Below are 230,686 nucleotides of genomic sequence, written 5' to 3' on the forward strand. Positions count from 1 at the left end.
GCTAATTCATAAGCTTCCCTAAGAGTACTTACTTTAATTACATTGTTACCATAAAACGGTGCCTCTATGATAGCACGAGTTTGAGTAAACATCGGGTTATGAGCACCAATTTCTTCACGTTTAAAGTTTGCTTTCGTTGACATAATACATCCTCCTAAAATCAAAATTTGCTTCCATTATCTCATTTTAAAATATTAAAGTCAAGAAAATTCTGCAAGTTTTATGGCATTCCCTTTCATTTATAGAAAGTTTTTGTATTGCTGATAATTCTCTGTTGAATATTGTATCCAGTAAGAAATATTTATTTGATAGTTGATTTATTGATATTATTTTCAATAACATTAGACATTTAAAACAATTAACATTATATCAAAAAATGCAAGAGCAGATGTCTGCTCTTGCATTTTTGTTTTATTATTTTACAGTAATCGTTGATTTATAAGTCTTTTTAATGCCATTTTTTAATTGTACTGTTACATATATTATTGTTTTTCCTGATTTCTTTGCTGCCAATTTACCATTTGACGCCACTCCCACAATTGAAGAATTTCCTGATTTATATGTTATCTTACCCTCAATCGTAGCCAGTGAATTCTTCTTCGTAAATTTCTTTACACTTGTAATGGTTGCCGGAAGTGTGACTTTTATATGAGCAGACTTCTTAACTGACAATGTTTTTTTAACCGCTGACACCTTAACCTGTGCCAGTAATGTTGTAACAATGTTGCTATTAGCCTTCTTAGCTAAAATTACATATTTACCACCTTGAATGACCGGTAATTCTACCGTACCATCCTTTGCAATTTGAAGTATACCAGTAGGTAGTTCTTCCAGTTTCTTCGTTTTTTCATTATAACGATATAAGTAGACTTCCTTTTTCTGTTGTAGATCTAATTGCTTCATCACTGGAATTGTAATAGTTGAAGCCCATGGTAATGTACCATTATTCTTTACGTTTATTACGATACCTTCTGAAACATCCTTTTCTTTTGCAGAGTTTAGTAATTTCAGAACATCTTTATCCTCCGTCACTAACAAAGATTCTAATAATAAATTAATACTGCTGTTTTTATCTTTATGAATTATTTCAGGAGTAAAGTCCCAACTATATTGTACTTCTCCCTTTTCATTTTTAATGATAACAGAAATATCTTTACCCAATGTAGTCGCTTCTGTTAATAATCTTTTATCCAATGCTAAAACTGAAAGTATAAAATTCTTGTTCTGATAAATTTCGCCAGGTAATACTATCGAGATATTAATCTTTTTTACATCTTCTCTTCTAATCTCTGTTAGAATTAAGTCCGTATTCATAGATATATTAAGATTCATTGGATAATCTAATGTAAATCCATTCAGTAATTCATTCACTGGAATACTCGCGGTAATATCTAATAAATTATTTTCTGATATGGTTTTTAACCCTGTCAGTATATTTGCCTTTATTTCTCTCGCCTTATTATCTACCACAAAATCGACCTTTCCAGAGGATATTATCTTGATATTACCAGGTGGTGTGGAATTTCCTGAATTTGAAGGAGTTGTTGGGTCTGTTGGATCTGTTGAATTTTGTTCTATTAGTTTAATATTATCAAAATAGATAGAGTGACTCTCTGTATTACTACCTGGTGTGGTTAAATCACCATTTGTAACGTTTCCTAATAAGAAATTGATCTTAGCCATCATATCTGTATCTGGGGTGTAAGTCAGCTCATACTCTTCCATATTCGTTCCAAGGTTTACTTTTCCAAGAGGTACACCAACTCCAATCTCAATATCTATCGGTCTTTCTACCGTTGCTTTACTATCAAACGAAAGAATATATGTCTTTCCTCCCTCAAGAGCAATATTTTCCTGGTAAAATTGAAGATCCCAGTTTTGCCCCTCATTCCATTCATGGAATACTTTTGCCATATTATTTTCAACACTGACACTTCCTACATTCCTTCCGGCATCACCATTGTATTTGAACCAGCCTTGCCAAGGCTCTAATCCTTCTGAAAAATCACCATTGATCAGCAGATTCCCATCCATTGGTATTATTGTCTGAGCTATTCTATTAGTTTCTGCAAAGCCATCTGCTTTTACATATATCTCATATACAGCTGATTTAGTAAAAATAGATGAGTCTACTGTTAATTTACCATTTCCGATCTTAACGAATTCCGGTGAAACCTTATTTCCATCTACATAAATTTCTTTTTTACTGCTTTCCCACTCAGAGGTTCCATAGTAGTGAAGTACAACATCTTCTCCTACCTTTATATTTTTCGATAGACCTGCAATCATGGCTGGTTTCTTGAGTGGGGCATCTTTTACTTCCAGTACCACATCATCCAGATAGAAATCAAAAGCTCCTATTGCTCCTATCTGGAACTTCAGGGAATATTTTTTTGTTGCATTTACTTTAAATTCTTTTGAATATGTGATCCATTCATTATCTACTGAATAATCTGTTTCTTCAAGAATTGGTGCATAAGAGGCGTCTTCAATTGTGAATTTGATCTTTTTGCTCTCTGATGCTTTGGCTTTGAACGATAAAATATATGTCATTCCTCCAGACAATAGCATATTCTCAGCCATGACCATATTATCGTATACATTTACTCCCAAACCTCCAGGAGCTTTTAATATACCATTCTCCCCGCTAAGATTGGTTTGATGTCCACTCCATCCAATGGTTCCAACGGAAAAATCTCCATTCAGAATGGGATAGAGATTCACACTAGTATAATCCACATTTTGATTCGTCGTACGAATCAATTTCACATTATCAATAATCACATTTCTCTGATCCATGCCAAAACAGAAAACAATCTGGGCTTCCTCGTCAGTGATACCTTCCGGCATTGTAAAAATAAATGCTTCTTCCCCGGAAAAACTACGGTTATCTGTGCTCAATGAGTATTCTTTCTCACCATATATAGTTCCACCATCTTTACTTAACGCCTTCACTGTAATATTTCCCGTTCTGCCGGCACTTCCATCAAAAGATAATTGGTAGGTATCCTTTTGTAATAATTGGATTCCTTTTTGATATAGTTTCACTTCTTCAACCATTTCAGAAGCAGGAATGATCTCCATCTGACGGTTTGATGTGTTCGCTGCAGCCCCATCTACATGCCAGAACTTCATTCTCTTTGTACCCTGATCAAAAGTACCATTATATATGTGGTTACCATTCTCAAGGGGTGCTTTTTTAGCATCCTCATCCAGTACATCTGGTTCTGTCTGCTTTACAGTCACATTGCCAATTGTTACTCCATTTGTATCTATTCCCATATTCAACTCAAGTCTGGCTTTATCCTGAGAACTCTCTGACATTGTAAATTTATAAGAATAATGTTGTAATTCACTCGTTAATGGAACCTCAAAGGATGGGGAATAAGTAGGAAAACCTGCATCTGCATTTCCTGCTGCTTTCACGATTACTGTACGTGGAGAATCTGCTTTTGCATCAAATGTAATTTCATATGTATACCCTTTTGCCAGAGATACATATTGAATCAACTGGGTTGAATAGGTTTGATTTCCTCCGTTTGAAATAGCTACTTTAGCAAATGTATTCTCACCAATGACTTCTTTTGTAAGTGTTGCACTTGCTCCAAAATCACTTTGAGTTGCAAAGAACCATCTGCCAAGTGGAAATCTTGCCTCACCCGTTTGACCATTACTTGTATCTTCCAACTTACCATCTTTTATTGCCGTCATATTAACAGTATCAAAATTTCTATCTGTCACAAAACTTCCATCACTGTCTTTCATATAAGATTCAAATTTGGCAGTATCTTTCTCTGCTTCCGGTTCTGTTACATCTTCATTATAAGAATCTTTTTGATATACTCTTACATAATCAACTTCCATCTTTACCGGTGTTTTAAAATCTTCTGGAGTTGGTTCTAAATTACTTACATAATTTCCTCCTACCGCTAAATTAAATAGCAGATAAAAATCTACATCGTATGGAGCAGGATAGGTGTAATTCTCTGCTTCCCCTGCTCCCCTGCTGGACCAACGATTCTTTGTGGAATAGAGTTCTCCATCTACATACCAGCGAATTTCTCCTGGCTCCCATTCAATTGAATAAATATGAAAGTCACCAATATCAGTACCTTCATCAAAGATATATCTTCCACCAGAATATGTATTATTTGGCCATTGACTGCCGTAATGAATTGTTCCATCAACAGAACCCGGTTCATGACCTCTTGCTTCCATAATGTCAAGTTCCCCGGAAGCTGCCCATGTTCCATAAGTCTCATCTGCCGGAAGCATCCAGAACGCAGGCCAGAACCCCTGTCCCTTTGGAAGTTTCATTTTTGCTTCAACTTTACCGTATTTTGTTGTGAACAATTTGGTCTTATCATCTGTTACGGTACGAATTCTGCTCGAAGTATATGGCATTCCCTCACGACCATCATTTTTTGCTTCAATCACTAACTTACCATCTTGAACAGATAAATTTTCTTTTGTATAATACTGTTTTTCATTATTTCCCCAATAAATTGGGCCATCAGGATTTGCTTTCACTCCTAATTGGTAGGACCACTTTGTCTGATCCAGTGCAATTCCACTAAATTCATCATTCCACGTAAGGTTCCAGTCACTTTCCAATCTGGTAACTGTCTGTTTTGCTACTGCCTGTTTATAACCATTCGCTTCTACCCTAATTGTAAATATTTTCTCTGGCAGGTCACTATCATCCACAAACAGATTCTGAGCCAATATGATTTTACCAGGCAAAATAGTGACATTTTCTATGCCTGTAGAACCAATGGCAGAAACCCCATCTACGGTAATATTATTAATCTTGCTTCTCCAATCTTCATTATCTGTAAACGTTAATTCAATTGGGTTTCCAAACACATTATCAGAGATATCTTCTGATAATACAGGTGGCTGTAAGCTATCTTCCGTCGGAATTTCAACATCCTCTACTACTTCAGTGAGTCTGACATTATCAATCATAATATTAGATGCTGCGTCTGTATCTGCTATTTTCCCTAATAAGAAAACCAGTTTTCCAGTAGTGATAGTTTCTACTATTGGACTATCGGTAGTAAATTCTCCACTTACTTTTTTATTCCTTTCTAAGTCTATTCTTAATTGTCCAAGATTAGGTGCATATCCATCATTCACAAAATTCTGTAACTTGATATCGATGGTTCTTGCTTTATCGGATATAATATCAAAGGTAATTTTATAATTTTTCCCTTTTTCTAAGTGAATGCCTCCCTGATAAAGTTGAACATGCCAGTCAAGATATCCAATATTGCCTATATCTAATGATATGCCACTTGGGGATATTACAGTGGGTGTGACTGCTGCACCTGGTCCTCCTCCCCAGTTAGCTGCATACACATCCCAGCCATTATTGTCTGCTTTTTCAACAAGGCTGTCGCTCTCATCTTGAAAATCGGCATTTTTTAATAAATTTGTCCCATTCTCTGCTGCCAAAGCGTGAATTCTTAAATTATCTGGTAAAAGCATTGTAAAAACCAATGCAATCACTAAGATACCTGAAAGAATTCGTTTCCCATTTCTTTTTTTCATTTTAGCTACCTCCTAAATATTGTTTTCCCATCTTTTGTACATTACAATATTCACAAGTGTAACCACCTATCATTATCACTTCCCTTCCTTTTATTATAGAGAAGATAGAAAAGCGCAAACATATTCCAAATTTTGTAAAAGGTGTTGTTATTTTATTATTTTAAACTTAAATAGAGGGCAGACGAAATATAGACAGTGGCATGATCCTTTCTGTAATTAAAAAAAGCCATACACTATAATAGTGTACAGCTCTAAAATGTTTTTGATCATTCATCCCTATTCTAATTGTAAAATTCCATGGATTAAACAAATGCTCTCTCTAATGCAAGCAACGCCTGTTCTATGGTTTTTCTTGGAGCCGCTATATTAATCCTCTGGAAGAATTCTCCCTCTTCCCCAAACATAGTTCCTTTGTCTAACCATAATTTCGCTTCGTGTATCATTTTTTGGTTTATCTCTTCATCCGATAACCCATATCCAGAAAAGTCAAGCCAGATTACATAAGTTCCTTCTGGTTCAACAAGTTTGATCTTAGGAAGCTTTTCTTGCAAAAACTGTCTTACAAAGTTTAGATTATCCGTAAGATACTGTTTCAATTCCTCAAGCCATTCTTCTCCCCATGTATAAGCAGCCTGGCAAGCGACCATTCCAAGGGTACCCGGTTCATCATATCCAGTCTTCATGATCTCTTTTTTAATTGCCATTCTTATCTCTCTGCTCGGAACGATAAGATTGGAAATCTGAAGCCCCGCCAGATTGAATGTTTTACTTGGTGAGGTACACATAATAGTTATATCTTCATACTCCTGTTTAATCTTAATAAATGGGATATGTGTATGTCCCTCATATATAAAATCTTCATGGATCTCATCAGAAACAATCTTAACTCCATGTTTTAAACATATATCACCGACTCCCTCTAATTCTTCTCTTGTCCATACTCTTCCTACTGGATTATGTGGATTGCATAATATAAATAGTTTAACATTATTATTTATGATCTTCTCTTCAAAATCAATCAGATCCATTTCATAATTTAAAGTTTCTTTATGGTATACCAAAGGATTATTAATCAGGACTCGGTCATTATCTGTAATGATGTTGGAGAAAGGGTAATAAACAGGTCTTTGGATTAGAACTCCTTCTCCTTCCTTTGTTAATGCACGGATTGCCATACTCATTCCAAATACCACTCCTGGTGTATAAAAATACCACTCTGGTCTGGATTCAAGACCATGACGTTTCTTCATCCAGTTTACAATTGTATTATTAAAATCCGGTTTTGGTCTGGTGTAACCATAGATTCCATGGGATGCCCTTTTTAGTATTGCTTCCTTAATTTCTGGTGCAGTTTCAAAATCCATATCTGCTACCCATAATGGCAGAACATCGAGAGGCATCTTTCTTTCTGTATTAAAATCATATTTTATTGAATTTGTATTCTTACGTTCTACAATTGTATTAAAGTCATACTTATACATTATGTCCTCCCTTAAATCATGTGTTTTGTCTTCTGGTAACTTATTTTACCCCAGTAATATCTTTAATTACTTCCCCTGCTATAATTAACCCGGCAACAGAAGGAACGAATGCTGTACTGCCTGGGACCTGTCTTCTTACTGTACATTTACGCTCAGTTCCCGGAGGACATATACAATTCGTTCTGCAGCTGATTGACATATCTTCAATTGGTGTTCTTGCCGGCTCTTTAGAATAAACCACTTTAAGTTCTTTAATTCCTCTGGCTCTAAGCTCTTTTCGCATAACTTTTGCCAGGGGGCAGATTGATGTTTTATAAATATCCACAACTTCAAAACGAGTAGGATCTAATTTATTCCCTGCGCCCATACAACTGATGATTGGAACTCCTGCTGCCTTTGCTCTCATAATAAGTTCCAACTTAGCTGTTACAGTATCAATAGCATCTACAATATAAGTATATTCTGAAAAATCAAATTCATCTGCATTCTCTGGAGAATAGAAACACTGATGTACATTTACTATTGCCTTAGGATTGATTTCAAGAACTCTTTCTTTCATTATATCTACTTTATATTTACCTACTGTTTTCCTTGTAGCAATAAGCTGACGATTTATATTGGTAAGACATACTTTGTCATCATCAAAGATATCAATAATTCCTACTCCGCTTCTGGCTAATGCTTCTACTGTATAAGAGCCAACTCCACCTATTCCAAATACTGCAACTCTGGAGCCTTCCAGATGATCCATTGCTTCTTTTCCAAATAATAATTCTGTTCTCGAAAATTGATTTAACATTTTATTTCCTCTTTCTACTATAATCGCTCTTTCTATAATAATATATCAGACTAATGAAAGAACTGGTTGCTCATTTAAATGTTAAAAAAGACAGCCAAGAAGCTAAATCGGCTGTCTTCCTTAACTAATTAAATATAATAACCTATATTAATTCGTTTGGCAATAAAATGTTATTCTGTTTTGAAAAGTGCAGTTGAAAGATATCTTTCTCCTGTGTCAGGTAATAATACAACAATATTCTTATCTTTATTTTCAGGACGTTTTGCAAGAACAGTTGCTGCTTGAATTGCAGCACCTGATGAAATACCAACCAATAATCCTTCTGCCTTTGCCACCGCTTTTGAAGCTGCAAATGCATCTTCATTTTCAACTTGAATGATTTCATCTACTACATCTAAATTAATTACCTTTGGAATAAATCCTGCACCAATACCTTGTATCTTGTGAGGACCTGGTTTCCCGCCAGAAAGAACTGGAGAAGCAATTGGTTCAACGGCAACAATCTTAACATTAGGATTCTTTGCTTTTAAGACTTCACCAACACCAGTAATTGTTCCGCCTGTACCAACACCAGCAACAAAAATATCTACATTACCATCTGTATCACGCAGGATTTCTTCTGCTGTGGTTTTTCTATGAACTTCCGGGTTAGCAGCATTTTCAAATTGCTGTGGAATAAACGCATTTCCATATTCTTTTGCTAATTCTTCTGCTTTCGCTATAGCCCCTTTCATTCCTTCAGCACCAGGGGTCAATACAACTTCTGCTCCAAGAGCTGCTACAATTGCTCTTCTTTCAATACTCATAGTGTCAGGCATTGTAAGTATTAATCTAAGGCCTTTGGCTGCACTTACGAATGCAAGACCAATTCCTGTATTACCGCTTGTTGGTTCAATAATAACCGTGTCTTTATCCACTTTTCCATCTTTTATTGCCTGCTCAATCATTGCATTGGCAATTCTGTCTTTTACACTTCCAAGTGGATTAAAGTATTCTAATTTTGCAATTACTTTTCCCTCAAGATTATTAATTTCCCCATAATTGCTAAGTTCTAAGAGTGGTGTGTTACCGATTAAATCAGTTAATTTCTTTGCTATTTTTGCCATAAATACTACTTCCTTTCTTTTTTAACTTTTCATTTTAATGTTGCTTCATTCTATATTTCATTCACCTAATATATAAAATATTTTATATCTGTGAATAATTTTCATTTCTTTTGCAGAATATAATTTCTTAAATGAAATATCACTTATTTATTGTTTGGATATTTATACTATTTCATTCATTTGGAATATATTTATTTACCTTATTAGAATACTAGGAATTTACTTATAAACTATTATATTCCCATTTTATAAAAGTAACACCTTTAAATGAAATACATATAGGATTCTGTACCGTTTAACCTCCTGTGCTCGTTCGCAATATCTTCTAATGTTGTATTCTCTAAATAATAATTCACATTCTCATTAATCTTATCCCAAACAAGTGCTTTAACGGCAAGTTGTATGGAATCTAATTGCTTATCAGAATCACCTTCATCTACAATGCTAAACTCGCCTTCCAAAGTTGTTAAAATTGTTGAAATTTTTATATTCTCAGGACTATCCGCTAATACATAACCACCTTGAGCTCCTTTAATACTTTTTACAATCCCGGCTTTTCTTAGCGTTCCAAATACCTGCTCTAAATAATTCAAAGAGATATTCTGCCTATTAGCTATTTCTACAAGAGAGACGTGTTTATCTTTAGAATTTATAGTTAAATCGACAAGTGCTCTTAAACCATATCTGCCTTTTGTAGAGACTTTCATAATCTCCCTCCTTTATTCATAGTAAATTGATAAGTTTTATATACTTTATTTATACACCTTAATTAATCTATTGTCAACAATATTTTATAATTTTATGAAATTATTTATTTTTCTATTTCAATGGATGCCAGCTATAACAATCTCCCCTTTTAAAGGGGGAGATGACAGCCCTGCATCCCTGGATACACAGGAATAAAATTCAGTTGTGGTTCAAACCATGTCTGAATTAAGTTTCACTTGATAATTTAACTCTCATTATCGATTTTTATACATATCCTCGTAATATTTCTGATAATCACCACTGGTCAGTCGTTCCATCCAATCCAGATTATTTAAATACCACTGGATTGTTAATTTGATTCCATCTTTGAACATTGTCTCAGGATACCAGCCAATCTCTTCTTTTATCTTATCTGGAGCTATGGCATATCTTCTATCATGTCCTTTTCTATCTCCCACATAAGTAATTAATTTCTCATTAATATGAGCTTTTCTAAGATCAGAATCAGGCAATGCTTCACGAAGTGTATCAATAATAATTTCCACAATCTCTATATTCTTCTTTTCATTGTGGCCGCCCACATTATAAATCTGTCCAATCTTACCTTGTTCCATTACCATATCAATTGCTTTCGCATGATCCATTACATAAAGCCAGTCCCTAACATTTAATCCATCCCCATATACAGGTAAGCTCTTACCATTCAGTGCATTATGAATCATAAGAGGTATTAATTTTTCCGGAAATTGATATGGTCCATAATTGTTACTGCATCTGGTGATATTAGCGGGAAATTGGTAAGTATCAATATATGATTTCACTAACATATCTGCAGAAGCTTTACTTGCAGAGTAAGGGCTGTGTGGATCTATCGGTGTCGTTTCATAGAAATAACTTCCTTCTTCTTCCAAAGATCCATAAACTTCATCTGTTGATACCTGAAGATATTTTTTATCCTCTTTGTATCCACCATCCACTTCCCAGAACCTCTTAGTAATATCAAGCATATTAAGAGTTCCCAATATATTGGTGCTTGCAAACACTTCAGGATCCTTAATACTTCTGTCAACATGACTCTCTGCTGCAAAATGCACGACTCTGTCGATTTCATTTTCTTCGAATATCTTTATAATCGCTTCCTTATCTAAGATATCCCCTTTTATAAACTGATAATTAGGCAGATCTTCGACCTCTTTTAAATTCTCTAAGTTACCTGCGTATGTAAGCGCATCAACATTAATGATCTTGATCTCTTCCTTATATTTATCAAGCATATATTGAATGTAATTAGAACCGATAAAACCGGCTCCACCAGTGACCAGATAAGTCTTCATATTCTTCCTCCTAAATGACAATTATTCTTTATAAATCAAAAACTTCTTCCATATATTCTGTCAGGGCGTCCTTCCAATCTTTCATCGTAAAGCCACCTAATTCTTTCAACCTTTTATTTTCAAGCACAGAATAAGCCGGTCTCTTCGCCGGAGTAGGATATTCCTTGGTGGTAATAGGAATGACCCTCGTAGTTTTCTTTGCCTGTTCATATATTTCTTTTGCAAAATCAGCCCAGCTCGTACTTCCCTCACAGGTTCCATGATAAATACCATATGCATTGGTATTCATAAGATATATTATCATCTTTGATAATTCTTTTGCACTTGTTGGAGTTCCGAACTGGTCGGAAACTACACGAACTTCTTCCTGGGATTCAGAAAGTCTGAGCATTGTTTTCACAAAATTTTTACCCTCGCCGTAAAGCCATGCAGTTCGTATAATAAAATATTTTTCACAAATCTCTCCTACAAATTTTTCACCCTCCAGCTTTGTTTCTCCATATACACTTTGAGGATTTGTTCCAGATTCTTCTGTATAAGGTTTTGTACTATTGCCATCAAATACATAATCTGTAGAAACCTGTACTAATACCGCAGATATTTCTTTTGCTGCCAGGCTCAGATTCTTAGGGCCGACAGCATTGATCCTGTAGGCATTCTCTTTGTCACTTTCACATACATCGACGGCAGTATGCGCAGCGCAATTAATGATTATATCCGGCATAAAGTTTATAATCACATCTCTTGTCTGATGGAAATCTGTAATATCCATTGCAACAATATTCTTTTCTTCTATTGATACAACTTCTGTATTAAGAAGTTCTATATCTTGTTTATGATCTGCAAAAAGCCGGTTCAATTCTCTTCCTAATTGACCATTTGCACCAGTAATCAATATTTTTTTCATAGCAGCATCCTTTTTGTTTTATTTAAAATGATATATTAAAAATATATATGATCTTTATCAAAGAGAGGTAAATTTATATCTTTCTCTGAGATTGTTAAATCCACACCTTCAAAAGTAGGCCAGTCAATTTTTAAAGCAGGGTCATTCCATATAATTCCCCCTTCATCTTCAGGATGGTAAACATTCGTGCATTTATATACAAATTCTGCTTCTTTAGAAAGCACTAAAAATCCATGAGCGAACCCTTCCGGTATATAGAATTGATTTCTTTCTTCTCCAGATAATATCACTCCATGATGTTTTCCAAAGGTTTTTGAATCTGCTCTTAAATCCACAGCAACATCATAGACAACACCACTAAGGACACGAACCAATTTCCCTTGTGGGTATTTTTTCTGAAAATGAAGTCCTCTTAAAACTCCTTGCTTTGACATGGACTGATTATCCTGTACGAAAACCATATCAAGTCCGGCTTCTTTAAAAGTTTCATAATTATAAGTCTCCATAAAATATCCACGATTATCACCAAAAGTTAATGTTTCAATCACATAGAGTCCTTCAATATCACTACATTTATTAATAATAAAATTGCTCATTCTTATTCTCCTTACAAGCCATTGGCAACATCAATTAAATACTTGCCATAATCTGTTTTAGACATAGGTTCCGCCAATTTAAGCAATTGTTCTCTATCTATATATCCCATCTTATAAGCGATTTCTTCTAAGCAGGAAATATATAATCCTTGTCGTTTCTGAATAGAAGCCACATAATTGGAAGCGTCTAAAAGCGAATCATGATTGCCCGTATCAAGCCATGCCATACCACGTCCTAATTTCTCAACCTTTAGAACACCTCTTCTTAAGTATTCATTGTTTACACTGGTAATCTCTAACTCTCCTCTGGCAGATGGCCTTACATTCTTTGCAATTTCAACGACCTGATTATCATAAAAATACAAACCTGGAACAGCATAATTAGATTTTGGATTCTCCGGTTTTTCTTCTATAGAGATAGCCTGTCCTTCTTCATTAAATTCTACAACTCCATAAGCACTCGCTTCTCTTACGAAATAACCAAAGATCGTAGCTCCCTCTTTTTGATCTGCTACTCTTCGCAAAGTCTCCGAGAAGCTTCTTCCATAAAAGATATTGTCCCCAAGAATAAGCGCAACACTATCCTTGCCAATAAATTCTTCACCAATAATAAATGCTTCTGCAAGTCCTCTTGGTGCATCCTGAATGGCATAAGAGATATTAAGTCCTAAACTGCTTCCATCTTCAAACAGTTCCTCAAAATCTTTAATATCCCTGGGAGTTGATATGATCAAAACATCTTTTATCCCTGCTAACATAAGTACCGACATAGGATAATATATCATTGGTTTATCGTAGATTGGCAGTATCTGCTTTGAAATTGCTTTTGTGACCGGATATAATCTGGTACCTGATCCGCCAGCCAGTATAATTCCTTTCATGTGGTTCCTCCAATTAAAATTATTCTTTCATGTGTTCTTTTACACGTTCTTTCACCTGTTCTTTTTCCTGTTTTAATTCCAGCTGACGATCAATAAATTTTACAAAAAGGACTTTAATAAATGCACCAACCGGCACCGCAAGCAACATGCCGCTGAGCCCTCCTACGGCACTACCGAAAATTAATGAAATAATTACTAATAACGGGTGAACTTCAATACTTTTACTAAGTAATCTTGGCCCTATAATATTTCCATCGATCACCTGAATGATGAACAAAGCAATTAAAGCAATGATCAATTGCTTATACTGTCCATTTATCAGACCGATCAGGATTGTTCCTGCATATGCTATAAATGGTCCGCAATAAGGAATCAGGTTCCCAATTCCTGCAAGTACACCTATTAAAATTCCAAATTTAATACCGATAATGGATAATGCAAGACTGATCAATACCATCATAACGAAAGCATCCATTAACTGCCCTCTGATGTAGCCGGAGAACACTTTATCTGCATCAGATAAAAAATCATGGATTCTATCATTTAATTTATTGCTCAATAATGCCTTTCTCACTTTCTTTAAATAATTACCGATCATTTTTCCATCAATCAGGAAATAGATTGCAATAATAACTGCAAAAAAGAAAGTGGTTAAATATCCTGACATATTTGTTACAGACCTGATTGCTCCATCTGCCACACCCCGAAGGAAAGTCAATACATACTTTGTGGCATTTTGTATATATTCATTCAATTCAGTTGATTCTACATTAAGATCAGTTAACTTACTCTGTACCGTACTGGAAAAATCATTAAATGTTTTCATATATGCATTGCTCAATGTAATGATATCATCTAAATTCGCCAGCCTTAATTGATCTGTGACACTGTATACCAAGAGAGATATAATAGCCGCAACAAAAATAATAACGATCACGAATGTAATTAAAACTGCATATGTCCTGCAGGAAGACAGTTTTCTATTGAATATTTTTACTTTTCTTAAATTAATTTCAAAAAAGTTAACAATCGGTTCTACCAAATAAGCAAATATGAAACCTAATAGGACCGGTTTACATACATTAAATAACCAGGATAGACTAGCAAGTATGTTTTTCATGATATCAGGTGCATTTGTTGCAATTAATCCAAGGCAATATATGATAATTGCAGTTACAATAACATATCCTGCTATCACAGAATACTTGTTATTCATCTTTTCTTTCAGTTTCATCTAGCTTCTCCCTTTTCAACGAACAATTTGATACACTCTACCGCGTTATCAATTCCCAAGTAATTACTTTTTATGGACAGGTGGTAGTTTTCAACTTTACCCCATTTTTCATTGGCGTGGTAACTATAATAATTGGCACGTCTTTTATCCATTTTCACAATATTCTCTGCCGCTTTCACAGGTGACAGGCCGTAAACAGAAGTTGCTCTTTCAACCCGGTAATCCAGATCTGCCCAGATAAATAAATGGACACTGTTAGAAAAGTTTTTCAAAATATAATCAGCACATCTGCCTACAATAACACATGGTCCTTCCTCTGCTACTTTACGAATCACATCTGATTGAGCCAGATATATCCTATCATCTAAGGAAAGACTTGAAAAACCCAGTTCCTGATTGCCATATGCATTCATGCCCATAGCAATGGAATAGAGTAAGCTGTTTGTTGCCTTTTCTTCTGCTTTTTCAAAGGCTGCTTCCGCAAATCCACTTTCTTTCGCTGCACGTGTTATTAATTCCTTATCATAAAAAGGTATCCCTAATTTACCAGCAAGTTTCTTGCCAATTTCTCGTCCACCGCTGCCATACTGTCTGCTTATTGTTATCACTTTATTCATAATTGGCGTGCCCCTTTCTACATTAAAATAATACCTGTATGTTATCATTATACTTTTATACTAAAATATAACATTACTATATAGATAGTATAACACAAGATAGAGTTGTTTTAAAATATTGTTTTTACTTTTTATAATATTGTATTCTCATGAAAACAGGAGTTGACAACAAGGTCTTTCCAATGTATAATTTAACAAGTCTTCACATACGGGGTGTGGCTCAGCTTGGCTAGAGCGCTTGATTTGGGATCAAGAGGTCGCAGGTTCGAATCCTGTCACCCCGATTCTTATTTATATACTGCCAAAGTTTTAATTGTATAAGGATGCATATATATTTAGCCCCATGAACCAACCGGCTAAATATATATACATCCTTTTTTTAGTAAAACTCATATAGAACTTTTGACGATTAGTGTCTAAATCCCCGTCCAATAATTTCACTTGTATTGGATATCATAAGGAAGGCCTCCGGTTCTATCTGCCTAATGAACATTCTTAACTGCACTGCCTGGCTTCTTCTTAACACTGTCAGAATAATATATTTATCTTTATGGCTAAAAGCACCTTTGGCTTCTATTATGCTCGCACTTCGATGAAGTCTGTTCACTATAAAATCACATATTGGTTCCGGATTATCACAAACCACATTAAAATATTTACATAAATTGATACTTTCAATCACACCATCTATTACTAAAGTTTTAATCATAAGTCCAAGCAATGAGAACAGACCTGTCTTTGCTCCAAATATTGGCCAGGCTGCAACAGAAATGACCAGATCACTTAGAAAAAGAGCTCTTCCTATATCTATATTAGAATATTTCCTGAGTATCATGGCGACAATATCTGTTCCTCCACTGGAGGCCCCTATATTGAATAATATTGCTTGTCCAAAGGAAGGCAGCGCAACAGCAAAAGCCAGTTCCAACATAGGTTCATCCGTTAATGGTCCCTGCAATGGATAGATATATTCTAAAGCCCATAATGCTGCTGACATTAAAATGCTGACATATACTGTTTTTATTCCAAAACTCTTTCCCAGGAAACCAAATCCAAATACAAGTAAGATCATATTAATAGCAAAGGTAACTGCACCTGGAGTTAATGGCACCATCTTCCCTAATATGACTGCAATGCCTGTAACGCCTCCAAAGGAAAAATTATTGGGAAATTTAAAAATATATACACCAATAGCAATAATCAATGTGCTTATAGTCAACAGTATAAATTCTTTTCCTTTCTTCATATGTCCTCCTGGTTTATTTACTTATCGTTTGAATTTTTATGGCACCTATTATATTGGGCTGTTGCACTTATCCATAATGAACATGACATTATCCCATGCAAGCATGGTAAATATCATGTCCATTACGGACTAATCTGCTTATCGTGGATAGTATATCATAATTTAGGTATATGTTATAGTGTTTTAGAAAAACAATCCATTTTCATTCATGAAAGAAATTTATCCCTTACTATTAGTTTTAACCAGTTTTTTTACTCATATATTATAAATATCTAATATTAACTCGTCACATTTCGACATTATTTGCATATAATATAGTACGAAAGATAAAATATCCAATAATTTAAGAAATTTAAGAAGATACGCTGATATGAATTACAAATATCTTTATGGCTTCCCGTGCCCAAAACCATGTCCAATTAATGGTGGAATTTCTGCTCAAAATGTAAAAATTAGTTTCCTCCCTCCCTGTTTTTTGATCGAAATAACCATCGTGTTACAAAGAGCCAAGTCCTATAATTTAGGACTTGGCTTTCTTTGTTTCATATTTAATTATTTTTCCAGACCATAAGATGCTACCTTCCACTCACCATCTACTTTTTCCATGCTTAAGGATAAATAAGTATCCGAATCTTCTCCCTCTAAATGAAATTGGTAGGAAGCTCCTATTCTATCTTCCGCCAGGATATTGTCTAAACTCCATTTTAAGATAAGATATTCAATGTCAAGAAACACATCTTTCTCATATGGTTTTACCTCAACTCCATCTTTTAAATATTTCTTCATTTCATCTTTATCCGAGCAAAAGAAAGCTTTTGCAAATCGCCAGGTTGCGGCCTGGAATTTAACACCTTCTGTACTATTTAAAAAATCACTTGAATATGTATATATTTTCCCATTGTCTTTCGTATTTTCTTCTATTTCCTTTTTCCCTGTTTGTTCCTCAGCACTGATTTCTTTAATAGCCCCATTACTTATTAATTGTGACTTATGGGATTCTTTTGTACATGCCATAATTGTCACAATTATGATAAATAAGAGACTTCCCAAAATAGATACTCTAAGATTAGTGATACTATGATCCTGAATCATATTATTCCATCTTATTTTCATACTTTCGCCTCACTCTTCATCATATCTTATATTTTTCACAGCTTACTAGCCCGCACTATATTATATGATGGTTTGGGAAATATTTCAAATATTTTTTCATTATTTGTATTAATTTCTAATGGAGATGCATAAATATATTTATTTAATTATTTTAACAAATTTCTTCTTGCCTATTCTTAAGACATCCCCAAGATATAAAACTTGCCCTAAATCATCTGTTTTCTCATTGTTAATTGAGATTCCCCCCTGATTTAATAATCTTCTGAATTCGCTTCCTGAGCTGATATAATTCTCTTTTACTAACAAGGGAATAATATCCATCAAAAGATCCTCTTCCCATGATATCATAAGTTCCGGTATATTCTTAGGAATGGTTCCTTTGCTAAATGCATCATTATAATATTCTACAGCTTCCTTCAATTTTTCTTCTGAATGATACAATCCGGTTATGATCTTAGCTAATTCTATTTTAATATCCCTTGGATTTTTATCTGATAGAAGTTCTTCTTTTATACTGTCTATTTTATCTGGATGTTCATCGGTAGCTAGTTCAAAATATTTAACAATTAAATCATCCGGTACTTCCATGACCTTTTTGAACATAATATGAGCGTCCTCTTCAATACCTATATAATTTCCTAAACTTTTACTCATTTTCTCTACTCCATCCAACCCTTCTAATATTGGCATGAATATAGCAGCCTGCTCCATTAAACCAGCATTCTTTTGCAATGTTCTTCCCATTATAATGTTAAAAGTCTGGTCCGTTCCTCCTATTTCAATATCAGCTTTTAAATGAATGGAATCATATCCCTGCATTAAAGGATAGAAAAATTCATGAAGACCAATTGGTATATTACTGTTATAACGTTTTTTAAAATCTTCCCTTTCCAGCATTCTGGCAACTGTAGTCGTAGAAGCAAGTTTTATTATATCTTCAAAATTCAGTTTGCTGAGCCATTCGCTGTTAAAACAGACTTCTGTTTTATCTTTATCCACTATTTTAAATATTTGCTTCTGATATGTTCTTGCGTTCTCCATCACTTCCTCATTGCTTAACGCTTTTCTTGCCTTTGCTTTACCAGTAGGGTCACCGATTCTGCCGGTAAAATCACCAATGACAATCATTGCTTTATGTCCCAGATCCTGCATTTGTTTAATTTTACGCAATACAACTGCATGTCCTAAATGAATGTCCGGTGCACTTGGATCTAAGCCCAATTTAATAATAAGAGGAATATTGTCATGGATAGATTTTTCTATTTTTGACTGTAACTCCTCCATTCCAACAATATTACTTACACCTTTTGTAATTATTTTCAATTGTTCTTCTACTAAATCTTTCATATCCTTTTCTCCTTTCTTTTTATTTAATATGTATCATTTTTAGCAATGATTTTTGCAAACGACAATAAAAAAACTCCCGTCCTTTAAGCTAAAGGACGAGAGTGAGTTCCCGTGTTACCACCTTGATTCATAAGTAATTCACATTACTTATCTTTTCGAGTACTCCAATAAGGGTTATACTCTAGCACGATAACGTGTGCAGGAATCCGTCACAGCCTACTAAGAACCCTTTTCAGTGTGAAGCTCAAAGATGTATTCAAAATCAGTCTCCTTGTACCTCTCATCAACCGGTAACTTTCTGTAAGGTTATCTAATTTCTACTCTTTCTTTTCATTGCTTTTCAAATAAATATTAAATTAAGATTCATTTTAGTAAATGAATTCCGATTTGTCAATCACTTTTTAATCTTCTCTGATATCTAATTGATCCAATATATGATTATTTTTTAAATCATTTGCCATCCGTTTGGTAATAAATTTGAAAAGTTCTTTTTTCCCCACCCATTTATAATCATCATGTTCAAAGGATAATTGAATCTCTTTAGAATCAGTGAAACATAAATATATTATTATAACAACCTGTCTGTATTCATGAGTCTGAAAAGTTGTTGCAAATAATGATTTCTCTATTGTGACTTCTAATCCTGTCTCTTCTAATATTTCTCTCTTTAAGCCCTCTTCAAGATTTTCCCCAAACTCTAACTTGCCTCCTGCAAATTCCCAGATTCCCGGGATCATTGGATCTGTTTTAGAGCGCCTTATGATCAGTATCTCGTTATCATGTACTATAATAGCTTTTAAAGCTATCACAATAACATTCTCCATAGTAACCCTCTTTTCTAAAATGCTATAGCTGTAGTATATCTTATAATTTAAATTAGAGCAAATAAAACAAAAAATTAATATTTTTGCATACCATCCATCTTTTACTATTTTCATGTAAAGTATCGCCAGCATAGCTTTTTATTTTGGTGATATACTAATATTGATTAGGAAACAAACTAATCTGGATTCAACTGATATTCGTGGATGAACTTATAAGTTTTAAATTGATTGAAACAGAAAAGGAAGTGTCACTATGAGTAAACAGTCTAATCAACGATTTCGTAAAGAGATGGATAAAAAGTCTTACAAAGATGCAAATAACAAGACTGATAATTCCCATATTTTACACCAAAAACAATCTGACCATGGTAATTTCAATGCTTCAGTAGAAAAATCTAATAAGGCGAAATAAAAACCAGGGATATATCTTTTATTTTAAGAAGATATATCCCTACATCTTTGGCAAATTTCAATTCATAAGTTGTAAAACTTCATCAACAAGTTCTGGATCAAGAGCAGAGATTGGTTCATCAAAACCATAATTATACACCGCTAATAAAAAGTAGAATACTGTTTTTTTATTTAATTTCACTAAACTTCTTTCTACCTTTTCTACTGCATAAGAATAATAATTCTTATAAGCTAAGACTACTGGATTTTCGCGATTAGTATCTTTCTTACTCTCTGGAATATATAGGACAATTACTGTATTAAAATCATGTGGAATATCTTCTGAAGAGGATACAATATATACACCTGTATCTTGACAAAATCATATATTCAATATATAATATACAATATTGAGTATTGACGGAGGTGAGATTAAATTGACAAGGTTACTTGTACTTGGAATATTAGACGTTCAGCCAATGTCCGGCTACGATATTCAGCAGACTTTGCAAATGACGGACGCAGAACGTTGGGGCGGGGTATTGATTGGTTCCATTTATCATGCTCTAAAGAAAATGGAGCAGGAAGGTTACGTTGAGATTACCAGTATAGAACAGACGGGACACCGCCAAAAAGCGGTTTACGCGATTACGGAATCTGGGCGAAGTTATCTTCAAACACTTATTAAAGATTCTCTTAAAGTTTCTTCGGTACTTTATCCCTCAACGTTATATTCCGGCCTATCCTTTTATGAAAAACTATCTACTAATGAATGCCGCAAGGCACTTGAGGAACAACGCACTGCCTTAACAGCAGAATATGCTGCTGTGAAAAGTGGATTTGAAGCCAAAGACACGGCTATGCAACATAAAATCCCTCCAATGGTTTTACTTATCATGGATAATATGTTTTCAATTATAAAACAACAGCAGAATTTTGTTGATAAGGCTTTGGCACTTTTGGAAATGGAGCATTAAAAATTTCTCCCTCGTAACGGAGGGAGAAAAAATAACGCTAATACTCAACGTTGTATAAACAATATTAAATGAAAGATGGAGGTTTTAAGTATGATGCTAATGGAAGCCAAAGGCATACACAAACAGTTTCATAACCGCGAAGTGGTAAAAGGAATTGATGTAGAAGTTCAGCAAGGGGAAATTCTTGCTTTGATTGGAACAAATGGTGCAGGAAAATCAACCACTCTGGCAATGCTCTTAGGGATATTACCACCGGATACCGGAACAATTACGCGCTGGCGTGAAGATTACAAGGCCCATATAGGCGTTCAATTACAGTCCACGCCCTTTTTTGAAGGTTATACCGCCGAAGAAAATTTACGGCTTTTTGCCGCTCTTTATAACTTGAAAATGGATAAAGAACAGGTTCAAAAAAAAACTGGAGGAATGTAATTTACAAGAAGCAAGGAAAACACTTGCTTCACGCTTATCTGGAGGACAGCAAAAAAGGCTGGCGATTGCGGTTACTACTTTGCACAATCCAGATTTGATTGTACTTGATGAACCAGCGGCAGGGCTTGACCCCCGTGCCCGGAACGAGATAAGAGATATGATTAAAAAATTAGCAGAGACTGGTGTCACTGTACTTTTTTCATCTCATGACATGGAAGAAGTCTCTCGTATTGCTGACCGCATTATTTTAATGCACGAGGGAAAAATTGTCGCACAAGGTCAGCCGGGAAACCTTTTACAGCAATATCACGCAGAAAACCTTGAAAACTTATACCTTGAATTAACTGACAATGCACAAACTGGGAGGGAATGACATGAAAACAATATTCAGCCTTACATTTAAATCTGCAAGCCGAGACCCTTTTTTACTGCTGTGGTCACTTATTCTTCCAATCGGCGGAGCAATTGGATTAGGGATTTTTATAAAATCCCCGGATTATCCTGAACACATCTTAACAGGTATGATGGCGGTCAGCGTTTTGTTCTATGCACTAACAACTACATCTTTTACCATACTGACACAACGCCGGAGAGGTGTATATAACCTTCTACGGGTAACACCTATGCCGCTTTGGAGATATGTATGCAGTATATCAGGGGCATGGACTATCATTTCCTTTCTGTGTGCAGTTCTTGTCATGCTGTCTGGAATATTGGCACTTAAATTAAGTGTTTCGATTGCAACTATTCTCGCCTTACTTCCGACTCTAATGATTGCCGCACTTGGCTATGTCCTCCTTAGTTTTTTTATAGCAAGTCTAAGCCGGACAGAAAACAATGTAAGTATTCTAACAAATATTATTACTCTGCCGCTTATATTCAGCAGCAGTACCTTTTACTCTTTAGACAATGCTCCCGGCTTTATTCAAATTCTTAACAAATGCAACCCTTTTCAATGGTTTGTAAATGCTTTGCGCGGTGCATTTAACCTATCATGGAGCGATTATTTTATAAACACAGGACTTGTTTTATTAGTAGCAATTGTTGCTTTCTTACTGGCATTAAAAACATTCCGATATACGGATGTTTAAGAGCATACATGTACTGTTCTATGGTCTGCATTGAAAATAAAAAAATGCAATATAACTGTCATTCTGTAAAGCAATAACATCTTCTGGATAAACAGCCTTCCGATGGCAGTTCAATGCAATTGGAGGGCTGTTTATGTTTCTATATTAATTAATTTCTTCTACCATCACAACTTCGTCAATAGAACCAAGCATCGTGATTAATTTCTCATGAGTCATTTTTTCTTTCTGCTTAAATGTAATTAACAGACCCACTGTATCTTCCGGATTCCTTGTCTTTGAAATCTCCAAATTTGTAACTTCCATATTTCTCTTTCGAAGGAAAGCTAAGACAATCCCTATTCCCTTTACAGATTTAATTTCAATATACACTTCCACTAATTTGGTTCTTGACATTACATAATCATCAAAACGATGTAATAAGGTTACACTGCCTAAAATAAACAGGCAACCTAAAATTGCCCCTTCATAGAAACCAATACCAATAGCGAGACCCATACATGCAGATGCCCATAAACCTGCTGCCGTAGTAAGTCCCTTTACCTGCTGTTTACTTGTAATTAAGATTGTTCCTGCTCCCAGGAAACCGATACCACTAATTACCTGCGCTCCCAGTCTGGTAGGATCTCCCCCGTAACCCAGATCTTCGTAAATAAATTGATTTGTGATCATAACTAATGCAGATCCTATACAAACCAGAATATGTGTCCGAAATCCAGCCGGCCTTCTTTTTCTGCCACGGTCGTAACCAATTAAGCCACCGCAGATAATTGCCAGGATCAGACGAACTGTGATAGATAACCAATTTACTTCCTGTAAATATACCCCTATCATTTCTTTCATGATTCTTCCTCCTCCCATCTAAAGATATCATATGCCATCCATATTTATGGCTTACTATCATTTTATAATTATATCCTATTTTCTATTAATGATAAAATGAAATTTTTTATTTAAATATAACTAAAAGCGATGTGATACAAAATTCCTTTTGCAACATCGCTTTTATCAATATATGTTAAATTACAAATACCCTAAATTAAAAATCTACTTCTGTTCCATAATAAGTACATGTTAACAATCTTTCCATTTCAGCAGGTGTAATTGGTCTTGGATTGGAGCCGGTGCAAGCATCTCCAACTGCCAATTCTGCAATCTTTCCTACTTTTTCTTTAAATTCCTCCTCTAAAACACCAAATTCTTTAAGTGATTTAGGGATGTTTAGATTCACATTATAATCATCTATTTTTTTACATAAAGCTTTTACACATTCATCATTATTTCCTGTAAATCCAACATTTCTGGCAATATCTGCATAACGTTTTTTCTCATTCTTTCCATTGAATTTAATAACATAAGGTAAGTAAATTGCATTGGCACATCCATGAGGAATATGACCGGTTGAAAAAGCTGCACCTGTTTTATGAGCCATGGAATGAACAATTCCAAGAAGTGCATTGGAGAATGCCTGTCCTGCCAGACATTGTGCATAGTGCATTTGTTCTCTTGCTTCCATATTACCATTGTAAGAATCCGGAAGATACTCAAATACCATTTGAATTGCTTTTATTGCAAGAGGATCTGTAAAAGGGCTGTTCATAGTTGATACATATGCTTCAATTGCATGAGTCAATGCATCCATACCTGTATGGGCTGTTAATTTTGCCGGCATTGTTTCTGCTAGTTCAGGATCTACGATTGCAATATCAGGGGTAATGTTAAAATCGGCCAAAGGATATTTTACACCCTTTCCATAATCTGTAATAACCGAGAATGCCGTAACTTCCGTTGCCGTTCCTGATGTAGATGGAATCGCTATAAATTTCGCTTTTTGTCTTAAGGTTGGGAATGAGAATGGCTGAATAATCTCTTCAAAAGTAGTATCCGGATATTCATAAAATACCCACATGGCTTTCGCCGCATCTATTGGAGATCCTCCGCCCATAGAAATAATCCAGTCAGGTTCAAACTCTCTCATTACAGCTGCACCTTTCATAACTGTTTCAACAGATGGATCTGGCTCTACATTTTCAAATAATTTTGCTTCAATCCCTGCTTCTTTTAAATATCCAAGAACTTTATCTACAAACCCGAATTTCTTCATAGAACCACCGCCAAGAACGATGATAGCTTTCTTTCCCTTAATATTTTTTAACTGCTCAAGGGATCCTTTTCCATAGTACATATCTCTAGGTAGCGTAAATCTCATCATAAATATACCTCCATATAGTTTGTAATTAATCAAGTTAAATTCATTATAACATTGTTAATTTATTAACGCAATATATTTTGGTATTGTTTTTATTTTAGTGCATTTATATTGATTTAATTTAATTTATTTAGAAAAAGCATAAAAAACCAAACTAAAATCAATATTTATATGATAAATATTTAACACTTTAAATTTATAATGTGTACCTCAAATTATTTACATTAAAATTTTTCTAAAAAAGGACGTACGTCCTTTTTTATGATTTCAAAAAATATTATAATTAAGCTCAAATGTTAATTGGGTTAACTTTTTTATTCAACAAGGAGGAAGTATGAAAAATATTAATTTGTTTAAATTGTTAATGGCATTATTGGGGATATTCCTTATTGGGGCAGGTGTTGCTTTTAATGCAGCGACCCAGTTAGGTAATGACCCAATAGGTATCATATATGATGGTGTTCGTAATGCATTAGGACTTACACCTGGTCAATTGGGGCTTGTATCTAATTTTGTGAACTATGGACTAATTGCTCTCCTGTTTTTCGTTGGCAGAAAATATGTAAATATCGGAACTTTAATTTATATTTTACCATATGGTTTTTTTGTTAATGCAGGTAATAAACTATATGCGGCAGTCATTCAATCCAATGATTTTTCAAGTCGTATGGTTGCCGGTATCATAGGATGTTTATTCATATATACTGGTGTGGCGATCTATATCTCTATGGATATGGGATTGGACCCTTTTACAGGTATTGTAATGGTAATCAGAGATAAAATAAAATTAGATTTTAAAAAAACAAAAATCTGCTTTGATATTATTATGGTAATCTTCGGTGTGATCCTCGGCGGAAAATTGGGAATCATAACAGTATTTACTGCTCTTACTGCCGGTCCGTCCATTCAATTTATTTCTAATAAAATAACCGGATTGATGAAATTATATGAAAATAGGAAAATGTCACCTGGTAAATTATCCTGATATGGACAAATGCCTTTGTGTATTATATGATAGTAACAATGATACTATCAATATAAGAATACGAGGTATGAGCCATGGACAATATTGAAAATGATAATGTTTATAATTTCTTGAATGAACTGCATGGAACTGCAAAAGATTATCTTAATAAATACTTGTCCCAGGCTCCAGACTGGCTGCTGGATTCTATTCAGATCGTTAAGACTAAAAAGAATACCACTTTTATCCGTGAGAATGAAAAAGTCGATTTTGTATATATTCTTGCAGAGGGTATTGTAAAAGCGATTGACTATCGATTTTTAGGTAATTCCTATGATTATATGTGGTTTTACCCTGTGAAAACTTTTGGGGGAATGGAAATATTATTGGAATTAGATCATTTTCAAACAACTTTATCCACAATGACTTCATGTAAAATGCTTGTTATCCCCAAAAATATCTTTGAAAAATGGATGAAAAGTGATATCAATGCATTATCTATGGAAGTAAAAACGATGGGCTCTTTCCTTTTAGAAGAAGTCAAAAGAGAGAGAGTATTCCTATTCATTCAGGGTTCAGACAGAGTAATCTATATATTGACCCATCTCTATGAACAGACTGCTATTGACAATGTATGTATTATTAAAGTTACTCATCAGGATTTAGCAGATAGCACCGGTCTTTCTATTAAAACAATCAACCGTTCCTTAAAAAAATTAGAAGAAGAAGCTTATATCAGCCGATCAGGAAATAAAATTATTATCAAAGAAACTCAATATAAAAAAATGAAAGAAATCGTAGATCAAAATCATGGAAATTAAGGGAACTGTCCCATATCTTACAATAAATCAACAATGACTTTAATCAGTAAAATCCCCATTACAATGACTAACATCGGCCTTATTACTTTAGTCCCTCTTTTTAATGCAATTCCTGAACCAATCCAGTTCCCTAAAATCCCAAAGATTGCTCCCGGAATTCCAATCGTATATAGAATTTTCCCATGTACTGCAAAAGTAATCAATGCAGCTATATTAGAAGAAAAATTAACTATTTTTGCATTTCCGGAAGAAGTGATCAAATCAAATCCTATCAGAGCGCTGAAACAAAAGATCAGGAAAGTTCCTGTTCCCGGTCCAAAGAATCCATCATAGATACCTATCACAAATCCAGACATCATGGACAACAGGATAATCTTGCCCCCAGATAAGCCAAGGGCTTTATTCTCCCTGCCAAACTCTTTTTTTTGATATATTATGAATGCAGTAATGGGTAAAATGAAAATCAATATATATTTTAAATATTTTTCATCAAGGCTTAAATTCAAGGTAGCTCCAAGATATGAACCAAATAATGCCATAATAGCAGCAAAAACTGCACTTTGAATATGTACTTTTCCATTCTTTATATAGCGTACTGTTGCAAAGAAAGAACCAAAGGTCGAAGAACATTTATTAGTTCCCGTTGCCAGATGAGGTGGAATACCAATTGCAAAATAGGCGGGAAGGGATATCAAACCGCCTCCGCCTGCAATGGAATCAATAAATCCCGCTATAAATGTGATTGGACAGATTAGTAATAATTTTAGTAGTATATCTTCCATTCTTGTCTCCTTTAAAAATATAATGCTTCCTGATTATTAATTCATTAATCCGGCATTACTATATGATATATTAGTACAATGGTTTTTGTAAAGATTTATATGACTTATATTATATATTTTGACCCACCGTTCTCCCATCGAACTATTTAATTAAATTAACATATAATAGGAATAAAAATTACATGGTGGTATTAATGATTATTCATGTAGTGCAATCTGGAGAAACAATTTATTCCATAGCCGAAAATTATGATGTATCTGCAATAAGATTAATGCAGGAAAACGGTATTGATTCCCCTGATAATTTAGTTCCTGGCCAGACGATTGTAATTTTATATCCAGAACAGACATATATCGTAAAAGAGGGTGACACCTTGTTAGGAATTGCTGAAGCACATGGTGTTTCAGTAATTCAGTTATTAAGAAATAATCCCTATCTGTCTAATAGAGAATCTATTTATCCCGGAGAAACTATCGTTATAAACTATCAGGGTGAAAAAATCATGACAATTTCTATCAATGGTTATGCTTATCCTTTCATTAATAGATCAATATTAAAAGAAACGTTACCATATCTGACTTATTTAACGGTATTTAATTATAATATCACTCCTACAGGAGAACTAATTGACATTCCTGATGAAGAAATCATTCAAATAGCAAAGGATTTCGGTGTAGCTCCAATCATGTTAGTCACGACTTTAACAGAACAGGGAACCTTTAGCAGTGAGATTGCACGTAATATCCTTCAAAATGAAGATTTGCAGGATCATTTAATAGATAATATCCTCTCCGTATTAAAAGAAAAAGGATATTATGGAGTGAATCTTGATTTTCAACATATACTTCCGGAAGATCAACATCTCTTTGTGGATTTTATTACTAAGGCAGGTGCCCGATTACATGAGGAAGGTTTTCATCTGATCATCACACTGACTCCTGTGACACTGGAAACAGAAAATGGATTATTTTATACTGATTTCGACTATACCAGTATTGCCCAGGCTGCCGACCAGATTATGCTTCTATCTTATCAATGGGGCTACTTCTTTGGTCCTCCTGCCACTACTATAACACCCTTTAATACAGTAATATCAAATTTGGAGTATAGTATAACACTGATACCTCCTGATAAAACAAATATAGGAATACCAATCATTGCTTATGATTGGCAGCTTCCATATATGGAGAATATTTCAAGAGCCTATTCTCTTAGCTATTGTTCCGCTATTTCGTTAGCTGCTCAGACAGGATCCACTATTATGTATGATGAAACCTATCAGGCAGCTTATTTTAGCTATATTGAAGAGGGTCCCTCTGAAAAAACAGAGCATATCGTATGGTTTAAAGATGCAAGAAGTATTGATGTTTTACTTAGCCTTATCCCTCAATATGGTTTGAAGGGCATTGGAGTCTGGAATATTTTATGTGAATTTCCACAAATGTGGCTTGTGATCAATTCCCAATATGATATTGCACAAGTATTATGAAATTATTACTAACAAAAAAAAGAGAGTTTATTATATCACAAATAAATTCTCTGTTTTTTATGTACCTATTACATGTAAATTTTCTATCTTGTTTCTATATTCCCTTAATAATTCCACATCATAATATTTGTGGATAGTGTTTCTGAAGTTTTCTTATATCAAGTTCATATACGTTTATTTCATCTGTTTCATATGGCAAAATAGGATAGCTTTCTTTAATATCCTCTTCCATATCTTCTCCCCTTTGTCTATTATTCTTCTTATTGTCATTCTTCTTATTATCTTTTTTATTAGTAAAAAATAACTCTGATATGATTTTATCCTCATTATGATGAAAAAATCCTTCCATTCGAATAATATTCATTCTTACATAGCTCCCTTCAATACAGTATAACTTTGTTTTTCCACCTCTCTTATCTGTTTTCTATTCATTGCAAATTGAAATATGGATTCACTTGCATGAATAAAATCGTAGAAATTACAGTTGCCAGTTCTTTCTCCAATACCAAATAAGGTACAGTCTATATAGTCTGCACCTGCTTTGGCTCCTATAATTGAATTTGCAACTGCCATACCTAAATCATTATGTACATGCATTTCAATTTTTATATCTGTATGAGCTTTTATTGTTTCTACGATTTCTTTTGTTCTATTTGGTATTAGGATTCCCACTGTATCTGCCACACGAATTGTATTTACTCCAGCTTTTTTAAGCTCTTTTATCAGAGATAAAATAAATCCCAGATCCGCTCTTGATGCATCTTCTAAACCAACTGTCACATCAATATTATGGTTTTGAGCTAATTCAACACAGCATAAAATATTTTTTTGAACCCAGATTTTATTTTTCTTGAGTTTACTATAAATCTGAACATAGGATACAGGAACTCCGATATGGATAATATCAGGATTGCATTGAATAGATTGTTTCACATCATTTATATTCATGCGGCTCCATACAGAAATTTTTGCATTCTTTCTAGTTTCAATGATTCTACTAATTCCTTCTATTTCTTTATCACCCAGACATGGAATACCTGCTTCGATCTCATATATACCTATATTATCCAAAAGCTTTGCAATCTTTAATTTATCCTCTATTCCAAGTGCGATTCCAGGACTTTGCTCCCCATCCCTTAATGTTGTATCAATAATATGTTTGAATTCTTTCATTCCCAATCACCTTGATGACAATCCTTTCAAATTCTTGATCATTTAGACTTTTTCTATTTAATGTACAAGTTTCTTTAATCAAATATAATATCTCATTAAGATTACTGTCTATGGGAATCGGCATATTTAATTCTTCCAGCTTTAACTTAATTGCTTTCATACCCGAATGCTTTCCAATTACAAATTCTGTTTTTCCTCCAACCCACCCCGGCTGATAAGCCTCATATGTATCAGGATTCTTATGCAAACCATCTGCATGAATTCCAGCCTCAACCTGGAATATGTTTTTACCTAATATCGGCTTTTTATTTCCGATACAACTATTGGTAATCCTTTCATAAATTTGCTTCAATTGAGGTAATACAGTTAGATCCCGATTGGGCTTGTGTCTGATTGCTAAACGAAGGGCCATGATAACTTCCTCAGTAGCCCCATTATTCTTATGCCCTGCAAAGCTGGTGGTAATATCTGTCCCTGAGTTCAAGACCCATTGTAAGGCTAGAGCACTTGCACAACCGTAAGTATTTTCCGGGCAGAAATTGATTTTACTTTTGGATAATATTTTTTTTATTTCGTTCATTGTTCTATCATAGGATTCACAAATCAAATCATCAAGTCCAACAATACGTAATTCTCTGTATTCTGTAAGTGCCCTAAGCTTTACAATCTCTCTTGCATCATTCATTTGTACTTCATGAATAACTGTATCCTGATTTATTGTGCAATTAGTTACATATTTGTAGAAACCAGGATATTTATTTATCTCATCTGCATACTCAACATTAAGAATATATTTACCTTCTTTCGGAAGCAGTTCCATTCTCTCGTATGCAGCAATTGAGAACTCTACTACATCAACCCCTATTGTAAAAAGCAAATTACAAAAAGTATATAAATCCTCTTTTGATGGCAAGCAATCATCGAATGCAGTCAATGTATTATCAATAATCCGTATCACTTTACCAACTCCCTCAGAATAAACTATAATAATAATTCATTAACAACATTTCCTCCTTCAATATGCTGTTCTACTATCTTTTCAATATCATCTATACTAACATTGCCATACCATATACCTTCTGGATAAACAACTACAACAGGCCCTTTCTCACATATACCAAAACACCCTGTATTTGTTATCATTATTTCTCCTGATAAATCTCTGTCTTCTATCTCTTCCATAAATCTCTGAATGATACCCACTGATTCTTTTGAAAAGCAATAACCCTTTTGCTGTCCATTTATTCTACAACTAGTGCAGACAAAAATATGATGCTTTAGCTCTACCATGAATTTCCCTCCTTAAAATAGAATTAGCCGATCTTTTTATAATCTGAAAAATTAGATATCACCTTTTTCACAGAATCCTCTATTCTATCGTAGGTTGTAAAAACCTGAATACCCTTTTCTTTTAGTTTTCTCTTTGGTGCTTCTCCAATTCTCATAGTAATTACTGCCACGCAGTCTCCTATTGAATGAATTATCATAGCTATTTTATCCTCATGATCACCACATTCTTCATTACCAGTACAATATTTATCAATTTTTCTCTTCTCCAATAATACCGCATTTCCTTGGTAATATTCATATATATATAATTCTGTTACCTGACCAAAATGCTGATCCACATTAATCCCACTTTTCGTAGTTACCGCGACTCTAATCGAAGAATCATTTAAATTCTGTTTAGGTATATCTCTTACTTTCTCTGAATTATGGCATTTACTATATTCAATGGATATATCATTCCCTAATGTTCCGATTGCATCTGCACGACATTGTTTACAATGATACATCTGAGGCAGGATTTCTTCACATTGTTTACGCATTGCCATAATTTCTTTATTATTTACTAATGGGAGAGATTCAAATTCACTTCCCTGAACTGGAATCAACCGCATAATATTAGTAATTGTGGCACCAATTTTTTTCACTTTATTTACCACTTCCGGTATGTGATTGTCATTGATTCCTTTAATCATTACAATATTGACTTTGCATATGATTCCTTTTGAGGTAAGCATCTTAATACCAGAGAGCTGATTTGTCATAAGAATGGCCGCTGCTATTTCTCCGAAATAACGTACCCCCATATAGTCTACATATTTATATATTTTAGCTCCTAATTTAGGTTCCACCGCATTCATGGTCACAGTCACATGGGATACCCCTAATTCAATTAGTTCATTAGCATATTGTGGAAGCATTAATCCATTGGTAGATAAACAAAATGTGATATCTTTATCTTCATTACGTATGTATTCTAATGTCTTTTTTGTTTCTTCAAAATTAGCTAAGGCATCCCCTGGTCCAGCAATTCCTATTACAGACAGGTTAGGTACTCTCTCCTTCACTTCCAAATATTTTTCACAAGCTTCTTCTGGAGTTAGTATCTTTGTAGTAACTCCCGGTCTGCTTTCATTGGGACAATCATATTTTCTAACACAGTAGTTGCAGCTGATATTACATTTTGGTGCAATGGGAAGATGCATTCTGGCATAATTATGTGCACCACAATTGTAACAAGGATGGGTATCCGTCTTATCAGCAATCGTTTTATATTTGGGGGATATTTCCTTTTGTGAATTCATCTCCTGATTGATCTGATCCACTTCTTTCAGATTGATGATACTGCCCTTATAATACTTATGATATAATTCTTCTCGAAAACCAGCCTCTTTCTTTGCCAATATTGCATTAGATATTTCATCTAAAAAGATAAGAGCACCTTCGTATCCAATGGTACGTACTCTTTGGCCTCCAACACGATCGTGAATTGGAAAACTTCTTCGTACAAGGTCAATCTTTAATTTTTCTGCTATTCTTCTTCCATCAGAATTACCAATTAATATATTTACATTCAATTCCCTTGCCAGTTCTTCAATAGTCCCAAAGTCTACGTCATCTAAGATTTCATAGCGATCAATCAATTGATAATCTGCAATTTCTCCAATTTCTTTTTTTATCATTTCCTTAAGTTTCTCGCTTTTAGAACCAGTAGCAGCAATCAATGGCATAATACCGTTTTCCACACATAAACGTACTGTACTGTATACAAAATCTGGTTCCCCGTAAATGGCAGCTTTTGCCTCGCCATTATATTTATGAGAATCTACCATTGCATCCAGGAATCGCCCCCGTTCTTTTTGTATCTTCTCTAATGTTTCTTTCCCTGATATTTCTGATAATATTTCAAGTAAAATATCATTATCTCTTAAACTAACCGGAAGATTTAACTTCTTATAAGGAACCTGATATTGCTCATATAAATACTCTGCCACAGAAGGGTTTTCATTAGTGAAACTTGATAATTCAAGAGTGAATTTTGCTCCTGCCATCCTTTTAATATCTTTCATAGATGTTCCATATTCAGGAAGTTTCTGATAAATGTGACTATGAACTCCATCCAGATTTTCTGACAAATCGGGAAGTAATATGTAATCTATAGAAAAACTTTCTAACAATTCTTTTAAATACCTTGCATCTCCAGGAGAAAGGATACTGGTAATTATATTAACTTTATTATTCTTTCTTGTATCCATCTTAGTAGATTTTACAATTTCATATAAAGCTTTCATATACCCTTCAAATTGAGTCCCCTCATAACCGGCAGATAATACTGGAATAATTTTTATCTTCTGATATTCTGGATTGCAATAATAGAATTTATCAATCATTCGTACAATATCTTCTCCTATGGTTTCAGCAAGACAGGTTGTAATTACTCCGATGACTTCTGGTTCATACACTTGAATTAAATTTTTAAGACCCATAATAAGATTCTTTTCGCCTCCATATACTGTTCCTTCTTCTGTTAACGAGGAAGAAGCAATATCTACTGGCTCATTATAATGAGTAGCCATATGCCTTCTTATATAAGTACTACACCCTTGGGAGCCATGGAGAATAGATATACATTTTTGTATCCCATAAAAAGCAGTAACCGCTCCCATAGGCATACACATTTTACAAGGATTTACGTTTAAATTAACCAATGTTCCTCTCATACAACCTCCTTTCTGTAGACAATTACCGAATACACAATTCACTTAATGAATATATTTCCATACCGGACTGTTGACACTCCTATTTATTTCTTTCACAAAATTAATTACTCCATCAAAACCGCTCAGTGGATGCTTTCTTTCATGATTATGATCACAGAAAGCAACTCCAAGTTTATACGCTAATGGTCTTTCTTTTACTCCGCCTACTAAGATATCAGCTCTCTTTTCTTTTATATATTTCTCTAATTCGGCGGGATTGGCATCGTCAAGAATTACCGTATCTTTGTTAACTATACTTTCTATGATCTCATAATCCTCCTTTTTCCCTGTCTGAGTTCCAACAACTACAGTTTCCATTCCAAGAGTTTTAAACTGGCGAATTAATGAAATCGCTTTAAAGCCGCCACCCACGTAGATTGCTGCTTTTTTCCCTTTTAATTTTCCCTTGTAATGAGCTAGAAAAGGCTCTAGTTTCTTAGTCTCTTCTTTGGTAAATTGAAGTGCCCTCTCTTTTGCCGCCTCATCTTTCATGGTCTTGGCAATTCCTATAAGAGAATTGGTGGTATCTTCGATTCCAAAAAAACTTACTTTAATATAAGGAATTCCCATCTCTTCTTCCATTCTTTTCGCCAGATAAGTACTCGATCCTGCGCACTGGACAATATTTAGAGTTGCTGCTGGTGCTTCAATTAAATTGTTATAACTTGCATCTCCGGTAATAGTAGATATAACGGGTATTCCTATCTTATGAAGGTAATCTTTAATGATCCATATTTCACCTGCCAAGTTAAAATCACCCAATATATTAACTCCTTTTCTTTTGGCCGGTTTGTGAATTGCAATCAGCTCCATGATGGCATTACATGCCATCTTATAACCTACAGACTTATTACCGGCAAATCCAGGTGATTTCACTGGAATTACTCTGATTCCATACTTTAAGGACATTCTTTTACAGACAGCTTCCACATCATCTCCAATAACTCCCACAATGCAGGTAGCATATACAAAAATTAATTTTGGGTGAAACTTCTTTGCTATCTCTTCAATGGCAGCAATTAATTTCTGCTCTCCTCCAAAGATCACATCCCGTTCTCTTAAATCTGTGGAAAAACTGTTACGGTACAAATCATCCCCACTTGTGAGACTGCCTCTGATATCCCATGTATAACTGGCACAGCCTATGGGTCCATGGACTATATGGAACGCATCTGTAATAGGATTCAGTACTACTCTTGCACCACAGTATACACAGGCTCTCTGGCTTACAGCTCCTGATATACTGTCCATATCACATTTTATACCATTGCCAGTACATCCTTCCTGCTTATGTAAGATAAAATCTTTTCTTTCTTCTAAAACACTTGCGTTACCCATAGAATCCACTCCACTCTTTACATTATTAATTCAAAATCTTCTTCTGCACAATCTCTATCCTGCCTATCCATGAGAGCATTAACAATCAATTCCGCTAATCTCATCCCTCCTTTATATCCCACAATTGGCATATAAGAATGCACATAGCGGTCTACAATAGGAAAACCTGCTCTTACAAATGGGATATCTTCGGCTCTTGCAATATATTTACCATGAGTGCTCCCAATAAGTAAATCAACACTCTCTTCTTTTATCCATTGATGTAATTCATATAAATCTCCTGATGATTTTGCCCTACATCCTTCCATTCCAAATTTATGAAATAAACTTTCCGCCTCAGTTTCAAATCCATCTCCTGGAGTTCCTGTTACTAAATAAGAAGGAATCATTCCCATTTCTAATACAAATTCGCCAATTCCAAGGACCGTATCCGGATCCCCAAAAATAGCAACTTTCTTATTATAGGTATAAGGATGAATATCAATCAAAATATCAATCAATTGTCCACGCTCTTCTTCTAGCATATACGGCACTGCTTTTTTTGACAGTCCTTGTAAAGTCATAATATAATTATCCGTATTATTGATTCCGATAGGGAGGGATAATGTCTTATATGGCACATTACATTTCTTTTCCAAAGTCACAGCAGGTAATTCACTGGCTGCTTTCCCAAGGGCTAATATACTTTCTGAATCACCAAGTTCTATAATTTCTTCTACGGTGGTACCTCCTTTAGGAAACATTTCAAATTTACCTGTCATTGGACTATCCATAACACCACTTGTATCTGGAAGCATGGTATAAGAAATACCCATTTTATCAGCAATTTTCTTCATTTCCCTCATATCTCCCGGATTTACAAAGCCTGGTATAATTGTTACTTTCCCATTCTTTTTTTCTGAAGAAACAGAAAGATATTTTATAAATCCTGAAACCATATTACTAAAGCCTGTAATATGGGAGCCTTTATAGCTAGGAGTATTCGTATGAACCATATATTTCCCTTCTGGAAGTTCAATATCCTGTATTATTGCATTTAAGTCATCCCCAATGGTCTCTGACAAACAGGTCGTATGTACTGCGATAATCTTAGGATTATATATATCAAATATATTTTTTGCTGCTGTCTTTAAGTTACTGCCACCACCAAATACGGAAGATCCTTCTGTAAACGAACTAGAAGATGCCATTGCCGGATCTTTAAAATGTCTCGTTAAAAACATTCTGTGGAAAGCGCAGCAACCTTGTGAACCGTGACTATGAGGCATACATTCATGTACTCCAAGTGCCGCATACATAGCTCCAACAGGCTGACAGGTCTTTGCTGGATTCACTCTAAGCGCACTCCTGTCATATTTTTCTTTCTTTGTATAATTTAACATGCCTTTTCACCTCCTAAAGTTCCCTCTAAGACAGGTGCTAATTTCCAGGGTGCTTTTACATAACTCCATGCAGGAGTATAGATCCCCATCGTAACATCTCTTGCAAAGTTTACTGCTCCACGAAAACCTGCATACGGCCCGCTGTAATCATATGAATGTATCTGTCTTGATAAGATTCCAGCTTTCTGAGAAACAAATTTATCTTTGATTCCAGAAAAGAAAATATCTGGTTTTAAAACTCTGAGAAATTCTTCTGTTTCATAATGATTCAGGTCATCAATGATATATGTTCCATCTTGCATTTCTTTTACTAATCCCTCATAATAATCGAGAAATTTTTCTTCTTTTAATTTATTTACATCGTCTTCCGATAAATAAAGATGGTATTTATTTGTGTCTGGTTCTACTGTTAATGACTCAATATTCTTACTGTCTGCATCCACTTTAATGAATGGCAAAACTTCCCTGCCTTCATAATCATCCCTATGGGCAAATTCGTATCCAGCTAATATAGTCTGAATTCCCAAATCTTTTAGAAGAACCTGATAATGGTGTGATCTGGAGCCTCCGGCATAAAGAGCCGCCTTTTTCCCTTTTAATTTGCTCTTATAATATTCCATGTCATCCTGAATAAGGCTTAATTCATCTGCAATTACCTCTTCCGTTCTGGCTATCAGTTCTTTGTCATTAAAAAATTTTGCTATGTTTCTAAGAGATTTAATGGTTCCCTTTACACCTATAAAATTGACCTTTAACCATTGAACTCCATATTTCGCTTCAAGCATTTCTGCAATATAATTAATAGAACGATGACATTGTACTAAACTTAAATTTGCCTGATGGGCATTCTTTAAATCATCTATTTTACTGTCACCTGTAAAGGTAGATACTATTTCATAACCAATTCTTCTTAAAATTCGTTCTGTCTCCCAACCATCCCCTCCAATATTATACTCACCAAGAATATTTACAGAAAATTTATTTTTTATTTCCCTGTCACCTTCACCAATTACAAATCTCATTAATTGGTTATTTGCAATATGATGTCCAGCTGATTGACTTACTCCTTTATATCCCTCACAACTAAATGCAATACATTTAATACCAAACTCTCCTTCTGCCCATTTTGCAACAGCATGAATATCATCTCCGATTAATCCTACTGGACATGTAGAACAGATTAATATTGTGGAAGGATGGAATAAATCCATTGCTTCTTCAATAGCTTTCTTCAATTTCTTTTCACCACCGAATACAACATCAGATTCTTGCATATCTGTGGAAAAACAATATTCCAGATAATGATCTGCCCCTTCTTCTTTTTTCCCTTTATGCCGTCTGGTGCCCCATGCATAAAAGGAACATCCAATTGGACCATGCACAATCTGCAAAGCATCTTTAATCGGGCCAAGTACAACACCTTTACATCCTGCATAGCAACATCCACGATGGGTCATGATTCCTGGTATTGTACGAACATTAGCTGCAATCTGATTATTATTATCGTTATCATTTACGGTCACCATATGTTCTTTTCGATTTTTATATACTCTGGAGCTATACTGATCCAGTACTTTTTCCATTACACTCATAACAATCACCTCCCATATCTAATAAGCATCTTTACTATTATCTCCGCTTCTAACCTGATAATTTTCATATACTGGTAAAACAAATATCTTTCCATCCCCTGGATTTCCTGTGGAATTGGTATCCATAATCGTATCTATCGCTTTATAAACATCTTCATCTTCAATGATTAAAGTAAATGCTCTCTTAGGTATCAACCGATTCATCTCAGTAAGATATTCACCCACAGGAGATAAGGGGATTTCTCCAGATTCCACAAAAGAGGATAACATGGTCATATCAAGTAACTTTTTTCCTCTTCCTAAAACTTTTCTACAAGTAAATGCTGGAATTCCTGCTTCTAATAAAGCCTTTTTTGTCGCATTCACTTTATTCTGTCTGACAATTGCCATAACTTCTTTCATACTCATCCCTCCTAAAGACCTTTTTTCTTGGTGCTTATGGTATAGGCTTCTTCTACCGGACTTACAAAAATTCTACCATCACCAAAATTTCCACTTTCACCAGTTCTGGAATATTTTATTATAATCTTCACTACATCTTCTTTATCAGCATCTTCTATAACCATCAATAACATTTCTTTCGGAATCTCATCATAGAAAATTTCTCCAACCTTTACTCCTTTTTGTTTCCCACGTCCATATACATCCATTTTAGTTACTGCCGGAAACCCTGCGGATAATAATTCGGAAAGAACTATACCTACTTTTTCCGGTCTGATGATTGCTCTAATCAATAACATAAAACCACCTCCATATAATTTTTAAATATCCATTAATCCATGTTCCATAAGAATCTCTTCCAGTCTTTCTTGTTTCATTGGTTTCGGTATTACAAACATATCATTTCCATCAATTTTTTGTGCCAATGCCCTGTATTCATCTGCCTGAGCAGCATCCGGGTCAAAATTAATAACTGTCTTTTTATTAATTTCAGCTCTTTGAACCATGTTATCTCTCGGTACAAAATGGATCATCTGAGTGCCAAGTTCCTTTGCAAATGCTTCTACAAGCTCTGCTTCGCCATCCACTTTTCTTGAATTACATATAATGCCTCCAAGTCTGACACCACCAGAGGATGCGTATTTCTGAATCCCTTTGGAGATATTATTTGCCGCATATAATGCCATCATTTCACCTGATGCAACAATATATATCTCCTGTGCTTTACCTTCCCTGATTGGCATTGCAAAACCACCACAGACAACATCACCAAGTACATCATAAAATACATAATCCAGATCATCGGTATATGCTCCAAGCTGCTCTAACATATTAATAGATGTAATAATGCCACGTCCTGCACATCCAACACCTGGTTCCGGACCACCGGATTCCACACATTTGATACCTGCAAAACCCTCTTTCATAATAAAATCAAGATCAATATCTTCTCCCTCTTCCCGAAGAGTATCAAGTACTGTCTTTTGAGCTAATCCCCCAAGAATAAGCCTGGTTGAATCCGCCTTAGGATCGCATCCAACAATCATAATATTCTTACCCATCTCTCCTAATCCTGCTGTAAGATTTTGAGTTGTAGTGGATTTTCCTATTCCACCTTTTCCGTAAATAGCTACCTGTCTCATATAAATTCCTCCCTTTTCTGATTTTCACATTATCCACTTACTATAAAGTGAAAAGACGCCACTACTTATTCTTAATAAGTAACGACGTCTCTGTCTAATAGAGTGCTAGCAATTTCTATGGCTCAAATTCTATCATCATTGGATTTTTTATACAATACATCGAATTGTCAAATATTAAATAAAAACAATGTATTTTTTTGAACATTTTTTACTAATATCTTATTTTGCTTTCTTTTATCTGATATTGTGGCGTTTCTTTTAGAGTTGTCTGCTTTCCTTCCTTATTTTAGAAGAACTAATTTCTCACTGGGAAATGATATACGGTTTGGTGCCTTTTCTTTTAATATTTCTTTCCAATAACCTTTCGTTATCTTCCACCATATATTCTTTCCAAAACTGGATTCATCCCTATTATGTAATAGTACATTCCATTCAAATGGTGTTTCAGTGATTCCTACACAAGTTACCTGCATTGTATTCTCCATTACCAAAGGGTCTCCACATCTTATATCATGTGCTCTAATGCCCACATATGTAATATCCTCTGTAACTTTTTTCTTCGTCTTTAAAACAATATTCCAATTCAATGCAGCCACTTCAAAATCAGATATTTTATAAGCTTTTGATATATTCTTACAACCTGTTAACCTTGCCGTTGCAGCATTGATAGGATTATAAAAGATATCTTTCGTATTTCCCAACTCAATCATTTTTCCTTTCTCAATAATAGCCATGTTATTGCATAATTTATAAATCTCATCTCTACTATGGGAGACGATTAGTGTATCAACCTCATATTTTTTTAATACCTCCAGGAGTTCCTGCTGCAACTGCTCCTTTAGATAAGAATCCATAGCTGAAAATGGCTCATCTAATAAGAGAACCTCTGGTTCAAAAGCAAGAATCCTTGCTAATGCCACTCTTTGCTGCTGTCCTCCTGACAGACTATAAGGATATCTGTTTTCCAAACCATCCAGTTGAAATAAATTTATCATTTTTTCTACAATATGATGCTTATCTCTAGTCCTTTCAATTCCTATTTCAATATTCTTCGCCACTGTCATATTCGGAAAAAGGGCATAATTTTGAAACATATATCCTACTTTCCTTTTTTGAGGCCGAAGGTTAATTCTATTACTTGAATCAAAAAGTACTTTCTGGTTTAAAACGATTTTTCCTTCATCTGGTTTTTCAATTCCTGCAATGCATTTTAAAGTGAGACTTTTCCCACAGCCGGATGCTCCAAGGATTCCTAATCTTTGCCCCTTATTCTCCAAACTTACGTCAAGATCAAAACCTTTATATTTCTTTTTAATGTCAACATACAGACTCATTTCTATCCCTTCTTTATGTAGGATCTATTTTTATGGGTAACGAAATTCATAAGAATGATTGCCAAAAATGCGATTACAATAATAATTCCAACCCACATCGCAGCCACTTCCATATTATTTCCCTGCACAGCCATATAAATAGCTACTGGCATTGTTTGTGTTATCCCTGGAATATTCCCAGCTATCATTATGGTTGCGCCAAATTCCCCCAAAGCTCTGGCAAATGCTAAAATTCCACCAGATACAATTCCTGGTAAAGCTAATGGCATAACAATTTTACAGAATATCTTAAACTCTGAGATACCTAATGTCCTCCCTGCATAAATAAGATTTAAATCCACTTGTTCAAAAGCGCCTTTTGCAGAACGGTACATTAGTGGAAATGAGATTACTACTGCCGCAAGCACTGTTGCCTCCCATGTAAATACAATCTCTACTCCTATCTTTTCAAATACCTTTCCTATCATTCCGTTCTTTCCAAAGATAATAAGCAAAAGAAATCCAGCTACTGTTGGTGGAAGAACTAATGGGAGAGTAAATAATTCATCGAAAAACCACGATATTTTTTCATTCATATTCATAACTTTTCTTGCAGCAAAGATTCCTAATAAAAACGTTATTAAGGTTGAGAATATTGCTGTCTTCATAGAAATATATAAAGGTGAAAAATCCATATTTATACTTCCCTCCTAATCAAGCTCTATTCAATGGGGGTAAATCCATGTTTCTCAAATATTTCTCTGGCTTCCTTGGATTGAAGATATTCTAAAAATTGTTTGGCCGCCTTTTCTTCTTTTGTATTTTTTATTACAGCAGCGGGATATATGATTTTACTGTGGCTTCCTTCTGGTGCCTTTGCCACTATTTTTACATCATCATTTGACAATGCATCTGTTTCATATACCACACCTGCATCTGCATTTCCTGTACTTACCCATGTAAATACTTCTGCCACATCTTTACCATAGGTGGTTTTCTCCTTTACAGCATCTAATATATTTAAATATGTAAATATTTCCTTTGCATATTGGCCTGCAGGTACTGTATCCGGGTCCCCAAGTGCTATTTTAGATGCCTTTAAAATATCTTCAAAACCTGTTATTTCTAAATCACTGGATTTAGGCACGATCAATATTACTTTGTTTTCCAAAACATTGATTAGTGTATTATCAATAATTAGATTTTTATCTTTAAGCATATCCATTTGCTTTTGGGCTGCTGAGATAAACACATCAACAGGAGCTCCCTGCTCGATCTGTTGTTCTAAAGAGCCGGAACTTCCATAAGTAAAAGTCATATTAATTTGGGGATGGTTTTCATGATACTTAATTTGTATCTCATCCATGATTTTTTGAAGACTTACTGCTGCTGCAATAAGTATATCAGTATCTTCTTGATCGTCATTTAGACGTTCCCTCCTGCAACCTAATAAAATTATGGCAATTATCGATACTGTAACTATTAATTGCATTCTCTTTCTAATCATCTTAAATATCCTTCCACCAGTCCTGTTTTTGCCTTTTTACAAGCAAAAAGCGCCTTAGAATGTATATCTGAGACGCCTTTGTCAAGGACTATATTAATCATAATATTTATACAATTATAATAATTTTTATTGCTACTTGTTTATATTGCGTTTCATAATAACTTATACTATAATGCCATGTCAATATTATTTTATTTTTCATATTTTATATAATTATTTATAGTATTTAAATTTATAAAATGAAGATTACTTTGTGATTTTTTTTGCTTTTGAAATTTTTAACATCTTACCTTTTATTGTAGTCTCTTTCATGGTTTTTAATACGAGTTCTCCTTTTCCATTGAGTATCTCAACATAGGTCATAGTATCCATAATCGTAATAATACCAATATCCTCGGCTGTTACTCCCTCTATTTTAGCTATCGTTCCCACAAAATCTATTGCTCTAAGATTCTTTTTCTTACCGCCATTAAAATATAATTTCATAATTTTCTTATTCAATTGTTCGCTTTTTAGTTTTCGAATCGTTGGCAGTACCTTCATTTTCGCTTTAAAATCTGATTTTTTATCTAAGACTTCTTCTTCTAAAGGTATTGACATGACAGGAATATCAAATCCAATATATTCTTCAATATCATGAAGATACCTTTCTTCTTTTGTGGTAACAAAAGTGATCGCTCTTCCTTCCCTGCCGGCTCTCCCTGTCCTGCCAATGCGATGGACGTAATTTTCTTTCTCCATTGAAATTTCATAATTAATTACGAGAGAAATATTATCAATGTCAATTCCTCTGGCCGCTACATCAGTAGCAATAAGATAGCGAAATTCTCCTCTCTTAAAGGCCTTCATAATCTTAAGCCGATCCTTTTGTTCCATACCTCCATGAAGCTTATTGCAGCTATAACCAGCAGCTTTTAATTCATTGTATACATTATCTACCCGGTCTTTTGTATTGCAAAATATAATACAGCTATCCGGATTTTGAATTACTGTTATATCCGTCAGTAAAGAAAGCTTATTGACTTCACTCACTCTATATAAGGAATGTTCAATATTATCCGTAATAAGGTCCGTCCCGTTGATCTCTACATTAAGAGGTGTATTCATATAATACTGGGTTAACTTTTTAATTCTTTCTGGTAATGTAGCGGAAAAAATACATGTTACTCTCTCCTTGGGCAGATGTGAGATAATGGCTTCAACTTGTTCGATAAATCCCATATTAAGCATTTTATCCGCTTCATCAATCACAAGGAAATCAATTTTCTCTAAGGCAATAGATCCTCTCTCTATATGATCTATTACTCGTCCTGGGGTCCCGACTACTACATGAGTTTTTTGCTTAAGTTCTAATTTTTGTGCCGAAAAAGGTTGTCGGCCAAATATAGCTGCTGCTTTTATACGTTTATACCTTCCTATATTTATAAAATCCTCTTTTACCTGATACGCAAGTTCCCTTGTCGGTGTTAAAACTAATGCCTGGGGCTTATTTTCCTTCCAATCCACTAATTCACATATGGGTATGCCATAAGCTGCTGTTTTTCCGCTGCCTGTTTGTGATTTCACTACGAGATCTTTCTTTGCTAACATAAGTGGAATAACTTTATCTTGAACATTCGTGGGCTCTTTATATCCTAAATCATTTAATGCATTTGTAGTTTCTGTACTTAATAAATAATTAGTAAAACTAATTTTTGTCATATATTATCTATGTCCTCTCTTAGTATCCTATTGCTAAATTCCCAATTTATTTCTAAATCATATCTCATTTTACATAAACTTATATTATCATATAGTATCTTCTCCAATTATGCAAAGGTATATATTAATACTTTAAGTATATCCTTCCTTACCTTATATCTTTTGAACCATTCAATAACACTTATCATATAATAATAATAATATTAATATTAATAATAACATTGGGGATTTAAATGATTATACATGTGGTGCAATCAGGAGAAACACTCTACTCAATCTCTACATCTTATGGAATATCATCATCGCGATTAATTCAAGATAATGGATTAACCAGCCCCAATGAATTAGCAGTTGGGCAGACCATTGTAATCGTATATCCCAAAGAGATTTATACTGTTAGAGAAGGGGATACTCTGCAAAGTATAGCTTATGATCATAATATCACTTTGATGCAATTGCTAAGGAACAATCCTTATCTTATCAATAGAGAATTTATTTATACAGGAGAATCCCTGGTTATCAGCTATGAAGATGAAAAAATCAGGAATATCTCAACCAATGGATATACTTATCCTTTCATTAATAGAGATATTCTAAAAAAAACATTACCCTTTTTAACCTACATTACTATATTTAATTATCGGGTCACCGTTGAGGGAGAAATCATCGACATAGATGATATGGAAATTATTCAGCTGGCAAAAGAATATAAGGTAGCACCTTTAATGCTGATCACTGCATTGACTGAGGACGGAATTTTTAGCAGCGAAGTGACACATACCATACTTAATGACCAGGAATTACAGGATAAATTCATCGATAATATACTAACTATTTTGAAGGCAAAAGGTTATTATGGATTGAATATAGACTCTCAATATATACTCATTGAAGATAGACAACTATTTGTAGACTTTACCGAGAAAATAACAAATCGTTTAAATAATGAAGGATTTCAGGTGATTGTTACATTAACCCCCAAAACATTAGAGGATGGAACCATAACGATATATGAAAGTATTGATTATAAAGGACTGGGGCAGGCAGCGAATGGCTTACTGCTCATTTCATACGAATGGGGAAGCTCCTTTGGACCTCCTGCAGCCGTGACACCTATAAATGTGGTTCAGGTATTGCTGGACTTTGCAGTAACCCAGATACCTCCTGAAAAAATCACCTTGGGAATCCCAATTATCGGGTATGACTGGCAGCTTCCACATATTCAAGGTGTTTCCAGAGCATATTCTCTTAGCAGCACTGCTGCCATAGAATTAGCAGTTGCAGAGGGTGCAACAATCTTATATGATGAAACTGCCCAGGCCCCTTATTTTTACTATACAGAAACTAACAGAGGAGAACCTACTCAACATATTGTGTGGTTTAAAGATGCAAGAAGTATAAAAGCTTTAACTGATTTAGTCCCTATTTATGGCTTCCCAGGAATTGGAGTCTGGAATGTTATGACATTCTTTACACAAATGTGGTTCATAATCAATACCCAATATGAAATAGAAAAAATAGAAACATTATTATAAGATACCGGGATAAGATGTCACCCAAGAAAATTTTTCCTCCTTTGTGATATCTTATCCCCATTAAATTTCAAAATATTTCTTATACCATACAATATTCTCTTTACATTTTACTTTAATATCTGTATCATTCCATGTCCTCCATCTACGATTACCTTTTGTCCAGTTTTTAATACTGTTGTTGCATTCCCGCATCCTACTACTGCTGGTATCCCCAACTCTCTGGCAACAATAGCTGCATGAGATAATGGTGCTCCAATATCAGTAATAATAGCTGCTGCTTTAGGGAAGATAGGAGTCCATCCTATATTAGTAGTGGAGGCAACTAGTATTTCACCTGGCTGCAATAAATAGCCTTCTTCAGGGTTGGCCAGAATTCTTACAAATCCCTCAATTTTACCTGCTGCTCCAGCAAAACCATTCAGTATTTCCGCTTCTTTTATTATTGGAGCAAGAGGTGTGGCAGAATCATAATAATCTACTCGCTTATATGGTTCTTTTACCCACTTAAAAGGATCAATACGCCCTTTTATAACGGATGGAAGTGTCGGTAAAGCCTTATATTTTTCAAAATTCCTTTTTCTAGCACTAATGTATTCTAAAGCAGAATCCTCTCCTGCTAATAGATCCAGAACTTCATTAATATACAAGAAAAACACATCTTCTCCAATACCGGTTAACTCTCCTGCCTTAAGAGCAAACGTTCTGTTCACTCTAATTACTCTAGTCCACTCTGAGCGAACTGCTTCTCTTATATAACTACCTTCGGATGCTTCTGCTATCTGCTTTTTAATTCTTTTTGCTTTTTCAGGATAATATTCTTCTAATTTTTTCAATGTTATTTCATATTGATCTGCCTGCTTCTTTAAAAGGCTTTCTGCATCTATACCTGCCTTTATACTTTCTTTAATCTGCTTATCCAGCCACATCTTATTTTCTAAAGGGTCTGGTATAGATAACTCAAATTCGTGAGGGCCACGATGTCCATACTTTGCTAAATATTCTTCTTTGCTCATTTCACCTTTAATAATCCTGGATATTCCAATGACTGGTCCCAGACTTTCTAGATTTCCACTGCCTCTTAGATTGGATAGTAAAGTGTTTGCATCTTCTTTCCCTAAAAGTTTTGGCAGTTCCTCGTTCAGCTTAAATAAGCCCATCAATTTTTTACGGGGAGCATATCGACCCACCCACAATGCTTTACAATTGTACGGCCAAAGTTCCTTTTTCCATAAATTCAGTAATTCATCTTTTTCATTAACCTGCTCAATGGATTTTTTCATAGATTGGCACCATTTTGGTGTATCCTCAATATAACGAGGCATCATTTTATTGACCTCTTTTGACCATTTCATAGTATATTTCATTCTTGGTATCATTTTCTTTATTAATTCCAATCCTGAAAATGGATAAATCGGTATATCTATGCCTGTTGGCATCTCACCAAAGATATCATTCATTTTTTTAAGTGTTGATTTATAATCTATCCCAAAAGCAGGATACATTGATAATGCCATATTTACATTAGAATACATTCTTCCACTGATATTTCCTGAAAACAAATAATAATTAGGAATAATTAGCTGTTCCTCATCTAAAGCTCGTATCACGGACCAACTTAGGGGAGTAAAGACATCTGCCATGGCTTCACCTATATTGGTATTTATCCAAAGATAATCTCCATCCAGGGAATCATTCATCTCATAGGATTCTAAATTACCGGATTTTAGAGTAGTAATGGGCCTTGCCTGTAGAATATATAATTTCCCTTTTGCTACTGCCCATTCTATATCCTGCTGACACCCTAATTCTTTCACAAGTTTAGAAGAGTATTTATATAAATAGGAAGCATATTGTTTAAAATCTTTTGGTCCTTCATATTTCCCTTTTGGCCTATACAATTTGAAAGGATATGCATTTGCTTCCCCTGATACAAGCTGTTCTCCTAATCCATATACATAATTTCCCATCATATTTACATGACTGCCTGTAATTGGATCTGCAGTAAAAAGTACACCCGATATTTCTGCTGGAACCATTAACATTATAACTACAGCTATCTGATGTGATCCATCTATTCCCTGAACAGAACTATATGCTTTCACTCTCTCTGACTCTTTCGAATGAAACACACTATAGATTGCCTTTTTTATTTCTTCATCCGTACCAACATTAAGAACAGTTTCAAATTCTCCTGCAAAGGAGGCACTTGCTGAGTCTTCACTCAATGCAGAGGATCGGACAGCAAACAGGGAACCTGGATTTTTACTTCTAATATCCTTTAATAGAAATATGATTTCCTCCCATGCTTTATCATTTAATTTATCTTCATAAAAAGCAGACGGTAAAACTACAAAGCCATCAGGCACTGGATATCCATCCTGATACATCTTTGCAAGCATTCCTCCTTTCCCACCTGCCAATACTCTTTCATCCACTGTCAAACTTTTGAAACTTTTTACCATTGCTCTCATACTTAACATTCCTCCTAAATTATCACTTATAAAAACTCTCTCTAAACAATTCTATATAAGCATCTAATTCTGTCAGTAAATTATTATAGTTTAGTTCATTCAATGAAATCTTCTTTAATTTTTCCCTCTCTCTGGAAGAGACCCCTTCAAAAGTCCACATGATGGTATGAATCACTCTTTCTATATCAATACCCTCTTTAAATTTAGAAATATCTACATTATCTAATACTTTGTCATTGCCGATTGTGATATAATCGCTATTTCTAAGTTCCAAATCCTCTTTTATTTCATCAGAATTATCAAAATAGGCAGATTTAATAAAATTTAACATATCAGGATGTCTGTTTATTAAATTAAATTTGATTACAATTACTTGACGTAATCTTTTTAAGATATCCCTTTCATTTAAATTAATTTTTTCATAGAATTCATTCATTAAAATATCTAATGTATAATCATATAAGAATAAAAATAAATCTTTCTTACTTTTAAAATAATGAAATAGCATTCCCTTCCCAATATTGGCATCTTTTACAATCTCGTTCGTGGAAGCATTCTTATACCCTTTTTGATCAAACTCTTTCATCGCCGCATTCAATATTCTTTTTTGTTTATCTACATCTAAAGCATAGAACTTTTCAAACATTTCATTCCCTCCGTGAATAGAATTTTGTTATCGACCAATATGGTCTATGTGTCTATTATATCACCATCGACCAACCTGGTCTATATTTTTTTAATTTTTTTCTCTCTAAAAGAATGATTCTAATTCTTTATTAGTGAGGAATATAATATTTTACCAGCATTTTGAATTTTCTATTGCAATTATTTTAAAATAGTGTATAATGACAATAACAGTAATTATTACTATTTTACATTAAGAGGAGGTTAAAATTATGCCAGCATTTGGAAATCCATTTCAGGGTAATGTAGAAAGAAAGATGACAAAAGAAGAACTTATTCAAGCAATCCGACTAGACATAGCCGGAGAATTAGAAGCAATTTATCTCTATGATGCTCATGTTCAGGCTACAGATATAGAGATAGCAAAGAAGGTAATCGCTGATATACGAGATGAAGAAAAAGCTCATGTTGGAGAATTAATGACTCTATTGCGCATTCTTGATCCAAAAGAAGCAGAGTTATTTGTCTCCGGTGAAAATGAAGTAAAAGAAATGTTAGAGGATCTGGGCATTACAAGTCTACCTGGAGAAGAACCTAAAGCAAAAAATGAAACAGTTGGAAGTTTAATAAAAGAATAGTCCGTGAAAGGAGGTCATACAGATGAGTTATTTGTCAAGAGAAAGTTCTCCACTGGGAGAAGCATTATGGAATCAAATTGATGAAACTGTTATAAATACTGCCCGTAAAGCATTAGTGGGCAGACGATTTCTTAAAATATTCGGACCATTAGGTATAGGAACACAAAGTATTCATATTGATGATTATGAAAACCTGGATGAGAACTATGATAATGGTTTTATCACAACAAAAGGAAGAAAATATGTAGAAATTCCTACTATATATGATGACTTCACATTATTTTCAAAAGATTTAGAGAACTGTAAGCAATTTGGCTATCCCATTGACTTATCAAGAGCTGCTTATTCCGCAGAAGAGTGTTCAAGAAAAGAAGATCGTCTCATTTTCTTTGGCAATCAGTCATATGGTTATGAAGGTCTGTTAACAGCATCCGGTATTAATAAAATTGAAAGAAAAGACTGGGCTACTGGTGAAAATGCATTTTCTGATATCGTTTCAGCTTTAGAACTATTTACACAAAAAGGTATTTATGGCTCTTATGCACTCATAATGAGCCCTGATCTATATACCCAGTTGCAAAGAATCCAACAAGGAACAGGTCTATTAGAAATTGAACGTATTCGTAATCTCGTTGGAGGAAATTTGTATAACACTTCTGTTCTGGGCACCGGAAAAGCTGCACTTATTTGTCCTGAGCAAAGAAATATGGATCTTGTAATTGGTCAGGATTTAGCAACCGGATATTTAGAACAAAAAGATTTTAATCATAGTTTCCGGGTATTAGAAACCGTTTTACTTAGAATAAAACGTAAGCAAGCAATTACAGTATTTGAATAATACTGCCCAAGCAAAATACATAATTAAAGGAGAGAACTAATATGTCTAATGTGAAATTTTATCGCTGTGAGGTCTGTGGAAATATGGTCGCTATGGTAACAGAAGGCGGCGGAACTTTAACTTGTTGTAATCAGGAAATGACTTTATTAAAAGCCAATACAACTGATGGGGCATTGGAAAAACATGTTCCTGAGGTAGTAAAAGAAGATGGTAAAATTAAAGTGTCTGTTGGTGCAGTGATCCACCCATCATTGCCAGAACACTATATTGAATGGATTGCTTTAGTTACTGGGGATAAGATCCAATTAACTTATTTACAACCTGGTATGGCTCCAAAAGCAGAATTTTCAGAGGTAGAATCTGGAACGGTATATGAATATTGTAACTTGCATGGTTTATGGAAAACCGAATTCTAGCCTTACCTTCCCTTTATTTAAAAAGAGCGATTGCAAAAATGCAACCGCTCTTTTCTTTGCTGTAAAGCTATTTGTCTTTCGTTTGTTCTTGATTTTCTGGTTTAAAAGTATTTCTTCCAGGTCTGCCCATTCCCTGTTCACCATTACTGGTCACTATTTGGTCAAGTTTTATTTCTGCTGTTTGTTTTCCGGAAGTAAAAGTATAAGTTTTATCTTTCTTCAATTCCGGAGTACTGATTACGACAGACTGATACTTTTTCGATGGTTTAAAAGATACCACAACTTTATCATCTTCATCTTTTAGTATCACTTCGGTTTCTCCTTCACTTACCGTCGGCAAATTATATAATAGGGAATATTGACTGGAGGTATCCGAGAATCCCTGGGCCATTCCAATAGAGCCTGCTATCACTACTGTACCCCCTGTGATCTCTGCGGTTCCATTATAATCAAGCCCTCCATTTCCACTGTTTTCAGGACCACTTACAAATATATTTCCACCAGAAATATAAAGAGAGCCATTGGTGTCTATCCCATCTGCCGAAGCATCTATTACAATATTCCCTCCTGTAATTGAAATATAACAATTTTCATTTACTGCAAATTCACCACCTGCACCTCCAAAACCATTTGATCTTTCTCTCATTACATTTTCAGGAGGTTTTTCTGCCATATCTTCTCTCTCTCTATTAACCGGAATATCTGTCTTTCCATTATCATTCCCTGCGGCTGTGTCTTTACTGGCTGTATCATTGCTGTCTATAGCAGAATTCAATCCATCATCCTCTGCTGTAATATTTATATCACCATCTTCAATTAAGATAACCGTCCCTTCAATTCCTTCTCTGCTTCTGGTAACTGTAATCGAACCTCCGCAGATATAAACATAACCTTTCGTTTCATCATCACTGTTTTTCGACTGAATTCCATTTCCAGTTTCAGCACTTAACTGAAATGTACCATCTTTAATTTTCACACAATCTTTTCCATTCAATGTATCCTTTATTGCTGTAATGTTCAAATTACCATTGGTAATTATAAGATCATCTTTTGATACAATTCCATTCTTATAGTTACCCGTAATATTTAATGTACCTTCTCCATTAATGGTCAGATCAGCTTTACTAAAAATTACACCATCAACGTTATTCTCATCTCTCTGCACATATTCTGTTCCATCCGTTAAAGTATTCTTTGTTCCCTCCTTTAGAGTAATAAAGACTTTATCTGCATTTTTTATATAAATAGGTGCATGATCACTGCAATTGATCTGTGCATTATTAAGAACGATCTGTACTTTATCCGATTCTGACCCGTCCACTATGATCTGGCCATCGTTTAATGTACCTGATATTACATAAGTGCCTTCCTTACTAATCGTTAATATTCCATCTTTATATACTGCACCATTCCCGGACACCTCTCCATTGCTTCCATTCATTGTAATATGAGCTGCTGTACTATCTTCATACCCTACATCCAGATCATTGCCACTAAATTCTGTATCAACTTCTACCTTGGAAGTATTTATTATTGCAGATAAATCACTGCTCTCACTCTCTTTGACAGTTTCCGCCTGACTATTCTGATCAGAGCTGCATCCTGTAAATATAATGCTTGCGATTGCTATCATTGCTAAATAAGCTTTTAAACTCCTCTTCATTCTATACTCCTCTCTTAAAGTTCATCACTTCCATATGTAACTTTACCACAAATAATTTCCAGGTTACCATTTCGGCATCGTAATTCATCAATGAGGTTTTTTTCATTTTCTGATACTTTCATTCGAATACGATAATCTAATTTATAAAGACTTCCCATGTTGGCCGTTTTTACTCTGATCAAATCATGTTTCATTGTATATTCTTCAAACAAATCGTCAAAGATCCCTGTATAATCCAGACTCTCCGGAATCGTAATCTTTAACTCTTTCTCTTCAATTTTCCTTTTCCCGAACCCCATGACATGATACAGCAGACTCACAAGGCTCATAATTATGGTAAATAGTACTGCAACTGTTAAATATCCCATTCCAGTTGCAAGTCCTACTGCCATGGCCGAAAAAATGCTGCAAATTTCTTTGGCACTTCCTGGTATGGAACGAAAACGTACCAGACTAAATGCTCCCATGACAGCAACAGACGTTCCAAGATTACCATTTACTAACATGATCACTATTTGTACAATTGCAGGTAAGATGGCAACTGCCATTGTAAAACCTTTACTGCTATTATTAAGTAAACTGTGCATCCATCCAAGCACTGCCCCTAATGCCAGGGAACAGGCTAAACTTATTAAAAAAGTTGTAATAGAAAATGTATTTGTAACGATTGAATTAAGCATATTTAATAACTCCTTCTTCTCTTTCCTTTTGTTTTAATAATTCAACCTTTGTATAAGCTCTTCCATACTTCGAAAAGGATACTGGATAAATTTCCAATTCATCTAAAATATGTGATAACCACACAGGGAATGCTCCAGGAATTTTTATTTCCATCAGATGTTCATCTTCATTCAGGAGAGAATTTCCCCAGGAACCGTGCTCTAACCATAGATCCTCTTCTCTCCAAAGTATATTACTGTCAAAAGTAATACGGAGTTCCGGATTCTCTGCTCCATACAATGCAACACGGTCATAGGAGATATACATTGCAGGTCTTATTTCCTTATAGAATTTTAAAAACCAATTAAGTTCGTTGATTATTTGTGAATCATCATTCATATATTCCAAATAATATAAATATCGTTCCGCTTCACTAAGTTCCATCCCAACACGTCTTTTATATACAATTCCTTTGTATTTCTTTTTAAGTTCTACAAAAACTTTATCCTCTTCTTCTGGTATCCCATAACTTCTTAATCGTAATTTTTCTTTATACACTGGTTTTTCCAGGGAAGAACGTATTAACAAATGCTCTGGAGTGTCAAAATAAATATTACATATTTTTATTCTCCCATATTGATCCACATGGCATTTATCAATTAGCCTCTGGCGTAATATTTTATAGTTTTTCCCATTTAACAGATACTTTTTTTCATATCGCCTAAATGTTCCCTGTGGCTGTCCCATATTATTTCCTCCTGTTTTCATTATCTATTATCTTTATACCAATTGTACTGGTATTACTTAAAATGAACTTTAAAGAATACCTTAAATTAACTTTAATTTATAAGGAAGTTCAAAGAACTTTCCTGTAAATTAAAAAAGTTGTTGAAAAACAAAAGTTCCATTCTGTCTTTCAACAACAAATTATAAAATTTATAGGGCTTGCAATAAAAAAACTGATTTTAATTGGATAAGATCACTGTAAAGGAAATCGATTTTTCATCTGTGGATTTAACCGTAATTTTTCCATGATGAATTTTTACAATAGAATCTACAATGGATAGTCCAATCCCATACCCACCGGTTTCCCTGGACCTGGAGAAATCTGCTCTGTAAAAACGGTCAAATAATTTATTTAAGTTTTCTTTCTCTATTATTTCTGTAGTATTATAAACTTCCAATTGTATCCTCTTTTTACTTGATGTCAGGCTGATACGAATCGTTCCTTCTTCATCAGAATATTTCATTGCATTGTCTAAAAGGGTAGAAACAAGTTGGTGAATACTGCTCTCATCTCCATAGAAATCTATCCCCGGTTGAATATCCATAATATACTTTTTATTCTGTGTTTCTGCAATGGCTTCAAAAGAATCTGCTGCTTCTTGAACCATCTGGCTTAATTTAAAAGTTTTCATTTCCATATTAACATTTGCTTCATCCATTTTTGAAAGTATTAGCAGATTTTTAACCAGCTTATCCAGGCGATTGGTTTGATTCCTTATGCTGGTAATCCATTCGTTCTCACCACTTGTAAGTTCTAAAACATCTGTATTGGCAGAAATAATGGCAAGGGGTGTTTTGATTTCATGTCCTGCATCGGTAATGAACTGTTTCTGTTTTTCCATACTTTCGATTACCGGTTTAATCGCTTTTTTGGAAAATATATATACTAATATAAAAACAAGCAAATAATTAATTAATGCTACTATGACAGATGTGATTAAAAATAGCATGGCCGTCTGTATCTGATTCTTACAATTAACAAATATGATAATAGAACCATAGGATTGTTCCCCTACTGCATATTTATATATTCCTTTGTATCCCTTTTTCTTACCGCTCTCTATTACTTTATTCCCATACTCTTTTGCATCCTCTGAAGATACTGCTGCTATATGACTGGTATCAATCGTTCTGATTGTCCCATCTTCATTTACTTCAACCACAAAATATCTGGTTTCAAATGGTGTTTCTTCATCCATTTTAAATCCTGACCTTGGTTCCATCTGGGGAGGTTTTTTTCTTTCAAACTGGGGAAACCTGCCTTGATTTTCTATAAGAAGATCCATAGCCCCATTAATCTTTTTCTCCATCTGGTAAAGATTAATGGCATTGATAGATCCCAGAAGAATTGCGATTACTAACGCTAGTGAACCCATTGTGATCATTATGAATTTTCTTTGAAGCTTCTTTATCATTTGTCTTCCTCCAGAGTGTACCCAATTCCTCTTATTGCCTTAATTCTTACTTTGGCATCTAAAGATACCAGTCTTTTTCGAAGATAGGATATATATACCCATACCACATTAATCTCAGCTTCTGCGTCATATCCCCAGATTCTTTCCATAAACTGTTCTGTGGAAATCATCCTCTTAGGATTGCTCATTAACATTTCAAGCATCTGAAATTCTTTATTTCCTAATCTTATAGAGACAGTATCATTAGATAATTCATAAGTTTCCTTGTTCAGCTTGATATTACTTACGTTAAGCACATTAGGAGTATATTCTGATTTTCGCCTGGTCATAGCACGGATTCGTGCAAGTAATTCTCCCATGGCAAATGGTTTGCTTAAATAATCATCTGCTCCCATATCAAGTCCTGATATACGGTCTTCAATCTCAGATTTTGCAGTTAATAACAGGATAGGTGTATCCATTCCTTTTTCCCTTAAATATTTTAGGACTTCCAGACCATTCATTTTAGGCATCATAATGTCTAGAATGATCACATTGTAATTTCCCGACAATCCATAGTCCAGAGCCTCTGCTCCATCATATACTGCATCTATGGAATAATTATTATGTTTTAAAATAGCCACTAAGGCATTGGACAATTCCTTTTCGTCTTCTGCAAGTAAAATTCTCATTCATATCCACCAATCTCTTATCATTATATTTTGAACAAGTTCCTGATCTCATTGCCTTCATTATATCATAGGAACTTTAAATTAACTTTAAAAAAGGAAACACCCCTATTTATAAGCAATGGTAGAAAAATAAATCTTAACTTTATTATTCCATTTTGATTTCTTTATCATCTTCTTTTTTAAGCAGTTATAATAGAGGATCATAGACTCTATATCTTCCGGTTTTATTTCATTTTTAGAATAACGTATATTGTTATAGAGGGTAAATACCCTTTCTAAAGTAATTTCATCAAAGTCCGATCTATGATTGATACGTTTTCCATAATCATATAGAGTTTCCCCACTTATCAACTTATACCCATCCATTTTTAAGAATTTTAAGATATCTCCTAATAAATATTTTGCTTTTTCATTGGACGCAGCTTTTAAGAATCTGTTCTTTTTGCCATATTTTAATATAAATATATATATTAGGGGCAAACCTGCAAATCCACCTAAAATAATGACGCAAATATGAAACATATACCTGGTCTGCTGCATTTTTTCAAGATGAATTATTTTTTTATTTTCTTCTGCCTGCTCATTTAGTATACTTTCCCATTCATGAGGTGAAGAAGAATTAGATACCGTACTTACGGTTTTTCTATCTTCCCACATGTAAAATCGTTCATGATACCTTCCTGGAGTAGGTTCAAAGGGAACCCAGCCGAACCCTTCCATATAAGCCTCTGCCCAGGCGTGGGAAGCACTATTCTTCACCAGATAATTCTCACCATCATAGTCATCATAATTCACTACCAGTCCCTCTACATATCTTACAGGAATACCTACGCATCGGCCTAAAACAGCCATTGCTGTTGCAAAATAAGTACAATAGCCTTTCTTATTCTCAAATAAAAAAGATTCTATGGTGTCTTCAACCTTTTCAGGTTTTGGAGGCGATAATGTATAGGTATAGGCAGACAGGTAACGTTCAATAGCTTTTAATTTATCATAATCATTATTATGGCTTTTCGTAATTTCCTTTGCCAGATTCTTCACTCTGTCCGATACCACCGGTAATTTTGTAAATTCATTTTTTATTAATTTCGTATGCTCTCTCATTTTTTCTATAAAATTATCTTCCATAGGATAATTCTCAAGATAATGATTATAAAGTATTTCTTCCAGGTATGTTCTGAATTCATCATTGTTAAAAGATTGATTTACAGGCTGTTTTCCACTTCCATCCGTTCTACTTATCTTTCTAAGATAATTTTTGATAGTATCACTTTCATAGTTGATTTCATAATAGCTGATTTCATAAGCTGCACCTCTTTTCATCAACTTATCTCCATAAAGATTGGGACCGGTGCTATCGTATGAAATTGTATCTGATTCTAATTGGTATGTCTTTAATGGATAAAAAACAGATTTTGTTTTTATTTTGTGATATGTAATTTCTGCTCTGCAGTTTTTAAGTAGAATTTCCGATTCCTGGGGCCTTATATTGTATAAATAAAATCCATAAAGCATCTGATGAAAGTCAAACATCAAAATAATAGTGTTAGTTCCTAATTCCTTTATTAATCCTATAAGATGTTTTTTACTTTCCGATATATCCTCAATGATTAAGATTAATCCACATTCCGCTCCACATTTTATCAGCTCCGCCAGAGTCTTATAAAGATCCTCTGAAACATAATGAGTAATCACGATATGCTGGATATTAGTATTTACATCCCCACTTCCCCATTTTAAAATTTGATCTATACTCTTCATTCCACGAAATAAAACATTGACGCATCTTTGGTAAAATTCATCCAGATCAGATTGTCTGGAGATTGTAATCCTTTCCATCTCTTCCTGATGAAAAAATCCAGTAAAAGGTATCCTCTTTCCCCTGCAATAGTCAGCTAAAGCTAACGTGCTCTCTATAATCTTATCTTCTATGATTACCTTTGCTAACTCAGTTTCATTCTTTAAGGGTACTAAATCCATATATACATTAACTCCTCTGTTAGGAATACTAATATATTGCCGTACAAGCAATTCACCTTTTTTAGCACTTGCTTTCCAATGAATTATTTTTTTACTGTCTGAGCTTAAATATCTTCTCACCTCACAATCTGCCTCTTCCTCTTCTCCCTTCATTCCTCTCTTATTATATTTAGAATCTGCATTTAGAGATATTAATTGAGGATTCGTAAGAGATCCAATTCGAGGCAAAACAGATATCTTCATATTTGATTGAATTGGATAAGTAATGGAAAATAGATATAAAAAATCCGTGATTGTCACAGATCTGGCACCAACATAATACTCCCCTCTATACCTGCAGCAGATGGAAGTTTCCATAGTTTTCGACTCTCCTGGAAGCAGACTATATTGGTTATCTTCATCTATTCCAAGAATTCTGGACTTATCACGGTAGAAATTCACCTTAATGTTATGATATGGTAAAATATCTTCATTCGTTAATTTAAATATATATCTTGTCACCTCTCCTTTTATAACTGTTTTATTCTCAACTGCCTGATATATTTTAAATCGTAAATATACATAATAATTATATAACAAACAGATGACAGGAATGATCAGGGACATATAAAACAGCGCAAATGGGATATTCCCCCCATAAAAAGATGCGAAGACAGCGGTTGCCATAATTGATAATATTAATATGATTCGATTTTTGACCATATGTAACTCCTTATCAATATAAATCATTTATAGAATAGGTATCTTTATCTTTTCAATTATAGATTGTACAACGCTATGGGCTGTCTGTTTATTAAGTCTTGCCTCTGGTGACATAATCAATCGATGTGCAATCACCGAAATTACCATGTCCTTTATATCATCCGGGATCACATAATCTCTTCCCTTGATATAAGCATTGGCTTGTGCTGCTCTTGTAAGTGCAAGTGTAGCTCTTGGACTGGCTCCAAGAGTGATATTGCTGTTGTTCCTCGTTGCATCTGTAATTTCCACTATATAACCTAATAAATCCTGATGCACATCAATCTGAGCCACATCCTCCTGCATCTTAAGGATAGTACTCTCTTCTACTACTGGTTCAAGATTAGATGACTTCTTTTCTTGTAAAACCACAGTTTATAGTTTTGGCAATACCATTGGCAAGGGTTGTTTTCCCTACTCCGGGAACATCTTCCAACAGCAGGTGTCCCCCTGCCAAAAGTGTGATAATTGCCTTTTCAATTACAGGTCGTTTCCCGACAATAACTTTTTCAATGTTTCTGATCATATCGCTAATGATAGGTTGCTTATCCATGTTTTCCTCCCTGCATACCATATAATTTGTCCCCATTATATGTTTAATACCAAAATATGTCAACGGGATTTATTTCATACATACTTTACTTTCAGATATTTAATCAAAATAAAATATTTTTATTTTTTTGAAAAATTTAAGGCTGCTTATTTGTATTATTAGTGAAAGGAGTTGATAGGGATGCAATATTCATTTGGTACCGATGAATATATACATTATATATTAGATAATTATTCCACGATGCTTATTAAACTGGCATTTACCTATGTTAAAAATATCAGTGATGCAGAAGATATCGTACAGGATATATTTGTTAGTTTAATGAAGCGGGGTAAGGGGTTTGATAATGAGGAGCATGAGAGAGCATGGCTTATAAGGGTTACGATCAATAAATGTAAGAATCATTTAAAATCATCCTGGAATCGATTAAAAGTTCCATTGGAAGAAAATATAAGCTATCAGCAGGAAGAACAAAGCGAAGTTCTATCCGTTGTATTAGATTTGCCAGATAAATACCGTACTGTAATACATCTATATTATTACGAAAATTACTCGATCAATGAAATCGCAGAATTAATGACGAGAAGGCCAGCCACTATTGGAACCTGGCTGTCCAGAGGACGAAACCTGCTAAAATCAAAATTAGAAGGAGGATTTGAATATGAATAAGGAAAACTATAAAAAATCTCTGGATGAATTAGAAATCTCTCCAGATTTTAAAGAAAGGACTGCAAAGCTTATGAAAAATACATTGAATAGTAATCAAAAAAATAATAATCCTATAAATAAAAGATTGATTTTAACTTTTGCAAGTGCAGCAGTTATCATATCTGCCGGTGCATTTGCTTTAAATTATAACAATAACCTGTCATCCAACAATCAGGATAATCCTATTGTAATGACCGAATCTTCTACGAAAGGTATTACAATTCCCGTGACAGAAATACAGGCACAGGAAGATAGCAGCATAATGTCAAGCATGATGGGGCTATTTGTATATAAAGGAAGAATTTATATACAAAGTAATACTACCTTTGAATTAGATAAAAACTTTATGGTCAAGAAAGAAGATATGTTGAATTTACGTGGAGAATATATAGGAAAGACTACAGGAACCATTGATGAATGGAGTAAACAAGAGGATTATACGAAAGAATTTGCTTCCACTATTGGCGAAAGTGATATTTATACAGTAAAAGGATATGATAGTAAATACAGATTAATGGCCTATTCTGAATATGAAGGTGGTTTTAGCTGTGAAATTTATGACAGCTTTGGAGGTGAAGTTTTAAAAACAGGTGCGGATTATTTTGATAAGCTGAATCTCCAGGACAATATCACATCCTACCAATGGGAAAGTTACGATAGTTGGAATAATGGGAAGGGGGAACGTGCGGATGAGAGGATGAATGATTCCTTTGAACAATTTATTTCAGCACTTTATACCTCAGAACCTATAGGCAACAACATCGATCTATTTACAGAAAACACAGAGAATGACAGTCAGAAATTTGTATATGTTAAAACAAAAGATAATTTGATCACTACTCTTCGACTTTTTAAAGAAGGTTATGTTTATGCCCCAGAGGCAGGATTCTTTAAACTGGATCAGGATATGTTTAATATTTTCTGGGACACTATGCCCGTGGCCTCCGGTATAGATGTAGAAGCGCCAGTAGCGCCGGTGGAAACTCCGGCAGTATCAACATCTGCTGAAGTAACTATGGATAATGATTCTTATCCGGTAAGCACTCATTCCATTACATTAAACATTAAAAACACCGGTTCAGAAGAAATTGCTTACGGGGTAGACTATAGTATTGAAAAATCAGTTGGTGATGCCTGGGAAGTCGTTCCTGCCATGAAAAATCTTATGTTTATTGAGATTGCCCAGATCCTTAGCGGCAATTCTGAGCAAGATTTTGTGATTGATTTAAAACAGCTGACTCCCCGCTTAGATATTGGTCATTATCGTGTTGTTAAAAACATTGGAGGAGAAGAATTTATCGTTGAATTCAATTTAATTAAATAATACTTAAGTAATATTTAATCATGAAAGCCATGGGGTATGGCACTATTTTGTTCAGTGCCATACTCCATGGTTTTCATCTATTGATATTATTTAAAAGACCCCTTTTTCATTTCAAATCAGGTTGTTTTCTCTATTTTTATATTTACAATTGTATCTAAATATGTTATATTTTGGTTGTTGTGCATATAATACAAATAATAAGAGGAGAGGGGAAATATTTATAAATTTCCCGGTGTAAAAATGAAAAAAACACTAACTGCATTATTAATTATTGTTCTAGGTATCATGATGGCAGGTTGTTCCATAAAAGATAAACCTGTCAGTAATGAAAATGTTGAAGAAAAAGTAACGGAAACTGTTGAGGATACTACTCAGGATGAAACAGCTTCTAATGAAGAAGAGTCACCTTCAGAAAAAAGCACTTCTAATGGTAGCTTATCCGATGATTTATATAGTTTTCAGGTTGAATTAAATGGTCATATCTATCAATTCCCTATGAGCTATAGTGATCTGACCTCCAATGGCTGGAAATATGAAGGGGACACTTCTCTAAAATTAGAACCGGACCAATATACTACAGAGCAGTTTTCAAATGAGGATGGCTTAAAATTATATGTTGATATAGTTAATCTTGGTATAAACAGTGAATCCTTTGATAACTGCCAGATTGGCGGCTTTTCAATCGACAACTACGCAGTTGGAGATAAAGAAATATCACTTATTTTACCTGGTGGAATTCAATATGGAAAATCAACTATGGAGGATGTAATAAAGGCATATGGTGATCCATCAGATACATATGAAGGCTCTCTATATACATCATTAACTTATGAATATGCTTCCTATCAGGATATAGATTTAAATATTGATATAGAAACTAAAGTTATTAATTCAATAGATCTTAGGAATTTTGTATTAACAGAAGAAGCCGCAGGCCAGAATACTGAAGTAAGTTCAGAAGTTCCATCCGTGGTATCTGAATATAAAGCTCCTTCTTCACTTGGTAATGATTTAACAAGTTTCATCGTTGATTATGATGGCGCTCTTTATCAACTTCCTGCTCCGGTTTCAGAATTTGTGAAAAATGGCTGGAAAGTAAAACCAGAAGAATCTGACCCTGCAGTGAAGGCAAAAGATTCCGGCTGGATTACTTTAATGAAAAACAATCAATCATTACGTGTTATCGTAAGAAATTATGCCGAGGCTGCAACTACCATCGACAATTGCTTTGTAACCACTGTAAAAGGCGGCGATAACTCTACTGATATGCCGATTACGATTCAACATAAAATTACAAGAGGAATGTCAAAAAGTGATTTAGAAAAGGCTCTAAAAGGTACTAAATATGAAACAGATGATTCTTCTTCTTTTGAGTATTATACAATTGCAGGGAAAGAGAGCAGCCTCGACAAAGTAGAAATCATTGTTAACAAAGACACGAAGAAAATACAGTCTATTGAAGTAAGCAACAGCCCAAGACGATAGATATCATAAACAAGGCCTGGTATCACTACCAGGCTTTTTTTATTATTCACTTATCAGCTCATATGCTGATATTTTCCGAATGCGATAAGTGATAATCATAGAGGTAATATAGGATATGATTATAATTGTAATACCTAGTAGTACGATCCAAAGAGGTTTTATAATATAATTTGCTTTCATAATACCCATTGCTCTTTGTACTACCGACATAATCTTATTTGTTTGTGTAATACCAGCTATGCCGCCAATACCGACTCCTGCTATGATAGGTGGAAGAAATCCTATTGAAAGTTGATTCATAAGTTGGAATGTTGTAAAACCGATAGCTTTTTGGATTCCCAACTCACGTTTTCTACGTGTAACTGATGAATTGATCACAAAATACAATACAAGCATAACGATCGATATCGTCACAATTAATATTCCAATTCCGACTTTAGACACAATGGAAGTATATGCTCCCGTACCAAGTTCCATTGTTTTATCTATATTTACTACAGATAGAATAGAATCACTAGAAAGATTTTCAATCTCTGCAACAAACTGGGTGGTATTTGTTTTATCATTCAAATATATTTGAAGGCTTATTTGTTTGAAATCAGGATTGAGCCTTAGTATGCCTGTATATGTCATGGAAGCATTTACTCCACCCATATATGCACCCTGAGTCAATCCGGTAATAATAAATTCTCCACTACTATGCCCAATCTTTAAAGTTACACTTTCTCCAATCCCTTTATTAATTACATCTGCCAGATATCCTGCAATTGCTATTTCATTGCTATGGTGGGGATATCTACCCTCATAAATTGTATTCGTTATTTTTTCAGAATAATCTTCCATAATAAAGAACCTTACTTCAATATTATTCATTTTAACCATTGTTTCATCAATGAATTGAACTTTGTTAACATGATTCATATTTTTAATATCATGGATAAGTTTTGAATTATCCGTATCCGTTCTTAAAATAATCGAGGCATTAGAAAGCTCGATACCCGGTGTCTCAGCAAATGCCTTTATATCGATAGTGGTATTATAAAACATTATCACTGCAAATGTTCCTGCAAAAGTTACCCCAATAATTATAACCATTATCATTACGCTTTGCTTCATATTTTGGAACAATGACTTAAAAGCGAGAATAATTATTAAGCTGCCTTTTGAAGTATTAAGGGGCATATGATTTTTACGAAAACTATGAGTAATGATACCACCACGCAATGCCACAATTGGATGGAGTTTATTGATACGTCTTGCTGTAATAAAAGCAGTAAGAATCACAAAGATTAAAATAGTAATTAATGTAATACTACTGATTCTGCCATCAAAACCCTGTTCCCATTTCAGTCCGGATTGCTGTGCAAATACATCAGATAACATTGGTGTTGCAAGATATGATATAGATATTCCAATGATACTGCCTGCAAATGCTATAAGGACAAACTGCAGGACAATTGATAAAATAATCTGCCTGCTTGTATATCCCATAGCTTTTAGTGAACCAATTTTTGTCATATCATCTTCTATACTGTTGCCAATTCTAAATCTTACAACAATTAAACATACCAATACAATGATTGCTGCAAAGGCCACGATCATCATTGCTACCATGCTTGCCATCATTACCCGTGACAGCCTGACAATACTTAAATCAAAACTTAATAATGTATTCACTATATCTGATGAACTTGATAAAGTTTCTAAATTTGTCAGTTCTTTAATATGGCTTTCAATATCTTTATTAATTTCTTTCAGGTTGGCAAATATCACTGTTGCTTTATTTGTATCACCTAATTTACCAGAAATATTTTCATAAGTATCATGAGGTAAATAAACCCCCATCAGCCCCAGTTCAAAGGAACAAAAGTATATATCTTCTATGAATCCTTTAATGGTAAATGAAAACCTTTCATCCCCAAAAAGCACTTCAAATTTATCATTAAGCTGATATCCGCCATCTTCGTGAAAAATGGATGGCAAATAAATTGACATATCATCGGGCGCCAAATGTTCTCCTATATATTTCCATTTTGACATTTCCCGGGTTTTATCAGCATCATTAATAAGAAAAACGCTCTTACGTGTATCATCCCGATACTCTATGATTCCTTGCGCCCATAAAGACTCTTCTTTCTGCATTTCCAATGTATTGCTATTATTTGCAATAAACTCTTCTATTTCCATATTATAATAATTGCTAGGCATAACATAATATATACTGGAGGTATTTAGTTCTTCTATTGTCTTTTCAAAGAATCCTCCAAAGCTTATTAATACAAGCAGCCCAGCATTAAATAATAATCCTGCTATAAAGAACATAATAAGAAGTGAAACTGAATGTCCTTTTGATTTTCTAATATTGGCAAAAGCCAGCATAGATATTTTATTCACATTACCACCCCATTTCACTCAGGAATGCCTGCAGCTTATCATGTCTTTCCCTGTCTCCGCTTACATATTTCCCTAAGCTGCAGATCCCCTGAATCACTCCATCCCGCATATATAGAATACGATTACCTCTTCTCGCTGATTTTAAATCATGGGTAACCATAATGATATTTTGTCCTTTATTATTTATCCCGGTCAGAACATCAAGTGCTGCTTTTCCCGCTGCGGAGTTAAGAGCTCCTGTAGGCTCATCTGCAAAAACAACTTTAGGCTGATTGATCAGTGCCCTTACAATTGCAGCACGCTGGGCTTCTCCCCCAGATAATTGAGCAGGAAATTTACGCCACATATTTTCGTCCAGGCCAACTTGTATAAATAATTCTTTGGCTCTCTCTGTAAGTATTTTTCTATTTTTACTCATAAGCAAACCACTGGCAAGAATATTGTCAAGTATACTCATATTGTCTAATAGAAACATTTGCTGAAATATAAAACCACAGTTTAATCGGCGAAAAACCGCCAATTTATCATTGGAAAGGAGTTCTATATTTTTATCCAAAAACTGAATGGATCCAAGTGTTGGTTTATCCATCCCTGACAAAGCATAAAGAAGTGTAGATTTTCCTGCCCCAGAGGAACCCATTATTACGGTAAAATCCCCCTCATAGATCTCAATATCCAGATTTTTAAGCACATGTTGTTGTAATCCACCATTGGAAAAGGTTTTACAAAGCTTATTTGTTGATATTATTACATTACTCATCATCATTTCCCTTTCAAAAAAATAAGACTGTCTCTAAATTACAGTCTTATTATAATCCTTAAATCCTTAACAGGTCTTTAAACAATTCTTAACCAATCCTTAAATATTCTACGCTATAAGTAATTTGATCCTCACTATAAATCCATCATCCACATTTTCACATTCAATATCTCCTGACATTTGATTCATTAAATACTTAGAAATATATAATCCAAGACCAGTACCATTTTTACCTTCTGAGTTTTTAGCCCGATAGAATTTATTAAATATTAATGGTTTCTCATCTTCCAGAACTCCTGATCCAAAATCCTTGAAATCTATAAAAAGATAGTTTTCTTTGATATATGTGGATATGTCTATTGATGTACATGCATATTTATAAGAATTACTTATCACATTATCAATAACTTGTGCTAATCGCAATTCATCCAATAAAACTATGCATTCGGATATACTAAAACAGGTTACATGGTTGTTATAATCTGCATTTTTGATCAGATCGTATATCAGCCTGCTTGATTGCTCTGTAACACTAACTTTAAGTTCTTGTAATTCTTCTAATGTTGCATTAAACATATTTGTTATTAAGGTATTGATCTGCTCTGCCTTTGAGTTTATGACATCCAATTGCTTTTTCTCGTATGCATTCTTGGATTTTGCATGCATAACCTCAGCTACAGCCATAATGGAAGCTACTGGTGTTTTAATATCATGACTTAAAGATGCTACAAGTTCCTTTTTACTTTGATTGGCAATTCTTTCATTCTCTCTTGCTTTTTTAAGTTCTTCTCTCATTAAGTCAAAACTTTCCGTAAAGGCCCCAAACAGATTCCCCTTATCCATTTCTAATGGTATATCCAGATTCCCCTCTGCCACCTGGCGGGCAAAATTCGTCAATCTTCGAAATGGGAGAAATATTATTCTGTCAATATATAACGTGTACACGATACCTATCACCCCTACAGCAAGTATGAATATCTCAGTAAAAGCAAACAAATACATTCTATATTGATTCCATATATCATCTATATTATTATAAATTATTAGTTTACCTATTTCCTTATTATCAGACTTAATTTCAATAATTGTATCACGATTGCGAATAGCTGAATTAATATCAGTATTTAAATCACGTTTTGTTGATGCAACATAATTATTATCTGAATCCAGTACAACATACTCTAATTCATAGTTCAGACCAGGCAATTTATTATCCTTTACACTATTCCATTCTTCTGCCAGGGACTGAGCAATATCATTCACTGCAACTATATCTATTTCTGCTTTACTTCTATCTTGAAAAACGTAAAAAACCACACCGGACCCAACTAATAATATTATTATAATCCCTAAAATAACCTTTTTAATGTTCATATATTATCCCTCAAAACATTCTTTTACCTTTGCATCTAAAATTCAAATATATACCCCGTTCCCCAGACCGTTTTAATATAATGAGGTTCATTTGGATTTTTCTCAATCTTTTCACGTAATCTTCTAATATGTACATTTAATGTTCCATCACCAGTAATAGAATCGCCCCAGACTTTTTTAAATAATTCTTCTTTCGTGACCGTTCGATTTTGGTTTTGGGCCAAATAAGTCAATAACTTATATTCCATTGACTTTAATTTAATTTCTCTTTCATTGTAAAAAAGCTTTTCCTTATTCAGATCAATCGTATATTTATCGAAACTTATACTATTCTTGGTATTGCCACTATAATTGCTGCTATAACGTTTTAATACGGCATTCACTTTTGCAAGTAAAACGTTTAGTGAGTATGGTTTTTGGATATAGTCATCTCCCCCTATATTAAGGGCAAGTAATACATCATCATCACTGGTTCTCGCACTGATAAATAAAATCGGCTTATCTGTAGTATTTCTTAACTTCTTACAAATTTGAAACCCTGATGTCCGCCCTAAATTTATGTCTAATAAAATCAGGTTTGTATTATGATGGGATAAAAAATCAAAACATGATTTTTCATCTGCTGCCCAATAAGTTTTTACTCCAAACATATTAAAGTATTCGCAAGTGCTTTGGGACAGCGCTTCTTCATCATCCACGATCAAACAATCATAATCTGACATTATATCTTCCTCCATATTGACTGATGGTTTTGGTATATTTAATCTTGAAATTATTCTAACATAATTTGATTTTAATTCAAGTATTATGAAAATACCCATTTATGCCTCCAAAAATCGTTGCTATTCATGTGGTAAATATCCGTAATTTTATAAAAACAGTAATAGTTATCATTATTGTTATTGTTATTGAAGTCCTATTATAATGAGTATAAATAACAAACACGTGCGGGTTATAAAAAAATAAAAAGGCGGTATTTTATGAGACTAAAAATCAAAACTAAAATAATAATAATCTTTGCAATACTTATTTCTCTTCTATGTATCACAAGTATAATTGGGGTAACAGGTATGAATTCTATTAAAAACATGTACTCTGAAGTCATGAACAAGAATATTCCTGTTGAAACTTTAGTAAAAGAAGTACGTTCTCTCAATCTGGAGCAGGTTGCAGCTGTTCGTGGATATATCATATATAAAGACGAAACATATAGTACTTTATTTAATGATATCAATGGAAAAATTGATATTACTTTTACTGAAATAGAAAAAAGAATGGCCAGTAAAGAATCTCTCGACTATCTAAATAAGGTAAAAGAGGAGCATGAATCATATCAGAACGGATGTAATGAGATTTTCTCTCTTGTAAAACAAGACAAAATGGAAGAAGCAATTGCCCGTGGAGAAGAGATGAGGATACATGTTACAACCATAAAAGAAATTACAGATAATTGGAGCAAATGGGTTTCTGATCTTAATATTAATATTATACATAATGTGGATGATAGTATCAGAATGAAATTTATTTCTCTGTTTGCCATTGTTTTCATATCAATTTTAATTTCACTCATAGCAGGACTTTATATTATTAGAAATATTGCAAAGCCGATCATATCTTTAACCAAAGCTGCAGCTATTATTTCAGAAGGGGATCTGTCCAATGAAATTCCTAAGGCTAAGACTAAGGATGAAATTAGTGATTTAAGTGATTCCTTTGGTATAATGGCACAAAATTTGAGACAATTAATCATAAGTATCAATGATGTTTCTCAGGAACTGGTTGCCTCCAGTGAAGAGCTGTCTGCCTCCAGTGAAGAAGTAACCAAGGCATCTGAGCAAGTTGCAATTTCAATAAATGATCTTGCCAAAGGTGCTTCAGACCAATCAGTATCAACAGAAAAAAGTAATAGTAAAATCCTCCACATTATAAATGCTTTTTCTAAAATTGCCAATGATATGGTCACTTCTGATAAGTTAACAGAACAGGCAAGAGAGACGGTTAGGATCGGAGAAGAAGCCGTCAAATTTCAAGAAGAAAAGGTAAATGAAAATTTACATATATCACTGCAAGTCTCATCTTCTATTACTGAATTATCAAAACAGTCAAAAGAGATAGAACAGATATTAGATGTCATCCACGATATTGCAGAACAAACAAATCTGTTGGCATTGAATGCCGCAATTGAAGCTGCACGAGCAGGGGATGCAGGAAAAGGGTTCTCCGTAGTTGCGGAAGAGATTCGAAAACTGGCTGAACAGTCAAGGAACTCTGTACAACAAATCAGCTCCATCATTGATGAAGTACAAACAAGTGTAAATGAATCGGTAAATCATATTAGTAGTTCTGAGAAATCAGCGCTGGAACAGACAGATGCCTTGAAAGAAACGATCAAAGTATTCCATGATATCTCAACTACGGTAAATGATATTGCCCATAATATACGACAAGTATCCGATCAATCCAATGTTTTGAATAAAGATGCAATCCAGGCAGGAGATGCAATTGCAGAAATCGCCAGTATCTCACAGGAAATTGCTGCAAGTTCCGAGGAGCTGGCCTCTACATCAGAAGAGCAGGCTTCCACAAATGAACAGGTCGCAGCGTCTGCTGAGAACCTGACTAAATTAGCAGAACAGTTACAAAATAATATTATAAAATTCAAAATATAGATAAGCTGGATACTACATGCCGGTTACAGGAACTTTTATATGGGCATAGCCAATTAAGAGCATATTATTAGTAATGGGAGCATAATTCCAAAGAATTGTGCTCCGATATATAAAAGACCAGATAAATCTATTATTTATTACAGATTAACTTTTGGATTCCATATTCTCACTTAAATAATTATAAAGTTCGGGACTCAACCCATAATTTAATACAGAATCCCTTTCCTCCGAATGGTACTGATATACTGCATTTCTTATTTCATCATTTTGGCCTAATATTGTTGTATTAAACCTTTCCCAAAATTCAATACACTGTCTCATTTCTGTACTATCTGCCGGTTTCTTAGTCTTATAACAACGTTTTAATAATGCAATAAAAGAAAACCATTCCTCCTCCATTTGTTCCATTTCATCCTTAGGAATAGAGTCAAAACTCCCTCTCAATTCTTCTATTTGTTCTTTCGTTAAATATTTTTTTGAATTCATCTGCATCATCTGAATTACTTCAATAAATTTATCTACAGTAGAATTTTGTTCAACAATAAGTGTATTCTGTAATTCCAGCAATTGACCATGAAGTTTTTCCAATTCTCTTAACTTACTCTCTGTCTTTTGAATCTGCAATTTAACTAATGCTTTCGGAGAGGCATCTACAACAGATAAAATATCCAGAATTTCTTCCAGGGAAAATCCAAAATCTTTTAATGCAAGAATATGATAAAGCTTCTTTAAATCATTTTCTCCATATAAACGGTGACCACTTTCTGTCAGGTGACTTGGAATAAGCAGGCCAATCTGATGATAATGATGTAATGTTCTTATTGTTATTCCTGTTATTTTTGCCAGCTCTCCAACCTTCATAAGATATTTCAAGACCAATCAACCTCCCATAATTAATCCAGCTACTTCATTGTAAGGAAACGAATAGCTTTTGCCGCAGATTCCACAATTCATTTCCACCGTTTGCTTTTTAGATATGATATCTGATAATTCTTTTTCTCCAAGTGAATTTATCATACCATAGAACATTTCTCTGGAACAACCACAAAAAAGGCGTATCGGTTGGATTGCCATTATATCTGCAACTTTAAAGACCTTCGGGATTAACTGCTCTAAAGGAAGCTGTTCTATCATCATTTTATGTTCATCTATCCATCCTGTCCATTTTGTTAAGTGTTCCTCTGGGGCAAATGGCATAAGTTGTATTAAGAAGCCACGACTACGTACCACTTTTTGAGATTTATCACAATCATAATAGCACTGGAACGCTGTATATAATTGTTCACTTTTTCGAAAGTAATTTGAAAAATCCCCAGTAATATTCTGATATGGCATATCTACACACCCTGTATACATGGACCCTGTTTCACTGCCTTTTGTAATTCGAATATATCCTCTTCCACCGATTAACTCAGCGATTGTATCTGCCTTACTTTCTAGAAGCGCCTTACTGCAATATCCATTTACATTACCGGAAGAATCAACCTCACATCGAATTGACTCACTGGAATTGGAACAAACCATTTGTATACTTAATCTTTGGTTTCCTTCTAATAAACCGCAAAGCAAATTCGATATGGTAAATGTCTTAGCTAACGTTTCCTGACAGACCTTATTTATTTGTTGTTGTTCTATTAAATTGCTGACCAAAGAAGTATTATCTATCATAAATATACGGACCTGTTTATCTTTGGACAGCAAACGTATCATTTTTGTTTCCATAAAAATTCTCCTTCTGTATATTAATAATAATTAGTATACAACCTGACGTAACGTTAGGTTCAAGAAGAAATTTATCTTTATTACCACCAAATTTAGCATATCTTTAAAAATAAAAAGAATCAAACCCGAATGTCTGATTCTTTTAACTGTTTATAATTTTAATTTTATTACAACCTATTTTTTTGTCCTTTTTTTGATACCTGCCTCTATCCAATTAGGCGCGTAGGCAGAAGTACAACCTTTGGGCACTTTCAAATCCCGGTATACTCCCAAAGTTTCTCCAAGAGCAATACATTTCTTTGTAAAATCTGGATAGCATATTCCTATCTGGCACAGAGCATAATTCATTGCCCATTGCTTCCCTGGGGTAGCAGTTTGCAATTCATTTTTGATTGTCGTTAGAAGTTCCTCTAACTCTTCATTCGTCATTTTACCGTCAGATACTTTGTGAACAATGAGATTCCATCCTGCCCGGCCTAAATTATCCTCTCCCGAAGCTGTCCATTCTTCTGCAAGAAGATCTACAGATTTATGTTTAGAGACAACTTCACCTGCAAATTTGTCAATCATATCATTATAATTTATTTGTGAAGCCATATTCCGGATTTCATCCAGGGTCAGTTTATTTACATCAAATATCATACAGGCGATCCACTGCGCTTCTGTATTCCCACTATACCAAAGTTCTAACGCCAAATCGTGATTTGTCCCCAATTGTTTTACCAGTTTTCTTAACTCTCCCATTAAAACACCGTAAGTGTTTTCACTGGCACCATTCTTTATATACATCTGTTTACGTTTCTCATTACCTAAATCCTCAAGAATTGTGAAAACTTCTGCTTTTGTCACTTTTATCACCCTCCCAAACTATAACTTTCATCATGTCAGTAAATTATATTTCCATCTTACTTTGCTATATTAACATATAATTTAAAATCAGTGTTTCCATTTTAAACTTATTTTAATACCTTCCATAAAATTAATGTATTTATATCCCATCCTTGTTCTTTTTTCTTTTTGACTTATACATTTTCTGGTCTGAAAGACGTATAAGTTCCTCTGCTGTTCTTGGAATCTCCCTCATTGTCTCTATCCCGAAAGAAATAGAAAGATGGAAATTTTCCATTTATTCACCTCCCAATAGTATTAGTATTTCCCTTTTATTTGTAAAAATAAATATATACAGTCAAACAGAAGCGGTGTATGAACCTTCCCGCTTCTGTCCTGATATTATAAATTAATTCCGTTCCAACCCCATGTGGAAACTTCCTCATATTTCACATAAATGCAATCGCCCTGAATTCCCAGCTCCTCCTCTAATATTTCCATAATTGCCTGAGTAAGATTTTTATATGCATCTTGTGATGCCTTCCCGAATAATTTTACTTCTACAAAAGCAAGAGGTTTTGCATCGCTGCCTTTAAAATACATGGTACTATTATCATCAAATGAAATCATAAGCCAGCTTTCACTTTTACCCGGAATTAACTCAATGGCTTTTCCCAGCTTATTTTTTATGGATTCTCTTTTTTCTGCACTTATGGTAACGGTAGTTTTTGTACTGATATAAGGCATTCTGTTCTTTCCTTTCTCTATGATTTTTAATTTATACTCTAATATTATACCGATTTACCATTATATGCAAATTGTTTTTATTAAAATCCTGTATTCAGATAGAATGGATTATTGGGGAGATAAAGCAGTTGTTTCTTCACTAAATTTCCCCTTGTCTTTTAATACCACATCGAAAAATTTTAAAATCAGGCTGTTTTCCAATTTAATATTCTCTCTGGCATCAATTTCTGATTTCTGTCCATCCACTAAGCGGGTGAGAACCGGTGAGACCAAAGAAAGGTCCGTAAGTGCCAGGTGTTTCGTTCCTTTTAAATATACATCATAACTTTCCTTACATATTTGACCCGATATTTTATTTCCTGCATAGACCCCTGTATCTGTACCGTCATGAAGCTGTACCCATACCTGATCAGAATAAATATTTAAAATAGGGATATCATAGGGTTCTTTCTTTGGAATAAATTCTCCCTGATTATTGTCATATACGATCTCACTAAAATATGGACCATCAATATTAATGACAGCATCCACATCTTTACGTTCTCTTCCAATCTGTACACTTGCAGCGGCTCCCATGGAATGCCCAAACATTCCTATTTTCTCTGTATCTATCAACTCATACAGGGTTGGGTCCTCATCTGCTTTCTCTATCTCTTTCGTATATTGCAGAATAGTGTCTATAGTGAAATTAATATCCTCCGTTCGGATTTTCATCCACTTTTGTATTAGCTCAGCGTAGTAACTGTCTTCGCTAACATAAATAACTTCCTCCATGTATTTTTTATCCACTAGCACTACCTTTCCGTTTTGTGATTCCGTATAAAAAGAATGTCCCGGATGGTCAATGGCGCACACCACATATCCATGACTTGCCAGTTCTTCATAAGCAGACTGATTGCTGTTCTTAATTCCAAAAGCACCATGAGAAAATACAATAAGAGGATATTTTCCCTCAGTCTCTTTGGGATACCAGAATGCAACGTTTACCTGCCTGCTGCCATCATTATAATAGTCTGGTGTATTACTTGTAAATGTATATTCTGCAACAGCAATATTGTACTCTCCCGTTGGCTTGATTTCCTCATATTGAGGAAATAAAAATGCCGGAAAAAGCGCGGCAGTAAATAATAGAATCATTCCTGCTCCATTAAGAATGATCTTTCTTTTTCGGAATTGTTTTTGTTTCTTCTGTGAAAAATTCAAGATGTATATACTTCTCATAGCAAGTATCAGTAATAATACTCCCAACAAATACCAACGCATCCCCCATTCCAGGATCCCTGTCATACAAAGTATCACAAAAATCACAAACCCTGTTAGCCGGATATAGCATCGTTTCTTTCGGTGATGTAAAGCTGTACTAACACAATAAATTGTAAATGCCATTTCAAACGCCAGAATAATACCAAAAATAACACCTGTCATAACTTCCTTCCCTTTCTCTGCTCATCATTTGTTTTAAGGTAACATACTCCAAACAACAAGTAAATAGAGGTAAAACCATGTTGCAGCCACAGAAAGGTAAGAGGTATAAAAAAAGCAGTAAGTTGCAAACCTACTGCTAATTCTACATTCCATTATTTCATTTTCTCTGACTTTATATTCATTAACTGTTGATTGATGGCGCTGGCAGTTTTATGATCAATGAACCATATTATAAAACGTACCAGAATATATATACCCAGAATCTCCAATCCAAATATTACAGTCTGAACCATTCCCGACACCTGTCCCATAATATTTCCAAAGGTTAAAATTACAGTTTCTATGAGCATAAAATGAATGACCATGCGGATATATCTGCTTTTCATTGACAATTCTTTTTTGGAAACAAGCACAAGTGATGGCAAGTCTCCTGCAAGAGCAAATACTGCTGTTAGCATAATTTCCCTGAAAGTAAAGGCATGTTCCGGATTGAGCAGTGCCGTTCCTAAGATGATTACAGTAAAAATAATGAAGTAGTCCCGAATTATAAACTTAAATGACTCTCTTTTTTTCATTTTATCAGCCTCCCAATCCAAGTTTGCTTTTCAGCTGGGGTACATATTTTCTTGATACAATTACAATTTCCTGATTGTCTAGTACTACTTCAAATCTACCGCTAAAAGAAGGGTGGATTATTTTTATTTTTTCTATATTTAATATGGTAGATTTAGAGCAACGGAAAAACCGCCGGTTTTCACATAGCTGTTCCAGCTCATACAGTTTCTGCCTGGATTCATATATCTTATTTTCGCAATAGATAAAAACTTTATTATCAACTGCTTCAAAATAGTACACATCTTCAAATGACAGACAATGAATATCATTTCCGTCATAACCTATTAATCTGCTTCCTGATATTTTAAGGCTGTTAACATAAGTTAGAATCTCATCCGTCATTTCATGGCATCGGATAAGAATTTCTTCCTCTTGTTCCTTTTCAATGGTTTCGATGGTAATTTTCATTTTGCCACACCTTCTTCATTATACCTATTGCTCATATCTCAGTCTGCTAAAAGGGTATATTCTTTTTCTCATAATCTATCTATGCTATTGGGATTTTCAACAAAATTACAATAGTTTTCATAACTATATCCTTTGATGATAAATTTACATATTGATGTATATTAAGTATATTTTAGTTCTATTTAATATTCAATATTATTTCCATAATTTATCACCTTTTAATAGAAAAAGAAGTCTCCAAACCTATCTTTTCTTCCTTTAGTTTTATAGGCACATATCTTTGTAGCTGTTCATAGCCAAGACCTTTTTTTATTTCATCGTCATTATAGGTCATGTTCCCCATGATGTCACGTTCTCTATCGAGTATAAAATTAGTTCCCTCCAACCATTTCATAATTTTATTTTCAACCTTCATAAGGCTGTCATCATCACCGTCAATGCATACCGCGGAAGCGTACAAGCCTCCTTCAAACTCCATGACTTCATATGGAGCGGTATCAATTTCTTTGACACACTCATGTACACTATATAACCATCTGAATTTTCCGTCGTTTCTTCTGCACAAAAAATCAGAGCAATCAAAGATAACGCTTTTTTCCAAGTTTTTATGCCTCCCAATCCAAAACATTAAACAGTCTTCATTGAACAATTCACCAAAGTTTTGATACTGGGATGTCAGCGCTAAGAATTTCGGCATCCTCACAATCATTACATCCGGGATTTTCTTGTCAAGTTTTTCGGTTATTTCCAGCAAACGGTTCACATTCGCTGGGTTGCCGTTATAATCAACATTTACAAGCTGCCCTTCAATCTCTTGCGCTTTTTCGTAAAGCAGCTTCACATCTGCATCCTGTGCAAAATCAGCCTTTTTGATTTGCTCGATAAATTCCAAAACAATCGACTTCAACTCGTGCAGAAGTGATACCTCTTCGTCAATGCCGTTGACTTTCTTCCCCAGAACCTCCAGTACTACCTTAGAATCCGGTGCATCAAATATACGCTGGATATCTTTTATGCTTATGTTCAATTTACGCAAAATCAATATCTGCTCCAGCCTTTTTACGGCAGCCTCGTCATACATTCTGTAGGCGTAATCTTCACTTCGGGTGCTGGCTATCAGCCCCATATCTTCGTAATACTTTAATGCGCGTGCAGAAATATCATATTTTATTGACATTTCACGTATTTTTATAAGTTCACTCATATTTTACCTCCATAATGATTTTCTATAACCATTATAAAGTACGACGCAACGATCGAGTCAATAGAAAACTGCAAATTAAATAAATTTTCTAATAGCTACACATGATCCTGATCTGTTATTTCATGCTTTTTCTTTCATTGTTAACCTTCTAAAAAGGGTATCTTTTTGTCTGCCCGGAACTATCCTCCTTGCTATATTGAATTGGTTTACTTGTATTAATAATAGGTGTATAATAATGTCAAATAATAAAACACGAGGTAATTAATATGTCAAATTCTAGTAATAATAAATCCCAAAACGGTATAGCAATCGGGTTAAGCTTAGGCTTAATATTTGGTTTACTATTTGATAATCTAGCATTTGGTTTAGTATTTGGATTAGCATTTGGATTGATATTTGATAACAGAAAATTTTTTAAAAAGTAGGTATTACTTTTATTCCATTTGCATCAACCTTTCCACAAAGACATAGCTAAAAATCCTACTCGTAATCATCGCCACGAAATGCAACACAAAATAAAAAAGCCTTGAAATTTCAAGACTTTTTTTACTGCAGTCGACGGGACTTGAACCCGTACCCAGTTATCCCAGACTAGATCCTTAGTTATAAGCATCAATATTTACTAATACTATTTGATGCTATTTCGTGTTATTCTGTATTTTGACGATGTTATTTTGTCCATTATTTTATGATAATTCCATTGTGTGTTTTTGCCATTGATGTAGTGGTTGATGTACTTTATGTTTCATTAATACATCATAGCAGTAAAAAGGTTAAAAAAAAGTGGATATTACATCTAAATTATGTAACTAATGTCCATTCGAAATAAGAATGTGCAAAGATAGTTGAAATTAATACCTTACTATATGTATTGATTCGAGATAGAAATATTTAATGCCAAGAAAGATACTATCTAAAGTAAAATTTTATTAGTACGTCTCATGCATCTGATACAGATACAAAAATTGTATATTTTTTTATAGACGAACTTGACATATGGATAATTTTGGTATAATATATGAAAAATGTTTAAATTTGTAAAAATCACTTTACAAATACATTTTTAAAAAATAGAAAGGGGATTATAATTATGAAAAAAGCACTATCAGCAGTATTATTAGTAGTATTAATTTTATCAAGTTCTACGACAAGCATTGCAAATGCAAAAAGCTTAGAAAAAGAAGTAATACCTTCAAGTAAGGAGGAAAATATTGATGATAGCATCGATTCATTTACTTTTGATAAGCGATTTTTAAAAACTATTGTAAAAGATAAGATATCTTTTGCAAAACAGCATAACATACCTCTATCTGAAGATGGAAAACCAATTAAAAAGATAGAGATAGAATATGTTCCTGCTACAATTAATGAACCAGTTCAAAGTAATAATGCTAGTATTGAACCAATGGGAATCCTTTTTTATGTAGGCCAAGTTACAGATCATGGCTCAGGATGGTATAATTCAAGTGACGATTTATATGCTGATATAACAACATCTGGACCTGATACTTTAGTAATAAGCAAAACTGTAGGATTTGAAGCCAAACGGACAGGACATATAGGAGTAGGTGACTCTGAACTTTCAGGAGAAATTGGATTTGAAATAGGCAGATCTTATAGTGTTACTTTTTCGAGTACTACACCTGTAGCAAAGGGAGAACGTTTAAATGTAAAAGCCTATACAACATATTTAAAAAAGGAATGTTGGATTTATGAAAAAGTTGGATTACAGTATGTAGGAACAACTTGGACATATAAACCAAATGGCGCATATTTTGTGAAAACGTGGTATTAAAATGAATGATAGAAACAAATTATATTTAGTAATCATATTATGTGTTATAATAATTTCAATAAGCATTATTATATCATGTTCATTACATAGGTACGAATATATTCCAGAAATAGATTCTGTTTTTGATAAAATTTCTGGAAAAGTTTTAAGTAGATAAAAATTTTATGTTTTATGTAGTTGCATAAATAGACAATATTAGCCTATTTATGCAACTTTTTTAATATAGAGTCCTCCATCTGATTTTTAAATTTTTCTATATTCGAGACTTTAAAGAAATTGAATCATCGCGGAATAACCGTAGCCAATAGCCAGTCACTATAGTTTATCTTATCTTCTAAAAAACAATACTTTAATTATCGCAATGGGTATTAGCACAAAACCAAATAAAAACCCTGTGACAATCCTCTGTGTTAATAAATTGCTATAAGTACCAAATCGAATTTTATTTGCATAAATTGTTTGACCGACAGCCCAATATCCTAATATCATATAAATAATTATTAATACCATATTACTCCACCTTTCTCTTTTGAATCTTATCTCTCTCTTTAGTTTTATTACTCCTGAAAAATTAGTGTATCTACAACCTTATTATTCTGTGAAATTTTTTGTGTAGCATAAAAATGCCCTATTGGGAAGAAGCTTTCTCCCAATAGGATATTTGTTTAAATTTTCATAGCCACTAAAAAAAGATTGCCGCAAAAAGAAGAATTCCAACAATCAAACTTAATGCAAATGGCGCTATTGTGAGAGCTTTTAAAAGTTTTATTAGTACTGCCTTAAAGGGTACTTTTGTTCCAAGATCATTTAATAATTGACCTTTAGTATATATATTTTTTCTTAATAAGACCAAACCAATAATTCCTACCATAATAAATAAGATTCCCCATAGCATAATATCACCTCACGAATTTTATTCAGTATATTTTTCTATATAACTTCCAGCAACAACTGCTACTACAGTATTTCCGCCGTCTGTATTTTCGAAAGAACTTATACCCAAAGGTAGACCTTCAGTTAATATATAGTCACCCTCAAATACATCTTCTGCTGATCCAATATATAACACATAATACTGTTGTCCATTTTCATCCACAATATTAATTGTAGTAAATGTAATGGTATCAAGCATCTCCTCGTATATTTCAACTACTTGTGCCAGTGAGATTTCCATGAGTTTATCGCCGTACTTTTGTGGGCTTTTTGCTATATGTTTATATTCTAGTTCGTAATCTACATAATTTACAAGATCGGTAATATTTTTTGTTGGAAAATAATTGGGATGTTCTTTTAAAAATACTGTTGCTTTTTCATTCAGTGTATAAGGAACTACTTCATTTTCCTGAGTTACACTGTATATGTCATAAGGTGTTATTTCTCCACTTGATTCAGAATTTACCTCATTTGAGATACTGTTTGTTTTCCCATTATCTTCATTGCTGACTTCTGACTCTAAAATTGTATCATCTGCAGAACTTTCCACTGATTCTATCTCGCTATTTTTATCCTGATTCTCTGTCTGTACTGTGGAACTTTCAGAGAGCGGTTCCTTATTATCTGATGTGCACCCAGTTATTGTCACTAATATAATTACCACTATACAGGCTGCTATCAAGCTTTTTTGTTTTATTTTACTACCCTCAATAATATTTTTATTATTTTTTATCATATTGTACTCCAATCTGTGTTTACTCCAATATGTAATTGGATATCATCGCTATATTTTTTCTTGACTTTAACACATACTTCACAGTTTTACATCAATGACCATTGCTTTAAATTTACGCCCAGTGATTATACTTTTTTTCCTGTTTTGAAAATATTTACTTTCTTCTCTCCTCTCTCACTGAATTCTTTAATCATTTTTCTAAGATGTCTTTCCGTGTACTCATATTTTGTGGCTAACTGCTTCAAATTGGTGCCATTATATTCTTCTATCACCTGCCTTATAATACATTCTGTTGTATACAATTTTTTAGGAAAGGTTACTTGCTGACCTCTCAAATTTTTGTAAATTAAATATACAATATCTGGACCTGCAAATTCCGCTATGTCTCTATAAATTCCTGCGTAATCCTCTAATTTTTTTGATTGATCATCTTCCATTACAACCACCGCCTAATTTTGGTAACAACTGGCTTTATTTTAATACATTTATTTTGTCAATTCATTGGTTAATGCACTTGTCATTTTCCTTGTAAATAATCATTTAATACTCTAAGAATTGAAAAAGCAGGAACTGGAATGTATCCTGTTCTCTGCTTTCTATGTACCTTCGCGATCGGTTTTGGGTTCGACCCAAATATCATAATAATAATATATAACTATTTTTCTTCTATTTCTCCAACATCTGTACACTGTCCATCAATAATTTCCTCATTTTGAACCTCCGACATATCAATTGATATCTCTGCTTTTACTGTCTCATCAACAGATATTGCTCTTTGGAAATCAATCTTTAAGGGTGCATATTTCAAAACCTTTTTTATTACTGTTTTCTTTGCCATATCTTCATAGTTTGATTTCCATGGACTGTATTGGGATGAATAGCCCTTAGAATACTTCAGAGCATGTATATCAATATCCTCTTTGCTCATAACTTCAAAACCAAATCCCCCATTCTCCAATTTAAAAAAGGCATAGACTAAAATCATCTTGCCTCTGTTTGCCAATGCGGGTTTATGTGCTAATTTGGAATCTAACCCTAATTCATATTCAAAATAATCTTCTTCATAAACACAGTGTGCCTGTATGGTCTGCACTTTCTCATTTCGGTACACCAAATCTATCATTCCCTTAAATCCTAATTGAAACTGACATTCTAATTTCCCTTTATTTTGATACGGAATCAAGTATGCCTGCCCCAGAGATGTATTAGGTTCCAAGCCAAGTTGTGCTGCATTCATGAGAGCAGCAAGAAAACTCATCTGAGAACATTCTGCAAGTTTAGGAGTATTATTTACTGCAGATAATGCCATACGTGTAAATCGTTCTGGTGTGATAACAGAAGGAAGTGCCTTTTTAATTTCTGGCTCCAATGCCTTAATCATATCTGTAATGCTCATACTTTTTGTCAATTTCACATCCTGCTTGTCTACTTTCTTTTCCAGTGCTGATTTTATATCTTTCATTGTATCCCTTCTTTCCTATGCTGCCTTAATTAATAACCGTCTGTAATTAGATACCTTACTGTACTCTTGATAAATATCTGGTCGTTCTGTTTTAAGTCGTTCTGTATCTAATTTTGTGGCTATTGTATTTTTCCAAGTAATACGATAAGAATCATTGATCGCAACTTCTGAATCTGCCATAAAAAGTTTAATGTCTTGCTCAATTTTCCTCTTTTCTTGCTCTAACCTAGCAATGAATTCATTCAGTTCTTCTCTTCGTTGTAATGCATCATCAAATCCCTGAAGAATTAGGCTCTCATGAGAATGAGGAGTACCAAAGTACTGATTAATTAATTCATCTACTTCCTTTGATCCATCTGGTTCTGGTATCACTCGTCTGCAAACATTATTATTCCAAAAATCAGTTTCTATTTTAATTAAATTATTTATTATTTCTTCATCTCGCTCGATTTTAACATATTTAAAATCTTGTCCTAGAATAACAACAGCAATATACCACGCATCCGCATTCATAACTGCCATATAATGATAACATTGGGCTAAATAATGTGCTGGCACTTCCCCGTCCTTCCATTTGCCGGCACTATACGGGCTTGCGGTCTTACACTCTAATCCTATATTCTCACCTACTAACATTCGATCCACATTTGCAAGTAAATGTGGATACTGTTCATGCATAAATATTGAATTCGCTCTACGTACTTTTAAGCCTGTTGCTTCTATAAATCGCTTAGCCACGTAATCCTCTAAGTCTCTTCCTTGTTTCATTGCTTCATTATCAATTAGAATAATTTCATCTCCAATTTTATCAAAATAAACAGACATTGGAGATGAGTATGGATTTAACCCGCATATTGCCCCTGCATCACTTCCTCCAAGTCCGAGTTTTCGATATTTCAACCATTCTTCATGGCTTAAACCAGATGTTTTTACTAAGACTTTACACATAGAAACCTTCCTTTCTTAAAATAATGCTATAATACCTTCAATGTCATTTTTATATTCATAAATATTATTTGAAAGAATTTCATTTTCTGGCACTTGTGAACTATTCACATCCTTAACCATCTTAAGTAGATCCTCTTTCGATAATCTTTCATTGGAAGGCACTAAAATTACTTCATGGATGCTTGAAGGTAAGATATAGAGATTTGCACCTATTTTATTTCTAAATTCTTTTAATTCATTTTCATAAAACAGCCAAGCGGCTCCATTTATTCCAATGGTATTAGAAGCCACATACATTGTTTCTTCATTTCGTTGATTATTTAGATCTTCAACGAATAAATTCATCATCTCCATTGTTTCCATATCTATATCATTTTGTGAAATTTCTTTTTTCATGATAGACATCATAACTTCCGACATAGACTTAACAGTTGGTGGAAATAGATGTGGGGTATTAATCTGAGCTTCTTTATATACCTCTGTAATACTAATATTCCACTTATTTATTATATCATTTGTTATTGTAATATTCCCTATTCCATTCTCATCTTGTTTTACTAAAATACAAAAGACAAGTGCTAAATCTAAAATAGGAATAGATGGTATGTATTGCAGATTAATTTCGTTTTTCTTATAATTTACTACCCTGAAATAAATTTTGCTTTTGATAGTTTCAAAATCATTAATGCAATCAATAATACTAATTGGATTTGTATCTGCATTATTGTAGATTACAATAATTTCATTTACAATATCGTCCATTGCTCTACCCTCTAGAAACTCATCATAAAAGGTTTCCAAATATATATTCGGTGTCATTTTTTGTTTCTTGTCCCAAATTACCATACTTTGTAACCCCTCAGTATTAATTTTGTCTACTTTCTGGACTTTCACCTTGTAATCTGCTCCAAGTTTAAATTGTACTTCTTTGCTTATTTCTTTCATAAATTCATTGTAATTCATCGTTCACTTCTCCTTCTGTTTTTACTTGATTTGAAATTAAGTGGGGTTGCTCTAACTCATTTGTATCATTTAACTTACTTTGCTGGTTAAAGCTAATTCCAAATGAAATTAAAGCAACCCCCATATCGATTGCCACATTGCATATCTTAATATTAATTCTATTTTGCATTTTCTTCTCCTTTATTTTTTCAAGATAAAATGAGCTTCTACCCCATTGGATAGAAGCTCAAATATACCTCTCATTAATTAAGTTTATCAATCCCTATATACCTTTAAGTGCATGGAATACTTAAAATAGAGTAGTCCAAAACATCTTAAATTTAGAAAAATCAGGCTAGGTGGAAATACTTATTTACTATGCTATATTTCTTACTAGTTCATATGATTTATCAATAAATGAATTCCCCTCTATGGTACGAGCAAATAGATTTTCCTTATAAGAATTTGTTTCACGTAATGGTTTTGCATGGGTAGCAAAATCAGAAACTGCATTAATAAACCGATAAGCATTTTTCTCAACATGCTGTAAATCAGGAGCATAGTAAAATCTATCTTTTATATCCTCTCTTTGTTTCATTACATTTCTTTCTTGTAATTCTGTTGCATTATCAGCAATAGGTAATATTGCTTCAATCATCTCTGTTACTGCATCATCCAATACCTTCCTGTTGTTTAATTGATATATTTCGGTTCCTAACTTATCCATGTAATCTTCAGCACGAAATAAGACCTCTTTTGCCTCATCTAATTTGATTTGTATGTTTCCAGTATGATTCGCAGTCCACATTCTTTCTGCTGTGTTTAAGGCCAAATTAAGTGTATTCTGGCAAACAACACGAATAGGTGTCATTGCAATTTTGATTGCCCCACTACCGTCATGAGAATTTGAAAAGACTAAATACGGACTAATCCGATCACCTGCAATAATATACTCACTCGGTAGCTTTGCTAGTAACCATGTTTTTCTTCCTTCTTGCAATGACCCGGCTGTTTCATACCTCACCCCTTTTCCTAGTAACTCATCTGTAAAAGCAAAGGCTTCTTGGTTTTGCACTATTTTGTAACGATCTGTTACCACTCCTAATACTCTGCAATCAGAATCTCTTACATTCGCTTTGTAGCCTTCAATTGGTACTCCATCACTAGTCACTAATTCTTTTTGAATAACTCTCCAATCTAAACCAGCCTTTTCTAATGCTTCCGTTGATGAAAGTGCCTCTTCTACTCTTATTCCTAACCCATGCCATGGGGCAGTTCTAACATAAAACATTGTTTCTACATTTGCTGACATTAAATCACTCCTTTAAAATATTCTGTTTTTGGTTTCACTGTAATAATATATAACTATCCTTCCTGACCTCGTCATAAAAGGTTAGCATCATTTCTTTAGATAATAAAATGATGCTAATAATTAATCCTTGAAATGTCATTATAAATACGGTCCACTATCCTAATGAACGGCAGAAAAATAGACAGTGTTTCCACTGTCTATTCATTATCGTATGTAATTTTATGCTTTGGCTACATCATAATTCCTTCTTCTCTTAAACTTAAAAAAATATCCTCATCTCCAATAATTATTTGATCCACAACTGAAATACCTAATAAGTTTCCTGCATCTACTAATCTTTTTGTTGTATTGATATCCTCTATAGACGCAGTTGGGTCTCCGCTATAATGGTTATGAAATACAATAATATTCACGGCATTTGATAATATCGCATGTTTGAATACTTCTTTAGGAGATACTATGCAGGAATTTACTGTACCGATAGCAACATCTCTAAAGATAATGGTTTACACTTTGAATTCTCTTGCTAAACTAGCTTCCAATTGAGGTGTGTCTATCTGTCTTGCCCCATGTAGCATACTCCACTCTTTTACTACGATGGTTTTAATAATACTTACGCCGTTCTTTTGTTCTGATCTTGCCATTAATTCATATATATGGTTCTTGTTGTTCAAATTAATTTCCTCCTTGAATTATCAAAAATCATTATTCAAGGAAATAATATATGTTAATAAAGCATAGTTCTACATTTTTATTCCAAGTTTTTTATATGTATAGGCTGTGTATGAATACCAAGCTGGATAAAAATATTTATAATATATCATCAAAAATATTGAAGATATCATTATCATTAGTGCAACATACTAAGAACTTAGCGACGATTAACTAAATATTGGAATATTCCTTTAGATATAGTTAACCCAGATAAGTTTTCCAAAACATAAAGTGCAAACCCAGAATTTTTTTAATTAATAATCGTATCCTTGTTTTATACAAGACTACAAAGTACCTCTATCTTCTAGTACAAACCTCAATTGTCTCTGTTAATGTCGCACAATAAATGGGGCAAATTTTTCCCTGGTGTATCATCCAAACTGTATATCCATCATTATCAACGACCTCGCCTTTATCATTATATTTTTTTTCACTTATGAGCCTTATTTGCAAATCCGGCCCATCACACACTTTTTCAACAAAAAATAATTTTCTCTCACTGTCTGCTTGAATTAAATGATTTCCTTTTGTATCTAACGCAAAAATGACATTTTCTCCCCATACTACAAAATCAGGATTAAAATTGTTAGTCCCTTTACCATCTAACAAGGGGATTTTTAAAAAACCATTTTGGGGATTTCTCATCCATAGCAATCCTGTCTTATCTAACTCTCTTGCAAACCTCAGTTCAAATTCATTAAAATCACTATATCTAGAATGAAGTGAATTTACAAAATCATATCCCGTTCCACTTATGAACACCTCTCCAACTGCACTTGTGTCTAAAGGATTTTGTAAGATATTAGATTTTTTACGATATACCTCCGCAATTTTTTTTGCATATTCACGGACATAGCTAGTAGCATTACTACTGTATTCTATCAAAGCATCAAATTTTGGTATAGACAAATCACATAAGCCCACTGCTCCTTTAGCCAATTTATTTAATTCTCTCCTAAATAACCACCTAACGCTAACCCTATTACTATGACCTGTTTGAACTTCTACTTCTTTGATTTTCTTATTTTTGCCTATTTCTGCTACTGCTTTAATTGTAGTGCCCTTTCCAACAGTATTTATTTCATCAACACTGTAATCATTCATTATTTCAATTAAATGAGCAATTTCTTTTTCTGCCTTTTCTGAATCTATTGCCACATCGGGAATATCTATCTCAAGTTTAGGTTCAATAGTAGCTCTAATCTTCTTATTTCCATCTGTTGATTTATACGATATCGCAATTTCTGGAATTTCAATAGTCAAAGTATTTTTTACATCTTCAATTATTGTTTTAAACACATCTTTCTCATCAGTTTTAATATAAAAACTTGCCATATTCAATTTTTCATCAGGATAATGTTGTCCATTCGGCTGTCTTAATACCCTACCTATAATTTGTGTAACCTGAGTATTAGAGCCCATGTCTTTATCTATATAAGCGAAGTAGCACGATGGGTCATCCCACCCTTCCTGCAACGATTGGTTAAATATAATATGCTTATAGTCCCCATTTATAAATTCATCATAATCATCTTCTCCTCCGTTAAATAAATTAAAATTATTCGGTTTAGGAAATTTATTATCAAATTTCAAATTGCAATAAACCGCAATCTCTTCTGGTTTTACACCTTGTTCTGTCAAATATCTCCATATTTGTATAGGCCTCGCTTTTCTTTCCGTAAATGGAACCAAAATATCGTCAAGCTGTGATGTCTGAAGTAATGCATTAGTATTACTTACATATATTGCTTTTGGTCTAAAATCGCAGCCATATTTTTCGCATGCTTGTTCTGTGTCTTTCATATCAATCAGCATGTTACTAATTGCAATTTCCATAGGAGTCATATACCCTCCAATAGAAATATGCTTTTTTATTAACCCACTATCTACAACCCTTTTGTTACTAATGGCAACTATTAAATCTTTATCTTCCATATCATTATCATTTTTTAATCGATTTATATAATTCTCAAGTTTTTTTGGAACTTTTGTTGTTGCACTCGCAGCTATTAATGTATCAGGTTTCAAATCAAGTAACAGACCTAATTGTTGATCTGATAGATTATGTCCCTCATCATAAACAATAATTAATTCACGTTTTATATTATTAAAGTTTCTACGTTGCTTAAGCAATCCCCATAAGGATTGATTAGCATTGTCAAATCCAGTTTTAAATATTCTTCTATCTCCATTTTCTTTATCCTTTTGATTAAATTTACCAACAGTAGCAACAAGAATTATTCCTTTTTCATCATCAAGTATATCTTGTTCTTTACAGTCTAATAAAGGTTTAACTACATACTCAGTGATATTTTCTGCGTATTTCCCATTGGCTAAATTTTCCAACGTCTGACCAACAACTACTTTACCTTTTGATAACCATAGTACAATCGGTTGTGTATTCGCCATAACTCTTATTTGTTCAATCGTATCTGCTAAAATTAGTGTTTTGCCAGCCCCAGTAATTGCCGATAGGTTTTGGTAAAAAGGAACAACCTCATCTTTTCTAATCATTAATGGTGCTTGCATATATTTACAATATCTATTAGCAATCTGTTCAGACGCCTCAATTTGGAAATTTTTTAATTCCATACTACTCCTCCTCGTTATTAAATCTATCACTGTTTTCATTTAATCCCAAGTGCATTAATATCTTATCTGGTATTTGATAAAACTTAACTTTATTGGTTTGATATATCTGCGTCCTTGCATATACATGAAAAGGTGCCTTTACCCCTTCTTCTTTTGATTCTTTGAGTAATTCCATATATATGTCTTGATCTAATTTTCCTACTGAGTCTTTACCATTCCAAATAATAAAAAAGCCTTCACCCAGACTATTCTTTCCTACTAAAAATTTATATTTCTTTTCTATTCGTTCAATAATGCTTGTTGATTTTCGTTTATCATCCTCCCAATGTGATGAAATAATTACATCTATTAGTTCATCCCTCTTCATTTCTAGTATTGCTTTTGCATCAACTTTCTGTTCCAGTTCCCAATATATAAAGCCACCTGGGAAATCTTCTTCCATTTTTTTAACATTACCTAATTTATCAACTCTATTTCCTTTGATTGCTCTTACAATTCTTTCCCTTGTAAGTGTACTGGCATATCGATCAGTCTCTTCACCTTTTTCTACTAATATAAATTTTCTATCAACTTCTGGTATTTGATTTAATTCAAGTACTGCATGTCCTGTAGTTCCTGACCCTGCAAAAGGGTCTAACACAATTCCTTTTGCAGGACACCATAATTGAATAATTTTCTCAATCAATTTCAATGGCTTTACAGTTTGAAAATTATGTCCTTTACCTAAAATATAATCCAATTCCTTAATTCCCGTCTGGCTATGTCCGCTCTCTTCGAATCCCCAAGATTGGCAATCAAGTTTAAACAATTCATCATAATCTTCATCTGCCCAAAATGTTAGAGGAACTTTACCTTGCTTTACATATTTCAAATATCTCTTCAGTGCAGGTCTTCCATACCCTTCTCGTAAAAAATACAACATCGGAATAACCTTACTTTCCTGTATTTTTTTAGCTTTTTGTTCCGCTAATATTAATACTTCATTTTTACTTTCAGACAATTCTATTACTGGATTATTATCTAAATTTTGAGTTATATCAATAGTTGGTAGATTAGCCCCTTTAATTACTAAAGCTTTTGCTCTACCATCATCAAGACTCATTTCAATATATTTACTTCCCCATTTTTCTAAATATTCCTTCATGTTTTTTTTAGTATTTCGCCATGCGCCTGCTCCTGGATAATGTAAAGCTCCTGTAAAGGGAGATTGTATCGCATATCTATCCTTTTCTGTCTTTCTGGCAGCAACTGGATTATCATCCCTCCATAACCCTTCAGGATCATTATCGGGATTTTTATATTTAGAATTCATTTGCTCTGTTCTACTTAATAAGGCTGTTTTTGATATCGCCTTGTTTTTTGCATATACCAAAACATATTCAGTTGCACTTGATAAATGAGTACTATCATTTTTAGGCGCATACGACTTCTGCCAATTTATTATTCCAATTCTATTTTCTTCTCCAAAAACTTCATTTAACATCATTCCTAAATGAAATAACTCACGTTCATCTATACAAATTGCCAAAATACCATTTGATTTCAACATTGCATACATCATTTGAATACGTGGTAACATAAATTTCATCCATTTTGTATGCCTTGAACCATCTTCAAGCGTAACTAAAGATCCCAAATCAGGATCGTTAGGGTCTGTGTCCCATTTATCATTATATCTAAAATCTTTGCCTGTATTATATGGAGGATCTGTAACAATCAAATCTATCGAACCCTTATATTTATACAAAGTAACCATTGCTTGCAGATTTTCACCATCTATAATTAGATTTTCGCATTTTCCATTATCATCATTAAACGATAGCTCTTTATTAATTTTTATTACTCTTGGCATTACTTTTCTTTGAATTACTTGAGCTGTTCTTTTACCATTGAATGATAGCGAAACACCACCATTTAACATTTTGGCTATTAATTCAACTAACTCTTCCTTACTCATTAATTCAATACTTTCTAAATTATTTTCCATTTCCACGTCTCCTTGTAGTTTATTTTTCACACTACTCAACTACTTAAAAATTTTATTTTAACTAAATTATTAAGACTAATTAAATTTATTAAATCCACATTAAAAAACTCTCATTAATCAATAAAAATATTAAGACAATTCCACTTAGCTTAACATATATCTCTTTTCTATATAAATACCCATTATTAATTGTATCATAAATTACTATCATTCACCATTGCAATTTAATTGATTAACCATTGACTTTATTTTTTTATCCAAAAGCAATACTTATTTGACTTATGGAACCTTGGGGCAATTTACTGAATACGCTAAATCGCACCATTAAATCTTTATTTTATCACTAATTTTTACTATCAAAGCAATTTGTTAAACATAATAGAAACAATACTTACCATTCTCGTCAGCGATTTCTATGAGTATTTAATAATACACTTCTTGCATATATCATGCAAAATCTTCTATTTGTGAGACAACCTTTTTCCGCATAGGATGTATAGCCACTACCACTATAAATATTACTTTTCTACTTTAAATTATGAACTAGAACCCTTTTGACAATTGCATTATCACACGGCTGGTTATAAATCTTCAGATACATTTTTAACACTAAAAAAAGGTTATCAAAGTTTTACTAAAAACTCTGAAACCCTTATCTACCCGGGTGCAATTGGTAGAACTTAAATCTATATCACAATGCTCACTAAATCCTATTAAAGTTTTCATTTCATTATTCTAATAATATCACTAAGTTTTTTATCAAATGTTGCAAATATATGCTTTACTTCCGTCTCCTTGCTATCCACCAATTCAATACATGGATTTGTAAACTGTCTAGACCTTTCATTAGCTTCATTATTTATATATTCCCAATAAAAGGTACTATTTGACTTTTTGTTATCACACTTCACAACATCATTTACTGCGTTAGTAAAAATATCATATTCTTTTTTATATTGATCCTTAATCTCTGAAACATTATAAGTTAATAGCTTTGAATCTAGAAAAGCAAAATAAGAATACAAATTATCAGAAATCTCAATATTAAATTAAGCAATTAGATCATCTGCAAATTTTTTCATAATTACTGTAATACAGGGGTATACAAAAGTGTTCTATTTTAACAAAATACTTTGTCTTATATAAATTGAAAAAAGATGTTAAATTCATGACTTAAATAAATATTTTTGTGGGCACTTACAGGCTAATAATCCGTTTTAGCTACCTATTAAAATTATTATTATATTTACGAAACCTCCATGACAACGCAAAAAGTAGGTTACAATTTATAACATAACCTACCTTTTGCATTAATAACACCAAAGATAAAAGTTTATAAATTAATAGAAATTAGAATAAACATAATTAATAATTTATCTTACTTTTTAATTACTGTTATTTTTCAAATATGGATACCCTTTATTTTTATTACTTGGCCCCAAGTTCCATGAGCTATATACTTTATCGCCATGCTCTTTTACCCATTTATTTAACTTACTTACAAATGTTGATTTCTTTAATTCTTTAGTAGTTAATTTACTACCGTATGTATTAATTTCATCTTTATATATATTCTTACCTGCTAATTTTACGCAATCTTTTAAATAAAAGCAGTTTGATGGTATATTATTGCCACCAAAGGTCTTTCTACCTATTATTCCTCCAACCATACCTCCTGCAGTAACAGTACCCGCATTATAGGAGTTATAGGTTTTTTGATAACTTTCACCAACTATTCCTCCAACATAGAAACAATCTCTTCCTCCTATATTGCCCAAATTATAACAATTTGAAACTTTAGATTTGATATTTGGATAAGGGTCATCAATAATTGCATAGGCACCTAAATTACCTACAATACCACCTAAGCACGTTGAATAACTTGATTTTATATCTCCAATATTATAGCAATTAGTAATTATCCCTTTCAAAGATACTCCAATAATTCCACCTATACCATCTCCATATTTACCAACACTTATCATTCCTTTATTATAACAATTATCTGTTTTACTATCAGAGGAACCTGCAATTCCACCAACTTTTTTGCATTTACTTCCACATGTTATTGTACCTAAATTGTAACAATTTAAAATTTCACAAGCCAAATCATAATCATCTTCACAACCAATAACACCACCAATGGATTCACTATTGGTTGAAATACTAATATTACCTTTATTATAACTTTCTATAATCTTACCTTTAAACATACGACCATTAATACCGCCAATATATTTATTATTTGTACTACATGCAATTTTACCGGTATTATAAGATTTTTGTACGGTACCACCACTGAGATTTCCTACTATTCCACTTATATATGAGCAATTCTTTCCAGTTGTAATTTTACCCGTGTTATAACTATTAACTATATTTCCATCACAGTTCGTTCCCGCAATTCCACCAACACAATTTACATTATTACCACAAGTTATGCTGCCATCATTATAGCTATTTTCCACCTTCCCCAAATTGTTTCCTACTATTCCTCCAAGATCACGATCTGGTTGTTTAACTTTATCATTTTCAAAAACGTAACCTTTATTATAACAATTATCTATTTGCCCATAATTAAGTGCAACAATCCCACCAATATCCGAAGGATGTGAATTAACATCGCTATATGTAACTTTACCATAATTATAGCAATTTTTAACTGTTCCATCATAATTACTTCCTACTATTCCAGCGAGTTCTGAGCCATACCCTATTACATTTCCTTTGTTGTAACAGTTATCAACAATACCATCTTTTAAATAACAAACGATACTTGCGATAGTGTTTCTCCAGTACTTTCCTATCAAGCAACTCTTCTCAACTCCAACATTCTTGATTATTGCCTCAGAAGCACAGCCAAATAATCCTAACCTCATAGCATAATTATCTTTTGCTTCATTACCATACATACCTATAATTTTATGCCCATTACCATCAAAAACTCCTTTAAATTGCGCATTGACAGTTCCAATTGATGTCCAACTATTGTCGGGAGATGAATTCTTCCAATTCTCCCAATTAGACGTATCATTTAAAAAAATATCCGCTATTAATATATAATATGAGGTAGAATAATTAGATATATTCTCATTTACATACTTAGATAAAAGCGCTAATTGTGAACCATTTTCTATTTGAAATGGATCTTTTTCCGTACCGTTTCCCCCAGCAAAATTGCTCGCTATACTTCCATCCCAAATATTATATTTAGCATTTACTTTTGTTGAATTTACAAAATTCACCATAATAATAAAAAATAAACCAGCAAATAGAAATATTCTTTTGTATAAGTTTTTAACCATTTTAACCTCCCTAAATAAATCAATTAATGTTTGTACAATTTTACCATGTTATGAAATTTGCGTCAATTATTACTGTTTTGCCCACCCAATTTCTGCCACAACTTTAAATGTATTCTTATACAACATACCAAATCTAATAAAAAACTCTCCATTTTTTCAATACAAAAAGAAGGCTGACAATATGTAACGAAATCACATCTTATCTGCCTCCCCTTTTAAATTTGTTCACATAGAGATTATAGCTTTTCCTGAACTATCTTTTACTAACCCATTGATAAATGATATTATCACCAGAACCACTTATTAATACTACTGCCATAACAGTATATAGATAAACCACAATTTCTTTAATGTTTTACAAAATATTACTTCATTAAAGATTAGCACATATTTTTATATAATCATTATATAGGGTATCAGTATCTATTGAATTACCATCAAGTGATTCATAATATGGATGGCTAAATTCTACTTCAAACTCAGAGTAGAAATCATTTATCAAACCTACATATACAGAACTATTTTCTTTTCCAAACTGATCACTAGTAATATCAATTATTAAACCATCCTTTTCCAACCAAGCATGACTTTGTTCGCCTCTCTCACCACATATATAATTATAAACTCCATACCCTTTACTATGTAAATATGATCCTAAAATTAACGAAGTATCTCCACAGCTACCAAGTGGAAAATTTTTGAAGCTAATTAATAGTTCATTTTTATTGGTTTTTTCAATAGCTTTGCGAAACTGTAAACAAATTCTGATGAGATTATCCATAAATCCTCCTTTGGGGTTATATTGTTAATTAGAATCCACCTAATTTTATTTTATAAATAAGAATATTTTAATTGGATAAACTTCAAGATATTTTTTATTTCACTATTTTCTCGCTCTTTTACATCGATTACATCCGCTTTTGTAGTTCCTGCTTTTACTGTATCTTCCCATTCATGCCTATTTTTATAAATCCATAAACCTTTTATTTAGAATTATTGGATAAATCACCCGGAGTTAATTTTCCATTTTTATATAAATATGATTCTTTCACCGATTCAAAATTTATTTTTCTAAATCTTAGAAATGAGTTTCATTTTTTTATTACTGCAATATGGACATCCTGCTTTTTGTCTGGATGTAACTGTTGCTTCCCATTCATGTCCCTTTTCACATATCCACCAAACTTTTTTACCAGACCTTCTAGAAACTTCACTAGGTTGTAACCCATTATTTTTATTATAATTCCATTGTGCAGCTATTTGTGGGTAAAATTCTGCCAAGCTATTACCCTTAGTTGGAATACTTAATTTTTTTGATAATTGATTTTTCAAGCACAAAGGACATCCAGAACCTTTCATTCTAGCACTTATGTAGGATTTCCATTCTGTGCCACATACTTGACATTTCCACCAAGCTTTTATATTTGAACCTTTTCCAATAGTTGTTGGATTCAAACCAGTATTCTTTTTATAACACCATTCTTTCATTAAATTGGGATTAAGAGTCACAATATCGTTGATTCCTTTTACTACTATTCTATTATTGCATATAGGACATCCGCGACCTGCTACTCGGTGAGAAATTGATGCCTGCCATTCATGCCCATTTTTACACACCCACCAAACCTTTTTATCAGAACCACTAGTAACTTTCGCAGGTGTCAAATCACCATTTTTTTGTATATTCCACTCATCCATCAAATATGGATGAGTGATTGCTAGCGAATTTTTCTTTTCCATGTAATTCAAAAGTTTATATATTTTTTTTCGATCTTTATTAATATTAATTTTAGGTAAATCATCCATAATGGCACTTGTCTGTTCATTAATTTTTAAAATTACTTCTACGATAATCTTTTCTAAATCTCTCTCTTTCCTTGATCGTAAAAAAAAGCAAATACTACTTCCCTGAAGTTTTGGACAATTGGGTTCTCTTATTCTTATTAGTTGTATTCTATGTTGATTGCATATTTTATCTTTTTCCATATCATTTTCAATAGAAGAATGAAATGCTTCACCATCATATTCTATTCCGATATTTAAACTTGGTATAAAAATATCTAGTTCTTTACCTCCCAAAAAAGCAGGTCGATAGTTTTCTATGCAATCATGAAAAGCCATTGACACATAGTAATATACTACTTTCTCAGGGAAGGAAACTCTAAGTTCTCTAGAGCACTCAGGGCAGCCACGTTTAGCTCGATTATTAATTGTAGCCTGCCATTCGTGACCTTTAAAACATTTCCACCATACTTTTTTATTTGAAGAAGGGGCTACATCTGTAGGAAACAGCATTTCATTCTTTGTTGGGTGCCATTCTTTTGCCAATATCGGATTTATAGTTTCTAAATCATTGAAACCCGCTTGAATTATTTTATTACTGCAATATGGACATCCACGACCTTTCGTTCTATTAGCGATAGATGTTTCCCACTCATGTCCTTTATCACATTGCCACCAAACTTTTCTATGTGACCCCGATGATACTGTCTCGGGAGTTAATTCACCATTTTTTATAAAATGCCATTCTTTTGTCAATTGAGGATATTTATTTATCAAAAGATTATCTACATTAGGTATACTTCTACTTTTAGAAATCGCCTTTTTCCCACATTCTGGGCAACCACATCCTCTGGTTCTACTACTAATCAGTGCCTTCCACTCATGCCCACACTTTTTGCACTTCCACCATACTTTTGCGTGAGAGCTTGCTTTAACATTAAATGGTGTAGCTGTCCCATTTTTTTCTTTCAACCATTCCTGAACTAAATTTTTATGTGTAGTTGCTAAATCAGTTTCTCCCTTCACAGGAAATCTTCCACTACAATATGGGCATCCTGATAATGTAGAGGTTCGACTATTCACACTAGCAATCCAACTATGACCCTTGTTACAATTCCAATGTACTTTACGTTCAGAACCATACGATATTTTTTCGTCTAACTCTCCATTTTTCAGTGAATCCCATTCTTCCAAGAGATACTCATAATGATTTTCATGACACCAATCTAATAAACTTTTTCTCATATGTTCCCCTTATATGATAATTGCTTTTACTTTTATTATCTTATAATTAACTTAGTGAATAATGATTTGAATTGACTTATAACCTGCTAAATAATGTGGTTGCTTATTTCTACGCAAAAACCTCTCCCATCCTTCTAAAGCTTCTGCCATATATTCATCTAACAAAGCTTCATCTTCAGATGCGCTTTTTCCAACATACCCATCATTTGATACACTCTAAAACACTGAACACGCATATTCATATCCCTCATAATCCTCAGGTCTTGGTAAAACTTTAAATGTTCCATCTGTATCAACTAACACCACGTTACTGACTTTGTCATTTCCATAAGCTAATGCTTGTTTAAGTTGATTTCTATCCAATATCATAAAATAACCTTCTTGACATAATATAGCTAAATGTTAAAACTGTCTAACCATTATGTCAAGTCCAATTAGAAATATCTCTACTACTATACTATTCTTTCCTCTTCTGTAATCTTTAATAGTAAAAATACAGTTTGACAACATGCTTTATTTAAAATATAATAAGGCAAACAACGTTGACATTATATTTGATAACATGGAGGTCGACAATCATGATAGACATTGATCAATTATTAGACCACGCAATAAAGGAAACTGAAAATGTTAATCTAAATGAAGAATTTCTATTAAAGGATTTATTTAAAGGTTATGAATGGAACAGAATTCCACATAAGGACAGATTGCTTTTAGGGATACTGTTTTTAAGATATGTGGAAAATAATAAAACATTTATTACCCCTTTTAAAAAAACATCCTCTAAACAACAGATTTACACAAAAGCTAGGAGAAATCGATATGGAGTTTAATACCAAATTGAATAAATATAAACTCTAAGTATTCATTTAATAATCTAACCTAATTTGAGCTTCTGCCCCTTAGATACATAATGCTACCGAATGTGAGCTCTACGATACTTTTTATTTCTACTGCATATAGAATTCTTACTCGGATTGTAGCATATTAAGGAATCATTCTTCTCAATGATTCCTTAATATGTTGATACAAAAAGAAAATAATTAATTGAGAAGGAATAGTATATTTTTTTCATTAAAAGAGATAAGTATTTCGTATTCTTGGTTCATAAACTTATGATACTTTATACTTATTATTTCATACAGCAAGTGTAGATGCTTATATCTTTTATATACTATTGATTTTATAAACAATAAGCACATACATAATTTTTACATATATCTCTTCCTATTCAATTCATAACATTCTCCCCAAAGTTCTTTTAACTGTTTCTTCCACTTCCAGTCATCTTCATCACCATAAAAAATTTGCCATTCTAAATCAAACGGTAAAACACTTCTTAAGTAATCCTTTAATTTAAAAAAGGGCTGCCTTCCACCTATAAACTTATATCCATCTATATATGAGACCGTATTTACAATAAAATGAATATGTAATGAACCATCTTTAGAATAGTGGTCATCATGTAAAGCAAACACAATCTGAAACCTTTCACCTATATACATAGCAATCTGATATCCTATATAATATGCTTCCTCATATTCAATTTCATTTTCCCAAAATGGAGCAAAAGCAACTATGAAATGAACCAATTGTCTCTTGTCCTCTTTATGCCATGCTTTTTTCACCATAATAAAATCCCTCAAAGTATCTTGAACACTAGAAAAAGAGGCTCCAATCCCACCATAAAAATTAAATCTATTTTTACTAGGATCCATAACATATCGAATTATTCTACCCATATCTTCAATGCTTTCATATCCTTCATCTACAAGCTTAATAATTGACATATTCTGCCGTACCTCCTTTCTAATTCACTAAAAGAAATATCATAATGATTAAATTTTAAAAGATTTATTTCTTTTGATAATCTGCAACATTCTTCCACAATTTTTTCCTTATGTGGCACAAAAGCAGGTATCATAGGATTTAAAGCACAATCAATCATATATTTACTTATATTCATATTTCTTTCACTTGCATCACCACTAATTTTTTCATATTCCTGCTCGGTACACCGGATGTTTAACGTTTTTGTTTTTTTCATCTTAGGGTATCCTCCTATTTTTAAATTGCTTTTTCTAAGATCATTGAATTTATTCAACTATCCTAGTACTTCTTATTTCTTTTTTCTTAAGGTTCTCACTTCCTTTGATCATTACTAGCAAGAAAGGATATTGGTATTACAAGTCCTTGCAATCAATATCTTTTCCTAATAATATGTTTGATGATTATAAAAAGTTATTATTCATTATTTATCATTACTTACTATCTTTTTGATTTATCTTTAATTTTGGACACATGATATTATGATTTTCTAACTTGTCCTTATATGTTATTCATATAACATTTATATATACAAAATAATTTAAGATAGGAGCGTTTAATCATGTTTAATGAATTTGAAGACTTAATAACCATAGACGATTTATGTGATATGCTAAACATAGGTAAAAACTCAGCCTACAATCTGTTAAAGGATAAAAAAATAAAAGCATTCCGTATTGGTCGTGTATGGAAAATTCCAAAAAAATCTGTAGAAGAATATGTACAAAGAGAAAGTATAGATAATAGTTAATATTAACTATAAACCGGGGCAATCTGTCCCGGTTTTATAGTCTAGTATTCTAAGAATTCATTATTTTTTCTGTCAGTTTATCAATTGAATTGATTTTGGTTTCTTCGATAACGTGAGAATATATATCCATCGTAGTTGTTATCGTAGAATGACCCAGGAGTTCTTGAATTACTTTTGGAGATTCCCCTTCATTTAATAAGATTGAAGCAAATGTATGACGCATATCATGAAAACGCTTTTTCTCAATCCCTGCTTGTACAAGCAACTTCTGAAATCCTCTTAGTAAATCTCTAGGATTAATAAAATCTCCATTCTCTTTAGCAAAGACAATGTTGTTATCAATATAGATATCACGATTGAGCATTTTTTCTTCGCTTTGATCCTTCTTATGCTTTTTTAACACAGTTATCACAATATCATTTAAGGGAATGCTTCTTTGACTCTTTCTAGTCTTGGGCTCCATCAGAATAAGTTTAGAGCCTCTTTCACCATCACTTTTTACATCTTGTACTCTACATAGAGAATGTCTTACATATAGTTTTTTCCCTTCAAAATCAATATCATTCCAGTGTAACCCCAATATTTCACCCTTTCTAAGTCCGCTAAATGTTTCTAATAAAATAATAGGATAAAGCCTATCATCTCTTGCTACATTTAAAAGTTTTTGCACTTCCTCAGGGGTTAATGGATGGATCTCCTTTTGACTTTTTGATGGAAGTATCACTGATTTACTAACATTCTTATTGATTAAGTCATTTTTGTACGCTTGCTCTAATGCTCCGCTAATCAGAATATGAAGATATCTAACACTTCGATTAGACAAGCCTCCCTTGCCATCAACGCGACCATTTTTTAGCTTATCATTATAGAAAGCTTGTAGCTGGGTTGTTGTTATTTTATTCAGTGGTGTATTACCAAGATTAGTACCATATATGTGAGTATCGAAGTAAAGTATATAGTTTTCATAGGTTGTAAGTTTTAATACTAATCTCTTGTAATTCTCTAACCACTCCTTCATCCAATCCTGTAGTTTCATATTTGAGCTTTCTGTTACTTCTCCATTTTTTGTAGCTTCTTGCATTTCTTGTAACTTTTCTTTTACAATCTTTTGAGTTTTGCCATACACATATTTTCTTTTTGGAATTCCATTGATGCTTATATAACAGCTTCCACACCAGTAACCATCTTTACGTTTAAATATTGTTCCTTCTCCATTACTTCTTTTTGCCATATCAATCTCTCCTTGCATATGTTTTTAATTTATTGCAACAAAAAAAGCCCCCAAAAGAATACTGAGGACTTGCTTTGTTGCAAAGTTATGTAGCTATATAGTTTTATTTAATTCTTCGTTGATAAAATTCTCAAATCTAATTTTAGGTATTAGAATCCTTTTTCCCATTCGTACAACCGGGATCTTATTCTCTCGCACCAATTCATACATAAGGCTTTTTCCTATACCAATAAGTTCAGCTGCTTCAGTAACACTATAAGTTAGTTTTTCCATATTAACCATTCCTTTCAATACTAATTCATCTTTATAATATATTTCTATATTATTCTGTTCTTACAGTTATATTTTTAAATTTTGAGGCTGATTAGTGGATAATTTCATATTCATAAAATAATTAATACAATTATCTTTTACTATTTCATTTTAGTTGGTTTAGTTGTCAAACCATGGTATAATATGGGCATTATAACAAAAACTAGGTACACAATACATTTAGGTACACACAATATCCACATAAAGGAGACAATAATATGAGCAGCACAGATGAGAAAAGTCGTAAAAACGAAGTTAAAAATGTCAATCCAGAACTCTGGATATATGATGAGAAATTAAGAAATGAATGGCTACAAAATATGCGAAAAGAATCTCTTAAAAAGCAGCGTGACAAAAAAAAAGATTATCTTTACCAAGTCTACGATGATTTATGTAATAAGTATAAATTATTCTTCCCCTCTGAAAATAATCCTGAAAGTAAATTTGACTTGATTTTTAATGCAAAGTATATAAAGTATTATTTTTACTATTATAAAGATAGGCTTTTTTTTACCGGAAATTATTTGCACTTATTACTGGAAATAAAAGATATATCAACTTTTTTTGAAATGTATTCCATCCCACATACAACAGATTTATTATTAGAAAACAATATTATAAATAATATAAAAAAAATACTGAAAATATCTTCTTTAACTCTATCACCTTATCAAAGGTTAATTAAAGAGTTCAGGATATTGAACAAATTCGAGAATGGCCATATATTAGATATTCCTAATAGAGTATTTAAAATTATAGATGCAAATTTATATATATTTATTGATAACCAATTGTACTGCGCAACTTATGATAAAATTAAAGATTGGAGTAAAAAGGTACTAGGTAAAAAATATGATGAACAATTTTGGACGAGGCTGATTAAATCATTACCTAAAGAGTTAGAGTATTGGGATAATTATACTAATCATGGTCAGCCTAAAGCAACTTCATCTGTAGATGATGAAAATAATTTTATTACTAATGCAAATTATATTTATTTTAACAATAATAGAGATTTATCAAAGATCTTTTACAATTATCATGAAAAAAAGTTCGTTGAAGAGAAAGCCGATTCAAACCAAAAATTGTCAAAACTAAAAATTGGAGAACTACCCACATTTTCACAAAAACTTTTTGACTTTTTAGAATTAACTTTTGGAGATAATGAAAATGGTTTTAATGAATATGCCAGATTTATTACAGCATGTGTATGCCCTTCTAAATTAATTGAACCTAAATTATATGTAATTCAAGGAGATGAGTTAAGCTGCAATATGATTAAAAATTTTACAGATGATATCTTAAGCTCAGATGGTAATCAAAAGGGAGAAAGAATCGGTAAATGGAGTTATTTTAATACGCCTTATAATATACCGTCTTGGATTGATCAAGATATGCGAGAATTCGTATATTATGCAGAGGTAGATAGTATGGGAACTCCTGAAATGAAAAATATTAAACTTTTAAAAAAATTAATTATGGGGAAGAAAGTTACCAAAGAAGATACGTTAGTAAAAAAGATAGTCTATAGAAATACATTACCACTTATTTATTTTTCTACGAGGCAAGAAAACTTTAATTGGATTCATCATAATCTTCCATATAAAATAATAGATATGAATCACTTTAACAAGAATATAAATGAAATTGAAAAAAAAATACATGAATTAAGTAAAATGGATTTATATTCTCTAAAAATATTTTTTATATTTTACGGATTGAAATTATTATCAATCCAAGATCAAAATAATAAACAAACCGCTGATAGCAAAGTATCGACCACTCAAACTGGTTCTGATGATGCTATAGATATTTTTTTATCTGATTTCTGTACTATAGATAAGTCTGATAAGACCCTTTTTACATATTTTAGTGATTTATATAATGCCTATCATACATTTTATGAAAAAAAATACTTTAGTAAATCTATATCGGAAAGAAAATTTATAAAAGAATTAAAAGGAAAAGAGATTTTTGAATATAAAAAGCCACGTACTAGTAGAACTGATAGTAAATGGGCTTTCATTGGCATCAAAGTTAATGCCCCAAAATTGAATGAAGAATATTATGAAATTAAAACAGAAAACAACGAGCTAAAAATAGATATATTTGAAGAAAAATTTAACTGTATCGATTTTATTGAAATTTTTAGATTATTGAAGGAAGATAAAATCCCAAATCCATTTGGTGTCCAAATCATAAGACAGGACACATAAAACTCTCTAAAATATTTTCTTTTTGTCTCCGTTGATGTAGTCGTTGATGTAAACACAAAAAAATAAGGGTTTCAGAATTTATCAAAAACTCTGAAACCCTTATAAACACTACTGCAGTCGACGGGACTTGAACCCGTACGAGCGCAATGCTCACTAGATCCTTAGTCTAGCGCGTATGCCAATTCCGCCACGACTGCAAAATTATAAATGTTCTCTCGCGAACGATTTATATTATAACAAGATAGTATTGAAAAATCAATACCTTACTATTAAATAATATTATATTTTTTATAATCTATGCTTCTTTTTATCTTTTAAAACTTTATATTTTATAATATTTAAAGGATTAATATAGAGCAAAGTTCTAATTCTAATAATCCAGCCTCATAATATGCTCTTTTCCGAACACCTGACCATCAAACCGAAAGCCAAAGCTTTCATATAATCTTACCCCAGCTATACTTTCCTTATGTACTCCTAAAAATATCTTATTACGTGTTTCATCAGATTTGATCCTATCAAGTAACAGCTTCAAAGCAGATCTTCCATATCCCTTAGATTGAAATTTCTCATCGATCATCATACGGTAAATCCAGTATTCACTATCATCTTCATCAATACAATACATTACAAATCCAACCATAACTTCGTCATCGTATACAGCAAGGGGGATACACTCCGGCTGGACTTTAGACTGTGCAATAGAGACTGCATTGGATGTCACAAAATCCGCTTGCTGTTTTTCAACAGCAAGCTCTATGCAATCCCAAAAATTTTCCCTGGTTATTTCTTTTAATGTAACCATAATAATCTCCCATATTTTAATTAATATAATCCAATGCCCTTTAGTGTTATTGTAAATAATTTACATTTTTATGACTATTCCTAACTTAATCTTTCTACTCCGGTAGATAATTCCTTAATCAAACTCTTACCAAACTCCATGCACTTATCCAGTGCCTCCATATCCGGGCTCCATAATACTTTTATTCCGTCATTCATTATCTCAAATCCCGATTCTTCTAACTCTTTTGTAATGATTTTGTTTCCTTCTCCACTCCAACCATAGCTGCCAAAGGCTGCTGCCTTTTTATTCTTAAATCTTAGACCTTTGATCATCTCTAATATTGCAGCAGTGGAAGAAAGAATCCCATTATTAATTGTAGAGGAACCTACAAGGATCAATTTCGACTTAAATACTTCTGTTATAATATCATTCTTATCTTTCTTGGCAGAATTAAAAAGCTTAACTGTGACTTGATCATCTACAGATTTTATTCCTTTTCCAATTGCTTCCGCCATTTTTCTGGTAGCTTCCCACATGGAATCGTAGATGATCGTTATCTGATTTTCCTGATATGCATCCGCCCATTTCATATATTCATGTACAATCTGAGTAATGTCATCTCTCCAGAGAATTCCATGGCTTGGAAGAATCATATTAAGAGGAAGGTTAAAACTTAATATTTCTTCTATCTTTTTCGTCACCAATCCACTATAAGGAGTCAGTATATTAGCATAGTACTTTATTGCTTCTCCATAAAGTTCTTCTTTATCCACCAAATTATTAAACATATGCTCTGAAGCAAAATGCTGGCCGAAGCCATCATTACTAAATAGTATGTTCTCACCTGACAGGTAAGTAAACATGGTATCTGGCCAGTGAAGAAATTTAGCTTCTACAAATGTTAATTTATTCTCTCCAATATCCAGGGTATCACCTGTTTTTACTTCTACAAAATTCCACTCCTTATGGTAATGCCCTTTAATAACTTGTATTCCACTCTTGGTACAATAGATTGGAGTATCTGGAATCTCTTTCATTAAATCCGGAAGTGCTCCACTATGATCTACTTCTGAATGATTCATGACGATATAATCAATCTTATTAAGATCTGTTTCTATTTTAAGATTTGCTATAAATTCCTTGGAGAAAGGCTGCCATACCGTATCTATTAACACCGTCTTCTTATCCTGTATCAAAAATGAATTATAAGAAGTTCCCCGATGAGTAGAATATTCCTTTCCATGAAAAGTGATCAGTTCCCAGTCAATCTTACCCACCCAGGTAACTGTATCTGTAATCTTATAAGTCATCACAATCCTCCTTATGAATAGTTTATTAACTAAATTCTTACCGAAATTAAATTTACTATTCATTAGAAGGAACTTCTTAAATCAGGGTATAAAAAAACTCCCCGAGTAGGGCTCGAACCTACAACCCCACGGTTAACAGCCGTGTGCTCTACCATTGAGCTATCGAGGAATAACAAATATATTCTAATACCATATTTTGGCCATGTCAATAGGGTATTAAAAAATATTCTAAATAATATATTCTATAGAATCCATTGTCCTTCTTCGTTCCTGATGATACATAAGAACACACTCTCTGCCATCTAATTTACCAAGAGCATAATTTCCTTTCTCTTCACTATTAAGAATGCTGTATAATACCTTACGATTCATCTTTGTAGGTTCATTCTTGATCATCTCCACCCCATCTTCTTTAAATGGATTTCTCCTGTAATAGGGGTCAAAAATATAGACATGTTCTCCATCAGTTCCAGTTAGCAGTACATAATGCCAGCAGCCAAGCATGACCCTGGCAACTACTGCTCCTCCCTGTTGAAGGCATTCAGTTATTTTGGAATTTTTCCCGATATAAACCTGCTCTCCATTTAAAACTTCACAATAAATTGGCCATTTTTTCACTTTTCCGAAATGATTCAGCCAATTGGCAAGAAACATCATGGCCATACCTGAAGTGCCGCTTTTATATGCTTCTCCTTTGCTATTATAACTGTCCAGAGTATATTGCATAATACTTTTCACAACCTCTGGCAGTATCTCCTCCCTGTGAAATAAGAAATTTATTGCATTAAGTACCGTTGTAGGGCCGCAATCATATTCTGTTGTCTGATAGCTTAATGGATTCTTCATATCTATTCCTCTCTTGTCATTAAACCTAAAACTATATTACTGATTCTTTTTAATTCCTCTATTGTGGTATATTCGTTACAGGAATGTACCTGATTCATGCCACATGCTATAACAATGCCTGTAATCCCATGAAGCATAAAATTATTATTATCACTACCGCCACAAGTTGTAACTAATCTGGTCTCATAATCTAACTCTTTACAAACCTTTTGAAACCTTTGTACGACCGGATGTGCTTCTTCTACTTCATATGCAATGCAGCCAAAAGATGTTTCATAATCACAGGCAGCGCCGAAATCCTTAACACTTCCCATAAATATATTTTTAATTCTTTCGGCCTCACCCACTGCTTTTTCATGGGTAAGACTTCTAACTTCTCCTTTGATTATACAAGAATCCGGAACAATATTTCTGGCCACTCCGCCTTCCATGATACCTACATTGACAGTCATCTCATCATCTACCCGTCCCAGATCAATGAGTGTTATTGCTTTTGCCCCTATTTTAATTGCATGGATCCCATCTTGTGGAGCAAATCCGGCGTGAGCTGCCTTACCCTTGATGATAGCTGTAAAGGATACTAATGTGGGTGCCTTTAATGCTGCCAATCCTACTGGTCCGCTAAGATCCAGTACGTATGCCTCTTTACTTTTTATCTCATTAAAATTATATTCATTACTTCCCAGCAGATAGGATTCCTCTGCTATTGGAAATAAAACCTCTATACTCCTATGAGGCAGCTTATTCTCATGGATCACTCGAAGAGCTTCTAATATTCCTACAATACCTGATACATCGTCAGCACCTAATACTGTTGTACCATCACTGGTTATCGTTCCATCATCCCCTACGATTGCTTTTTTCCCTTTAGAAGGTTCCACAGTATCCATATGGGCAGAAAAAAGAAGAGGCTCTCCTTTCAGCCTTCCGGGAAGATAACCATATACATTTCCACAATTACTGCCATATTTTTCTCCGGCAGTATCCTCGGTTACTGTAAAACCTAATCTGAGCAATTCATCTTTTAAATAATCTGCCATCTTCCGTTCTCCAAATGTAGGGGAATCTATGGAAACTAATTTACAAAATTCATTTACGATTCTGTCTTCTTTAATCATACCATCCTCCGAACCAGAACAAATCAAAGTGATTTGAAGTTTCTTAGTCATGTGCAGCATTTCATTATCAGTATATACTAAATTATAATTTATTAATATAGGATTAATCAACTTAAAATTAATGTCTTCTCCAAGTAAAAGAACCAATTTTAGTATAGAATTATAAAATTCTACTAAAATTGGCTCTTTCTTCTATATAATACTATTTATATTCAATATTATGCTATCTTTGTTTTAGCTACTTCTGCTAACTTAGCAAATCCTGCTGCATCATTAATTGCCATATCAGCTAATACTTTTCTATTAAGTTCAATGTTAGCTAATTTTAATCCATACATAAATTTGCTGTATGAAAGACCATTTAATCTAGCAGCTGCATTGATACGGGCAATCCATAATCTTCTGAATTGTCTTTTTCTTTCTTTACGGCCTGCAAATGAAGTAGTTAATGCTCTCATTACAGATTGTTTTGCTACTCTATATTGTTTTGATCTAGCTCCTCTATAACCTTTAGCTAGTTTTAATACTCTGTTATGTCTTTTTTTAGCGTTCATTCCGCCTTTAATTCTTGCCATATTCTATTTCCCTCCTAAATACCAATATCTTATAGATATGGTAAAATCTTTTTCATATTCTTTACATTTGTTGCATCAGTAATTGTTGCTTTTCTAAGATTTCTCTTTCTCTTAGTACTTTTCTTAGTAAGGATATGGCTCTTGTAAGCTTTCATTCTTTTTAATTTTCCATTACCTGTCTTTTTAAAGCGCTTAGCAGCAGCTCTACTAGTTTTCATTTTTGGCATAATATTTCCTCCTTGATTATTGTATCGAATCAGATAAACTTCTAATTGATGCGTATTTTAATTTATGCTTAACGTTTTTCAGTTAAAAACATTATCATACTTCTGCCTTCTAATTTAGCGGGTTTTTCGACAACGGCAATATCTTCTAATTTAGCAAAGAATGTATCAAGAATTTGTCTGCTTGATCCCATATGTGCCATTTCTCTACCTCGGAAACGAAGTGCAACTTTCACTTTATCTCCTTTGGTTATGAACTTTCTTGCTTGATTGGCTTTTGTGTTAAGATCATTCTCATCAATATTAGGAGACAAACGAATCTCTTTTACATCTGTAGTTTTTTGTTTTTTCTTTGCTTCTTTTTCTTTTCTAGCCAGCTCATATCTGTATTTACCATAATCTATGATCTTACATACAGGTGGTTTTGCAGTTGGAGCAATCTTTACTAAATCAAGATTTGCTTCTTTCGCTAGTTTCATTGCTTCTTTTGAGGACATAACTCCAAGTTGTTCTCCATCTTCTCCGACAAGACGAACCTCTTTGTCCCTGATTTGCTCATTAATCATTAAATCGCTAATAGTAGTGCACCTCCACATATTTGAATACTTATTTTTGCAAAAATAAAAAAGTGAATAGTATAGACTATCCACAATAAGTTCACATACATAATAAAATAATGACCTGCATCATTATTATTATATAAACTATTAACCCAAGTCACTCTTTGTGCTAAGGTGAGAGTGGATACTCTACTTTATTTTCATGTGAACATTTTCCGCTCACAGTTTCTTAATTATAACAGTGTTATTGTAATATGTCAACTTATTTTTTAAGAATTGTATGAATAATTATTTACATTTTTAACTTTTCTATTCCACCTGATACTAATCTTATATTTCTCTTATTATTTTTCTTATATTATAGAAATAATATACCTTAAGTTATTCTACCATTTTATTATTCCATACTTAGTTGCAATTAGTTATAATACGCTCTTTTTATCAATAATCAAATGTTAATCTATCCTATCATTTTTCTAAATCATACAAAAAACACAAAAATATATCTTTTCTTATTTTTAAATTCGTGATAACATTAACATTGGCTTAACAAGATTTTAACATTTCATACGGAGGTAAATTATGACTATTTCGTTGTTTGAATTTCTGAATCAGCTAGTATCAAACCTGCCGCTTCTGATTACAGTTATTCTTACTCTTGGTGTAATTTTAGTAAATGGTTGGACTGATGCACCAAATGCCATTGCAACATGTGTATCAACAAGATGTATGCGCCCTGGAAGTGCCATCCTAATGGCTGCTTTTTTCAATTTCTTAGGTGTATTATTCATGACTATGTTAAATGCTACAGTTGCTCAGACTATCTATAAGATGGTTGACTTCGGCGGCGATTCCAAAAATGCGTTGGTTGCTCTTTGCGCTTCATTATTTGCAATTGTTTTATGGGCAACGGCTGCCTGGTATTTTGGTATACCGACAAGTGAAAGCCATGCACTGATCGCCGGTATCTCAGGATCTGCTATCGCTTTGCAAGGCGGTCTGAATGGTATCAATGGAGCTGAATGGATTAAAGTTGTATATGGTTTAGTTTTTTCTACTGTAGTAGGTTTTGGAGCAGGATACATTGTAACTAAACTTGTTGAACTCGTTTGCAGAAACATGGATCGAAGAAAGACAAATGCTTTCTTTAAAAATGGACAAATTGCAGGTGCAGCATCCATGGCATTCATGCATGGTGCTCAGGATGGACAAAAGTTTATGGGTGTTTTTATGTTAGGTGTATTTTTGGCAAATGGTGTTGGAAATGTATCGAACTTTGTTATTCCACCCTGGTTAATGATTCTATGTTCCGCAGTAATGGCACTTGGTACTTCCATCGGCGGCTATAAGATAATCAAATCCGTTGGTATGGGTATGGTCAAGCTTGAAAAATATCAGGGTTTTGCGGCTGATATAGCAGCTTCCAGTGCATTATTCGTTTCCTCAATTACTGGTATCCCTGTAAGTACTACTCATACAAAAACTACTGCTATTATGGGTGTGGGTGCTTCTAAAAGACTTTCCTCTGTAAATTGGGGCACAGTAAAAGAAATGGTTCTGGCTTGGGTTCTTACTTTTCCAGGTTGTGGACTGATCGGCTATCTTATGGCACTTTTGTTTATGCATATATTTTAATTAATTTCATTTAAGAAAGGATTAATAAAACAATGGCTAGAAAAAAAGAATATAACTATTATGATAAATTTGTTGAACTTGTAGATTACTCTTGTAAATGTGCAGAAATCTTAAATACATCTTTAGTAAATTTTGATATTAATAAAATCGAAAAGAATCTCGAAGAACTACATAAGATCGAACATTCTGCCGATTTAGCAAAGCATGAAATGCTTCACCAATTAGCCGGTGAATTTATAGCTCCAATTGAACGTGAAGATATTGTAAGTCTGTCTCAGGAAATCGATGATATTACAGATGCAATTGAAGATGTTTTAATCAAGATTAATATGTATAATGTTAAAACGATTAAACCGGAAGTATTTGAATTCTCTAAGCTAATTACAAAATGCTGCAGTGCACTTAAAATAGCTTTAGAAGAATTCCATAACTACAAAAAATCTTCAACTCTCAATAAAAAATTGATTGAAGTAAATGATTTAGAAGAAAAAGGTGATACATTATACTACGATACAGTGTACAAGCTTTATCGTGAAACGAAAGATCCTGTTGAATTATTAGTATGGACTGAAATCTATGATCATCTTGAAAAATGTTGTGATGCATGTGAACAGGCTGCTGATGTAATTGAATCCGTAGTCATGAAGAATTCTTAAAATATAGAATATTATAATAGACTTATTCTTAGGCCCCGCCCGAGTTCTTATGGAACTTAAGTTGAGGCCTTTTTGTTTGCCCAAAAACCTAAAACAGACTGACATGCCTGCATATCAAAAAAACACTGTAAATTGTATTGACAATCTGAACATATTAAGATAAAATTACAAATGACATTACAGCTGACAAGACAGCTTGTGTGATTATTATTTTTTCCAACATTTAAAATAAATGAATCATTGAAAGACGTATGAAAGGGTGGATATATTAATGAAACAACACAACAAGATTCAATCTATGGTCATCTCGGCTCTCCTATGTGCCATAGGAATTATAATTCCTATGTTTTCACCGCTTAAGTTTGTATTTGAGCCTGCATCATTTACTCTGGCAAGTCATGTTCCAATCATTATTGCAATGTTCATTTCACCAGCAGTGGCAAGCTCTGTCGCATTGATAACAGGTTTTGGTTTCCTATTGGGAGGCTTTCCAATTGTTATAGTTCTTCGTGCATTAACACATGTGATCTTTGCTTCACTGGGTGCATATATGCTGAAGAAGAACGGTAATTTATTACGTACTCCTGTGAGTACTTTCCTATTTGGCTTTCTCATATCTGTAGTACATGCGGTATGCGAAGTGATCATTGTAACATTATTCTACCTAGGCAATAATATGACAGAAGCATATTATGAAAATGGTTATTTAATGACCGTCATTGTACTTGTGGGCATCGGTACTATAATCCACAGTATGGTTGACTTTGGAATTGCTTTATTTGTTTGGAAGCCCCTTCAAAGCATAGTAACTATTCCTGCTAATGCTAAAGTGGCTGACAATAGATAAATATATTTATAACCCGGGGATTTTGTGTTAAAAAAGGGGGTATCTGCTCAAATTGAGCAGATACCCCCTTTAAATTTATGATTTTACTATCAATTACTTACTTGCATATATCGTTGCAGCAGTATAAAGATAATATGCTAAGCCAATCTGCTGACTTTCAAGCATATTTCTATGAAAATCATCATCGACCATAAATTTTGCAGTATTTACAAAAGATTTTGTGTCTACGCTGGCCACATTATCATTTAAGTATAAAATATGCCTTTTTAAAACACTCTGTATCCTTTCATCATCCGGCCTTAAACCATTCTTTAGCCCGTTTGCCATAAAATCCGTAAATTCTTTTGCTTCCTGAGCTTGTTGATTCATCTTCTCTACTTCCATATCATTTGTTTTTATTTCATATTTGTATTTGTTTTTCAAATATTCGTTTTGTTCTGCTAATGCCTCTTTCCATTCTTCCCTATTCAAACCTTTAAACATATCTGATTGATTCATAATTTCTCCTTTCCTGGTGAAGACAATCGATTTTTCAATTGTACTTAACAATTGCTTCATTCTCTGCTTGCGCGCTTTTAGCATCTCATGTTGCTTTGTTAGGCATTCTATTCGACTCGATTCATCTTCAAGAGCTTTACTAATGTCTCTGAGGGAGAAATCCAATTCACGATAGAATAATATCTCTTGCAGACGTTCCAGCTCGTTTTGCCATATATTCGATATCCTGCATCTGTAATTCTGCACGGTACTAATAATCCTATCTTATGGTAATGATGTAGTGTTTTAATTGTGACTCCTGATAATTTTGCCATCTCTTTCACTGTATATTCCATGATTTCTCACCTCGAGTATTATATTAGCCTCTCCCCTAAGGTAAGAGTCAACTACTTTTTTATTTTTCAAAATCCGATTCCAATAAGGTTTCTTTCAATGAATATCACTTGCTATTTACTATTATATTGCGGATCTTATCAGTGTATCTTTTATCTAAATGCTTAGTACAAAATTGAAAATTGTCCATACTTGATACTTTGGGAATATCCATATTTACCAATTGACTGTCAAACTTTTCAATAATAGAATATTCATCCTTATCATTTATCGTCCCGCCTACATCAGTCAGATGAATTTTGGTGCCATCATTTAATTGTATTATATAAAAAAAATCACCCTTTAAATAATGTGAAAAAGGAATAATACTCTTCCTGCCATAAACTCCTGTCTCAATTTTCACAATATCCTTGAAGCTATATTGATTGCCCTTTGGTGATAAAAATGTATAATCTATTATTTTATTATTAGTTATAGCTGTCATATTAAAAAGAAGGGCATATAGAAGAAATATATTTACAATGGCAAAAGCAGATAAAATTAATTGCTTATTCTTTTTTAGCAATCTATTTTTTAATCTTAATAATACAGATTCTTTAAAACCTTTATCCAAAAAATAAAAAAATAAAACTGCAAAATATATCTCATAAATAAAAAGCAAATTTCTTAAAGGAAACTTAAAAATCCAAATTATATAATCCTGGGGTAAAAATCTTTCTTGAATACTTCCTATCAATGCGGCAAAAATAAATGTTACTACAAATATCCCAACCAACGAAATGATTGAAAAGATAATAAATTTAATTCCTTTTAATATTCTCATATTGTTTCCTTTCCACCTGTTAAAGTTTAATTTCTATAAAAGCAACTTTCTCCATTATCATTTTCTCCTATACTATTTATATATTTCCATACAATTGTTACATACTCCGATTCAATATAGAATTTTTTCATTTACATCAGGTTTCAAGTTATAAAGCAAATAAATTGATACACAATAAAAACCTTGCAAACAAAAGTTTACAAGGTTTTTCATGCAGTCAAAGGGACTTGAACCCTCACCCAGTTGCCCGGACTAGAACCTGAATCTAGCGCGTATGCCAATTCCGCCATGACTGCTGATCAATATAATTATTACATTAAAGTAATTACGAATAATAGTATACCTTTCTCTTTTTTTATTGTCAATATCAATCATGAAATCTTCCCATTATAAATCATGAAATCTTCCCATTATAATCGTATTATAGTAATTGCCATCTCCCAGTCTTTTATCTTTCTTTAAAATACCTTCTATTTCAAAACCAAAGCTTTTATACAAATTTATGGCTTTTTCATTCGTTTCTAATACATTCAAAGTGATTTTCTTAATTCCGGTAGAATCCGCCCAATTTATAGATTCTTTTAAAAGATTTTTTCCTATTCCATATCCCCAATACTCTTTTAGGATACAAACTCCAAATTCTACTTTGTGTGAAAATCTATTTAGATAAATTCCTTCACACCTTGAAAAACCAACAATTTTATCTTTCACTTCTGCAACTAAAAATAAATTTCTTAAATTTTTTGAATCTGTTTCTATGATTTTTTGAAATCCTATAATATCTATGTACCCTTCCCATTTTTCTCGGTCTAGATTTTCGGTTTCACCATCAATCTCTACTCTCAAATCAGAAAGTTCCTTTCCATCATCAATAGTTGCTGACCTTATGGTATAATTCAACTCATTAACATTATATTTTTGTCCATTTATGACCATTATATATACCTCCTATTATGCTTAGTAAAGATGTAAGCATGAATACAATTAATGATACCTCCTTCCATGTTACAGTGCAACTTATAGTTTACATACAAATATCACATTTTAGGTATCCGGACAGAATTTCATTCCTTACAATAACAATAGCAGGTCTAAAACCTGCTATTGTTACTATCCAATGTCTCAATTTTTCACTTGAATTATTCGATTTTATCTACTACCTGAATCTTTTAACAGTAAATCCGTTGTCTCCTAAAGCCTCCATCAATACCATCTCCTATATTCTGGTTAACAAATTCTTGTTACTATAAAAGACATTTTCTAAATGGAATACTTAAAACAAATTCTATGGAAATTTACATTTCGTTTTGAATTTGCTTTGGCATCCACTAAATATTATGTCTAGTTTGACTTAAGTTATACTTAAAAAAATATTATTTATTTTACCATATTATAAAAATTTTTGCTTAATTAAAAGTCCACCTTATGTATTATTTTCAATGGATATAAATCTGTTTTTAAACCTGCTTTATGCTATTAAAATTTACCTGTCCACATAAAGATACATATTTTTATTGTAGTATCCACATAATAAAAATGATTAAAATAATATCTTTACAAAAAGGAGAAATAAATATGATACCCCAAAATAGTAATCAGGCAAATTTAAAACCAGCCATCACCATAGATCCTAAAGAGAAAATGAAGGGTCTAAAAGTTACAAATAATATCAGCGAAATATCCGAGCAGATAATTGAAGATATTCCATTAGGTGCCATAAATCCTAATAACAACGCAGCCTTTGAAGAAAGAAGCAACCCGCTTAGCAGCAAAGGCAATTAGTTATATGGATATAAAGTAAAACTTAATTTAGATATCATAATCTTCCAAACAATAAATAAGGGACTGTTGCATAAATATAAGAATCTCTGTATAGTAAGAAGAAACTTTATTTTGCCACAGCCCTTTATTATTTATTCCTGTACTTCTATTTTTCTAATTTCTTTTGTTCTGATTTCTTTTGTAATCTCGTTAATGAATGTATCAAGCGGTTTTTGACCTTCATCTCCTAAATAACGGCTTCTTACAGATACAAGACTATCCTCTTCTTCTTTTTGTCCAACTACTAACATATAAGGAACACGGTCTAATCTTGTTTCACGGATCTTATAACCAATCTTTTCTGCTCTTTCATCCACAGTACATTTTATGCCATTTGCTTTTAACTCATTAAGAACCTTTTCTGCATAATCATGATATTTCTCTGAGATAGGAAGAACACGTACCTGCTCAGGACATAACCAGGTTGGAAAGTTTCCTGCATATTTTTCGATCAACCAGGCTAATGTTCTTTCATAGCAGCCCATACTTGTTCTGTGAATAATAAATGGACGTTTTTTCTCTCCATTAGCATCAATGTAGAACATATCAAAACGCTCTGCAAGGACGAAATCCAGCTGAATTGTGATCATAGTATCTTCTTTGCCATATACATTCTTTGCCTGAATATCAAGTTTTGGTCCATAGAATGCTGCTTCCCCTTCTTCTTCAGTGAAAATCACTTCAAGATGTTGGAGCATTTCACGCATCTTGTTCTGCATATTATCCCACTGCTCTTCATCACCAAGGTATTTACTCTTATTATTTGGGTCCCATTTAGAAAGACGATAAGTTACATCCTTATCTAACCCTAATGTCTTTAAACAATACATTGCTAAATCAAGGCAGCCTTTAAATTCCTCTTCCACTTGCTCTGGGGTTACAATTAAATGCCCTTCTGATATCGTGAACTGTCTTACACGAGTAAGTCCATGCATTTCTCCGGAATCTTCATTACGGAATAGTGTTGAAGTTTCACCATAACGACATGGCAAATCGCGATAACTCTTCTGACTTTGTTTATATACATAATATTGGAATGGGCAAGTCATAGGGCGAAGAGCAAATACTTCAGAATCTTCTTTCTCTTCATCTCCTAATACAAACATCCCTTCTTTATAATGTCCCCAATGATCAGAGATAACATATAAATCTTTCTTTGCCAATAATGGAGTTTTTGTTCTCATATATCCACGGCTTTCTTCTTCATCTTCAATCCATCTTTGAAGAGTCTGGATCATAGCGGCACCTTTTGGCATAAGAAGAGGAAGGCCTTGACCAATAACATCTACTGTAGCAAATAGTTCCATTTCACGACCTAATTTGTTATGATCTCTTTTTTTAATATCTTCTAAATGTGCAAGATATTCCTCTAAGTCTGCATTCTTTGTAAATGCTGTTCCATATACTCTTGCCAGCATCTTGTTCTTCTCAGAACCTCTCCAATAAGCTCCTGAAGAAGAGATTAGTTTAATTGCTTTAATACCCTTTGTACTCATTAAGTGAGGTCCTGCACATAAATCTACAAAATCACCCTGACGATAGAAAGAGATCACTTCTCCCTCTGGAAGGTCTTCGATTAACTCAACTTTATACGGTTCGTCTTTTTCTTTCATAAGTGCGATTGCTTCTTCTCTAGGAAGCTCAAATCTCTCAAGCTCTGCACCTTCTTTTATGATTTTCTTCATCTCTTTTTCTAATGCATCAAGAGCCGATCTGTCTAAAGATTCTATATCAAAATCATAATAGAATCCAGTGTCAATAGATGGTCCAATTGCAAGCTTGGCATGAGGATATAACCTCTTAACAGCCTGGGCTAATACATGGGATGTAGTATGTCTGTATGCAGCTTTTCCTGCTTCATCGTTAAATGTAAATATATTTAATGTGCTATCTTTATCAACAATAGTTCTTAAATCTACAACTTCTCCATTTACTTCACCAGCACATGCCATTCTGGCAAGACCTTCGCTGATATCCTTTGCAATATCTATAACTGACATTGCATGCTGATATTCTTTTACTGATCCATCTTTTAATGTAATCTTCATAATTAATCTCCTTTTCTATAATTGATCCATCTGCATAAGTGAAACTTAATCCAGATATGATTTTGGCTATGAGGTATCTCTCCTACAATAATTTGTAAAAGAATGACCATATTTTTCCCATTAAAAAAACCCGTCACTTCCAATCATATTATGTTATACATAGTACTATTGAAAGGGACGAGCATATATTCTTTACTCGCGGTTCCACCCTAATTGGTTAAAAACCCACTTCATTGAGATTATAACGGTATCACCGGGCTGGATTGGAGCCACTCAGAGGTAGTTTTCGGATGGTTTCTAATAAGATATTCACAGCACTTCATATCTCTCTCTGAATTATACGTCATCTTACTCTTCTCTTCACTGTTTTAGTTTATTTAGTATTGACCTTCATTATAACATCCTATTTTTCTTTGTCAAGACTTTTGTTAGATGATACCAAAATGTTTCAGTGCATGCTCAATGCCATCTTCATGGATTCCTTTTGTAATATATGAAGCGGTTTCTAATGCACAAACTTCTCCCTGACCCATTGCAATACTATTAGGCACATAAGAAAGCATAGGAAGATCATTGGAACTATCTCCAAAAGCAAATGCACTATCTAATGGCATCTTATGATGATCTAAAAGAAATGCGATCCCGGTTGCTTTTGAATATCCTTTCGGTATTACTTCATATCGGTCATCTTCCCGGTCTATAATCTCATAATCTTTTGCTAATTCTTTATGGAATCTTTTTACGTCACTTTTCTCACTTGCTTTACAAAAGAATTTATCAAAAATTAAATCTTCATCATTCCAGGTTTTATTAATTCCATATCCTTTTAATGCAAAATTGGTTCTAATACTATTGATATAAGGATGTATCCCTTCAAGGTCATCAAAATACACATCTGTATCCCCTTCCAGAACAGCATCTATTTTACAGCTGCGAAGTAACTGGATAATTCTTTTACATTCATCTGCTCCAATGGATTTAGAGAATAATATTTCATTACCGGATTTAATATAGGTACCACATCCACATACATACCCATCAAATCCAATATCCTGTACAGTTGTATCAACAATAGAATATGTTCTTCCAGTATTTATATAGACTAAATGCCCCTTCTTTCTTGCTTCTCTTAATCCTCGTATTGCTGATTCTGGTACTGTGTTCGTATCTTCTCTTAATAATGTACCATCTATATCAAAAAATAGAATTTTTTTACTCATAATAACCTATCTTTCTATTGTGCCATTCAATGAAAGCTTTTTCTCCATTACATAATCATCCATCACATAGCCGTGTCCAATGTCCGTGACTTGAGCATATGCCTTAATAAAACCATTCTTTTCATATGCCCTGATTGAACTTTCATTCTGTCGATTTACTGTTAACCAAATCTTATTATACTCTTTTTTCCTGCAGATTTCTACTAAGAAAGCAAAAGTCTGGCTTCCATATCCTAATCCACGATGTTCTTTATCAATATATACTTTGCTTAAGAATAATCTCTTGTATTCCGGCTCCTCTTTGATTCCCATAAAACCAACATACAATCCCTCTACCTGAAGCAGATAATACTTATATCCCTGACTATCCATCTGTTCTCTTATGGCATTCCTTGATTGAAATTTCTCAAGCATATAATCAATCTGGCTTTGATCCAGAATCTTACTATAATGTTCTCTCCATATCCTGTCAGCAAGACTGACTATTTCATCTATCTGACTTTCTTCTGATACCTCCATAAAAATTACCTGATTCATCTTTCCATCCCCTTTACAAAATTCTATTTTAGGCATTTGCGAAACTATTAAGTTTTCTGAATTTGTAAAGTAATTAATACGAATTCCTCCGCTCCAACGCTCCTTCCGCTTAGCTTCCGCTCCGGAATTGTATTAATTATTTCACAAATAAATATAATTTTAGAGTTTCCCAATTGCCTAAAATTCTATTTGAATAAATTTTAAATAAAAAGCAAAATATAAGCCTATGTATCAAGTGAAAATAATGAACAACAAATAGAAATCTTAATATATTAGAGTATGTATGTTTTAATAAATTCATAGAACACTGGGACCAATACAGCCGGAAGTAAATTACCCGTTTTTATCTTCTTACCGAATATCATATTAATACCAATTGCAAATATTAAAATAGAACCTATAAAAGAAAGATTCGATATTAACCGGTCACTTAAGAAAGGTTCGATTCCCTTTGCTGATATGGTTAAAAGACCTTGATATATCCCAAGGGGAATCGCAGAAAAAAGTACTCCTATCCCCAGTGTAGATGCAAAGATAATTACTGCAACACCGTCAATAACGGATTTCGCATATAACATGGTCGCATCCCCGGTAAGCCCGTCCTGAATGGACCCTACGATTGACATAGCACCGATACAAACGAGTAATGATGCGCTGACAAATCCTTCTACAAAGGTCTCTCCTTTCTCACCTTTCACATGTAAGGATTTCTTGCAGAATTCTCCCATTCGTTCCAGTCTCGCTTCAATATTGATTGCTTCCCCCATTAATGCTCCAATAGCCAGTGAGGCAATCATAAGCATCGTATTACCCGTTTGAAGTTCTCCATCAGTTACAGTGAGCATCCCCTTTAAAGCGCCTGTAAGCCCAATAAACATAACTGCAAGGCCCAATGCATACATTATGGTATCCCTGAACCTTTGTTTTAATCCATTGCTTAATAAAATACCAATTGTTGACCCTATTATAATAGCTGCCATATTTGCAATTGTACCAGTACCGATCATGTTGTCACTCCTTTAATTCTTCCGTTGAAATATATTTTAATACTTTACCATTCTACCAGGATACTGTCAAGTGATTGGAAATTACTTACGATATAAAGTTTTTATAATTTTTGTCTTTCCTTTTTTGCCAATAAGAATTATAATGAAAAAATAGTAAATAATACTATATGAAAGGATGTTTGATCAAATATGAAAAAATTAGGAAAGTTTATATTTGGAACTTTATCAATAGCTGCGATTGCAGGAGGTGTATTTTATTTTTTGAAGAACTTTGCAAATAAAACTGCTACTGATGACTTTGATGATTTTGAAGATGATTTCGAAGACGATTTTGAAGATGATTTCGATAGCTTAGACACAGAAGACAACAGGAAATCAACCACAAAAAAGGACTCTAGGGAATATGTCACAATAAATATTACACAAGAAAATAGTGAAAATAATACTGAAGAAGCAGCAGAAACTTTAGAAGAGAAATCAGAAACTTCAGAAGAAGCGGAAACTTCAGAAGAAAAATAGAAAATAGATTGTTACAAAACAAATATTATTGAAAGAGAAGCCATATGTTCCTGGAATACATGGCTTCTCTTTATGCAATAAATTCTTATATTCTATAGTTCTTCTTATCCTAATGCAATGTCCATGAAAGTCATTAACATAAACCCTAACATTGCACCCATAGACGCTGTATGTCCATAAAGATGGGCATCTGTCTGTGACTCAGGGATTAATTCTTCTACCACTACAAATATCATAGCTCCTGCTGCAAATGATAATGCATATGGAAGGAGTGAACCAACAGAAGATGCTAACCATGCGCCTAACACTGCTGCGATTGGCTCAACAAGACCTGAAGCCTGACCGTACATAAAACTTTTTAGTCTTGATGCACCATCCCTTCGAAGAGGAATAGAGACTGCTGCACCTTCTGGAAAGTTCTGTAATCCAATACCGATTGCCAGAATAATTGCACTGGCAACCGTAGCTTCTGAACTGCTGCCGGCAGTACCAAATGCAACACCAAAAGATAATCCTTCCGGAATATTATGAAGAGTAATAGCCGTTATCAATAATATACTTCTTCTTAAATTCTTGTTGCCCTTTAAATTCTTGGCATCATCTTCCACATGGTGGATATGAGGAAATAATTTATCTGCTGCAAACAGGAACAATCCACCTAATCCAAAGCCAACAATAATTGGCAGCCATGGGAATTTGTCATTTGAACTAATTTCTAAGGCCGGAAGTAAAAGTGACCAAAATGATGCCGCAATCATAATTCCACTGGCAAAACCAAGCATTAAATTTAATATTTTCGGTTTAATTTCTTTAAAAAAGAAAACCATTGCTGCCCCTAGTGCAGTCATTCCCCAGGTAAAGGTTCCGCCTAGCAGGGCTAATAAAACGGGATTCATATTTTCAAACATATCTTATCTCCTTTCTATTGTATTTTTCTTTTACTTTTTAATATACGACGTACAATCAATCCATCTCTTTTCATCAAATACAACCAATAAAATAAACTATTTATTCTGTCTTATATTATACAGGCTCGCATAGATTCCGTCCAGTTGTAATAATTCTTCATGGCTTCCTTTTTCTTTGATCCCTTCCTCTGTAAGAACTACAATACTTTTAGCATTCTGGATTGTTGTAAGCCTGTGGGCAATTACAAAAGTAGTTCTGTTTTTGGCAAGCTTTTCTAAGGAGTCCTGTACCACCTTTTCACTTTCATTATCCAGTGCTGAGGTCGCTTCATCAAAAATTAGGATCGGTGGGTTTTTGAGAAATACCCTGGCAATACTTAATCTTTGTTTTTGGCCGCCGGATAGTTTAATACCTCTTTGACCAATATATGTGTCATACCCGTCTGGAAGCTCCATAATAAAGTCATGAGCATTGGCATTTTTCGCTGCTTCTATTATTTCTTCCGTAGTAGCATCTAATTTACCATATCGGATATTGTCAAAAACCGTTCCTGCAAATAGATATACATCTTGCTGGACAATACCAATATTCTTTCTTAGTGACTTTAATTTTATATCTCTGATATCTTTCCCATCTATTAATATGCTGCCCTCTGATACTTCATAAAATCGTGGAATCAGACTGCACATAGTCGTTTTTCCTACACCGGATGGACCAACAAGTGCAATATATTCACCGGCTTCCACTTTTAAGTTGATATTACGGAAGACATCTGCACTTGTATCATCATATTTAAATGTTACATCTCTAAATTCAATATCTCCCTTTACATCTATTAATTCTTTTGCCGTCTTTTTGTCTTGGATATCAGGCTCGATATCTAATATTTCCATAAAACGGTCAAAGCCGGTAATACCATTTTGGAATTGTTCTGTAAAGTTGATTAATTTTTTTACCGGATCAATTAAGTTATTAATGTATAGTAAGAATGTGAGCAGATCACCAAGGGATATTACCTTCTTTAAAATGAAATAGCCGCCACCAATGATAACGACAACATTAATTAAGCTAATAAACAGACCCAGGCCTGAGTGAAAAACGGCCATTATAAAATAACTTGTTTTTTTGCTGTCTACAAACCGTGAATTTCCTCTATGAAACTTCTCCATCTCAACCTTTTCATTTGCAAAAGATTTAACTACACGTATACCTGAAAGATTATCTTCTATCTGAGCGTTAATATCGGCGATTCTTTCCCTATTCTTTCGAAAGGCACCATTCATCTTATTCTTCATATGCATAGCATAGAACAGCATAATCGGAAGAAACGCAAATACAAGTATAGTGAGAGGCAGATTTACAGAGATAAGTATTACAAATGCACCTACAAATTTAATAATAGAGATTACAAGATCCTCCGGTCCATGATGGCATAACTCTGTAATATCAAATAAATCATTGGTAATTCTGGTCATGAGCTGTCCGGTTTTCTTGTTATCATAAAAATTAAAAGATAACTTTTGATAATGTTCAAAGATTTCATTCCTCATATCAAATTCCATCTTTGCACCCATAATATGACCTTTATAAGCTATATAAAAGTTACCGATAAGTTCCAATATGGCAAGCCCCACCATAACCACTGCTAATTTAAAAATGTGTGACATGGCTGCTTCAATTTCATATTGAACTAATATAGTATTCGTTATGTATCGAACAATTAACGGATATACCAGAGTAATTGCAGAAACTAATAATGCAAAAAACATATCCGTAAAAAATAATGATTTATATGGTTTATAATAGGATAGGAATTTCTTTGTCTTTCTATTCATTGTGCACCTCCTTAGGTAGTCGATTGGGATACTATAGTATCCCGGATTTATGTTACAAATTCCTCTGTGAAGATACCTTTCACATGGGCATCATATCAATTGTATCACAAATGGCATGATTATAGAGCATCCCAAATACTTAATAATAAATATTATTACCAAGGAAAGGCCATCCCACAATAAAATAATTGTGAGATAGCCCTTAAATTTAATAGTATCTTAAATTATCTGGATAATCTTCTGGCAGTTTCATATACATATTGATCCACATCTTTTGTCATGGATAATGCTTCATCAATATCATAATCCACAAATTCACCGCCACGGTAACCAATTACCCGGTTTGATTTACCTTCAGTTAATAAATCAACGGCCTTTGCTCCCATAATTGATGCATATACCCTGTCTTTACATGTTGGACTGCCGCCTCTTTGGATATGACCGATTACGGTTGCTCTTGTTTCAACACCAGTTGCTGCTTCAATTCTCTTAGCCATTCCAAATGAATCGCCAATACCTTCCGCATTTACAATAATATGATGTCTTTTTCCCACTTTTTTCTTTTGAAGAATATTGTCTATAATTGCTTGTTCGTTATGGTCGTATCTTTCAGTGATCAAGACCTCTTCTGCTCCATTGGCAATACCGCACCAAAGAGCAATATAGCCTGCATTGCGCCCCATAACTTCAATGATACTGCATCTTTCGTGAGATGTTGAGGTATCCCTTACTTTGTCAATTGCTTCCATTGCTGTATTAACTGCAGTATCAAAACCAATTGTATAATCAGTACATGTTATATCAAGATCTATCGTTCCTGGCAATGCCACTGTGTTAATTCCTAATCCTGCTAATTTCTTAGCTCCCTGGAAGGAACCATCACCACCAATGACTACCAGTCCATCAATATTATGTTTTCTTAAAATATCCGCACCTTTTTGTTGCCCTTCTGGAGTTTTAAATTCATTACAACGTGCAGTATAAATGATTGTGCCGCCTCTTTGTATGATATCAGAAACGCTTTCAGCAGTCATATCAATGATATCTTCTTCTAATAACCCTGCATAACCACGTCTTATACCTTTTACTTTCAATCCAGCAGAAATACCTACTCTAACAACAGCTCTTATCGCGGCATTCATTCCCGGTGCATCTCCACCACTTGTTAATACACCTATCGTTTTAATATTATTAGACATTTTATTACCTCCATTAGGTTTTACGTTTCGCTTGTGCTTTTGTAAAAATTTATTATATTTTATAGCATATTTGTATTTTTTTCAATACTCTTTTGCTTCACCTTAATGTTATCTTGCCCATATTTTTCCTCAAGAATATGTATCAAAGACTTTTCCACCTTAATGTTCTTACTTTTCGGCAGATGTTTTATAACCTTTTCACATTCACAAAAGATGCTTACACTGTCATTACCATCATATTTACTTAAAATCTCATATAAACTTTGTTCATTTTTGATAAAGTCCTCTTTTGCCTCAAACCGGACCCATAGTTCCAAAGGAATACTGTCAAATGCCGTTATACTTTGGCATATAAGTTTAGCATTCTTATCTTCTTCCACAGTAACCTTTCCTTTTAAAAAGACCTTATTATCCTCAAAAAGTAAAGACTTATTCTTTTCATAATCTCTCGGAAATACGATTACTTCCACTGTTCCTAATAAATCTTCAATAGTAATAAAAGCCATCATACTATTATTTCTTGTGGATTTGATAGTCTTTGAGGTAATCATTCCACCAATGGTCACTGTACTGCCATCTGCTACTTTGGTCTTATTCGTTTCTTCATCCAGCATAAAATCTCCTGTAGTCGCAGTTATGTTATTGCGCCACATCTCTTCATATTCATCCATAGGATGGCCGCTTACATAAATTCCTATTACCTCTTTTTCAAAGCTTAAAATAATGTCTTTTGAATATTCACCTACATCTGGGAAATTCACTTCATATTCCAATTTTTCATCATCGGTGGCAAAATCAAATAAACTCATCTGTCCCGTAAGCTTTTTCTTCTTTTCCTGGTTTACTCCTTCTAATATCTGAATGTAAGACAGCATTTTCTGTTTTCTCGTGCCCGGAAGACTATCCAGAGCCCCTGACTTAATGAAACTTTCTATTGTTCTTTTATTTACTTCTTTTCCCGACAGTCTTTCGATAAAATCTTTTAAAGTTTTAAAATTTCCGCCGGACATACGTTCTGTGACAATTGCTTCAATCACAGGGCGACCGACGCCTTTTATGGCAGACAGAGCATAACGAATGGAATTTCCATTCACTGAGAAATTACTTTCTCCTTCATTAATATCAGGAGGTAAAATTGAAATCCCCATTTGTCTGCAGGTAAAAATATATTCAGAAACTTTATTCATATTATCCATAACAGAAGTCATAAGAGCAGCCATAAATTCCAAGGGATAATAGTGTTTTAAATATGCAGTCTGATAAGTTACAACAGCATAAGCAGCAGCATGTGACTTATTAAAAGCATATTTTGCAAAATCTATCATTTCATCATAGATATGATTTGCAACTGCTTCTGTGATATTATTATTTACACATCCAATAACATTCTCTTCTTCATTACCATATACAAAGTTCTGTCTTTCTTTTTCCATAACAGATGCTTTTTTCTTTGACATTGCACGGCGGAGCAAATCACTTCTTCCATAACTGTAACCAGCAAGATCCCTAACAATCTGCATAACCTGTTCCTGATATACAATACATCCATAAGTAGGCTCCAGAATTGGTTCTAATTGGGGGCAATCATAGTGAATATTAGTCTTTTCATTCTTACCACGAATATACTTTGGAATAAAATCCATTGGTCCTGGACGATAAAGGGCATTACCGGCAATGATATCTTCCAGGTTTTCTGGTTTGAGCTCCTTCATGAAACTCTTCATTCCTGCACTTTCTAATTGGAAAACACCTTCTGTCTTACCAGCGCCAATTAAATCAAAAACTGCTTCATCTTTAAAATCTATGGCATCGATATCTATGGCATATTCCCCATCTAATTTTTTATTCACAAGGTTTACAGCATTCTGTATCACTGTAAGAGTTCTAAGTCCAAGAAAGTCCATTTTAAGCAGCCCTAATTCTTCAATGGTTGTCATAGTAAACTGTGTCGTGATACTTTCATCTGAAGATTTTGATAATGGAATATATTCTTCGATTGAAGTATTACTAATAACAACTCCCGCTGCATGCATCGAAGTGTGTCTTGGCAAACCTTCTAAACGTAAAGACATATCAATTAGATATTTGCCCTGTTCATCAGAATTATATAAATTTTTTAATTCCGGGTTTATTTCCAATGCCTTACTTATAGTAATTCCAGGCTCTGTTGGTATCATCTTGGCAATAGTATCCACGTAGGCATAACTTAAATCCAATGCTCGTCCAACATCTCTGATAACTGCTTTTGCAGCCATAGTTCCAAAGGTAATGATTTGCACCACTCTGTCTTTTCCATATTTTTCTACTACATAATCAATGACTTCCTGCCTTCTCTCATAGCAGAAATCAATATCAATATCAGGCATTGTAAGTCGTTCTGGATTTAAGAAACGTTCAAACAGCAGATTATATTTAATGGGATCAATATTTGTAATCTCTAAACAATAGGAAACAATACTCCCTGCTGCAGAGCCTCTCCCCGGCCCTACTATGATATCATTATCTTTTGCATATTTGATAAAATCCCAAACGATCAAAAAATAATCCACGAACCCCATATCTTTAATGGTTTCTAATTCATACTCGAGACGGCTCTTTAGTTCCTCTGATGGTTCATGATATCTTTTTATAAATCCCTGATTACAGATCATTGTAAGATAATCCAATGATGTATATCCATCTGGAACCGGATATTTTGGTAATTTATATTTACCGAACTCTATCTCCACATTACATCTGTCTGCAATTTTATGAGTATTCTCTAATGCTTCTTTTCCATAAGGAAAAAGCTCTAACATCTCTTCTGGCGACTTTAGAAAATATTGGCCTCCATCATAACGCATCCTATTCTCATCCGTCACTTTCTTCTGGGTCTGAATGCATAAAAGTATATCATGAGCTTTTGCATCACTTTCTAAAATATAGTGGACATCATTGGTAGCTACAAGTGGTATCCCCGTTTCTTCATGTATTCTTAACAGTCCCTGGTTAACCGTCTGCTGATCTCCAATGCCATGGTCTTGCAATTCAAGAAAGAAATTATTCTCCCCAAATATATTCTGTAACTTTAAAGCTGACTCTTTTCCCTCTTCGTAAAATCCTCTGCGAAGATTGGAAGCGACCTCACCGCCAAGACATGCTGTAAGTGCAATGATTCCTTCACTGTACTGTTCTAATACTTCATAATCTACTCTTGGTTTATAATAAAACCCTTCCGTGAATCCTCTGGATACAATCTTCATTAAATTAGAATACCCTGTATTATTTTCAGCTAATAACACAAGGTGATAATAACGTTCCTCTGAGGAATTTGCCTCCCTGTCAAATCTGGAATTGGGCGCCACATAAACTTCGCATCCAATAATTGGTTTTATTCCTGCCTCATTTGCTGCTTTGTAAAAATCAATCACACCATACATAACACCATGATCTGTGATCGCAATACTATCCATTCCAAGTTCTTTGGTTCTGGAAACAAGCTCTTTGATCTTACAAGAGCCGTCTAATAAACTAAATTCGGTATGGACATGTAAATGTGTAAAATTCATCATATCACCTTCTTAATATATAGAACAAAACCTCTTCCGAGATTGAAAGAGGTTCCATTATCAGGTTGAATTATTTAAGCTTTACTGCTAAGATATTTTTCAATATTCTCAATAGCAGTTTCTTCATCCATTCCATTTGCAGTTACTACAACATCTTCACCGGCTGCAAGTCCTAAACTCATCATTCCCATAATACTCTTTGCATTTACTTTCTTATTCTCACATTCCACATAAATATTACTTTCATATTGACTCGCAACTTGAACTAATAATGCTACTGGTCTTGCTTCTAATCCTGTTGGAATTTTAATTGTTATTTTCTTTGTTATCATAACCTAAATCCTCCTTTTGTTCCCTTAATTGATCCGCTATAATACTTAGTTTACGTAATCTATGATTTACCCCCGATTTCCCGATCGGCGGACTAAGCAGTGCTCCTAATTCTTTTAGTGACGCTTCTGGATATTCTATTCGCAAAGCAGCAATTTCTTCAAGCCCTTCTGATACTTCACTTAAACCAACAGTATTCTTAATATACAGTATATCATCAATCTGTTTCGTTGCTGCCACCACTGTTTTATTAATATTTGCAGTCTCACAGTTTACCTGTCTGTTAATAGAATTTCTCATCTCTTTCACAATTCTTACATTTTCAAGATTCATTAAAGCAACATGGGCTTCCATTACATTTAATATATCAACAATTTGTGAACCTTCTTTTACATATACAACATAATATTTCTTACGAATTACTATTTTTGCATCTATATTAAATGAGTTAATGATTGCTTTTAGCTGAATTGCCTTCCCATGTGTAGTAACCACTATTTCAAAATGATATGTTTTCTCAGGATCACTTATAGAACCGCTTGAAAGAAATGCGCCTCTGATAAAAGCTCGCTTGCAACATGCATTCTGAATAACTAAATTGCTCCGTATAGATAGATCTTCACCAATTTGTCCACTATCATCCATTAATTTAGTTGCTTTTAATATCTTAAGGGAAGTATCGTCTTCTTTCACTGTTATGATATAAACCTTACTCTTTGCAGCATTCACATTTCTTCTTATAGATACTTCTGGAATTGTATTAAATGTTTTTCGTATTAAAGAAAAATATTTTCTTGCCACGCTTAGATTCTCTGTATGAATCTTTATTGTATATTTATCTTTATCACTAATCAATATACGGCCGCACAAGCTAAAAATAGCAGCTATTTCAGCTATTTGGCAGTGTCTTGCAGGTGGTATATGATTTGATAATTCCTCTTTTACTTCCATTGAAAACGACATATGATAACCTCGTTTCATATATATTAGAATCTCTATGATTCTAATTTCTATTCTATTGAAGCAAAAATATATGCTCACATAGAAATTTATGAATTAATGTTTCTTTAAAAGTGTATCTTTTTCAATATCCCTGTGTTCCACTTTGATTCCATATTCTAATGTGGATAGTTTTTTAACAATTGCATTGGCCAAAGTGACAGAACGGTGTTTCCCTCCTGTACATCCAATACTTATTACCAATTGGTTCTTCCCTTCCAAAATATAATTTGGGATGAGGAACCGAAACATATCACATGCTTTTTCCAGAAATTCCTCTGCCGCAGGATTCGCCATAACGTAGTTATATACCGGCTTGTCATTCCCTGATAAAGGTTTTAATTCCGGTTCATAATATGGATTTGGTAAAAAGCGAACGTCAAAAACAAGATCGGAATCCATTGGTATTCCATACTTAAACCCAAAGGATACAATTGTAATAAAAAAGTTATTATACTTTTCATTTTTTACAAATATTTTATCAATTTCAACTTTTAATTCTCTTACCAGCAGCTGGCTGGTATCAATAATATAATCAGCCTTCCTTTTTAAGAATTCCAGCTTTTCTCTTTCTATCTCAATTCCTCGATCCACTCTCCCTTTACCGGATAATGGATGTATTCTCCTAGTCTCTTTAAATCTCTTTACTAACACATCTGTACTGGCATCTAAAAATAATATTTCATAATTATAATTATTTGACTTTAAAGTCTTAAATATATCTTCTAATTCTGCAAGTTCCTGACCACTTCGTATATCTACTCCCAAGGCTATTTTATCTATGTCAGAACGTTCTTTTAACGTCAGCCAGGCTAGCTTTATGATTAACTGAATCGGCAGATTATCTACACAAAAATAGCCAGAATCTTCAAGCATCTTAAGGGCCGAACTTTTCCCTGCACCTGATAAACCTGTAACTATTACAAATCTCATGCTCTGCCTCCTGTATAACTAAAATTCTCCTATGAGTCTTACTTCTGGTTCCAGATGAATTCCGTATTTCTCATATACCGTATTGTCAATATGGGCTATCAGTTTTTTCACATCTGCCGCTGTGCCCTGTCCAACATTGATAACAAAACCACAATGTTTCATTGATACCATAATATCTCCGATTCGAAAACCTCGTAACCCTGAGTCCATAATCAACTTCCCTGCAAAATATCCTTCTGGTCTTTTAAATGTACTGCCTGCGCTTGGATATTCCAAAGGCTGTTTGTCTTTCCTTCTGGCATTCAAATCATTAATGGTGTTTAATATAGCTTCTTTATTCCCTTTTATAAATTCAAAGGTGACTTCAAGGACAATCAGTCCTCTCTTTTGAATTACACTCATGCGGTATCCAAAATTAAGCTGTTCTTTATTAAGTTTGATCACATTGCCTGTTTCATCTATTACAGTGGCTCCAATGACACAATCTTTCATCTCACCGCCATAAGCTCCGGCGTTCATCGTTATGGCCCCGCCCAGTGACCCTGGTATTCCTGCTGCAAATTCAAAACCAGTTAACTCATTTATTGCTATTTCATGGGATAGCTTTGAAAGCATAATTCCTGATTCTGCTACTACTTTATATGAATCTGAAGATTCAAGTTTTTCTATTCTGACATGACTTAACTGGGTAGATATATGGATAATGACTCCTCGATATCCCTTATCTCCCACTAACAAATTACTTCCATTCCCAATAATATAATATGGAAATTCTTTACTTTTACATAAGGAAACAACCGCAACGACTTCATCTATTGTACCAGGTGATACCAAAAAATCAGCTTTTCCACCTATTTTAAATGTAGTATACATAGACATTGGTTCATCTATTTTAATTTTTTCTTCGCTAAGAACAGTCATAAGCTGACTATAAATATCTTTATCCAATTTAATACCCCTTTAAATATTCCTGCTATTATTCTATATCATTATAAGCAATTATATTCCTTTTGATATGTATCATAGCGATTATAACATTGTTATCATACAATAAATGTATCACTAATTCAAGCAATAGAAAGCTCAATTTTACGTTTTAATAAATTTTTGGTAATAATGATAGTTTTATATTGACTTTAGATGGGGAAATAAGGAATTTCCCCTATTTCTTAATCTTAATCAATTACCATTTTAGCGCTTCCAAAGATACCTGCATCATTTCCTAATGTTGCAAGTTTAAATTCTTTTCCTTTTAAAGCGTACATAACATTGGCTTCATAATGTTTTTTAATAACATCGGTTAAAATGGTACCCGCCTTTGATACACCACCACCGATGACAAATGCTTCCGGATCAATTACTGCCGCTACATGAGAAGCAACAACACCAAGATATCTTCCCAATTGGTCCACTAGTGATAACGCTAACTCATCTCCCTCTTTGGCAGCATCAAATACAGCTTTTGCCGTAAGATTTTCAATCTTATTTAATGAAGAATCATTAGATTTTGCAAGTGCTCTCTTAGCTTCTTTTACAATTCCTGTTGCAGAAGCAAATTGTTCAAGGCAGCCATGTTTACCACAATTACATGAGTCTGGTTCATTAAAGTCAACTGTCATATGACCAATTTCACCGGCAGCTCCCCGAACACCGGTTAAAATTCTACCGTCGTAGATTACTCCACCACCTACACCTGTGCCTAAAGTAACCATAATTATATTGTTATAGCCTTTTCCGCCGCCCTGCCACATTTCACCAAGGGCAGCAATATTTGCGTCATTATTTACTTTTACATTCTCAAATCCTGTTAGTTTTTTAATCTCATTCGCCACATTGAATTCGCCCCATCCCAGGTTAACACAGGTTAAGACTGTTCCATCTTCAGTAATTGGACCCGGAACACCTATTCCTACTCCTTTTACTTCTTCTTTCTGTATGTTTTTCTCATTTAATTTATCTTCAATCGATTTTGCAACATCTGGAAGTATATTGATACCACCGTTCTCAGTTCTTGTAGTAATTTCCCACTTGTCCACTATATTTCCTTCCAGTGTAAAAAGTCCGATTTTTACTGTGGTCCCCCCCACATCTACTCCAAAACAATATTTGTGCATTTTTAGTTCCTCCTAGTAGTAATAGCCTTATTCTTTTTAATTTCTATAATGAAACCTTTTTACATTATTTTTTCATTAGGTTATTGGTTACACGGTTATAAAGTTCCTGAGCTGCATTATAGCCCATCTTTTTCTGCCTGTAATTAACGGCTGCCGCTTCTACAATAATTGCCAGATTTCTACCTGGTCTGATTGGTATGGAATGGCAGACCACTTTATTTCCAAGATACTCCGTATATGTCTCTTCCAACCCAAGACGATCATACTCCTGATCTCTGTTCCATTCTTCTAATTTAATGACTAAATCAATGGATTGTATATTCTTAACGCTTTCAACACCGAATAATGTCTTAACATCAATAATTCCAATACCTCTTAATTCGATGAAATGTCTTGTAATATCCGGAGCTGTTCCAATTAATGTTTCATCACTTACTTTTTTTATTTCAACCACATCATCTGTTACAAGACGATGCCCTCTTTTAATCAGTTCAAGAGCTGCTTCACTTTTACCAATGCCGCTTTCACCAGTGATTAAGACACCTTCACCATAAACATCTACCAATACTCCATGGATTGATATTCTTGGCGCTAACTCTACATTTAACCAGCGAATTACTTCCGCCATGAATGATGAAGTAGTTTTTCTACTTCTTAAAATAGGAATACCATATTTTACTGCTAATTGTAAAATACCTTCTTCAATATCCATATTTCTGCAGAATACAATGCAAGGTACCTGACATTCAAAAATTCTGCTTAGAATTCCGATGCCATGGTCTTTCTCCATTTTTTGCATATAAGTATACTCAACATGTCCAATAACCTGAATTCGATTAGAATCAAAGTGATCAAAAAATCCTGCTAATTGAAGTGCTGGTCGATTCACATCAGTCTGGGATATTTCTATGTTGGAAATATCAATTTCCGGCGTACAATTTTCAAGATTCATTTTATCAATAAGTTGTTGCAACCCTACTGTATACATTCTTCTTCTCCTTCTAAATAAACATATTATTTTTCATATATCTCAGTTATTTACTTACTTTTTCATACTTTCCATTCTAACACATATTTTTTATAACGTAAATTATAACTTTTCATTACAGTTCAGCCATGCAGAAAGTAGTATATAAATTACCCGTGGGTGCTTGCACACTAAGGGTCATTTATATACTACTTTCTATTTATTCTTTATCCGGTTTACCATTTCTACCATTATGATCATAACAATCACAAAAATCACAAGATAAAACGGATATAGTTTAATATTTATATGCTCCGCAATGAGACCAAACAATGGGGGCATGAATGTTGATCCTACATAGGCACATGCCATTTGCATTCCCATAATAGCCTGAGATAAATCTTTCCCAAAATTCTCAGGTGTTTCATGTAATAAACATGGATAGATTGGTGCACATCCCATTCCTATCAGGATGAACCCGGCGCATAATCCATAAATGCCTAATGGTAATAATAAAACAGTGGTTCCCAGAAAAGCAACTCCCTGTCCAATGCGGACCATATTTTTATTAGATAATTTTATTGCCAGAAATCCACTTAGGAATCTTCCAAAAGTAATTCCAAAATAGAATAATGAAATCCATTTAGCGGCTGTTTCTGCTGTGATTCCTTTTTCCATTACTAAATAGCTGCTTCCCCATAAGCCAGTGGTCGCTTCTAGTGCACAATAGCAAAAAAAAGCAACTAATGTTGGTTTGGCTCCACTGATTTTAAGTAGTTCTTTCATACTTAAAGATTTTGTCTCTTCATTTTCTTCTGAAAAAGCAGTATCATTCTTCTTCCAAAGTGGCAGGGAAAGAATCAAAATTCCAGTTAATACAATCTGAATCACGGATATTGTAAAGTATCCCATATTCCACTTCATACCTACAGTCAGGAAATATCCCATCAGATATGGACCAAGTGTAGCACCAATTCCCCAAAAGCAGTGAAGCCAGCTCATATGCTTTGCTTTATAATGAAGTGCAACAAAATTATTTAATGCTGCATCAACAGAACCTGCACCAAGTCCGTAAGGAATTGCCCAGGCACACAACACTAAAAATGAATGAGAAGTTGAAAACCCCCATAAGGCCACTGCCGTCATACCTACACTTATAGCTGTCAGTTTCCCGGTCCCGATCTTTTTTATAAAACGATCACTATTTAGACTTGAAATGATCGTTCCCCCTGCAATGATCATGGATACCATCCCTGCAGAAGAAATTGGAACCTGCATCTCTTTATACATGGCCGGCCATGCAGAGCCCAGAAGTGCATCCGGCAGCCCAAGACTGATAAAAGATATATAAATAATTGCTAATAATAAAGATAACATATTAATTTTCCTCCCATAAAGTATCTAATGCCAAACATTTTAAACCATATTCATAATCTCTTTCCAGATAATCAGATACTTCAATATTCACAATAAATTTATTGCTCAATAATTTTTCCGTATAAAGCTTTAATCTCTCTTCAATGGTATCTGTAAAAAAATCTCCATAAAGAATGAACATAGATGGAGCAATGGTACAGCAATAAACGGTTAATAATTGCTCCAGATTCTTAATAACCTCATTTTCATCAAAATAATTCATTTCTTCCCAGGGCTTTGGCATGGGCATCGCTGCAATCTCTCCCGAAAAATGCTGCTTTCCATAATAGATGCTGCCATCTATTATCAGACCTGCTCCTGGGGAATGGTTTCTTGGAAAATACATACCGACTACTGAATCCGAATATTCACTGTTATGAGTTCTATAATATCCATAAGTCATGGCATTAATATCATTTTCAGCCAAAACAGGAACTTTATATTTGTTCTTATAATGAGGAATGAAGTCAGGTCCTATAATATTGGAATAATCATTAATAGTGACTACTTCATCAATTACTTCTCCAGGAAGTCCAAATATAATGACTTTTATATTAGAATATTGTTTAAAAACTTCATCTAAAACTGTTTCAAAGCTCTTGATTTCCACTGTCTCAATGTATTCATCATTTTTCCAGAGTACTTCCCCGGCTAAATTAACTACAATTGTATTTATACAATTTTTGTTATTCTTCTGATATCCATAAACGATAGCGGCACACTGATAATCATAGTTATACCGGTATTGCATGGAAGGACGGCCTCCACCGGATGGTACATTGCCATTTTCTATTACTTCTTTACTGACCACTAATTCTGTAATAAGAGCATTGATCGTTACAACGGTTAATCCTGTCAAGTCTGCCAATTCCGATTTTGTAGCCTGACCGGCATTTCGTAGGGCTTTACGTAATGTTTCTATATTCAGCTGTTTTATAAAGGCTGTATTTGCTTTCAATTAGATACCTCTCTTTCTTATAAATGTGATTACTATCCATATATCATTTAACCACTTATTAAATATCCTTTATAAAGTATATTTATTAAGTTACCAGAGTCCCATGTAAATGTCAATATAATTATTGTTCTCATTTCTAAAAGGTATGCTAATTAAAAAATAAAAAGGGATAAACTTATCTATACAAGTTTATCCCTTTTATTATTTCATTACTTTATTAAATTAAGAGTTTATGAATAAGCCAAAATAAATATCTGCTTTTTATTTACGAAAGAAATTATAGACCTGTTCAGCAGCTCTGTGATTCATACTGGGAATTTTCATAAGATCTTCAATTTCTGCAGCTTTTATAGCCTCAATAGACATAAAATGTTTCATAAGCGCCTTTCTTCTTGCTGCTCCTATTCCATCAATATCATCAAGTATAGAATGTACCTGGGCTTTACTTCTAAGAGATCTATGATATTCAATGGCAAATCTGTGGGTTTCATCCTGTATTCTTGTAATTAATCGAAAAGCTTCACTGTTTCGCTCCATTGGAATTTCAACATTATTATAATAAAGCCCTCTCGTTCTATGATTATCATCTTTGACCATACCACAGACTGCTATATTTAAATTCAATTCATTCAATACCTGCAGGGCAATATTTACCTGTCCTTTTCCACCATCCATCATAATCAGGTCTGGAAATCTTGTAAAACTTCCATAGGAGGAATCCAGATTCTTTTCCCTAAGCTCTTCTTTTTCTTTTTTTCCGTGTGTAAAACGTCTTGTGAGCACTTCATACATGCTCGCATAATCATTGGCACCTTTAATCCATTTAATCTTAAACTTACGATAATCGTTCCGTTTTGGCCTTCCATTTTCATATACCACCATGGAACCAACAGATTCAAATCCATTAATATTAGAAATATCAAAAGATTCAATGCGATATATGGAGGGAATGTCTAAAATGGCAGCTATCTGATTCACTGCACCAATGGTTTTTAATTCTTCTCTTTTAATTTTCTCAGAATCCTGCTGTAAAACTAATGATGCATTCTTGGCTGCAAGTTCTACAAGTCGTTCTTTCTCCCCTTTTACAGGTACTTTGATGTAAACTTTCTGCCCCCGTTTTTTTGTTAGCCATTCTGCAATGATATCTTCTTCCTCAATTGGTTCCTGAAGAATTAATTCTTTAGGAATAAAAGGAGTTCCTGCATAGAATTGTTTCACAAAGTTGGTCAGCACTTCGCCTCTTGTATCATGCTCCACTCCCGTTAAGTAAAAATGCTCTCTTCCTATAAGTTTACCATTTCGGATAAAGAATACTTGTACCACCGCTTCATCTCCAGCTCTTGCAAAAGCAATAACATCCTTATCATCCTGTTCTGAATTATTAGTAATCTTTTGTTTTTGAGCTATTTGTTTTACACTGTTAAGCAGATCCCGATACTCTGCTGCCATTTCAAAGTCCAGATTATCAGAAGCATTTTTCATCTTATCTTCCAACTGGTTTAATACAACACCATAGTTACCATTTAAGAATTCCAAAACTTGTTTCACCGATTCCCCGTATTCCGTTTCATTAACATAGCCCTGGCAAGGTGCATCGCATTGTTTTATCTGATAATATAAACATGGTCTTTCTTTTCCGATATCTTTTGGCAGATTACGGTTACAAGTACGAATCTTATATATTTTGCGTATTAATTCAATGGTGTCTTTTACTGCCGTTGCACTAGTATAGGGACCAAAATATTTTGCTTTATCTTTCTTTAACTGCCTTGCAAACATAATTCTTGGGAATGGTTCCTGAACTGTTACTTTTATATAAGGATAACTTTTATCATCTTTAAGCATGGTATTGTATTTTGGACGATGTTCTTTGATCAGATTACACTCTAATACCAACGCTTCCAATTCGGAATCCGTTATGATATATTCAAAATGATCGATCCTGGATACCATCTGAACAATCTTGGGAGTTAAATTTCTACTACTTTGAAAATATTGCCGTACTCTGTTTTTTAAACTGATTGCTTTCCCTATATAAATGATTTTATCCGTTTTATCACGCATGATATATACACCTGGTTTTGCAGGTAATTTCTTTAATTCTTCTTCAACATCAAACAATATTTTCTCCCCCTTTCTATCTCTCCATTAGGTAATTGCGAAACTATTAAGTTTTCTAAATTTGCAAAACTGTTAATACAAATTCCTCCGCTCCAACGCTCCTTCCGCTTAGCTTCCGCTCCGGAATTGTATTAATTGTTTTACAAATAAATATAATTTTAGAGTTTCGTAATTATCTAGTCTGTCCATTCATTTCCTTGTTCTTAAGCACAATTGATAATAAATTTTTCAATTACATGAGCCACACCATCTCTATCATTAGAATATGTAATGTAATCTGCATCTTCTTTTACTACATCCTGTGCATTTGACATTGCTACACCAAGTCCTGCAAATTGTATCATGGATCTGTCATTAAACCCATCTCCCATACAGATCATCTCATCTTTTGATAATCCAAGATAATTTAATAGTTTTCCTAAAGAATATGCCTTATCGATATTCAGGGGCATAATTTCCAGGAAATAAGGTTCTGAACGATAGATACTTAACATATGTCCGTATTTGGCTTGCATTTCTAATTCTACTTTTGCCAGATGTGTTGGTTCTCCGGTCATAAGACATTTATTCACATCAAAAGTGATATAATCCACAAATGAATCCGTAATTTCCACTTCTATATGATTGATTTTTGCTTCTTTTTGAATAAATTCATCCATTCCTATCCCACTTATAATAGAATTATCCTTATAAGTTATGATACCCACATTATATTTTACTGCCTCTTCATATATTGATGGAATGATATCTCTTGGCAATACCTTTTGGTATATAGCTTCACCCGTTTTACAGTCAAATACTTTAGCTCCATTGAAAGATAAGATATATCCACCATGTTTACTAAGTTCTAATTTTTCTGCAATGGGAAGGATGCCGGCAGTTGGCCTCCCTGATGCTAATACTACAATTTCATCCCTCTTTTGTAAATGTTTAATTGCTTCCAATGTTTTCGGAGTAATCTCTTTTCTTGTGTTCGTTAACGTACCATCAATATCAAGTACGAGCATTTTATACGCCATTTTAAATCTCCTTTGTACTAAAGAATGCACCTAAGTTTTGCCTTGGGTGCATATCTGTTTTCTCTTGATAAGGTGATGCTTACATACCCTATTCTATATTAGTTTCACTATTTTGGTCTGCTTCTGCTTTAGTAATGCCTTCTTTATTCATCTCAAGATCTATCCTGTCAATCATATCCTCTTGTTTTGTTTCCTTATTATCAGATTCTTCTTTATCAGCCTCTTCTTCAGGAAGCCCTTTTACTTCACGATATATTTTCATGAATTCTTTCCCTGTAATCGTTTCTTTCTCGATCAGGAATTCAGCTATCTTATCCAATACATCACGATTTCCTTCTAATAAAGACACTGCCTTTTCATAACATTCTTTCAATATTCTCATAACTTCCTGATCTATTTCAGCTGCAGTAGCATCCCCGCAATTTAACACAGGACGTCCATCAAGATATTTACTTTCAACAGATTCCAGACCCATGAGCCCAAATTTTTCTGACATACCATACTGGGTAACCATGGCACGTGCTAAAGAAGTTGCTTTTTCTATATCATTGGAAGCACCGGTTGTAATCGAATCAAAAATTAATTGTTCAGCTGCACGGCCGCCATATAAAGTAACAATCCTTGCAAGCATTTCTTCTTTGCTCATTAAATATTTTTCTTCTTCCGGAACCTGCATTACATATCCAAGGGAACCCATAGTTCTAGGAACAATAGTAATCTTTTGCACCGGCTCTGATTTTTTCTCTAATGCAGTAACAAGTGCATGCCCTACTTCGTGGTAAGCAACAATTCTCTTCTCATCCTTACCAAGAATTCTATCTTTCTTCTCTTTACCTGCAATTACAACTTCCACTGATTCAAAAAGGTCTTCCTGCATGACAACATTTCTTCCCGCTTTTACAGCAGTGATTGCTGCCTCATTAATAATATTGGCCAGGTCAGAACCTACCGCACCTGATGTTGCAAGGGCAATTGCATCTAAATCTACAGAATCATCCATTAGAACATCTTTTGCATGTACTTTTAATACATCAACCCTGCCTTTTAAATCAGGTTTATCTACAATCACACGGCGATCAAAACGTCCCGGACGAAGCAACGCTTTATCTAACACTTCCGGGCGGTTTGTTGCCGCTAAAATGACCAGACCTTTCGAAGTATCAAAACCATCCATTTCTGATAATAATTGGTTTAATGTCTGCTCTCTTTCATCGTTCCCGCCGCCGTATCTGGTATCTCTGCTTTTACCAATGGCATCTATTTCATCGATAAAGATAATACATGGTGCAGATTGCTGTGCCTGTTTGAATAAATCTCTGACTCTGGATGCACCCACACCAACAAACATTTCCACAAAATCAGAACCGGATAATGAGAAGAATGGTACCTTTGCTTCTCCGGCAACTGCTTTGGCAAGAAGTGTCTTACCGGTTCCCGGAGGACCTACTAATAATGCACCTTTTGGAAGTTTGGCACCGATTTTTGTATATTTGCCCGGATTATGAAGGAAATCTACAAGTTCTGTTAAAGATTCTTTTGCTTCTTCCTGTCCGGCAACATCTTTAAATGTTACTCCGGTTTCCTTTTGTACATAAACTTTTGCATTACTTTTGCCAACTCCCATCATCCCGCCGCCGCTTTTGGAAATGGAGCGAAACAGGAACCACATAATTAACCATATAATCAGAAATGGAAATACCCATACGAATAACAAATCAATAATACCAGAACCCGTATCCTGTACTTCCCCTTTATAATCTACATTGCCTTGTTCATGAGCTTCCTTTAATAACTCTGTTAATTCTTCATCTTTTATATTACCAGTATAATAGGATATCTCATATAAATTGCTGGGTTGCTCTTTTGGCACAAATTCTATTCTGTCTGATTTGATAACAACTGATTTGATTTCACGTTCTTCCAACATATCCAGAAATTTATTATATGTCACTTCAATATGTGTACTTTCTTTTAACTGATTGGATAAATAAGAAAACATTGTGAATATACTAACTGCCGCAATCAAGGCAATTATCAATCCATTCCGATTCATTTTCTTATTGCTGTTTTTATTATTATTATCCATTGAAAACCTCCTCTTTCTTAGGATATCATGTTCATTATAATGTTAGTCTTTCCATAAATCAATATGATAATTTCTATACATTTGATATCTATAAACGCTATCTTACCATTCAATCTTACCAATATCAATTACTTCATGAAAATATTATAGAATTTTTATTCTGTATTTTTTATTTACTATCTTTTTAAAGAATTCTGTTATATAATTACAATTATCTGATGGCTGCCAGCTATAACACCCCTGTCAAAACAGGGATCAACAGCTGTTATGTCCCCAGGTAAGTCCAACTGAAAGTCAGGAGGTTTTGTCTTGAAAATATTAGTGGATGCAGATGCATGCCCCGTCAAACATATTATAGAAAAAGTCGCAAAAGAGATGAATATACCCGTTATCATGATAATAGATACCAGCCACATACTTCACTCTGATTATTCCGAGATCATTACCGTCAGTAAAGCTCCGGATGCAGTGGATATTGCCCTAATTAATAGAACAGATAAAGGGGATATTGTTGTAACACAAGATTATGGAGTTGCAACTATGGCTCTTGGAAAAAAGGCATATGCAATTCATCATAGTGGCAGAGTATATACAGATGATAATATTGATCTGCTGCTCTTTGAACGCTATATTTCAAAAAAACAGCGACAGGCAGGAATAAGGACAGGCAACATTCGCAAACGTACCAAAGATTCTGATGAAAACTTTGAGCAGTCATTTCGTAAATTATGCTTATCCCATCATAATGAATAGATTATATAACACTAATTACTCCATCCCGGGAATGGAATGAATTAGTGTTTTGCTATATTCATGTGTTGGATTGTGATATAATTCTTCCACGGATGCACTTTCAATAATTTTTCCATTATGCATTACAGACACTCTATCACAGATCTGCCCAATCACATTTAAATCATGTGAAATAAATAAAAAAGTTAACTGATATTTCTCACGTAAATTAATCAGTAAATTCAATATCTGAGCCTGCACTGTCACATCAAGGGCTGAAACTGGCTCATCCAAAATAATAAATTCTGATTTCAGCATAAGAGAATTGGCGATATTTACTCTTTGACGCTGTCCTCCACTAAGTTCATTTAAATATCTATGTGTATGTTCTTTTTGTAACCCTACCTGTTCTAAAATTTCATAAACTGCATCCTGTCTTTGCTTTTTAGTATATCCTCCCTTGATTCTTAAGGGTTCTTCTAATATCCAGCCCACCTTTTTTGCAGGATTCAGGCTTCCATAAGAATCTTGAAATACCATCTGTGGTCTGCTTTCTTTTAAAACAATTCCACCTTCTATTTCTTTATGAACTCCCGCTATAACTTTGGCCAGAGTAGATTTACCACAACCGCTTTCCCCAACGATTCCGTATATCTCTCCCCTGAAGATTTCCAGATCGATATCTGTTAATACCGGTTTTTTCATTGTTCTCCCAAATAATTTAGCATCTTTTTCTTTATAGGAAGCACTTAATTTATCTATCTTTAATATAATATCTTTTTCAGACTTTGATATTATTTCTTTTTTTTCTAAACTGTTTTTTCTATTTTGAATACTTGGTACTGCCTTTAATAAATCTTTTGTGTACATAACTTTAGGACTATGAAAAATTTCTTCTACAAGCCCTTCTTCAACTATCTCTCCATTATGCATCACGAGAGCCCTGTCACAAACAGACTGAACTATCCCTAAATCATGAGAGATTAATATTACAGCAGTGCCATACTCTTTGTTCAATTTCTTTATTAATTCCAATAGTTGAGCTTGTATTGTTACATCAAGGGCCGTTGTGGGTTCATCTGCAATCATTAATTTAGGATTGCAGATCATAGCCATTGCGATCATGACCCGTTGTCTCATACCACCAGATAGTTGGTGAGGATATTTTTCATAAATTTCTTCTGGATATTGTAATCCAACTTCTTCAAACATGGATAAAGTTTTCTTCTTTATCTCTTCCTTATTTAATTTACTATGGTTAAACAGCATCTCATTAACCTGATTCCCCACTCTGGACAAAGGATTGAGAGAGGTCATAGGTTCCTGGAATATCATAGAAATATGATTTCCTTTTAAGTTTCTTCGCTGTTTCTCATTTAACTGAGTCAAATTCTTATTTTCAAATTCAATACTTCCATTAAAGATCTCAATATTTTTTGGTAAAAGTCCAATAACAGAAAGTGCTGTCATTGTTTTTCCTGACCCGGATTCCCCTACAATTCCAATCATTTCTCCAGGTTCTATGGCAAATGAAATACCATTTACAATGGTATTCTTTTTCTTATTTCCAGAGAAAACACCTATTTCCAGGTTATTCACTTTAAGTAGATAATCTTCCTTCATCTGCCTGTCTCCTTTCTGATTCTGATCTGAACTGGTCAATTGAGTATTTACCCATCAGATAACATACTAAATCCTAAAACTGTAAAAACTATCATAAATCCTGGTGCTAAAGCATACCAAGGGGCATTAAATAAATATGGCTGGGCTTCTGATAACATCCTTCCAAGGCTGGATAATGGAGGCTGGACACCAAGTCCCAAATAACTCATACCCGCCTCTGCTAAAATTGCATTGTTAAATCCTATCATTATGGATGTTCGAAGGATTTTTCTTGTATTAGGAAGGATATGAATGAACATGATCCGAAAATCACTTGCACCCATTAATTTTGCATTTTTTACAAAATCCATCTCTTTTAACGTTATAAATTCACTTCGGATAACACGGGCAAAGCTGGGAATAAAAACAATTCCTAATGCAAATATCAGATTAAAGCGACCGATATCTACAACACTGACAATTACAAGTGCTAAAAGAATACTTGGAAAAGAAGCCAGTGCATCATTAAGCCGCATTATAATCTCATCCAGCACTCCACCATAGAAGCCGGTAATTGCACCGACTAAAGTGCCGATTCCTGCTCCGATTGCCACAGTGAATATGGCTACAAGAAAAGTGATTTTACTGCCTGCCATAACACGACTTAAAATATCACGTCCAAAATTGTCCGTACCAAAAAGATGTTTAAGATTAGGAGCCATATTCTTAGCTAAACCGTCCATCTGGTCCGGATCATAAGGTGTGTAAAATATCCCAATGAGTAGTATGCATATAACGATACCGACCATAATGCAGCCAAGGATAAAGTTTATTTCTTTATTTCTTTTCATCCCCATACTCCTTTTATCTAAATTAAGTTAAACTTTATGAAATCCTTACTCTGGGATCAATATATTGATAGAGGATATCAACAATAAAATTAATAAATACGATTAGAATAGCTATGTACATAATAATAGCTGACACCACAGGAAAATCCCTGTTAGAAATTGCAACTACCAAAAGCCTCCCTAATCCAGGCAAGCTAAATACCTGCTCAATCATGATACTTCCAGCAAATACATCTGCAATCATCATTGCAAGAAATGTAATAACAGGTATCAACCCGTTCTTTAAAACATGTTTATATAATATTTGATGTTCTGTATCTCCCTTACTCCGTGCTGTTCTTACATAATCCAATTTAAGCTGCCTTAAAAGAGAGCTTCTTAGGAATTTAATCAGCATCGCCGCCTTTGGCAGAGCTATTGCAACTGCCGGAAAGAATAAATAACCTAAAAAGCCCAGAAAATTATCTTGGATACCAACATAAGCTCCTGGGGTGAACATTTTTAATATTAAACCGAAAATCAATGTAATCAGCATTCCTAGAAAAAACGGAGGAATTGCCATATTTATCTGACAGATCAAAGTAATAACCCGATCTAGAAAGCCTCCTTCTTTTTTCACGGTAAGAATTCCGAAAGGGAAAGATAATACTATAATTACAATCAATGCTATCACTGCTAAATAAAATGTTACTATAAACCTGTCTTTTAATAAACTGGAAACAGGTATATTATATTGTGATGACAACCCAAAATCACCTTTTATTATGCCGGAAAGCCATGAACCATATCGAATGAATAGTGGTTCATTTAAGCCAAGTTCTTCTCTTAAAGCATCAATTGCTTCTTTTGTTGCATTGGTTCCAAGTGCAGTTAATGCACTATCTCCCGGTATAATTTGAAAGGCTAGAAAGGTAAGAAGTGAAATAACCAACAATGTAATAATGAGAGTAATAATTTTTTTAAATATATATTTCATCTTACCTTTCCCCTTTCGTTTTTTAACATTTATTTTGTCCGATTTCTATCAGCTGAATTAAGTTTTACTTAATAAAATATACTACTGACATATCCTGTACATATACCGGGTAGAAAGTATAGCCAGCCAATTTCTTATTTACGGCTACAAGCAACGGTGGATCCTGAATATATACAGAAGCTGCATCCTCTGTCAATAAGGTTTGTAATTTCTGATAACTTTCTACTTTCTCATTCTCATCTACCGTTCTAATAGCCTTATCAAGTGTTGCATCATACTCAGAATTGGAATAATTCACAAAATTATTGTCTGCAGTTGACAGGTAACGGTCCATTGCGTCTCTTGGCGCAAGTCTGGCGTCCAGACCAATGATTGTAGCTTCATATTTTCTTTCTGTATATACCTCACTTAACCAGGTTGCCCATTCAACTTGATTAATCGTAGCTGAAATACCAACTGCCTTTAACTGTTCTACAATGACTTGAGCAGTATCTACATGATATTGATAATTGGATGGAACAGTGATTGCAAATGTAAATCCATCCGGAAGTCCGGCCTCTTTTAGCAGAGCTTTTGCTTTCTCTGGATCATATGGATATACATCGTTTAATTCTTCAAGATAATACTTTGCATATGCAGGAAACATATTGGTTCCGATAATACTTCCTTTTCCTCCGGCTACCATATCCAGAATTGTCTGTTTATCAATTGCATAATTTAGCGCCTGACGTACCTTTATATTGTCAAATGGTGCCACTTTATTATTTAGGAACAAAGCTTGTACTAAATTCATGTGACCTTCTTCAATACGCATGGTACCTTCCAGCTGCTTTGCCTGAGAATCTGTCAGATAAGGGAATATATCTATTGATCCCGCCTGCAATTCCATAAATGCTGCATCTGTATTCGCAACAATTTTGAAAGTGACTTTATCCAGATAAGGTTTCCCTTCTACATAATACTCTGGATTTTTTTCTACTATCATACTTTCTAATGGTGTATAAGAAACAAAGCGAAATGGTCCGGTACCCACCGGCTTTGTTCCCTGCTCCTTATAATCTTTTGGTATGATTGCAACGGTAAGATATCCGAGCAGCTCTGTATTTGCCTCTTTTAAAACAAGCTCTACAGTTCTTTCATCTTTGATATTCACTTCTTTAATATTAGAAAGCGCTGCATCTACTACAACGGAAGAATCCTTCTCATCAAGCAGACCAGCGCATCTTTTTATCGAATATTCAATATCCTGCACTGTAACAGCTTCTCCATTATGAAACTTAATACCTTCCCGTAAAGTGAAGGTGTAGACCAAACCATCTGGTGATATCTCATAATCGCTTGCTACAGCTGGAACTAAATTTCCATCTTTATCCGGCTTTACTAAGCCTTCAAAAACATTAAATAATACTTCTTTAGTTCCTGCCGCAACAGCTTTGTGTGGGTCAAGACTATCTAAATCTTGTAATATACCTACAACTACCGAACCGCCTGTTTGGGGCTCAGTTGAGACCATATCATCAGTATTTGGAGTTTCTTCCTTAACCTCGGTTTTCTTTTCGCCACTACATCCGTAGAGTGCAATAGATACTAAGAGGATTAAGAGCACTAGAAAATTACATTTCTTTTTCATATGATTACTCCTTACTATATAATATTTTTTCTCATTATTGTGAACAAGACTCAAGCAGACATGCTTCCATGCACCTTTGAGTCCCCGTAAGGTTGAAAGATTTTTTTCAACCTTACGTATAGATAAGGCCGTAACCTTACCATTACATTGCCAAATACATAATAATATTTTTCGATTTATTTTGCAAGAATTATTTCTTTTAGTACAAGCACCATCTTCTCCATGGACTGTACTGGAATATATTCATATCTTCCATGGAAATTATGACCGCCAGTTGATAGATTCGGGCAAGGCAGTCCCATATAGGATAATCTGGAACCATCTGTCCCACCCCTGATTGGTACAACGATAGGTTCTACACCGGCCTTTAACATTGCTTCTCTGGCTTTTTCAACAATATGCATATGAGGCTCAATCTGTTTTCTCATATTGTAATAGCTGTCTTTGATAATAAGCTCTATTGTTCCTTCCCCATATTTATCATTAAGGTACTCTGCTATTTTTATAAATCTGGTTTTCTTTTGTTCAAATTTTCCCATATCATGGTCTCTTATAATATAATCCAATATAGAATTTTCCTCATCACCTTCAAAATGGCTTAAATGCTGGAATCCTTCGTACCCTTCTGTGTAAGCAGGATTTTCATTAAAAGGGAGCATTTGATGGAATTCCATACCAATTAAAATAGAATTTTTCATCTTATTCTTCGCTTCCCCTGGGTGGATATTCACACCATGGATCTTAACTTTAGCACCGGCTGCATTAAAATTCTCATATTCAATTTCTCCAATTTGTCCGCCGTCAACTGTATATGCGTATTCTGCACCAAAAGCTTGTACATTGAAATGATCCGCACCGCGACCGATTTCTTCATCTGGAGTAAATCCAATGGCAATTTTCCCATGGGAAAATTCTTTATGCTCCAATATATATTCTGCAAAAGTTAATATCTCTGCAATGCCGGCTTTATCATCTGCTCCAAGTAAAGTCGTTCCATCTGTTACAATAATATCTTGCCCAATATATTGATTTAAATGTAAAAATTCATCTGCTTTCATTATAATATTTTTCTCTTTATTTAAAACAATGTCTCCACCCTGATAGTCTTTTATAATCTTTGGTTTTATATTTTCTCCTATCATAGATGGCGCAGTATCCATATGGGCTATGAATCCTATAACAGGATCATTTTCCCTTCCTTCTGATGCCGGGATGGCTCCATAAATATAACCATTTTCATCCATCCTCACATCTGAGATTCCCAGTTCTTTCATCTCATTTACTAAAACTTCGCCTAAAATTTTCTGGTTACTTGTACTTGGGACGGTTGCTGACTCTTCGTCTGAGGTTGTATGATAGGTAACATATTTTAAAAATCTTTCTTCTACTTTCATGCCTATAATTATCCTTTCTTTTGGTCATATCATATAATAATTTCTGACTCGTGATCATATCCTATATTTTGCAATTGCCTTAATCCATTTAATGATACCTTTAAGAATTCAAATCTTCCATTTGATAAATTGGTTTAAAATCATCACTATCCGTACAAAAAAATCCACCCAGCTCTTCTATTATTTTATATAAAGATGATTTGACCTCATTAAAATCTTCTTCCTCTACTGTCACAGCGTATAAGGAATTTATATTTCGATTCTTTATAAATGCCCCATCGGATGGGTCTTTAAACTCTGGCTTCATTGATTCAAAATCTACCGTATTCCCATTTGGCAATTCTATCTGTAATACTCTTAATTCTTCCCAGACCTGAACCAATTTACCACCTTTATCTATCACTTCTTTTAAATCTTTTACCATTACATTGTTGGGTGACATATAAAATAAATTTAATGGATGCTTTTCATTTTTCTTTATCATTTTCTTCCTCCTGGATTATAATATTTTCTTTATCAAGTAAAACTTAATTCAGATGTGGTTTGAATCACAGCTGAATTTCAAATGGAATTATTATCTATATTCTCTATGAATTATATTGTACTCTAAGAAAGTAATAAAATAAAGGGATAAAAAACAGAATATTCTTACCCGTTTCCTTAAAATATTTTTTGCTTTCCTTGAATGAGAAAACATGGTATGATTTATCCGATATAAGCAAGCGGTTACCATTAACACTGTTAAACACAAGGAGGATTATCATGTCAATGGATCAATTAATTAGTAAAATAGTCGCCACAAAAAATCCAACGGTCGTGGGATTGGATCCCAAACTAGATTATGTACCTAATTATATCAAAGAAAAAATATTCGAAAAATACGGCAATACCCTGAAGGCTGCCGGAAAAGCATTGTTGAAATTTAATATAGGATTAATCGACGAGTTATATGATATTGTACCAGCTATCAAACCGCAGGTTGCTTATTATGAAATGTATGGGTATGAAGGATTAAAAGCATTAGCTAAAACTATAGAATATGCGAAAGAAAAAGGGTTGTATGTCATTATCGATGGTAAGAGAAATGATATTGGAACAACCATGGATGCATATGCAACGGCCCATCTGGGTTTAACCGATGTAAATGGCGAGAAAATATCTGCATTTCAAGGAGACTGCCTGACGGTAAACGGATACTTAGGGACCGATGGTATATCTCCTCTTCTAAAAGTATGTAATGAATTTGATAAAAGTATCTTCGTTCTCGTAAAAACTTCAAATCCATCTTCCGGTGAATTACAAGATAAATTGATTGAAGACCATCATGTCTATGAAGTAATGGGGGAAATGTGTGAAACCTGGGGTCAGGATTCTATAGGTAAATATGGATATAGCAGCGTCGGCGCTGTTGTTGGTGCCACATATCCAGAACAGTTAAAGGAATTACGTGAAAAATTGCCTCATACATTCTTCCTGGTACCTGGTTATGGAGCCCAAGGCGGTGGAGCTAACGATGTAAAATATGCCTTTGATCAGAATGGGCTTGGTGCCATCGTAAATTCTTCAAGAGGTATTATGTGTGCCTATAAAAATGGTGATTTCACAGAAAAAGAATATAGTAAGGCGGCGAAACTGGAAGCACTTCGAATGCGTGAAGATATTACATCAGTAATTAATGAAATAAAGTTTTAAAATTTTTCTATATGCAGCCTGCTAACATTTGTTTTTTTATTGAAAGGAGTAATTTATGATAGTATCTATCAAGAGTAAATCTGCAACAGCAGCTATAGACACCCTGGGTGCCGAATTGAAATCTTTTATAGATAACAGCACTGGAAAAGACTATATCTGGTGCGGCGATCCAAAACATTGGAAAGGCGTATCCCCTCTTCTATTCCCAATGGTAGGAAATCTACGTAATGGGAAAACTATGATTAACGGGAAAGAATTCCAAATTCCAAAGCACGGTATTGTCAGAGATAAAGACTTTCAAATTTTAGAGCAAAGTGATGATAGCGTTGTATTCAGTTACAGTTATACGGAAGATACGTTAAAAGTATATCCATTTCGTTTTAATATAAGGCTTGGTTATCGTATAACAGGAACAACACTTACTCTCTCTTATGATGTATATAATCTGGATGATAAAGATATGTATTATCATATCGGAGCACACCCTGGCTTTCATTGTCCATTATTTGAAGGCGAGAAATTCTCTGATTACATATTACAATTCGAGCAAAAAGAAACTTGCATGAGTCCGGTATATGATCTTGAAAAACTTCAATTTAGCAATGAAAACCGGGTATGCCATTTGAATCATTCTGATATACTGAATCTTAGCTATGATATGTTTCAGCAAGATGCTATCGTCTTTGATGACATAAAATCAAGAAAAGTGTCCTTGATAAATTCTGTTACAAAAAAGGGAGTATCTGTTGATTTTCATAGTTTTGAAGCGGTTGCCTTCTGGACTCCGATGAATGATACAGCTCCACTTCTCTGTATTGAACCTTGGAATGGTGCGGCAGTCTATAGTGATGAAGATAATGAATTTATCCATAAGCGAAATATCCAGACTGTGAAATCCGGTCAGAAAGAATCTTATCAATTAGTGATCGATCTATTGGTTTAAAACAGAGGGCTTTTGCAAAAATATATTTTGCAAAAGCCCCTATTAATTATAGTTTATGTATTCAATATTATTCTAAACAAAGACTTTCAGAATCACCTGGTCTGAAATGTATGAATCAAAGAATTTAAATCTGTTGCCATTTCATTTAATTTAGAAATATTATTCGTAATTTCATTCACAGTCATTGCCTGTTCTTCTGAAGAAGAAGAAATTTCTTCTATAGAGGAGGAATTTTCTTCAGCTGTCTGTGAAATATTGTTCAACATATCCAGAATATGATCCTTCTTTTGGTCTGTCTCATAATTATGTTCCGTAATCCTTTTAATATCCTCGATTAGATCCTGTAATTCCTCTGATATTTTATTAAAAATATTTTCTGTCTCTGAAACTGTATTATTAATATTATTGACTCCTGCCTGGTTTCTTTTTACAAAATCTACTGCAATACTGGATTGCTTCATCATTTCATTTACTTTTCCTGTGATGTCTTCCGTAGCCTTTGCTGTTTCCGTAGCCAAAGATCGTACTTCTCCGGCAACCACTGCAAATCCTTTTCCTGCTTCACCAGCTCTGGCTGCTTCAATATTGGCATTTAAAGCCAGAAGATTTGTTTGTTCTGCAACACCCGCAATAATTCCTACAATTTCACTTATTCTTTTGGAATGCTTATGGATTTCATTGATTACCTGTTCCATTTCCTGTGAATTCGTATTATTTTCAATACTTGCTTCTTTTAATCCTTTTACAGAGTCCAGTCCCTGTGCTTTTAACTCTATGGTTTTCATGGCTGCATGTTCTATTTTAGCACTTGCATCAGCCGTTTCTTTAATATCTTCTCCCAGCAACGTCACTTTTTCTACACTGCTTAAAGTATTTTGTGACTGGACTTCGCTAAATACCGACATTTGATAAATAGATTTTGAAACTTCCTCGGTCATCTTTGCAACACTATCTGCAGAACCTTTTAACTCTGTTGAAAACTGGTTTAAATTACTGCTGGATAAAATCATTGATTTTATGATATGATTCAGTTTGTCAATCAGAAGATTGACAGAATCCCCTAATAATCTCGTCTCATCCCGGGTTTTGATATTAACTTTATCTACTGTTAAATCTCCTTGAGATACTCTGTGCAAAATATCGGAAATGGTCTTAATTGGTTTTGTTATCTTTCTGGTAATCAGTACACTTACTGTGAATGCTATAATTAAGATGATCGCCAGAGCCAAAAGATTATAATTTAATATTATCTTAGAGCCTCTTAACAAATCATCATCATATATTACTGCCGTGATAACCCAGTCCCATTGAGGGAAATATTGAGTATATACAGTTTTATTCCCAGTAACGGCACTAACTTCTTCAGCTAATTTGTAATTTAAGATACCTCCTCCGCTTTTCGCTTTCTCGATAATATCCTGAATGATAGGTCTTCCATCTTCTGATTTCAGCCCGGAAATATTATCTTTTAAAAACGGATGGGATATTACATCTCCACTGGAATCAACTATAAAAAAGTATCCATCTTTTCCTAAATTTAATGTATGATACTTTAATTCAGAATTAGCGGTAGCACTTGATACAGTATCCGCTCCATTCCCGGTAGCTCCGGATACAGAATCCGTTTCTTTTGCATGCAACTGGTTAATTGATGCCAATGAAGCTTCTTTTGCTTCTTCTTCCGTCATCCATTGATTCTCTCCTGCAGTGTATCCGTAATTTCTATTGATTTCAAACAAAGAGGTTTCTATCACATTTTTTAAAATTATCTGATTGGAACGGGAGAGCTCCTGTTTTGCAATCGTGTAATTAATGAAAGAAATACCAGACAATGCTACAATAATAATTAATGATATAAAAGCACATATTTTTTTGTTAATACTATTCATCCTGATGTATTTCATATTATCACTCCTTCCTTAGTGTCTTACCTTTCTCCAATATAAATAATGACACACTATCAAAAGTTTATCAATATATACCAGATAATAAAAGTAATATTTTTTATCATTTTCCAGATTATATATTCATATATTTATCTGTTCTCCTATCATTTCATCCTATTTTTCCTATAGTTACTGGTTCCATAATATAAATTCATTTTATAATTGACAACATAACAATGTTTATATATAATAGTGTTATAAACGAAGGCGTTTCTATTTAAGAAACGCCTTTTTCTATGTTTAAAATTATCAACGGGGATAATGTTTTGTATTGCCCTTTGATAATTTTTTTATTTTAACAATAGGTCTTTTACTATTGTTCTTAACCTGGTTATAATATTTCTTAATATTATAATATATATCCTTAATTAATCAACGGAAGAAGAGGTCTTAAGTGGTTCTAAAATCACATTAAGGCCTCTTTTTCTATCTTAATATTTATTATGAAGTTTAATATGTCATCTATAGGCTTTTATTCCCATAATAGTAACTATCTACCATGCCTTCTAGTGTTCTACGATTGACACAAATAGGAATATTTGTTATCATCCTATCATTACAATAAATTACATCAGATAATTGCGAAACTCTTTATATGTCTATTATGTTCCTGTGTTCTTAGACCGTCTACTACAGTTATGAGTTTCGCAATTATCTGGATGAATTACATTAATAGGGGGATAATATGTCAGATTTTGAAAAAGACCAGGAAAATATGAATGAAATAACACGAGGAGATGATACGCAGGAGAGCCCAAAGCAAAAAAGGATTTCAAAATGGGGAGTCTCTATTGTTTCTGTATCTGTCATATTAATTGGAGCTATTTTATTTTCTATTTTTTCACCATCCGTAATTAACACTATTGCCCGTGTAACTTTAAGTCCTGCAAAATATTATCAAAAGATTGAAAAAGCTAATCTCGAGAAGCAAATTGATGTATTGTCTGAACATTACGGCAACTACATAGAAGCATATCAGGATTCTATTGATAATGGAACCAGTACAGAAACTTCGATTTCAACTGCACTGGATTCTACCATAACTACCAACTTAGGACTTACCGGACTAAATAATATACAAGCAACGATACTTTCTTCCAGCTTAGGCCTTAATTCGAAAGCGTCCATATCTTTTGCCTGCAATGATAAAGATATAACTTCTCTTGATTATTATCTGGATCTGGATAAAGAAGATTTCTTTATTAAAGTTCCAGATTTAAATAGTGCTTATTTAAAAACCTCTTTCACCAATGCCGCAATGGAACCTGCTCCATTTAGAACTAAAGATATTTATGAATTCTTTGATAATAATTCACTGACAGAAGAATTATTAAATAAATTATTAAAAAAATATTCTATTATGGCAATAGAAGAGGTTCATAATGTCATTGTAAAGAATGGTGAAAAAGTAACCGCTGATAATATTTCCTCAGATTATACAAAACTGACTGTTGAAATAGACGAAAAAACTTCTCTTTCTATTGCAGATAAAATCCTTAAAACTGCAAAATCAGATGATGAGTTACGTGACTTATTCGTTAAATTAAAAATATATACTAAAGAAGAATATGAGACGCTTATTCAGGACAGTTTAAACGATATAGCCGCAGAAGAGGCAAATATCAGTGATGAAGATATTATCATTATGACTGTATGGATTGATAACAAAGGAAATATTATGGGGCGTGATTTCTCTTATACCGAAGGTAAAGAGAAAAACTCTTTTGGGTATAAATCTGTCCGTAATGGTACAGATTTAGGGATTGAAGCTTGGTTAACAACTGAAGGAATTGAAATTCTTAGTGGAAAAGGAACTCTTAAATTAAGTCTGAATGGAGCCAGCGGGGATGTAAAGTTTTCCTATAATGATCAAAGCTATGGAACTCCTCATATCTTCAATCTATCAATGAAAGATGTGAAAAGCCAATACAGAGACTCCATACACTACCTGGATGGCACTTTTACAATTACAAGTGAAACCCTTTCTGCCATAAATGTTACGACTTCTTTTAGCAGCAAAGAAAAACAACAAGATATAGTGATAGACGTTGTTCAAGGTGGGGTAAATCTGGCTAATATTTCAATTGCTTCAAAATATACTCCTTTTTCTTCCTTTGAAATGCCAAAAGAAACAGATACTGTATACGATGCAGATACAGAGTTAAATGAATATTTATCCACTGCTAGAATAGAAGAATACCTGAAAGATATCAATGAAAAAATTAATGTTGAGGGAATTAATTCTATAATTGACAGTATTTTATACAGTTATTCTTATTAATTTACGTAAATTTTAGAATTAGTTTCTTTTATTTGCAGTACTACTATGATAAACTATGTTTAGTTAAGAAAGTTTAGAAATGGGGATTACTATGATAAAAGAAACAAAGTTGGATGAAAATGCTGAAATATATAAGCACCGTAAAACAACTGTTACAGAGAAACAAAAGTTGAAAAATATGACTATGAAGGAAAAATTCCAATATTTTAATGACTATTACAAAACGAAAACTATTGTAGCCGGAATTGCAATTGTCACCTCTGTAAGTATAATGTATACAGTTCTGTCGCCAAAACCGGATACTGTACTATATGCTGCTATCGTAAATGATTCTTTAGGTGAGGATGCAAAAGAGCAATTAATCACAGAATTTGCTTCTTTGGCAGACATAGATTTAAGTTCAAAAGAAATCATTCTTGATAGTTCATATTTTATATCAGAAGAGAATTCTAATACTTCCATGGCATCAGAGCAGAAGTTAACAACTTATATCTTTGCTAAAGATATTGATGTGATCATAACTGATGAAAAGCAATTTTCAAAATATGCAAATCAAGGCTATTTTGATAACTTGTCAGATCATTTACCTACAGATCTTTATAGTGATTTAAGTGATTCCTTTTATTTAGCCAATGATTCAGAAAATAATTCAATCAACGCATATGGAATCTATCTGGATAAAAGTAAGATATATAGCCAAACCGGCTCTATTATAGATAAACCTGTCATTGGAATTATCGCAAATTCCAAGAACAAAATGTACAGTGTGGAATTTATCCGTTATCTCTTTGGGGGATTGCATTAATACACACTTATTTAATGAACTCTCATTTTATGTATAGAAAAAGAGAGTTCATTTTTTTATTATCATGATATATTTATGGGGGGATAAAGCGATGGAATGGTTTGAAAAATTAAACGAAGCATTAGAATATTTAGAAAAAAATTTAGATTCAGAAATCAACTACGAAAAAGTTGCTAAAATTGCAGGATGTTCTACTTATCATTTTCAGAGAATGTTTTCATATGTTGCTAATATTTCTCTTGCCGAATATATTAGAAAACGCAAAATGACATTAGCTGCTTTTGATATACAAAGTAGTAATGAAAAAATCATCGATATTGCATTAAAGTATGGTTATGAATCTCCTACTGCTTTTAACAGGGCCTTTCAAAATATTCATGGAATATCACCTGTAGCAGCTAGAAATCAAAATATTAATTTAAAAGCATTTCCTCGCATCAGTTTTCAATTAACGATTAAAGGAGGGTGCGAAATGAATTATAAAATCGTGACAAAAGAAAAATTTCGTATCGTAGGAGTAAAAAGATTCTTTGATATCACCGGTGAAGAAGGATTCACACAGATCCCGCTCTTTTGGCAGGAAATAACACAAAAAGGATTGATTCCTCATATAGCAGCATTAATTGATGGAGAACCATCAGGAATTCTTGGAGTTAGTACAGAAATGGAAAATTTCGAATACTTTATTGCTGCTCCCAGTTCAAAAGACATACCCGAAGGAATGGTTGAGTACGAAGTACCCGCAAGTACTTATGCCGTATTTGAATGTACTGGTTCTATAGCTACAAATGCACTCCAGGATTTAGAAAGAAGAATTATGACGGAATGGCTTCCAACTTCAGGCTATGAATATTCCAATGGTGCTGACATAGAGGTCTATCCTGCCGGAAATCAATTCTCCGAGAACTATACAACACAAGTATGGCTTCCAATAAAAAAGAAAACAGGAGGTGCTTAAATGGTACATTTAGTATATTGCGATGATAAAGAGAAAGTATTAGAAAAAATACTTAGTGGAACAAAGACAATGGTAATAAGAGCTGCCGCCGGAAGAAAAATACCTCACAGCCGTGTCTTTGAGGGTGAATCCTTGTATTTCATGAAAAAGGGAACCGGTAAAATTACAGCTGCTGCTACTGTTACTGAAGTACAAAATTATATAAAACTAACTGAAGATGAGATTGTAAAAGTACTATTAAATAATCAGGAAAAACTTAACTTGTCTGAAAAACAGAAAGAACGATGGCACAAAAAATGTATGTGTTTAGTTGAATTCAAAGAGATAAAAGAAATATCTCCTTTAGATTTTGAACATCAGGGTAATATGGATGATTGGCTTATCCTTGAAAAGATTGAAGATGTTGTAGCAGGTACAAGCATCCCATATAATTATGACAAATCTAAGTTTTAGATTGTATGGAAATGTTACGCTTAAAGGAGGGTTATCATTGATATTAGCAGAAGTGTCTTTATTAACAAATGATGTTTTAAAGTTGGCAAATTTTTATAAAACTATTTTAAATACAACATCCGATGGAGATGATGAAATTCATCAGGAAATTTTAATAGAAGGTGCAGCATTGACAATTTACAATGACGGAACAAAGAAAAATAACAATAATCAAAATATATGTATTGCTTTTACCGTTGAAAATGTAGATGAAGAATACGAGAGGTTAAAAACCCTTGGCGCTAAAATTATTGAACCTCCAACAACCAGACCCTGGGGAGCCAGAAATATGCATTTTTGTGATCCCGACGGTAATCATGTATACTTCAGGAGTTTTCCAAATTAATATATGGTAATTGCCTATTGCTGCATAGCTTTATATCAAATAAAATTATATGCTTTTATACAAATAAATTATTTCCTATTATCAGCTTTGCCTACACAACATAAAATAAGCCTTGCAATATAAATAATTAGTTTGGGCGTCGACCGGCCGAGGATGGTGTTCAAGTTTGGTCAAGACTCTGATAAAAATGTAAGCCCAATGCTTACATTTTTATCATCTTAGAGGCTTGTAAGAAACTTACCATCACGAGGGAAAGGCAGCCCAAATAATTTATTTATATTACAAGGCTTTTATATACTCAAAAGGCAAAGCGTCATATTAACAGCAAACTATTTCCCAGTAATATATCCCTGAGCTTTTAGTAATTCAGCAATAAGAACTGCACCGCCTGCAGCACCACGTACTGTATTGTGAGACAGACCCACAAACTTATAGTCATATACAGTATCTTCTCTTAATCTGCCAAAACATACACCCATACCATTTTCATAGTCTCTATCCAGTTTTGCCTGTGGGCGATTGTCTTCTTCAAAATATTTAATAAATTGTTTTGGAGCACTTGGAAGGTTAAGTTCCTGAGGTAGTCCTTTGAACTCCGCCCAAGCTTTTAAAATTTGTTCTTTTGTAGGTTTCTTTTCAAAACTTACAAATACAGCAGCGGTATGTCCATCTGAAACTGGAACGCGAATACACTGAGTTGTGATTAATGGTGCATTTGCTTTTACAATTTGGCCATTTTCAACTTTACCCCAGATTCTAAGTGGCTCCTGTTCACTCTTTTCTTCTTCTCCACCGATAAATGGAATTACATTATCAATCATTTCCGGCCAATCTTTAAAATTCTTACCCGCCCCGGAAATTGCCTGATAAGTAGTAGCTACTACTACTTTAGGTCCAAACTCTTTCAATGCATGGAGGGCCGGAGTATAGCTTTGAATAGAGCAATTTGGTTTAACAACAATAAACCCTCTGTTTGTTCCAAGACGTTTTTTCTGATCAGCAATCACATCAAGATGTTCCGGGTTTAATTCCGGCACCACCATTGGTACATCAGGTGTCCATCTATGAGCACTATTATTTGAAACAACCGGAATTTCAGCTTTTGCATACGCTTCTTCTATCGCTTTGATTTCTTCTTTTGTCATATCTACTGCACTAAATACGAAATCTATATTTTTACCTACTTCTTCTACATTATTTACATTTTTAACAATTAATTTTTTCACTGCTTCAGGCATAGGTGTAGCCATCTTCCAACGGTCTCCCACTGCCTCTTCATAAGTTTTTCCTTCGCTTCTTGGACTAGCTGCAACCACTACTACTTCAAACCAAGGATGATTTTCTAATAATGATATAAAACGTTGACCTACCATACCTGTACCCCCAAGGATACCTACTCTTAATTTACTGCTCATTTCTTCACCTCATATAATTATTATTATTCGTCCTGCCACAAACAAAGCATTTTGTTCTTGTGTGGCGCACATTTGTCTTTCTTGTAAGTATACTACACTTTTTTTCTCGAAAATGCAACCATTTTTTTATATTATTAATTATTTTGGTTATAATAGTTAAGTTAAATAACTTTCACAAAAATTGTTTGTTTATTTTTATGTTACAGTTCCGCCATGTAGCAAAGCGAAATCAAGCTTATGGCTGAACTGTAACTTTTTATCTCTTAAATTCCTCTATAAACTTGATATATTTATGGATATCTGATATCATATGTCTGCTTATGTCTACGTTAACAATGTTTGAAATCTAGGAGGTTACATATGAAATCAGAAGCAAATTGTCTTATTGCCCAATCCGGTGGCCCTACTACAGTAATTAATGCTAGTTTAGCAGGCGTGATTGAGAAGGCATTAAATGGAACAAATATACATCAAATATATGGCGCGATTAATGGTATTCAAGGAGTTATTGATGACAATCTATTAAATTTAACGGATATTTTTAAAGATAATGATTCAACCATTCAACAGTTGAAAACCACACCTGCAATGTACCTTGGCTCATGCCGTTATAAGCTTTCTGATTTTACGGAAAATATATCTGACTACTCTATTATATTTCAAACATTGAAAAAGTATAGTGTAAAATATTTCTTATATATCGGTGGTAATGATTCTATGGATACTGTCGATAAATTATCCTCTTATGGTAAATCTATTAATTCTGATATTAAATTCATTGGTATTCCTAAAACAATCGATAACGATTTAGAATGTATCGATCATACTCCCGGTTTCGGTTCTGCCGCAAAATATATTGCTGCTTCCATTCTTGAAATTGCCCATGATACTTATATATATGATATTGAAAGTGTAACTATTATTGAAATAATGGGGCGTAATGCAGGATGGTTAACTGCTGCTGCTGCCTTGGCAAGAAATGAGTACAGTGCTGCTCCCCATTTAATCTATCTTCCTGAAAAACCATTTTCTACAGGCAGGTTTGTAACAGATATTAAAGAGGAGTTTACAAGAAGAAAGCATGTTATCGTTGCTGTATCAGAAGGGGTAAAGGATATTGCAGGTACCTATATATCTGCTGAATCAGCCAAAACAGATCAATTTGGCCATGTTATGTTAAGTGGAACAGGAAAATATCTGGAAGGATTAATTAAGCACACCATAGGATGTAAAGTCCGTTCTATTGAGCTGAATGTATTACAGCGATGCGCAGCTCATTCCTCTTCCCTCACTGATATAGAAGAAGCTTTTCAATTGGGGCAATATGGTTTAGATGCGGCTCTAAAAGATGAGTCAGGTGTAATGGTAACTTTAAACCGCACAAGTAATTTCCCCTACACAGTAGAATATGGAACAATCCCTATTAATGAGGTGGCTAATCTTGAAAAGAAAATCCCTATTGACTGGATCAATGAAGCCGGGAATGATATCACAAATGAATTAATCGAGTATATAAAACCACTAATTCAAGGAGAAGCACCAATAAAATATATTGATGGACTTCCTGTATACCTTTCTGTAGATCACCTTATAAAGAAAAAATAATTATTCTACTTCTTTATTGACATATCCATAAATTGGTGCTATACTGGCGAAAACGAAAAAGCGATGATAAGAAAGAGTACATATTTATTGACCATGGCAGAGAGAAGATGGTGGGTGCAAATCTTTATGGGGTGAATATGGAAGCAGTCTTTGAGCTATGAACCGAACATATTTTTTTAAGTAGGCTTCATCGGAGTTTCCACCGTTAAAAGGAAAACAGTATGCAAGTACTGATTGAGAGCAGAGTATACTCTGAAATTAGGTGGTAACACGGACTGGATGGTTCGCCCTAAGCTAAAATTTTTAGCTTAGGGCTTTTTTAATTCCGTGTTTTATCAGGTGAGCCTGGAACATATCATTGGAAGGAGATCAATATTATGAGAACATTTGAAAAATCTAAAAAGCTTGATAACGTATGCTACGACATTCGCGGACCGGTGATGGACGAAGCGAATCTTATGGTAGCAAGGGGGGAAGATATATTAAAACTAAATATTGGTAATCCGGCTCCATTTCATTTTCATGCCCCTAATAATATTATACATGATATGTCATTTAACCTTACCAATGCAGAAGGATATTCTGATTCCAGAGGTATTTTACCAGCAAGGGAAGCAATTATGTCCTATTGTAAATATAAGAATATACCTAATGTTGGTCTTGATGATATATATACCGGAAACGGCGTAAGTGAATTAATCGTTATGGCAATGCAGGGATTGCTTGATAATGGAGATGAAATGCTGATTCCTGCACCTGATTATCCTCTATGGACTGCTGCAGTAAATCTGGCAGGTGGAAAAACAGTTCATTATATGTGTGATGAGCAGGCAGACTGGTATCCAGATCTTCAGGACATTAAGAATAAAATTACAGATAGAACAAAAGGAATTGTTATAATTAATCCAAATAATCCCACAGGAGCATTATATCCAAAAGAAGTATTAGAAGAAATTGTTGAAATAGCCAGACAGAATAATCTTATTATTTTTGCAGATGAAATTTACGACCGTTTAGTGATGGATGGTTTAGAGCATACTTCCATTGCTTCTCTGGCACCTGATCTTTTTGTCGTATCCTTCAATGGCTTATCAAAATCTCACAGAGTTGCAGGATTCCGCAGTGGATGGATGTGCCTAAGTGGGGATAAATCAAGAGTAAGAGGATATATTGAAGGAATCAATCTTCTTTCCTCCATGAGACTTTGCTCTAATGTACCATCACAATATATTATTCAGACAGCACTATCACAAGAGCCAAAAACTGATGAACTATTATTACCTGGTGGCCGAATCTATGAACAAAGAGAATTTATACATAAAGCTATAAATGATATTCCAGGGTTAAGCTCAGTGAAGCCAAAGGCAGCTTTTTATGTCTTTCCTAAGATAGATGTTAAAAAGTTCAATATCACAGATGACGTAAAATTTACACTGGATTTCCTGAGAGAAAAGAAAGTTTTATTGGTTCAGGGTACTGGATTTAACTGGAATGCTCCTGACCATTTTAGAGTTGTATATTTACCTGAAATTAATATATTAAAAGATGCAACAAATCGTTTGGCTGATTTCTTACAGGGATATCAAGGTTAGATAGGAAAGGCAAGATGAAATTCAGATGTGGTTCAAACCGCATCTGAATTAAGTGCCACTTTATACTCTTCCATTAATTTATATAATTGATCCATTGTTTCTATTTCATTCACACGGTTTCTTAATTTAGATGATTTTGGATATCCTGTTGTATACCAGGCAACATGTTTTCTCATTTCTCTGATTCCAATAAATTCACCTTTGAATTCTATTTGAAGTTCAGCATGACGCATTATCATGTCAATCACTTGGTCTACCGTTGGCTTATCTTCCAAAACTCCCGTTTCCATATATGCCTTAATCTGATGAAAGAGCCAGGGATTTCCCCTTACCCCTCTTCCAATCATTAGAGCATCACAGCCGGTATCATTTATCATAGCAATGGCATCTTCCGGAGTAGAGATATCTCCATTTCCTATTACAGGAATAGAAACAGCCTCTTTTACCTGTCTGATAATATCCCAGTCTGCCTTCCCACTATAATATTGTTCTCTGGTTCTTCCATGTACTGCAATTCCGCTTGCACCATTGGCCTCGATAATTTTTGCGACTTCAACTGCATTTACTTCATCTCCCGTAAATCCTTTGCGTATCTTTACAGTAAGTGGTTTACTGATTGCTCTGCTTACTTTATTCACAATTTCACCAATTAATTTAGGATTTCTCATTAATGCTGAACCTTCTCCATTATTCACTACTTTTGGAACAGGACAGCCCATGTTGATATCTAAAATGTCAAAATTCCGATTCTCTATCTTTTTTGCCATCTCACTAAGAATCTTTGGATCTGCTCCAAAAAGCTGAAGTGATACCGGGCGTTCTTCTTCCTTTACTTCTAATAAGCTATCTGTATTCTTATTGTTATGAAGAATTCCTTTTGCACTGACCATTTCTGTATATATTAAATCAGCACCCTGCTCTTTACACAGCAAACGAAATGGCAGGTCAGTTACCCCTGCCATAGGTGCCAATATAAGATTTCCATTTATCTTAATATTACCTATTTGTAGATTCATTTGTTCTCCTATATCTTAAGGTTCTTCTGTAAAAACCTTTATCCTTTACTTCTATTGTAGATCAGGCGAAGTCCATTTAAGGTCAAATGTGGATCATAGATCTGAATGGTATCCGTAGAGTCAGAAATAATTTTACCAAGTCCGCCGGTAGCAACTACTTTAAGATTATGAATTCCTGATTCCTCTTTTATCTTATTAATGATATATTCTGTCTGTCCAATACAACCATATATCAGCCCTGCCTGCATACTGGTAATGGTATCTTTTGCAAGGATAGATTTGGGCTTCTCTATTTCAATCTCCGGCAGTTTTGCAGTTTCCCTCCATAATGCATTGGCAGAAATACGAATTCCCGGACTGGTGATACCTGCTGCAAATGAACCGTCCTCTAAAATAAGATCATAAGTGGTAGCCGTTCCAAAGTCAATAACAATAATTGGTCCACCATATAATTCCAAGCCGCCAACCGCGTCTACAATACGATCTGTGCCAATTTCTTTCGGATTTCCGGTAATTATCTTAATACCCGTTTTTGTTCCTACTCCAACAATCATTGGTTTTATTTCCAGATATTTGATGATCCCGCTTGTTAAAGACCACATAATATTTGGAACAACAGATGCAATGATGACATCTTCTATCTCTTTTATCTGAATATTCTTAATCAACAGGATATCTCTTAAAAAGATTCCATATTCATCGGAAGTCCTTGGCATGGTTGTTGTCATCCGATAGGTTGCAAGCAGTTTCTCTTCTTGAAATAATCCCAGCGTAATGTTTGTATTGCCAACATCTACTACTAATAACATAAGTTCACCTCATTATATTATATAGTCAACACAAGCTCTGCCAGTTTTTACTTTGACGATATAAGCGCCGACCTTTTTATGCTCAGGGTGTACTACATAAGTGTTTAAATCTTCAAATGTCTCAAAATCTACAATTAGACAAAGAGTAAAGTTAGTATCGTCTGCATCTTTATTATTGATTCCAACTTCCATTCTCTGAATCACATCTATCGTATCTTGAAGTGCTAATAAACTTTCCTTAATAATTTCTGCATTTTCTAAAGCATTCTTACCTTCCGCTTCTTTTGCAAGTTCAAACAGAACAACATGTCTTACCATCTTTTGCTTCCTTTCTTCTTTCAATATAATTTAGATGACTGGGAAATCCAGAAAATTGAATGATTTCCCAATTACCTGTCTCCTATATTATCTGCATCTTCTCCTAAAAAAAATACTTTATAATATAATTCTAAAGATTCCAGAAGTTCTTTTTTATTTTTCTGTAGCTCTTTTATCTTTAGAACACTTCCAATCTCATCAAAAAGCAAATCACCTTCATCGGAGGATACTTGAAATATCAGTGTTCCATCTTCTTCATATTCTAATGTTAATATACCACCGATATCTTCCGTATATAAAACACACATTACTTTAAGTTCATCCCTGATTGCTTCTGGAAGACCATTAAAATCTTCATTTAAGAAATATTTCTGTTCATAAGCACTGGAAGCGCACAAAACGATATTCTCCTGATACATGCTCTTCTCCTTTGTTATAAATACTATTTAATATCAATTCCACCAAGAATACAAGTGGCATTAATATATAATACCGGAATCTGTCTTCCATCTGAACTTGTTGGTGTACTTGCTTTATTTTCTACGCCGCCAAGTATTGGTGTACAATCCACTTCCACTTTAACATTACTTGGAACAAAAATGTCAATTCCTCCAAATGCAGCCGAAGCATCAATTACCGCATCTGATGTAACAATTGCATTTCTAAGATCCATTTCTATTGCTCCAAAGGCAACTGATATTGATGCTCCTGTAAATTCCTGATTATCAAAACGTATATTTCTTCCACCAAAGAATGCGGAATAATTTTTATTTCCTGAATTAGAAGCATATTCTGTATTAAATTGATGTGGTTTATACGTTCTCTTGAATATCATACTAAGACCAATCATTAGAAAAATAAGAGCGATCATTAATTTACCAAACATCTGCCATTCAATAATATCCTGAGCAGAAAGTAACAGCAATATACCTACACCTAACCCGATCACTGCAGAAGTTCTGTTATTTCTGTGAAATAGCTCTACAAAACTTGGTATGATAATAAATAAAGTCCACCATCCATCAAAGAAGATATCAAAATCATATCCAAATGCTTTTAAAACAATGGAAAGCGCTAGTGCAATAAATATCAGACCTATAATGATACCTGACAAGGATCTATTCATAGATACCCCTCCTAATAAAAATTTAACTACTATAGTTTATGCAATATTATATGCCATATAGCAAAAAATGGCAAGTTAAATTATATGTATCCATAAATTCCACGAACGGAAACTTCTCCTGAAAATACATTCTTTTCTTCTCCATCCTTTGTTCTTATACGTAATTCTCCATTTTTATTAATGCCAAGTGCAATAGCTTCGTATTTTTGCCCAGCCTCTATAATAACTACCTCTTTATTTATACTGACCAAATATTTATTATAATCTTTCATTAGTCCTTCGAGATCACATGTTTCCATAAAAATATTATAGTTTAGTTCAAATTCTTTCATAATAGCCGCGATTAATTCAGAACGAAGAACTCTGCTGCCGCATTCTTTTTCTATTGAAGTAGCTGTCAGTTTTAATTCCTCAGGAAATTCCATTGTGTTTATATTAATTCCAATTCCAACAACTAAATGATTGATATAATCAAACTCTGTACTCATTTCCGTTAGAATACCACAAATCTTCTTTCCATTAATTACAATATCATTGGGCCATTTGATTAAACAATTTGCGCCGTATAGTTTTTGAATTGCCTTACAGACGGACAGTCCGGCAACCAGAGTGATCATTGAAGCATCCGCAGGTTTTATACCGGGCTTTAGAACCAGTGTCATCCAGACACCTGAGCCTTTTGGAGAATCCCAATCTCTCCCTCTTCTGCCTTTTCCCTGAATCTGTCGATCAGCGACTACTAAAATACCATGGGAATCCATTTCTTCTCCAAGTTTTTTAGCATATATATTGGTGGAGTCAATTTCGTCAAAATACACTACCTTTTTCCCAAAAACTTCTGTATCCATCTGGCTCTCAATCTCTTCCCTGGATAAGATATCCGGCTTGTCTAATAGCTTATATCCTTTCTTGGAAACCGATTCGATTTCATAACCTTCTTCTTTTAGCTGGTTCATTACTTTCCATACAGCTGTCCTGGATACTCCCAGGCCCTTACATAATTCCTGCCCTGAAACATATTCCTTATTATTTTTAAGTATTTTGAGGATTTCTTTTTTCATATATTTCTCCAAACCAACGATATTCAAACTTGTTTTCTTTATATCTGGCACAAACTTTATATGTGAAGTATTTATTTTCTCCTACTTCCTATCATTTAATGGGTTGTATTCTGAATGTTTCGCTACACTCTTATAAGCCGGTCTTATTATTTTACCTTCATTAATTAATTCTTCTAAACGATGTGCGCTCCATCCGGCAATTCTTGCAATTGCAAAAATTGGTGTATATAACTCAAGAGGCAATCCAAGCATACTATATACAAAACCACTGTAAAAATCTACATTTGCACTAACGCCTTTATAGATTTTTCTTTCTTTGGCAATCACTTCAGGTGCCAGACGTTCAACTATGGAATATAACTTAAATTCTTTATTCAAGCCTTTTTCTTCAGATAAGCTCTGGACAAAGCCTTTAAAGATTTCAGCTCTAGGATCGGAGATAGAATAGACTGCATGGCCCATTCCATAAATTAAGCCGGCATTGTCAAATGCTTTCTTATTGAGTAAGTCAACAAGATATTGTCTTACTTCATCTTCATTTTCCCAATCTTTTACCTTTTGCTTCATATCTTCAAACATCTTAACTACTTTAATATTGGCACCGCCATGTTTTGGTCCTTTTAAAGAGCCAAGAGCTGCGGCGATGGTAGAATACGTATCTGTACCAGAGGATGTTACTACACGAGTGGTAAATGTGGAGTTATTACCACCGCCGTGTTCTGCATGTAATACAAGAGCGATATCAAGAATCTTAGCTTCTAGTTCACTATATTTACTATCAGCTCTAAGTAAATGCAGGATATTTTCTGCAGTAGAAAGTTCTGGCTTTGGAGCGTGAATAAACAGACTATTGCCGTCATGGTAATGGCTGTATGCCTGATATCCATATACAGATAGCACTGGGAATAGGGCAATCAGTTGTAAACTTTGGCGAAGCACATTTGATATTGACGTATCCTCTGCCTTATCATCATAAGAATAAAGTGTCAGGACACTTCTTGCTAAAGTATTCATCATATCAGGGCTTGGTGCTTTCATTATAATATCTCTTACAAAACTTGTTGGTAAAGTTCTATAATCTGCTAAAAGTTTCATCAGATCATCTAACTGGCCTTCGTTCGGTAATTTTCCAAATAAAAGAAGATATACTGTTTCTTCGAAACCAAACCTCTTTTCTTTTATGAAACCACCTACAATATCTTCTATATCTACTCCTCTGTAATATAATTTACCTTCGCAAGGTACTAGATCACTATCAACGATGGAATAAGAACGGACTTCAGAAACTTCTGTTAATCCTGCAAGTACTCCTTTTCCACTAATATCACGCAGACCTCTTTTCACCTCATATTTTCCATAAAGTTCTGGATCCACTTGACTATTTTCTCTGCAAAGTTCTGCTAATTTTATTATCTCTGGTGTTATTTCTGAATAGTTATTTTGCATAAAATCTCTCCTTTCAAAAATGACAAGCCCAAATAACATTACATGTAATTTAACTTTGTCCTTATTTACAGTTACACCTCTTAAGTATACCACAAATTTGATATTTTACCAAAGTTTATTTCATTTTAGGATTCAATACAGGAGGATATGAAATTAGAATAGGTGATACGATTATAGGTGAAGAACCACATTCAGCTGATAATTTAAAAAGAGAGTCGAAAAATGGTGAAAATTTCATAGTCCCCTAATGTAATTAAGATTTATCAATCTGCCGATATAATATTTATCGGGTTACATCGGCACTTATGAATAGGAGTGATTATTTTGAAAGAAAACAAATTAACATTTGAACAAAAGAGAATAGATAAGGATCTTTACATAATATTAGCCTCTGCCCTGATAATTCTTGGTCTATATACAGTATTCCAAAATAAAATCATGATTTTTGTAAATGATATAACTACACATATATTACTAAGAACATTTGTAAGCACATTATTTCAGTTTGGTACTGCCGGTCTGGGGATTACATTAGTTGCAGTTCTTAGGAAAGAAAACTTTTTTACCTATGGATTAAAAAAGAAAGGTGCATTCCTTTCAATACTTTTTAGCACACTATGTTTCTTGCCCCATCTTATCTTTTTATTTGCCACAGATCAGGTGCTCTATTATTTACCATTTCAGTCTGTATGGGTGACAAGAGAAGTATTAGAAAGCAGTTTTCCTGTAAATATTATAGGACTGGTATTGGTCACAGCAGCCTGGGGGTTTTTTGAAGGATTTAACTATGTATTTATCTGCGATAAGATCAATAAAAGATATCCAAATAAAAATAGATGGTTCAATCACGGAGCTATTATTTGTGCTATAATGTGCGTTCTTATACATGGAATGATAGGTGTAACACCAAGGAATATCATTGAGATGATTACTGTATTAATTATAATCTATGGAATGTTAATGGTAAAAGAAATCACAGAAAATGCCTGGGGATGCGTATTCATTTTCGTGTTTTTCTGGAATGCATTCTAGCGGAATAATAATCATTTGGGTGTCGTCCGGCCGAGGATGGTGTTCATGTTGAGTCAAGACTCTTAAGAAAAATGCAAGTCGATGACTTGCATTTTTCTTAATTTAGAGGCTTGTAGCGTCATATCTGAATAACAAAAATCATCAATTCCCCAAAGTCGCAACCATAACAGCTTTAATAGTATGCATACGGTTTTCTGCTTCATCAAATATTATTCTGTCAAATTTTTCGAAGATTTCTTCTGTTACTTCGTTTCCTTTTACTGCCGGCAGACAATGTAAGAAAATAGTATTCACATTACCTGTCATTTGGAATAACTCCTTATTCACCTGGTAAGGTTTTAAAAGAGCAATACGTTCTGCCGCAAGGTCTTCCTCTCCCATGGAGCACCAGACATCCGTATATATAGCGTCAGCTCCTTTTACTGCTTCTAACTGATCAGATATGGTAATTGTACTCTGGGATTCTTTTGCATATTCTTTGCAAACGTTTAGTAATTCATCTGCAGGCCATAAAGATTTTGGAGCTAATATGGTAAAATTAATGCCTACTTTAGAACATCCAATCATTAAGCTGTTTGCCATATTATTTCTGCCGTCTCCTGCATATACAAGATTCAGGCCCTTTAGAAACCCAAATTCTTCTTTCAAAGTTAGAAAATCAGCTAAAATCTGTGTTGGATGGTAAGTATCCGTAAGGCCATTCCAAACTGGTACTCCACTGTACTTTGCCAGCTTTTCCACGGTGTCCTGCTTAAATCCCCGAAACTCTATACCATCGAACATTCTTCCTAATACTTTTGCAGTATCCTCTACACTTTCTTTATGCCCTAATTGAATGTCATCCTTACCTAAATATTCCGGATGACCACCCTCATCAATACACCCTACTGTAAATGCACATCTTGTTCTTGTAGAAGGTTTTTCAAAAATAAGGGCAATATTTTTTCCTTTTAAATGATTTCCTGTAATGCCCTTTTTCTTATTCTCTTTTAATTCAGCTGCTAAATCTACAAGATATTCTATCTCTTGTGAAGTAAAATCCTTAAGTGTCAAAAAACTTCTTCCTTTTAAATTCATATTATTAACCTCCCAAGCTGGACTATCGTATTTAAGTATTAATATTTATACTGTTAAATGTTTATTTATACATTACTATTAATCTTGTGTTTTGTCAACTAATAAAGTGAAACTTAATTCAAGTCTTCAATTAAGTCCAACAGGGCATCTACTAATGTTATCTCATCAGATTGTTTTAATTCTATTTTTTCTCTTAATTTATGGACTAAACTGCATAATTCTGTTTCTGTATATACTTGATATTTTTGAATTTTTATTCTTCTTGCACATATTTCTACCATAGTTAAAAATAACTCTTTATAACTCCAATCTTTTTCCAGCTTTAGATCTTTCGCCAGTAATGGATACACCTCTTCAAATAATATTCTTATAAAAAGGGATGGATTGGTAATTTCTATCCGATATAAATGGAATAGTTTCTCACAAGATTTTATACTGATCTGAGTTAATAATTTTGCATAGTAATCTTCTGAGTGGGTTCCCTCAATATAATAATTTTTCCCAGCCAGATCTCTCATGGAACGAAGTCCATCATAATATCCGATCTTGATATTCCGTCTGCTCTTTCTATGATCAAATTCCAATATATTACCTAAATCCACTCTTGGTGCAATCTCTATTACATTCACATCTGTTGGAATTTTCACATTCTTTTCAAGCCCCATCCCATAGATACGGATAACAATAATATCCTTATATCCTCTGCTAATTAAGTGATTAATCGGTACATTATTCACAACCCCGCCATCTAAATATTTTTGTCCATGGAGTTTTTCTTTTTTAAAAGCCGGAAAATAGGCACTCCCCATGAGGTAATCACAGATTAACCCGGATTCTAATTCTTTTACGTTAATATCCAATTCTTTTCTTTGAGAAACCGAAAATGTACTAATAATTAATTCAATGGGAGAACTCCTGATTTTATCCTCATCAATATGACTTTTGATTAATTCTCTTAGTGGCGATACATCAATACCTTTGTCTATAAGAAACTTTGTTGTGTCTTTTCTTAATTCACTTAAGGATACTTCTGAAAGATTACGTTTTATAAGGTTATCCATCTTAATATCATCAACATTCATAATCTGGGAATATGCAATATTCTCCCATAATGATTTAGCTTTTTCATAATCATCCATACATATCAGGGCACCATTTAATGCACCAACAGATACTCCGGATATTCCTTTGATTTTAATCCCATATTCACGCAATGCCCTCCAAACTCCTATTTGATAAGCACCTTTCGCTCCCCCACCTTCTAAAACAACTCCATATTCTTTCTCAAAATCGATTTTCTGTTTCAATTTATCACCCCTTTTTATCCAATAGATAATAGGTAATTGCAAAACTATTAAGTTTCTATTTGTAGTATATATTGAAAGTAATCATGTAATTCAAAAAAGGAGCATTTTCACTATTTATCATAGTAAAAATACTCCTTCTGCTAATGTTATTCTTCTTTGCCTACTTCTACTAATGATTTCGCTAACCCTGCGATTCCTTGAATTTCAGAAGGAATAATAATTTTAGTTGCTTTACCATCTGCTGCCTTGGCAAATGCTTCCAGGCTTTTCAACTGAAGGACTGCATTCCCTGGCGCAGCTTCATTTAAGAATCGGATACCATCTGCATTGGCCTGTTGCAATGCTAAGATTGCTTGTGCTTCACCTTCTGCTTCACGGATTGTTGCTTCTTTATGTGCTTCCGCACGAAGGATTGCTGCTGCCTTCTCTGCTTCTGCTTCTAGAATGACTGATTCCTTTTTACCTTCTGCTACAAGTATTGTAGATGTTTTCTCACCTTCTGCACGAAGAATTGCTTCTCTTCGTTCCCGTTCTGCCTTCATCTGTTTCTCCATTGCATCCTGGATTGCTGCCGGTGGAATGATGTTCTTAAGCTCAACACGATTTACTTTAATCCCCCAAGGGTCTGTTGCCACATCAAGAGATACTCTCATCTTAGTGTTAATAACCTCTCTGGAAGTAAGTGTCTGGTCAAGTTCAAGATCACCGATTATATTTCTAAGAGTCGTAGCAGTTAAGTTTTCAATTGCCATAATAGGACGTTCCACACCGTAAGCAAAAAGTTTAGGGTCCGTTATCTGAAAGAATATTACTGTATCGATCTTCATTGTTACATTATCCTTTGTAATAACCGGTTGTGGGGCGAAATCTACTACCTGCTCTTTTAACAGTACTCTTTTTGCAACTCTGTCAATAAATGGAACCTTTAAATGCAGCCCAACGTTCCAGGTTGCCTGATATCCACCAAGTCTTTCTACAACGTAAGCTTGTGCCTGTGGTACAATTCGTATGCTTGTTGCTAAGATTAATAAAATAATTACTGCAAATGTGATTAATACAATATTACCTGCCATCTCTTATAAATCCTCCTTATTATCCGTAACGATCAATTTAACTCCGCTTACTTTAACTATTGTCACTTTTGTATCCGGTAAGATAATTTTTCCATCTTCTTTTGTTCTGGCTGTCCATTCCAGCCCATTTACCATTACTGAACCGCTTTGATTAAAGTTATCAATTTTAGTAATTACTTTTGCTTCTTTACCAATTAATTCTTCATAATTTGTCTTGGTACGATTGGCATTTAAATATTTTACTGCTATTGGCCTTGTAAAATATAATAATGCAAATGAAACTACAAAGAATAAAACGATCTGAATAAAATCATTGCCCCCCAGCATAGCTGCAACGAAAGCGACTAAAGCACCTCCTGCAAACCATATAGTTGTAAGTCCCAGGGTAGCAATCTCAATTACTATTAATATTGCTAAAAGTATTAACCAATATACTGCTTCCATATGCTCCCTTCCCTTCTCTTTACTCTTATTTTATCCTATTTACCAAATTATTGCAAACTGGCATTTCCCATCTTATTTATCCATCCTGCGAAAATTATTAATATCATCAATAATCATTTTTATTGTATTAATGATTCCATCAAAAGCTCCTGCATGATAGAAATTTACAATAATCATACCAATTGGTAATCCAAGGATCAAACCAAGGATGCCTTGAAATTTATAACCAATATACATAAATACTAAAGTCATGAATGGGCTGATTCCAATACTGTCTCCAACCATTTTAGGCTGCAGCACCTGTCTTATGACCTGACAGATTAAATAGATTACCATAATTCCGATTGCCCTGACATAGTTCCCTGATAACGCATCAAATAGTGCCCATGGCCAGAATACAGCTCCTGTACCAAAGATAGGAAGTAAGTCGATAAAAGCAACAATAAACGCAATGAAGAAAGAATAATCTACTCTCAGTATTTCCAATCCAATAAATACAATTACCATCATAATTAATGTTATCTTTAACTGTGCTTTTAAATAACCACCAACTGCTAATTTAAAATTATTCATCACAAATGTGTATTTTTCTTGAACTGATCTGGGTGTATGCTTTTTCATATATGCAGTCAGATTTTCTCTTTCTGCAATAAAGAAATATGCTGAAAGAATTGTAATAATGGTCATAAAGAAAATCTCAGCTACATTTCTTGCGATAGACCCTGCCGTACTGATGGAAGGGATTTTAATACTTTTAACAATATCGCTAATATACACTCCCAGATTTTGATTCCAGCTGTTAACTGTTCCTTGTAAACTTTCAGGCAACATTTTATATAGTCCATCCAGACTTTTAGCGGCGGATTGTAGCTGTCTGTCAAACTCTACATAAATAATTGGAAGGTCTTGGATTAAATTCACACACTCTCTGACCAGGATTGTTATAACATAATATAGAACAAGGATTATAATGACTATTGCTCCGATTACTATAATTGCTGAACTATGTTTCCGTACGATTCTTACGTTCTTCTCAAGCCACTTTACCATAGGATTGGCTATAATAGCGATTATCCACCCAATTGCAAATGGCATGAAAAACCCTAAAAGCTTTGGTACTGCATAGATAATAATTAGAAAAGTAATTAAAGCAATGAATAAATTCAGTATCGCCTTTATATATAATTTGCGTTCTCTCATCTTACTTTCCACCACCATTCTTCCTTTTTCTATTCTTAATACTATTATAATATAGTTTATCTTAAAGTAAATAAGATTCTGAATCTTTAATGATATTCTAATTTATTTCACTTTTCCACTTATCCCTAATGTAATGAAAAAGAAAATAGATGCGATAATAACTATAGTTGGACCTGTTGCTGTATTGTTGTAATAAGAGAGAATCAGTCCAAGGATTCCCGAAAACAAAGAAATTAATACAGAAAACAAATGATACTCCCTCATATTTGAAGCCAGATTACGGCTGCTTGCTGCTGGCAGAATTAATAATGCATTTATAATTAATATTCCAACCCATTTAATAGAAAACATAACAATAAATGCGATAAGTATTACAAATATGTTATCGATCAGATTTACATGTATGTTCTTACTTCTTGCCAAAGCTTCATTTACACTGATTGCATGAAGTTTATTAAAGCATAAGCACCAAAATGTCAGAGTAACGATAAATATAATGACCAGATATAAAATCTCAAGATTCGTTATACTTAAAATATCTCCCACCAAGAGACTTGAATATTTGGAAAAATTGCCTCCTCTTGATAGAATTACTAAGCCAATCGCGCTACTGAAACTGGAGAAAACTGAAATAATTGTATCTGTAGCAATTGCTTTCTTTCTTCTTATTTTGTTTAAAAATAAAGCAAATATTATTGCAAAAATGATCATAGACAGATTCGTATCAAAGATACCTAATATAACTCCAATGGCAATACCCGTTAACGCCGAGTGGCCAAGTGCCTCTGAGAAAAAAGCCAGCCTGTTATTCACTATCATTGTTCCAAGGATTCCAAATAGAGGAGTAATGATTAAAACAGCTATGAGAGCGTTTTTCATAAAATCGTACTCTATCCATGTATATGGAAATATATTCTCAAGTATTTCATATATTTCATTCATTTTATAAGCACGTCCTTTCTAGCTGTTCATTAGCAAAACATTTCCGAACACTTTCTTAAACTCTTCACTCTCATATACTTCTTTCTGGGTTCCTTCTTTTATTATAGTGCCGTCTAAGAGCACTACATGATCTGCATATTTTGCCACATAATCAAGGTCATGGGATACAAGTAGAACTGCTAAATCATAATTTTTTTTCAGATGATCAATTGTAGTATAAAATAATTCCATGCCATTGCGATCGACACCAGAAATAGGCTCGTCTAATAATAATAAATTGGGAATTGGCATGGCAGCAATGGATAGCAATACTCTTTGCAGCTCACCTCCGGATAGGTCACATACACTTTTATCAATCAAGTCACTTGCTTCAAACATTTTAAGCTGCTCTTTGACTATCCGGTATAATCTTTTCTTTTTAAATAAGAACACGGGTGAATTACTAATAAAGCTTGCAAACAGATCGTAAACACTTGTAGGCGTGTTTTTTGCAATATTAATATTCTGTGGAACATATCCAATTCTCAATTTTTCTGAGCGTTGGCTCTTCATATTTTTAAATTCAATTCTGCCCTCATGTGGAAGTTCCTCTAAGATAGCTTTCATTAATGTACTTTTTCCTGCACCGTTTCTGCCGATGATAGCAGTTAATTTTCCGCAATGAATATGCAGGTTTACATTATGAAGTATGGTGGTTGTACCTATTTTAACTCCATAATCTATGATCTTTATACAATGAAGGCCGCAAGCTAAGGCAGGGGTTATCTTTGCCTGTACTAATGTTTTCTGCCCTCTGCTAAATTTTGTTTTTTCCATAATTTATCCTCCAAACCAAATATTCCTGCCTGTCATTCATAGAGAGCTTTTTTTAAAGTCTTGATATTCTTTTTCATTCCTTCAATATAAGAATTTTCATCTCCATCATTAATCACAAGACTATCAATCACATACACATTAGAATTTGTTTCTTTGCCTATATTCAATGGGGTGTCATTACTGTATTGTTCTTCTGAAAACAGTACTTTAACCTTGTGCAAATTTATTTCTTCAATTACTTCCGCGATCTCTCCTGCACTTAAAGATGTATCCGATTCTATGTTTACAGTATGAATTACATTCAGTCCCAGTCTTTTCGCTAAATATGCAAATGAATCATGGAATATAACAATATCTTTATTCTTGGGAGCTTTTAATTCACCTTCCAATTCACTTTCAAGCTCTTTGATCTTTTCTCCATAATCATATGCATTTTCGCTGTATTTCTTCTCATTTTCCTTGTCGTATTTAATAAGTCCATTTTTAATATTCTCAATTTGCTTTCTATAATTACCGGGATCCAGCCAGATATGCGGATTCGATTCTTCATGTTCATGCTCTTCCTCATGCTCCTCTTCTTCATGACTATGCTCTTGTGTAGAAGAAAGAAATTCAACCCCTGTGCTGGAGTCAATTACTTTAATATTTGGATAACTTTTCAAAATATCTGTTGCAAACTCCTCTATTCCACCACCATTTATTACAAATATATCTGCATTCTCGAGTTTTCTCATATCTTGAGTTGTTAACTGGTAATCATGGAGGCAGCCTGTTTGATTCTCTGCCAAATTAATCAGTTCGATACTATCTATATCAGAAACAATGTTCTTAGTTACAACGTAGATTGGGTAAAAAGATGTTACAACTGTTATCTTATTTTTCTGAGTATTAAAAGTTGTGCGTGTTAATGATGTGAATGCAACACTAATGGCTGACATTGCAATCATAATACCAGCTAAAATTAATAATTTTCTCCTCATAAGCAGAATTCCTCGTATTTTCCATGCTTTCTTATGTTATATTCTTCCATATTACGGTATTTTTAATCATCGCTACTTGCAAATGGTTTTCATTTAAGTATATTGTAACTCAAAATTCTTGTCAACAAAAGAAAAAAACCAAGAATGACCCTTATCAGAATTCAATCTTAGTTTTTCTCTTCATATAAAATATTCTATTGATCCGTTTTTTATGTATTTCTCACTTTCATCCATCAAATCTTTTAGGGTGATTTTATCTGTTATTTGATGGATTTCATCCCAGATCCTTTTCCAAAATGATCTCATGGCACATTTATTAATATTATTCTCACATTCTGCCTCATCCACTAAACATTCCATAGGTAAAAGATTATTTTCTACAGATTGTAGAATTTCTAACACAGTAATCTCTTCCGGTGCTCTTGCCAATTGATATCCACCACCCGCTCCTCTTACACTGGATACCAGGTCAGATTTCCTAAGAGCCCCGATAATCTGTTCAAGATATTTATCCGACATCGCTCTGCGTTCTGCTATGTTTTTCAGGCTTTCTACTCCGTTCTTACTATACATAGCTAAATCCAGCATAGCTTCTATCGCATAAATTCCTTTCGTTGATATTTTCATATTTCTCCCTCCAAGCCAAGTCAGATCAAATTCCCTTGATTTTATTTAACAAATTCTTTAAATGTGAAAACGTTTCCAGTTTACACTTTTCTCCATCTAAAGTTCGTTATTTTTTTATCTATCTTATCACTATTATACCAATTTATTAATCTTTTTCAAGTTATCATTTTTTATTTGATTCTGGCACTGTTATATTTGTAATAACTGGCACTTTTAAAAGTACCAATGTTGTTATATATTTATCAACAAGAATAAACAGATTAAAATAATTCTAAAAATTATATATAAATCAAGAAAATAAATAAAATTTATCAGGGAGGTTTCAAAATGATAACAAATAATAAAACAAGAAAAATCGTAATGGCTGCTTTAATGGCCGCAATGTGTTGTATCGCAACTATGATCATTCAGGTACCTTCTCCAACTGGTGGATACATTCACTTAGGGGATGGTTTAGTTCTTTTATCCGGAATAATTCTTGGACCTGTTTATGGCTTACTTGCAGCCGGAATTGGATCTATGCTGGCCGACTTGTTATCCGGATATCCCCAATATGCAATTGCAACATTGCTGATCAAAGGAATTGCTGCAATTGTTGGCGGTACCATTTATTCAATCCTTGCCTCTAAATTAACCAATAGAACATTGGCAGTTATGGCAGCTGGCGTTGGTGGCGGGATAGTCGTGACCTTGGGATATTTCTCATTTGATGCTCTCTTCATCAGTAATAATATTTTAGCTGCTGCTACTGGAATTCCAGCAAATATTGTACAAAATATTTTTGGGATCATCGTATCAAGCCTGTTAATGCCTTTCTTAGTAAAATCACCATATATTAAGTCTTTATTATCAAGTGAAGCTTAATTCAGATATGGATTGACCACAATACAAAGCCTTGTGAAATAATTTAGTGTGCTGCCTTTCCCAGCCATGAATTTATGATCAACAAGGCTTTTTACCTGCCAATCAATCTAATTTAAACCTGTCTTTAAGAATTACAATATTGTGTTATTGCTGATATATTAATGATAATTTATTAATTCTTCTTATGATTTCTTCTCTTATATTTTCAGGTTCTAAACATTCACATTTGTCTCCAAAGCTGAGTAAAAGATTATAACCATAATCATCTTCCATAAAAGGAAAATGGACAACCAATTTATTATCCTTATAAGTTTCTATATTCTCATCACCACAATATTCTACCACCCTGTCTCTAATGGACTCATCAATCAGCAGCTTTATAGTAACAATTCTTTTGCCTGATTCTTCCGATGGTCCTGATATCTGGGGATTATATTCTCTTGGTACGAAAGTATCTTCTAGTATTTTAAACCCGGTTATACGAGATAGCTTAAATATACGAAAGTTTTCTCTATATGTACAATAGCCAGATAAGTACCAGTTTGCCTCTTTTAATATTAATCGGTAAGGTTCGATTTTTCTATTGGTTTTATTGCCATCCCGGTCATAATACTGAAAGGATATCAATTGATTATGATCTAATGCATGTTTAATTTCTTCAAGTATTGGAGGCAAATTCTTATTCCCGGACCAGGATGTAAGGTCAATTGATATTTGGTTTGATTTTAATTCAATTTTTTGTTTTTGCCCATCTGGAATTAGTCCTTTTACTTTAGCCAGTGTATTAACAATTTTATCATCAAACAACGTTGAGGATATACTTCCAAGTCCAATTAAAAGTGTTGTGATATCAGAAGTAGTAAATAGCTTCTTATCTATTTTAAACTCTTCCAGGATACCGATGCCCCCATTGACTCCCGGATAAGTTACTATGGGGATGCCCGCCTGATTTATCGTATCTATATCTCTGTAAATAGTTCGCGGTGTAACTTCAAACATTGCTGCCAATTTTGTTGCACTGATCTTTTTACGCTCAAGCAATACCATAATTATGGATATTAATCTATCAATCTTCATTTCTATGCACCTTAACTAAATATTTTCATTTAATTATAAAACCATGACATACTGATGTCAAGGTTTCATGTTAGAATATATTAGTATATAGCTTTTAAGATATATAAATAACTTTTTATAAAAGGAGAAAACCAATGGATTTTTTAAAAGAATTTGATAGGATAATGGAAACTACCAATGAAATAGCTTTAGCAACATCAATAGATAATATGCCAAATGTAAGAATTGTAAACTTTTATTATGATACTTTAAAAAATGGGATTATATATTTTGCTACATTCAAAAATTGTACTAAAATACAGGAGTTTGATAAAAATAATAAAATTGCGTTAACTACTATTCCACATGGATCAAGTGAACAAATTCGCATAGGTAATGGTACCGTTCAAAAAAGTGAATTGACTATTTTTGATTTAAAAGACGTTTTTGTCAAAAAGCTTCCCAATTATGAAGCTATTATAGAGCAAGCCGGACGAGCATTAGAACTTTATGAGATACATTTTAATGAAGCTTCCGTGATTTTAGATATTGATAAAAGGGGTAAAATCAATTTCTAATAATCTTAAAGAAAGGAGAAAGCTAACATGAATATAGTATTAGGTGCAACCGGGCGGATAGGTTCAATGCTTGTTGACAATCTTTTAAAAAAAGGGCAACCGGTGAGAGTTATTGTTCGAAATAGTTTAAAAGCACAGCAATTAACGAGTAAGGGCGTTGAGGTCATTACTGCTGATTATTCAGATCCAGATTCTTTAAAGAAAGCCTTTTATGGCGGAAACTCAGTGTTTTTCTTAACACCTGAAAATCCTGAAAGTAAGAATTTATTAAAGGACATTCAAATACTTTTAAACAATTACAGAGAGGCTGTTTTATCCTCTGGTATTACTAAGATTGTTGGATTATCATCTATGGGAGCTCAGCACAAATCAGGAACCGGGAATCTAATGGCTTCATATATGTTAGAACATACATTTAATGATATTAAGATTGAACAGGTTTATATTCGACCAGCTTATTATTTCAGCAATTGGATTGGATATTTAGAGTTGGTTAAGGAATATGGAATACTGCCAACTTTTTTCCCACCGGACATGAAATTACCTATGATTGCGCCAACGGATGTTGCTGAATTTCTATCAGAGGTAATGATCTGTAGAGCCAAACAAGAAAGAATATATGAAATAACAGGACCACAGCTCTATAGTTCTTTAGATATAGCTGAAATATATAGAGATGTACTACGTCGGAATGTTGCATTACAGCAAGTGCTGCCCCAGGATTGGAAAACTACTTTGATGCAAGCCGGCTTTTCAGAAAATGGAGCTAAAAATCTTATACTTATGACACAGGCAGTTATTGATGGAAAAACAAAGAATGAAGCTGTCAATCCTATTTCGTTTTCTACAGATTTCAAAAAGTATTTAATAAATGCCATATGATCTTATAACTCCATTAAGTATACTTGTCTCAAACATTACCATAGCCCGTCATTCATATTGATTGAATAGACGGGCTATAAATTTATCTTGATACTTGGCAAATAATGTATTATTATGAATGAAATCGAATTTATACAGAGTAGCTTATGGAGAAACAATAATGGACAATAAAAAAGTAATATTTTTTGACTTATTTCATACATTAATTCATCCTGATTATTCAAGTGAAAAAAACGAAAACGATATACTTGAGATGACACCTGATGAATGGGAATCCTATGCAGAGTCCAAGGAGCTGTATTCCAAAAGAGCCACTTGTTATATGAGTCCTGAAGAAATTATTAATGATATAGTAAATATAATTCCTAAAGAAATTAATGAGTTCCAAAAGGAAGAGATACTTAAACTACGATTATCAAGAATGAAGAATGCATTAACTAACGTGGATCCAAAGATTTTAGAAACCTTAAAAGCATTAAAGCAAATGGGCATAAAATTATGTCTGATAAGCAATGCTGACACCATAGATGTTATGTATTGGAATGATTCAATACTAAGTACATATTTTGATAATGTAATTTTTTCTTATGAAATAGGTTATTTGAAACCTGAACCACAAATCTATAAAGTAGCATTAGATGTCATGTGTACCACTCCAAATCAAAGCTTTTTCATTGGAGATGGAGGTTCCGACGAACTAAAAGGTGCAAAAGGACTTGGAATAAGTACTATATTTACTGAATACTTACAAAAGAAAGATGATATTCATTACAGGAAAATCATTCTATATGCTGATTATCACATTTCTGATTTTACTGAGGTTCTTGAAATTATTTAAGCCTTATTGTATGACAAAATCATATGATTTTTGTAAACTGTAATAGTCGGTCTATGAACATAGGAACATCAATCAACAGGAGGATACAGAATATGAAAGAACAAATAATTCGAATGGAAGAGCTTGCAATCAATGCTTTCCCTGCAATACTGACAGAGCTATATGATGGCTGGATCCTGAGGTTTTCAAATGGTTATACATATCGAGCCAACTCCATCAATCCTCTATATACTTCAATGATAAATATTGAAGAAAAAATTAAATACTGTGAACAGAAGTATGTCCATCTTGGGCTGCCAGTAGTATATAAATTAGCAGAACCGATTCATGATGATCTGGATCAGATTCTCGATAAACATAATTATAAAATTTTAAAACAAGCCGATATTATGAGTTGTAGTATAAGCCAAGATAAATTCAGTAAAACAGATATGGTTGACATAAGTATCAAGATGACTGAGGATTGGCTTAATGGCTTTTTAAGCCTAAATGGTACAACAGATAGATTAAAACAGCAAACCGCTAAAACAATGTTATCAAATATTAAAAATCCAATAATATGTGCCAGTATAAACGAAGACAATAAAATGATAGGATGCGGCCTGGGAGTCCTTGAAGATAAAAAAATAGGGTTATTTGATATCTGTATTCACGAGAATTATAGACGCAAAGGATATGGTACTTTAATCTGTAAAGCTATAATGAACGAAAGTAAAAAATATCAGGCAAAAAGTGGGTATTTACAAGTAGCTTCTGAGAATGACGCGGCTAAAAATTTATATCAATCTATGGGCTTCACTAAAGATTATACTTATTGGTATAGAGTAAAAGAGATAAATTCTCATACTTACCTGAAGTAATTTAAAGGCAGAGGTTTAGCTATGAACATTAAAAAAATACAAAATAATAAAAAGAAATTTCTTGATTTACTGTTATTGGCAGATGAGCAAGAAAGTATGATAGATAAATACCTTGAAAGAGGTGATATGTTTGCTTTATATGATGATGATTTAAAAAGTATTTGCGTGGTGACAAAAGAAAACGATGACACATATGAAATAAAAAATATCGCTACCTATGAAATATATCAAGGGAAAGGATATGGAAAAGCACTAATAAATTATATTGAAAATTACTATAGGGGCAAATGTAAAACACTGATCGTTGGAACCGGGGACAGCCCTCTTACCATACCCTTCTATGAATCTTGTGGATTCATAAAATCCCACCGAATTAAAAACTTCTTTATTGACAATTATGACCATCCTATTTATGAGTGTGGGCTACAACTTGTAGATATGATATATCTGAAAAAAGAACTGAATTAATGATACAGAAAGCATCTTATTGATTCAGGCAATCACCCTGTTATCCCCAATCAGGAACTATATAGTTAGGATTTGGAATGAAAAAAGAATGAACCTTAAAAGAAATTAGACTAATATATCAAAAGAAAGAGAGAATTATGGATATTCTTGTTGCATTCACTACTACACTTCTAACTATAGCTATACTAAGTAATTTAAAGCTAGCTAAAACCTCAATCCAGTTAATGCTCGTGGGAATAGAAATGACTATTATAGGGGCTGTATATATATCTATATCAGCCTTGCCTCACAGACTAAATTAAATAGAAAAGCGCTATATAGCACTTTTCTATTTCTATAAAACTTCTATAGGCAAGGCGTATTATTATTAATCTCTATAAACATCCCCACGCTCTGATACAAGCTGAAATCCTACACTGGCAACACGTCTGGTTAAGCATCCCTGGCATTCTGCAGCTTCTTCTCCCGTACAAATTTTATCATCATATAAGGAATATTTTTTACGAACCGTTACTGGTGATAAATTGGGCATAACCACATTGGCACCAGCCAATAAACCTTTTTCTCTCCCTTTTGGATCTGCTGTCCCAAGAGCAGTAGTTGCTGGAATTAATGCTTTCGGTAAGATAATCCGGATGATAGATAATAAAAGTAAAGTCTTTTCTACACTGCCTTTCTCACAATCTGCAAAAATAGTATCATGACTTGGCAAAAAAGGTCCAATGCCTACCATATCCGGATCTAATTCTTTTAAAAATACTAAATCTTCTGCTAAAGTTTCGTTTGTCTGATATGGTGAACCTACCATGAATCCTGCACCAACCTGAAATCCCAGGCTCTTTAGATCATATAGACATTCCATCCTGGATTTTAAACTTAAGTTTTCCGGATGCAATTTATTATAATGTTCTTCATTTGCAGTTTCGTGGCGAAGAAGATATCTGTCCGCTCCGGCTTCTTTAAACCTCTTGTATGTATCATGACTTCTTTCTCCAATAGATAAAGTCAGGGCACAATCTGGGTATAATGATTTAATCTCTTTGATAATTTCTACCATTCTATCATCTGTGAAATAAGGATCTTCTCCACCTTGCAATACAAAGGTACGAAACCCTAAATCATATCCCGTTTTGCAGGATAGCAGTATCTCTTCCTCGGTCAGTCGATATCTGGAAGCATTCTTATTGTCTAAACGAATTCCACAATAATAGCAATTATTCTTACAATAATTTGTAAATTCAATCAACCCTCTGGTAAAGACCTTATCTCCATAATATTGTCTTTTCAGTCTATCCGCTTCCACGCGCAACTTTTCCATAGTATCAGCAGTATAATTATCTAAAAGTTCTATATATTCTTCTTTGGATAAACAATGTTCCTTTATTAGTTTTTCTACCAGCATATTCTCCTCCAGAGCAAATAAAATCATCATACTTTTATATGTGAAGTTTGATCACATCAATCACTTACGACTTGTTATTATTTTAACATAATATCTCTTTTAACGCACTAATAAATTTATCCATTTCTTCATCCGTACCAATGGAAATTCTAAGGTAATTATCAATTTTTGATAAATTAAAATGTCTTACAAAAATATTCTTTTCTCTTAAAGCCCTGAATATGTCAATTGCTTTTATTTGTGGATGGGTTGCAAAAATAAAATTAGTCATGGAATCTGGAAAGGAGAATCCTAAATTCTTTAATTCCACCTTTGTTCTTTCTCTTGTATCTATAATACGTTTTAGAGTCTCTTTAAAATAAATATCATCTTCAATTGCAGGAACACCAAAGCATAATGAGACTTGATTCATTGTATATGAATTATATGAATATTTCACATCATTCAAAGCTTTTATTAAATCTTTATGCCCAATTGCAAAACCTATTCTCATGCCAGCCATGGAACGGGATTTTGAAAATGTTTGAACCACAAGTAAATTTTCATATTTTTCTACGAAGCGAACAGCGGATTCTCCGCCAAAATCAATATAAGCTTCGTCCACAATAACTACAGAATTTTGATTATGTAATAAAATCTCTTCAATAAACTCTAAATTTTCATAAATTCCAGTAGGTGCATTGGGATTGGCAATGACTACTCCGCCATTTTTTTTATAATAATCTTCTTTATTGATCTTAAAATTATCATCTAACTGTGGCCTTTCATAAGGTATCTTATATAAATTGGCCCATACTTCATAAAAAGAATACGTAATGTCCGGGAATAAAATTGGTTTTTTTGAATTAAAAAATGTTAAGAAAGCCATTGCAAGAACGTCATCTGAACCAACACCTACAAATACCTGCTCTTTATCCACATGATAATATTTTGCAAGAGAATCTGTCAACATAGAAGCTGTTGGATCTGGATACAATCTTAGTTTATCAAAATCAAATTCCTTCATGGCTTTTATTATGCCAGGCGCTGGAGGATAAGGATTCTCATTGGTATTTAATTTAATCATATCCTCCAGATCGGGCTGTTCTCCAGGTACATATGGATCTATTCTTCGTATATTTTCTTTCCAAGACTTCATTCTATCCCTCCAATATTCACACAAAAATTTGTCAGTAAAAATTGAACTTAATATGATTTGAACTGTAACTATTAGTACAGTTCAGCCAATTTCTTAAATGCAGGCAATGAGCGTTCTATTGTTCCATGATCTACACAATATGCAATTCTACAATATCCTGGACATGCAAAGGATGATCCGGGCACAATTAATATATTGTGTCTTTTGGCTGCTGCTGCGAAAGCAACATCATTTTCTTCCAATGCTTTGATAAACAGATAAAAAGCCCCTTCTGGTTTTACACAGGTATAGCCGTACTCTGTTAAACTATCATATAATAATTCCCTATTTTTATTGTATATTGCTATATCCACCTCGGAATTAATACACTTAGCTACTACTCTTTGCATTAAAGATGGTGCATTTACAAACCCAAGAATACGAGTTGCTACATTAGCTGCTGCAATGATATCCTCTGAATCCACCGCTTCATCAGGAATCACAAGATATCCTATTCTCTCTCCTGGCAAAGACAGTGATTTACTAAAGGAATAACCGACAATTGTGTTTCTATAATATTTTGTAAGATAGGGTACATTTACCCCATCATATACCAGTTCCCTATATGGCTCATCCGAGATCATATAGATTGCAGTGCCATATTCTTTTTGTTTCTTATCTAATACGCTGGATAATTGAATTATGGTCTCTTCTGAATATACCACTCCTGTTGGATTATTCGGAGTGTTTACAATGACTGCTTTCGTCTTTGGAGATATCTTTGATTCAAATTCTGACAAATTGGGCTGAAAAGTCGCTGTATTTGGAGATACAACAACTAATTTCCCATCATAATTATCTACATAACTTTTATATTCTCCAAAATAAGGCGCAAAAGTTATTACTTCATCCCCTGGATTTAAAAGAGTTTTCAAAATAACATTTAATCCGCCTGCTGCACCAACTGTCATAATAATATTATTTATTCCAAATTTAGTGTCATACTTATTGTTTATAGATTCAGCAATTGTATTCCTTACATCTTCATATCCAGAATTATTCATGTAACCATGAACTAAAATATCGTTTTCAGTACCAACTATATCCCTGATTGCTTCTTTAATTTCTTCTGGGGCTGGAACGCTAGGATTTCCCAGACTAAAATCATATACATTCTCTGCACCATACTGGGCTGCTAACTTTTTACCTTCTTCAAACATGGCACGAATGACAGAACTGTTTTGTACTAAATGTTTCATTTTATCTGAAATCATCGAATTACCCCTTTCCCTTCCATTAAGTAAACCCTAATCCAGGCATGGTTTAAAGTATATCTGAATTAAGGTTGAATTTATCTAGGATATGGGACTGTTGCAAACTAGAAATGCAACAGCCCCAATTATTAAATAAATTATTTCATTCTTATATCAATATAAGCTTTCACAAGTTGAACACACTTATCAAAGCCTAATTCACTACTATTTAAGCAAAGGTCGTAATTCATGGCATTATCCCACTCTCTGCCCGTATAATGCTTATAATATTCTGCTCTGTTCTTATCTGTTGTTAAAATCAATTTCTCAGCATCTTTTCTTGAGAGACTATTCAACTCCATTACTTTTTCAATACAACTCTCAAGGGGTGCATGGACAAATATTTTTAATACATTCTTGTTGTCTTTTAGGACAAAATCAGCACATCTTCCAACAATAACACAGGTTTCTGTTTCTGCTAATTCTTTCATTACCTTTGCCTGATAATTAAATAAATTACGATTTGACACAAAATCATCGCTGTCTGGAGGAATTAGTTCTCCCTTATAGACTTTTCTCGCTGCCTTAAAAAGAATGCTGTTCTTGATTTTCTCATCTGCTTTACCAAATAATTCTTCATTAATTCCACTATCATCAGAAGCTAATCTTAATAATTCTCTATCATAGTACCCAATGTTTAATTCCTTTGCAAGCATCTTACCAATCGTTCTGCCGCCACTGCCATAACCTCTTGCAATTGTAATTACAAAATTATTCATACTAAAGCCTCCTACTCTCCTAAATAAGCCTTCTTAACGGAATCATCATCCATCAGAACTTTTGCATCTCCTGCGAGAACAATATTACCCGTCTCAAGAACATAAGCTCTATTTGCAATTGCCAATGCTTTTTTCGCATTTTGTTCCACTAATAATACTGTTGTTCCACTGGCACTGATTTCCTTAATAATATTAAATATTTCTGTTACAAAAAGAGGAGATAGACCCATAGATGGTTCATCCATCAATATAATTTTAGGATGAGACATTAAGGCTCTACCCATAGCCAGCATTTGCTGTTCACCACCACTTAATGTACCAGCAATTTGATTTCTTCTTTCTTTTAATCTGGGAAAACGTTCAAATACTTTCTCAAGTGTTTCTGCGATTTCTTTTTTATCCGACCTGGTGTATGCTCCTAATTTTAAATTATCATATACTGTTAAATCTGCAAATATTCTTCTACCCTCTGGAACATGAGCCATACCAAGGGCTACGATTGTATGAGCGGGTGTTTTGAGTAGATCTTTTCCTTCAAACATAATACTGCCCTCTTTAGCAGGTACCAGCCCAGTGATGGTATGAAGAATTGTTGTTTTACCGGCTCCATTCGCACCAATTAACGCAATTACTTCTCCCTGGTTAACTTCAAAGGAAATACCTTTAATCGCCTGGATCACTCCATAATATACCTGAAGATCTTTAATTTCTAACATAGCCATAGTGTGTATTCCCTCCTATTCTCCTAAGTATGCTGTAATAACTTTTGGATCATTTAAAACAACTTCTGGTGTACCACTCGCAAGTTCCGTACCAAAATTTAATACCGTAATTTGCTCACAGATACCTGCTACTAATTTCATATCGTGCTCTATAAGTAATATTGTAATATCAAATTTATCCCGTATTAATTTGATGGTATCCATTAATTCTGCCGTTTCATTAGGATTCATTCCTGCAGCTGGTTCATCTAATAATAATAGTTTGGGTTTTGTTGCCAGTGCTCTGGCAATCTCAAGTTTTCTCTGTTTTCCATATGGTAAATTGGAGGCAAGAAAATGTGCTTCTTTATCAAGATCAAAAACGGCCAGTAACTCCATTGCCTTTTCATCCATTTGTTTTTCTTCTCTAAAATAAGAAGGTGATCGTAAAATTCCTGCCAGTGTGGAATATTTTGAATGGTTATGAAGACCCACTTTAACATTATCAAGCACAGAAAGTTTCTTAAATAGACGGATATTCTGGAATGTTCTTCCGATTCCGGCCATATTAATCTGAGCAGGCTTCTTTCCTACTATATTCTCACCATCTAAGATAATAGAACCATCCGTTGGTTTATAAACACCTGTGAGAAGATTAAATATGGTAGTTTTACCAGCTCCATTTGGTCCAATTAAACCATATAACTGACCTTTATTGATATTCACATTAAAATCGTCAACTGCACGTAATCCCCCGAAAGAAATTCCTAAGTTTTTAACTTCTAATAAAGCCATATCTTATTCCCCTTTCTTTTGAAGATTTACTTTAGGCAATCTGTGAAGCATATTATTCTTTATCGCTGTAAATTTATCTGAAGAATTTACTATCATCATGACAATTAATACAATAGCATATAGTAATTGTCTATAATCTGCTGCATCACGAAGCAATTCCGGTAAGATTGTTAATATAATGGCAGCAATAATAGAACCTTTGATGTTACCCATGCCTCCAAGTACAACAATAACAAGAATATCAATGGATTTGTTATATCCTGCTTCATTAGGGAAGATACTTCCCTGATTATGTGCATGGATTACTCCTGCAATTCCTGCAAAAAAGGAACCTACAACAAAAGCCAATAATTTAAAACGGGATATATTAATACCCATAGATTCTGCTGCAATATGATTTTCTCTAACGGATAAAATGGCCCTGCCCTGTCTTGAACGAATCATATTAGATATTACAACTACAGCTATGACCATAATTACGAAAGCATACGTAAAATGTTTGTAATTTGTAAAAGTCTCGATTCCGCTAAGACCAGTTGCACCATTGGTTATTTTAAGATTTTCACTTAATGATCTTACAATTTCACCAAATGCTAAAGTTACAATTGCAAGATAATCTCCACGGAGCCTAAGAACTGGTATGCCAACAATTACACCAGCTAATGCAGCTGTAAGTCCACCAATGAGCAAAGCAAGTAATACGGCTATAAATGCCGACACATTCGGACTAACACCAAGCAAATATTTAGAGAAAATTGCACTGGCATAAGCACCAATCATCATGAATCCGGCATGTCCAAGTGATAATTCTCCTAAAAAACCAGTAATGAGATTCAGGGATACTGCTAATATAACATTAACTCCTATTAATACAAGTACACTTCTGTATTGGCGTAATAATAAGTTCTGGCTGACAATAACATATACTACTAAGTAAATGGCAAGAACAAGCAATATTTTTAAAAGATTACTTTTTGTAAATAAAGTATATTTATTTGATTTTTTCATTTTATGTTCACCCATTATTCCACCTACACTTTCTCAGTTCTACTCTTACCAAGTAATCCGGATGGTCGGACTAAAAGTACAAGAATAAGAATTCCAAATACAATTGCGTTGGAAAGCTGAGTCGAAAGATACGTTTTTGATAAACTCTCTATCAATCCTAATAAAATTCCACCAAGCATTGCACCTGGTACACTTCCAATTCCACCAAGTACAGCCGCAACAAAAGCTTTAATACCAATTAATGAACCCATAGTTGGATATACATATACATAAGAACTGGCAAATAAAACACCGGCAACAGCAGCCAGGGCTGAACCGATTGCAAATGTCATTGAGATTGTTTTATTAACATTAACACCCATTAACTGAGCTGCATCTTTATCTTCCGATACTGCCAGCATTGCACTGCCTGCCTTTGTTTTATTAATAAACAAATGCAATGCTATCATACAGATACTGGTAACCACTAAAATAAGTATAGTTTGTCCTGGAACTACCAATGAACCAATCGTAATCGCTGGAATATCAAAACTCACAGGAAATGTTCTTTTTGCAGATGAAAAGATTAATAAACTGGCACTTTGTAAGAAATAACTTACACCAATTGCAGTAATTAAGACCGCTAAAGGAGGTGCTTTACGCAGTGGCTTGTAGGCTACTTTCTCAATAAAAATACCCAAAACGGCACAGGCTGCCACTCCAATAATAAGTCCTACAGAAACAGGAAGCTTTAATACAGCTATTGCAACCCAAACAACATACGCTCCAACCATGATAATATCACCATGGGCAAAATTAATCATCTTTGCAATACCATAAACCATCGTATAACCAAGTGCAATTAATGCATAAATACTACCTGCATTTAACCCATTAATAAGTTGGGATAATAATTTCATTTGTCCACCTCTTTTGCTTTATTCTTCATTGTTAATATAATACACTGTGATACCTGTAAATGCAACGAATATCTCTTAAAATAGGTACAGTTGAAGCAATAAAATACTTCAACTGTACATTTTCATTATGAAACACAATTGTGTTTTTATGATTTTATTTATTTAATTATTGCTTTAATTGATATTCTCCATTTACAATTTCAATAAGCTTAGCTGATTTATTAGGTTCTCCTTCTGGAGTAAATGTCATCTTACCAGTAACACCATCTACTTCAATTTCAGTCATTGCAGCGATTAATTTGGCGCTGTCTGTAGAACCTGCTTTTTCAATGGCTGCTTTAATAATATATACACCATCATAACCATCAGCAGCGAATTGATCCGGAACTGCATCGAATTCTTCCTGATATGCTTTTACGAACTTTTGAACATTTTCTGCTGGATCATTAGCAGCAAATGGGCTTAAGAAGATTCCACCGTTTGCTAAAGATGCGTCCTCTAACTGTCCAAGAACACCATCCCAGCCATCACTGCCTAGAAGTGGAAGTGTAATTCCCTGTTGATTTGCCTGATTAATAATATATGCTGCATCCTGATAATATACAGGTAAGAATAAAGCATCTGCTCCTGCAGCTTTAATTGTCGTTAACTGAGTGTTAAAATCAACATCATCAGTAACAAAAGATTCTTCTGCTACAATAGTAGCACCTTTTGCTTTCGCTTCTTCTATAAATGCAGTCGCTACACCTTTACTATAGTTATCAGCAACATTATAAAGAACTGCCAGGTTTTTATATCCCAATGTTTCAACAGCATAATCAGCCATTGTCACACCCTGTAGAGGATCCGTAAAACAAACTCTGAATGCATTTTCATATTTTGTTGCCTCTTGAACAGAAGCAGATGGAGTTATCTGAAGAATTCCATCTTCATTGGTTAATTCAGTAATTGCAAGCATAGAATCACTTGTAACAGTTCCAAGGATTGCATCTGCACCTTCATCCATTACTTTATTGTAAGCAGCAATTGCGGGCTGAGCTTTTGCTTCATCGTCTAAGAAGTTAAGTTCTAATTTGATACCATTTACTCCACCGGCATCATTAATTTCCTTAATGGCTAATTCAGCTCCTTGTTTTACAGAAATACCATAGGAAGCTGCACTTCCTGTAAGTGGACCAGAGCCACCAATCATGAATACGTCCCCACCCGCATCTTTTTTTGCACAACCAACTGTCCCAGCTACAACCGTGGATGCAATAAGAGTTAAGCTTAATAATTTTTTCAATTTCATAATATATTCCTCCTTTTTATCTGATGACTACCAGCTGTAACACTCCCTTTTTCTAAAGAGGTCGGTAACATCTGCTATGTCCCTAGATAAGTTCAACTAAATTGTGTTGTGGTTCAAACCACATCTGAATTAAGTTTCACTTAATATACAAAATTATGGCTAATTAGATTATAAATTATCTTATAGTAACCAAAAAGGTGTTCTTGCAATTTAAGAACACCTTCATTCTTTTGTATATAATACTCTTAATAGTTTAATTTGTCAACAGGAAAAAGCATTAATTCGTTACTCTGGCAAAGTGGTTTTTTCCCTTAATAATTGATTTCTCCTCCGCATTTATCACAATATTCCAATCCTTCCAAAGTTTCCCCTCCACAGTCAGGGCAGATAATCTTTGCCGGACAGATTTCTCTCTCAACAATTGGATATTCTTCATTCTGAGGATCGCTGTTTCCTCCTATTAATTTTGAAGGCTGACTGCTATCTTCTTTTTTAACAGTGAGTTTTGCGCTTTGTTCATTAAGTAATATTTTCTTCTCCTGTTTTTCTGCAAATTTATTAAATATTTTATCCTTAAATGACATATTTTTCTCCTCTTATTATATGTATTTATTTCCCTTTTATCCTCTAAATTATATTTTCATTCTCACGATATGTTTTCATCATCTTTCGGAAAATTTCACCTGTTGTAGGAGGCGTATAAGTAATCGCATTGGCACCTGCCTGTATTGTTCTTAATATACTTTCTTCCGTTGGTCCTCCTGTGGCAATGATAGGTATGTCCGGATATTTATCACGGATTTGCTCTACAATATATACTGTATTCCCTGCTCCTGATACATTAAGAATATCAGCTCCGGCTCTTATTCTCTCATCAATATCTGTCTTATCGGATATCACTGTAACGACTATTGGTATATCTATCTTTTCTTTTAAATAAGCAATGGTTTCATTAGGAGTAGGAGCATTCACCACAACACCTACTGCTCCTTGAAATTCTGCATCTTCTGCAAGGTTTGTTACTCTTTTACCAGTTGTTGTCCCACCTCCAACTCCACAAAATACAGGTACGTCAGAAGCACTAATAATTGAGTGTGTTATAATCGGTTGGGGTGTAAATGGATATACTGCGATAACAGCATTGGCATTACAATTACGGATAATCGCAACATCCGTTGTAAAAACTACAGATCTTATAAGCTTTCCAAAAATTCGAATGCCACTTACCTGATCAATCACTTTGGGGACGCGTATCATATGTTTTCTTAAAATTCCATCAATTTCTGGTACACTTCTTGCTTCCATTGCTTTTCCTCCTTATTTCCCGTGTTAATAAGATAATTATATCTAAATTGTAACACTCTAACAAGAAAAAAAGGGCGCAAAATAATTGATATTTTAGCATATTTTTCACTTTACTGCTATCCCCATTTAAATAAAAAAGCTATTGCATAATAATCCCTTTATAATGAAAAGAAATATATTTTGCAATAGCCCATTTATTAATTTAAATTAGAACCTATTAATTTAGGGTTATTAGAACCTCTTAACTCAATCCTTGGTGCACCCTTTTTTTCTATATAATCTCTTGTAATGATAACTCTTCCAATGTTGCTATCTTTTGGAATCTCATACATAATGTCTAACATAAATTCCTCTATGATAGCCCTGAGAGCCCTGGCACCTGTTTTCTTCTCGATAGCCTTTTGCGCAATTGCTTCAAGAGCATCCTCTTCAAATTCTAAGTCAACTTCATCTAAAAGTAATAATTTTTTATACTGTTTTAAAATAGCATTCTTTGGCTCTTTTAAAACCTTAACTAACATTTCCTGGGTCAGACCTTCCAGAGTATATATAATAGGTAATCTTCCAATAAATTCTGGTATCATGCCAAATTCTCTTAGATCTTCAATACTGACTTTTTGTAATATATCAGGATCATTATCATATTTGTCTTTGAGGTCTGCACTAAACCCTATGGATGATTGTTTATTTAATCTTTTCTTTATGATTTTCTCAAGTTCAGGAAAGGCTCCTCCACATATAAATAAAATGTTTCTTGTATTTACTGTAGTTAAGGGAACCATCGCATTTTTATTCGTTGCTCCTACCGGCACTTCAACATCACTGCCTTCTAATAATTTAAGGAGTCCCTGCTGCACCGATTCGCCGCTCACATCACGACTATTGGTATTTCTTTTCTTGGCAATTTTATCAATTTCATCAATAAAAATAATTCCTCTCTCTGCTTTTTCCACATCATTATCTGCGGCAGCAAGAAGTTTAGAAATTACACTTTCAACATCATCTCCAATATAGCCTGCTTCTGTAAGTGAAGTTGCATCTGTAATTGCCAGAGGTACATTTAATAACCTGGCTAATGTTTTAACTAAGAATGTTTTTCCACTGCCAGTTGGCCCAATCATAAGCATATTAGATTTCTCAATTTCTATCTCATCCATAGTATTACTTGCTACTCTTTTATAGTGGTTATATACCGCTACTGAAATTACCTTCTTTGCATATTCCTGCCCTATTACAAATTCATCTAATTGCCCTTTAATAATATGAGGTGATGGAATACTTTTAATATCAAATACTTGTTCCTTCTCTTCTTTGGGCTTCTTCTTTTTGATTTTTTGGCTCTTAGGAACATCATCTACTCCATTATTCATTTGAAACATGGCAGGATTAAAATTAGCCATATCCATAAATGATACTCCATTGGTGTTAATAGTATCAAATGTTTTCTGCATACATTCGGAACAAATGTGGATATTATTGGGCAGCTTCATCATTCTTCCTGCTCTGCTCTCCGGACGTCTGCATATATAGCATATATCTTCATATTCATTCTCGGTCTCTTGTTTTATGTTATCATTCTTCTCTTCAATAGTTGTTTCTTTACTATCTTCAAATGTTTCTTTATCGTTCATGTTTCCTCCTAGACTAACAAGCGATTATATATCATCTTTTCTATTTGTTGTTAAAAATATCCTTCATTAGTAGAATAAAAACATTATAACTTACTAATGAAGGATATACAAGATGATTCCTTTCTCATTTAAAAGTTAAAAGAATCATTTTTTATCTAATTATTTGGATTAAATTCATAGCCAAATGGTATTTTACTTAAATCATCCTCTTCTTGCTCTATTGTGCTATTGGAAGCAGAAGTATCCATTTTCTGCAATACAACGTCGATTATTTTTTCTTCATACTCCTCACCATTTCTTCTTCGTATTGTTACTGAAACTTTGGTTCCTGCCGGATATCCATTTACTTTTTCTTTGACACTTGCCATGGAAGTCGCTTCCATACCATTCACTGCTGTAATGATATCTCCTGAAAGGATTCCTGCTTTGCCCGCAGCTCCCCCTTCCACAGTTTCAACAACATAAGCACCTACCGGCATTTTATACATGGATGCCATTTCTTTCGTTACATCCTGCCCGACAACACCCAGATAACCTTCTTCTCCTTCTTTTATCACTTCTCTGTTCATTAACTCATTAATAATAGGAATCGCTTTTGAAATTGGTATTGCATAGCCCATTCCCTCTACCTCACTGGAAGCATATTTTACTGAGTTAATACCAATTACTTCTCCATTTACATTTAAAAGAGCACCCCCGCTGTTACCAGGATTAATTGCAGCATCTGTCTGAAGTAATGTCATACTTTTATTATCGATAGATACAGTTCTATCTTTTGCGCTGATATAGCCAACAGTTACTGATTGGCCATAACCCAGGGCATTCCCTATTGCGATTGCCATCTGGCCGACTTTTACATCATCCGAATTACCAAGTGATGCAATCTTAATGGAATCACTTGTTTCTTTATTGATTTCAGAAAGATTAACAGCAACTACGGCAAGATCTGCTGTTTGATCCGTGCCTTTGATCTTAGCCTCTAAAACTTCATTATTTATAAAGGTAACTTTAATTGCTTTGGAATCTGTGATAACGTGATTGTTTGTAACAATTAATAATTCATTATCATTCTTGCCTACGATAATACCAGATCCACTGCCTTGTGTATCCTTATCATATTGATTTCCAAAGAAATCACTATATGACTGGGTCACTGTACTGGTAATAGATACAATCGATGGCATGGTTTTTTCTACTACATCTGAAACGTCATTATCTCCTTCAATACCGTTTGAAATAGCGGTAGTCGGCAAGGTATTCTTTTCTTCGATCTGACTGATGTTTGCATTTTCATTCCCTATAATTATCGGATTCCCCTTAGGATTTAATTGATTTATGACATAATTAACCCCTTGGAAACTTAATCCCGCAACGATACCAAAAAGGATTGCTGCAAAAATTATCTTTGCAAAATTACTAACCCCTTTCTTAGAATCTCTATTGTCATGTCCGGCCATTGGATGGGGTATATTATTATAATCAAAACCATATTTATCTTTGCGGCTATAACCATATGTCTCTTCATTCTTATTTGAACGATCGGACTTCTCTAACCAGAATAGATATCCCGAATTATCAGGATCATTTGTCATTTTACTATTATCCGCCTCGGAAGATTGATCCCGCTCATTTATCAGAATAAAATTATTCACGGCCTCTTGCTCATTACTATTCGTATTATCACTCTGATCATTATCTATTGTTTTAAAGTTTATTTCCAAATCTTTATCTTCGCTAAAATCACTATTCATCTTTATGCTCCTTCCATTTATAATCATACTTACTATTAGCCTATCAGAAAAATGTGTAGAGAATGTGAAGAAAAACTAAAAAAAATGTAAGATTTATTAATATTATTTTTATTGTAGAAACTTTTATAATAATGTATTATAATGTGTGAGGGATTCTGACGTACAATATGCCTAGAATAAAGAAGCCTAACAACATATTTTATGAATCAAGGTGGTATCCAATGATAAAAGACAACCAAAAGATGTTCAACCGATTACATGTATTATTAGACGGCTTTATTATTGTACTTTCTTATGCTGTTGCATTTGAATTACGTTTTAAATATTTGAATTTTTTAGATTTCTTCCGACGTTCCTCCGTATATTATTTACCACTTCATTACGTTGCGAAAGAATTAATTTATTTGGTTCCTGTTTATTTGATCATCTATTATTTTTGTAATTTATATAGTCCCAAACGTGGAAGTTCAAGGCGTTTTGAATTGTGGAACTTAACCCGGGCTAATGCTCTAGGCGTCTTATTCTTTATGTTCGTTCTGTATTTAACGAACAGACCTGACTTTTCAAGAAAATTTATTGGCGTTTTCTTTGTGGTAAATATTGCATTCGGATATTTCTTCCGTAATATGTTAGGAAATATCCTTAGAATAATAAGAAGAAAAGGCTTTAATCTTAAACATATTCTTATTGTTGGATACAGCCGGGCAGCCGAATATTATATAGATCGTATCCTTGCCAATCCACAATGGGGATATTATATTCATGGAGTCCTGGATGATAACATGGAAGTTGGAACTTCATATAAAGGAGTTAAAATAATAGGACCAAATTCAAATCTTTCTACCATGCTCCTTGAAAACACTCTGGATGAGATCGTAATCGCACTAAATATCGGCGAATATTCCAAATTAGAATGCCTTGTGAGTACCTGCGAGAAATTTGGAGTGCATACAAAGTTTGTTCCTGATTATAATAACATTATTCCTACGAAACCTTATACAGAAGATTTAAATGGTCTTCCTGTTATAAATATTAGAAATGTACCCCTTACCAATACTTTAAATAAATGTATAAAACGGATTATAGACATCTTTGGCGCCGTAGTTGCAATAATCCTCTTTTCTATCCCTATGATTATTGTTTCTGCAATCATTAAATTAACTTCCAGTGGTCCCCTTATCTTTTCACAAGTGAGAGTGGGATTACACAATAAAGAATTTAAAATGTATAAGTTTCGTTCCATGGCTGTACAAAAAGACTCTGAAGAAAAGAAAGCATGGACAACCTTCAATGATCCAAGAGTTACTCCAATTGGTAAATTTATTCGTAAGACAAGCATTGATGAACTTCCCCAATTATTTAATGTATTAAAAGGCGACATGAGTTTAATCGGTCCAAGACCGGAACGTCCATTTTTTGTTGAAAAGTTTAAAGAAGAGATTCCAAGATATATGATCAAACATCAGGTTCGTCCAGGTCTTACCGGCTGGGCTCAGGTAAATGGTTATAGAGGCGATACTTCCATACGTAAAAGAATCGACCATGACCTTTATTATATCGAAAACTGGACTCTTGGATTAGACATTAAAATATTATTTATGACATTCTTTAAAGGATTTGTAAATAAAAATGCCTATTAATTACCAAAAGAAAGTGTGTTTAAAATGAGTAAAAAAAGAAAAAAAAGCAAGGCGAAGATTATCTTTATCCTGGAAATTCTTCTAATACTATTATTAATTCCAGTAGTATATATCTATCTTCAAATTGAAAAAGTACCATCTGCTGACATCGACCTAAATAATATTTCACAAAATGAGATAAATAATCCAGATATGAAAAATTATCGTAATATCGCTTTTTTTGGCGTAGATTCAAGAGCAAATGATTTAAAAAAGAATACAAGAAGTGATTCTATCATGATTATGAGTATTAATAAAAAGACCAAAAAAGTAAAATTAGCTTCCATCTACCGGGATACTTATGTTAACGTGGAAGGTCATGGTTATACCAAATTAAATCATGCTTACTCCTATGGAGGACCTGAATTAGCTTTAAGTACGATTAATACGAATTTTGATTTAAATTGTACGGAGTTTGTTACTGTTAATTTTAGTGCCCTGACCAATGTCATTGATTTGCTCGGTGGTATTACATTAAATATTGAAGAAAATGAATTAAAACATGTAAATAACTATGCAAGAGATGTAGCTAAAATTAATGGCACTAAATATAATAAGATAACATCACCTGGTGAACAGGTTGTAGATGGAACACAGGCTACTGGTTATTCCCGCGTCCGTTATACTGCCGGAGGAGATTTTAGGCGGGCAGAACGCCAAAGAACTGTGGTAGAGCAAGTATTCAAGAAAGCCAAAAAATCTAATATTACTACTTTAGTATCCATCATGAATGAGATGATTCCACAGATTTATACAAGTCTTGATACGAAAGAGATGCTAAACTATGGTAAAGATATTTTCTTCTATGAACTAAACGATCAGACAGGTTTCCCTATTGAAAATCAAGCTGGTAAAATCGGTGGTACCTCTTACGTATTACCGACTACTCTGGAATCTAATGTGACAGCACTTCATAAGTTTTTATTTGGAACAGAAAATTACGAACCATCTAATACAGTAAAAGCAAGAAGCCAGGAAATAGATAGTAAATTTTAGTTTTTTCTCACAGACTCTTCGTCATGGAAGATATTTGAAAGACTCCTATTATTATATTGGGTTAAGTATTGAAATTCTTAACTAATATAATAATAGGAGCCTTTTTTAATCCGGACAGGTTAAAGCTGATATTGAACACACAATAAGTATAGCTATAAAACAGGAAGATATTCTTATATTATATTTTATTAATAAAATTATTCAAATTTATTCTCTTCTCTCCTTGTTTATAGACACTTGTCATGATAAAGTAACCACACATTATCTGAAGTATGGGAAGCAGATCCAGGCTCTTATTTAAAAATATATTAACTGGATATACCATTATAGTTCCTAATATCTCATTACCCGAAAATTGAAACAGTACCGCTATAGAAAGATACAATAAAGGAATTACCAAACAGATTATCTTAGGCCAACAAATCCTCCATATTCCTTCTTTTTTTGTTTCACGTACCAGATTCTCCAGCCCTAGTAATATGCCCAATCCTATATTAAGAAGAAAAGGTATTATCAGGTAGGTGTGGGTAGTCATATTGAAGCGTAAATAATCTTCTTCCATTCCCCTAACTGCATATTCTCTATATATTAAATATATAAATATCAATATTATGTAGCCTAAATATTTTATCCATAATTTTTTCATAATGTCCTCCAATTTAAAAGTCATTTTTTATCCACTGTTCTCTATATATTAAAATATCAGTAAAACATTGTCAAGTTTCTAACAATTGGAAACATTTTAGATAAACAAATACCATATTTTACATTGAAGAAGAACTATATCATACCCTAAATTTCTTAATCATGAGGAACTTTACTGTTTTGCACACCATTGAAGTGGTCCCGGAGCTTTATGTCCCTGTTAGTATACTATGTTTTGATCAGTAATAGAGATTATTATTAATCCCTCAACTCCACAACTTCTACCAGACTATGATATGCTGTCTCCCATTCGTAAACAAATATCTTTCCATTCACACAGTCAAATATTAAGGAATCCTTTTCCGGCAGATCTGCTAGTTTTTTTTCTTCTCCTGTGGCTAAGTTATAGGATGAAATCTGATATTCACGAAATAGATACACAAAACCTTCCTCATAAGCCACTATTCTTGGCATATTACTTTTAGTCTTAAACAGTACTTTGCTATCACCTGCAATCGGGTCGACTTCTATCAAAGCATCAAAATAATTACTATCTTGATTTGGATTTATTACATGTGGTGGTTTTGCGTATTGAATTAATATATATAATTTTTTATTTTCTACTACATAATGACCGGGTATCCAATTAAAATGTACACTATCGTAGTCTGCCAATGCTGATATAGGATATATGGTTGAATTGTCAATAAGATAATATCCATCCAATTTTAAGCCATAGATTATTCCATCAAGCATAAAATATTCCTCTGTGCTTCCATTGCTTGCCAAAATTATCCTGTCATCCTTTTGTGAAAATACACTAATTACTTGAATATTATCTATGCCCCAATAGTCATCACCAAGCATTAGATAATTCTTAAATGGAATAACATAATTATTAAAATCCTTGATATTCTGTACTTTCCTTCCCTCTAATAAAATCTTTTGGAGATCTATTGTATTTCCCCAGTCTTTTTTCCCATCATCCAGCCAGTAAATACGTGATATATCAGTAAAGTATGATATAAAAACACCTTCTTTATCTGCGGCTACATCATCAAAACGACCTGTTAATTCTGGAAAAAGGGAATCAGTTTCCCTCGTATACAAATCAGTTCGAAATAATTTTCCATCTATAATAAAGTATAAATAGTTATTTGTTACTGCAATATTGGTTGGATATAGTTTTTCAACACCGGAAACTTTGATTGTATCAACAATTGGTTCACTATTCTCAATTGAATTACCATATTTATAGATAATTCCGTTAGAGTAATAATAATCATCCTGTTCATTGGAACAAGTAAGACCACTAGAGCTGTGAGACAGTTTGGAATTGATATTATGAATCTCATAATATCCTGTTTTATCTCTGTTAGAGCAACCAGATAATAATACGGCTATTATAATTCCCATTATTATTTTAAATAGTTTTCTATTCATCTTTTGGCTCCTTACTTATTCCTATTGCAGATATTATTTTTCTCTCGTAATATTTAATCAAAAATAGGTTATAAGAAATAGGTATGTTCATACTTGTTATAGTATTATAGGTAGAAATAATTCCACCGCCTGTACCATCTTATCTTTATATAACTATTTCACTAATTCCCAAATTCCACAATTTTGATCAGACTAAAATATGCAGTCTCCCTTTCATATACAAATATCTTTCCATTCACACAATCAAATGTCAAAGAATCTTTTTCTGGTAAATCTGCTAATTTCTGCTCTTCTCCTGTTGCTAGGTTATAGGATGAAATCTGGTACTCACGAAATAAATATACGATACCTTCCTCATAAGCCACTATTCTTGGCATATTACTTTTGGTCTTAAACAGTACTTTACTGTCACCGGCTATGGGGTCTACTTCTATGATAGCATCGAAGATACTATCGCTCTGGTGTGGATTTATTACTTTTGGCGGTTTTGCATACTGTACTAATAAATACAATTTATCATTTTCTACTACATAATGGCCGGGCACCCAACTAAATCGACTATTTTTAAAGTCAGATATCGCAGTTATAGAATATATATCCTGACTACCAATTTCATAATAACCATTCCATGTTAAGCAATAAATTTTATCTTTTAGAATAAATTGATTATCAGGAGATCCAGTATTTTTATATAGTATCTTATTATCAGTCTCCGAAAAAATTCCATTTATCTGCATTCTATCACTACCCAGTCGATCATCCCCCAGAATCAGTTTATCTCTATAATAACATGTATAATTATAGTAATTATTGATATTTTTAAATCTAACATCCTTTGAAAATAAATCCTGAATTTTAAATAATAAGTTCCAATCTTTCTCTCCGTCATTTAACCAAAAAGTAGATTCATTAATTGAGTCAATTGTAATGTATACGCCGTCTTTTTCTGCTGCTACATCAGTAAACTGCTCCTTCACCTCACTAAAAAGTTGAATGGTTTCCCTTGTTTTTAAGTCTGTCCGATATAATTTCCAATCTATAATAAAGTATAAAAAATTATTTGTTGCCTCGAACACTAATGGGTTAAGCTTATATGCTTTTGAAACTTTTAATGTATCTACAATTGGTCACTATCATCAATTGTATTATGATATTTATAAATAATACCATCAGAATAAAAATAATCTTTTATTCCATTTGAATAAGCCAATCCACAATAATTATATGATAATTTCGAATTAATATTATACACAGCATAATATCCTGTCTTATCCCTTTTTGTACAACCAATAAGTAAAGCTGCAAGTATCAATATGTACAATATTACCATCTTCTTACGCATTATCCTGCTCCTTTTTGATTCCATCTGTCGAAATTACCTGTCTTTACTTTTCAATATTATCACTTATTAATACCATATACGGATATAAAAAGTTAGCAATTCTCTCTAAACGAACGTTTACATATTAGTTTCATTATTTTCAAAATTTATAATTACTTCTGTTGGTAATAGTAATTATTATTTTTCCACATTAGATTATTAATCCCTTAACTCCACAACCTCCATCAATCTATGATATGCTGTCTCCCATTCATAAACAAATATCTTTCCATTCACACAGTCAAATATTAAGGAATCCTTTTCCGGCAGATCTGCTAGTTTTTTTTCTTCTCCTGTGGCTAAGTTATAGGATGAAATCTGATATTCACGAAATAGATACACAAAACCTTCCTCATAAGCCACTATTCTTGGCATATTACTTTTAGTCTTAAACAGTACTTTGCTATCACCCACGATTGGATCTACCTCTATGATAGCATCGAAAATGCTGTCACTCTGATGTGGATTTACAACCTTAGGTGGTTTTGCATACTGTACTAATATATATAATTTTTTGTTTTCTACTACATAATGACCGGGTATCCAATTAAAATGTACACTATCGTAGTCTGCCAATGCTGATATAGGATATATGGTTGAATTGTCAATAAGATAATATCCATCCAATTTTAAGCCATAGATTATTCCATCAAGCATAAAATACTCTTTTGCACTTCCGTTATTTTTCATAAGTATATTATCTTTCGTTTGCGAAAACACACTGGTCACTCGAATATCATCTATTCCCAAATGGTCATCACCAAGTATTAGATAATTCTTAAATAGAGTAACATAATTATTAAAATCATATATATTCTGTGTTTTCTTACCGTCTAATAACATCTTTTGTAAATCTATTACCTTATCCCATTCTTTTTTCCCATCATCCATCCAGTAAATACGTGATATATTGGTAAAGTATGATATAAAAATGCCTTCTTTATCTGCGGCTACATCTACAAAACGACCTGTTAATTCTGGAAAAAGGGCTTCTGTCTCCTTCGTATGTAAATCAGTTTGAAAGAATTTTCCATCTATAATAAAATATAAATAGTTATTTGTTACTGCAATATTTGTTGGATATAGTTTCTCAACACCGGAAACTTTGATTGTATCAACAATTGGTTCACTACTCTCAATTGAATTACCATATTTATAAATAATTCCATTTGAATAATAATAATCATCCTTTTCATTTGAACAGGTAAGGCCACTAGAGCTGTGGGATAACTTGGAATTAATATTATTTATTGGGTAATATCCTGTTTTATCTCTGTTAGAGCAACCAGATAATAATACGGCTATTATAATCCCCATTATTATTTCAAATAGTTTTCTATTCATCTTTTGGCTCCTTACTTATGCCTATTGCAGAAATAATCTTCCTATTACCACTTGTATTATCATTTGTTAAGGATTCATGTGAACTTAAACTCTCACTTGCTATATCGTCTAAATTATGAGAATAATATTTTCCTTCATATTTCGTTATTGCAACAGTATGAGCTTGTTCAGTGATATCATCTCCGTTATTATATATTGTTACAATGATTGCATCATAATCTTTCCCAAGCTGATTAAAGTCATTTGGGCTTGCAGTCGTTATCACTTTTGTCTTATAACCATTTTCATTAAAATATTGCTGAATTGCATTAGGATTATTCCCTAGGAATCCTTTTGCAGCGATTCCTTTTCTCTCGTAATATTTGATCAAATCAGGAAATAAGTTATCAGAAACAGACGAGTTCATACCTATTATAGCATTATAGGTAGCAATAATTCCACATCCGGCCAAGTTCACATCAGTCCAGCCGAAATTCAAATTACTGAATAATTCTTTTTTCTCTTGATATTCTATATAACTCTTCCCATCTTTCCCTTTTACCAATAATTTATCTGAGTTTTCTTTAAAGTACTCTGTATTCTTTTTATAATTTTCATTGCTCTTATCCTGAGATATTGCAAAGAGAGGCATACTGATAAAGTCATAAAAATTTAATGCTATATCATTACTAACATGATGAGGGATAAACGCTTTTGCTTCTTCTATTCCCTTATTAATTCCTTCCTTAATACTTTCTCTGGCGCCTTCGTATTGGCCCTTAATAAAATCTTTAATTTTATCACCTGCTTTTCTTGTTTCCCATAATAAATCATTGTCTAAATATTTTCCTTGTTTATACCAATCTTTAATTTCTTCAATAAGATCTGGAACATCAAATTCCATATTATTATGTTGACTTTTAAGAAATCTGGTTAGGGCATTGGAATTGGTGATTTCTGTTCCTACATAACAAAAGAAATTTGTGAATATATTTTCTTTTATCCCATATGTGTTTCTAAAATTTCCTGATAAAGACTCAATGGCAACCTTTACATTATTATCCGCTATCCTGCAGTTAGTTTTAAAGGTATCTAAATTATAGGATAGTGTTTGAAAATCAATTTCTTTTTGCCGCAACTCCACTAGTTTCTCTTGAATTAAATAATCCGCTTCTTCAATATTGTTTGTTCTTTCACCACTATACGTTTTTAAATTTCTACCCACCTCATTTTCAAGTGTTTCCGCATATTCTTCTAACAGTATTGCAGTCTTTTTTGCAGACTTTATTGCATCATCAAGATCATCATAGGATACAACTAATTTACTCATGGATACTCCCCCTTTTATATTTTAATAGCAGGTAATTGCGAAACTCCAAAGATTTGGTTATTGTGATACAAATAATATAATTCCGGAGCGGAAGCTAAGCGGAAGGAGCGTTGGAGCGGAGGAATTTATATGAGTTGTATCACAAATTTAGAATGTTTATTAGTTTCGCAATTACCTACATTTTAATAACCAGAAAATAACTTTTTTAATAATCCCTGACTGTTTATAATTTTATACTAATTTAATAGGGAATTATTGTCAAGCTTTTAGAAAATAACTCCTTACTACCAAAAATGGATTCAAGAAGTTTTTAATTTATACCAAACTTCTTGAATCCATTAAACAGGCAATATTCAAAATTCATTTAAAAATAATTTATCAACCAAACGTTTCGTAGATTGTCCGTCAAGATACTCAAAATTATCTTCTTTAAATTTTGCTATCCGCTCCATATCATAAGTATCTTGATTTATTATATTAATTAAATCATCTGTATTATGTGCAATCGGGCCAGGTACGTATTCTTCATATGGCTCATAAAACCCACGGCCATGATTAGAAAATTCCTCCAGATCATAGGCATAGAATATCATCGGCTTATTTTGCAGGCAATATTCAAAAATAATAGAGGAATAATCAGTAACCAGAATATCCGATGCCCCCATAAGAGCATTTAAGTCAGGGTAATATGAAAAATCATATAATCTTCCATAAAACTTCTCTTTCTCCACTTCACTTAACTGAAATGCATTTGCTACAAATGGATGTAGTTTCAGTATTAGTACCCAGTCTTTAGATATACCCTCTATAAGTTTACCATAGTCTAAATGAACCTTGGGATTCTCTATTTCTGCGTCACGAAAGGTAGGTGCATAAAGGAGAATTTTCTTCCCTTTTAATTCAGGATAATTTTCATAAAAACCAGCTATTTCTTTCTCTAATTTTTTTGTTTGAAAAAGTGTATCAGTTCTTGGAAGCCCTAAAGGGTATACTTTATTTTTTGAAACACCAAACGCTTTACTATACTGATCTATGATTTTGCTGGAGTTAACGATTAAATGGGTTATATTTTGGTTTATTTTATACTCTAATTTTTTTAATCGTCCAGTGTTGGCATCCTGTCCAAATTTCTTGATCGTTCCCGTTCCATGCCACAATTGAATTACTTTAACACCTTTTCGAAATTTTAAGTAAGCAATTGGCAGAAATGCATCATCCAGTAAAACATAATTCGATGTAGCCAAATGATAGGATTTTGTGATAAAAAAAGGAATAAAATTTTTAATCATTCCTTTCCCCTTTATTCCATTTACCTCTCTTTTTGTAATATAAGTGAATTCATATTCATCAGAGATTTTCCGTAGATATTGAATCACCATACCTACATTACTATCCCTGCTGCTATCATGATGCATAATACAGCATACTTTTTTGTCTTTTGCCCTGCATATTAAAAAGATATGATAAAAGAAGGAAAATATAAGATACCCTATGATTTTCATTATAAATTTATTCTCCCTTCCTTATCTGATTCATCTGCTAAATTTTTTATTCTCTCAATTACTCTATCGTTTTCTAAATCTTTCACTAAATATTCAATTAGATTTGCTACCTTTTGAGATGCTTTCCCATCATCAAGATGGTTGTATTTCTTAGTAAAGTAATAATACTTTTCCTCATATTCAGAAGGATCATAATTTAAAATATCCCTTATTAGATCTTTTGTAGTCAATGAAATTGGTCCTGGGACTTCACTGATAAAATCAAAATAGAATCCCCTCAGATTATTCTTATAGTTGTCCAGATCATAGGCATAGAAAAACATTGGTCTTCTCAATAAACTATAGTCAAACATAACGGAAGAATAATCAGTGATAAGAAGATCTGATACCAGATATAAATCAGATATATCATAGCTTGAGTCAAAAGCATAGATAAAACCTCCGTATCCATTCCAATCTATATTGTCCATGATAAGATAATGGTATTTTACAATCATTACATAATCATCTGCTAATTGCTCTCTGGCCATATCAAAATCTAATTTGGGACTAAATTTATATTTTCCATTTCCATAAAACTCATTATCGCGCCAGGTCGGTGCATAGAGAATAATCCTTTTGTCAGACGGAAGTCCAAACTTTTCCTTCAATGATACAATATATTCTTCCTCATTATTGTTCACCAATGTATCATTTCTGGGATAACCAATCTCAAGCATAGTCTTTTCAAAGCCAAATGCTCTTCGAAATATATTGGTAGAAAAATTATTTTGGGATACAAGATAATCCCAGGTCTGGGCATTTTCATAAAATAGCTTCTTATAATTATCTATGGTAGTCTCTCCCGACATAACAACATCATCCATATCAAGAGCCAATTTCTTTAACGGAGTTCCATGCCATGTTTGTATGTAATGCACTCCTTTTCTTTTGATAATATATCTTGGAAATCTTGAATCACTGATCCAGATTTTTGCGGTTGCCATGATATAAAAATATTTTAACCTGGCTCTTTTTACCTTCCTAATATTCCCCGTTAATTGCATATTGGTATCTTCCAATATATAGTAGCAATGATATTTTTTATCAAGTCCAAGTTTTATCATCTCTTCAAAAATAGCTTTTGGATTACCGGAATAATTCCGTCCTACATTGCTTTCAAAAACTATAACATCTTTTTTAATTTTGCATACTTTTGTGCATAGATAATAAAAACTTATAAGTATCCCTTTTGCAATTTTCACCAATATATCTTTCATTATATTTCCTCTTTCACTCCACGATGATATTAACTTATCTTATCATTTCATATATATCTTTAATTGTATTACAATAATATGTTGGCTTAAATGGAGTTTCTTTTAAATCTTTCATTTTGGCTTCCCCCGTAAAGACAACAGCCGTATCCACATTGGCATTTATACCACAGGCTATATCTGTATATAGTCTATCTCCAATCACAAGAGTTTCTTCCGGTTTAAAACCGGTACTGTCAAGTGCCATATTAACGATAAGTGGATTCGGTTTTCCAATATAAACAGGCTCTCTTTTCACTGCTTTTTCAATCATATCACAGATTGCTCCACAGTCTGGAACAAAACCAAAACTGGTAGGACATACTAAATCCGGGTTTGTCCCGATATAATCTATATTCCTTGTGAGTAATAACTCACAGATATTTTCTATTTTTTTGTAATTTAATTCATTATCAAATCCAACAACTGCTGCTGCAATTCCTTCTTCTATTTTCTCTGTTACTTTAAGACCAAACCCTTTTAATTCTTTTACAAATGAATTTGTTCCTAATACAAATAATAACTGTTCATCATATTTTTCTTTCAGATAAAGTGCTGTTGCATAGGAAGATGTTAAAAAACTGGTTTCATCTACCGGAATATTAAATTTCTCAAATTTCGTTATATAATCCTGAATGCTTTTCGTAGAATTATTGGTAATAAAAATATACTTTCCTCCTATCTCCAGAACACGATTCATAAACTCCAGTGTTCCATCAATAAGAGTACTGTCAAATGCAATGGTACCATCAATATCAAGTAAAAACAATTTTTTATTTTTTATTTCTTTCGTTATTTCTTTCATAGCAACCTCTTATTGTATTCATAATCCCAATCATTAAATGGGACTGTCGCAAAACGTTGTTTTGTAACAGCCCCCTTCTATTGTTTATTATGACAATACTTATTTATTATAATTTTTATTTTGCGCCTAAGTTAAGATCACTTTTAATCTTAGTTGTAGAAATTCCATCTGTTCTTGGAAGGTAAATAACTTCACAATAATCTTTTAAAAAGTCAAACTGACCTTCCCAATCATCTCCCATTACAAACACATCAATATTATTATCTACAACGTCCTTTATCTTTTGTTCCCATGTATATTCAGGAATAACCTCATCAACATACTTAATGGATTCTAATATAATCTTTCTATCTTCATAGGAATGATATGCAGTTTTATGTTTCAATGCATTAAATTCATCAGAAGATAATACCACTAATAGGTAATCTCCAAGTTCTCTTGCTCTTCTTAAAAGATTAATATGACCTACATGAAGTAAATCGTATGTTCCATAGGTTATTACTTTTTTCATATCATGTTCCTTCTCTCTTTTACTTATTCTTCATTCAAGCGATTAAGCGCACTAAAGATGGCTCTTATAGAAGCTCTGGTAATATTTGAACTTACACCAACACCAAAAGTCGCCTTACCTGTAGTAAGATCTAAAATATGAATATATGCTGCCGCCTTTGCATCAGAGCCTTCACCAAGTGCATGCTCTGAATAATCAAGAATTTTAGTATTAATACCAAGTTCTTTCAAAAGTGCATTCTTTACAGAGTCAATTGGACCATTACCTGTTGCTTCAGCTATTATTTCCTTACCATGATCCGTAAATACAACCTTGGCAAGAGTATCATAATCTCCTTCACAATCTGACATATCTTCTATTCTACACTTTCTAAAATGCAATGGCTCTTTTTTCTCTAAGTATTGCTCACTAAACTGCTGCATAATCACTTCTGGTGCTACTTCCCCTTGTTTCTCTGCAATCTTTTGAATCACATCTGCAAACTCTTTATGCATTCCTTTTGGTAATTTATATCCAAAGTAAGTATCCATAACAAAAGCAACCCCACCTTTACCAGACTGACTGTTAATGCGAACGATTGGTTCGTATACTCTGCCTAAATCAGATGGATCAATTGGAAGGTATGGCACTTCCCATATAGTACTTTTTCTGTCGTTCATCGCCTTGATACCTTTATTAATAGCATCCTGATGAGATCCGGAAAATGCAGTAAATACAAGTTTACCTGCATATGGGTGCCTGATATGAACAGGAATTTTATTGCAGCGTTCATATACATCTATAATTTCATTTACATTCTCTATTTCAAGTTCAGGATTTATACCCTGAGAAAACATATTATAAGCAACATTTAAGATATCAACATTACCTGTTCGTTCACCATTTCCGAATAAAGTCCCTTCTACCCTGTCACATCCTGCCAGTATGGCAAGCTCTGTAGCCGCAACTGCAGTCCCTCTGTCATTATGGGGATGAATGCTTAGGATAATTGATTCTCTATTCTTAAAATGCTTATTCATCCATTCAATCTGGTCAGCATATACATTTGGTGTTGTCATCTCAACCGTTGCCGGCAAATTAAGAATTACTTTATTCTCTTTTGATGCCCCCCAAGTATCTAATACGGCTTCGCAAACTTCAAGTGCATAATCAAGTTCTGTACCCGTAAAACTTTCTGGAGAATATTCAAGAATAATTTTTCCTGGGAAATCTTTGGCATAATGTTTGACCAATTTTGTTCCTTCAATGGCAATCTCTTTGATTTCATCCTTACTCATACTAAATACAACATCTCTTTGCAATACAGATGTTGAATTATAAATATGAACAATCGCAGTTTTAACACCTTCCAATGCCTCAAAAGTTCTTTGAATAAGATGTTCTCTGCATTGTACTAAAACCTGAATCACAACATCATCAGGAATCAGTTTTCGATCCACCAATTGTCTTAAAAAATCAAATTCTATCTGTGAAGCTGATGGAAAACCAATTTCAATTTCTTTAAATCCTAACTTCACCAATAAATTAAAAAATTCTATCTTTTCTTCAACGACCATTGGTTCAATTAGTGCCTGATTACCATCTCTAAGATCTACACTGCACCAGACAGGTGCTTTTCTAATCTCATTATTAGCCCATTCTCTATTAGGCATTGAAACAACCGGTACTCTTTTATAGCGCTTATATTTATTCATAATAAAATCCTCCTAATTTACAATATTATTTACAAATTACTTTTTTATCAAGTTATTGTAAGCTTCGGAGTCGGTATATCACACTATATTTTTTGATTATAAATAATTTTGCCTTGTCTACTCTAGTCCCATCCAAATCATTCCTTTATTTGTTTATTGTGACTAATTATAACACCCGATTGTTTTTTTATCAAGTGAAACTTAATTCAGATTATTTCTTATCCAATTCCCTTCCCATTAGAACTCCCATTACAGATGCCATCATAAGACCTCTTGTCCATCCGCTGGAATCACCTAAGCAGTATAAATTCTTAATATTTGTATTAAATTTTTCATCCATTTTTATGCGGTTACTATAAAATTTAATCTCCGGGGAATAAAGCAGGGTTTCTGTACTTGCAAAACCAGGCACTACGGTATCAACAGCTTTAATAAAATTGATAATGTTCACCATGGTTCGGTATGGCATTGCAGATGTGATATCTCCTGCAATGGCATCTGGCAATGTAGGTTTGACATTTGAACGGTCTAACTCTTTTTGCCATGTTCTCTTTCCATCAAGTATATCTCCAAAACGTTGAACAAGAATTTGACCATTTCCTAACATATTAACCAATTCGCCTACTTTCTTAGCATATTCAATAGGTTGGTTAAATGGTTCACTAAAATTATGAGAGCACAGAATTGCTAAATTTGTATTTTGAGATTTTAATTTCTTATAGGAATGACCATTTACTACTGCTAAATTATTGTCGTAATTCTCCTGGCTTACAAATCCACCAGGATTTTGACAGAATGTTCTTACTTTATTTTTAAATGGAAGTGGATAACCAATTAATTTAGATTCATACAGTACATTATTAACATCTTCCATTATTTCATTTCTAACTTCTACTCTAACGCCAATATCCACAGTTCCTGATTGATGTTCAATATTATGAACTTCACACATCTTCTCAAGCCAGTCTGCCCCTTTACGTCCTGTGGCAACAACAATATTATCACTGTAAAGGGTTTGTACTTCCTCTTCCTTTCTTGCATCAGCTACTAGAACACCCGTACAGGTACCATTATCGACAATAATATCTTTACAGACTTGTCCAAAATGAATTTCTACTCCATTCTCTACAAGATAATCTTCAATTTTGTTATATATGACCTGTGCTGACTCTGTTCCCAAATGTCTGATCGGACAATCTACCAGCTTTAAACCAGATTGAATTGCTCTTTTGCGGATATCCTTCACTTTCTCACCATTATCCACACCTTCTATCTTAGTATCGGCTCCAAAGTCAAGATAGATTTGGTCTGTGTAATTAATCATTTCCTGAGCAAAATCAGATCCAATGAGATTTGGTAAATCTCCCCCAACTTCGTAACTTAAGGATAATTTACCATCGGAAAAAGCTCCGGCACCTGAAAATCCTGTTGTAATATGACAATATGGTTTGCAATTTACACATTTTTTGGTTTTAACTTTTGGGCAATTTCTCTTTTCAATGGATACCCCTTTTTCAACAATTGCAATTTTCTTCTCTGTTCCACTCTTTATCATTTCAAGAGCTGTAAAGATTCCTGCTGGTCCTGCTCCCACAATAATTACATCAAATTTATTCATAGATTTCCTCCTATAACTATCCTGAGATAGTTTCGTTTCTTAATTGATAATTTAAATATTGGTTTTCCTGCAATATGGTTTTGATGCAAAATCAGATAATTTGCACCAAAACCATATGTTCTAAACTGTATTATTAATTTGTAAGTTATAAGTGATCTTCAAAGATGATTTTATATTTCTTCTCCAAGTCCATTCTCAATAAGATTCTTAATGGCTGCTAAAGCTTTCTCTTCATCTTCTCCTTCACAAATCAATTCTATTTCACTATCAGATTTTACACAAGCTCCCAATACACTTAATACACTTTTGGCATTTGCGATACTGTGCTGATATTTAAACGATATCTTAGACTTGAATTTTAGTGCTTCCTCACATAAGACACCTGCAGGTCTTAGGTGTAATCCGGATGGATTTTTCACCATGACTTTAGCGCTAACCATTATAAAACCTCCTATAAATCCCCATTGATTATTTTTCAATCATCATTATTAATCTCTTCATTTACTTCAACATTCTCTAAAGTCATCTCATTTGCACTCTTTAAAGATATACTCAGTGTGGGAACCTCTAATAACTGTATTCCATCCAATGTTTCCACATGTAACTCTACCTCATGAATATCAAAATCTAAACCGTTTAAATCGATATACGGATTCAGAGAATTAATTGTCACATTCTTTAAATCTTTGGCCAATCCTGTTACTTTAATAACTAAGTCCTGATCATCATTAAAATTAAAAGTAGCTCCTGGTGGTAAATTTTTTATCTCTATATCATTTGTATTAAATGATATATTCTTTTCCTGGAGCTTCTCAATTGTCACTTTGATCATAATTGACTTACTGTCTTCTGCTAATATAGTACCCTCTGGAATATACTGTGTTAAATCTATTTCTTCTTCAATATTAACAAACGCATTTTCTATATCTACTTCAATAGGAATAGAATTTATATTTTTTAGTAAGCCGGATGCTCCTGCAATTGTGATTTCTTTTGGCTCATACTCAATATCTACAAGGCGGTATCCAGACAAGGCTGTTCCTTTTGATTTAATATCAAGATTAATGGTTTTTGTTTTTAATACAGAAGCAGATAATTGTATATTTTTATTACTAAACGTTAATTTACTGGAATCTATACTTCTTCCGTCTGCATCATATGCTTTGGGTTCTCCTTTTGCAGTAAAATCTTCTGAAGCATTGGATACATCAATATCTACTCTTATCTGGTCAATACGTGCAATCTGTGATTTTGCACCACTTACCTGTATTATATTAGGTTTTGCCTTAATGGTCCCTATAAGATAGCCTTCTTCCTCTGTTCCCTTTGGTACGATTGTTATCTTAAACTGTTTTGTATCTATATCTTCTAAAGCAACTTTTAAAGTTGATACTTTTCCCAGGGTCAGCTGCTCAACAGGTTTTGAACAGGTAACTGTGATAGGAACTGCATTGGTATACGACAGGTTGGACAAGTCAGCTACTGCCTTTATGTCACTTACCCGAATGGTATCCAAAACACTTCTCTTTGCTTTCACTGTTACATCTACGGTATTGCCTTCCAAAACTTCATAAACTTTATCCAACGATTTTATGGCTTCTTCATGTTGAATTTCAACGACGATATCACGAAACGGCCTGGTAGTAACCGGATCATCAATATTAACAATTACAATCCATAATAAAGTAGCAAGAATGAGCGATAGGATTTTCATACCTAAGTTTTTAGTCAGCTTTTTTTTCATTCCCTCGTCTTCCTTTCCACAATTTAATTCCTTTGACTTCTGTGGTCTTCTTTTTCATATCCTGCAATTTTGTTTTTAAATAATCTCCATCTATATTTCTTATTAATCTTCCACTTTCCGCCACAGAAACTTTTCCTGTCTCTTCAGAAACAATAATTGTAACTGCATCTGTTTCTTCACTGATACCAATACCCGCACGATGTCTCGTACCAAGATCTTTACTCAGCTGCATGTTATCAGATAAAGGTAAATAGCAGGTTGCAGCTGCAATCCGGTTTTCACGAAGAATAACTGCACCATCATGAAGCGGGGTATTATGCTCAAATATATTAATTAATAATTGACTGCTGATAATTGAGTCAATTTGTATTCCTGTTCTCTCATACTCTGACAATATTATATTTCGTTCAATCACTATAAGTGCTCCCGTCTTAGTTTTTGCTAATTCGAAAGTAGCACGAACGATTTCAGAAATAATCTTATCAGAAAATTTTTCATTTTTATCTTTAGAATCTTCAAACTGGATGATTGAAGATACAAGATTTTTTCTTCCTAATTGCTCTAATGCTTTACGAAGTTCGGGTTGAAATACGATAACAACTGCAACAATACTTACACTAATAGTATTCTTAAAAATCCACAGGATAACATTAAGATGAAGAATAGATGCAATCAAGCTGAAGATAAGCAAAACAATAATACCTTTAACGATTACCCACGCTTTTGTATTCTTAACCCATAAAATAATATGATATAATGCAAAAGCAATTATTAAGATTTCAAATATATCCGTCTTTGTAAACTGAGGCAAAGACATCCATATAAGGTAATTATCTATAAAATTTTTTATTGCATCCATATTTTGTCCTCCAAGTCAGGCAAAATCAAGCTAAATTGATTTCATTTGGCGCAAACTTCTAACGCAAGAACAATTTCCTTTCACATTTGAAGCTCCCAGCCAGCTCTTCTATAAAATAATTGATTTACAGATACTATTATATGATAAATAATATAATAGTTTATCTATTATTTAGTATCTTCATCTGATCCTTTATCATCTCTGATCAAATCCATAAGATGATGTGCACCATCGGAACCTTTTCTTGAATTAATTCTCTTTACATTGATCTCTGGCGCTGTAATATTAATTTTAGGAACCGCCTTTACATAATAATAATAATCGTCATCTTCAAATTGCACATTTTCAACCCTTGTATAATCCAAATTCAAACGAAAGAATTGTATTATATATACTAATCCAGATGATATAATGGTTCCGATTATCATAATAATAATTTGACCCGAAACATCAATACTTAAATCCACTATTAAAAATGCTAAAATATTAATGACTGCTCCGGTTAATATTGCAAAATCAAAAGCATGATCTATTTTTTGTCTTCTAATTAAATACGTTATTATTATTACTACTGCAAAAATTATAATTGTAAATAATAATTCTTTATTACCTAAAATCATATCCATAACATATTTATAGTACTGTAAAGTGTCTTCAATACTTGTTTCACTTGGAATTCCAGCTACGGTCTTTATTATCTTAAACAAATAGTAAACTATAACTCCGCATGCCATGGGAACGATCGATACAGGTGTACTTATTAATCCTAATAAAATTGGTATTACATATGGTATTTTTAATATATATAAGATTGGAATAGCCAGCACTATATAGCTTAAATTTGCTGTAAAACGCAGTAATAAAAAATATAAAATAAACATTATAACTATAGTCATAACAGCCAACACCCTGGATACAAAGTATATGTGCCCTATGGATAAAGCTGCTGCCAGTAAAATCAATATTGAAATAGGTGTGAATGCGCATAGTAAAGATAAGAGAAGTACTACGAAAATTTTGCTAAGTCTCACGTCATATCCTAATGTACTGTTAATCATACTAAAAACTATAACAGCTAAAATAAATTTTGAAACTGGCTCTATGATATGACCGTATTTCTGATATATAGCTTTAACTTTCTCTTTTAATACCAATAAATCCATCATCTTCTACCCCTCCTTACCTTATGTCACTTTTTTCTGTTTTATATATTTCATTCAATTCTTTTAAATCTTTATTATATTTCACTAAATGCTTCCTTGTATTTTTATATTTTATGGTAGTAATGATAATTGTTAAAATCACATAGACAATTACTGCTGCTAAATACAAAACAAGCAAATAAATCCCCATCTGTTTATAATTAATCACTGTTGCATTCGTAATAAAATATTCTACATTATAAAGACCTACCAACGCAAATAGAAACAGAAAGCCTACCGTAATCGAAACAATAGTTTTAAGTATATTATATCGTATATAATCACCTTTATAAAAATGGCTTATTTTAATATCATTTTTACCATTTCCCTGTTCATATAAAGCCAACTTGGTCATGATCTTTATTTTATTATTATTAAGCATTTTCCACCTCGATAGCAAGATAACTTTCTTCGAATTTATTGTCCTGCGAGTAATTTCGCCCTTACCAATTCTATTTCATTGATACAATAAATTCTTCGAATTTATTGTCCCGTGAGTAATTTCGCCCTTACCAATTCTATTATATTGATACAATAAATTCTTTGAATTTATTGTCCCATGAGCAATTTTACCCTTGCAAGCAAGTAAAATTGCTTACACGAACATTATAACATAAAGAAAAAGCAATTTCGAGCACTATTTTGTTATTGCCTCTTGATATGCATAAACTATTTTATCTATTAACCAACTACTTATACAAAAATAGACTTAAACTCTATAAGATCATACCCTAAAGATACTACAAAATGACATAAAATAAACCTCGAATCCAATTAGTCTATAATTAAATGCGAGGCAAATCTTTTTAACTGTTTATCAAATACTGTTTATAACTATTATATTTTCATATTTATTTGCTCCTATGTTGAAAGCTTTCTAGTACGACATCTCTTTATCCAACTTTTTAGTACTTACTTCATCCCATATTTATTGATAATCAATCACTATTAGTATTTACCCACACAATAGACAAATGGATATTCTATGTATATTAATACAACTTAATTAGTAATAAATAAAGGGTAATTTCTTTTGTTCTTCTGAAGGTGTAATACCAATACTTATTATTTTAATTTTGATAATACTATCATTTAAATAATTACTATTGACCCATTCAATAAAAGTATCTAAATTTACCATACAATCATGGAGCATAGCCCATTTATCAAATTCTGATTGATATTGTACTAAATTATCTATAATATGATCTGGACATTCAATCAAATCGCAATGATAAGTATTTTTCACTAATACTTGCATAAAACTCGTCTCCTTTACTAACTGTACAGCATTGCAATATAATTATTACATATTAACATGAAATTTTACAGTATGAAATTTACAATGTAACTGTTTTTTAGCTTGAATTAATATAATAATGTATTTTTTTGCTTACGTCTGTTTAGCATTTCCTTTTAACATAGATAGCAATGATAAAAATGAATTCCCCTGGTAAATTTTAATTCCATTATTGTTCAAAATTATGATTCTATTATTTCTATATTTAAAATCATTTTTTATAATGTATTTTAGGGCTACTTCCTGAGACATAAACATTTTCATACATCGCAGGGTAATCAAAACTATTAAATTTATTATTATAACTAACATAAACTTCTATATCATCATGTTGTTTTATCCACAATTCCAAATCTTTATGCACACGCTGTAAATACCATCCTATGATACAAATTTTTAATTCCAAAATCAAAATGAAGGCAATCATTAATCCGCTTTGTTAACACAAATATTTTCTTTTTATCAATTTTATTCTGATTAAAAAGTCCAAGATAATATTCTTTATTTTGAAGCCTATGCTCTTCTTATACTTTTTCATTACAATTTTCATATTTTTTAGTAGTTCATCCGAATGTGATTTTTTTAAAATTGTAGAACTTGATTTTGTTTCCAATACTATTGCAGGTTCAGTTTTATCATCAGGAAGATACCATCCATCTGGTTTATCTATCACTCCTTTAAATCCAAGCTGATTAAAAGTTGTAATCTGTCCCACTCCACTTTTTGCATGTTCACAATTCTCTAATCCTAGTATTTTTCCAGCAATATCTCTAACTTCATCTTCCGTTAGTATCTTCATAGCCATATCCGGCTTTCACCATCCTCATATTTACTGTAATTAAAATTATGAGAGATGATATTTTAACATACCATCTCTCACTTTAAGCGTATCCTCTTTATTTGGCCGTAAATCGGTCATATATATTGTAACCAATACACTCCAAAGTGCCTCATTTTACTAGCTTTATTTCTCCAACGACTTCATCGTAGGAAAATGAACTTTGGAATTACTTGACACCTGACCAATGCAATTTATTTTTGTGAGCTTTATGCCGCATGTGTGGAATATTTCAAAGGGTAAATTATTCCCGCATAAATAACCCAAATGTATATCACTTTGTCTCACTTCCAATGAATCCCCCCTTTTTCTCATATTCTTCTATGGCAATAAGAGCAGCACCAAGCGCACCGACTATTTGAGGTTCTGGAGGCACATAGATCTTTTGGCCAATATATTTTTCTAATTTACAAACCAAACCTGTATTTTGGGCTACTCCACCAGTCATTACAACAAGAGGATCTATCTTTGCTTTTTCTAACAGGGCAACTGTTCTGCAGCATACAGAATCATGAATCCCATCAATAATGTCTTCGATCGTATTTTCCTCAGCTATTTTAGATATAACTTCTGACTCTGCAAATACTGTACAAACACTGCTTAGCTTAATCTCTTTAGTAGCATGTGCTGACAGTTTCCCCATCTGGTCAACACGAACATTCAGAATTCTTGCCATGGCCTCAAGAAACCTTCCGGTACCAGCAGCACACTTTTCATTCATTATGAAGTCTTCAGCTCTCCCATGTTCATTTACTTTTATTACCTTGCTGTCCTGACCACCAATATCTAGAACTGTTCGTACTTGTGGATAGAAGTATATTGCACCTTTGGCATGACAAGATATTTCCGTGACATCTTTAGCGGTTTCATTCACATTTTTCCTTCCATATCCTGTACTCACAATATACGTTATATCAGACTCTAAAAGATTGTTCTTTTCACATAGTGAGCTTATTGCTTTTTGGGCGGATTCTTTATGATTCGGACTTGTTGGAATTACCTCATAACAGATTATTTCTTTTTCGCTATTAATAAAAACAACATTGGTAGAACTGGAGCCAATATCAATTCCTGCAAACATATACTCCTCCCTCCTTAAATATACAATCTACAAAATCATATTTAGATATTTACTTCTAATCTGGCTATAGCCAAGGTTAATGTCGGCGATGACATCTTTTTCTGTCCGAAATCCCAGCCTTTATAACTTGTGTATTGTGATTCTGGAATAAAAGAGCCATCTTCGTTTTGTTTTTCCAATATTATGGATAGCATTTCATTGTAAGCCGCCTGTTGCCTTGCATACTCAAATTTACTTAATACTTGAACAACATGAATAATATCAAACCAGTGATTAGGGTATTTTAATTTTTTAAAATCAGTTCCCATGCCAAACATATATATCTTTCGTTCTCTTGTATTTATCCAATGATTACAAATTGAATCAATAGCATTTTTCACAAATTCTTTATTGTGATATTCTGGTAACAACGAGAAAACTTGTAATGACCATAGTGATCCCACCGGGCAATAATCTGTTTTTCTTCCCGGACCATGGAATTTATTAACAGATCCTGTACATCTCCATCCATTATCCTCTGCTTTTGAAATTAAAAATTGTATCCCTTTCTTTACCCGTTCATCCTCTTTATATCCTAATGCTATTAAAAAATGGATTAGTAGGGGAAAATCACACATTAACCAGTCCATATGTGGCTCTTTTGCACCTCCATACGCTTCTGGAACATGTAATAGGGATAGGAACACACCCTCTTCATTTTGGTTTTCAAAGATTTTATTTGCCAGGTCCTGCATCACCTTATCTGAACGATCTAATCCCATTTCCAGTAAAAGATATGCTTTGTGAATAGGATGATTTACGTCATTATGTCTGACCAATGGTGGCTCTGGCCACTGTTCAACAATTTCTACGGTCTTTTTTACTTCATCACATTCTAGTAACCGCTTTTTCTTTTCTATTGCAACATTCTCATCCTGTTCAAGAAATTTACTAATACCATATTCTACCCAGGGTTCATTCTGTCTCTTTAAATACTCCATACAATCATACTTTAATTTCATAGCCAACTCCTCCAAAAATTTTATTTGTGAGCCTCAAGAATATAATAAGTCTTTTTCTTCTCTACCAACTCGAAAGAAAAACCTTTCTTCTCAAATAACGCTTTTACTTCCTGTACATTCAAATAATGATCATCAAAGATAGATTCCATGATACTGATTCGCCCCATAGATTTCAATATTCTTACCATTTCATTGATACTTTCATCCATCTTAACAATCTCGCCAAGAACTAGGTTAATGCAGATCAGATCAACAGAATTATCTGATAAATCAATCCTACTACTATCTCCCTTTAGATATCTGATGTTATTCAAATTCTTCTTTTCAGCTCTATTTTGAGTTATCTGCAGCATTTTTTCTCTGATATCCATAGCAATCACAGTTCCATTAATATTCTCTGCCAAAGGTAAAGAATAATATCCTGGACCACAGCCCAAATCCAAGATCACAGGATTTTCAATTTCCTTATCTATATTTAAATTATCAATATACTTTTTGGTTGAAAATAATATATATCGTAAGGGCTGCAGTAATACATACGGTGGAGCCGTTGATGGTATCATTTTAACTTTACCTACATCTGACTTTATTTTTCCCACAATGATAAAGTTTATAATAACAGTGACAACAACGACAACTCCAAGAAATAGGTAATCATACCTTAAAAAAGGCATTAAAATGGCGATTAAAAACGCGAATACAATTCCGCCGAAGATTGGTCCAGCATCCCTCTGCAGCCCGCGTTTCCAATTGGCTTTGCCCTGAACTGGAATATCAAGAACCTTTCCACGATATGGTAATAGCCTCGGTACCCTTTTTTTATATGTATCGTAAAATTCATTACATATATTCATCAAGTATTTCTCTTCTACATAGATTTGATGCAAATGTACTGCTATAGTAGGTAAAACAGCGATAAGTACAACCTGCCACGAACCAAAAATCAAACTAAACCCAAGAGTAAGGATAATTGCACTAAAATACATTGGGTTTCTGCAATATCGGTAAGGCCCATTTGTAATAATACCATTTGTTGCTATAGGCTCAACAGAATTAATATTTTCCCAGTTATACATAGCTGTCCATATCCTTAAAATTATACCGATAAACATGACAACTGTACCTGTTCCGAGCATTGGCTTACTAAACCTTTTGTTCTCATCTAAAACAAAATACAAAAGTCCTATAGCCACCGGAATAACACCCATTAATACCCGATATTTATATAATAGAAGATGTATTCTTTTCATTAATTTTCCTCCAGAATTACTTGATGTATTCTTTTATCCAACTATGACTATTAATTAGACTAAAATTCTCATTATTTAATTCTTGAATATCTTTCTCCTTAAAGGGTATTGCTGCTAATAATGCATTTCCATCCATAAATAGTTCTTCTGTTACTTCGTGATACAAATGGTATTTCTTATTCTTACAAATTAGTCCACAGCCAGTACCCTCTTCGCAAATGATCCTTTTCGTATAACATTTTCTAGTCAATGCGACCATTACATTGCTTTTATGGATATAAATGTACATTCCCTCTTTTTGTAATTTTCTGATTAGTGGAAATGTCTCTGGGATATAATCGAATTCAACTCCATAAATATCATTACTTTTTAAAAATTTTAGAGTTAATTTGTAATTCAAATTTGATAAATGAAATAATTTCTTATCTGCAAAATTTGAAATCATATTATCCTTCCCCATGACTGAAGGCATGGCAGGCCTGGCTCTCATTGGTACTGAGATGGTCTGTCGGCCTAATATTACCCTTAAATTCTTTAAAGATAATGATTTTTTGATTTGGCTGATACCAAAATCATTTGCAATGATATAAACTGGCAAATCATATGTATTTATCTTACATAACTGCTCCTTTACCAAATTTATTTCATAATCATTCAAGCGCGGATATATGAAAGATAATCTTTTTCTATACTTTTGAGTTAAGTTTATAGCTTCATCCAACTGATCATCCGATAAGCACTTTTTGAAACAAAATTCATCCCCAAATCGAAGTTCAGAAGTTTCTTGTGGAATTTGAAAGCTCTCAATATCCTTTAGATCATAACAATCAATACACTGTACTAACTGATTCATCTATACCCTCTCTTTCATAAAAACATTTCTTTAACCGACAGACTCCATGAAGTTCTGGAGTAGTACGCTTTAGATTTTCTAAATACTTCTCATAGCCTTTTATATCATCGCTTTCCAAAAGCTTAATTAATGCCGCATACTCCCCTGGAACCCGCTCCTGATATTCTATTGGCTGGCATCTCCCTTCTATCTTTAAGACAGAAACATTCGTTTTTAAAAGATCAGGCAGATAACATACTGAACAGAATGGAAAGCTATTCAAACAGTTGAGATTCATTTTTTCACCACTTTTCCAATCCTCCATTTGAAAAGTAAACATACAAGGATTACGAATACCAATTGAAACAAATGATTTGTCGCTATCTAATTTCCATAGCGGATCATCCGGGAATTCAACACTTTGCTTTTTATAGGAATGGGATAAATAGCAATTCCCATTAACATTAGAGCACCCCTGACCGTGAATAAACGCCTCTATCTCTATATTGTATGGATTATTTACCAAGCTGGATAATTCTTTTAATGTAGTATCCGGTGGAGCAACGACTCTTGCTACATTGAACTGTGAATAAAAGCTCATAGCCTCCTGATTTCTCACTGTAGCAAAACTTCCTATATGTATTGGAGTTTTCACTTTCATCTGTTCTAATAATAAAATCAAACCTAAATCAGCTACTATAAAACTATCTACCTCTGACTTTACTGCCTGCCTTATATGCGGTTTTGCCAAAATCTCAAGAATGTCAGCCATAAATGGTAGATTAAGTACAAAGTTTACCTTGCGATTTCTGGCATGGGCATACTCTGTAACCTTTGTTAATTCAGCAAAGTCTATCAGGCTTCCATAGCTTGGCCTGCCATTAAAAGTAACATGCTTAATTCCTTTTAAACGCACACCACAATAAATTTCATTTGCTCCCGCACCGATTGCCTTCCTAGCTGCCTCGAATGAGCTTACCGGGGCATTAATACTAACAGGTTTCATCTGATACCACACTCCCATCTTCAATTTTAATAATCCTACTTGCTTTTTTTACAAGATTCATATTATGTGTAATGTAAATGACAGTCTTACCATCTTCCTCATGAATCTGTTGTAAGGTATCAAATACAAACTCTGACATCTTGCTATCTAAACTCCCAGTTGGTTCATCCGCCAAAATAATATCAGGCTCATTAACCAAAGCCCTGATAATCGCTACTCTTTGCTGCTCTCCCCCTGATAACTTGCCGGGGTATTTATTTAACTGATTTTTCAATCCATACTTATGAAACAATTGAATCACGTTCTCTTTTTTAGGTAAATCAATTCCTGATTCACTTACAAGAAGAGGCAGCAATGCATTATCTAAGGCAGATAAGGTAGGTATTAAGCGAAACTGTTGAAATATAAATCCTATCACTTCATTACGAAGTTTTGACTTTTCGTTATAATCCATACTCAAAACATTCTTGTCCTTAATTTTCAATTGCCCAAAGGTAGGCGTATCTAAGGTTCCCAACATGTTAAATAAAGTTGTTTTACCCGCTCCACTGGGCCCAACAATAGCAATTAATTCGCCTTTCTCTATTTCTAATGATACATCCCGGACACCAAAAAATTCAGTTTCTGAATTTTGGTTATAAATTTTTGATATATTTCGTGCTTTAATGATCATCTATCCACCTCATCTTAATGCCTCAATTGGTTCTTTTTTCAGTGCTTTTTTTATTGGTATTACTCCAAAGAATAATACAATTGCAATCCCTAAGAAAAGAGATAGACTAAATATAAAAGCAAAATTAGGTACCGTTAATATTTGTGCAATATACTGTGTAATCAATACCACCAATAAGCCTCCGACAAAGCCTGCAATCCCCCCAATAATGCCAAGGAATGTCAGTTCTAATATTAGAGTTTTCATAATTGTTTTATATGGAGCTCCTACCGCCATCATAATTCCTATTTCCTGACGTCGCTCCGTTATATTTACAATGACCATATTCATTATACCGATTCCGCTTACCAGTAGGCAGAAGACTCCTATGAATGATATAATTAAATCAAATTGATAGAGTATTTCTGAAACTGTGCTTTGCAGCTTTTCAGTATATACAGTGCTAAAAATTCTATTTGGATACTTGTCTTCCAAAATATTGTTGATTTTTTCATCCGTTGCTTTTGTTTTATTTTTATCTATTACCTTCACTTCGATTACATCGTAATAATCTTTACTCACAAATTTATTGACCATCTCCAGTGGAAGGTAAATCACAATATTTGGTGTCACAATGGATTCTATCCTTCCTGACAGCCCATCTGTCTCTTTAAAAACTCCTTTTGTATTGACTTCGAGGTTACCAATTTTCAACTTATCGCCGACTTCTATAGTCTCGGAAAAAGCCTTTGTACTTATATCATAGCCAACATTTGCTGTCAGGCCGTCTCCCTTTTCCAGAACACTTCCTTTGTCAATTTTTAAAGGTGTCATCTGATGGAATGTGTCAAGGTCCACAAACTGAATAAAGCAATTTGTACTCTCGCCCTTAAAAGTAACTGTCGTCTCATAATTTATAACCGGGCAGACACTCTTAACATTTTCGATTTTTTTAAGTTCATCCACCACATCATCATCCAGACGCAAGGATGCTGATTTTTCAAATGTTTGCGTTGGCGGAGAAACGCTGATATCTACCTTTTCTGGTAGTACAATAATTCTACCAGCTCCAAAGCTTTCAAAGTCCTTTCTTAACTTTTGGTCAAACGCTTGTCCTAATGATATGGAACCGGCCGTGGCAGAGATTCCGATCACAATCCCTATAAAAGTCAGAATTGTACGGCTTCTGTTTCTTCCTAAATTCTTAAAAGTAAATTTAATCAATTGCTTATTCGTATTTTTGAATATTATAAACAAACACACACACAACAGTACTATAATAACAATAATAATGATTGTTGAAGCGGAAATATCAACATTTCTTTCCTTGGTCAAAGTAACTTGATAACTATCACTTATTTCTCTCTTTTCTCCTCTTGCTGTATATGTGGATACAATCTTTAAATTTTTCTGATTTTCTTTTTCACTGGAGAAAGAAAGGCTTTTAGATATTCTTTCTTCCCCTTTTAGAGTCTCAAAATCATAAGCCACTAAAATATCATTATTACTTTCATCATAGACAGTTACAATTACATCCTCTAATTCATCTTTGCTATTATTATATAAACCTAATAAAAATTTATTTTTCCCGGTTTCTTCAAAACTGAAATTTAGAACACCTTTTTTTATAGAGCTAATTGCATCTTCAGCAACATCTTCATAGGAGAATTTATCTATCATTAAATTAGTTTCCTGATCCGTTCTAAGCTCTCCATTTTCGGCAGGTGTATTAATAGCAATTCCCTTAATTTTTGCGTAATCTGAAAGAGCTGCTAATGAAAAATAATGTGGGTAATAAGGATTCTTATATGGATTTAGACCAAGTACGGTATAATATGGATGTTCCCAGCCTCCATACTCCTCCTGATTTTCAATTAGATACTTTATCCCCTCTTCAATTTCGTTCATGTATTTATCTGAATCTACTTTCATTAATGCCATAATCGCCCATGCAGTCTGTTCTGGAGTACTAGGTCCCATCTTAGTAAAAGTAATTCCATTCTTCTCACTCCACCAAGCAAAATGTTCTCCCCATCCACCATCATTATTCTGCTGAGCAATAATCCAATCTACCGCCTTTACAACGAATTCATCGGTCATATCATATCCTATGTCCGATAGACCTTGCAAGATGCAGGAAGTACCATACAAGTAGCACAGTCCCCATCTCCCATACCAGGCTCCCTGATCATTTTGATCCTTCTTAATATATTCGATGCAATTTTGTACAACCTGATCATCTACAGTGTAACCACATGAGGCCAACGCAGTCAGTACATGTCCTGTAACATCGGCTACACTTGGATCCTCTGTTGATTCTGGTGGGGCTTTATAATCCTTATCACCGTTAAACCGCTCAAAGGTTCCCCATCCTCCATCATCGTTCTGCATATATAGAAGCCATTCTTTCCCTTTTTCTATGGCCATTCTTTTCTTATATTCAGTAGAATATGAGGTAAAATGCAAATCATTTAATGCAGTGATGGCTAATGCGGTATCATCGTTATCAGGATAGAGTATATTATATTCATTGTATGACCAGCCACCCGAAGGAACATTTGACCAATTGTAGCCTCCTCCTTGAGTCTGAGCATTCATAATCCAGGTTGCTGCTTTTAGCAGGCTCTCAGCCGAAGAATCTATATTTGATTTTCGTAAAGCACTAATGGCAAACGATGTATCCCAGACACTTAATACAAATCTTTTTTGATACCCATCGGGATCCCTGTTACTGTTAATCCACTTCATGCCTTTACTAATTCGTGGTGCATGTTTTACGCTGTCTATTTCATACAATGCAATCATATTAAGGCAGGTACCCAAAAGAGTATACCAACACCCATCTTCCAATTGGTGCGATACCATCCATTGCTCGGCTAAATTTAACTCTTGTGCCTTGATATGTAGATTTTCTCTTTTTTTATATTCTTTGATTACACTCATGGCAATTCCAGCCTCTCGTCCCCATGCCATACTGGAATATGTACTATGCTCATCGGTGTTATCTAAGTACAATATTGACAGGTCTGGAAAAAATATTTCTGAATTCGGACTTTCCCAAGGTTCTTCGTAAAGGTCAAAAAGTGAATAGAATGTTTTACAGAAGATATCTGAGTTTTTTATACCTCCATTATTTTCAACAAAGACAGCACTTTTTTTTAGCTCTTCACACCCTTCATCTACACCATTTACAATCAGCGCTAATCTAACTATAGCAGTTATAGAAATATCTGACTTTCCGCCTTCATCAAAAAAACCCCAGCCTCCATCTTTATTAATATGCTCCAAAAGCCATTTTGCTGATGTTTGCAAATCATTTTCCATATCTTCTATCTGCAAATACTTAGCAGTTACCATAAAATATGCGGTTTCTCTTGGATTAATCCTAATTCCCGCCTGCCATAATCCCCGATCAGTCTGAAGAGACATCAAATAATTTGCAGCCTTTACAATAGAGTCTTCTATCTGTTCCTCTGTAACAGGAGCTGCATTCGCAGTTACAGGATTGACAAGTAATACTACAAAGATAATAATAAGACTAAATGAAATTACTTTTTTGAACAATCTTCTTCAACTCCTTTACTACATTTATCTGTGAAAGATTTAAAATAATATTCAAGGAACTAGGATTCGCTAAAATACGCAACACAATATTCTTCCATGAATAATATTTCTTCATCGCATAATATTGCCCCTGTTGTAATTCCATAGGTTTCATATTATGAGGTGTGAAAACTACATGTGCAGCGTCGTAGTTCTTCCATTGATAGTCGAAAATCCTGTTTTCCAGACGATACTGATCATAAAGAGGAGTTCCTGGATATGGAACCAATATGCCAAAGTTAGCTACATCTAATTTTGCTTTTCTTGCAAATTCAAGCGTTCTATCAAATATTTCGGTATTATCATTTTCAAAACCAAAAATAAATGCACCATGGACTATGATTTTCTTTTTTCTAATCTTCTTAATTTGCTCAATAAAGGAAGATGTCTTGTTGACATTTTTACGATTGGAAATCAAGTTATTATCATCAATGGATTCAAATCCAATGAACAGTCCTACACAACCACTTTTTTTTGCCAAATCCAGTAATTCATCATCATTAGCAATGCTAATGGAACATTGACTAAACCATTTTATTTTTAGGGGAATAAGTGTCTTAAAAAATTCTTTTGCAAATTCTCTATTTCCCACAATGTTATCATCAACAAAAACAATTACCGGCATTCCACCTTTCGGAAAACTTTTGATCTCCTCAATTATTTTGGCAATTTCTCTTGTCCTGTAGGTAGGTCCATATATTTTCTTGACCAAACAAAATTCGCATGAATTTGGGCATCCTCTGCTCATCAATACTGTTTTTGTTACCAAATAACCCCTTTTACTAAAAATTTCTCTTGAAATTCGTGGGATTATCAAGGGATTCATTTCTATCTCTGCTTTATAAACTGATTTATAACTTCCTTTTTCAAAATCTTCAAGAAACTCACCCCAGGTTACTTCGCTTTCACCAATGAAAATAACATCTGCATAAGTAAGGCACTCTCCAGGCATAACCGTTGGATGCATACCTCCCATTACTATTAAAGCACCGGTTTTTTTATATTGTTTTGCTATTTCAAATGCTGCCTGTGCAGCTGGGGTGGATACTGTAATTGCAACAATATCCCATCCATCTAAAATATCAACTGATTCAATATTACCATCAATAAACTTTATTTCATAATGGTTAGGTGTTAAGCCAGCTAATATGCCAATCCCAAGCGGTGGAGCCAAATACTTGCTTGCCAGTTTCCCTATTGGTGGTGCAATAAACAATAATTTCATTATTTTACCCATCTCTCAAATATCAATAATAACGTGGCTAATCCAGTCCCCATAAGCCATACTGGAGTATAAATACTTTTCTTTAGTTTCATTAACTTTTTTTCATCTTTCAATAATGTTGGTTCTGACATTCTATAAATTAGAATAAAATCAAAGATTACAAAAGCATAAAATATCAATGCAGTAATGAAAAATATCATTTTAAAAGAAGAATTTTGCGATATGTAAAAAAACCAGTAAAACAACATCGCCATATTTGAGACAATTCCTATTATGGTAGCAATCATAATTGTTTTTCGGCGGCCAAAGGTAACACATGGATTCATTACATTTGCCTCCTTATCCTCTTCATAATCACTTATCTCGTCCATAAAGAACATTGGAACCATCTGAATACCGAAAATTATAATAGTGATTACAGACAGTTCATGAAAGCTACCCGATATTAATAAATAAGAAAATAACATCGGAATTAAATATAAAACTAATGCCAACGTAATCGGATTCATTACTGTCCGGGACTTGAAATTAAATGGTTTCATTGAATAAGCACACGCAAAGAACAAACCTACCAACCACAAAATTACCAGCATTGGCTGCTTACGAATTACCGACATTCCTATAGTTAGTACTGAAACAATCAACGCCTCTATAATGATCATCCACTTTACTTTTTTTACACCAAAGTAATCGATTGTGTCCGATATATATGATTTAAATTTTTTGTCCGCATTATAATCACTTATATTATTAATTTGTGCACCTATAAAATGTGCCCCA

Annotated in this window: 218 protein-coding genes, 4 tRNA genes and 3 other annotated features (1 of these 225 cut by a window edge); of the genes, 46 read left to right on the plus strand and 176 right to left on the minus strand. The window is 33.6% G+C overall.

The features are described from left to right. Window positions 1-414: 414 nt before the first annotated feature. The 11 genes from EDD66_RS07345 to EDD66_RS07395 form a co-directional block, all read right to left on the minus strand. Window positions 415-5,553 (minus strand): carbohydrate binding domain-containing protein, encoded by a 5,139-nt coding sequence (locus tag EDD66_RS07345; protein ID WP_123608934.1) that lies wholly within the window; start codon window positions 5,551-5,553, stop codon window positions 415-417. Window positions 5,554-5,855: 302 nt separating this feature from the next. Then, the gene (locus tag EDD66_RS07350) at window positions 5,856-7,034 is read right to left on the minus strand and encodes a MalY/PatB family protein (RefSeq protein WP_123608935.1); all 1,179 of its coding nucleotides are present in this window, start codon (window positions 7,032-7,034) and stop codon (window positions 5,856-5,858) included. A gap of 40 nt (window positions 7,035-7,074) precedes the next feature. After that, entirely contained in the window at window positions 7,075-7,833 is a 759-nt protein-coding gene (locus EDD66_RS07355) for a tRNA threonylcarbamoyladenosine dehydratase (RefSeq protein ID WP_123608936.1), read from the minus strand. Window positions 7,834-8,003: 170 nt separating this feature from the next. Continuing rightward, window positions 8,004-8,939 carry a cysteine synthase A gene (cysK, locus tag EDD66_RS07360; RefSeq protein WP_123608937.1) on the minus strand — a complete coding sequence of 312 codons (936 nt, stop codon included), beginning with the start codon at window positions 8,937-8,939 and terminating at the stop codon, window positions 8,004-8,006. A gap of 263 nt (window positions 8,940-9,202) precedes the next feature. Further along, window positions 9,203-9,646 carry an RrF2 family transcriptional regulator gene (locus tag EDD66_RS07365; protein ID WP_123608938.1) on the minus strand — a complete coding sequence of 148 codons (444 nt, stop codon included), beginning with the start codon at window positions 9,644-9,646 and terminating at the stop codon, window positions 9,203-9,205. Window positions 9,647-9,901: 255 nt separating this feature from the next. After that, entirely contained in the window at window positions 9,902-10,981 is a 1,080-nt protein-coding gene (rfbB, locus tag EDD66_RS07370) for a dTDP-glucose 4,6-dehydratase (protein WP_123608939.1), read from the minus strand. 28 nt (window positions 10,982-11,009) lie between these two features. After that, on the minus strand, window positions 11,010-11,888 hold the full coding sequence (rfbD, locus tag EDD66_RS07375) for a dTDP-4-dehydrorhamnose reductase (RefSeq protein WP_123608940.1): 879 nt from the start codon (window positions 11,886-11,888) through the stop codon (window positions 11,010-11,012). Window positions 11,889-11,923: 35 nt separating this feature from the next. Next, window positions 11,924-12,484 (minus strand): dTDP-4-dehydrorhamnose 3,5-epimerase, encoded by a 561-nt coding sequence (gene rfbC / locus EDD66_RS07380; protein WP_123608941.1) that lies wholly within the window; start codon window positions 12,482-12,484, stop codon window positions 11,924-11,926. A gap of 11 nt (window positions 12,485-12,495) precedes the next feature. Then, window positions 12,496-13,365, minus strand: coding sequence for a glucose-1-phosphate thymidylyltransferase RfbA (gene rfbA / locus EDD66_RS07385; RefSeq protein WP_123608942.1), 870 nt, complete (start codon window positions 13,363-13,365; stop codon window positions 12,496-12,498). 19 nt (window positions 13,366-13,384) lie between these two features. Then, window positions 13,385-14,599, minus strand: a complete 1,215-nt coding sequence (locus tag EDD66_RS07390) for an AI-2E family transporter (RefSeq protein ID WP_123608943.1) — start codon at window positions 14,597-14,599, stop codon at window positions 13,385-13,387. After that, complete coding sequence (locus EDD66_RS07395; RefSeq protein ID WP_123608944.1) at window positions 14,596-15,216, minus strand: cytidylate kinase-like family protein; 621 nt, start codon at window positions 15,214-15,216, stop codon at window positions 14,596-14,598. Before EDD66_RS07395 ends, EDD66_RS07390 begins: the two co-directional genes overlap by 4 nt. A gap of 209 nt (window positions 15,217-15,425) precedes the next feature. Here EDD66_RS07395 and EDD66_RS07400 point away from each other — a divergent pair. Then, window positions 15,426-15,500: transfer RNA gene (locus tag EDD66_RS07400), tRNA-Pro, on the plus strand. A gap of 125 nt (window positions 15,501-15,625) precedes the next feature. Here the strand turns inward: EDD66_RS07400 and EDD66_RS07405 are convergent. The 4 genes from EDD66_RS07405 to EDD66_RS07420 form a co-directional block, all read right to left on the minus strand. Next, window positions 15,626-16,462 (minus strand): YitT family protein, encoded by an 837-nt coding sequence (locus EDD66_RS07405; RefSeq protein WP_123608945.1) that lies wholly within the window; start codon window positions 16,460-16,462, stop codon window positions 15,626-15,628. 552 nt (window positions 16,463-17,014) lie between these two features. After that, window positions 17,015-17,575 (minus strand): hypothetical protein, encoded by a 561-nt coding sequence (locus tag EDD66_RS07410; RefSeq protein WP_123608946.1) that lies wholly within the window; start codon window positions 17,573-17,575, stop codon window positions 17,015-17,017. Between the two features lie 138 nt (window positions 17,576-17,713). After that, the gene (gene tyrS, locus EDD66_RS07415; RefSeq protein WP_123608947.1) at window positions 17,714-18,922 is read right to left on the minus strand and encodes a tyrosine--tRNA ligase; all 1,209 of its coding nucleotides are present in this window, start codon (window positions 18,920-18,922) and stop codon (window positions 17,714-17,716) included. Between the two features lie 88 nt (window positions 18,923-19,010). Further along, window positions 19,011-19,265 (minus strand) — a binding site (T-box leader). 58 nt (window positions 19,266-19,323) lie between these two features. After that, window positions 19,324-19,746, minus strand: a complete 423-nt coding sequence (locus EDD66_RS07420; protein ID WP_123608948.1) for an NUDIX hydrolase — start codon at window positions 19,744-19,746, stop codon at window positions 19,324-19,326. 253 nt (window positions 19,747-19,999) lie between these two features. Between EDD66_RS07420 and EDD66_RS18395 the strand changes: the two genes are divergently transcribed. The 5 genes from EDD66_RS18395 (at window position 20,000) to EDD66_RS07435 (ending at window position 22,636) form a co-directional block, all read left to right on the plus strand. Continuing rightward, window positions 20,000-20,158, plus strand: coding sequence for a hypothetical protein (locus tag EDD66_RS18395; protein ID WP_170164285.1), 159 nt, complete (start codon window positions 20,000-20,002; stop codon window positions 20,156-20,158). Window positions 20,159-20,573: 415 nt separating this feature from the next. Beyond that, on the plus strand, window positions 20,574-21,113 hold the full coding sequence (locus tag EDD66_RS07425; protein WP_123608949.1) for a PadR family transcriptional regulator: 540 nt from the start codon (window positions 20,574-20,576) through the stop codon (window positions 21,111-21,113). A gap of 90 nt (window positions 21,114-21,203) precedes the next feature. Beyond that, the gene (locus EDD66_RS18815) at window positions 21,204-21,545 is read left to right on the plus strand and encodes an ATP-binding cassette domain-containing protein (protein ID WP_279232880.1); all 342 of its coding nucleotides are present in this window, start codon (window positions 21,204-21,206) and stop codon (window positions 21,543-21,545) included. After that, complete coding sequence (locus EDD66_RS18860) at window positions 21,532-21,918, plus strand: ABC transporter ATP-binding protein (RefSeq protein WP_330511003.1); 387 nt, start codon at window positions 21,532-21,534, stop codon at window positions 21,916-21,918. Before EDD66_RS18815 ends, EDD66_RS18860 begins: the two co-directional genes overlap by 14 nt. A 1-nt stretch (window position 21,919) precedes the next feature. Beyond that, window positions 21,920-22,636, plus strand: coding sequence for an ABC transporter permease (locus EDD66_RS07435; protein WP_123608950.1), 717 nt, complete (start codon window positions 21,920-21,922; stop codon window positions 22,634-22,636). A 144-nt stretch (window positions 22,637-22,780) separates the two neighbouring features. Here the strand turns inward: EDD66_RS07435 and EDD66_RS07440 are convergent, their stop codons facing one another. Both EDD66_RS07440 and EDD66_RS07445 read right to left on the minus strand, forming a co-directional pair. After that, window positions 22,781-23,476 (minus strand): MgtC/SapB family protein, encoded by a 696-nt coding sequence (locus tag EDD66_RS07440; RefSeq protein ID WP_123608951.1) that lies wholly within the window; start codon window positions 23,474-23,476, stop codon window positions 22,781-22,783. A 196-nt stretch (window positions 23,477-23,672) separates the two neighbouring features. Further along, window positions 23,673-24,845: an iron-containing alcohol dehydrogenase gene (locus EDD66_RS07445; protein WP_123608952.1), complete on the minus strand. Its 1,173-nt coding sequence runs from the start codon at window positions 24,843-24,845 to the stop codon at window positions 23,673-23,675. A 331-nt stretch (window positions 24,846-25,176) separates the two neighbouring features. Between EDD66_RS07445 and EDD66_RS07450 the strand changes: the two genes are divergently transcribed. Then, on the plus strand, window positions 25,177-25,827 hold the full coding sequence (locus tag EDD66_RS07450; RefSeq protein ID WP_123608953.1) for a YczE/YyaS/YitT family protein: 651 nt from the start codon (window positions 25,177-25,179) through the stop codon (window positions 25,825-25,827). Window positions 25,828-25,901: 74 nt separating this feature from the next. Further along, window positions 25,902-26,627: a Crp/Fnr family transcriptional regulator gene (locus EDD66_RS07455; RefSeq protein ID WP_123608954.1), complete on the plus strand. Its 726-nt coding sequence runs from the start codon at window positions 25,902-25,904 to the stop codon at window positions 26,625-26,627. Window positions 26,628-26,644: 17 nt separating this feature from the next. Here the strand turns inward: EDD66_RS07455 and EDD66_RS07460 are convergent, their stop codons facing one another. After that, a complete protein-coding gene (locus EDD66_RS07460) occupies window positions 26,645-27,409 on the minus strand; it encodes a TSUP family transporter (protein ID WP_123608955.1) in 765 nt (254 codons plus the stop codon). Window positions 27,410-27,603: 194 nt separating this feature from the next. Here EDD66_RS07460 and EDD66_RS07465 point away from each other — a divergent pair, with 194 nt between their 5' ends. Continuing rightward, entirely contained in the window at window positions 27,604-28,899 is a 1,296-nt protein-coding gene (locus EDD66_RS07465; RefSeq protein WP_170164286.1) for a LysM peptidoglycan-binding domain-containing protein, read from the plus strand. A 118-nt stretch (window positions 28,900-29,017) separates the two neighbouring features. On the opposite strand, the gene EDD66_RS07470 is transcribed toward EDD66_RS07465, so the two are convergent. The 15 genes from EDD66_RS07470 to EDD66_RS07540 form a co-directional block, all read right to left on the minus strand. Beyond that, the gene (locus EDD66_RS07470; RefSeq protein WP_123608957.1) at window positions 29,018-29,263 is read right to left on the minus strand and encodes a hypothetical protein; all 246 of its coding nucleotides are present in this window, start codon (window positions 29,261-29,263) and stop codon (window positions 29,018-29,020) included. 2 nt (window positions 29,264-29,265) lie between these two features. Beyond that, window positions 29,266-30,072, minus strand: coding sequence for a beta/alpha barrel domain-containing protein (locus EDD66_RS07475; RefSeq protein WP_123608958.1), 807 nt, complete (start codon window positions 30,070-30,072; stop codon window positions 29,266-29,268). Further along, window positions 30,047-31,030, minus strand: coding sequence for a homocitrate synthase/isopropylmalate synthase family protein (locus tag EDD66_RS07480; RefSeq protein WP_123608959.1), 984 nt, complete (start codon window positions 31,028-31,030; stop codon window positions 30,047-30,049). Before EDD66_RS07480 ends, EDD66_RS07475 begins: the two co-directional genes overlap by 26 nt. 23 nt (window positions 31,031-31,053) lie before the next feature. Continuing rightward, window positions 31,054-31,362, minus strand: coding sequence for a 2Fe-2S ferredoxin (locus EDD66_RS07485; protein WP_123608960.1), 309 nt, complete (start codon window positions 31,360-31,362; stop codon window positions 31,054-31,056). Between the two features lie 23 nt (window positions 31,363-31,385). Beyond that, on the minus strand, window positions 31,386-34,079 hold the full coding sequence (gene nifB, locus EDD66_RS07490; RefSeq protein ID WP_123608961.1) for a nitrogenase cofactor biosynthesis protein NifB: 2,694 nt from the start codon (window positions 34,077-34,079) through the stop codon (window positions 31,386-31,388). Window positions 34,080-34,121: 42 nt separating this feature from the next. Next, window positions 34,122-35,456: a nitrogenase iron-molybdenum cofactor biosynthesis protein NifE gene (gene nifE / locus EDD66_RS07495; RefSeq protein WP_207667762.1), complete on the minus strand. Its 1,335-nt coding sequence runs from the start codon at window positions 35,454-35,456 to the stop codon at window positions 34,122-34,124. 17 nt (window positions 35,457-35,473) lie between these two features. Continuing rightward, a complete protein-coding gene (locus EDD66_RS07500) occupies window positions 35,474-36,838 on the minus strand; it encodes a nitrogenase component 1 (protein WP_123608963.1) in 1,365 nt (454 codons plus the stop codon). Next, the gene (gene nifD / locus EDD66_RS07505; protein WP_123608964.1) at window positions 36,832-38,430 is read right to left on the minus strand and encodes a nitrogenase molybdenum-iron protein alpha chain; all 1,599 of its coding nucleotides are present in this window, start codon (window positions 38,428-38,430) and stop codon (window positions 36,832-36,834) included. Before nifD ends, EDD66_RS07500 begins: the two co-directional genes overlap by 7 nt. A gap of 18 nt (window positions 38,431-38,448) precedes the next feature. After that, window positions 38,449-38,832: a P-II family nitrogen regulator gene (locus EDD66_RS07510; protein ID WP_123608965.1), complete on the minus strand. Its 384-nt coding sequence runs from the start codon at window positions 38,830-38,832 to the stop codon at window positions 38,449-38,451. An 11-nt stretch (window positions 38,833-38,843) separates the two neighbouring features. Further along, the gene (locus EDD66_RS07515; RefSeq protein ID WP_123608966.1) at window positions 38,844-39,170 is read right to left on the minus strand and encodes a P-II family nitrogen regulator; all 327 of its coding nucleotides are present in this window, start codon (window positions 39,168-39,170) and stop codon (window positions 38,844-38,846) included. Window positions 39,171-39,191: 21 nt separating this feature from the next. Then, entirely contained in the window at window positions 39,192-40,013 is an 822-nt protein-coding gene (gene nifH / locus EDD66_RS07520) for a nitrogenase iron protein (RefSeq protein WP_123608967.1), read from the minus strand. A 281-nt stretch (window positions 40,014-40,294) separates the two neighbouring features. Beyond that, a complete protein-coding gene (locus EDD66_RS07525) occupies window positions 40,295-41,347 on the minus strand; it encodes a sulfate/molybdate ABC transporter ATP-binding protein (protein ID WP_123608968.1) in 1,053 nt (350 codons plus the stop codon). A 2-nt stretch (window positions 41,348-41,349) separates the two neighbouring features. After that, window positions 41,350-42,021, minus strand: a complete 672-nt coding sequence (gene modB / locus EDD66_RS07530; protein ID WP_123608969.1) for a molybdate ABC transporter permease subunit — start codon at window positions 42,019-42,021, stop codon at window positions 41,350-41,352. A 26-nt stretch (window positions 42,022-42,047) separates the two neighbouring features. Beyond that, window positions 42,048-42,833: a molybdate ABC transporter substrate-binding protein gene (gene modA / locus EDD66_RS07535; protein ID WP_243115326.1), complete on the minus strand. Its 786-nt coding sequence runs from the start codon at window positions 42,831-42,833 to the stop codon at window positions 42,048-42,050. Window positions 42,834-43,079: 246 nt separating this feature from the next. Continuing rightward, a complete protein-coding gene (locus tag EDD66_RS07540; RefSeq protein ID WP_123608970.1) occupies window positions 43,080-44,534 on the minus strand; it encodes a DEAD/DEAH box helicase in 1,455 nt (484 codons plus the stop codon). A 233-nt stretch (window positions 44,535-44,767) separates the two neighbouring features. On the opposite strand from EDD66_RS07540, the gene EDD66_RS07545 reads away from it, so the two are divergent. Then, complete coding sequence (locus EDD66_RS07545; RefSeq protein WP_123608971.1) at window positions 44,768-46,069, plus strand: LysM peptidoglycan-binding domain-containing protein; 1,302 nt, start codon at window positions 44,768-44,770, stop codon at window positions 46,067-46,069. A gap of 107 nt (window positions 46,070-46,176) precedes the next feature. Here EDD66_RS07545 and EDD66_RS07550 read toward each other — a convergent pair whose 3' ends face one another. Next, complete coding sequence (locus tag EDD66_RS07550; protein WP_123608972.1) at window positions 46,177-48,540, minus strand: PEP/pyruvate-binding domain-containing protein; 2,364 nt, start codon at window positions 48,538-48,540, stop codon at window positions 46,177-46,179. Between the two features lie 22 nt (window positions 48,541-48,562). Continuing rightward, window positions 48,563-49,186: a TetR/AcrR family transcriptional regulator gene (locus EDD66_RS07555; protein WP_123608973.1), complete on the minus strand. Its 624-nt coding sequence runs from the start codon at window positions 49,184-49,186 to the stop codon at window positions 48,563-48,565. A 250-nt stretch (window positions 49,187-49,436) separates the two neighbouring features. On the opposite strand from EDD66_RS07555, the gene EDD66_RS07560 reads away from it, so the two are divergent. The 3 genes from EDD66_RS07560 to EDD66_RS07570 are packed head-to-tail and all read left to right on the plus strand — an operon-like array spanning window position 49,437 to window position 51,056. Next, a complete protein-coding gene (locus tag EDD66_RS07560) occupies window positions 49,437-49,802 on the plus strand; it encodes a demethoxyubiquinone hydroxylase family protein (RefSeq protein ID WP_123608974.1) in 366 nt (121 codons plus the stop codon). A 22-nt stretch (window positions 49,803-49,824) separates the two neighbouring features. Continuing rightward, window positions 49,825-50,640 carry a family 1 encapsulin nanocompartment shell protein gene (locus tag EDD66_RS07565; protein WP_123608975.1) on the plus strand — a complete coding sequence of 272 codons (816 nt, stop codon included), beginning with the start codon at window positions 49,825-49,827 and terminating at the stop codon, window positions 50,638-50,640. 50 nt (window positions 50,641-50,690) lie between these two features. Further along, on the plus strand, window positions 50,691-51,056 hold the full coding sequence (locus tag EDD66_RS07570; protein ID WP_334295110.1) for a desulfoferrodoxin family protein: 366 nt from the start codon (window positions 50,691-50,693) through the stop codon (window positions 51,054-51,056). A 67-nt stretch (window positions 51,057-51,123) separates the two neighbouring features. Here the strand turns inward: EDD66_RS07570 and EDD66_RS07575 are convergent, their stop codons facing one another. From EDD66_RS07575 to EDD66_RS07610, 8 genes are all read right to left on the minus strand, one after another. Next, the gene (locus EDD66_RS07575; RefSeq protein ID WP_123608977.1) at window positions 51,124-52,719 is read right to left on the minus strand and encodes a carbohydrate-binding domain-containing protein; all 1,596 of its coding nucleotides are present in this window, start codon (window positions 52,717-52,719) and stop codon (window positions 51,124-51,126) included. A 14-nt stretch (window positions 52,720-52,733) separates the two neighbouring features. After that, the gene (locus tag EDD66_RS07580; RefSeq protein WP_123608978.1) at window positions 52,734-53,399 is read right to left on the minus strand and encodes a DUF4956 domain-containing protein; all 666 of its coding nucleotides are present in this window, start codon (window positions 53,397-53,399) and stop codon (window positions 52,734-52,736) included. Further along, window positions 53,392-54,126: a polyphosphate polymerase domain-containing protein gene (locus EDD66_RS07585; protein WP_123608979.1), complete on the minus strand. Its 735-nt coding sequence runs from the start codon at window positions 54,124-54,126 to the stop codon at window positions 53,392-53,394. Before EDD66_RS07585 ends, EDD66_RS07580 begins: the two co-directional genes overlap by 8 nt. Window positions 54,127-54,344: 218 nt before the next feature. After that, window positions 54,345-55,580 (minus strand): sensor histidine kinase, encoded by a 1,236-nt coding sequence (locus EDD66_RS07590; RefSeq protein ID WP_123608980.1) that lies wholly within the window; start codon window positions 55,578-55,580, stop codon window positions 54,345-54,347. Then, window positions 55,577-56,251: a response regulator transcription factor gene (locus EDD66_RS07595; RefSeq protein WP_123608981.1), complete on the minus strand. Its 675-nt coding sequence runs from the start codon at window positions 56,249-56,251 to the stop codon at window positions 55,577-55,579. Before EDD66_RS07595 ends, EDD66_RS07590 begins: the two co-directional genes overlap by 4 nt. Before the next feature lie 105 nt (window positions 56,252-56,356). After that, complete coding sequence (locus EDD66_RS07600) at window positions 56,357-58,933, minus strand: transglutaminase domain-containing protein (protein ID WP_170164287.1); 2,577 nt, start codon at window positions 58,931-58,933, stop codon at window positions 56,357-56,359. Between the two features lie 27 nt (window positions 58,934-58,960). Beyond that, window positions 58,961-59,266, minus strand: coding sequence for an AAA family ATPase (locus tag EDD66_RS07605; protein ID WP_170164288.1), 306 nt, complete (start codon window positions 59,264-59,266; stop codon window positions 58,961-58,963). A gap of 49 nt (window positions 59,267-59,315) precedes the next feature. Continuing rightward, window positions 59,316-59,525 (minus strand): AAA family ATPase, encoded by a 210-nt coding sequence (locus EDD66_RS07610; RefSeq protein ID WP_170164289.1) that lies wholly within the window; start codon window positions 59,523-59,525, stop codon window positions 59,316-59,318. A gap of 180 nt (window positions 59,526-59,705) precedes the next feature. Between EDD66_RS07610 and EDD66_RS07615 the strand changes: the two genes are divergently transcribed. The 3 genes from EDD66_RS07615 to EDD66_RS07625 all read left to right on the plus strand — a co-directional run bounded on the left by EDD66_RS07615 (window position 59,706) and on the right by EDD66_RS07625 (window position 63,042). Beyond that, entirely contained in the window at window positions 59,706-60,194 is a 489-nt protein-coding gene (locus EDD66_RS07615) for a sigma-70 family RNA polymerase sigma factor (protein ID WP_123608985.1), read from the plus strand. Further along, window positions 60,187-61,557, plus strand: a complete 1,371-nt coding sequence (locus tag EDD66_RS07620) for an immunoglobulin-like domain-containing protein (RefSeq protein ID WP_123608986.1) — start codon at window positions 60,187-60,189, stop codon at window positions 61,555-61,557. Before EDD66_RS07615 ends, EDD66_RS07620 begins: the two co-directional genes overlap by 8 nt. A gap of 240 nt (window positions 61,558-61,797) precedes the next feature. Next, window positions 61,798-63,042, plus strand: coding sequence for a hypothetical protein (locus EDD66_RS07625; protein ID WP_123608987.1), 1,245 nt, complete (start codon window positions 61,798-61,800; stop codon window positions 63,040-63,042). 42 nt (window positions 63,043-63,084) lie between these two features. Here the strand turns inward: EDD66_RS07625 and EDD66_RS07630 are convergent, their stop codons facing one another. The 4 genes from EDD66_RS07630 to EDD66_RS07645 form a co-directional block, all read right to left on the minus strand. Further along, window positions 63,085-65,436, minus strand: a complete 2,352-nt coding sequence (locus EDD66_RS07630) for an ABC transporter permease (RefSeq protein WP_123608988.1) — start codon at window positions 65,434-65,436, stop codon at window positions 63,085-63,087. A gap of 1 nt (window position 65,437) precedes the next feature. After that, the gene (locus tag EDD66_RS07635) at window positions 65,438-66,196 is read right to left on the minus strand and encodes an ABC transporter ATP-binding protein (protein ID WP_123608989.1); all 759 of its coding nucleotides are present in this window, start codon (window positions 66,194-66,196) and stop codon (window positions 65,438-65,440) included. A gap of 108 nt (window positions 66,197-66,304) precedes the next feature. Next, entirely contained in the window at window positions 66,305-67,570 is a 1,266-nt protein-coding gene (locus EDD66_RS07640; protein WP_123608990.1) for a HAMP domain-containing sensor histidine kinase, read from the minus strand. 35 nt (window positions 67,571-67,605) lie between these two features. Further along, on the minus strand, window positions 67,606-68,391 hold the full coding sequence (locus tag EDD66_RS07645) for a response regulator transcription factor (RefSeq protein WP_330510938.1): 786 nt from the start codon (window positions 68,389-68,391) through the stop codon (window positions 67,606-67,608). Window positions 68,392-68,550: 159 nt separating this feature from the next. Here EDD66_RS07645 and EDD66_RS07650 point away from each other — a divergent pair, with 159 nt between their 5' ends. Next, window positions 68,551-70,239: a HAMP domain-containing methyl-accepting chemotaxis protein gene (locus EDD66_RS07650; protein ID WP_123608991.1), complete on the plus strand. Its 1,689-nt coding sequence runs from the start codon at window positions 68,551-68,553 to the stop codon at window positions 70,237-70,239. A gap of 144 nt (window positions 70,240-70,383) precedes the next feature. On the opposite strand, the gene EDD66_RS07655 is transcribed toward EDD66_RS07650, so the two are convergent. The 9 genes from EDD66_RS07655 to EDD66_RS07695 form a co-directional block, all read right to left on the minus strand. Further along, the gene (locus tag EDD66_RS07655) at window positions 70,384-71,112 is read right to left on the minus strand and encodes a MerR family transcriptional regulator (RefSeq protein WP_148053934.1); all 729 of its coding nucleotides are present in this window, start codon (window positions 71,110-71,112) and stop codon (window positions 70,384-70,386) included. Window positions 71,113-71,118: 6 nt separating this feature from the next. Beyond that, entirely contained in the window at window positions 71,119-71,961 is an 843-nt protein-coding gene (locus tag EDD66_RS07660) for an Hsp33 family molecular chaperone HslO (RefSeq protein ID WP_123608993.1), read from the minus strand. A gap of 174 nt (window positions 71,962-72,135) precedes the next feature. Continuing rightward, window positions 72,136-72,810 (minus strand): DNA alkylation repair protein, encoded by a 675-nt coding sequence (locus EDD66_RS07665; protein WP_123608994.1) that lies wholly within the window; start codon window positions 72,808-72,810, stop codon window positions 72,136-72,138. A gap of 139 nt (window positions 72,811-72,949) precedes the next feature. Beyond that, on the minus strand, window positions 72,950-73,087 hold the full coding sequence (locus EDD66_RS07670) for a diguanylate cyclase domain-containing protein (protein ID WP_123608995.1): 138 nt from the start codon (window positions 73,085-73,087) through the stop codon (window positions 72,950-72,952). 104 nt (window positions 73,088-73,191) lie between these two features. Next, window positions 73,192-73,536, minus strand: a complete 345-nt coding sequence (locus EDD66_RS07675; RefSeq protein WP_123608996.1) for a phenylpyruvate tautomerase MIF-related protein — start codon at window positions 73,534-73,536, stop codon at window positions 73,192-73,194. Between the two features lie 108 nt (window positions 73,537-73,644). Then, window positions 73,645-74,961, minus strand: coding sequence for an alpha/beta hydrolase family protein (locus tag EDD66_RS07680; protein WP_123608997.1), 1,317 nt, complete (start codon window positions 74,959-74,961; stop codon window positions 73,645-73,647). Between the two features lie 152 nt (window positions 74,962-75,113). Continuing rightward, window positions 75,114-75,536, minus strand: a complete 423-nt coding sequence (locus EDD66_RS07685; RefSeq protein WP_123608998.1) for a DUF3021 family protein — start codon at window positions 75,534-75,536, stop codon at window positions 75,114-75,116. 4 nt (window positions 75,537-75,540) lie between these two features. Beyond that, window positions 75,541-75,984 carry a LytTR family DNA-binding domain-containing protein gene (locus EDD66_RS07690; protein WP_123608999.1) on the minus strand — a complete coding sequence of 148 codons (444 nt, stop codon included), beginning with the start codon at window positions 75,982-75,984 and terminating at the stop codon, window positions 75,541-75,543. A gap of 211 nt (window positions 75,985-76,195) precedes the next feature. Next, entirely contained in the window at window positions 76,196-77,188 is a 993-nt protein-coding gene (locus tag EDD66_RS07695) for a MerR family transcriptional regulator (protein ID WP_123609000.1), read from the minus strand. Between the two features lie 266 nt (window positions 77,189-77,454). Between EDD66_RS07695 and EDD66_RS18400 the strand changes: the two genes are divergently transcribed. After that, the gene (locus EDD66_RS18400) at window positions 77,455-77,613 is read left to right on the plus strand and encodes a hypothetical protein (RefSeq protein ID WP_170164290.1); all 159 of its coding nucleotides are present in this window, start codon (window positions 77,455-77,457) and stop codon (window positions 77,611-77,613) included. A gap of 665 nt (window positions 77,614-78,278) precedes the next feature. After that, window positions 78,279-78,983 (plus strand): hypothetical protein, encoded by a 705-nt coding sequence (locus EDD66_RS07700; RefSeq protein WP_123609001.1) that lies wholly within the window; start codon window positions 78,279-78,281, stop codon window positions 78,981-78,983. A 682-nt stretch (window positions 78,984-79,665) separates the two neighbouring features. On the opposite strand, the gene EDD66_RS07710 is transcribed toward EDD66_RS07700, so the two are convergent. The 17 genes from EDD66_RS07710 to EDD66_RS18410 all read right to left on the minus strand — a co-directional run bounded on the left by EDD66_RS07710 (window position 79,666) and on the right by EDD66_RS18410 (window position 97,310). After that, window positions 79,666-79,854, minus strand: coding sequence for a hypothetical protein (locus tag EDD66_RS07710; protein ID WP_148053935.1), 189 nt, complete (start codon window positions 79,852-79,854; stop codon window positions 79,666-79,668). A gap of 42 nt (window positions 79,855-79,896) precedes the next feature. Continuing rightward, the gene (locus tag EDD66_RS07715) at window positions 79,897-80,652 is read right to left on the minus strand and encodes a hypothetical protein (RefSeq protein ID WP_123609004.1); all 756 of its coding nucleotides are present in this window, start codon (window positions 80,650-80,652) and stop codon (window positions 79,897-79,899) included. A 125-nt stretch (window positions 80,653-80,777) separates the two neighbouring features. Next, a complete protein-coding gene (locus EDD66_RS07720; protein ID WP_123609005.1) occupies window positions 80,778-81,089 on the minus strand; it encodes a Mor transcription activator family protein in 312 nt (103 codons plus the stop codon). Between the two features lie 218 nt (window positions 81,090-81,307). After that, window positions 81,308-82,114 (minus strand): recombinase RecT, encoded by an 807-nt coding sequence (locus tag EDD66_RS07725; RefSeq protein WP_123609006.1) that lies wholly within the window; start codon window positions 82,112-82,114, stop codon window positions 81,308-81,310. Between the two features lie 15 nt (window positions 82,115-82,129). After that, window positions 82,130-83,062, minus strand: a complete 933-nt coding sequence (locus tag EDD66_RS07730; protein WP_123609007.1) for a YqaJ viral recombinase family nuclease — start codon at window positions 83,060-83,062, stop codon at window positions 82,130-82,132. A 15-nt stretch (window positions 83,063-83,077) separates the two neighbouring features. Continuing rightward, complete coding sequence (locus tag EDD66_RS07735) at window positions 83,078-84,025, minus strand: DUF5688 family protein (protein ID WP_123609008.1); 948 nt, start codon at window positions 84,023-84,025, stop codon at window positions 83,078-83,080. Next, window positions 84,012-84,194: a hypothetical protein gene (locus tag EDD66_RS07740; protein WP_123609009.1), complete on the minus strand. Its 183-nt coding sequence runs from the start codon at window positions 84,192-84,194 to the stop codon at window positions 84,012-84,014. The genes EDD66_RS07735 and EDD66_RS07740 overlap by 14 nt, the downstream gene beginning before the upstream one ends. Window positions 84,195-84,380: 186 nt before the next feature. Then, window positions 84,381-85,316: a DUF932 domain-containing protein gene (locus tag EDD66_RS07745; RefSeq protein ID WP_123609010.1), complete on the minus strand. Its 936-nt coding sequence runs from the start codon at window positions 85,314-85,316 to the stop codon at window positions 84,381-84,383. Between the two features lie 230 nt (window positions 85,317-85,546). Further along, a complete protein-coding gene (locus tag EDD66_RS07750) occupies window positions 85,547-85,819 on the minus strand; it encodes a JAB domain-containing protein (protein WP_123609011.1) in 273 nt (90 codons plus the stop codon). A 3-nt stretch (window positions 85,820-85,822) separates the two neighbouring features. Further along, complete coding sequence (locus EDD66_RS18405) at window positions 85,823-85,990, minus strand: hypothetical protein (protein ID WP_170164291.1); 168 nt, start codon at window positions 85,988-85,990, stop codon at window positions 85,823-85,825. 337 nt (window positions 85,991-86,327) lie between these two features. Continuing rightward, window positions 86,328-88,622, minus strand: a complete 2,295-nt coding sequence (locus tag EDD66_RS07755; protein ID WP_170164292.1) for a DEAD/DEAH box helicase — start codon at window positions 88,620-88,622, stop codon at window positions 86,328-86,330. A gap of 1 nt (window position 88,623) precedes the next feature. Further along, complete coding sequence (locus tag EDD66_RS07760; protein WP_123609013.1) at window positions 88,624-90,609, minus strand: site-specific DNA-methyltransferase; 1,986 nt, start codon at window positions 90,607-90,609, stop codon at window positions 88,624-88,626. Window positions 90,610-91,331: 722 nt separating this feature from the next. After that, a complete protein-coding gene (locus EDD66_RS07765) occupies window positions 91,332-91,634 on the minus strand; it encodes a hypothetical protein (RefSeq protein WP_123609014.1) in 303 nt (100 codons plus the stop codon). A 360-nt stretch (window positions 91,635-91,994) separates the two neighbouring features. Beyond that, window positions 91,995-93,914 carry a hypothetical protein gene (locus EDD66_RS07770; RefSeq protein WP_123609015.1) on the minus strand — a complete coding sequence of 640 codons (1,920 nt, stop codon included), beginning with the start codon at window positions 93,912-93,914 and terminating at the stop codon, window positions 91,995-91,997. Window positions 93,915-94,287: 373 nt separating this feature from the next. Further along, window positions 94,288-94,695: a hypothetical protein gene (locus EDD66_RS07775; RefSeq protein ID WP_123609016.1), complete on the minus strand. Its 408-nt coding sequence runs from the start codon at window positions 94,693-94,695 to the stop codon at window positions 94,288-94,290. 290 nt (window positions 94,696-94,985) lie between these two features. Then, window positions 94,986-96,941 (minus strand): zinc-ribbon domain-containing protein, encoded by a 1,956-nt coding sequence (locus EDD66_RS07780; protein WP_123609017.1) that lies wholly within the window; start codon window positions 96,939-96,941, stop codon window positions 94,986-94,988. A gap of 216 nt (window positions 96,942-97,157) precedes the next feature. After that, window positions 97,158-97,310, minus strand: coding sequence for a hypothetical protein (locus EDD66_RS18410; protein WP_170164293.1), 153 nt, complete (start codon window positions 97,308-97,310; stop codon window positions 97,158-97,160). A gap of 209 nt (window positions 97,311-97,519) precedes the next feature. Here EDD66_RS18410 and EDD66_RS07785 point away from each other — a divergent pair, with 209 nt between their 5' ends. Further along, a complete protein-coding gene (locus EDD66_RS07785) occupies window positions 97,520-97,774 on the plus strand; it encodes a single-stranded DNA-binding protein (protein WP_123609018.1) in 255 nt (84 codons plus the stop codon). Window positions 97,775-98,152: 378 nt separating this feature from the next. On the opposite strand, the gene EDD66_RS07790 is transcribed toward EDD66_RS07785, so the two are convergent. Together EDD66_RS07790 and EDD66_RS07795 are read right to left on the minus strand one after the other, a co-directional pair. Further along, a complete protein-coding gene (locus EDD66_RS07790; RefSeq protein WP_123609019.1) occupies window positions 98,153-98,731 on the minus strand; it encodes a relaxase/mobilization nuclease domain-containing protein in 579 nt (192 codons plus the stop codon). Further along, a complete protein-coding gene (locus EDD66_RS07795) occupies window positions 98,710-98,988 on the minus strand; it encodes a plasmid mobilization protein (RefSeq protein WP_123609020.1) in 279 nt (92 codons plus the stop codon). The genes EDD66_RS07790 and EDD66_RS07795 overlap by 22 nt, the downstream gene beginning before the upstream one ends. A 342-nt stretch (window positions 98,989-99,330) precedes the next feature. Between EDD66_RS07795 and EDD66_RS07800 the strand changes: the two genes are divergently transcribed. Then, on the plus strand, window positions 99,331-99,519 hold the full coding sequence (locus EDD66_RS07800; protein WP_123609021.1) for a helix-turn-helix domain-containing protein: 189 nt from the start codon (window positions 99,331-99,333) through the stop codon (window positions 99,517-99,519). Between the two features lie 49 nt (window positions 99,520-99,568). On the opposite strand, the gene EDD66_RS07805 is transcribed toward EDD66_RS07800, so the two are convergent. Together EDD66_RS07805 and EDD66_RS07810 are read right to left on the minus strand one after the other, a co-directional pair. Beyond that, window positions 99,569-100,750 carry a tyrosine-type recombinase/integrase gene (locus EDD66_RS07805; protein WP_170164294.1) on the minus strand — a complete coding sequence of 394 codons (1,182 nt, stop codon included), beginning with the start codon at window positions 100,748-100,750 and terminating at the stop codon, window positions 99,569-99,571. Window positions 100,751-100,843: 93 nt separating this feature from the next. Then, window positions 100,844-101,023 (minus strand): excisionase, encoded by a 180-nt coding sequence (locus EDD66_RS07810; protein ID WP_207667763.1) that lies wholly within the window; start codon window positions 101,021-101,023, stop codon window positions 100,844-100,846. Window positions 101,024-101,280: 257 nt separating this feature from the next. Between EDD66_RS07810 and EDD66_RS07815 the strand changes: the two genes are divergently transcribed. Continuing rightward, entirely contained in the window at window positions 101,281-103,278 is a 1,998-nt protein-coding gene (locus EDD66_RS07815) for a hypothetical protein (protein ID WP_123609023.1), read from the plus strand. A 112-nt stretch (window positions 103,279-103,390) separates the two neighbouring features. Here the strand turns inward: EDD66_RS07815 and EDD66_RS07820 are convergent. The 9 genes from EDD66_RS07820 to infC all read right to left on the minus strand — a co-directional run bounded on the left by EDD66_RS07820 (window position 103,391) and on the right by infC (window position 108,704). Then, window positions 103,391-103,475: transfer RNA gene (locus tag EDD66_RS07820), tRNA-Leu, on the minus strand. Window positions 103,476-103,648: 173 nt separating this feature from the next. Beyond that, window positions 103,649-104,083 carry a GNAT family N-acetyltransferase gene (locus EDD66_RS07825; protein ID WP_123609024.1) on the minus strand — a complete coding sequence of 145 codons (435 nt, stop codon included), beginning with the start codon at window positions 104,081-104,083 and terminating at the stop codon, window positions 103,649-103,651. Window positions 104,084-104,163: 80 nt separating this feature from the next. Next, window positions 104,164-105,375, minus strand: coding sequence for an anaerobic nitric oxide reductase flavorubredoxin (locus EDD66_RS07830; RefSeq protein ID WP_123609025.1), 1,212 nt, complete (start codon window positions 105,373-105,375; stop codon window positions 104,164-104,166). Between the two features lie 97 nt (window positions 105,376-105,472). Beyond that, window positions 105,473-105,544, minus strand: a tRNA-Asn gene (locus EDD66_RS07835). 59 nt (window positions 105,545-105,603) lie between these two features. Beyond that, window positions 105,604-106,221 (minus strand): peptidase C39, encoded by a 618-nt coding sequence (locus tag EDD66_RS07840; RefSeq protein ID WP_123609026.1) that lies wholly within the window; start codon window positions 106,219-106,221, stop codon window positions 105,604-105,606. A gap of 2 nt (window positions 106,222-106,223) precedes the next feature. Then, window positions 106,224-107,339 carry a M20/M25/M40 family metallo-hydrolase gene (locus EDD66_RS07845; protein ID WP_123609027.1) on the minus strand — a complete coding sequence of 372 codons (1,116 nt, stop codon included), beginning with the start codon at window positions 107,337-107,339 and terminating at the stop codon, window positions 106,224-106,226. 218 nt (window positions 107,340-107,557) lie between these two features. Beyond that, a complete protein-coding gene (gene rplT, locus EDD66_RS07850) occupies window positions 107,558-107,914 on the minus strand; it encodes a 50S ribosomal protein L20 (protein ID WP_123609028.1) in 357 nt (118 codons plus the stop codon). 29 nt (window positions 107,915-107,943) lie between these two features. After that, window positions 107,944-108,141, minus strand: coding sequence for a 50S ribosomal protein L35 (gene rpmI, locus EDD66_RS07855; RefSeq protein ID WP_123609029.1), 198 nt, complete (start codon window positions 108,139-108,141; stop codon window positions 107,944-107,946). A gap of 68 nt (window positions 108,142-108,209) precedes the next feature. Beyond that, complete coding sequence (gene infC, locus EDD66_RS07860) at window positions 108,210-108,704, minus strand: translation initiation factor IF-3 (protein ID WP_123609030.1); 495 nt, start codon at window positions 108,702-108,704, stop codon at window positions 108,210-108,212. Between the two features lie 576 nt (window positions 108,705-109,280). On the opposite strand from infC, the gene EDD66_RS07865 reads away from it, so the two are divergent. From EDD66_RS07865 to EDD66_RS07875, 3 genes are all read left to right on the plus strand, one after another. Beyond that, window positions 109,281-110,333 carry an inorganic phosphate transporter gene (locus EDD66_RS07865; protein WP_123609031.1) on the plus strand — a complete coding sequence of 351 codons (1,053 nt, stop codon included), beginning with the start codon at window positions 109,281-109,283 and terminating at the stop codon, window positions 110,331-110,333. 32 nt (window positions 110,334-110,365) lie between these two features. Continuing rightward, window positions 110,366-110,989 (plus strand): DUF47 domain-containing protein, encoded by a 624-nt coding sequence (locus EDD66_RS07870; protein WP_123609032.1) that lies wholly within the window; start codon window positions 110,366-110,368, stop codon window positions 110,987-110,989. A 271-nt stretch (window positions 110,990-111,260) separates the two neighbouring features. Next, window positions 111,261-111,836 carry a hypothetical protein gene (locus tag EDD66_RS07875; protein WP_123609033.1) on the plus strand — a complete coding sequence of 192 codons (576 nt, stop codon included), beginning with the start codon at window positions 111,261-111,263 and terminating at the stop codon, window positions 111,834-111,836. Between the two features lie 93 nt (window positions 111,837-111,929). Here EDD66_RS07875 and EDD66_RS18865 read toward each other — a convergent pair whose 3' ends face one another. The 5 genes from EDD66_RS18865 to EDD66_RS07895 all read right to left on the minus strand — a co-directional run bounded on the left by EDD66_RS18865 (window position 111,930) and on the right by EDD66_RS07895 (window position 114,426). Continuing rightward, window positions 111,930-112,334 (minus strand): TipAS antibiotic-recognition domain-containing protein, encoded by a 405-nt coding sequence (locus tag EDD66_RS18865; RefSeq protein WP_330510964.1) that lies wholly within the window; start codon window positions 112,332-112,334, stop codon window positions 111,930-111,932. Between the two features lie 107 nt (window positions 112,335-112,441). Then, complete coding sequence (locus EDD66_RS18870; RefSeq protein WP_330510966.1) at window positions 112,442-112,669, minus strand: MerR family DNA-binding transcriptional regulator; 228 nt, start codon at window positions 112,667-112,669, stop codon at window positions 112,442-112,444. 104 nt (window positions 112,670-112,773) lie between these two features. Then, the gene (locus EDD66_RS07885) at window positions 112,774-113,490 is read right to left on the minus strand and encodes a hypothetical protein (protein WP_123609034.1); all 717 of its coding nucleotides are present in this window, start codon (window positions 113,488-113,490) and stop codon (window positions 112,774-112,776) included. A gap of 212 nt (window positions 113,491-113,702) precedes the next feature. Beyond that, window positions 113,703-113,786 (minus strand) — tRNA-Leu (locus EDD66_RS07890). Between the two features lie 91 nt (window positions 113,787-113,877). Beyond that, window positions 113,878-114,426, minus strand: coding sequence for a GNAT family N-acetyltransferase (locus EDD66_RS07895; protein ID WP_123609035.1), 549 nt, complete (start codon window positions 114,424-114,426; stop codon window positions 113,878-113,880). Window positions 114,427-115,065: 639 nt separating this feature from the next. Here EDD66_RS07895 and EDD66_RS07900 point away from each other — a divergent pair. After that, entirely contained in the window at window positions 115,066-115,272 is a 207-nt protein-coding gene (locus EDD66_RS07900; RefSeq protein ID WP_123609036.1) for a hypothetical protein, read from the plus strand. Between the two features lie 131 nt (window positions 115,273-115,403). On the opposite strand, the gene thrS is transcribed toward EDD66_RS07900, so the two are convergent. The 4 genes from thrS to EDD66_RS07920 form a co-directional block, all read right to left on the minus strand. Next, a complete protein-coding gene (gene thrS, locus EDD66_RS07905; protein WP_123609037.1) occupies window positions 115,404-117,359 on the minus strand; it encodes a threonine--tRNA ligase in 1,956 nt (651 codons plus the stop codon). Window positions 117,360-117,529: 170 nt separating this feature from the next. Continuing rightward, window positions 117,530-117,732, minus strand: a binding site (T-box leader). Between the two features lie 55 nt (window positions 117,733-117,787). Further along, window positions 117,788-118,579: a Cof-type HAD-IIB family hydrolase gene (locus EDD66_RS07910; RefSeq protein ID WP_123609038.1), complete on the minus strand. Its 792-nt coding sequence runs from the start codon at window positions 118,577-118,579 to the stop codon at window positions 117,788-117,790. Between the two features lie 6 nt (window positions 118,580-118,585). Continuing rightward, a complete protein-coding gene (locus EDD66_RS07915) occupies window positions 118,586-119,116 on the minus strand; it encodes a GNAT family N-acetyltransferase (protein ID WP_123609039.1) in 531 nt (176 codons plus the stop codon). Between the two features lie 272 nt (window positions 119,117-119,388). Continuing rightward, the gene (locus EDD66_RS07920) at window positions 119,389-120,123 is read right to left on the minus strand and encodes a DUF554 domain-containing protein (protein ID WP_123609040.1); all 735 of its coding nucleotides are present in this window, start codon (window positions 120,121-120,123) and stop codon (window positions 119,389-119,391) included. Window positions 120,124-120,312: 189 nt separating this feature from the next. On the opposite strand from EDD66_RS07920, the gene EDD66_RS07925 reads away from it, so the two are divergent. Beyond that, window positions 120,313-120,642: a hypothetical protein gene (locus tag EDD66_RS07925; RefSeq protein WP_123609041.1), complete on the plus strand. Its 330-nt coding sequence runs from the start codon at window positions 120,313-120,315 to the stop codon at window positions 120,640-120,642. Between the two features lie 104 nt (window positions 120,643-120,746). On the opposite strand, the gene EDD66_RS07930 is transcribed toward EDD66_RS07925, so the two are convergent. The 15 genes from EDD66_RS07930 to ftsH all read right to left on the minus strand — a co-directional run bounded on the left by EDD66_RS07930 (window position 120,747) and on the right by ftsH (window position 141,079). Beyond that, on the minus strand, window positions 120,747-121,550 hold the full coding sequence (locus EDD66_RS07930) for a ZIP family metal transporter (protein WP_123609042.1): 804 nt from the start codon (window positions 121,548-121,550) through the stop codon (window positions 120,747-120,749). Between the two features lie 96 nt (window positions 121,551-121,646). Next, the gene (locus EDD66_RS07935; RefSeq protein ID WP_123609043.1) at window positions 121,647-123,386 is read right to left on the minus strand and encodes an ABC transporter ATP-binding protein; all 1,740 of its coding nucleotides are present in this window, start codon (window positions 123,384-123,386) and stop codon (window positions 121,647-121,649) included. A 224-nt stretch (window positions 123,387-123,610) separates the two neighbouring features. Continuing rightward, window positions 123,611-124,585 (minus strand): 6-phosphofructokinase, encoded by a 975-nt coding sequence (gene pfkA, locus EDD66_RS07940; protein WP_123609044.1) that lies wholly within the window; start codon window positions 124,583-124,585, stop codon window positions 123,611-123,613. A gap of 59 nt (window positions 124,586-124,644) precedes the next feature. After that, window positions 124,645-128,133, minus strand: a complete 3,489-nt coding sequence (locus EDD66_RS07945; protein ID WP_123609045.1) for a DNA polymerase III subunit alpha — start codon at window positions 128,131-128,133, stop codon at window positions 124,645-124,647. Window positions 128,134-128,207: 74 nt separating this feature from the next. After that, window positions 128,208-128,465, minus strand: coding sequence for an HPr family phosphocarrier protein (locus tag EDD66_RS07950; RefSeq protein WP_123609046.1), 258 nt, complete (start codon window positions 128,463-128,465; stop codon window positions 128,208-128,210). Next, a complete protein-coding gene (whiA, locus tag EDD66_RS07955) occupies window positions 128,440-129,426 on the minus strand; it encodes a DNA-binding protein WhiA (protein ID WP_123609047.1) in 987 nt (328 codons plus the stop codon). The genes EDD66_RS07950 and whiA overlap by 26 nt, the downstream gene beginning before the upstream one ends. Window positions 129,427-129,519: 93 nt before the next feature. Next, the gene (rapZ, locus tag EDD66_RS07960; RefSeq protein ID WP_123609048.1) at window positions 129,520-130,395 is read right to left on the minus strand and encodes an RNase adapter RapZ; all 876 of its coding nucleotides are present in this window, start codon (window positions 130,393-130,395) and stop codon (window positions 129,520-129,522) included. 18 nt (window positions 130,396-130,413) lie between these two features. Beyond that, entirely contained in the window at window positions 130,414-131,343 is a 930-nt protein-coding gene (murB, locus tag EDD66_RS07965; protein WP_243115327.1) for a UDP-N-acetylmuramate dehydrogenase, read from the minus strand. A 227-nt stretch (window positions 131,344-131,570) separates the two neighbouring features. Further along, window positions 131,571-132,509, minus strand: coding sequence for an ROK family glucokinase (locus EDD66_RS07970; RefSeq protein WP_123609049.1), 939 nt, complete (start codon window positions 132,507-132,509; stop codon window positions 131,571-131,573). 64 nt (window positions 132,510-132,573) lie between these two features. After that, window positions 132,574-133,497, minus strand: a complete 924-nt coding sequence (gene hprK, locus EDD66_RS07975) for an HPr(Ser) kinase/phosphatase (protein ID WP_123609050.1) — start codon at window positions 133,495-133,497, stop codon at window positions 132,574-132,576. A 195-nt stretch (window positions 133,498-133,692) separates the two neighbouring features. After that, entirely contained in the window at window positions 133,693-134,853 is a 1,161-nt protein-coding gene (locus tag EDD66_RS07980) for an MFS transporter (RefSeq protein WP_123609051.1), read from the minus strand. 1 nt (window position 134,854) lies between these two features. Next, window positions 134,855-135,850 (minus strand): ROK family transcriptional regulator, encoded by a 996-nt coding sequence (locus EDD66_RS07985; RefSeq protein ID WP_123609052.1) that lies wholly within the window; start codon window positions 135,848-135,850, stop codon window positions 134,855-134,857. Window positions 135,851-136,111: 261 nt separating this feature from the next. Next, complete coding sequence (gene uvrC, locus EDD66_RS07990) at window positions 136,112-137,974, minus strand: excinuclease ABC subunit UvrC (protein ID WP_123609053.1); 1,863 nt, start codon at window positions 137,972-137,974, stop codon at window positions 136,112-136,114. A 203-nt stretch (window positions 137,975-138,177) separates the two neighbouring features. Then, window positions 138,178-138,993, minus strand: a complete 816-nt coding sequence (locus EDD66_RS07995; protein ID WP_123609054.1) for a Cof-type HAD-IIB family hydrolase — start codon at window positions 138,991-138,993, stop codon at window positions 138,178-138,180. Window positions 138,994-139,081: 88 nt separating this feature from the next. Beyond that, a complete protein-coding gene (gene ftsH, locus EDD66_RS08000; protein WP_123609055.1) occupies window positions 139,082-141,079 on the minus strand; it encodes an ATP-dependent zinc metalloprotease FtsH in 1,998 nt (665 codons plus the stop codon). 309 nt (window positions 141,080-141,388) lie between these two features. Here ftsH and EDD66_RS08005 point away from each other — a divergent pair, with 309 nt between their 5' ends. Then, a complete protein-coding gene (locus EDD66_RS08005; RefSeq protein WP_123609056.1) occupies window positions 141,389-141,832 on the plus strand; it encodes a YaiI/YqxD family protein in 444 nt (147 codons plus the stop codon). A gap of 15 nt (window positions 141,833-141,847) precedes the next feature. Here EDD66_RS08005 and EDD66_RS08010 read toward each other — a convergent pair whose 3' ends face one another. The 6 genes from EDD66_RS08010 to EDD66_RS08035 all read right to left on the minus strand — a co-directional run bounded on the left by EDD66_RS08010 (window position 141,848) and on the right by EDD66_RS08035 (window position 148,748). After that, the gene (locus EDD66_RS08010) at window positions 141,848-143,473 is read right to left on the minus strand and encodes an ABC transporter ATP-binding protein (RefSeq protein WP_279232881.1); all 1,626 of its coding nucleotides are present in this window, start codon (window positions 143,471-143,473) and stop codon (window positions 141,848-141,850) included. An 8-nt stretch (window positions 143,474-143,481) separates the two neighbouring features. Then, complete coding sequence (locus EDD66_RS08015; protein WP_123609058.1) at window positions 143,482-144,264, minus strand: ABC transporter permease; 783 nt, start codon at window positions 144,262-144,264, stop codon at window positions 143,482-143,484. Window positions 144,265-144,298: 34 nt separating this feature from the next. Next, a complete protein-coding gene (locus EDD66_RS08020) occupies window positions 144,299-145,240 on the minus strand; it encodes an ABC transporter permease (RefSeq protein WP_123609059.1) in 942 nt (313 codons plus the stop codon). Between the two features lie 64 nt (window positions 145,241-145,304). Beyond that, window positions 145,305-146,870 (minus strand): ABC transporter substrate-binding protein, encoded by a 1,566-nt coding sequence (locus EDD66_RS08025; RefSeq protein ID WP_123609060.1) that lies wholly within the window; start codon window positions 146,868-146,870, stop codon window positions 145,305-145,307. Between the two features lie 176 nt (window positions 146,871-147,046). After that, window positions 147,047-148,264: a peptidase T gene (gene pepT / locus EDD66_RS08030; RefSeq protein WP_123609061.1), complete on the minus strand. Its 1,218-nt coding sequence runs from the start codon at window positions 148,262-148,264 to the stop codon at window positions 147,047-147,049. 100 nt (window positions 148,265-148,364) lie between these two features. After that, window positions 148,365-148,748 (minus strand): hypothetical protein, encoded by a 384-nt coding sequence (locus EDD66_RS08035; RefSeq protein WP_123609062.1) that lies wholly within the window; start codon window positions 148,746-148,748, stop codon window positions 148,365-148,367. Window positions 148,749-149,026: 278 nt separating this feature from the next. On the opposite strand from EDD66_RS08035, the gene pyrF reads away from it, so the two are divergent. Next, window positions 149,027-149,956, plus strand: a complete 930-nt coding sequence (gene pyrF / locus EDD66_RS08040; protein WP_123609063.1) for an orotidine-5'-phosphate decarboxylase — start codon at window positions 149,027-149,029, stop codon at window positions 149,954-149,956. 55 nt (window positions 149,957-150,011) lie between these two features. After that, complete coding sequence (locus EDD66_RS08045) at window positions 150,012-150,899, plus strand: aldose 1-epimerase family protein (protein WP_123609064.1); 888 nt, start codon at window positions 150,012-150,014, stop codon at window positions 150,897-150,899. Between the two features lie 92 nt (window positions 150,900-150,991). Here the strand turns inward: EDD66_RS08045 and EDD66_RS08050 are convergent, their stop codons facing one another. Next, window positions 150,992-152,803 carry a methyl-accepting chemotaxis protein gene (locus EDD66_RS08050; RefSeq protein ID WP_123609065.1) on the minus strand — a complete coding sequence of 604 codons (1,812 nt, stop codon included), beginning with the start codon at window positions 152,801-152,803 and terminating at the stop codon, window positions 150,992-150,994. Window positions 152,804-153,530: 727 nt separating this feature from the next. On the opposite strand from EDD66_RS08050, the gene EDD66_RS08055 reads away from it, so the two are divergent. The 5 genes from EDD66_RS08055 (at window position 153,531) to EDD66_RS08075 (ending at window position 157,727) form a co-directional block, all read left to right on the plus strand. Next, window positions 153,531-155,126, plus strand: a complete 1,596-nt coding sequence (locus EDD66_RS08055) for a hypothetical protein (RefSeq protein WP_123609066.1) — start codon at window positions 153,531-153,533, stop codon at window positions 155,124-155,126. 91 nt (window positions 155,127-155,217) lie between these two features. Further along, entirely contained in the window at window positions 155,218-155,931 is a 714-nt protein-coding gene (locus EDD66_RS08060; protein ID WP_123609067.1) for a hypothetical protein, read from the plus strand. Between the two features lie 91 nt (window positions 155,932-156,022). Further along, the gene (locus tag EDD66_RS08065) at window positions 156,023-156,889 is read left to right on the plus strand and encodes an AraC family transcriptional regulator (protein WP_123609068.1); all 867 of its coding nucleotides are present in this window, start codon (window positions 156,023-156,025) and stop codon (window positions 156,887-156,889) included. Continuing rightward, window positions 156,890-157,342, plus strand: a complete 453-nt coding sequence (locus EDD66_RS08070) for a hypothetical protein (protein WP_123609069.1) — start codon at window positions 156,890-156,892, stop codon at window positions 157,340-157,342. A gap of 37 nt (window positions 157,343-157,379) precedes the next feature. Then, window positions 157,380-157,727, plus strand: coding sequence for a VOC family protein (locus tag EDD66_RS08075; protein ID WP_123609070.1), 348 nt, complete (start codon window positions 157,380-157,382; stop codon window positions 157,725-157,727). A gap of 329 nt (window positions 157,728-158,056) precedes the next feature. Here the strand turns inward: EDD66_RS08075 and asd are convergent, their stop codons facing one another. Further along, window positions 158,057-159,142: an aspartate-semialdehyde dehydrogenase gene (asd, locus tag EDD66_RS08080; protein WP_123609071.1), complete on the minus strand. Its 1,086-nt coding sequence runs from the start codon at window positions 159,140-159,142 to the stop codon at window positions 158,057-158,059. A gap of 360 nt (window positions 159,143-159,502) precedes the next feature. Between asd and EDD66_RS08085 the strand changes: the two genes are divergently transcribed. Both EDD66_RS08085 and EDD66_RS08090 read left to right on the plus strand, forming a co-directional pair. After that, window positions 159,503-160,747: a 6-phosphofructokinase gene (locus EDD66_RS08085; protein ID WP_123609072.1), complete on the plus strand. Its 1,245-nt coding sequence runs from the start codon at window positions 159,503-159,505 to the stop codon at window positions 160,745-160,747. A gap of 54 nt (window positions 160,748-160,801) precedes the next feature. After that, window positions 160,802-161,042 (plus strand) — a binding site (T-box leader). Between the two features lie 82 nt (window positions 161,043-161,124). Next, window positions 161,125-162,339 carry a pyridoxal phosphate-dependent aminotransferase gene (locus tag EDD66_RS08090; RefSeq protein WP_123609073.1) on the plus strand — a complete coding sequence of 405 codons (1,215 nt, stop codon included), beginning with the start codon at window positions 161,125-161,127 and terminating at the stop codon, window positions 162,337-162,339. A gap of 32 nt (window positions 162,340-162,371) precedes the next feature. Here EDD66_RS08090 and dusB read toward each other — a convergent pair whose 3' ends face one another. From dusB to EDD66_RS08125, 7 genes are all read right to left on the minus strand, one after another. Then, window positions 162,372-163,355: a tRNA dihydrouridine synthase DusB gene (dusB, locus tag EDD66_RS08095; RefSeq protein ID WP_123609074.1), complete on the minus strand. Its 984-nt coding sequence runs from the start codon at window positions 163,353-163,355 to the stop codon at window positions 162,372-162,374. 38 nt (window positions 163,356-163,393) lie between these two features. Beyond that, window positions 163,394-164,164, minus strand: coding sequence for a type III pantothenate kinase (locus tag EDD66_RS08100; protein WP_123609075.1), 771 nt, complete (start codon window positions 164,162-164,164; stop codon window positions 163,394-163,396). 12 nt (window positions 164,165-164,176) lie between these two features. Further along, a complete protein-coding gene (locus EDD66_RS08105; protein WP_123609076.1) occupies window positions 164,177-164,482 on the minus strand; it encodes a Dabb family protein in 306 nt (101 codons plus the stop codon). A 71-nt stretch (window positions 164,483-164,553) separates the two neighbouring features. Further along, entirely contained in the window at window positions 164,554-164,901 is a 348-nt protein-coding gene (locus tag EDD66_RS08110) for a DUF6145 family protein (protein WP_123609077.1), read from the minus strand. A gap of 23 nt (window positions 164,902-164,924) precedes the next feature. Then, entirely contained in the window at window positions 164,925-165,608 is a 684-nt protein-coding gene (locus tag EDD66_RS08115) for a LiaF transmembrane domain-containing protein (protein ID WP_123609078.1), read from the minus strand. An 80-nt stretch (window positions 165,609-165,688) separates the two neighbouring features. Beyond that, window positions 165,689-166,669, minus strand: a complete 981-nt coding sequence (locus EDD66_RS08120) for a biotin--[acetyl-CoA-carboxylase] ligase (protein ID WP_123609246.1) — start codon at window positions 166,667-166,669, stop codon at window positions 165,689-165,691. An 81-nt stretch (window positions 166,670-166,750) separates the two neighbouring features. Continuing rightward, entirely contained in the window at window positions 166,751-168,115 is a 1,365-nt protein-coding gene (locus tag EDD66_RS08125; protein WP_123609079.1) for a citrate/2-methylcitrate synthase, read from the minus strand. 324 nt (window positions 168,116-168,439) lie between these two features. Between EDD66_RS08125 and EDD66_RS08130 the strand changes: the two genes are divergently transcribed. Beyond that, the gene (locus EDD66_RS08130) at window positions 168,440-169,147 is read left to right on the plus strand and encodes a hypothetical protein (protein ID WP_123609080.1); all 708 of its coding nucleotides are present in this window, start codon (window positions 168,440-168,442) and stop codon (window positions 169,145-169,147) included. A 141-nt stretch (window positions 169,148-169,288) separates the two neighbouring features. Here EDD66_RS08130 and argF read toward each other — a convergent pair whose 3' ends face one another. From argF to EDD66_RS08175, 9 genes are all read right to left on the minus strand, one after another. Beyond that, window positions 169,289-170,224: an ornithine carbamoyltransferase gene (argF, locus tag EDD66_RS08135; protein WP_123609081.1), complete on the minus strand. Its 936-nt coding sequence runs from the start codon at window positions 170,222-170,224 to the stop codon at window positions 169,289-169,291. Between the two features lie 113 nt (window positions 170,225-170,337). After that, window positions 170,338-171,531, minus strand: coding sequence for a patatin-like phospholipase family protein (locus EDD66_RS08140; RefSeq protein WP_123609082.1), 1,194 nt, complete (start codon window positions 171,529-171,531; stop codon window positions 170,338-170,340). Between the two features lie 146 nt (window positions 171,532-171,677). Then, entirely contained in the window at window positions 171,678-172,604 is a 927-nt protein-coding gene (locus EDD66_RS08145; protein WP_123609083.1) for an SPFH domain-containing protein, read from the minus strand. A 3-nt stretch (window positions 172,605-172,607) separates the two neighbouring features. Then, on the minus strand, window positions 172,608-173,048 hold the full coding sequence (locus EDD66_RS08150) for an NfeD family protein (RefSeq protein WP_123609084.1): 441 nt from the start codon (window positions 173,046-173,048) through the stop codon (window positions 172,608-172,610). 72 nt (window positions 173,049-173,120) lie between these two features. Further along, window positions 173,121-174,248: a sporulation integral membrane protein YtvI gene (gene ytvI, locus EDD66_RS08155; RefSeq protein WP_170164295.1), complete on the minus strand. Its 1,128-nt coding sequence runs from the start codon at window positions 174,246-174,248 to the stop codon at window positions 173,121-173,123. Window positions 174,249-174,350: 102 nt separating this feature from the next. Continuing rightward, window positions 174,351-175,190: a metal ABC transporter permease gene (locus tag EDD66_RS08160; protein WP_123609086.1), complete on the minus strand. Its 840-nt coding sequence runs from the start codon at window positions 175,188-175,190 to the stop codon at window positions 174,351-174,353. Window positions 175,191-175,208: 18 nt separating this feature from the next. Continuing rightward, complete coding sequence (locus EDD66_RS08165) at window positions 175,209-176,006, minus strand: metal ABC transporter ATP-binding protein (protein ID WP_123609087.1); 798 nt, start codon at window positions 176,004-176,006, stop codon at window positions 175,209-175,211. A 32-nt stretch (window positions 176,007-176,038) separates the two neighbouring features. Further along, complete coding sequence (locus EDD66_RS08170) at window positions 176,039-176,986, minus strand: metal ABC transporter substrate-binding protein (protein ID WP_123609088.1); 948 nt, start codon at window positions 176,984-176,986, stop codon at window positions 176,039-176,041. Window positions 176,987-177,166: 180 nt separating this feature from the next. Further along, window positions 177,167-177,613, minus strand: coding sequence for an RrF2 family transcriptional regulator (locus tag EDD66_RS08175; RefSeq protein WP_123609089.1), 447 nt, complete (start codon window positions 177,611-177,613; stop codon window positions 177,167-177,169). A 327-nt stretch (window positions 177,614-177,940) separates the two neighbouring features. On the opposite strand from EDD66_RS08175, the gene EDD66_RS08180 reads away from it, so the two are divergent. Beyond that, window positions 177,941-178,477 (plus strand): ECF transporter S component, encoded by a 537-nt coding sequence (locus EDD66_RS08180; protein ID WP_123609090.1) that lies wholly within the window; start codon window positions 177,941-177,943, stop codon window positions 178,475-178,477. 144 nt (window positions 178,478-178,621) lie between these two features. Here EDD66_RS08180 and EDD66_RS08185 read toward each other — a convergent pair whose 3' ends face one another. After that, entirely contained in the window at window positions 178,622-179,554 is a 933-nt protein-coding gene (locus tag EDD66_RS08185; RefSeq protein ID WP_123609091.1) for a helix-turn-helix transcriptional regulator, read from the minus strand. A gap of 134 nt (window positions 179,555-179,688) precedes the next feature. On the opposite strand from EDD66_RS08185, the gene EDD66_RS08190 reads away from it, so the two are divergent. The 5 genes from EDD66_RS08190 to EDD66_RS08210 all read left to right on the plus strand — a co-directional run bounded on the left by EDD66_RS08190 (window position 179,689) and on the right by EDD66_RS08210 (window position 183,159). Continuing rightward, complete coding sequence (locus EDD66_RS08190) at window positions 179,689-180,111, plus strand: pyridoxamine 5'-phosphate oxidase family protein (protein ID WP_123609092.1); 423 nt, start codon at window positions 179,689-179,691, stop codon at window positions 180,109-180,111. A 27-nt stretch (window positions 180,112-180,138) separates the two neighbouring features. Then, window positions 180,139-180,993 (plus strand): NmrA family NAD(P)-binding protein, encoded by an 855-nt coding sequence (locus tag EDD66_RS08195; RefSeq protein WP_123609093.1) that lies wholly within the window; start codon window positions 180,139-180,141, stop codon window positions 180,991-180,993. A 160-nt stretch (window positions 180,994-181,153) separates the two neighbouring features. Then, on the plus strand, window positions 181,154-181,831 hold the full coding sequence (locus tag EDD66_RS08200) for an HAD family hydrolase (protein WP_123609094.1): 678 nt from the start codon (window positions 181,154-181,156) through the stop codon (window positions 181,829-181,831). 92 nt (window positions 181,832-181,923) lie between these two features. Continuing rightward, on the plus strand, window positions 181,924-182,691 hold the full coding sequence (locus EDD66_RS08205; protein WP_123609095.1) for a GNAT family N-acetyltransferase: 768 nt from the start codon (window positions 181,924-181,926) through the stop codon (window positions 182,689-182,691). Window positions 182,692-182,712: 21 nt separating this feature from the next. Further along, on the plus strand, window positions 182,713-183,159 hold the full coding sequence (locus EDD66_RS08210) for a GNAT family N-acetyltransferase (RefSeq protein ID WP_123609096.1): 447 nt from the start codon (window positions 182,713-182,715) through the stop codon (window positions 183,157-183,159). Window positions 183,160-183,526: 367 nt separating this feature from the next. Here EDD66_RS08210 and hydE read toward each other — a convergent pair whose 3' ends face one another. The 13 genes from hydE to EDD66_RS08275 form a co-directional block, all read right to left on the minus strand. Next, on the minus strand, window positions 183,527-184,561 hold the full coding sequence (hydE, locus tag EDD66_RS08215) for a [FeFe] hydrogenase H-cluster radical SAM maturase HydE (protein WP_207667764.1): 1,035 nt from the start codon (window positions 184,559-184,561) through the stop codon (window positions 183,527-183,529). 82 nt (window positions 184,562-184,643) lie between these two features. Beyond that, on the minus strand, window positions 184,644-185,699 hold the full coding sequence (hisC, locus tag EDD66_RS08220; protein WP_123609097.1) for a histidinol-phosphate transaminase: 1,056 nt from the start codon (window positions 185,697-185,699) through the stop codon (window positions 184,644-184,646). Window positions 185,700-185,770: 71 nt separating this feature from the next. After that, entirely contained in the window at window positions 185,771-186,952 is a 1,182-nt protein-coding gene (locus tag EDD66_RS08225) for a pyridoxal phosphate-dependent aminotransferase (protein WP_123609098.1), read from the minus strand. A 137-nt stretch (window positions 186,953-187,089) separates the two neighbouring features. Next, on the minus strand, window positions 187,090-187,710 hold the full coding sequence (locus EDD66_RS08230) for a cytidylate kinase-like family protein (RefSeq protein ID WP_123609099.1): 621 nt from the start codon (window positions 187,708-187,710) through the stop codon (window positions 187,090-187,092). A gap of 11 nt (window positions 187,711-187,721) precedes the next feature. Next, window positions 187,722-188,432, minus strand: a complete 711-nt coding sequence (locus tag EDD66_RS08235; protein WP_123609100.1) for an ABC transporter ATP-binding protein — start codon at window positions 188,430-188,432, stop codon at window positions 187,722-187,724. Window positions 188,433-188,447: 15 nt separating this feature from the next. Next, window positions 188,448-189,206, minus strand: coding sequence for an ABC transporter ATP-binding protein (locus tag EDD66_RS08240; RefSeq protein WP_123609101.1), 759 nt, complete (start codon window positions 189,204-189,206; stop codon window positions 188,448-188,450). Between the two features lie 3 nt (window positions 189,207-189,209). Next, window positions 189,210-190,229, minus strand: coding sequence for a branched-chain amino acid ABC transporter permease (locus EDD66_RS08245; protein ID WP_243115329.1), 1,020 nt, complete (start codon window positions 190,227-190,229; stop codon window positions 189,210-189,212). Window positions 190,230-190,237: 8 nt separating this feature from the next. Continuing rightward, a complete protein-coding gene (locus EDD66_RS08250) occupies window positions 190,238-191,113 on the minus strand; it encodes a branched-chain amino acid ABC transporter permease (protein ID WP_123609102.1) in 876 nt (291 codons plus the stop codon). 166 nt (window positions 191,114-191,279) lie between these two features. Further along, window positions 191,280-192,404, minus strand: coding sequence for an ABC transporter substrate-binding protein (locus EDD66_RS08255; RefSeq protein WP_123609103.1), 1,125 nt, complete (start codon window positions 192,402-192,404; stop codon window positions 191,280-191,282). A gap of 311 nt (window positions 192,405-192,715) precedes the next feature. Then, window positions 192,716-192,988 carry a hypothetical protein gene (locus tag EDD66_RS08260; protein ID WP_123609104.1) on the minus strand — a complete coding sequence of 91 codons (273 nt, stop codon included), beginning with the start codon at window positions 192,986-192,988 and terminating at the stop codon, window positions 192,716-192,718. Window positions 192,989-193,031: 43 nt separating this feature from the next. Continuing rightward, window positions 193,032-193,709 (minus strand): hydrolase, encoded by a 678-nt coding sequence (locus tag EDD66_RS08265; protein WP_123609105.1) that lies wholly within the window; start codon window positions 193,707-193,709, stop codon window positions 193,032-193,034. A 197-nt stretch (window positions 193,710-193,906) separates the two neighbouring features. Beyond that, complete coding sequence (gene clpX / locus EDD66_RS08270) at window positions 193,907-195,340, minus strand: ATP-dependent Clp protease ATP-binding subunit ClpX (RefSeq protein ID WP_123609106.1); 1,434 nt, start codon at window positions 195,338-195,340, stop codon at window positions 193,907-193,909. Between the two features lie 155 nt (window positions 195,341-195,495). Then, on the minus strand, window positions 195,496-197,091 hold the full coding sequence (locus tag EDD66_RS08275; protein ID WP_170164296.1) for a S1C family serine protease: 1,596 nt from the start codon (window positions 197,089-197,091) through the stop codon (window positions 195,496-195,498). Window positions 197,092-197,312: 221 nt separating this feature from the next. Here EDD66_RS08275 and EDD66_RS08280 point away from each other — a divergent pair, with 221 nt between their 5' ends. Continuing rightward, window positions 197,313-198,731 (plus strand): undecaprenyl-phosphate glucose phosphotransferase, encoded by a 1,419-nt coding sequence (locus EDD66_RS08280; protein ID WP_123609108.1) that lies wholly within the window; start codon window positions 197,313-197,315, stop codon window positions 198,729-198,731. Window positions 198,732-198,755: 24 nt separating this feature from the next. After that, on the plus strand, window positions 198,756-199,766 hold the full coding sequence (locus EDD66_RS08285; RefSeq protein WP_123609109.1) for an LCP family protein: 1,011 nt from the start codon (window positions 198,756-198,758) through the stop codon (window positions 199,764-199,766). A gap of 178 nt (window positions 199,767-199,944) precedes the next feature. Here EDD66_RS08285 and EDD66_RS08290 read toward each other — a convergent pair whose 3' ends face one another. From EDD66_RS08290 to EDD66_RS08430, 28 genes are all read right to left on the minus strand, one after another. Then, on the minus strand, window positions 199,945-200,412 hold the full coding sequence (locus EDD66_RS08290) for a hypothetical protein (protein ID WP_123609110.1): 468 nt from the start codon (window positions 200,410-200,412) through the stop codon (window positions 199,945-199,947). Window positions 200,413-200,669: 257 nt separating this feature from the next. Next, entirely contained in the window at window positions 200,670-201,854 is a 1,185-nt protein-coding gene (locus EDD66_RS08295) for a hypothetical protein (RefSeq protein ID WP_123609111.1), read from the minus strand. A 161-nt stretch (window positions 201,855-202,015) separates the two neighbouring features. Then, a complete protein-coding gene (locus tag EDD66_RS08300) occupies window positions 202,016-202,930 on the minus strand; it encodes a hypothetical protein (RefSeq protein ID WP_123609112.1) in 915 nt (304 codons plus the stop codon). 41 nt (window positions 202,931-202,971) lie between these two features. Further along, complete coding sequence (locus EDD66_RS08305) at window positions 202,972-203,196, minus strand: hypothetical protein (protein WP_123609113.1); 225 nt, start codon at window positions 203,194-203,196, stop codon at window positions 202,972-202,974. Between the two features lie 198 nt (window positions 203,197-203,394). Continuing rightward, a complete protein-coding gene (locus tag EDD66_RS08310) occupies window positions 203,395-204,579 on the minus strand; it encodes a hypothetical protein (RefSeq protein ID WP_123609114.1) in 1,185 nt (394 codons plus the stop codon). Beyond that, window positions 204,572-205,888 carry a hypothetical protein gene (locus EDD66_RS08315; protein WP_123609115.1) on the minus strand — a complete coding sequence of 439 codons (1,317 nt, stop codon included), beginning with the start codon at window positions 205,886-205,888 and terminating at the stop codon, window positions 204,572-204,574. Before EDD66_RS08315 ends, EDD66_RS08310 begins: the two co-directional genes overlap by 8 nt. Before the next feature lie 353 nt (window positions 205,889-206,241). Further along, window positions 206,242-207,390, minus strand: a complete 1,149-nt coding sequence (locus tag EDD66_RS08320) for a CDP-glycerol glycerophosphotransferase family protein (protein WP_123609116.1) — start codon at window positions 207,388-207,390, stop codon at window positions 206,242-206,244. Further along, a complete protein-coding gene (locus EDD66_RS08325) occupies window positions 207,390-208,649 on the minus strand; it encodes a CDP-glycerol glycerophosphotransferase family protein (protein ID WP_123609117.1) in 1,260 nt (419 codons plus the stop codon). Before EDD66_RS08325 ends, EDD66_RS08320 begins: the two co-directional genes overlap by 1 nt. A 34-nt stretch (window positions 208,650-208,683) precedes the next feature. Continuing rightward, window positions 208,684-209,490: an HAD-IIA family hydrolase gene (locus tag EDD66_RS08330; protein ID WP_123609118.1), complete on the minus strand. Its 807-nt coding sequence runs from the start codon at window positions 209,488-209,490 to the stop codon at window positions 208,684-208,686. Between the two features lie 115 nt (window positions 209,491-209,605). Continuing rightward, window positions 209,606-210,001, minus strand: a complete 396-nt coding sequence (gene tagD, locus EDD66_RS08335) for a glycerol-3-phosphate cytidylyltransferase (RefSeq protein WP_123609119.1) — start codon at window positions 209,999-210,001, stop codon at window positions 209,606-209,608. 23 nt (window positions 210,002-210,024) lie between these two features. Beyond that, window positions 210,025-211,695 carry a 2-isopropylmalate synthase gene (leuA, locus tag EDD66_RS08340; RefSeq protein ID WP_123609120.1) on the minus strand — a complete coding sequence of 557 codons (1,671 nt, stop codon included), beginning with the start codon at window positions 211,693-211,695 and terminating at the stop codon, window positions 210,025-210,027. Between the two features lie 211 nt (window positions 211,696-211,906). After that, a complete protein-coding gene (locus EDD66_RS08345) occupies window positions 211,907-213,313 on the minus strand; it encodes an NAD(P)/FAD-dependent oxidoreductase (RefSeq protein WP_123609121.1) in 1,407 nt (468 codons plus the stop codon). Window positions 213,314-213,483: 170 nt separating this feature from the next. Then, the gene (locus EDD66_RS08350; RefSeq protein WP_123609122.1) at window positions 213,484-213,753 is read right to left on the minus strand and encodes an HPr family phosphocarrier protein; all 270 of its coding nucleotides are present in this window, start codon (window positions 213,751-213,753) and stop codon (window positions 213,484-213,486) included. Between the two features lie 35 nt (window positions 213,754-213,788). After that, window positions 213,789-215,057, minus strand: a complete 1,269-nt coding sequence (locus tag EDD66_RS08355; protein ID WP_123609123.1) for a CdaR family protein — start codon at window positions 215,055-215,057, stop codon at window positions 213,789-213,791. Continuing rightward, complete coding sequence (cdaA, locus tag EDD66_RS08360) at window positions 215,038-215,916, minus strand: diadenylate cyclase CdaA (protein ID WP_123609124.1); 879 nt, start codon at window positions 215,914-215,916, stop codon at window positions 215,038-215,040. Before cdaA ends, EDD66_RS08355 begins: the two co-directional genes overlap by 20 nt. 167 nt (window positions 215,917-216,083) lie before the next feature. Further along, window positions 216,084-217,082, minus strand: a complete 999-nt coding sequence (locus EDD66_RS08365; RefSeq protein WP_123609125.1) for a hypothetical protein — start codon at window positions 217,080-217,082, stop codon at window positions 216,084-216,086. Between the two features lie 13 nt (window positions 217,083-217,095). Then, window positions 217,096-217,500 (minus strand): hypothetical protein, encoded by a 405-nt coding sequence (locus EDD66_RS08370; protein ID WP_123609126.1) that lies wholly within the window; start codon window positions 217,498-217,500, stop codon window positions 217,096-217,098. Window positions 217,501-218,124: 624 nt separating this feature from the next. After that, window positions 218,125-218,379, minus strand: a complete 255-nt coding sequence (locus tag EDD66_RS08375; RefSeq protein WP_123609127.1) for a hypothetical protein — start codon at window positions 218,377-218,379, stop codon at window positions 218,125-218,127. A gap of 478 nt (window positions 218,380-218,857) precedes the next feature. Continuing rightward, on the minus strand, window positions 218,858-219,223 hold the full coding sequence (locus tag EDD66_RS08385) for a hypothetical protein (RefSeq protein WP_170164297.1): 366 nt from the start codon (window positions 219,221-219,223) through the stop codon (window positions 218,858-218,860). 307 nt (window positions 219,224-219,530) lie between these two features. Further along, on the minus strand, window positions 219,531-220,337 hold the full coding sequence (locus EDD66_RS08390; protein ID WP_123609129.1) for an acyl-CoA dehydratase activase: 807 nt from the start codon (window positions 220,335-220,337) through the stop codon (window positions 219,531-219,533). 41 nt (window positions 220,338-220,378) lie between these two features. Then, complete coding sequence (locus tag EDD66_RS08395) at window positions 220,379-221,338, minus strand: prenyltransferase/squalene oxidase repeat-containing protein (RefSeq protein ID WP_123609130.1); 960 nt, start codon at window positions 221,336-221,338, stop codon at window positions 220,379-220,381. Between the two features lie 20 nt (window positions 221,339-221,358). After that, a complete protein-coding gene (locus EDD66_RS08400; protein ID WP_123609131.1) occupies window positions 221,359-222,588 on the minus strand; it encodes a methyltransferase domain-containing protein in 1,230 nt (409 codons plus the stop codon). A gap of 16 nt (window positions 222,589-222,604) precedes the next feature. Continuing rightward, window positions 222,605-223,441, minus strand: a complete 837-nt coding sequence (locus EDD66_RS08405) for a hypothetical protein (RefSeq protein WP_123609132.1) — start codon at window positions 223,439-223,441, stop codon at window positions 222,605-222,607. Then, window positions 223,416-224,426: a peptidase U32 family protein gene (locus EDD66_RS08410; RefSeq protein ID WP_170164298.1), complete on the minus strand. Its 1,011-nt coding sequence runs from the start codon at window positions 224,424-224,426 to the stop codon at window positions 223,416-223,418. Before EDD66_RS08410 ends, EDD66_RS08405 begins: the two co-directional genes overlap by 26 nt. Beyond that, entirely contained in the window at window positions 224,413-225,099 is a 687-nt protein-coding gene (locus EDD66_RS08415) for an ABC transporter ATP-binding protein (RefSeq protein WP_123609134.1), read from the minus strand. Before EDD66_RS08415 ends, EDD66_RS08410 begins: the two co-directional genes overlap by 14 nt. Before the next feature lie 9 nt (window positions 225,100-225,108). Next, complete coding sequence (locus EDD66_RS08420; protein ID WP_123609135.1) at window positions 225,109-228,642, minus strand: ABC transporter permease; 3,534 nt, start codon at window positions 228,640-228,642, stop codon at window positions 225,109-225,111. Next, window positions 228,617-229,906, minus strand: a complete 1,290-nt coding sequence (locus EDD66_RS08425) for a B12-binding domain-containing radical SAM protein (protein ID WP_170164299.1) — start codon at window positions 229,904-229,906, stop codon at window positions 228,617-228,619. Before EDD66_RS08425 ends, EDD66_RS08420 begins: the two co-directional genes overlap by 26 nt. Continuing rightward, on the minus strand, window positions 229,906-230,686 hold the 3' portion of the coding sequence (locus EDD66_RS08430; protein ID WP_170164300.1) for a UbiA family prenyltransferase. The gene runs 155 nt beyond the window's last position; 781 of the gene's 936 nt are visible here — the last part of the coding sequence; its start codon lies off the right edge, out of view; it ends in the stop codon at window positions 229,906-229,908. The genes EDD66_RS08425 and EDD66_RS08430 overlap by 1 nt, the downstream gene beginning before the upstream one ends.

This window comes from Mobilisporobacter senegalensis (assembly GCF_003752155.1).
Lineage (GTDB): Bacteria > Bacillota > Clostridia > Lachnospirales > Lachnospiraceae > Mobilisporobacter > Mobilisporobacter senegalensis.

Excerpts from the sequence above, each read along its gene's own strand:
- EDD66_RS07345 (WP_123608934.1), bottom strand. The coding sequence starts at position 5,553 with ATGAAAAAAAGAAATGGGAAACGAATTCTTTCAGGTATCTTAGTGATT.
- EDD66_RS07350 (WP_123608935.1), bottom strand. The coding sequence starts at position 7,034 with ATGTATAAGTATGACTTTAATACAATTGTAGAACGTAAGAATACAAAT.
- EDD66_RS07355 (WP_123608936.1), bottom strand. The coding sequence starts at position 7,833 with ATGTTAAATCAATTTTCGAGAACAGAATTATTATTTGGAAAAGAAGCA.
- cysK (WP_123608937.1), bottom strand. The coding sequence starts at position 8,939 with ATGGCAAAAATAGCAAAGAAATTAACTGATTTAATCGGTAACACACCA.
- EDD66_RS07365 (WP_123608938.1), bottom strand. The coding sequence starts at position 9,646 with ATGAAAGTCTCTACAAAAGGCAGATATGGTTTAAGAGCACTTGTCGAT.
- rfbB (WP_123608939.1), bottom strand. The coding sequence starts at position 10,981 with ATGAAGACTTATCTGGTCACTGGTGGAGCCGGTTTTATCGGTTCTAAT.
- rfbD (WP_123608940.1), bottom strand. The coding sequence starts at position 11,888 with ATGAAAAAAATATTGATTACTGGTGCAAATGGTCAATTAGGAAGAGAA.
- rfbC (WP_123608941.1), bottom strand. The coding sequence starts at position 12,484 with ATGAGCAATTTTATTATTAATAAATGTAGTGATATTGAAGGACTCTAT.
- rfbA (WP_123608942.1), bottom strand. The coding sequence starts at position 13,365 with ATGAAAGGAATTATACTGGCTGGCGGATCAGGTACCAGATTATATCCG.
- EDD66_RS07390 (WP_123608943.1), bottom strand. The coding sequence starts at position 14,599 with ATGAAACTGAAAGAAAAGATGAATAACAAGTATTCTGTGATAGCAGGA.
- EDD66_RS07395 (WP_123608944.1), bottom strand. The coding sequence starts at position 15,216 with ATGAATAAAGTGATAACAATAAGCAGACAGTATGGCAGCGGTGGACGA.
- EDD66_RS07405 (WP_123608945.1), bottom strand. The coding sequence starts at position 16,462 with ATGAAGAAAGGAAAAGAATTTATACTGTTGACTATAAGCACATTGATT.
- EDD66_RS07410 (WP_123608946.1), bottom strand. The coding sequence starts at position 17,575 with ATGAAAATAAGATGGAATAATATGATTCAGGATCATAGTATCACTAAT.
- tyrS (WP_123608947.1), bottom strand. The coding sequence starts at position 18,922 with ATGAAAGATTTAGTAGAAGAACAATTGAAAATAATTACAAAAGGTGTA.
- EDD66_RS07420 (WP_123608948.1), bottom strand. The coding sequence starts at position 19,746 with ATGGAGAATGTTATTGTGATAGCTTTAAAAGCTATTATAGTACATGAT.
- EDD66_RS18395 (WP_170164285.1), top strand. The coding sequence starts at position 20,000 with ATGAGTAAACAGTCTAATCAACGATTTCGTAAAGAGATGGATAAAAAG.
- EDD66_RS18815 (WP_279232880.1), top strand. The coding sequence starts at position 21,204 with ATGATGCTAATGGAAGCCAAAGGCATACACAAACAGTTTCATAACCGC.
- EDD66_RS07435 (WP_123608950.1), top strand. The coding sequence starts at position 21,920 with ATGAAAACAATATTCAGCCTTACATTTAAATCTGCAAGCCGAGACCCT.
- EDD66_RS07440 (WP_123608951.1), bottom strand. The coding sequence starts at position 23,476 with ATGAAAGAAATGATAGGGGTATATTTACAGGAAGTAAATTGGTTATCT.
- EDD66_RS07445 (WP_123608952.1), bottom strand. The coding sequence starts at position 24,845 with ATGATGAGATTTACGCTACCTAGAGATATGTACTATGGAAAAGGATCC.
- EDD66_RS07450 (WP_123608953.1), top strand. The coding sequence starts at position 25,177 with ATGAAAAATATTAATTTGTTTAAATTGTTAATGGCATTATTGGGGATA.
- EDD66_RS07455 (WP_123608954.1), top strand. The coding sequence starts at position 25,902 with ATGGACAATATTGAAAATGATAATGTTTATAATTTCTTGAATGAACTG.
- EDD66_RS07460 (WP_123608955.1), bottom strand. The coding sequence starts at position 27,409 with ATGGAAGATATACTACTAAAATTATTACTAATCTGTCCAATCACATTT.
- EDD66_RS07465 (WP_170164286.1), top strand. The coding sequence starts at position 27,604 with ATGATTATTCATGTAGTGCAATCTGGAGAAACAATTTATTCCATAGCC.
- EDD66_RS07470 (WP_123608957.1), bottom strand. The coding sequence starts at position 29,263 with ATGAATATTATTCGAATGGAAGGATTTTTTCATCATAATGAGGATAAA.
- EDD66_RS07475 (WP_123608958.1), bottom strand. The coding sequence starts at position 30,072 with ATGAAAGAATTCAAACATATTATTGATACAACATTAAGGGATGGGGAG.
- EDD66_RS07485 (WP_123608960.1), bottom strand. The coding sequence starts at position 31,362 with ATGGTAGAGCTAAAGCATCATATTTTTGTCTGCACTAGTTGTAGAATA.
- nifB (WP_123608961.1), bottom strand. The coding sequence starts at position 34,079 with ATGAGAGGAACATTGGTTAATTTAAACGTAAATCCTTGTAAAATGTGT.
- nifE (WP_207667762.1), bottom strand. The coding sequence starts at position 35,456 with ATGGGTAACGCAAGTGTTTTAGAAGAAAGAAAAGATTTTATCTTACAT.
- EDD66_RS07500 (WP_123608963.1), bottom strand. The coding sequence starts at position 36,838 with ATGTTAAATTATACAAAGAAAGAAAAATATGACAGGAGTGCGCTTAGA.
- nifD (WP_123608964.1), bottom strand. The coding sequence starts at position 38,430 with ATGAGTGTAATGGAAAAAGTACTGGATCAGTATAGCTCCAGAGTATAT.
- EDD66_RS07510 (WP_123608965.1), bottom strand. The coding sequence starts at position 38,832 with ATGAAAGAAGTTATGGCAATTGTCAGACAGAATAAAGTGAATGCGACA.
- EDD66_RS07515 (WP_123608966.1), bottom strand. The coding sequence starts at position 39,170 with ATGTTATTGATTAGAGCAATCATCAGACCGGAAAAAGTAGGTATAGTT.
- nifH (WP_123608967.1), bottom strand. The coding sequence starts at position 40,013 with ATGAGACAGGTAGCTATTTACGGAAAAGGTGGAATAGGAAAATCCACT.
- EDD66_RS07525 (WP_123608968.1), bottom strand. The coding sequence starts at position 41,347 with ATGAGTCTGTATGTTGACATTAAAAAGAAATATAAAGGTTTTGATCTT.
- modB (WP_123608969.1), bottom strand. The coding sequence starts at position 42,021 with ATGGATTTTTCACCTTTATATATTTCTATGAAGACAGCAATATTCTCA.
- modA (WP_243115326.1), bottom strand. The coding sequence starts at position 42,833 with ATGATTAGAAAGAGAATGCAATTAATAGTTACAGTATCGATAATTGCC.
- EDD66_RS07540 (WP_123608970.1), bottom strand. The coding sequence starts at position 44,534 with ATGACAAAAATTAGTTTTACTAATTATTTATTAAGTACAGAAACTACA.
- EDD66_RS07545 (WP_123608971.1), top strand. The coding sequence starts at position 44,768 with ATGATTATACATGTGGTGCAATCAGGAGAAACACTCTACTCAATCTCT.
- EDD66_RS07550 (WP_123608972.1), bottom strand. The coding sequence starts at position 48,540 with ATGAGAGCAATGGTAAAAAGTTTCAAAAGTTTGACAGTGGATGAAAGA.
- EDD66_RS07555 (WP_123608973.1), bottom strand. The coding sequence starts at position 49,186 with ATGTTTGAAAAGTTCTATGCTTTAGATGTAGATAAACAAAAAAGAATA.
- EDD66_RS07560 (WP_123608974.1), top strand. The coding sequence starts at position 49,437 with ATGCCAGCATTTGGAAATCCATTTCAGGGTAATGTAGAAAGAAAGATG.
- EDD66_RS07565 (WP_123608975.1), top strand. The coding sequence starts at position 49,825 with ATGAGTTATTTGTCAAGAGAAAGTTCTCCACTGGGAGAAGCATTATGG.
- EDD66_RS07575 (WP_123608977.1), bottom strand. The coding sequence starts at position 52,719 with ATGAAGAGGAGTTTAAAAGCTTATTTAGCAATGATAGCAATCGCAAGC.
- EDD66_RS07580 (WP_123608978.1), bottom strand. The coding sequence starts at position 53,399 with ATGCTTAATTCAATCGTTACAAATACATTTTCTATTACAACTTTTTTA.
- EDD66_RS07585 (WP_123608979.1), bottom strand. The coding sequence starts at position 54,126 with ATGGGACAGCCACAGGGAACATTTAGGCGATATGAAAAAAAGTATCTG.
- EDD66_RS07590 (WP_123608980.1), bottom strand. The coding sequence starts at position 55,580 with ATGATAAAGAAGCTTCAAAGAAAATTCATAATGATCACAATGGGTTCA.
- EDD66_RS07595 (WP_123608981.1), bottom strand. The coding sequence starts at position 56,251 with ATGAGAATTTTACTTGCAGAAGACGAAAAGGAATTGTCCAATGCCTTA.
- EDD66_RS07600 (WP_170164287.1), bottom strand. The coding sequence starts at position 58,933 with ATGGTCAAAAATCGAATCATATTAATATTATCAATTATGGCAACCGCT.
- EDD66_RS07610 (WP_170164289.1), bottom strand. The coding sequence starts at position 59,525 with ATGGATAAGCAACCTATCATTAGCGATATGATCAGAAACATTGAAAAA.
- EDD66_RS07615 (WP_123608985.1), top strand. The coding sequence starts at position 59,706 with ATGCAATATTCATTTGGTACCGATGAATATATACATTATATATTAGAT.
- EDD66_RS07620 (WP_123608986.1), top strand. The coding sequence starts at position 60,187 with ATGAATAAGGAAAACTATAAAAAATCTCTGGATGAATTAGAAATCTCT.
- EDD66_RS07625 (WP_123608987.1), top strand. The coding sequence starts at position 61,798 with ATGAAAAAAACACTAACTGCATTATTAATTATTGTTCTAGGTATCATG.
- EDD66_RS07635 (WP_123608989.1), bottom strand. The coding sequence starts at position 66,196 with ATGAGTAATGTAATAATATCAACAAATAAGCTTTGTAAAACCTTTTCC.
- EDD66_RS07640 (WP_123608990.1), bottom strand. The coding sequence starts at position 67,570 with ATGAACATTAAAAAGGTTATTTTAGGGATTATAATAATATTATTAGTT.
- EDD66_RS07645 (WP_330510938.1), bottom strand. The coding sequence starts at position 68,391 with ATGGGTATTTTCATAATACTTGAATTAAAATCAAATTATGTTAGAATA.
- EDD66_RS07650 (WP_123608991.1), top strand. The coding sequence starts at position 68,551 with ATGAGACTAAAAATCAAAACTAAAATAATAATAATCTTTGCAATACTT.
- EDD66_RS07660 (WP_123608993.1), bottom strand. The coding sequence starts at position 71,961 with ATGGAAACAAAAATGATACGTTTGCTGTCCAAAGATAAACAGGTCCGT.
- EDD66_RS07670 (WP_123608995.1), bottom strand. The coding sequence starts at position 73,087 with ATGGAAAATTTCCATCTTTCTATTTCTTTCGGGATAGAGACAATGAGG.
- EDD66_RS07675 (WP_123608996.1), bottom strand. The coding sequence starts at position 73,536 with ATGCCTTATATCAGTACAAAAACTACCGTTACCATAAGTGCAGAAAAA.
- EDD66_RS07680 (WP_123608997.1), bottom strand. The coding sequence starts at position 74,961 with ATGACAGGTGTTATTTTTGGTATTATTCTGGCGTTTGAAATGGCATTT.
- EDD66_RS07685 (WP_123608998.1), bottom strand. The coding sequence starts at position 75,536 with ATGAAAAAAAGAGAGTCATTTAAGTTTATAATTCGGGACTACTTCATT.
- EDD66_RS07690 (WP_123608999.1), bottom strand. The coding sequence starts at position 75,984 with ATGAAAATTACCATCGAAACCATTGAAAAGGAACAAGAGGAAGAAATT.
- EDD66_RS07695 (WP_123609000.1), bottom strand. The coding sequence starts at position 77,188 with ATGAGTGAACTTATAAAAATACGTGAAATGTCAATAAAATATGATATT.
- EDD66_RS18400 (WP_170164290.1), top strand. The coding sequence starts at position 77,455 with ATGTCAAATTCTAGTAATAATAAATCCCAAAACGGTATAGCAATCGGG.
- EDD66_RS07700 (WP_123609001.1), top strand. The coding sequence starts at position 78,279 with ATGAAAAAAGCACTATCAGCAGTATTATTAGTAGTATTAATTTTATCA.
- EDD66_RS07710 (WP_148053935.1), bottom strand. The coding sequence starts at position 79,854 with ATGGTAGGAATTATTGGTTTGGTCTTATTAAGAAAAAATATATATACT.
- EDD66_RS07715 (WP_123609004.1), bottom strand. The coding sequence starts at position 80,652 with ATGATAAAAAATAATAAAAATATTATTGAGGGTAGTAAAATAAAACAA.
- EDD66_RS07720 (WP_123609005.1), bottom strand. The coding sequence starts at position 81,089 with ATGGAAGATGATCAATCAAAAAAATTAGAGGATTACGCAGGAATTTAT.
- EDD66_RS07725 (WP_123609006.1), bottom strand. The coding sequence starts at position 82,114 with ATGAAAGATATAAAATCAGCACTGGAAAAGAAAGTAGACAAGCAGGAT.
- EDD66_RS07730 (WP_123609007.1), bottom strand. The coding sequence starts at position 83,062 with ATGTGTAAAGTCTTAGTAAAAACATCTGGTTTAAGCCATGAAGAATGG.
- EDD66_RS07735 (WP_123609008.1), bottom strand. The coding sequence starts at position 84,025 with ATGAATTACAATGAATTTATGAAAGAAATAAGCAAAGAAGTACAATTT.
- EDD66_RS07740 (WP_123609009.1), bottom strand. The coding sequence starts at position 84,194 with ATGCAAAATAGAATTAATATTAAGATATGCAATGTGGCAATCGATATG.
- EDD66_RS07745 (WP_123609010.1), bottom strand. The coding sequence starts at position 85,316 with ATGTCAGCAAATGTAGAAACAATGTTTTATGTTAGAACTGCCCCATGG.
- EDD66_RS07755 (WP_170164292.1), bottom strand. The coding sequence starts at position 88,622 with ATGGAATTAAAAAATTTCCAAATTGAGGCGTCTGAACAGATTGCTAAT.
- EDD66_RS07760 (WP_123609013.1), bottom strand. The coding sequence starts at position 90,609 with ATGGAAAATAATTTAGAAAGTATTGAATTAATGAGTAAGGAAGAGTTA.
- EDD66_RS07770 (WP_123609015.1), bottom strand. The coding sequence starts at position 93,914 with ATGGTTAAAAACTTATACAAAAGAATATTTCTATTTGCTGGTTTATTT.
- EDD66_RS07775 (WP_123609016.1), bottom strand. The coding sequence starts at position 94,695 with ATGGATAATCTCATCAGAATTTGTTTACAGTTTCGCAAAGCTATTGAA.
- EDD66_RS07780 (WP_123609017.1), bottom strand. The coding sequence starts at position 96,941 with ATGAGAAAAAGTTTATTAGATTGGTGTCATGAAAATCATTATGAGTAT.
- EDD66_RS18410 (WP_170164293.1), bottom strand. The coding sequence starts at position 97,310 with ATGATATTGGATAGAAATCAACTTAAACAAGCATTAGCTTATGGAAAT.
- EDD66_RS07785 (WP_123609018.1), top strand. The coding sequence starts at position 97,520 with ATGATAGACATTGATCAATTATTAGACCACGCAATAAAGGAAACTGAA.
- EDD66_RS07790 (WP_123609019.1), bottom strand. The coding sequence starts at position 98,731 with ATGTCAATTATTAAGCTTGTAGATGAAGGATATGAAAGCATTGAAGAT.
- EDD66_RS07795 (WP_123609020.1), bottom strand. The coding sequence starts at position 98,988 with ATGAAAAAAACAAAAACGTTAAACATCCGGTGTACCGAGCAGGAATAT.
- EDD66_RS07800 (WP_123609021.1), top strand. The coding sequence starts at position 99,331 with ATGTTTAATGAATTTGAAGACTTAATAACCATAGACGATTTATGTGAT.
- EDD66_RS07805 (WP_170164294.1), bottom strand. The coding sequence starts at position 100,750 with ATGGCAAAAAGAAGTAATGGAGAAGGAACAATATTTAAACGTAAAGAT.
- EDD66_RS07810 (WP_207667763.1), bottom strand. The coding sequence starts at position 101,023 with ATGGAAAAACTAACTTATAGTGTTACTGAAGCAGCTGAACTTATTGGT.
- EDD66_RS07815 (WP_123609023.1), top strand. The coding sequence starts at position 101,281 with ATGAGCAGCACAGATGAGAAAAGTCGTAAAAACGAAGTTAAAAATGTC.
- EDD66_RS07825 (WP_123609024.1), bottom strand. The coding sequence starts at position 104,083 with ATGGTTACATTAAAAGAAATAACCAGGGAAAATTTTTGGGATTGCATA.
- EDD66_RS07830 (WP_123609025.1), bottom strand. The coding sequence starts at position 105,375 with ATGACTTATAAGATTACAGATACAGTTACCTGGGTGGGTAAGATTGAC.
- EDD66_RS07840 (WP_123609026.1), bottom strand. The coding sequence starts at position 106,221 with ATGAAGAATCCATTAAGCTATCAGACAACAGAATATGATTGCGGCCCT.
- EDD66_RS07845 (WP_123609027.1), bottom strand. The coding sequence starts at position 107,339 with ATGATTAAAGAAGACAGAATCGTAAATGAATTTTGTAAATTAGTTTCC.
- rplT (WP_123609028.1), bottom strand. The coding sequence starts at position 107,914 with ATGGCAAGAATTAAAGGCGGAATGAACGCTAAAAAAAGACATAACAGA.
- rpmI (WP_123609029.1), bottom strand. The coding sequence starts at position 108,141 with ATGCCAAAAATGAAAACTAGTAGAGCTGCTGCTAAGCGCTTTAAAAAG.
- infC (WP_123609030.1), bottom strand. The coding sequence starts at position 108,704 with ATGATTAATGAGCAAATCAGGGACAAAGAGGTTCGTCTTGTCGGAGAA.
- EDD66_RS07865 (WP_123609031.1), top strand. The coding sequence starts at position 109,281 with ATGACTATTTCGTTGTTTGAATTTCTGAATCAGCTAGTATCAAACCTG.
- EDD66_RS07870 (WP_123609032.1), top strand. The coding sequence starts at position 110,366 with ATGGCTAGAAAAAAAGAATATAACTATTATGATAAATTTGTTGAACTT.
- EDD66_RS07875 (WP_123609033.1), top strand. The coding sequence starts at position 111,261 with ATGAAACAACACAACAAGATTCAATCTATGGTCATCTCGGCTCTCCTA.
- EDD66_RS18865 (WP_330510964.1), bottom strand. The coding sequence starts at position 112,334 with ATGAATCAATCAGATATGTTTAAAGGTTTGAATAGGGAAGAATGGAAA.
- EDD66_RS18870 (WP_330510966.1), bottom strand. The coding sequence starts at position 112,669 with ATGGAATATACAGTGAAAGAGATGGCAAAATTATCAGGAGTCACAATT.
- EDD66_RS07885 (WP_123609034.1), bottom strand. The coding sequence starts at position 113,490 with ATGAGAATATTAAAAGGAATTAAATTTATTATCTTTTCAATCATTTCG.
- EDD66_RS07895 (WP_123609035.1), bottom strand. The coding sequence starts at position 114,426 with ATGGTCATAAATGGACAAAAATATAATGTTAATGAGTTGAATTATACC.
- EDD66_RS07900 (WP_123609036.1), top strand. The coding sequence starts at position 115,066 with ATGATACCCCAAAATAGTAATCAGGCAAATTTAAAACCAGCCATCACC.
- thrS (WP_123609037.1), bottom strand. The coding sequence starts at position 117,359 with ATGAAGATTACATTAAAAGATGGATCAGTAAAAGAATATCAGCATGCA.
- EDD66_RS07910 (WP_123609038.1), bottom strand. The coding sequence starts at position 118,579 with ATGAGTAAAAAAATTCTATTTTTTGATATAGATGGTACATTATTAAGA.
- EDD66_RS07915 (WP_123609039.1), bottom strand. The coding sequence starts at position 119,116 with ATGAATCAGGTAATTTTTATGGAGGTATCAGAAGAAAGTCAGATAGAT.
- EDD66_RS07920 (WP_123609040.1), bottom strand. The coding sequence starts at position 120,123 with ATGATCGGTACTGGTACAATTGCAAATATGGCAGCTATTATAATAGGG.
- EDD66_RS07925 (WP_123609041.1), top strand. The coding sequence starts at position 120,313 with ATGAAAAAATTAGGAAAGTTTATATTTGGAACTTTATCAATAGCTGCG.
- EDD66_RS07930 (WP_123609042.1), bottom strand. The coding sequence starts at position 121,550 with ATGTTTGAAAATATGAATCCCGTTTTATTAGCCCTGCTAGGCGGAACC.
- EDD66_RS07935 (WP_123609043.1), bottom strand. The coding sequence starts at position 123,386 with ATGAATAGAAAGACAAAGAAATTCCTATCCTATTATAAACCATATAAA.
- pfkA (WP_123609044.1), bottom strand. The coding sequence starts at position 124,585 with ATGTCTAATAATATTAAAACGATAGGTGTATTAACAAGTGGTGGAGAT.
- EDD66_RS07945 (WP_123609045.1), bottom strand. The coding sequence starts at position 128,133 with ATGAATTTTACACATTTACATGTCCATACCGAATTTAGTTTATTAGAC.
- EDD66_RS07950 (WP_123609046.1), bottom strand. The coding sequence starts at position 128,465 with ATGATAACAAAGAAAATAACAATTAAAATTCCAACAGGATTAGAAGCA.
- whiA (WP_123609047.1), bottom strand. The coding sequence starts at position 129,426 with ATGTCGTTTTCAATGGAAGTAAAAGAGGAATTATCAAATCATATACCA.
- rapZ (WP_123609048.1), bottom strand. The coding sequence starts at position 130,395 with ATGAGATTTGTAATAGTTACAGGTTTATCAGGTGCAGGGAAAAGTTCG.
- EDD66_RS07970 (WP_123609049.1), bottom strand. The coding sequence starts at position 132,509 with ATGCACAAATATTGTTTTGGAGTAGATGTGGGGGGGACCACAGTAAAA.
- hprK (WP_123609050.1), bottom strand. The coding sequence starts at position 133,497 with ATGTATACAGTAGGGTTGCAACAACTTATTGATAAAATGAATCTTGAA.
- EDD66_RS07980 (WP_123609051.1), bottom strand. The coding sequence starts at position 134,853 with ATGTTATCTTTATTATTAGCAATTATTTATATATCTTTTATCAGTCTT.
- EDD66_RS07995 (WP_123609054.1), bottom strand. The coding sequence starts at position 138,993 with ATGGCGTATAAAATGCTCGTACTTGATATTGATGGTACGTTAACGAAC.
- ftsH (WP_123609055.1), bottom strand. The coding sequence starts at position 141,079 with ATGGATAATAATAATAAAAACAGCAATAAGAAAATGAATCGGAATGGA.
- EDD66_RS08015 (WP_123609058.1), bottom strand. The coding sequence starts at position 144,264 with ATGAAAAGAAATAAAGAAATAAACTTTATCCTTGGCTGCATTATGGTC.
- EDD66_RS08020 (WP_123609059.1), bottom strand. The coding sequence starts at position 145,240 with ATGAAATATATATTTAAAAAAATTATTACTCTCATTATTACATTGTTG.
- EDD66_RS08025 (WP_123609060.1), bottom strand. The coding sequence starts at position 146,870 with ATGAAAAAGAAATGTAATTTTCTAGTGCTCTTAATCCTCTTAGTATCT.
- pepT (WP_123609061.1), bottom strand. The coding sequence starts at position 148,264 with ATGAAAGTAGAAGAAAGATTTTTAAAATATGTTACCTATCATACAACC.
- EDD66_RS08035 (WP_123609062.1), bottom strand. The coding sequence starts at position 148,748 with ATGATAAAGAAAAATGAAAAGCATCCATTAAATTTATTTTATATGTCA.
- pyrF (WP_123609063.1), top strand. The coding sequence starts at position 149,027 with ATGTCAATGGATCAATTAATTAGTAAAATAGTCGCCACAAAAAATCCA.
- EDD66_RS08045 (WP_123609064.1), top strand. The coding sequence starts at position 150,012 with ATGATAGTATCTATCAAGAGTAAATCTGCAACAGCAGCTATAGACACC.
- EDD66_RS08050 (WP_123609065.1), bottom strand. The coding sequence starts at position 152,803 with ATGAAATACATCAGGATGAATAGTATTAACAAAAAAATATGTGCTTTT.
- EDD66_RS08055 (WP_123609066.1), top strand. The coding sequence starts at position 153,531 with ATGTCAGATTTTGAAAAAGACCAGGAAAATATGAATGAAATAACACGA.
- EDD66_RS08060 (WP_123609067.1), top strand. The coding sequence starts at position 155,218 with ATGATAAAAGAAACAAAGTTGGATGAAAATGCTGAAATATATAAGCAC.
- EDD66_RS08065 (WP_123609068.1), top strand. The coding sequence starts at position 156,023 with ATGGAATGGTTTGAAAAATTAAACGAAGCATTAGAATATTTAGAAAAA.
- EDD66_RS08070 (WP_123609069.1), top strand. The coding sequence starts at position 156,890 with ATGGTACATTTAGTATATTGCGATGATAAAGAGAAAGTATTAGAAAAA.
- asd (WP_123609071.1), bottom strand. The coding sequence starts at position 159,142 with ATGAGCAGTAAATTAAGAGTAGGTATCCTTGGGGGTACAGGTATGGTA.
- EDD66_RS08085 (WP_123609072.1), top strand. The coding sequence starts at position 159,503 with ATGAAATCAGAAGCAAATTGTCTTATTGCCCAATCCGGTGGCCCTACT.
- EDD66_RS08090 (WP_123609073.1), top strand. The coding sequence starts at position 161,125 with ATGAGAACATTTGAAAAATCTAAAAAGCTTGATAACGTATGCTACGAC.
- dusB (WP_123609074.1), bottom strand. The coding sequence starts at position 163,355 with ATGAATCTACAAATAGGTAATATTAAGATAAATGGAAATCTTATATTG.
- EDD66_RS08100 (WP_123609075.1), bottom strand. The coding sequence starts at position 164,164 with ATGTTATTAGTAGTAGATGTTGGCAATACAAACATTACGCTGGGATTA.
- EDD66_RS08105 (WP_123609076.1), bottom strand. The coding sequence starts at position 164,482 with ATGGTAAGACATGTTGTTCTGTTTGAACTTGCAAAAGAAGCGGAAGGT.
- EDD66_RS08110 (WP_123609077.1), bottom strand. The coding sequence starts at position 164,901 with ATGTATCAGGAGAATATCGTTTTGTGCGCTTCCAGTGCTTATGAACAG.
- EDD66_RS08115 (WP_123609078.1), bottom strand. The coding sequence starts at position 165,608 with ATGAATAGATCCTTGTCAGGTATCATTATAGGTCTGATATTTATTGCA.
- EDD66_RS08120 (WP_123609246.1), bottom strand. The coding sequence starts at position 166,669 with ATGAAAAAAGAAATCCTCAAAATACTTAAAAATAATAAGGAATATGTT.
- EDD66_RS08125 (WP_123609079.1), bottom strand. The coding sequence starts at position 168,115 with ATGCAAAATAACTATTCAGAAATAACACCAGAGATAATAAAATTAGCA.
- argF (WP_123609081.1), bottom strand. The coding sequence starts at position 170,224 with ATGAATTTAAAAGGAAGAAGTTTTTTGACACTTAAGGATTTTACTTCA.
- EDD66_RS08145 (WP_123609083.1), bottom strand. The coding sequence starts at position 172,604 with ATGGCAGGTAATATTGTATTAATCACATTTGCAGTAATTATTTTATTA.
- EDD66_RS08150 (WP_123609084.1), bottom strand. The coding sequence starts at position 173,048 with ATGGAAGCAGTATATTGGTTAATACTTTTAGCAATATTAATAGTAATT.
- ytvI (WP_170164295.1), bottom strand. The coding sequence starts at position 174,248 with ATGAGAGAACGCAAATTATATATAAAGGCGATACTGAATTTATTCATT.
- EDD66_RS08160 (WP_123609086.1), bottom strand. The coding sequence starts at position 175,190 with ATGAATGAAATATATGAAATACTTGAGAATATATTTCCATATACATGG.
- EDD66_RS08165 (WP_123609087.1), bottom strand. The coding sequence starts at position 176,006 with ATGGAAAAAACAAAATTTAGCAGAGGGCAGAAAACATTAGTACAGGCA.
- EDD66_RS08170 (WP_123609088.1), bottom strand. The coding sequence starts at position 176,986 with ATGAGGAGAAAATTATTAATTTTAGCTGGTATTATGATTGCAATGTCA.
- EDD66_RS08175 (WP_123609089.1), bottom strand. The coding sequence starts at position 177,613 with ATGAAAATATCAACGAAAGGAATTTATGCGATAGAAGCTATGCTGGAT.
- EDD66_RS08180 (WP_123609090.1), top strand. The coding sequence starts at position 177,941 with ATGATAACAAATAATAAAACAAGAAAAATCGTAATGGCTGCTTTAATG.
- EDD66_RS08185 (WP_123609091.1), bottom strand. The coding sequence starts at position 179,554 with ATGAAGATTGATAGATTAATATCCATAATTATGGTATTGCTTGAGCGT.
- EDD66_RS08190 (WP_123609092.1), top strand. The coding sequence starts at position 179,689 with ATGGATTTTTTAAAAGAATTTGATAGGATAATGGAAACTACCAATGAA.
- EDD66_RS08195 (WP_123609093.1), top strand. The coding sequence starts at position 180,139 with ATGAATATAGTATTAGGTGCAACCGGGCGGATAGGTTCAATGCTTGTT.
- EDD66_RS08200 (WP_123609094.1), top strand. The coding sequence starts at position 181,154 with ATGGACAATAAAAAAGTAATATTTTTTGACTTATTTCATACATTAATT.
- EDD66_RS08205 (WP_123609095.1), top strand. The coding sequence starts at position 181,924 with ATGAAAGAACAAATAATTCGAATGGAAGAGCTTGCAATCAATGCTTTC.
- EDD66_RS08210 (WP_123609096.1), top strand. The coding sequence starts at position 182,713 with ATGAACATTAAAAAAATACAAAATAATAAAAAGAAATTTCTTGATTTA.
- hydE (WP_207667764.1), bottom strand. The coding sequence starts at position 184,561 with ATGCTGGTAGAAAAACTAATAAAGGAACATTGTTTATCCAAAGAAGAA.
- hisC (WP_123609097.1), bottom strand. The coding sequence starts at position 185,699 with ATGAAGTCTTGGAAAGAAAATATACGAAGAATAGATCCATATGTACCT.
- EDD66_RS08225 (WP_123609098.1), bottom strand. The coding sequence starts at position 186,952 with ATGATTTCAGATAAAATGAAACATTTAGTACAAAACAGTTCTGTCATT.
- EDD66_RS08230 (WP_123609099.1), bottom strand. The coding sequence starts at position 187,710 with ATGAATAATTTTGTAATTACAATTGCAAGAGGTTATGGCAGTGGCGGC.
- EDD66_RS08235 (WP_123609100.1), bottom strand. The coding sequence starts at position 188,432 with ATGGCTATGTTAGAAATTAAAGATCTTCAGGTATATTATGGAGTGATC.
- EDD66_RS08240 (WP_123609101.1), bottom strand. The coding sequence starts at position 189,206 with ATGGCTTTATTAGAAGTTAAAAACTTAGGAATTTCTTTCGGGGGATTA.
- EDD66_RS08245 (WP_243115329.1), bottom strand. The coding sequence starts at position 190,229 with ATGGGTGAACATAAAATGAAAAAATCAAATAAATATACTTTATTTACA.
- EDD66_RS08250 (WP_123609102.1), bottom strand. The coding sequence starts at position 191,113 with ATGAAATTATTATCCCAACTTATTAATGGGTTAAATGCAGGTAGTATT.
- EDD66_RS08255 (WP_123609103.1), bottom strand. The coding sequence starts at position 192,404 with ATGAAATTGAAAAAATTATTAAGCTTAACTCTTATTGCATCCACGGTT.
- EDD66_RS08260 (WP_123609104.1), bottom strand. The coding sequence starts at position 192,988 with ATGTCATTTAAGGATAAAATATTTAATAAATTTGCAGAAAAACAGGAG.
- EDD66_RS08265 (WP_123609105.1), bottom strand. The coding sequence starts at position 193,709 with ATGGAAGCAAGAAGTGTACCAGAAATTGATGGAATTTTAAGAAAACAT.
- clpX (WP_123609106.1), bottom strand. The coding sequence starts at position 195,340 with ATGAACGATAAAGAAACATTTGAAGATAGTAAAGAAACAACTATTGAA.
- EDD66_RS08275 (WP_170164296.1), bottom strand. The coding sequence starts at position 197,091 with ATGAATAGTGATTTTAGCGAAGATAAAGATTTGGAAATAAACTTTAAA.
- EDD66_RS08280 (WP_123609108.1), top strand. The coding sequence starts at position 197,313 with ATGATAAAAGACAACCAAAAGATGTTCAACCGATTACATGTATTATTA.
- EDD66_RS08285 (WP_123609109.1), top strand. The coding sequence starts at position 198,756 with ATGAGTAAAAAAAGAAAAAAAAGCAAGGCGAAGATTATCTTTATCCTG.
- EDD66_RS08290 (WP_123609110.1), bottom strand. The coding sequence starts at position 200,412 with ATGAAAAAATTATGGATAAAATATTTAGGCTACATAATATTGATATTT.
- EDD66_RS08295 (WP_123609111.1), bottom strand. The coding sequence starts at position 201,854 with ATGAATAGAAAACTATTTAAAATAATAATGGGAATTATAATAGCCGTA.
- EDD66_RS08305 (WP_123609113.1), bottom strand. The coding sequence starts at position 203,196 with ATGCGTAAGAAGATGGTAATATTGTACATATTGATACTTGCAGCTTTA.
- EDD66_RS08310 (WP_123609114.1), bottom strand. The coding sequence starts at position 204,579 with ATGAATAGAAAACTATTTGAAATAATAATGGGGATTATAATAGCCGTA.
- EDD66_RS08315 (WP_123609115.1), bottom strand. The coding sequence starts at position 205,888 with ATGAGTAAATTAGTTGTATCCTATGATGATCTTGATGATGCAATAAAG.
- EDD66_RS08320 (WP_123609116.1), bottom strand. The coding sequence starts at position 207,390 with ATGAAAATCATAGGGTATCTTATATTTTCCTTCTTTTATCATATCTTT.
- EDD66_RS08325 (WP_123609117.1), bottom strand. The coding sequence starts at position 208,649 with ATGAAAGATATATTGGTGAAAATTGCAAAAGGGATACTTATAAGTTTT.
- EDD66_RS08330 (WP_123609118.1), bottom strand. The coding sequence starts at position 209,490 with ATGAAAGAAATAACGAAAGAAATAAAAAATAAAAAATTGTTTTTACTT.
- tagD (WP_123609119.1), bottom strand. The coding sequence starts at position 210,001 with ATGAAAAAAGTAATAACCTATGGAACATACGATTTACTTCATGTAGGT.
- leuA (WP_123609120.1), bottom strand. The coding sequence starts at position 211,695 with ATGAATAAATATAAGCGCTATAAAAGAGTACCGGTTGTTTCAATGCCT.
- EDD66_RS08345 (WP_123609121.1), bottom strand. The coding sequence starts at position 213,313 with ATGAATAAATTTGATGTAATTATTGTGGGAGCAGGACCAGCAGGAATC.
- EDD66_RS08350 (WP_123609122.1), bottom strand. The coding sequence starts at position 213,753 with ATGGTTAGCGCTAAAGTCATGGTGAAAAATCCATCCGGATTACACCTA.
- EDD66_RS08355 (WP_123609123.1), bottom strand. The coding sequence starts at position 215,057 with ATGAAAAAAAAGCTGACTAAAAACTTAGGTATGAAAATCCTATCGCTC.
- cdaA (WP_123609124.1), bottom strand. The coding sequence starts at position 215,916 with ATGGATGCAATAAAAAATTTTATAGATAATTACCTTATATGGATGTCT.
- EDD66_RS08365 (WP_123609125.1), bottom strand. The coding sequence starts at position 217,082 with ATGATGGATTTATTGGTATTAAAAGAGAAAGTTAAAGCTATATATCAG.
- EDD66_RS08370 (WP_123609126.1), bottom strand. The coding sequence starts at position 217,500 with ATGCTTAATAATAATAAAATAAAGATCATGACCAAGTTGGCTTTATAT.
- EDD66_RS08375 (WP_123609127.1), bottom strand. The coding sequence starts at position 218,379 with ATGCAAGTATTAGTGAAAAATACTTATCATTGCGATTTGATTGAATGT.
- EDD66_RS08385 (WP_170164297.1), bottom strand. The coding sequence starts at position 219,223 with ATGGCTATGAAGATACTAACGGAAGATGAAGTTAGAGATATTGCTGGA.
- EDD66_RS08390 (WP_123609129.1), bottom strand. The coding sequence starts at position 220,337 with ATGTTTGCAGGAATTGATATTGGCTCCAGTTCTACCAATGTTGTTTTT.
- EDD66_RS08395 (WP_123609130.1), bottom strand. The coding sequence starts at position 221,338 with ATGAAATTAAAGTATGATTGTATGGAGTATTTAAAGAGACAGAATGAA.
- EDD66_RS08400 (WP_123609131.1), bottom strand. The coding sequence starts at position 222,588 with ATGAAAAGAATACATCTTCTATTATATAAATATCGGGTATTAATGGGT.
- EDD66_RS08405 (WP_123609132.1), bottom strand. The coding sequence starts at position 223,441 with ATGAATCAGTTAGTACAGTGTATTGATTGTTATGATCTAAAGGATATT.
- EDD66_RS08410 (WP_170164298.1), bottom strand. The coding sequence starts at position 224,426 with ATGAAACCTGTTAGTATTAATGCCCCGGTAAGCTCATTCGAGGCAGCT.
- EDD66_RS08415 (WP_123609134.1), bottom strand. The coding sequence starts at position 225,099 with ATGATCATTAAAGCACGAAATATATCAAAAATTTATAACCAAAATTCA.
- EDD66_RS08425 (WP_170164299.1), bottom strand. The coding sequence starts at position 229,906 with ATGAAATTATTGTTTATTGCACCACCAATAGGGAAACTGGCAAGCAAG.